Genomic DNA, 188,361 nt, shown 5'->3' on the forward strand with positions numbered 1-188,361 from the left:
AAAGTAGCGAGTCAATATACCACTGGTTAGCATTTGATTTGCATATGGTATTCATACATGTCTTCACCAACAATATTAAATCCCAACCTGAGATAGAGTGCTAAGGCTTGATTATTTTTCAAGACTGTTAGCAATACTGTCTTTGCTTTAGCGCCATCTAACACTTGTTGAATAATGGCTTTACCAAAGCCTTGTTGCTGATGCACAGGATGTATTTGAATCTGCATGATTTCTACTGAGTTATCCGTTTGTCGGTATTTTAAAGTGCCGATAATGCGCTCTTTATACCGCACTAAAAAGGAACAGTCATATTGATCGTTGAGCCTAAGATGATGTTCCTTTTCAGTTAAAAACTGGCCTGAACGCTCTAAATGCGGAGTCATGGTCAATTTTCTAAGCTGTAAGAGGTAATCCCAATCTGCTTCTTTGGCTTGAATAAACTCAAATATTTTCATGAATTATCGCGATTCCCACGGTGTCATCGCCGTCATATCACTTAAGTCATAAGGCGTTAACTGGTAAACGTAATAATTGAGCCAATTACTGACCAACAAACTACCGTGGCTGTGCCAGCGGGCAATGGCTTCGGCTTCTGGATTATTATTTCGATAATAGTTTTGTGGCACATTTGGCGTTAAGCCTTGGGCTAAATCCCTATGGTATTCATCGTTTAAGGTCGATTTTTGATATTCAGGGTGCCCCATTACAAACAAGTTACGGTTATTGCGACTTAATACTAAATAGGCCCCGGCCTCATCGGACTGCGCTAACACTTGCAACTGCGGGTGTTGTCTAATTTCTTCCACATCCATCTCGGCAAAACGCGAATGGGGTGCAAAGAACTCATCATCAAAACCACGTAACAGTGGGAAATGCTGACAAGTGCGCCTATGTAAAAATACGCCAGAACGCTTCTGTTGCAATATTTTTCGATTTAAACCATAGAGATGATACAAGCCCGCATGGGCTGCCCAGCATAAAAACAACACTGAGGTGACATGCTCTTGGGACCAGTCGATGATTTCACGGATATGATCCCAATAAACCACATCTTCGAAATCGATTTGCCCAAGCGGCGCGCCTGTGATGATAAGACCGTCGTAATTTTTATGGCGCACGGCTTCAAAGTCACGGTAAAAAGTATTCATGTGGTCGATGGAAGTATGCTTGGATTCTTTGTCGTGAATGCGCAGTAAATCCACATCGACTTGTAAAGGCGTGTTGCCCAGTAAGCGCAATAACTGGGTTTCAGTCTCGATTTTGTTCGGCATCAAGTTCAAAATCAGCACCTTCATCGGCCTGATATCTTGATTCGCCGCCCGCGTCTCGGACATAACGAAAATATTTTCTGACTCTAACACCCCTGCTGCGGGCAGATGATCTGGAATTCTAACCGGCATACCGCGCCTCTTCTGTTCGTAAATACTAACGGATTCGGCGCGTATGTCAGCTCACTTCTGAGCGGGCTAACTAGCCACCGACTTTCTCTAGCAGTATCGTCATTGGCTCAGTGGAATTGAGATCAATGTGATAGGCTTGAGTATTAATAAACAATAACTTATCACCCAACATAATCCGGGCCCCTATGGCATAAGTGTGACCGGGTTGGAACTGATCGCTACCAATCGCAAAACTGAATGGCGCGGGTGTCGCAGCACCTTGTTGCACGCGCTCCGCCATCACTATGGCTGGCACATCCATTTTTGAGACATCAAGCAGTTGCACTATGACCTTAGCATCGGCAGGTAAGGCTATCCGTTCGCGATATAAGGTCTCGCCTTTTATCTCAACGATAGCATTAGGTGTCGCACAACCGGATAACACCCCCATGATGGCCATTAATGCTAAGGCTGTTAATCTCAACGCGCTTAAACGCAACCATTTGTTCATTTTGTTTCTCCTAATCATACATAAAGACTTCTAGATGTCCATACGCCCAAGCTATAAATCTTGTCTTGGTGAACATAACTTTCTATCATAAGCCACCATTTCGTTGCCGAAAAATCTATGACCCAAGCAACTGCAATCATTGTGGGAGCTAGCTCACAATTAAGTCGTGAACTTGCAAAGCAATTGGCAGATCAGCAGGTTGAATTAGTCTTATTCGCCCAAGATCCAGAATCACTGCGCGATTTTGCCTTATCCTTGCCAACAAAAGTACAAGTTTTTGCACTTCAAATTGAACAACCTCAAGCCATCATCAACCAACTTGAATCAGTCTGGCAAACTCTTGGCGGCGCGCACTTAGTCTTAGTTAATACAGGCCTCAATAGCTATGACCCCGAGTTGCCTTGGCTACCGGAGCAAGACATTATCGATGTCAATGTGCGAGGTTTTGCTGCCATCTGCAATACGGCATTTAGACTATTTCGCGAGCAAGGTTATGGACAACTGGCGGCAATCAACTCGATTGCGGGCCTGCGCGGCGGGCCGAGTGTGGCCTATCACGCCTCAAAAGCCTTTGGCCAGAATTACCTTGAGGGCTTAAGTATGCATGCTCAGCGCCTTAAGTTACCGATTACGATTACCGATATCCAACTTGGTTTGCTCGATAAAGCCGCTATGCAGCAAAGTGCAATGTGGCTTGCACCATTGCCACAAGTCGCAGCGCAAATCATCAAGGCAATGAAACAAGGCAAACGCCGCGTCTATGTGACCAAACGCTGGCGCCTCGTCGCTTGGCTTACTGTGTTATTACCCGAATTTATCTATAACACTCGCCACTGGAAAGCTAAAAAGCCAAAGCGCTAAATCGGCTTAGCCTAAGTGGAACAGAACATGGCGCGATAAAAAGTGCAGAAACGAAAAAGGAGCCTAAGGCTCCTTTTTACGCTTATCTAATCAGTGGATTAGAAAGTGTAACCCACGCTGACCATATAAACCCATGGGTTGATATCAGTGTCGATAACTACAGTGTCGCCCGCTAATTTAAACTTCACGTCACTGCTAATTTGCGCGTACCACACTGAAGCGTTCACTAACCAGTTTTTGTTTACTTGATAATCAACACCTGCTTGTGCCGCTAAGCCCCACGAAGTGCTCATGCTCAAGTCAGTTAACGCACCATTTAAATCGTTGGTGAACTCATTGTCGAAGAAATTAGTATAGTTAACACCAACACCCACGTATGGACGTAATTTAGATTGCGCATCACCAAAGTAGTACTGTGCCACTAAAGTGGGTGGTAAATGTTTAGTTTCTGCAATCTTACCTACACCTTTTAAAGAAACATCGTGGCTAAAAGGTGTGGCAGCTAATAACTCAACCCCAAAGTTATCTGTCAGCATGTAGCCAAAGTTTAAACCCACTTGAGTGTTATTACTGATTTGGAACTCGCCGTTACCCGCAACATCATCACTTGATTCATTTGGCGCAACAACCACAGCACCCGCACGAACGATAATGTCACCCGCTTGGTGAGCCGATACAGAGGCAGAAAAACCAGCGGCTAAAAGGGTGGCAGCGACCAATGTAGAAACAGTGTTTTTATTCATCATCATACTCCATATGTACAACATAGGTTTTTGTTTTGTATTACATCCTTAACAATTAACGCCTACACTGCCAGAGATATGCGGCTGATTTATTGATCCAAATCAAAGTGAGTGAGCAATACTCACTTATAGGTACTACACATGGGAGCTGAATCACGAAATTCAAACATTTATTGATAATACCCCTTTGTTTTCTGTGAGCTAAGTGTTGTATTAGCCATCACTAATGACTACCGCAAGAGGTAGTGATCAATAACACCATAAACATTTTAGTAACAATGAAAAGCACTTAACTAAGAGGTTATTTGAACATTAAGTTCAAATTATTGAGACGAGTTAAATGAGGATAAAAACAAAAAATGGACAAATAAAAACGGCTTGAGGATGATACCTATCATGTTAGATAACTAGATTGCATGGAATGACAGTGTGAGGCGGTTAAGTCAGTTTTAGACTGAACGAATAAGAAAGTGAGAAGATTAGCTTGAGTAGCAACACGTAAGCAAAGGATAGCGAGTTAGCCAGCCCTTAGTCGCGACTCTGTGATGAAACACTGGTAATGATCGCTTTGGATTGGCGCTCAATTTGAGGGCAAACAGAGAGTTCAGCCCAAAGGGAACCACCAGCTCAATACCGTAATGCGTGCAATGATGATCAGTCTCTGCATCTACCTGAGTATCTGTCTCAACATGAGATTTTAAACCCACCCCAACCGCGGTTTCTAACTCTGGCCAATGAGCCATAGCATCAATACAAGATGTGTAAGCCATGTCTTGATTGCGACTATGCATGCGCGCCTGATTCTTAACCGACCAAGGTAACTCAGGGGCAAGCTGATGAAGATAGGTTTCAATCGCCAGATCCCGCTCAAGGCTAATATCTAAAGGGCAAAAATAGATCAGATCGATATCGTTCAGTGGACTCAACTCAAATTCGTGCAAGCGATCCCAGACTAAATTACGGACAAATCCCGCCGCCAGACACCACTGCGGCATTGAGTGTACTTTGGCACATTGAAGCGCGAGTTCAAGCGCCCTCACCCGCTCGCAGTCTTGAGCTATCCATTCGAGTAATTGATGCTCTAGCGCTGCTTCACTCATTGCATCATTCATAACATTATTCGTAGCAACACTCATGACATTACCCCTAGCACCACTCATAACAGTATCGCCCGCTTCAATATCAGATAAAAACACGGGAAAGACATTAGGCTTACTCCACTTCGCCATCGGTTTCTGAGCACTTTACGACCTCATGACAGAGTAAATAAACGAGACTATAAATCGGTGCCATCACCGCAAAACAAATCCAAAACCCATAGACATCTTTGTCTAGCAGATTAACGCTAACAGTAAAGATGGGCATGAACAGTAGCATCCATTTTATTACATTGAGTTTGTACAGTATCGGCTTATCACAATGGCAGCAGCGTCCTTCCTTAATCGGCACATCCTTAGCGCCGAGTTTACCTTTGCAATACGGACATTTTTTACTGAAAAGCATTTAAACTCCATCGCTGAGATTAGACTCGCAAAGCAAGTCTCATCATCCATTCTTTCTATTCGTAAAAACCGTATCCGCGCAATTCGTTACACCGCATCCGCTTGGCGCTCTGGCGCAGCATCGACAAAGGCTTCAAGCTGATTACACTCAGCCCACACGCGCATGATATTGGGATAAGGCGTTAAATCCACATTAAAACGCTGGGCGTTATACACCTGCGGCACTAAACATAAGTCGGCTAATGTCACGGCATTCCCAAAGCAATAACGACCGCTATGCCGTGTTAACAAGGTTTCTAAGGCCGTAAAACCACTTGCGACCCAATGGTGATACCAAGTATTTTTGGCGGTGTCATCAGCACCTAAGGTTTGCGTTAAATACTGCAATACCCGCAAGTTGTTTAATGGGTGAATTTCACAGGCGACCGTAAGTGCCATAGCGCGCACGTGGGCACGTTCAAGAGCCGATGCAGGCAATAATGGCGACTGTGGATGTATCTCATCAAGATATTCGATAATCGCTAAAGATTGCGACAAGGCATCCACATCCAGCTCATCATCCACCACTAAGGTTGGCACTAACTCTAAAGGATTAAGCGCAATGTAGGCCGCTTTATGTTGCTCGCCGCCATCACGTACGAGATGCACTGAAAACTGTTCGGCTGAAATCCCCTTGAGATTAAGGGCAATACGAACCCGATAGGCTGCACTGGAACGCCAATAACCGTAAAGTTTCATATTTTCATGTCCTTATAAAAGTCAGTATAAAAACGGGGCAATTAAGCCCCGTTAGTTTAAGTCGGTGTCGCCCTTTAAGGGAAAGCCTTAGGCTTTGTATTCAACCACTTTTTGATCGATAGAACCAAAAATGGTTACATCATTATCATCGAGCATTTCGATGCGCACTGTGTCACCAAAACGCATAAATGGCGTAGTGGCTTTGCCTTCGGCAATCACTTCTAACATACGTTTTTCCGCTAAACAGCTCGAACCTGCGCTACGGTCATAGTTAGAAATAGTACCAGAGCCAATAATCGCGCCTGCACCCAATGGACGGGTTTTTGCAACATGCGAAACTAACTGACTGAAATTAAAGGTCATATCAACGCCTGCATTCGGACGACCAAATAATTCACCATTTAAATAGGTGATCAGCGGTAAATGCACTTTCGAATCTTCCCAACGGACACCCAATTCATCCGGTGTCACAGCCACAGGCGAAAAACTGCTCGATGGTTTAGATTGGAAAAAACCAAAGCCTTTCGCCAACTCACCAGGGATCAAGTTACGCAATGACACATCGTTAACTAGCATCAACAATTTAATGTGCTTAGCTGCATTGTCAGTGCTCACGCCCATAGGCACATCATCGGTAATAACCGCAATTTCAGATTCGAAATCGATACCCCAGTCTTCACTCGCCAGTGGGATATCCGCTTTAGGGGCAATAAAGCTGTCTGAGCCACCTTGATAAAACAACGGATCTGTCCAAAAGGTTTCTGGCATTTCAGCGCCACGGGCTTTACGGACTAACTCAACGTGATTCACATAAGCGCTACCATCGGCCCATTGGTAAGCACGCGGTAATGGCGACAAACACTTAACTTCGTCGAACGCTTGCGCGTTATCTAACATGCCTTCATTTAACGCATCGTACAATTCTTGCAATTGCGGTCTCAGTAAATCCCAACCATCGAGTAATTGCTGCATAGTGTGGGCAATGGCAGGAACGGCAACCGTTTTAGTGAGATCGCGGCTGACTAACATCAACTGACCATCACGACGACCATTGTTATAACTTGCAAGTTTCATATTGGCTCCAGTGCTCTTCGGCTAGGTGTACAATTTTATTGTGCTGGAAAACGCGTGACGTCACCCAGCTTATATTCGGCGATTTAAATCGGACTTTTTGACTCATTAAGGGCATACACTTTACGCAGTCCGCGCCAACGAGGCATGCTCTGTTACTTGCTTTAACGTATTTGTTGCGCGTAGAAATACCCGATGCAGCTCAAGATTCCTATAGCGTGACCAAAATCACATTTAGGTCAATTATTTCACATTTTGTAAACTAATCATTACGTTTATAACCTAGTTACCGCTTATCAATATCTCGGTAAGCAATATGCCTGAAAAGTCGGCAACTAAGTGGAACGATACTGTTACATTGACTGTGTCAACCCAACGAGACTCTGACTAACGGCGCTTGGCTATCTTGTATTCACGCAGTTTATTAGCAATAGCTGTGTGTGATACACCTAGCTTTTTCGCCAACTGGCGAGTGCTCGGATAGGCCGGATATAATCGACGCAACAGACTCGCTTCAAACTGCTTCATTGCATCGTCGAGATTGCCTTCAAACTCATTATCAAAGTAACCAAAACCTTCGGCGTATGACGGCAATTTCAGCTGTTCTACCGTCAACTCGGCCGAGCCATCCCACATAGACACGGCTCTAAATACCGCGTTCTTTAATTGGCGTACGTTACCTGGCCAAGCGTAGGTGAGCAAATGATCGCGGCACTGGGCCGAAATCCGCCGAACAGGGCTAGACAGCTGTTGACTGTAATGTTCGAGGAACATTTCCGTCAGTGGAATGATATCGACTTTACGCTCGCGTAAAGACGGGATGTGATAACTCAACACATGGATGCGATAGTACAAATCTTCCCTAAACTCACCGGTTTGGCATAGTTCAGCTAAATTTTTCTGGGTCGAGCAGATAATTCGCACATCAGCACGCACTTCTTCATCGCCCCCTATGCGTCTAAAAGTGCCATCTTGCAATAGCCGTAGCAGCTTAACTTGAGCCGCCCTAGACATTTCCGCCACTTCATCGAGAAATACTGTGCCCCCCTTAGCTTCTTCAAAAAAGCCTCGTTTGACGACTTTACCCTGACTGACGTAACCGAATAATTCTTCTTCGGCAGCGCTGTCGGGCAGAGCGGCGCAGTTGATGGCGATAAAAGGTTTTTCACGGCGCATCCCCGCATCATGGCTAGCTCTGGCCATTAATTCTTTGCCAGTACCCGTTTCACCCGTGATCAACAAAGGTGCATCGAGCTGGGCCATACGCCGCGCTTGCTTAAGCACTTCCTTCATCTTGTCACTGCTGGCTAATACATTTTCAAAGCCAGTGGTTTGGTTCTGCAGCGCGTTAAACTGTTTTCCAACGCGCGCAGGGGATTTCAGCGACACCACAGCACCAACCAAGATGGTCTTTTCATCCTCATCGGGTAGGTAAATCGGCAGCATTTCCGCTAAATATTCGTTTGGACCGATTTGTACTCGCGCCGCTTGTGGCAATACTTGTGCTTCACTCAACCAACGGCTGAAGTTAAAACCTTGCACCCAATGATTAAGCGACTCTTCAAGCACTTCGTGCTCACCCATGCCGATATTGAGCAAGGCGGACTCATTAACGATACGGATACGTGCCTTGGCATCGATAGAAAAAACGGAGTCGGGTAAGGTTTTGAGCAGGGTTTTAAGGGCGTAATGTTCTTGCTCTGAGGGCATAAATGACACCGTACGCACATCGTGGACACTTTCCACTTTGCGGATCTGCGGCATCAAGGCACTCAAGGTTTCAAAACTGATTTCGGCAAATTGTAAGTACAGGAATCCTTGGTTACTGGCATCAATGGCAATTAAATTAATACCATAACGCTCTAACACGACTAAGATATCTTTGGCTAAACCAACACGATCCTGACAGCTGACTTCCAAGCGCATAATGACTGATATTCCCTTTTTTGATTTGAATTTTGGGGATAAACCGTGCAGAGCTATTTTTCGCCTTAGGCTTTACAACAAAAATAACGCTTGCTAGGCAAATCGTTACCTTTGACGAAAACGTCAGCGATGAGGGGAAATAGCAGAGCCCGTATACGTTAGAAGGTTAAACTGAAAGTGGCAAGCCTAGTTTACAGTTGAATTGTAACAGGAAGAAAAAATCAGCATCATAAAACACATTAAGATGCTGATTAAATTGATTAAATAATTAACCTAGTAACTGGTCTGTCTTGGCGGCCATGATGAAGTCATTCTTATGTAGCCCCTTAATGGAGTGCGACCACCAAGTGACAGTCACTTTGCCCCATTCAGTGAAAATGTCTGGATGGTGGAATTCTTCTTCCGCTAAATCCGCCAGCTTATTCGTGAATACCATCGCCAGTTTAAAGTTTTTAAACTTGTAGACGCGCTCAAGTTGCATTACGCCGTCACGCACTTGCACGCCCCAGTCAGGGATCATACGAATAAGTTCTGCCAACTCTTCATCGGTCACTTTTGGTGCATCGGCTTGGCACGCTTCACATTTCATATTCGATAACGCAGTCATACATACTCCTGTTGGCAACATTGATAGGGATATTCAGTTGCACTTTACTCATTACTTATTAATTACTTAAATCACATGACTAAATTAGATGGCGACTCAAATGACACATCAAACTATCCATCGAATCGAGACTAGCTCGCCTTGGCTTTGGGAGGATATTTAGGAGCAAATAAACCTAACTGACGTGCCTTAGTGACATAACTCATGATGTCCATTTGGGCAATTTCATCAAGCATATCAATGTGCTCAATCACATAATAAATCGGCTGCATAATGTCGATGCGATATGGGGTTCGTAGCACATTCAATAAATCAAAGGGCTGACGTTCTGGCACGTCACTTTCCATTGCATATAAAGTTTCACCAGGTGAGCTTAAAATACCGCCACCATAGATACACAAGGGGCCATCTTTAGGCTGTAGCAAGCCAAACTCAACCGTAAACCAGTATAAACGCGCTAAAAACACCCTTTCTTCTTTGCTGGCATTTAAACCTAATTGGCCATAAATATGTGAAAAATTGGCAAATGAAGGGTTGGTGAGCAAAGGGCAGTGACCAAAAATTTCATGAAAAATATCAGGCTCTTGCAGGTAATCAAACTCTTCCTTACGGCGAATGAATGTCGCCACAGGAAACTCTTTATTGGCCAGCAGTTCAAAGAAACGGCCGAAGGAAATAAGCGCAGGTACGGCTGCCGTTTTCCAGCCGGTGGTCGCTTGCAATACAGTATCAATTTCAGTAAGTTGCGGAATACGATCCTTTGGCATAGCCAAGGCATCTAGCCCTTGCAAATACTCCTTACAGGCACGGCCAGGCAGGTTTATCGCTTGACGGGCATAAAGCTGGCTCCAAATCTCATGTTCTTCTTGCGGGTAGTTAATAAACCCTGTGTCATCAGCTCTGTGAGCGATGTACTCTGTTCCTTTCGTCATAGTCTTCACTTAGTGGCTAGCGCTCATGGAACCATAGTGATCTAAGCCTTTAAATTTGTTAACTCCCTCACACTTTATTCTTGCACCACTACTGTGACGTAAACGTAAAGCAAATATTACAAGGGTATTAAAAACGCCATGCAAGTGCACATCACCCATGCTGGATTAGATGCACTGTGCTACCTTTGCTAAAACTTACGTCGACTTCGCTGTAAAAATACTTAAATATCCTAAGTTTTCAGCGTTTCTAAATAGCTTTTCTGTGCAGGTCATTTACAATATTGGCCATTAACCGCATCTCCTTGACCTAAAAGGTTCGCAATGAAACAACATCAAATTCGTAAAGCCGTTATTCCTGTCGCAGGCCTAGGCACTCGTATGCTTCCAGCGACCAAAGCAATTCCAAAGGAAATGTTACCTGTTGTCGATAAGCCATTGATTCAATACGTAGTCAGTGAAGCTATCGCGGCTGGGATCAAAGAAATTGTACTCGTGACCCACGCCAGTAAAAACTCTATCGAAAACCATTTCGATACCAGTTTCGAATTAGAGGCCCAATTAGAACGCCGCGTTAAACGTCAATTACTTGAAGCCGTACAATCTATTTGTCCTAAAGATGTAACAGTGATCAGCGTGCGCCAATCTCAAGCTAAAGGCTTAGGTCATGCGATTTTGTGTGCTAAATCTGTCGTCGGCGATGCACCATTTGCCGTATTGCTACCGGATGTGATCATAGATGAAGCCAGCTGTGACCTTCGTAGCGATAACTTAGCCGCTATGGTTGCCCTGTTTGATGAAACCCAAGTCGGTCAAATCATGGTGGAAGGCGTGCCACATAACGTCGTCAACCAATACGGTATTGCCGATGTGAATGGTCATGATTTACAACCGGGTGAATCTGAGCCATTAGTCGAACTGGTTGAGAAGCCAGCCGTGGATGAAGCGCCATCTAACTTAGCCGTTGTAGGCCGTTATGTGTTACCAGCCAGCATTTGGCCGCTACTGGCTAAAACCCCTGCGGGCGCAGGCGATGAAATTCAATTAACGGATGCGATTGCGATGTTAATGAAGCAAGAAACCGTAAATGCTTACTACATGGAAGGTAAGAGCCATGACTGTGGTAACAAGCAAGGTTATATGCGTGCTAACGTTGAATATGCCCTGCGCCACAGCGAAATCGGTGAAGATTTTGCGCACTATTTAAAAACCGTTGTAAAAGGAATTAAGTAATGACGATTTTAGTGACCGGTGGTGCTGGCTATATTGGCACCCACACAGTAGTAGAACTGCTCAATGCTGGTAATGATTTGATTGTATTGGACAACTTGTCTAATTCAAGCATAGAAGCCTTAAACCGAGTCGAGCGGATCACTGGTAAATCGGTTACTTTCTATCAAGGCGATATTCTCAATAAAGCGTTATTGCAGAAAGTGTTTAACGATCATGCTATTAATTCAGTTATCCACTTTGCAGGATTAAAAGCGGTGGGAGAATCCGTCGAAAAACCCCTGAAGTATTATGAGAATAACGTTACGGGTACGCTTATCCTTTGCCAAGTCATGGCAGAATTTAAGGTAAAAAATCTCGTGTTCAGCTCATCGGCAACAGTGTATGGCGATCCCGCAAGTTTACCGATCACCGAAGACTTTCCCACAGGGGCAACAAACCCTTATGGTCAGTCTAAGTTGATGGTTGAACATATACTGGCAGATGTACACAATGCCGATCCGAGCTGGAATATCGCCCGTCTGCGCTATTTTAATCCGGTTGGCGCCCATGCCAGTGGTTTAATCGGCGAAGATCCTAACGATATCCCTAACAACTTGATGCCCTTTATTGCGCAGGTTGCCGTGGGTAAACGCACCGCCTTAAGCGTGTTTGGTAATGATTATCCGACTCACGACGGTACCGGCGTGCGTGACTATATCCATGTCGTGGATTTAGCCAATGGCCATTTAAAAGCGCTTGCAAAATTGGCCACTAAACCTGGTCTAGTGACCTATAACTTAGGCACAGGCCAAGGATATAGTGTATTAGACATGGTTAAGGCCTTTGAAAAAGCTTGTGGTAACACCATTGCCTACCAAATTGCGCCACGTCGCCCAGGGGATATTGCCGCCTGCTACGCCGATCCAACCCACGCAAGGGAAGATCTTGGCTGGCAAGCGACTCATACCCTAGAAGATATGGCCAACAGTAGCTGGCATTGGCAATCAACCAATCCCAATGGTTATAACGGCTAATAACTTGAATGGCTTGTGGAAATCTCCCAAGCCATTTTTCTTTATCCCTCTAAATACCGTCGCTTTACATCATTAACCACCCGAGGAGCAACATGACTCAAAGTATTAATCACAGCCGTCGCAGCCTCTTTCGCCGGCGTAAAGATAATGCGATAAGGCCGCCTTGGGTACGTGATGATATCGAGTTCACCGATGTGTGTACCCGTTGTTCCGCCTGTCTTGAGGTTTGTGAAACTCACATTATCATCAAAGGTGATGGCGGATTTCCTGAAGTCTCCTTTAAGGACAATGAGTGCACATTTTGTACCCTGTGTGCTAAGGCTTGCCCTGAAAATATTTTCGATTTGACTCAAGCACCTTGGCAATACCAAGCCCATATTCAAGAAAGCTGCTTAACCTTTCAAGGGATCTGGTGCCAAAGTTGTAAGGATGCCTGCGAACCAAGAGCCATCAGTTTTGTGCTCAGTATTGGTCAGGCTCCGAGCCCCAAAATAGACCTTGGTCTTTGTACTGGATGCGGTGCCTGCGTAGCTCCTTGCCCTAGTAAAGCCATTGAGATAAAACGACCAACTTGATAGAAATACTGTAATTGCATTAACACATGCAGAGCTGTGCTTCTCATGGATTTTAAGCTAGTATCGCGCCTCTGTTGAACTCAGTTAATCCCTTCTCGAATTAAGTTAATTTATGATGATGTTTGTAAAAAAACTGTTTTTCCCGCCTAAAAAAAGTACCTCTTTTAGCTTTATTGCTCGAGGCACTAAACTCACGGGAAATATCGAATTAACAGGCGACGTGCTTGTTGGCGGTGATATCCAAGGTCAGCTGCTTTCTGAGGCCAATATCACCATAGAACAAGGCGGTGTAATTCAAGGTGAAGTAAAATGCCATGAATTTATCGTCGATGGACACTTCAAAGGCAGACTCATTTGTGAGCGTTTAGTGATCCAACGTAATGGTGTTGTCGACGGCGAAGTGGCAAGTACCTCAATGCAAATCCTTGAGGGTGGCCAATTTATCGGGATGCGGATTAAAGAAGATGCACCAACCATTTATTCCCATGCAATAGGCCATACACCAACAGCAGATTCACTCAACTTACCGTCCGTGCAAAACGACGTCATAGAATCTCGTTAATCCGAAATGCATCACTATCGTTTGCTCGCCGCCTTAGGTGAGCAGACTTTGACTCACTCTTTTAGCTCAATCATTCCTTATCGCTCGATGTTAAACATAGCGCCTACTCACCTAACTCCCCCCCAACGCTCCTCTTTACAATGGTTAAATAATTGTTATTTGCCGAGAGGGATCACAGTTAATCCGCATGCTGAATGTTAATCTTAGTAGTTAGTACCCATGATATTTGATCGCGGTGGTTTGGGTAATCCCAAGGACACAGAACTCCCCTAATAGCGCCGCAAAAACATTTAAGACTCATACAGGGCAAAATACAAAATGAGCAACTTATTACTAAAACAGATCTGTGAACTCGATGTTTTTACCTTGCTTGTATTTAAAAGTATTTTCGACACTGGGCACGCAAATAGCGCGGCCAAAGCGCTAGATGTTTCTGCCCCCAAAATAAGCCGCTGCCTCAATGCATTACGCCTAACCTTTAACGATGAACTATTTTATCGTCGTCAACAGGGGCTTAAACCGACGCCCTTAGCAGAAAGTCTCTACGTTGCTATTTGCCAGTTTACTGAATCGGTTTATCACCTCGAACAATCTGCAATCCAGATACAAAATGCGGCCATCAATACCGACTTACCGCTGCATATCGCTGCTTGTAATGGCCTGCTAAGCTTTTTAGCGCCTCAGTTAAGCACTCCTGAACTTGCCCAAAAGCTAGGACAAATACGCTTACATAAATGGCAGGAAAATAGCGCTGAGTTGATCCACGCAGGTGCGCTTGATTTTGGGATTACGTTTGAAAGTGCTGAAAATAAAGAATTAAGTTACACCAAACTTGGCTCAATCAATGGCATTTATATCGTTGCAGCCAAGCAACATCCGCTTTGGGACGTTGAGACAAATATTACCTTAGAGCAAATTTGTCGCCATCCGTTTCTATTTCAAGAACTCAAGGGCTTTAACAGTAAAATCGATCCCTTAGAATTATTTTGCCAACGCCAAGGTATCTTACTGCCTACCGTAGAGAAAGTGATAGACAGGGAGGAATGGTATGCCCATCTATTAACCATGAAGAGTGTGGCTTTTTGTTCCAGCATTGATATGCACACAGTTAAACATATGCCCGGATTACATCTCGAGCGCCTTAGCGACACAGAGCTTAATAGACTCCACGAAACGATGATGGCGCCACATTATTATCTGATTGAGAAACCTGCAGTTCATCGGCGTTACAGCCAAAGCCAGTGTGATCTCGTCGTGCGCTCCTTACTTGCCGCACTCGAACCAGCACACTAATACAAAAATAGATTACACACTAAGTTCATCAACCTAGCTTACGTCATGGATGTTAAATGGGTTAAGTGGGTTTACTGGGCTATGGCTTCTATTTATCCAAGGCACAATTAAATCACTTTAAAATGCCATATCTTCCCCCCATCCTCGCCCTCTTATCCCATTGCTTTTATGCTCAAAACCTTAAGATAACGACTTAAGATTTAGGCTCTCTTAACATCGTTCATTTTGCTTAACCGAAAATGAATTCATCATTTCGGCCTAAGTTTAAAGATTAAAATTGTGATGCACATCATAGGCTAGCAGCTTAATTTCACTATTTAAAATATCAAAATGCAAAGTTTAGAATTACCATTCACGGGTGTTAAATCATCGTTCACATATCAGATACAAATTTGCAAATACCACTTTATAAGTAGATGAATCCTCCTATATTAGAGGCACTGCACACGCAGTCTTATAGATAGAAAAAGGGACGCGATGATGAAAAACTACAATAAATCTCTACTGGCACTGGCTCTCGTCAGTACCTTAAGTCTTACCGCCTGCGGGGACGGAAGCGATGGTCAAGATGGTGCACCTGGCACACCAGGTACACCCGGAACACCAGGCACTCCCGGAACACCAGGTACACCCGGAGCCCCTGCGGGTTCCTTCGCAACGACAGCCCAATCCATTACAGATCTGGCATTCACATTAAGTCCTGCTGACATTAAAGTGACTAGCAGTGAAGGCTTCAGTGTTAAATTTACTGTTACGGGTAAAAATGCAGGCAAAGTAGTCCCTTTCAAAGGACTGGATAAAATTGCAATTTATTCTTTAACAGCAAATGAAAACACCTCAGGTACTGGCGCGCCGATTGAGTGGCAAAATAATGCCACGGCAAATGCCGCTGGCACTTCGTTAACTTGTACTCTAAACGGCCTGAACGGAACTAAAAACGCTTGTACTTTAACCGAAGATACAGCGACGCCAGGCACTTACACAGCAACTTGGACTTATGGTGGCGCAGCGCCAATTATTAATCCAAATGATAATCCAAACGCAGTACACAGAGTCTTTTTACGTGCTTACAACATCGCCGATAGTACAGGTGTCGTCCTATCTGACAAGATTTTGTCTGTACCCGTTGATTTTATCCCTGCAACAGATGAATTAGGTGTATCGGGTAAAGACACAGTATCTAGTGCGGCATGTAAAAACTGTCACGGTGAAGTAGACGGCCATATCGCGAAGATTGAAGCCCACCATAACTACCAAGATGTTAAAAACTGTGTAACTTGCCATAACCCTGATCTCGTTCCAAGTGACGCACAACTGGCCGAAGGTTGGGTATTTGATTTTGCTCCCATGATCCATAGGATCCACGCAGGTCATCACATCAGTGACAGCTTAAGTGGCGAAGCAAAAGAATATTTCGGTGAAGTTGGTTTCCCATCTGATTTGAAAGAATGTAAATCTTGTCATGATGGTGCACCAAGTTATAACACCAATATTTATGCACAAGCTTGTGTGGGTTGTCATATCAATGTGAACTTCACCACTGGCGAAAACCATTCAGAATTTGGTTTAGCTCAAGCTGATGATACTCAATGTAAATCTTGCCATGGCAGCGGTAGCTTAACACCTGAAGCTGTGCACAGTGTCGGTAAACGCGCTGAGTATGCAAGCCTATTCAAAGTTGACTTTACCAGTGCAGCAGTAGCGACTTCAGCAACACCTGGAATGAAAACATTGACATTAAAAGCCAATGTGACCATGAATAGCGCTGCAATTCCTAACGGAACCGATTTAAAAGTGTATAACGCGACAACTAACCCTACAGGTATGTTTGTGGCTAACGGCTTATTACTGGGTAACGTAACCACTGATGGTACTGTTTATGCTTGGAGAGATGTCAAACCAACAGCAATCGCTCTTAAGCTTGAAAATGGTACGCTGGCCGATGGTGTATTAACCTTCGTAAAAGATATTCCCGATGCCCAAGCTGTAGGTACTATCTACGTCAGTTCAGAAGCCAACGTCTGTATCAAAGCAGGTAAAGTGAGTAGCTGTAATGCCACAGGACTTGAATTTGGCCCAACAAATCCAATTGGTAACACTGCTCCTGTTAAATTCTATAGCTTAGATGCTTCTGCAGTAGTTAAAGCTCGAATGACAGATCCTGCTCGAATTACCGTAGAAGAAGCAAAATGTAACGCCTGTCACGGCACCTTAGATTATATCAAGGGCACCAGACACGGAACTTACACTTTTGATCAATGTATGAACTGTCACAACGATACAACAGGTGCATCAGGCCATAAAACAGTGGTTTCTAAAGGTGAAGACGGTAGCAAAGTCATTAATCCAGAAGTCACTTTCAATAACAAAGACCTATTCACCGTCGCCCACCGCTTCCACAGTGGTAACTTTGATGTTATCGCAGGGATCTTCCGCGATGCCAATGGTGAATTAGTCGGTTATCCATCACCAGAAACTGCATGTTCTGCATGTCACAAAGATGATGCAAAACTGTTTGCGACTGACGGTGGTTTAGCCTCTGAGAAACGTTCAATCAAAGTGGGTAGCAACTACATTAGTCCAGTAGCTGAATCATGCCGTAGCTGTCACGCTCACTCTGATGCAGCGGCTGTCGCTCACTTTAGAAGTAACGGTGCTGTGGTTGAAGCTGACGCAATGACAGATCCTAACTTACCAGTAGAATCTTGCGCAACTTGTCATGCTGAAGGTAAAACCTACGGTGTAGATAAGGTACACGCAGAGGTAGCACACTAGTACCTTTGGGTTGCCCCTGCACAACCCAAACTTTATCTCTGCAACTCATTGGGGACCCTAGGGTCCCCTTTTTTATTGCTGATGATCTTCAATTGAGATTGTAGATTTAACCAGCTGAGCGGCTACATTGTGCAATACGTTGTCTAAGTAACTTAATAAAGTCCTTAGGTTCCCTATCTAAACTGTCATGGGGAATATACAAGTGATACCCTAAACGCGTATCTAACATCACGCAGCGATGCCCAAACATAGCCAATACGCCACGATAACGATCCCCTTCTATCACTAAAGGGCCAAACTCAGCGCCGAGATAAGTTTCTAAAGTCGCTAAGTCTGCATCTTGAGAGGCGGCTGTCACCAGCAAAGGTCGCTGTTCAGTTAATAATCCTGTTGCTAGACGCAGGGAAATATTATCGAGAATGGGATTTAAATGTTTCAGTTTAATGCCTAAATAAGATAACTCTATAGTATCTAAACCATTAGTCACCCGCGGAATATCGACCCGCTGAATATTATCCCAATCGATAGACACTTTGCCGCGGCGATGAAAATAGGTCAGCCCCTTGTCATCTAGTGCTAGAGTCGTTTCCGGCTCATATACCTTAGCTAAACCGAGAATTAATGAAATAGCGCCTAAACTAAAAAACATCAAACCGACAGCAAACAAGGCCGGCCACGTCAGAAACAGTCCCAAACCTAGCACCAGACTTAAGCCTCCCAGCCAAGTTAAGGTTAACCCATTTCGTTTCGATAAAGGACGCACAGATACTATTTCTGACTCAATTGTCATTGTTCATATTCCTGTTAAAACTCACTATCTTTAGACTGAACTTGGCAAACCACACCCTTATTAACTTACGGCCTTTATCCATAACCACAAACGGCCAATGTATTCGTGAATCGCCCGTTGAGAAGCCACTAAATTATCGGCGGTTAACCGCCACCAAAAATCATCTCGGCCAATAAAATCCGTTGGGGCAGCATCGGGGTGTAAGCCTTTAGTGGCGAAAATAGCCATCGCCCTTGGCATATGAGTGGCCGATGTGACTAAGCGAAAGGGCTCCTCCCCTAACTCCCACTTTAAGTATTGCGCTTCTTCTATCGTATCGCGCGCCAGTGGAAATTGAATAATTCGGCTTTTATCTACACCTAACTCTACCGCGGCTTTAGCCATCATTTCAGCATGGGAAAATTGAGTGAGTTCACCACCCCAGCCGCTGACGATCAACATACACTCTTGACCCAACTTAAGTTGCCGAATGCCTTCAGTTAACCTTGTAAGGGCGACGTCTGATAAGGATTGCACCGCAGTCGCTCCTACTATATCAGCATGCCCTGAACCTAATACCATCACAAAACAAGCGCCTGCGATGGGCGTGGAATTAATCGGGTAAGCTGATTCTAACGGCCGCACTAAGGTATTCACACTCAGTTGACTGCTTAAAAACAGTAAGAGAAAAAAAGCGCAGGATACTAAGTATTTCGCCATACTGCGACGGCGCCATACTAGAAAAGAAATCAGTAATAACAATAGGATAAAGGGGATCGGCATCATCCCCTGTGAAACAACTTTCTTAACCCAAAACATGATGTCCATGCCAAGCAATCCAAAGGAGCGCAATCATAGCATCAAAATACGGGGGGAATACATCGCACATAAAGCTAGCCCAGCGTTTTACTGGGCTATTATTTACAAGACTCTGATATCACTAGACGTTGATTTCATAGCGTAATGAGTTCACTGGTTGAGTTTATATCTTCAATAATGGATCACTTTTCCCACAACCAAGCGGCACCGCGCACACCCGATGAACAACCGTATAGATTCTGCACCACAGGCGTATGACACTCACGCCCCACCACATAATGGGCCAGCAATGCTGGTAATCTTGGGTAAATCGCCGCGACATTCGACATTCCGCCGCCCAACACTATGGCATCGGGATCGAGCATATTGATCACATGGGCGAGTGAACGAGCGAGTCTATCCATATAACGATCAAACGCAGCAACCGCAATGGCGTCACCTCCATCGACTAACAACATAATATCGGCACCTGATTTGGCAGGAGCACGCACTGTACCTGCTGCCGTCAAAGCCGCATTATAATCACGCACAAAGCCAGTGCCAGAGATAAAGGTCTCGATACAATCGGGATTGCCACAGAAACATCGGGTGGTATTGAACTCTTCCTTGGTCATCCAAGGCAAAGGATTATGACCCCATTCACCGCCGATACCATTACCACCACCGTGAACTTTGCCGTTAATTGCCACACCCGCGCCACAACCAGTACCAATAATCACGCCAAACACCACAGAAGCGCCAGCGGCTGCCCCATCGACCGCCTCTGATACCGCAAAACAGTTTGCATCATTGGCAACCCGCACTTCACGCTGCAACAATTCCCCTAAATGTACATCGAGGGGCTGACCATTGATCCACGTCGAGTTAGCATTTTTGACTAAACCTGAATAGGGCGATACCACACCTGGAATACCCACGCCGACAGTGCCTTTCTCGCCAAGAGTCGCTTCCGCTTCCTTAACTAAATCAACCACCGCAGCAAGCGTGCCCTGATAGTCACGTGGCGTCGTCACACGTTTGCGAAATAGCTCATTGCCCTCATCACTCAGTGCGACTAATTCTATTTTTGTTCCGCCTAAATCGACGCCCATGCGCATCATGAATTACTACTCCAGTGTTTAGCTTACCCTTTCATCAAGTGATATTGGTGAAAGGCAATCGTTATTTTACCCAGCCAGGAGCTGTGGCAATAAAGTAAGGGTTTAAAATGTCAGGTTTTTGATTATAAGTTAATGGTTCACCTGAGTCATAACAGACAACTGTGCCGCCTGCACTTTCGAGCACAGCTTGCGCCGCCGCAGTATCCCATTCGCTGGTTGGGCCAAGTCTGGGGTACAGATCGGCATTGCCTTCAGCCAACATACAAAACTTAAGCGAGCTACCCACGCTTAAGATGTCATGCTCACCAAACTGTTGTAAATATTGCGCTAAGCCTGGGCTCAAGTGCGAGCGACTGCCGACAATCATCGGCATTTCGCGTGGCGTGTTGGCGCCCAATAAGGGACTCTCTTGACCCGCTTGTTGGCGCCACGCACCTAAATGTTTAGCGCCGTAATAATACGTATCGAGCACAGGCGCATATACTACACCTGCGATAGCAACCCCTTGATGGATAAGCGCAATATTGACGGTAAACTCGCCATTGCGTTTAATAAATTCCTTAGTGCCATCTAAAGGATCAATCAACCAATAGGTTTGCCATTGACGACGCACGTCCCACGCGATATCCGCCGCTTCCTCAGACATAATAGGAATACCGACAAACTGCTTTGCCAATGCCGCCACTATCACGTGGTGCGCGGCTAAATCGGCGGCCGTCACAGGGCTATCGTCCCCCTTATGGCTCACCAAAAAGTCATCTTGACCATAAACCGTCATGATGGCATCGCCCGCCGCTTTGGCAATCGCGACCACTTGCTGTAGATCTTGTTTGGTCAATGTCTGCGCTATTGTCGTCTTGTCTGTCACTGAAACTTCCTTAATGCATTAAATATCTTGGCATTATGCCATTGTCATCCAAGGGGAATTTAGAACAAATTCATCATACATCAAGCAAAATAGACTAAGACTCGCGGCTTAAACCGCGGCGCGCAAAACCACAGATAAACAAAGTAATTACGATACTAAGGCAAGCCATTGGCGCTGAGAAGAGGCTTAAGTCCAGCTGCATTCGTATTCACAGCCTATGTTTTCATATTGATAGTCTACATTTGTCGCTTAAATCTGATTATTGGTGGGCTTATTGTTTTCGAAAGCGTTAATCACTACGATGACGTAAACGCTTAAATCGTGATTAAAGCTGCCTAAACCCAAATGTGAGTCACGCTAATTATCGTCATGATAGCGTCGCAACATGCAATTCAGTTGCTGACGCCAATCTTGCCATACGACGTTATCAGGCATAGGCAGTGCGGTATTGACAGCCAAAGCGGACTGTACTTTGGCACTATTCAACACGCTATAACTCGGTCTTTTTGCCAAACTCACGCCGCGATTTAATGCTTGTTTAGCATAGTGAGCGCTGGTAATCGGCTGGATAACCACAGGTTGACTTAACAGATTGAGCGCTAGGGCTTGTCGCTGGATTTCACAGGCAAATTCATACCAACTGCATTGGCCTTGGGCGCTGTAATGAAATACGCCCGAGCACTGTTGCATGACTAATTGCCAAATCACCTTAGCGAGTGCATCACTCCACGTCGGACAGCCGATTTGATCGACTATCACCTCCAAGCTTGGTTGAGTGCGCATCAAGTTCAGCATGGTTTGGACAAAATTATGCCCATCTTGACCGTAGAGCCATGAGGTACGCACAATCGTTGCATCCTCGCCCAGAACCGCCAATACCTTCTGCTCGCCGAGCAACTTACTCGTACCGTAAGCAGACAACGGCTCGGGAGCATCAATTTCAACAAATGGCCTTGGTAAATGATTTGAAGCTGAGTCTGGATTTTGATACTGCTCAGCGCCAGTTTCTCTAACATCACAAACAGCATGACCACCAAACACATAATCGCTCGACACATGCAGTAGGCGCGCCCCCGACAGCCAACATTGCTGCGCCAATAACTCAGGGCCGAGTGCATTCACGCCATTCGCTTCGATTGCATCATGCTCAGCAGCATCCACTGCATTATAGGCCGCACAATTTATCACCCAGCTTGGTCGATATTGAGTAAACACGGCAGCAATATTGGCGGCATCGGTAATGTCTAACTGACTACGACTTAGCGCATAAAGCTTAAGTGGTACGACTGAGTTTGTACTTGTACTTGTACTTGTACTTGTACTTGTACTTGTGCTGGTATTTGGGGCTAGCTCACCAATATCGGCAGCGACTCTCAGCAAGGCTTGAGCGAGCTGACTCTTCGCACCAGTGATTAACACCACTTGAGGAGTGTTAGCGTCTGTGGCACTCGCCGCCCCGCATTGAAGTGGCGTCACTTTAGTTGCCACTATTTTCATCACTAATCAACAGCATGGCTCATCGTCACTGAATAAGGGGATCAAATCAGCAACGGTTTCATGGCCACGGGCGGCTAAAAAGGCTAAGAGTGCTGAAGGACTACGATTGAGTAATCGTGATGGCGGATAAGCCACTTCATCGATAATCGCTTGCGCCCGCGCAAAACCGCCTAAGCTAAAAGCCACATGGGAATCAGAGCCCATAACTAAAATCGTGCCAAATTCCTTGGCCGCTTTGGCAATCGCAGTGCAATTGGCTTCGCTGCCCTTACGGGACACTTCAAAGGAGGAATTGTTAATTTCGAGCGCCACACCGTATTCAGCAGCGGCGCGGGCAACGGCTTCAATATCAATTGGATAGGCGGGGTTTCCCGGATGAGTAATGATATCAACCTTGCCGCTCTTAATCGCATTAATCATGGCCTCTGTGTGAGTCGCTTTATCTGACGGAGGATAGACGGGCTCATGAAATCCTGCGAGCACAATATCGAGCTGCTTTAAATAATCACCAAAGAAATCAATCTCGCCGTCGATATTTTTGATATTGGCTTCGATACCCCGCAAAATCCCGACGCCATCAACCATACGTGGCAAAACTCTTAAATTCACAAAGTGCCAAAAATGCGGTGCATCGGCCATCGCAGGCCCATGATCTGTGGTGGCAAATAGGCGAATCCCCTTCTGCTTTGCCACCGCTAAGTAGTCATGAATCGTGCTATAAGCATGGCTCGAAGCCACAGTATGGGTATGAGTGTCGACTTGGTACTGCATGGTTCACCTCAGTCAAATGATTCAATCAATTTAGAAAAACTGGCCACGATTTAGCTAAAGAGCGATAACAGTTCATCGGCGCTTCCTTGCCATGTGCCCTTGCCTTTACCTTCGAGAATACTGTCCGCCAGACTTTGCTTATGCTGCTGCATTTCTTGGATTTTCTCTTCTACTGTACCTTCTGCAATCAGCTTATAGACAAACACAGGCTTATCTTGGCCGATACGATGGGCTCTATCCGTAGCCTGTTTTTCCGCCGCCGGATTCCACCAGGGATCATAGTGGATCACAGTATCCGCCGCGGTGAGATTGAGCCCAGTGCCGCCCGCTTTTAAGCTAATTAAGAACACAGGCGTGTCGCCCTCTTGGAACTTATCTATCTGCGCTTGGCGCAGGCGAGTTTGTCCTGTGAGCTTACTGTAATCGAGCCCCAAGTCCACCAGCTCAGCTTCAATCAAGCTGAGCATGCTAGTGAACTGGCTGAAAATCAATATCTTACGCCCCTCTTGCACCATTTCTGGTAAGTTCTGTTTCAGCCAATCTAACTTAGCATTATTCTTCACTTTCTGCGCTTGCTCTAACTTCACCAAACGCGGATCACAGCAGGCTTGGCGTAGCTTAAGTAAGGCATCGAGAAACTCAATATGACTGCTACCAACGCCTTGAGTGGCAAATAAATCCCGCAGTTTTTTCTCCATCACCAGTCGAATACTCTCGTAGAGATTTCGCTGATCTTTTTCTAACTCTAAGCTCTGGGAGATTTCGGTTTTAGGGGGTAATTCACCGACCACTTCATCTTTGGTTCGGCGCAGCACAAAAGGCGCAATCCGTTGACTCAAGATTTGCGCTTGCTCCATATCGCCATAACGTTCAATTTTGTGCCTAAAGGATTTGTTAAAAAAAACATTCGTGCCGAGTAGTCCGGGCAAACAAAAATCCATCAAAGACTTAAGTTCACCCAAATGATTTTCAAGCGGCGTACCCGACAGGCACAATCTAAACGGCGCTTTAAGATCTTTAATCACTTGAGTCACTTTCGCCTGCGCATTTTTTATCTGCTGTGCTTCATCGAGCACGATATGTTCAAACACCTGCCGTTGATAATAGTCACTGTCGCGCACGATCAGCGGATAGGTCGTCACCACAATATCAAACTCATTTAAGCGTTCGAGCAAAGGCTTACGCAAGGCGCCATGAATGACGACAAGCTTTAACGATGGCGCAAATTTCGCGGCTTCTTTCGCCCAATTGCCCACCAAGCTCGTTGGGCAAATAATTAAACTCGGTGAACAACTTGCCACCGTGGATTTTAGTTCTTGCTGCTTAAGTAAAAAAGCCAAGGTTTGAATGGTTTTACCCAGCCCCATATCATCGGCCAAAATACCGCCAAGCTGATATTCCTTTAAGAAACAGAGCCAATTCAACCCTTGCTGTTGATACTGACGTAACTCAGCATTTAAGTTGTCTGGGACTGCGACCTCTAACACACCGTTAAAATTTTCGAGCTTAGTCGCTAAACTGCGCACTCGTTCACCATTAAGCAGACGAATATCACTGTCGGCAAAATCATTTAATAGGTGGGCACGGTATTTAGGCAAAGACACGCTATTGCCTTTGTGGCTATCGAATAGTTCTAAAATAATGCTGATCAGCGGCTTAATCACGCTGGCTTTGACTTTTAACCAATCACCATTTGGGCTGGGTAACAGCAGTTCTGCATCATCGGCGGGCTCACCGTACTGCTTAAGCCAAGTGGCAATTAAGGGCAGCATAGGCACTATTTGACCATCGATGTCAGCATTCAGTGACAGAGAAAACCAACCCTCTTGCGTATCATCCAGCTCAATCGCCAGCGGAGTCTCAATGACATTTAAGCTGAAATTGTCGGCAAAATGCACTTGGTAACCTAAAGCCTCTAGCGCCGGGATTTCCTGTTGAATAAAGTGCAACCAAGCATCAATCGTTTCAGGCAGTGAACCTAACCCCCAAATACTGATATAGCTGCCACTGTTAGGGATAAAAGAAGGCGCCAGCTCCACCAGTTCCAATGCCATCAAACGATTAATCGCATCCATTTCCGCATCAAGTTGACGCGCGATTTGATAGGTTTTGCCTTGATGGGTGACTAAAGACAAGGGCTCGTCGGGATACTGACCGCCGAGCACCACATCTTGATAGATAAACTCCAGCAGCACTAATGGCTGCGCCATAGCAAACTCAGGTAAATCCTGCGATGTTAAGGTCAACCTAACTTGAAGCGGCACTTGCAGCTCGACAAAATCAATCAAAGCCGGCGTAGGTACCATTTTCACCGAAAAATGCTTAATCAGTTTGTGGCTCACCAGTTCAATCTGTGAGCTAGGCACTGGCGGCATCTGACTGAGTAATAACAGCTTTTCAACACTGATCTCTGTGTCCAATGCGCCAACTTTAAAATAATCTAAATCGATATAAGTCGGTGGCTCACAGGGGATCAGCTCCCAATTGTCCTTATTGGGCAGCCTTAACTGCATTTGTTTATGCTCGGCATCCTTATCTAGCCAAATGAATTCGGGCTTGCTCGCTTCACCTCGGGTGAGCGGTAAACGGCTCTCCTCCCAAAAACACCGACCAGTGACGAGCATTTTTTCCAGTGCCATGGCACCTAACTGAGCTTTAAGATACAGACGAGAGGCACCGTGGCGACGAGTTGACATGATGAGATTGATGATGAGCACGTCTTCAGCGCCAATCCAAGCGGGCATGTAATATTGCACGTCGGATAAAGCGATTTTCGAGCCTTTGTTATAGCCACCATTCTTCGCCAACTTGCCTTTTCTTAGCTCAAGAAACACACCGTTATCATCTTTAGATAACACGTACAGCACGCGATCGTCGTAGAGTAAATCAACATTTGAAACCGTGAGATCATCACTTTCGTCTAGCAGATGTAACCACTGAGCAATACGTTGATCTTCAACGGTTCTATCACTCAGTAAACTGTAAAGTACGGCAGCAATATGTTTGCAATGCCCAGTGGCGGGACATGAACAGAAGCCATTCATGATCAACTTATGGTTCATGCTGACAAGGCGAATATCCTGCCGATAGGGCTGGGATTCCGTCCCCATGACACGACCTTCAATATGACGAAAATCGGCGTTCGCTTTGGCGCTCAACACCCGTCCTTTCATCACATAATCACGGGCGCGCATTAAGGTTGGCGGCGTGAATAATGACTCAATCGTGGTTCGAGTCAATTGGATAGGATCTTGGGGGGACAAGCGATTCATGTAAAAACCTTGAAACTAAAAATATCAACTCCGAGCAATAGTAAGCCATTGCCGCGCGACATTTATCAATAAGTTGTGTGGGATTGTATTGAAAGCCTTGGCCGAAAGCCAGAATGATAGCCACGATAGACAGCCCCACCATGCCCGCAGGATAAAATAACAAACTTATCCGCAGACATGGAACTGGCCTTACTTAGATATAAGCAATTGATAAACAATGCTTTACTATTAATAGCCAAGCATTAACTGTTACCGCCAAACGCTAAATTTTCGCTTTAGCGTCAGTGGCTTTAGCCTCAGCCTTTTTTGTATCAGCACTTTTTTTATCAGCAATGTAGCGATCGACTAATGTTTCTAAGATATCCAAAGGAACTGCACCATTCTTCAGAACTACATCGTGGAAATCCCTGAGATCGAACTTATCACCTAAGGCCAACTTGGCTTTTTCGCGCAGTTCGAGAATTTTCATCATGCCGACTTTATAAGCCGTCGCTTGACCTGGCATAACGATATAACGCTCAATCTCTGCCGTGACATCACGATCGGACATGCCAGTATTTTTCTTCATATAGTCAATCGCTTGCTCGCGAGTCCAACGGCTATGATGAATACCTGTATCTACCACTAGACGCACAGCGCGGAACAACTCTGCCTGCAGACGACCAATATTATCAAAGGGATCCTTTTGAAAACCGAGCTCCCACGCCAAACGTTCGCTATATAAAGCCCAACCTTCAATGTACGCCGTAAAAGGCGCCATCTTACGAATAAGTGGCATACCTTCTAACTCCATCGCCACCGCAATTTGGAAATGATGCCCAGGGATCCCCTCGTGGTAGGCTAAAGTGCGCATACCGTATTTAGGCGTGGCCTTGATATCATATAAATTGGCATAGAAACGCCCTGGACGACTACCGTCAATCGCGGGCTGCTGATAATAGGCACCCGGTGCTGTTTTCTCTTTAAATTCAGGAATACGCACCACTTCCATGCCCGCTTCGGGTCGAATACGAAAGGCATCACCGAGTCCCGCATTCACTTCATCAAGAATCGCTTGATAATCAACGAGGATTTGCGCCCTACCCGCATCGCTATCCTCGTAGTAAAACTTAGGATCGGCGGCTAATGCTTCAATCGCGACCGAGAAACCTTGGCTTATATCGTAACCTTCAGCGGCTAAAATAGTCATGATTTCATTTTGAATGCGATCTACCTCTGCGAGCCCTTTGGCATGGATTTCATCCGCAGTGTAATTAGTGGTCGTAAAGAACTTCAGCAGTTGCTCATAGGCAAGGGAGCCATTAGGCAGCGCCCAATAACCATCATCCGTCCCAGCTTTGGCTTGTAGCTGGGTAAAATAATCAATAAATAATTGATACGCTGGATGCACGTAACCTTTAATGTCCGCTTCCGCCGCTGCCAATAACCGTGCTTGCTCATCGGCACTGATATCCGTGTCAGCCAATTTAGTTTTGAAGGAATTGTAGAGAATATTGTCTTGCACTGGCGTCGCGACAAAATCATTCATCTCGGTGAGCACCCGCTCAATCACGAACTTAGGCGGAATAATCCCCTTAGCCTCACGAATTTTTAAACCTTCGAGAGTTTGCGCAAACTTAAGTTTCACCTTTTGTAAACGCGACAGATAATTTTCTGCATCGCCCACAGAATGCACTTGGTGCTGCGCCTGCATAAAGCTTGGATACCCGTTTTGCACGCCAAATAACTGATTCAGCGGATAGTTATGGTAACGATACGGCTCAGAGACCAATGCGAAATCGGCAAGATATAGGGCAATATCCTTGGAGATACGTTGATTTTCATCTAAATCCGCATCGGAATAGCTCAATAGGGTTTCACGCAGATCTCGCACTTGCGCGAAAGTCTTATCCATCGCCTCTGGACTATCGTCATCCAACTCGGCGTTATGGCCTGTAATCCCTACCGATTCTAAGAAACCCAATGAGGTTAAGGTCTCAGGGCTTTCGAAAGCCATCTTGACCACACTGCGGTCTAGAAATGCGCGAAAGAAAAACGGCTTTTTCGCAAACCATTCATGGGCGGCCAGCGCCACTAATAACAGCACTAAGACTAAGCTGCCGAGTCCAATCCGTTTTAGTACTGTTTTCAACGTCATTCTCCATTCTTATTATATTCAATCTAAAGTTATCGCCCTGAATCCATAGCTCAAGCACGTTTTTATTGGATGACGAGAATACCATTAACCACAAATAAGCAACAATTCAATAACGTAACGAATCATGACAGAATCCTTACCTAAGCATACAAGCCGCATTTAAACCTAATGGAACGGATTGAAAGGTTAATCGCAAGTCAGTCGTGGCAAACATAAAAAAACTTTTACACTAGATAACAATCAAACATAAAACCTATTGCTTTGAATATTAAGAGTTATATCTAATTCCGCACTCAATAAGTCGCAAAAAAGCAGTTTCAATATGAGAAGTATTTAAAAATAAAACTATACAAACCCCTAGAGTATGTTAATCTGCACTCCGGCCTGTGATTCAGACCTATTTATAAGCAATATTATGTATTTGAAAACCTTCGCTACGCCTGTAATATTTTTTTTGCTGTCATGAAGCTTTCCACTCATAACTTATCATCAATGTAAATAATTCTATTTCTGGCTAACATACCGCATAATTGCGAATTATTTGTTTGAAAATTTTGGAGACATTCATGTCTAAAACTACTGGTGTAGTTAAATGGTTTAACGAAGATAAAGGTTTTGGTTTTATTTCTCCTGACAATGGTGGCGCTGACGCATTCGTTCATTTCCGCGCAATCGTTTCAGAAGGCTTTAAAACTCTTGCTGAAGGTCAAAAGGTTTCTTTTGACATCGAACAAGGCCAAAAAGGTCCTCAAGCTGCGAACGTAGTTATTCTGTAATTAGACTTTGTCTAATTTAAGTTAACAAGTTCCAGACAAAAATGCCGACACTATGTCGGCATTTTTATATCTGCATTTTCATCCATCTCAAAAGAGTGAACCTCAGGCCTTTAGCCATGTAGGAGCTTAGCCTCAGCTTTCTCAAGTCGTCGTGGTTTACCCACTATCAGTAAGATATCCCCTGCACGAAAAACCCAGTCCTGCTCAGGATGTTCCACTTCAGCGCCATTGCGACGAATCGCCCTTAACTCTACTTTCAATGTTTCCCACAGGATATCGGCAACGGTTTTACCAATCGCATCAGCCCCACGCGGTAATGCCACCGCATGCAATGACTCTAAAGTAAAATCAGTTTCTGTACCGGAAAAGAAGCCGTGTAAAAATTGATAATGATTGCGCCGCTCAGATTCTAGCCGTTTTAGGATCCGTGCCAATGGCACACCACATTGGTGTAGTACCTGCGATACTAACATCAAGCTCCCCTCTAAAGACTCTGGGATCACTTGATTAGCTCCCGCCTTTTTAAGCAAGTCTAGATCACTGTCGTCTTTGGTTCTAACTAAAATTTTAGCCTCTGGTGCCAATAACTTACATAAAGGTAAGACTTCTTCTAAACTACGTGACTCACAAAAAGTGATAACGATCATCTTGGCCTGTTTAACGCCCATTTGTTTTAAAATTGCCCGTTTACACACATCACCGAAATAAATAGGTTCGCCCGCACGACGCGCTTCAGTGACGCGCGTTGGATCGAGATCCAATACCAGATAAGGTACAGCTTCAGTTTTTAAAAAACGGGCAATGGTTTGTCCTACTCGGCCGTAACCAAAAATCATCACCAGCTCATGATCATCCATCATCAATGGCACAGCTTCATCCACATGCTTTGCCTGACGGATCCCCAGCGCCCACTTAGCAATATCCACACTATGACGAACTAACCAAGGAGCTATTGCCATGGAAAGCACGGCGACCATGACTAATATGGTACTGATCTCATTATTTAAAAGTTGATAGTTGACCGCTAAAGCCAATACCACAAAACTGAACTCCCCCACTTGAGCTAAGCTCATAGCCGTACTCATCGCAATTCGAAAAGGCTCACCTACTAATCTTAAAATGCCATGAATGATCAGCGCCTTACCTAGCACAACAGCCACTAAGATCAGCAGTATCTGCCACCAGAAACGTATCACTAAGGTAAAGTCCAGCATCATGCCAATGGAGATGAAAAACAGCCCCATCAATAGATCACGAAACGGTCGTATATCCGCCTCAAGTTGGCGGCGATACTGGCTTTCTCCCAGCAGCATACCCGCCATAAATGCCCCCAGCGCCATAGATAATCCTAGCCACTGAGTAAAAGCCCCTGTGACAAGCGCAACGACTAAGGTCGATAATACAAACAGCTCATTGGAGCGAGAACGCGCAACCTCATCAAATATCCGCGGCAACGCCCACTTACCAAACGCCATTAAGAGGAAAAAGGCCAATATGCCTTTGAGCAAGGCAAAGGCGATATCCGCGACCATCAAAGGTTCGCCGCCATTGGCCAGTAATGGCAATAGGATCAACAACGGCACAACCGCTAAATCTTGGAACAAAAGCACGCTGACGGAGAGTTCGCCGTGGCGGCGCCTCAGCCATCCTTGCTCATTGAGTAATTTAAGGACAATAGCAGTAGATGACAACGCGATGGCAGCACCGATAACCAAGGCTTCAACCCAATTCAAGCCGCACAATAGGGCCACGCCCATGGTCAACAGGGTCGTGATCACCATCTGTGCACTGCCTAAGCCAAATACAGTGCGGCGCATGGCCCACAGCCGCGGCACAGAGAACTCTAAGCCTAAAGTAAACATCAGCAGCACTACGCCAAGCTCGGCGACAGATTGCATTTGATGCTGGGTAAACCAGTGAAAACCACTCGGGCCACTCACGACCCCTGTGAGTAAATAAGCCAGAATTGCGGGTAGGCCCAAACGGCGCAGCACAGCAATGGCCACAATGGCAATCACGAGCATAAGTAATACTTGGATTAAAAAGCTATGTTCCATTGGGCGCTATGACTCCTGTCAAAATGCTGACGTGTCAAAAAATCTAACTCTCAGTTTTAAGCTTAACTGAATGACTAACAAAGACAAATTTTATTAACAAATATTGCGGCACGGTATTTGCTTAGACTAGGTTAGAGATGTATCGCACTAACATTTGCTGGAGTGATGATTATGGACTTTGGCCTAGCGACCGAGCTGTATCCCGACGAATATCGCTATCAAACAGAACATTACAGTCCCAATGATAATACATTGGACTTAATACAAGTGATCCAACAACTGCACGCCAGTTTAGATCCTAGGACAGTCTTTGCCTGCTATGGCAAAGTGCTGGGACAACACTTGCCGATCCAAGGCGTGCGCTTAACCTATGGTGAGCACAAATTCAGCTGGGGCAAACGTTATGGTATCAGCGTCAAACGACAGCTCATGTGTGCAGGAATGCCATTAACGATTCAGTACCAACTGGTGACGCCATTTACGCCATCACAAACCTCAAACTTACAGGATATTGAACCGCTGTTATTGCAACCTTTATTAAATGCGTTGCAATATCAAGAAATGTCGATGCAAGCTATGTTTGACTCGCTCACTGGCTTAGGCAATCGCCATTATTACAGTCAGAGTCTCAGTAATGCGACCGCAAGAGCCCATCGAAAACAAGGAGCAGTCGCTCTCATAGTGCTCGATCTTGATAACTTTAAACAACTTAATGATAAATTCGGCCATAAATGTGGTGACTATATTCTGAAGGAATTTGGTGACATCATTCGTGCAACCATACGCAACACAGATCAAGCCTTCCGGATTGGTGGTGATGAATTCGTCATTATTGTCCAAGGCAATATTCATGCGGCTGGCTTGTTATGTGAACGGATTGTCTCGGTAATCAATCAGCACAGTAGTTTCAATCAATTTGGGGTGAGCTGTAGTTTAGGGGCGGCAGAATCACACGATACCATTGAAGCCGAACAACTTTATGAACTTGCCGATAAGGCGCTTTATCAAGCCAAAGCCGCCGGACGTAACTGCTATAAACTCAGCCAAAATCAATTGGTTTAACACGCGCAGGGATGCCAAATGAAATGCGATAACTCACTCGCAGCGCGTACCCCATAAAGGTCTAAATCAAACTGACGCGCTGCGTTCCACTCTCCTCTCGCTTTCCTAGAACACACCAATATTCCAAGATTGACTCTCGACTAGAATTCCTTTGCTTCCTCAACAAACACCTGTAAACCAAGTCCATTCGACTCAACAATAAAGCCCTTTTCAACCCACAGTCCAATTGCCATCACCAGTTGCTTGCCATAAAACACAAACCCCACCTTTTCGCGTACCCAAGGCGGAATGGCAAACTCTTGCCACAGTTTCTTTAATTCTCGCCCCTTACCCCGAGAATGCGGGTGGCAGCGAAATTGCCCCGCAAGTTGATAACGCACACTAATGACTTCATCAGGCCAAGGTAAACGGACTCTGGGACCTTGTTTTGTCACTATCAGCCTAATCTGCTCACCATTCGCTAAGCCCGCAGGCGACACGACTAATTCGGTACTATTTCCCTGTAATAAAGAAATAAAGTCATGCTGTGGCAAGGTCCAACTCACAGGCTGAGTGTGACGTTTGTGAGTTTGATTCTTGAATAAATAGACTTGATTAGCAAAGCGACGGATTTCACACTCACCCACTCGAATATGCACTTTAGCATCGTCTTTCGCGTTAAGAAGCTGAGTGATGATTTGCTTAAGCTGCACCTTTGAGGGCAAAGCAAAACCTTGGGATTCAATAAAACCCCGCAAGAGTAACGCTTGCCAGTCGGCTGACTGTTCGGCAAAACTATCGAGCTTGAATACACTTTGAGTATGGTAAGGCGCTTGGGTTAACCATAAAGGTAAACGTTCACTCACCTGTAAATCCAGCGTCGCCTGTTGCTCGGCGCACAATGCCGCACTTCGACTCGCAGTTGTCGCAATACTCGGCCAACGCGCTTTTAAGCGGGGAATGATTTCTAAGCGTAAAAAATTTCGATCGTACTTATCGTCTTGATTACTTTCATCTTCAATATGCACTAAGCCCTGCTGTTTTGCGTAGGCTTCAATCTGCTCACGGCTGATATCCAATAACGGCCGCAATTGTTTGCCTTGTGCTAATGCTTGTACTTGCCCCATGGCCGCCAGCCCTTTCGGGCCTTGACCACGTTTGAGCGCCAGCAGAATAGTTTCGAGCTGATCGTCTTCATGGTGAGCTGTCAATAACACATCATTTTCGCTTAAATGCCGTTCAATCGCTTGATAACGGACTTTTCGAGCTTCGGCTTCAAGGCTCAATCTTGGTCCACGATTAACCGCGACTCGCTCAACCGTCACGGGCAGGTCGTAATACTGGCCCCGCTCAAGGCAATGCTGTGCCCAAGCCTCAGCGTTATCGCTTAGGCCATGGTGTACATACACTAGCTGATAATTAAACTCCGGATGTTGCCGTGCAAACTGGCTTAAACCAAAGGCCAAGACTTCGGAATCAACCCCACCACTGTAAGCCAGTACTAACTTGCTGTCAGGCGCTAAGGATTGCGCAGCCAAAAAATCACAGATATGCGCGCTGAGATCGCCAGCAGTCAATGCTTCGTCAAACTTAGCCGACATAAGTTAACTTCATCTGTTTACACCTAAGACATTCACCAACATTAGAATAAAATTCTCACCTTGTTTGGCCCGAGGAGCGATTCGAGCGAGAGCATCAAGTCATCGGTCGGATTCACTCGCCAAGCATCGGCTAACCTAAACTGACCTTTGGCTTGAGCTTGAGTGTAATTGATCACCACAGGCACAGCGCCGTTACGCCACGGGCTTAGGGCTTGCTCGAAAGTGTCTAACGCCGATGGCGTTAACTCGCTGCCATCCATATCAATTTCCAGCGCTTTGGCAAAGTGGCTGCGCGCCTCACTGATATCTATAATGTTACGCGCCGTCATACGGTTGCCGCCGGCAAAATCATCGTAACTCACCTCACCTTCACAAATGAGGATGCGGTCTTTCTCCAGCAGATGATTAAACTTTTCAAAGGCTTCGGTAAACAACATGATTTCGAGACGTGCGCTCTTATCATCGAGCGTCAACAGACCCATTTTCGAGCCGCGTTTGGTCAGCATCACTCGCGTTGCCACCACTAAACCCGCAGCCTTAGCGGTTTTACCGCGTTCGGTGGGATGCACATCTTTCAAACGACCGGACGTGTAATGCTTAAGCTCTTTTAAATATTGATTGATCGGATGACCGGTCAAATACAAGCCTAGGGTTTCGCGCTCGCCTTCGAGCCAAATTTTATCTGGCCATGGGGTACATTCGACAAACTGCTGCTTACTGTCTTCGGGTTCACTGTTGAGCAAACCAAACATATCGTGTTGGCCAATCGCCTCGGCTTTGGCATGTTGATCGGCAGCGCGAATCGCTTCGGGCAAGGTTGCCATCATAGACGCACGATGCGGCCCTAGAGTATCGAGTGCACCCGCGCAGATCAGCTTTTCAATCACGCGCTTGTTGAGTTTTTTCAAATCGATACGGGCACAGAAATCGAATAAATCCACGAAAGGGCCATCTTTTCGCGCCTCTAAAATCGATTCAACTGGACCTTCACCCACGCCTTTAATGGCGCCAATGCCATAAACAATGCGCAAATCATCATCGACGGTAAATTTGAACAAGCCTTTGTTCACATCCGGAGGAATGAGCGGTAGTCCCATACGCTCGCATTCATCGACCAAGGTCACAATTTTATCTGTGTTGTCCATATCGGCCGACATTACCGCCGCCATAAACTGCGAAGGATAATGGGTTTTCAGCCATAAGGTCTGATAAGACACAAGCGCATAGGCGGCTGAGTGAGATTTGTTAAAACCGTAGCCGGCGAACTTTTCCACTAAGTCGAAGATCTTCATCGACAAGTCGCCGTCGACGCCGTTATTGATTGCGCCCTCTTTAAAGATACTGCGCTGCTTGGCCATCTCTTCGGGCTTTTTCTTACCCATAGCACGGCGCAACATGTCGGCGCCGCCAAGGGTGTAACCCGACAACACCTGTGCAATCTGCATCACTTGCTCTTGATACAGAATAATGCCGTAGGTCGGTGATAGCAGTTCTTTTAGTGATTCATGCTGGTACTGAGAATCGGGGTACGAGACTTCTTCGCGCCCATGCTTACGCTCGATAAAGTTATCTACCATGCCCGATTGCAAAGGCCCAGGGCGGAACAATGCCACCAGTGCGATCATGTCTTCAAAACAGTCGGGCTGCAGACGTTTAATCAAATCCTTCATACCGCGGGATTCCAACTGGAATACCGCCGTGGTTTCATATTTTTGCAACAAGCGGAAAGATGCCGCATCCGTTAACGGAATCGCTTCGATGCGCACCGGTGGGCGACCGTTTTTAACCTCGACCTTGTTCACCATCTCCAGTGCCCAGTCGATGATTGTCAAAGTACGTAAACCCAAAAAGTCGAATTTAACTAAACCTGCGGTTTCGACGTCGTTTTTATCGAATTGCGTTACTGGGTTTTTACCTTCAGCATCGCAATAGAGTGGCGCAAAATCGGTAATTTTTGTTGGTGCAATCACCACACCACCCGCGTGTTTACCCGCGTTACGCGTCACACCTTCGAGCTTGCGACACATGTCGATCAGATCTTTTACGTCTTCATCGGCATCATAGGATTCTTGCAGGGCTGGCTCGACCTCAAACGCTTTTGCCAGCGTCATCCCAGGTTCTGGTGGAATGAGTTTAGAAATTCGGTCAACGAAGCCATAGGGATGACCCAGCACACGGCCAACGTCTCGAATAACCGCTTTTGCCGCCATAGTTCCGAAGGTGATGATTTGCGATACCGCTTCGCGGCCGTACAATTCGGCCACATGGTCGATCACTTCATCACGTCTATCCATGCAAAAGTCGACGTCAAAGTCGGGCATAGAAACCCGCTCAGGGTTGAGGAATCGCTCGAACAGTAAGTCAAATTCTAATGGGTCTAAGTCGGTAATCTTAAGCGCATAGGCCACGAGTGAACCCGCGCCCGAGCCACGACCAGGCCCTACTGGAATACCGTTATCTTTACCCCATTGGATGAACTCCATCACGATCAAGAAGTAACCGGGGAACCCCATCTGGTTGATCACTTTAAGTTCAATGTCGAGGCGCTCATCGTATTCGCCGCGTTTCTCGGCGCGCACCTCAGGATCAGGGAACAAAAACTCGAGCCGCTCTTCAAGACCCTTCTTCGAACAATCGACCAGAAAGTCTTCAATGGACATATCGCCCGTCGGGAAGTTGGGCAGGAAATATTCGTATAAACGGATCGTTACATTACAGCGTTTAGCGATTTCGACACTGTTCGACAACGCCGCAGGAATGTCGGCGAATAGTTCACACATTTCCTCTTCGCTACGCAAATACTGCTGTTCACTGTATTTTTTAGGTCGACGAGGGTCTGCAAGGGTAAAGCCATCGTGAATTGCCACCCGAATTTCGTGGGCATCAAAATCTTCGGGTTTAAGAAACACCACCTGATTAGTAGCCACCACAGGGATGCCCTTCTCCTGCGCTAAGGCCACAGCCATATGCAGATAACGCTCTTCATCGGGGCGACCTGTGCGGATAAGTTCGAGGAAATAACGGTCAGTGAAATGGGTCTGATAAAAGTCGCATAAAGATTCGACTTGTGTGCCATTGCCCTTGAGCAGAGCCTTACCCAGATCGCCTTCTTTGGCGCCCGATAACAGCAAAATGCCTTCGTTATAAGTGAGTAACCACTCTTGGTCTATCACTACACGGCCGGCCACTTGGCCACGCAAATAGGCTTGACTGATGATTTGGGTCAGATTCTGATAACCGACATTGTTCATCGCAATGATGGTTAAGGCGCATAATTCACCGTCAAATCCAGGCACTTGCATCCAAAAATCGGCACCAATAATCGGCTTGATCCCCGCACCATGGCAACCACTGTAAAACTTCACCAAACCACAAAAGTTATTTTGGTCAGTCAAGGCGACAGCCGCCATTCCCTGCGCTTCCACCTGCGCCAAAATAGGCTTGACCTTGGCCACGCCATCGGTCATAGAGAAGTCACTGTGGACACGAAGATGCACAAAACGAGGATCGGACATAATTAGGATTATCTTTGAATAGCAGGTTAACAATAACTAGAAAGCAGACTAACAAAGTCACGCAGCCAGAGCCAGTGACTTTGCTGGATAACGGGAACTTATACCCAAACAACCTCAAGATACCTATTTCGGCTTGTTTGGGTCAAATGCTAAAAATCAGCGCTTACAGTCCCAGTAATGCCTTGACGGGTTTGAAACTTTTACGATATTGGTCAAATACCCCATGTTCGGCGATGGCCTCAAAATGCGCCTTAGTCGGATAGCCCTTATGCTTAGCAAAACCGTATTGCGGATAAGCAGCATCGAGCACATCCATCTCACGATCCCGCGTCACTTTGGCGATAATCGATGCGGCACTAATACTGGCAATTAAACCATCACCTTTAATGATACTGTGACTGGTAAGTGAGACGCCATTATGGGCAACAAATGCCGGACTGCGATTGCCATCGACTAACACCAACGCAGGCGCAATTTTAAGCCCTGCAACCGCGCGCTGCATTGCCAACATAGTGGCATGCAAGATATTAAGCGTATCGATTTCAACAGGACTTGCGCGGCCCACGTGATAACACAGGGCTTTTTCACAAATCTCATCAAACAAAGCTTCGCGGCGCTTCTCACTGAGTTTCTTGGAATCATTCAGACCACTGATGGGCTTGTTTGGATCTAAAATCACAGCCGCAGTCACTACATCGCCGACTAATGGCCCACGGCCGACTTCATCCACACCAGCAATTAATCCCGTCGAAAAGGCCAGCAAATCGGCGTCGGTTAAACTTTTAAAAGTTGCCACTAGTTAGCCTCCAGTGATTTAGCATGACTTGGTTTAGGCTCAACCAGTGCCATTACCGCTTCAGCGGCTTTTAAGCTCGCATCACGGCGTAACACTTGGTGCAGGGCATCAAACTCAGCTTTGAGCGGCGTAAAATCTCGATTTAACTCGACTGTGACCGCCGCAGCTATTTTCTCTGGCGTGCAATCTTCTTGAATGAGCTCAGGGACGAGATCTTTTCCAGCCAGTAGATTCGGTAAAGAAAAACGCTCGACCTGCATCATGCGCTTAGCAATCCAATAGGTCATAGGGCTAACACGATAAGCCACCACCATTGGACGCTTGACCAACATGGCTTCTAACGTCGCGGTGCCAGATGCTAATAAAATGCCATCGGCAGCCGCCATGACTTCGCGCGACTGACCTTCGACCATATGAATTTCGAGATCCGGTGCAAAATCCTTCAGCGCTTGCTCAAATTGCTCACGGCGTTTTTGATTGACCAGTGGCGTCACAAAACGTATATCAGGGAAGTTCTGTTTAATCAGTAAAGCCGCCTTTACGAAAGGCTCGGCCAATTGCTTTAACTCGCCACCACGGGATCCCGGTAGAATCGCTAAATATTCTGCATCGGCATCGAGTTCAAGTAACTGGCGCGCCGCCGCTTTATCGCTTCGCAACGGAATATCATCCGCTAAGGTATGACCCACAAAGGTACAAGGTACTTGATGCTTGTCATAAAAAGCTTTCTCAAATGGCAATAGCGACAACACCATATGGGTCGCCTTCGCGATTTTGAATATACGTTTTGGGCGCCATGCCCACACGGATGGGCTCACATAATGGACGGTTTTAATACCGCGCGCTTTGAGTTTAAGCTCGAGGCCTATATTAAAATCCGGTGCATCTATGCCAATAAAACAATCGGGCTTAAGCGCGGTGATCTCTCTAATCAAGGATGACCGCACTTTTAATAAGCGAGGTAGACGGGATAACACTTCAACGATTCCCATCACTGCGAGTTCTTCCATCGCAAACAGGGATTTGAAGCCTAGGGCTTCCATGCGGGGTCCACCGATACCGACAAAGCGCGCATCGGGATGGGTCTTTTGCAGCGCAGCCATTAAACCTGCACCTAAAATATCGCCTGAGAGTTCTCCGGCAACCATGGCAAACACTAATGGAGTTTTATTGCTCATAAACCAATCACGTCTCATGAATTAATGGCATTGGATGAAGAGGTAAACCGCACCTAAAATGCATCGTTCCAAGCCTACACTTATGTTAAGTTAATGATTCAATTAATGACTAAGCACATTTATGGTCGAATGCATTGATGAATAAACGCATTTTTAACGACTACGTCTACCACAAAAAAGGCTTAAACCAATAATACAAAAGGGCATAAAAATGCCCTTTTGTTGTCATGTGGTCATCAAGTTAGCGAATAATGCCGCGACTCGATGACTTTACAAACTCAAGCAGTAATTTGACTCGCTCATCGTTCTGCGCATCTTCAGCTAATGCTTCAATCGCTTCTTCTACCGTTAAACTGCTACGGTATAAGGTTTTATAAGCACGACGCACGGCTAACTGGCTTTCTTTAGAAAAACCGCGACGCTTCATACCTTCGCTGTTTAAGCCACGAGGCACTGTCGGTTGACCCGCTGCCATCACAAAGGGAGGCACATCCTGCAGTACTAAAGAACAACCAGCAGTAAATGCATGGGCACCAATATGCACAAACTGATGCACACCTGTCATACCGCCTAAAATCGCCCAGTCACCGACGTGCACGTGACCTGCAATAGATGCGTTATTCGCCATGATGACATTATCGCCGACCACACAGTCATGGGCGATATGCACATAGTTCATCAACAGGTTATTCGACCCAATACGGGTTTCACTGTTATCTTGAACTGTACCGCGGTGAATGGTCACATTTTCACGGATCACATTATTGTCACCAATGATCAGTCGTGTCGGCTCGCCAGCGTACTTTTTGTCTTGGCATTCTTCACCAACGGAGGCGAATTGAAAAATACGATTCCCTTTGCCGATAATCGTTGGGCCTTTGACCACCACATGGGAACTCAACCAACAATCATCACCAATTTCGACGCCCGCACCGATATAGGTCCAAGGGCCAATAGTGACGTTATTGCCAATTTTTGCATCGGGATGCACAAACGCTAATGTATCTATCACTGACTAATCTCTCTGCGGGCACACATGATTTCAGCGGAACAAACCACTTCACCATCCACTTTGGCCTCACCGTAGAAAACGCCAATCCCGCGGCGCTCTTTAATCATTTTGACATCAAAATGAATTTGATCTCCTGGCTCAACCACACGTCTAAAACGCGCATTATCGATACCAGCAAAGTAATACAACACACCTGGTGGTGGTACATCACTACTCATCGTTTTAAAGGCTAACAGGCCAGTTGCCTGTGCCATCGCTTCTAAAATAAGCACACCTGGCATCACAGGTTGTATCGGGAAATGTCCCTGAAAAAATGGCTCATTTATTGAAACGTTTTTGATCGCCTGCAGACTAACACCAGGAGTGTAATCAAGCACACGATCGATCAATAGGAATGGATATCTATGGGGTAGATATTTAAGTATTTCTTTAATATCCATAGTGTTCATTTGATTAGACACGAACCGAGTTCCTCAAATTGCCTTGGGGCAATTAATCTGGTGTTTTTAAATTTTTTTCCAACGTTTTAACACGCTGGAACAGTTCATCTAACTGACGGAAACGAACTGTATTTTTACGCCAAAGTTTATTGTCCATTGCCACGGTGGCAGAAGAGTATAAGCCAGGCTCACGCATATTAGTGGTGATATTGGTAGCACCAGACACATGCACACCATCGGCTATGCTCAAATGACCTGCGATGGCACAGCTACCACCAATAATACAATATTTACCAATAGTGACACTGCCAGCAACAGTAGTACTGCCTGCAATAGCAGTATTTTCGCCGATTATATCGTTATGGGCAATTTGCACTTGGTTATCAATAATCACACCGTCGTGGATCTCTGTATGGCCTAATGCCCCACGATCTACCGTTGAATTAGCACCAATCTCAACCCGATCGCCAATACGCACGCCACCTGTCTGCGGAATTTTAATCCACTGACCACGTTCGTTAGCATAACCAAAACCATCTGAGCCTAATACGGCACCCGAATGGATAATACAATCCTGCCCTAAATGCACATCGTGATAGACGGTGACATTAGCCCACAAACGTGTTTTTGAGCCAATAACCACATCTTGTCCCAGCACAACACCGGCACCAATCTGCACATTTTCACCTAAAATGACGTTCGCACCAATCACAGCATTCGCGCCAATAGCGACACCTTCCCCTAAATGGGCTGAAGGATCAATTTGAGCCGAAGGATGGATGCCCACCGCCGCTTTGGGTGTCGTGTCCAAATACTGAGCAACACGGGCAAAACCGACATATGGATCTTTTACAATTAACGCAGTACCTTGATAATCCTGCGCATCTTTAGCTGACAATAACACCGCACTCGCTTGAGTTGCCTCAAGCTGAGAGCGGTATTTACTGTTGGCTAAAAAAGAGATCTGACCCGCCTTGGCATTTTCTAAGGTCGCCACACTATTAATAATTAGCGTTTCGTCGCCTTGGATATCACCGTCTAATAACAGGCATAGCTCTTTTAAAGTCACACTATTCATCTATTACTTGCCTTTGCTTAAGGCTTCAACCACTTTGCCACTGATGTCAGCGTTAGGCTTAACATAAATGACAGCACCACGTTGTAATACCAAATCATATTGGTCTTTTTCAGCGATAGTGTTGATGGCTTTTTGCACTTTAACTAACAGTTTATTTTGCTCTTCACCTTGGCGACGACGTAGGTCTTCATCCAATGCTTTGCCTTTTAACTGATATTCAGATTTTAGCGATTCCATTTTACGAACCAGCTCAGTTTTTTGTGCATCGTTCATTAACGCACCGTCACGTTGCTGCTTCTCCATCAGAGAACGCATTTCTTCTTGCATTTTTTGGACATCAGCTACGCGATCACCAAACTCTTTCTTCAGAGATTGGGAGATCTGTTCACGTTGTGGGAGCTGTTCAAACACAGCGCCCATATCCACTACGGCAATTTTCTCAGCATGTGCCACTAACGGCGCGCCTAACAAAACTAACGTCATCAGCGCGCAATTTACCATCTTGTTCAAAATAAACTCCTTGTTACCTTGTTATTGTCAGCAAAACTTGCCGAGTGTATGCCTTTTAAAAAGTTTTGCCAATATTGAAAGAGAAGATCTCCGTTTGGTCACCTTCATATTCTTTAAGCGGCCACGCCAAGCTGAACACCATAGGTCCCATAGGTGATAACCATTGCACACTCAAGCCCCAAGAGGCGCGCAGGCGAGCTGGATCACTATAGTCTTGTAACTTAGCAAACTCGTCCGCCGGAAGTGTTTGATATGACTCGTAATCAAACTCAGTATCCCAGACGTTACCCGCATCGACGAAGAAGCTAGTACGAACTGAGTTAGTGTAAGCCTCATCCAAAAATGGGGTTGGTACAATCAACTCCATACTTGCCGTTGCAAGGGCATTACCACCGATAGAGCGGCCAGAACTGACTTGGATACTATTAGGATCGCCAGGCAAGCTACAGCCATCGCCCGATGGATCCGGTGCACACGGTTCACTACCTCGATAGAGATAGAATGAACGAGGGCCTACAGAGTTAGACTTAAAGCCACGTAGCGAGCTACTACCACCTGAGTAATAGTTTTCCCAGAAAGGCAGAATTTGGTCATTATCATTAAATTGACCATAACCGTTACCATAACCTAATCGACCACGGGCCAAGAGCACAACGCTCTGACTGCGGTTAACAGGGAAATAGTAGTTAGTGTCAAAGTCTGTCTTAAAATACTGTAAATCAGACCCTGGCGAAGTCATTTTGCCGTTCAGACGCTGAGAAGAGCCGTCTGTTGGGAAAGTGCCACGGTTCAAGGTGCTACGATACCAGCCCAGGCTGAGTTCGAAGTTATCGAAACTTAAGTCCGCGTTTGGATCGTCATCACGATAGATGTTATAGAAACGCAGTGCCTGCTCATAAGCTGAGATCTCAGAGATCGTGTTGTGACGATAGCCAATACCACCATTGATACGGTTGTATTCGTTAATCGGGAAACCCGAGTTAAGTGCCACACCATACGAACTGTTTTTATAGCGTTCTAAGTTAGCTTCATTGGCGTCAAACTCACTCCAATAAACGCTCCCGCCTAAACTCACACCGTCTTTTGTCCAGTACGGATCGGTATAGGATAAGTTAACGTTTTTAGAGTACTTGTTGGTGCTCAAGCTAATACCCGCTTGATTACCTGTACCTAAGAAGTTGTTTTGTTGTACACCAAACTGCAAGCTCAGGCCTGATTCAGTACCATAACCGACACCCGCGTTAAATGAGCCCGATGGCTGCTCTTTCACTTTAACCGCAACATCAACTAAGTCATCGGTACCCGGCACTTGAATGGTTTCAGTGTCAACGGTTTCGAAGAAGCCCAAACGGTTAAGACGCGCTTTAGATTGCTCAACTTGCGCTGAGTTTAACCAAGCGCCTTCCATCTGACGCAGCTCACGGCGCATCACTTCATCTTTAGTCACTGTGTTACCAGTGAAGTTAATCGCCCGTACGTAAACACGTTTACCCGGTTTAACATTGATGTTTAAGGTGACTTCTTTAGTCTTATCATCAATTTCAGGGTAGGTTTTCACTTCAGGGTAAGCATAACCGAAGCGGCCTAAATACTTGCTGTACATTTCTTCGGTGAAAGTCACATCACCGCCGTTGTACATATCACCCGCTTTGATTGGCAGAATTGATTTCATCAACTCTTCACGACCCATCAAATCACCCGTCAGGTTTACTTCTTTAACTTTATATTTCTCACCTTCGTCTACGTTGATGGTGATATATAAACCTTTACGGTCAGGCGTCATAGCCACTTGAGTCGAAGTGACTTCGAAGCGGATATAACCTTTATTGTGGTAATAGGTTTTGATGGTCTCGAGATCGGCCTGCAGCTTTTGCTTCTGATAACGGCGTTCGCCGAACAGATCCCACCAAGCCACATAATCTTTAAGTTCCAACATGCCGATCAGTTCAGCATCGGTGAACTCTTTGTTACCGACCACGTTAATTTGGCGGATTTCGGCCGCTAAACCTTCGGTAAACTTAAATTTCAGCTCAACCCGATTACGGGGTAAGTTAATCACTTGGGCTTCCACTTTCGCGCCGTATTTACCCACGCCGTAGTAGAAATCCTGCAGACCCTTTTCAATACCGGTCAACATAGTGCGATCGAGCGACTCACCGACTTTAACGCCAGAACCGTCCAGACTTTCCTGTAACTGTTCGTCTTTAATGTCTTTGTTGCCATCGAATGTCACCGCACTGATAGTTGGACGCTCAGTGACTTTCACCACTAATACGCCGCCATCTCGGCTCACGGAGACATTTTCAAAGTTAGTCGATGCATACAAGCTTTTAATCGCTTGCTGGATTCTTAACTGGTCAACAGTGTCACCTACTTTTACTGGTAAGCTTAACAAGGCAGCACCGAGTGCAACTCGTTGCAAACCTTCAACTTGGATGTCGGTCACTTCAAACGGTTGGAATGTATCAGCCAACACAGTCCCTGAAAACGACGCACCGACGAATAACATCGAGGCAAAAAGTTTATTCAATCTCATAGAGCACTTCTAATTATTAGTCTGTCCTTGCTCAGAGTCGGGCAAAATCATTGAAAAGCGCAACGCTCATCAACATCAGCAGTATTGCTGCCCCAAATCTGAATCCTATTTCCTGCACCTTTTCAGGTACAGGTTTACCAGTTATTACTTCAATAAAGTAATACAGCAGGTGTCCCCCATCGAGCACAGGTAAAGGCAGCAAGTTAATGATGCCTAAATTGACGCTGATGAGCGCGAGGAACCCGAGAAAATAGACCAAGCCATAGTTTGCACTACTGCCCGCACCCTGTGCGATCGAAATGGGTCCACTCAGGTTTTTCACCGACACATCGCCGGTAAATAATTTGCCAATCATCTTAAAGCTCACAGCAACAAGTTGCCATGTTTTATCCGCTGCGATGCCGAAAGAATCGATTGGTCCATATTCAAGTTGTAAACGCATATTGTCTGGCCATTGTGCTTGGGTTGGGCTCACCCCGAGCATACCTATCTCTTGGCCATCGGCATTTTTACTGCTTAAGGGTGTCACTGCCACATTAAACTGTTCGCCATTGCGACGCACAGTTAAACTCACAGGCACATTGGCAGAATGTTGAATAATGTCAACAAAAGCCTGCCAATCGGTATAATTTTTACCATTTATAGCAACTAAGGTGTCACCGACTTTTAGCTCACTATTCGCAGCGGCACTGTCAGGACTAATCGCAGCAATGGTGGGGACGATTTCGGGACGATAAATCCCTAACCCTAATGCCGTAATCGGGGATTCTTTTTCAGGGTCAAAACGCCAATTACGCGTATCTAAGGTGTAAGACCGCGCACTAGAATCCAAACCTTGCAAACCATTCAATGGCGTTAGCGATACACTCAGACTTTCATCACCTATATGGCCGACTAAAGCTAAATTCACTTCTTCCCAGTTACGCACAGCCTGACCGGAAATGGCCGTTATTTGCATTGGCTCTGTGATTTGAATTTGCGCAGCAGCAGTTCCGGGTATCGTCGAGGTGATCACAGGCTTAAGTGATGGCACACCAATCAAATACATAAAATACAGAGCAACGATGGCAAAAATAAAGTTAGCAATTGGACCTGCGGCCACAATCGCAATACGTTGCCATACGGTTTTACGATTGAACGCTTGATCTTTTAATTCATCGGGAACGTCTTCAACACGCTCATCGAGCATTTTGACATAGCCGCCAAGGGGGATCATGGCTAACACATATTCAGTGCCGTCTTTACCAACACGGCGCCAAATAGCCTTACCAAAACCAATGGAGAAACGTTCGACTTTCACGCCACAACGTCGCGCGATATAGAAATGGCCGTATTCGTGGGCAGTAATTAACAGACCCAGTGCAACGATGAAAGAACCTAAGTTCCATAAAAAATCTAACATCCCACTCCTTACGTTATAAATTTAATCACTCAGCTATTGCTAAGCGATGCTTGCTAATGTCTCACGCGCATAGACGCGGGTTTGCGCATCTAAGGCTAAAATATCTTCTATGCTGCCCATAGGACGTTTAGGCACAGTGACTAAACAAGCTTCATTCACTTTTGCAATTTGCGTAAAACCAATTTGCCCCTGCAAGAATGCTTCAACAGCGACCTCATTGGCAGCATTTAATACGGTTGTTGCCTCTTGGCCTTGGGCACACGCCTCCATAGCCAAAGCCAAACAAGGGAAACGTTCAAAATCAGGTTCATAAAAGCTTAACTGTCCGACTTTGAAAAAATCTAAAGGTTCAACGCCCGAATGAATTCTTTGCGGATAAGCCATGCAATGGGCAATCGGTGTGCGCATATCTGGGTTACCCATTTGGGCGATAACCGAACCATCACGGTACTGCACCATAGAGTGGATCACGCTTTGCGGATGAATAACCACTTTAAGTTGCTCAGCCTGAGTATTAAACAACCACCGCGCCTCAATGAACTCTAAACCCTTATTCATCATAGTGGCGGAGTCAACAGAGATTTTAGGTCCCATGGACCAATTAGGGTGTTTACAGGCTTGGGCAGGCGTCATGGCCGCAAGTGTCGCAAGATCCGACCGCAGGAAAGGCCCGCCAGAACCGGTTAACAAAATATGGGATATACCCGACGCAGCTAAATCGCAACGGCCGAGGTTAGCTTGCACTTCTAGGGGTAAACATTGAAAGATAGCATTATGCTCACTGTCCACGGGCAAGAGCACAGCACCAGAGCGCTTAGTCGCCTCAATAAACAACTCACCCGACATGACTAAAGCTTCTTTATTGGCCAGTAATACTCGCTTTCCCGCCTTCACGGCTTCAAGGGTTGGTACTAGCCCTGCCGCCCCGACAATCGCTGCCATTACAGTATCCACATCGGCAGCCGTCACTAAACCGAGTAAATCGTTCATGCCAGTAGTGACTTGGATATTGAGCGCAGCGGGTAAAACGGCGCGTAACTGTTTCGCAGCCTCTTCATCCACCATATGCGCAACTTTCGGTTTATGGGCTACACACAAAGCCAGCATCTTATCAACGCTCGCATTGGCAACCAATCCGTAGATGCTATAAGCCAATGGATTAGCCGAAATCACGCTTAAGGTACTAGCACCAATTGAACCGGTAGCACCCAAAATCACCATATTTTGCATAGCGTTACATCCAGAATGCAATGTAGATCAGGGTAAACACCGGCAAGGCTGCAGTCAGGCTGTCGATGCGGTCGAGCACGCCGCCGTGACCGGGCAAAATAGTGCCAGAATCTTTAATACAGGCCGCACGCTTAAACATACTCTCAGATAAATCGCCCAGCGCTGACACTAAAGCAACAAATAAGGTCACTGCCACAACTAAACCCAGTTCTTGCTCTGGCGAATAATACATAACACCTGCAACCACGAGCATAGTCGTCACTAAACCACCAACTAGGCCTTCCAAGGTTTTAGCAGGGCTCACTGCAGGCATCAGTTTCGTTTTACCTATCGCTTTACCGACGAAGTAAGCCCCAGAATCTGCGGCCCACACAATCAACATCACTAACAGTACTAATACTGGGCCGTAATAGGGTGAAGTTTGTGAGCTAATGGATTTGAGCGCGATAAGAGCAACAAAGCAAGGCACTAAGGTTAACTGTCCAAACATGGACTTAAACATAGGATTCTTTTGCCAGAACTTAGCGCTTTTAGGATAAGTTACCACTAATAATAGTGATGCTAACCACCAGAATGCACCAATATAGAGAATGGCCAAATAGATAGGATGTAACTGGTGGCTTAACCAAACTGCATCAATTGGCACAATCAGATTAATTGCCACCAATAGAATGCCGACTGTGAAGGTAAAGCTCCACTGAGTGACATCACACTGATTATCGATAATTCTTCCCCATTCCTTTGCTGCAATAAGGAAGACGGCAACTAAGGCCCAGGCGAAGTAGCTGGCAGGGAGCAAAAATATCGCCCCCAAAACTAATGGAACTAACCAAGTTGCTGTTATTATTCGTTGTTTTAGCAAAAAAAATCCCTCATGAGGTTTTACAATGCACGCATCTCATCAATCTGACTTCCAGTCAGACCAAAACGGCGCTGGCGACTTGCAAAAATGGCTATCGCTTCATGAAAAGCCTGTTCATCGAAATCAGGCCAAAGGGTGTCGGTAAACACCAATTCTGCATAGGCCGCCTGCCACAGCACAAAATTGCTGATGCGACAGTCCCCGCCCGTGCGGATCATTAAATCAACTTCACTCTGATTTTGCATGCACAAATGTGCACTTAAGGCTTCTTCGGTGAACTGACTGCTGGTCATTTCGCCAGTTTCGACCTTTTCCGCTAATTTTTGTGCTGCTTGAAGTATGTCCCAACGGCCACCATAGTTAGCCGCAACATTCAGAACCAAGCCAGTATTGCGAGATGTCTTCTCTTGAGCAGCAGCAATTTGCTTCTGTAATCGCGCCGAAAAGCGGCTGATATCGCCAATAATGTTGAGCTTAACCTGATTCTTATCCAGCAATTTAATTTCGCGCTGTAATACGGTAAAAAACAACTCCATCAGCAAGCTGACTTCTTTATCGGGTCTACGCCAATTCTCGCTAGAAAATGCAAATAAGGTTAGCGATTCAATGCCTAATTGGCTTGCCGTGCTTACGGCTCTTCTAACGGCCTTAACACCAGCCTTATGTCCCATCACTCGTGGTTTACCTTGGGTTTGTGCCCAACGCCCATTGCCATCCATGATAATAGCAACATGCTTAGGTAACGACTGTTTCACGAGTTCGGGCAATTGTCCCGGCAAGGTCGTTTGAGTGTATAAATCACTCTCACTCGTCCTAGGGTGCGGATCAAGTTCCACTGTGGATGACATCTAATACAGCCCTTTAAAATAGACAAACGCCGTGTAGTATACCCCTACACGGCGCATCAACTCTAGCTTATCGAACTGAGATTAGACTTCCATCAACTCAATTTCTTTGGCCGCTAAAATCTCATCGACCTTTTTAATGTGAGCATCGGTGAACTTTTGCACTTCTTCTTCACTGCGACGCACATCATCTTCAGTACAAGCTTTGGCTTTTTCAAGCTTTTTCACTTCAGAAATCGCATCACGACGTACGTTACGGATAGCAATACGACCGTTTTCAGCTTCGTTACGCACCACTTTGATGAAGTCTTTACGACGTTCTTCAGTCAGCGCGGGTAATGGAATACGTAATGTCGCGCCAGCTGACATAGGGTTCAGACCTAAATCAGAGCTCATAATAGCCTTTTCAACGGCTTGGATAGCACTACGGTCAAACACCGTCACAGACAGAGTGCGTGAATCTTCAACGCCCACGTTAGCCACTTGGTTTAGTGGCGTCATAGTGCCGTAGTAAGAGACTTGAATGGAATCCAGCAGGCTTGGGTGGGCACGACCGGTACGCACTTTTGCCATTTGGTTTTTAGTCGCGTCAACGCATTTACCCATACGCTCTTGCGCATCTTTCTTAATGTTCTCAATCACGTTAAATGTCCTTCTTGGTCATTAAATAACTTTTTTCGCTCTGATCAGCGTGCCTTCTTCTTCACCCATGATAACGCGGCGTAGAGCGCCAGGTTTATTCATGTTGAAGACTAAAATAGGCATGTCGTGATCACGCGCCATAGTAAAGGCGGCTAAGTCCATTACTTTTAATTCTTTTTCCAGAATTTCCGCATAAGTCACTTCATCATACTTAACGGCATCAGGGTTCTTCATTGGGTCTTCGGAGTATACACCGTCGACTTTAGTGCCTTTCAATACGACTTCAGCTTCGATTTCAATGCCGCGTAAACAGGCCGCAGAATCGGTCGTGCAGAAAGGATTACCTGTACCGGCAGCAAAAATAACCACTCGGCCAGATTTTAGCAAGCTGATCGCTTCAGCCCAATTGTAATCATCACACACACCCTTTAACGGGATAGCTGACATCAGACGAGCATTAACATAGGCACGGTGCAGGGCGTCTCGCATTGCCAAGCCGTTCATAACCGTTGCCAGCATACCCATGTGATCGCCCACCACACGGTTCATGCCTGCTTTTGCTAGGCCTTCACCGCGAAACAGATTACCACCACCAATAACCACACCCACCTGAATACCCAGCTCAACCAGCTCTTTCACTTCCTGAGCCATGCGATCTAATACTTTAGGGTCGATGCCGAAGCCTTCGTCGCCCATCAGTGCTTCGCCACTTAATTTAAGAAGAATGCGTCTAAATGCGGGTTTTGGATTGGTGCTCATAATTTTTATCCTGGTCATAACAAGACCGCAGCTATTGCCGCGGTCTTGGGGGTATTTAGCGTTGGCGATTAAGCCTTTTTAGAAGCAGCGATTTGAGCAGCAACTTCAGCCGCGAAATCTTCTTCTTTCTTCTCAATACCTTCACCCACTTCTAAACGAATGAAGTTAGTGACTTTAGCGCCTTTCTCTTTCAGAATTTCGCCAACAGTTTTCTTTGGTTCCATGATGTAAGCTTGACCAGTCAAAGAGATCTCACCGGTGAACTTCTTCATACGACCAAGAACCATCTTCTCAGCGATCTCTGCCGATTTGCCTTCGTTCATTGACATTTCGATTTGCAGAGCTTGTTCTCTTGCAACGATTTCTGCAGGAACATCTTCTGGGTTCACGTATTCAGGCTTAGAAGCAGCAACGTGCATTGCGATGTGCTTTAAGGTTTCTTCGTCAGCTTCACCGGCAACAACAACGCCAATGCGCTCACCGTGACGGTATGAAGATAAGTTTGCACCATCGATGTACTCAACACGACGAATGTTGATGTTTTCACCGATTTTAGTTACCAATGCAACGCGTGCATCTTCGAACTGTGCTTTTAAATCTTCAAGAGTCACTTTAGATGCAGCAGCGGCATCTAATACTGCGTTCGCGAATGCTAAGAAGTTTGAATCTTTAGCAACGAAGTCAGTTTGACAGTTAACTTCTAATAGCGCAGCGAAACCTTCGCCATTCTTGATCAAAATTGTACCGTCAGCAGCGATGTTACCCGCTTTTTTAGCAGCTTTAGCAGCGCCAGACTTACGCATGTTGTCAATTGCTAACTCCATGTCGCCGTTAGCTTCTGTCAGAGCGTTTTTACAATCCATCATGCCTGCGCCAGTACGGTCGCGCAGTTCTTTAACTTGGGCAGCAGTAATTGCCATTGTTAAATCCTCTATAAAAAATCGACTAATTTGCAGATATAAAACAGGGGCCGAATGGCCCCTGTTAACCAATCAAAAATCTTGGTTAATAAGGGTGATGATAATCATCCCGCCTTATTATTATTCGGCTTCTACGAAACCGTCTTGCTCAGCTTGAACAGCCAAATCTTGACCACGGCCAGCTTTTGCAGCAGCAGCAACAGAAGAAGTGTACAGGCGGATAGCACGCATAGCGTCGTCGTTACCAGGAACGATGTAGTTAACACCATCTGGCGCAGAGTTAGTATCAACAACTGCAACAACAGGGATACCCAGGTTGTTAGCTTCTTTAATAGCGATATGCTCATGGTCAGCACCAATGACGAATAATACGTCTGGCAGGCCGCCCATGTTTTTAATACCACCTAAAGATTTTTCCAGCTTTTCAAGCTCACGAGTACGCATCAGCGCTTCTTTCTTGGTCAGCTTGTCGAAAGTACCATCTACTGATTGGCTTTCCAGTTCTTTCAGACGTTTGATTGACTGACGAACGGTTTTCCAGTTTGTCAGCATACCGCCTAACCAGCGGTGATCAACATAGTACTGGTCACAAGACAGAGCAGCTTCTTTGATCGCTTCGCCAGCAGCACGTTTAGTACCAACGAATAATACTTTACCTTTCTTTGAAGCTACGTTGCTGATGAAAGCTAGCGCTTCATTGAACATTGGCACAGTATGCTCAAGGTTGATGATGTGAACACCGTTGCGAGCACCGAAAATGAATGGCTTCATTTTGGGGTTCCAGTAACGGGTTTGGTGACCGAAGTGGACACCGGCCTGAAGCATATCGCGCATTGAAACTGTAGTCATTTCTATTACCTTAAAATTTAGGGGGTTAGACCTCCACGTATCCCATGTCTTCGACCCCTTATATAACAACTGAGGGCACCCCGAAGAATGTGTCGACACGTGTGTGATTTAGTATTTAGACAAATAGCCATGTATAATGGCCGCCATCTTTAGTCTTGCAAGTATCAAAGCAGCGCAAAAGCTGGCTTGGACAATTCATCAAGACTTAAACATAACGGCGCGCTTTATACCATAAATAGCCCTAAAGCACAAATTTTTGCATTAGGTTGCGTGGCCAACAGACATTAAAGACACAAGAGAAAACGCAATGAGTATAGTCATCAAGACCGCTGAAGAAATTGAAAAAATGCGTGCTGCGGGCAAACTAGCCGCACAGGTATTAGAAATGATCGCGCCGCATGTTAAACCGGGCGTGACCACCAATGAGCTCAATGACCTCTGCGCCAAATATACCGAAGAGCAAGGTGCGATTTCGGCGCCGCTTAACTACCATGGTTTTCCTAAATCCATTTGTACTTCTGTAAACCATGTGATTTGCCACGGCATTCCAAACGACAACCCACCATTGAAAGAAGGCGATATCCTCAATATCGACATCACAGTGATTAAAGACGGTTATCACGGCGATACCTCGATGATGTTTTTAATCGGTGAAGTGAGCGCGAAGGACAAACGTCTGTGCCGCATCGCGCAAGAAAGCCTGTATTTAGCTATTCGTAAGGTTCGTCCAGGTTTAAAACTGGGTGAAATAGGCAATACTATCGAAAAATTCATCAAAGCAAGTAAAACAGGCCTTGAGAAATATTCCATCGTGCAAGATTATTGTGGCCACGGTATTGGCTCAGGTTTCCATGAAGAACCTCAAGTTATGCATTACCGTAACGGCGATAACACAGTATTACGCCCAGGCATGTGTTTCACCATTGAACCTATGATCAATGCCGGTCGCCACACGACCATACTCGATCGCGATGATAAGTGGACGGTAACGACCTCCGATGGTAAAAATTCAGCCCAGTGGGAACATACCTTACTGGTGACTGAAAAAGGGGTTGAAGTACTTACCCTGCGTGAGGATGAGGATTTCCCACGTATCATCAATCACGAGCGATAGGCCACACTAACAAGCATAAAAACAAGGGACTCGATGAATATAGCTCTGCTCGCTAAACAATCATTAATCGAACAGAATCAGATTCTTTTGGCCAGTTTTAAGGCTAAAACCCCGATTGAAGAGCTCGTCACGCAGCGCTGTCAATTTGTCGATGCCCTTGTCAAGCAAGCTTGGGAACAGCACGGTCTAAGGGAATATGATATTGCCTTGATTGCCGTGGGCGGCTATGGCCGTGGGGAGCTGCATCCCCACTCAGATGTCGACTTGCTGTTCCTGTTTAATGATATCTTGTCACCCGCCGCCGAAGCGGCACTCAGTCAGTTTATTGCCTTTCTGTGGGATGCCAATCTGGAAATCGGCCACAGTGTCCGTACGTTAAACGACACGATTATCCTCGGCCGTGAAGAAATCACCATAGCCACCAATCTGTTAGAGGCACGATTACTTGAAGGACCCGAATTTTTATTCGATCAACTTTATGATGCGATTCGTCAGAGTGACTTTTGGACTTCAAGCGATTTTTTTATCGCAAAACGGGATGAGCAAAATGCCCGCCATGCCAGAGCCAGTGCCTTCGATTTAGAACCCAATATCAAGAGTTGTCCCGGTGGTCTTAGGGATATTCAAACCATTGCTTGGGTAGCCATGCGTCACTTTGGCGCCGCTCGCCTCGAAGAATTAGTCCAATACGACTTTTTAGAGCCTGGTGAACTAGAAGAGCTGCTCGAATGCCAGCACTTTTTGTGGAAGATACGCTTTGCCCTGCACATGGTGGTCGGTCGCGATGAAAATCGCTTACTCTTTGATGTACAACGCCAAGTTGCCGAACTTATGGGGTATGAAGACGCCACCCAGCTTGCTGTTGAGCAAATGATGAAACGTTACTATCGCACGGTACGCCGAGTGATGGAGCTAAACGAAATGTTGCTGCAGCTGTTTAAACGGGCAACACTGGGCCACACAAAAGCTTTAGAAATTCAATCGATAGATAAACACTACCAGCGCCGCGGCACTTTTATTGAAGCGCTAAGCGATGATCTGTTCGATAGCGGCGAAGAAATTGTGCGGCTATTTTTGTTGGTCGCTAAAAACTCCAACATCAAAGGCATTTACGCGCCAACACTGCGTTCACTGCGCCGTGCAAGACGCGCCCAGCCGCAAGCCTTGCAAGAAAACCCGCTTTGCCGCCAAGCCTTTATGGAAATTTTGCGCCATCCTCGCGGCATTGTTGCCTTGTCTTTAATGCACAAACACGGCGTGTTATCGGCCTATTTACCGGCATGGCGAAATATTGAAGGTCAGATGCAGTTTGACCTGTTCCACGCCTACACAGTCGATGAACATACCCACAGATTGCTGCTCAATATTGAGCGTTTTTCTCAAGCCGAACAAAAAGAAGAATTTCCCTTAGGCTCGATTCTCATCAACCAACTGCCTAAAAAAGGTTTACTCGTATTAGGCGCTATCTTCCACGATATCGCCAAAGGTCGCGGTGGCGATCACAGTAAACTGGGCAGCAGCGATGCCCTCGCCTTTTGTAAGCTGCATGGATTAAATGATCACGATGGCCGTCTAGTCGCTTGGCTGGTTGAAAATCATCTGGTGATGTCTGTCACCGCCCAGCGCCGTGATATTTCCGATCCCGATGTGGTGGCCGACTTTGCCAATAAAGTCCGCGATGCCGTGCATTTAAGCTATCTGTACTGCTTAACGGTCGCTGATATCTGCGCCACCAACGAAAAAACCTGGAACAACTGGAAAGGCTCACTGCTACGCGACTTGTACTTTTCGACCCAAAGAGTGCTCGCCCGCGGTAAAGAAAAACCCGTCGATATTCGTGCCAGAGTGCGTGAATACCAAGCCAAGGCGAAAAAAGAACTGCTGCGCCGCGGATTGAAAGAGAAAGATCTCGATGCCCTGTGGCAACGTTTTAAGGCCGATTACTTTTTACGCCACCAGCCAAATCAAGTCGCGTGGCACGCCGAAGCGATTTTAAAGCACAAACAACAGGATGAGCCCTTAGTCTTAGTGTCCAAACACACCACCCGTGGTGGTACTGAGCTATTTGTCTATTGCCAAGACAGACCTAAATTGTTCGCAACTGTGATGGCGGTACTCGACAATAAAAATATCAACGTCCATGATGCCAACATCATGACCTCAAAAGACAATTATGCCCTCGATACCTTTGTGATCTTAGAGCAGGATGGTGAGCCCGTTAGCCAGCTTTCACGCATCCAAAGTATCCGTAAGGCGCTTGAGAAAGCCCTGTCGAGCGACAGTCCAAAACTGCCGCGCTTTAGAAAACTATCGCGCAAGATGAAACCTTTTAATGTGCCGACACAAGTGAGTTTCCTCGAAAGCAGTCGTCATGGTACAAGTATGATGGAGCTTATCGCCTTAGATTCGCCAGGATTACTGGCAAAAGTCGGGGATATCTTTTACCGTTGCAACACAACATTACTCGCGGCCAAAATCACCACCATTGGTGAGCGAGCCGAAGACTTTTTTATGCTGCAGACTAATGATGGCTTGCAACTTAACGAAACCCAAGAGAATACCCTCAGGGATGCTTTAATCAGTGCCCTGAGTGCAAAGAATATCGAATCAGTTAATTAACGAGACCAGTGGGAGAAGTAAATGGAGGCTTTACGCCAACGTATTGAGGCGGCTTTTGAAGCGCGCGCCGACATCACACCAAGCACAGTTGACGCAGGTGTGCGCAGCGATGTGCAAAATGTCATCAATATGCTCGATAAAGGTGAAGTCCGTGTCGCCGAGAAAATCGACGGACAATGGCATGTGCACCAATGGCTGAAAAAGGCGGTATTACTGTCCTTCCGTATTTTCGATAACGTGGTTATCGATGGCGCCGAAACCAAATACTTCGACAAAGTGCCGTTAAAATTTGCCGAATATGATGAAGCCCGCTTTAAGGCGGAAGCCATTCGTGTAGTGCCTTCGGCAACAGTACGTAAAGGCTCATTTATCGGTAAAAATACCGTGTTGATGCCATCCTATGTGAACTTAGGCGCCTATGTTGATGAAGGCACTATGGTTGACACTTGGGCAACGGTTGGCTCATGTGCACAAATCGGTAAAAACGTGCATTTATCTGGCGGAGTGGGCATTGGTGGCGTACTTGAGCCATTGCAAGCGGGCCCAACTATCATCGAAGATAACTGCTTTATCGGTGCGCGTTCTGAGATTGTTGAAGGCGTTGTGGTTGAAGAAGGCTCAGTGATTTCTATGGGCGTGTATATCGGCCAAAGTACTCGAATTTATGATCGCGAAACCGGCGAAGTGCATTACGGTCGTGTGCCAGCAGGCTCTGTGGTTGTTTCTGGCAACTTACCATCAGCCTGTGGCAAGTACAGCCTCTATGCCGCTATTATCGTTAAGAAAGTCGATGCAAAAACCCGCAGTAAAGTGGGTATCAACGAATTACTGCGTATTGTTGATTAACAGTCACAGCATTTGTTCGATAACATGAGTTCCATAAAAAAGATGCCTAAGGGCATCTTTTTTATTGTCGGTAAAATTTAGCCTACGGTTGCGCTGTCATTATCAGGCTTAAAAATAAAGTGTTTAATAAGACACTTAAATCAAACGCTCTACTTCACGGAATGCATTTCTCGTCATTGCAATGGCCCGCCAGCCGATAATCCCCAATGGCTGCTGCGCTTTGTTCACCACCACAAGATATTCTGAGTCTAGTAAATTCAACTGCAGTAATGCATCTTCCGATGTGGCCACCTCACTGATAATAGGCACTGAATGCTCCATGATCTGATGGGCTTTTTTATGTAAAGATGCCCTATCCAGTTCACGCTCAGCCGCAGTGCCAAGTAATGGGCTAAACCAATGTTCCAGTAAGCGACTCGTGATCACCCCAAGTATCTTATGTTGCTCATCCAATACCACGGCCACCTTAGCATGGGCAGTCGTAAGTAAACGCTTAATATCAACTAACTCATGGTCGAGTGAAATCGTGACTAAAGGTTCAAGCGGCGCAGCGCCGATATGATCGCTAATACTCAACTCTCGATTAATCAAAATCGCTAAACAGGTTTCGACTATCTCAGGATCAAAAAGAGTCCCTTTGCCCGCACGCAATACTTCAGTCATTTTCTCCAGCCCTAACGATGGGCGATAAGGCCTGTGGGACAATATCGAATCGGCAACATCGGCGACGGCAATAATTTTTGCCTCATATAAAATCGCCTTATCCTTTAAGCCCGCGGGATAACCTGAGCCATCGAGCCGCTCATGATGCTGTAAAATCATCTCTTTAATGGGCCAAGGAAACTCCACATCCTCAATAATTTCAGCGCCATGGAGCGGATGGGTCTGTATTAATGCGTATTCTTCTTTTGAAAGTTTTGACGGTTTTGTCAAAATCTGTGATGGAATCGCTAACTTACCAATATCATGAACTAAGGCACCAATCTTCAGCCCTTCTAAACGCAGCGGGTCTAAACCTAATTTCTCACCAATCAAATAACTTAATTGCGCCACCGACTTTTGATGCCCTGCGGTATAGGCATCTTTCAGTTCTAATGCCTCAGAAATAGCACTAATAAGCTGGGTTAACGATTGAGATAATTGCTCTTTTTGCGCTTTAATGATTTTGGACTGCCTGGATACCGCGCGCAATGTGCGTGGTAGTTCAATGCTGTGCCATAAAATGCTGGCAAAAGTCAGTAATGATCTCGCATCATTACGACTATAAGGCTCGTTACGGTCAACCACACACAGCATGCCCACTAAGCGACTGCGAAATAAAATCGGTACCGCCAAGTAACGCCCTCCAAGTAGCAGTTTATCTAAGGGCAAATCCCCTAAGCGCCTTTGGGAATCGGTTTGATTTTGGATGATCGGCTTATAATCTCGCACACATTCGAGCCATACGCGGCTTTCAAGTTCTGACACTTGGGTATTATCTTCAACAAAATCGGCTTGATTCGCCTCTGCGTGGGGATACTCAGAACGCGCGGCGAGTGTGAGTGTTTTTAACTTTTCGTTATGCAACAGAATAAAGCCATATCGACTGCCAGTGAGTGACATCGCCTTAGAAACTGCGACTTTAAATACTTCTTCTTGGGAGGATTTAATCACATCTTCAATGTGTTGCAGCCAAGCATCGCTGGCTTGAATCGCTCGACGATAATCCGAGTGCAACTCCTTCATCTGCGGATCTTCAAAATTGATGTCGGATAGAATCAAGTACCATCCCATTTCAGGCAAAGAATGCAGCGCGAGATGCACACGTATGCCGCGATGATCTTGTAATTGAAAACCTATTTCTTGGCCGCGTCGCCTCACGATATCGGCGCATAGTTCAGCATTAAAAGCACTAAACAATTGGCTAATCGGTTGATTAATGATTTGCGCCGCAGAGCGTTTGCAACGGCTATAAAAGGCTTGGCTCATCCGTAGCACACAAAACTGCTCATCTAGCTGTGCCCAAGATAAATTCAAACTATCGGGCAAGTCTTTCATTCCAACGATAAGGCTTTGACGAGTTGACATCCAGCACTCCGACCTGTAATTCGAGCATGGGTAATACACTATACCGCTATGTTCACCCCAATGTGAGCACTATAAAATCTCCAATAAACATAATGATAGCTGATTTCATGACAGACACGGGTTAAAATAAACGCCGCTGAATGTCATGCCATTGCCACGACTCACCTACATCTTAGAAAACGATCGTTTTATTGCCGTACACGACCACTTGTTCGTTGAGCACTAATTGCAGCGCTTTACTCAATACACTCTTTTCAACATCGCGCCCAGCTCGCGCCATTTCTAAGGCACTATAACTGTGGTCGACGGGAATCACGTCTTGCTTGATGATCGGCCCTTCATCGAGGCAATTATTCACAAAATGCGCCGTCGCACCGATAATTTTCACCCCGCGCTCCCAGGCTTGGCGATAGGGTGCGGCGCCGATAAAAGCAGGTAAAAAAGAATGATGAATGTTGATGATACGATTAGGATATTGCGCCACAAAATCTGGAGTTAGCACCCGCATATACTTAGCCAACACCAGATAATCTGGCTCATATTGTGATACTGCGGCCAACAGTGCTTGCTCGTGTTGAATTCGGTCTAAGCCTTCGTGACTCACCAGATGAAAAGGGATGTTAAACTTCTCTGCCAATTCACGTAGTGCATCATGGTTACCCACCACAGCGGCAATCTCGACACTTAAACCACCATAATAAGCTTTCATTAACAAATCGCCTAAACAGTGCGCTTCCTTTGTAACTAACACCACAATGCGTTTTTTACCCGCGCTAACTAACGTCATATGATTTTGCGTAGGCAGTACGTCACGCAGATCCTGCAATAACAGTTCGCTGTTAAAAATGCCCTCTAATTCAGTTCGCATAAAGAAACGCCCTTGGGCATTATCCACAAACTCACTGTTTTTGATGATATTCAGTTTATGAGTAAAACAAACACTGGTGATTTTAGCGATGAGGCCTTGGGCATCAGCGCAATCCGTCAGTAAGATTTTACGTTCTATGGATGGCGAAGTATTACCGCGAGTTTCAGTCATTTGTTGCAAAGTTGGCTCTCCTATATTGTCTCTACATCGAGTTTGCCATAGCAAATCATGCTGAACAGTATGAAAACCCTATAATACGAAAATAAAAATGATATTTCAGAGGCTTGAATCAATAAAATGTAAAAATTAAGCAGTTAATTTTGTAAAAACACAATCCTAGCGCCGAGTATCTAAGTAACGCTGCAATACTTTACGCAGGGTTTCGGCCTTAGTGCCATAAACCACCTGCACACCTTTGCCCATAACGATCACGCCCTTAGCGCCCAACTGACTCAAACGCACCTTATTGACTAACTCGGGCTTGTGTACGCTCAAGCGTAACCGTGTCAAACAAGCATTAAGTTCAACGATATTTTCACGCCCGCCGAGCGCCGCAATAATCGCCCGTAAACTTTCTTTGGGTCCTTTACTGTCGTTATGCTCAAGCCTACCGGGAGTTTTCAAATTAAAGGCTAAAATACTCAGTCTAAACAACAGGTAATATATTATGGCGGTTAAAGGCCCAAGGAAAATAAACCAGCTGGCATTACGGGACAATGGAAATAGCAGCGTAAAGTCCACCAGCCCTTGGGAGAATACTATGCTGTGGTGAATATCCAGCATAATACAGACAAAATAAGCGAGCCCAGTGAGTAAGGCGTGAATAATAAATAGAATCGGCGCCACAAACATAAAAGCAAATTCGATAGGTTCAGTCACCCCAGTTAACCAACTGGCCGCCCCCGCCGAGAGCATAATGCCCGCCACGCGATTCCGCTCAGAGGGGTCAGCGCAGCGCCACATTGCCAGTGCAGCAGCCGGTAATCCCCACATTTTAATCAGATAACCACCGGCAAGGTTTCCAGCCTGCGGATCGCCCGCTAAATAGCGCGCCACCTCACCACGAACGACTTCATACCCCAATAACTGGTATTGGCCCACCTCTAAGTAAAAAGGCGCATTCCAAATATGATGTAAGCCAAGGGGAATAAGTAACCGCTCTAATGCGCCATACACGCCAAAGGCGATGGCCGGTTTTTGATAAACCGCCCAGTCGGATACGCGCTCAATCAATAAAGCTAAGGGTGGCCACACATGGGCGAGTACATAACCTAGGCTCATCGCTAGGGGAATAATAAGTAAAGATGCACTGCGACGTCCCTCGAAGAAAGAGAAAATCGCAGGCAAGCGAATATATTGACTCCAACGGACTGCGAGGCAAGTAATACCACCGAGCATCATGCCACCTGCAATTCCAGTATCTAAGGTATCCATTCCTAATAAAGGTTGGGTTGGAAGTCGATACAAATCAGCCAGTGCGGCTAACGTTGCCGTCATCACCCCATAACCAAACACTGCCGAAAAGGCGGCAATGCCTTGATCGCGACAAAAACCAATAGCGACAGCCACGGCAAATAACATCGGCATAATGGCGAAAATGAGTTTGCCCACCGCCAGCATCAGCACTGTCAGCTCTTCGGGCATAAAAGGAATTGGACTAACGGTTAAGCCGAGCATAACCCCAGCGGCGGGTAAAATGGCAATAGGAATAAGCAGCGCTTGGCTTAAGCGCTGGGCAAATTTAAACCACTGTAGATTGACGAAACTACCTAAGCGACGAGCTCGGTTTTGACGACTTGATTCCAGCGTTCTAGCCATTTTATCGCTTCAACCTCAGGTTCCATGGTTTCACAGGCATCAATTTCGAGTAATTCCACTAGCGGCTTAGCGCCAAGTTCACTCAAGAGTGCATCTACAGACTTACCTGCACCGCAGAAAGTCTCATAACTTGAATCACCTAGAGCTATCACACTGTATCTAAGCTCAGGTAAGTAGGGTGCTAAATGTTTAAGATTATGGTACCAAGACTGAATATCATCGGGTAAATCCCCTTGTCCGGTCGTCGAAGTCACCACCACTAACAATTCATCCTGAGGAGGAATAAAGCTTGCTACCTCATTAGGTTGCCACAATGTGACATCATAACCTAAAACTTGCATTTCTTTCTCTAGGGTTTCAGCGGCAAATTGTGCACTACCATATACAGTGCCAAACACCAGATTCACCTTTTTCATGATACACTCCACATCGCGTTGCAAACCTTATTAGGCTGACCTTACTTTATTGTTCAGCGTATGAGCAAGCTAAGGCGCAAATTTTTTATAAATCAAGCCATTGAGCGTGAGAAAATATCTAATGCGACAGTCCACCCGCCAAAAACACCTCAAGCAGCACCACAAAACAACCCATATTCGACGTAAAAACTACTTCCACTCCGCCCAGCAAAATCTCATATCGCCACTTGTACTCACGTCTGGATTCTCAACCTTAGCCGTCATGATGCAAGAGCTGCGGCCACAAACAGCACAAACGCCACAACTCCTCGATTAAGCAATCCACCTCGTTTTAAATTCGATGACTTTAGTTTCAATAACAAAGCAAAGTGAATGCTCTTAATTTTATTCACGCGACTAAGTTAATATCACCATATCAAGCATTGGCCGCTTGCTGTTCACGCCTCTTGGGAGATGAATAACTCAGCTTGCTGACTCAAGGTCGCCTCGTCCCAACCTAGCTCGGCAAACACGGTTTCCCACTCGGACTCGAGCTCGGTTTCTATGCTGAGCCGAGTTTGAGTTATTGGGTGTGTAAAGGTGAGTTTTTTTGCGATAAGCCACAGGCGATTAATACTGAAATGCTCACGAAAAAATGCATTTTGCTTACCATCGCCATGGGTGGTATCACCGACGATGGGGTGGCGTAAATGTGCCATATGCCTTCTAAGCTGATGCTTACGCCCCGTTTTAGGACTCAAGCGTACCAGTGCGAATCGGCTAGTGGGATATCGACCTGACGGATACGGAATTTCAGTATTGAGTAATGGCTCATACGCCGTCACAGCTTCCTGCGCGGCTTTATTAGGATCGGCATTCTTATCGCCTAATTCATCCAACTCAACCTTAAGCGCATAATCTAAAATACCGCTCTCATGCATATTACCGCGCACTAAAGCCAAATATTGTTTTTCAATCGTATGGGAGGCAAATTGCTCACACAGAGCATTGGCCACTTCACTACTCTTGGCAAACAAGAGCACGCCGGATGTCGGCCTGTCGAGACGATGTACAGGAAACACATGACAGCCCACTAAATCACGGGTCAGCTGCATGGCAAAAAATCGCTCCCGACGCGCTAAATAACTGCGGTGGACCAATAAGCCTGCGGGTTTATGAATTGCCACTAAATGCTCATCTTCATAAAGAATTTCAATCTCAGGCGCCTGCTCTTCTGAATCATCCTCTTGGGATACATTCACTGCATTTTCAGGCGTTTCAAGCCAGATATCATCTTGATTCATTTAACAACATATCCAATTCATTTAATAGGCTAATTAAAGTTTGGCGCGGGGGCATATCCAGCCAAACATGTTCAGCCATAGGGGCAATCGCAATTTGAGTCGGCAATGGCGCCCCCGTTTCGATTAAAGTCTGCATTCTAGGCAGCAAAATAAACTGCAGCCACTGCTCAAGGGGCATAAGATCACAGGCAAAAGGTGCTGTGCTTGCCATTGCTGCGGCAGAAGGCGCTTGCTCAGACCACAACTCGGCCGCTTGCAGCGCGTGAGTAATCTGAGCCAATTTAGCTTGGGTTTGACTGTATAACATAGCTTTCAGATCCATTCTCATATTAGCCCTGTGTGATTCGAAAACTTCCCACAATTCACTGGCCGAATAGGTCGATTAAAGTGCCGCAATCATACCATCCAGACGCACTTCCCCCTATAATGGCGCCAATTTATTGAGCCTCTTTGATTGATATGGCAGCCAAATGACTGAAATTACAACTTTAAGCCAGTTTTTAACCACAGCCAAAACCCAGTTCCAAGTGTATGATCTTGGCCGTAGGGTGCAACATATTGATATGCTCGCGTTTCACCAAATCGAATCTCTGTCAGCCCCTTATCCTTATCCCATTCAAGGGCATGCACAATTTGCTATTGTCTTTTGGGATGCTAGCCAGCAGCACTTTATTTGGTTTCTAAAACTGGCGTTAGATGAGCAAGGATTACTGTCGCCCGCGCCTCGCTCACAATTTATCGAAATGATATTAGCGGCACTAGGGCAAGATCCCACTCAGCCGCTCAGTGATGAGCAGCAAGAACGACTCGCAAATAATCCCTTTAATTTCAAGCCAAACCAGGAAAAACTGGCCGTATTTAACGCACTCGTTCGTAAACAACTTGGCCAACGCGCTTCATCACAATACGAGTTTGCCGTGCAATATCTGTCAGGCCAAGTTGCCCCATCACAATGGCAACATATTGGGATGCAAGGCATAGCCGATGTGTGTGTACGCGCAAAAGAATTTGATCATGAGCAGCACTTGGTATCGAGTTTTAATACAGCCGCCATTGAAGTGCAAATCGCCCTATGCCAATGTCTTGAACACTTACTGATTAGCGACACTCTCGCCGATAAGATTCTCGCGAAACTTCAAGACGCAGCGCCAGAACACCAAGCCTATTTCCTTCGCGCTTTGGCTTCTAGCGCCAAACACAGCCAAAAAGCGTTTGCGCATCTACACGGCCAATCCTCTTTAGATACCAATGCCCTCATCAGCATTGCCGGACGTAACTGGTCGGTATTAAAACAAGATTCAAGTCGCAGTCTTTACTTAGAAGCTCTGGCACTGCAGCCCCAAGCCTTTTTTAATCAGGTCTTTGCTGATATTGTGGCAATTCCTAGTTTGCGCAATCAACTACTAGGCGAATTAAGAAATCCCAATCGAAGTGTTCAACTATCACAAGCCATAGGTGGTTTGTTTAAGGCAGCTAGCAAATGATGTCAGATTTACTGTTAATTATTGGCCTCGTCGTGATTGCCGCATTCTTTTGGCAACTACGCCAAATGGCAGAGTTGAGCCGTATTTTTGCCGAAAAAGAATGTTGGCGACAAAAAGTGCAACTGTTAGCCATTGCTATGGAAACTGCCCGCCCTAGCATTGGCGGCACGACGGGGATCTGCTGGAAGGCGAAATATTTATTTGAATTCAGCACCGACGGCATTAACCAATACCGTGGCCATATTTGGATGCAAGGCAAGAAAATTCAAAAGATTGAATGGCCTATCTTCCCAGAGCCCGAATGGCATGAAGCGCCGACGTCACAGGGTAAGTTTGGCGGGTGTGGTACGCAAAGTGGTTGTAACTCAGGCAAATGCCATTAAGCTTTTATCGACAATGTTGGCTCAAATAAAATGTGAGCCAGAATTGAGAATAATCAGTCATTCTCTGGTGCTACAAAATAACTCACTGTAAAAGTTAAAAAAGAAAGGGCGCGGCCCTAAAGCCACGCCCTCCTATTCTCTGTTAAGCTATCCCGCTATTTTTGTGCTCCCTGCACCATCCATGCGTCAATCTGCGTCCTGCTTCATCCCTGCTCAATCCTTGAGGTCCTTGTACTCATGTACTTCCCTATCTCTTGGTCATCCAGTCCCAAGCTTGCTCTTTCCTGAGCGGTTCCATCATCATCCATGAAACGGGTATTGCATCCATTCAATTGCACTCCCTGTGCCATTGCCATCCTATGCAATGAGTCTATCAATCCTTGATAGTCTCCCTTCCTTGGTATTGGCTCTCTTTCATCCTGAAAGGCCTATATCCCTATCTTTCCTTAAGTCACATTCCTTAGTCACTGTTCGATCATCCTGATCGCAAACATCCTGTTGCCCGCAATTCCTTCTACAAGATGAATTCTACGCCAACCAACGAAAGTACTCATTGTGGATTATTTAAAATGTTAACAAAAATGGTGAGCTCAACTGATAACAAACAGGTTAACCTACTGATATGAATATAAATAATAACACCCCCCAAGACATAACCATCCTTTGAACCTACAAATTACTTACATACTTGTAGGAGATCTCTTACACGGAAGATGGCAATTCGAATCAAAAGTAAGCAAAACGCTAGATGTCTCCCCTGAGGACTTATGCATAAACCGCTATCGCTCAAAATTCGACAAGCATTCGGCGCATGACCAGAACACAGACAACACAGAGAGTAAATCATTGGGCAATAAGAGAAGTAGGACTGGTGAACATGCTTTACGGTGAGAAGTCTTTAAGCAGAGTTAAGATAAAGTCTGTGTGAATAGCGTTATAGCTTGGCAAAGCCAGATTAATGCTGAAAATGAACCAAAGAAAAGGGCGCAACTAAAGTGCGCCCCATTTATCCTTTGTAAGCCGTCCTGCTCGATTTGTGCTCCCTGCACCATCCATGCGTCTGCTTGCGTCCTGCGTCGTCCCTGTAATCCCTTTTCGTCCCTGTGTATCAAACTTACGTGAGATAACACTCAGTCCCTTGACCTGTAAATCCTTTTTACAGAGCCTGTCACTTCCTATGACGTATTCCTATTGCATCCTGCAAAATTTATTTTCCATAGATTAGTACAAGCTGTTCACCCTTATACTTTATCCTTATCTCGACACATCCTGTTTCGAGTTCATGCTTAATCCTTAAGCGTGTCCTGTATTCTTCCTGAAATTCATCATCCTGACGATACAACTCACTGTCCCTAATCATCCTTGAAAAGCAATCCTGCTTTTCCTTAGCCTATCCGAGGCGAATGACAGTTTTCCTACCGTCAGCGATTTCAACCTTGAAATCTTAATTCGTTGCTTCTTGCGTCCCTTTGGCCTGTTTCGCTTTCCTTGCTATCCATTTGCTTTGGCCATGAGTGAATTCTACGTTAACCCTAACTTTTTTGTTCGGCTCAAAGAACGGACTACAAAATTAATTACGGACCAACCAAAGAAAAACAAATACAACCCAATGATTCTATTTAAAATTAAATATTATAGGACAAAAAACAATCAAAAAGAAAACATTATGTCCTACAACGTTTGTAAGCGATCTCTCACACGGGCATGGGCATCTCACTCGAGCAGTTTTTTTAACGTTTAAAAAAGCGGCGAATCATCTGCGCAAACATCACCCAATCTGCCATCAAACTGTAAAAAGGATACTGAAATGTCGCGGGTCGATTCTTCTCAAATACGAAGTGTCCCACCCACGCAAAACCATAACCAACAATAGGAATAAACCAACATAGCCACCAGGCTTGTGAAACCAAGGCAATGCCAATCAGCAGCAGAACTAAACAACTGCCAACAAAGTGTAATTTCCGACAAGTCGGGTGCTGGTGTTGGGATAAATAGAAAGGATAAAAATCGGCGAAACGTTTATAAGAGTTAGTCATCTTGTTGAACCGAATAGAATAAAAGCTGGCCATGGACACTGCCGATACTCAGCTCGCCTATGGATACAAAGTCATGCTGAGTAAACAGTTGCAAGTGTTTCTCCTGAGCGATAAACACACCAATGCCATCCAAATCAGGCTGTTCATCACACCAACTCACCACAGCTTGCACTAACTTATGTCCAAGTCCTTTGTGCTGTTCATTTGGTGCAAGAGCAATAAACTGCAAAATACCGCAGTGCTTACTGGGTAAAAGTTCAATAATACTGGACTCTTTGTTCATTAGTGCTTGAGTCGATTGCCAACCTGTACCTAACAACATCTTTAAGCGCCAATGCCAATAACGCCCTTCCCCTAAAGGCACTTCTTGAGTAACTACACAGGCTAACCCAAAGAGTCTTTCATGGTCGAATAAACCAATGAGGGCTTGTTTTTGTTGCCATAACGTATTGAGTTCTTCCCTGATTGCGGCGCGCAATTTTTGCTCATAAGCGGCTTTGTCTGAGGTAAAGAGTGAATCGACAAAAAAAGGATCATCATGGTAAGCGTTATAGAGAATAGAAGCGGCAATGCGTAAGTCTTCCGCGGTCAAATAGACTGCGCGGCAGTCCTCCAGAATTTCATTGTCCATCGTTAGCATTCCTTGACTTAGCTCACACTTTTTTATGCGTAACTGTTAATCTACCAAGGAAACTAAAAAGTGCAAATTTTAATCATAGATTGCATTTTTCAATCAGGCGCTTACTCTAAACGAAGGCACTATACTGAAAAGGAAATAATGATGGATACAACTCCAGTAGACTTAAGCCACTTGTTTGAGCAACTCGGTTTAGACAGTAGCGACGAGGCCATAGCGCAGTTTATTGCAACCCATGATATCGACCATCACATCCATTTAAGCCAAGCGCCCTTTTGGACCCCAGCCCAAAAGAGCTTTATCATTGAAGGTTTAGAAGCCGATGCCCTCTGGACTGAGCCCATTGAGCAATTAGACACTCAGCTACGTAAACGATAAGACTCGTTGGTTCAGATTTTACCGTAAGCCGTTTCACCCCAACCCACTAAGGCATTGTTGCTCAGCACGATAGGCGTGCATTCATCCTTAGTGGTTTTTCCATCGCCATTATTACGCTGGGTACGATAAAACAACACTAAGACTTCTTTATTGGCTTCACCTTGTTGAGCACTTTGTTGAATATAGGCTTCACTAAAATCAGCGGTGCCCATTAAGATCATCACTTGGTCTTTAGGCATACCTAAGCTCAGCTTGGTTAAGTTAGTGCGATTTTTATCCTGCACTTTCTCCCAAGATTCGCTGCTATCCCAGCCCGATTCTCCATCACCGACATTGACCACGCAGCCGCTAAGACCTAAGCTTGCGAGCCCTAAAAAAGTGATGGCGATAAGTTTGTTATTCAATTTATGGTTCATCATGTGACATCCTGTGTAATTATTATTGAAGCTTAAAAAATGGTATTTCGGCTGGACAATAAGCAAAATAAATGCCACAAGACAACACACTGTTTTTAAATGAAAAAATTAATTATTATTTTAAAATTGGTTTAAACAATTCAACAAATTAAGGAATTTTGCTAATTATGAGTCCCCTTGACCAAGTATTAGCGGCCGCACGTTCGCTCGAAGCCTGCGGTAAAGTACCGAGCCTTGCCTTAATTAAAACCCGTTTAGGTAGTAGCCTACCTTTACCTATATTGATCCAAGGCTTACAGCAATTTAAATCTATGCCTAAGGCGGATCGCGAGCGTTTAGCTGAGTTGCAAACTATCAGCCCTACAACTGACACTCCCGCAACTAACGATACCTTAACCCTTGCAGTGCTCGCCGAGCGCCTGCAGATGCAACAGGCGTATTTTGAACGTCATGCTGAGCAGCAAAAAACAGAAATAATGCAATTAAAAAACGAACTGCTTGAACTTAAACAACGCATCAACTTATTAGAAATCCAAGGAAAAACAGCTTAATGTTTGTCACTGAACTGCGCTTCGAATGCTTCGCCGACACCACGATATCTGCCGCCGAGAAGGCAATTAATCAGCTCCTTGAAGCCTATCGAGCTAATGGTCAAATCTTAGGGCGAGAATTTGCGGTCGCCTTTAATGATGGTGAGTTTAGAGTGCGTTTATTGATGCCAGAGAAAAGCAGTTTAGCGCACAAATATCACAGCCCTTGGGTCAAAAAAGCCTTAGTAGAATTAACCGACGCTAAACTACTCGCGCCGCGGGAAAAGTTTATTGGTCAGGATATCAATTCTGAAGTAAGTAATACCGAAACACCCAGCTGGCAACTGCTATACACCAGTTTTGTGCATATGTGCTCGCCCCTACGCAGCGGCGACAATTTATTGCCCATTCCCCTGTACCGTTTACCCGCAACCTTTAATGGCGATCATAAGCGCATTATCCGTTGGCAGAGCGAATGGCAAGCCTGTGATGAGTTACAAATGGCGGCGGCCACCAAGGCAGAATTTGCCGCACTTGAGGAATTATCGAGTCCGGACAGTGATTTATTTCGTAGAGGTTGGGATTTGCGCGGTCGTATCGAATATCTCACTCAGATCCCGACCTATTACTACTTATATCGCGTTGGCGGCCAAGATTTAGCCACAGAAAAAACGCGACCTTGCCCACGTTGTGGCAGTCATGATTGGAAACTCGATGAACCTTTATTGGATATGTTCCATTTTCGCTGCGAGCCTTGCCGCATAGTGTCGAATCTGTCTTGGGATCATCAATAACATCTGTTTATCCCCTTGCAGAACTCAACCTAAGATAAGCCACGCTTAGGTTGAGTTAATACTTAGGTTGATAATAAAAATGTCGCTCACAGAAGTTAACGTTTACCGAAAAGGTTTTGCCACATACGTTTAAAACTGGCGAAAATACCAGGATGTTCTAATGCGGGCATAGGTAATTCTTCATGTTTAACGGGTGGTGCTATCCGTGGCGATAATGCTTCGATAAACGCAGTCAAACTCGAGGACAATTGCTCAGATTGCACTTCACCAGGGATTTCAATCCATACGCTACCATCACTGTTATTGATGGTGAGCATTTTATCTCCCTCATCTAACAGACCGATAAACCAAGTTGGTGACTGCTTCAGTTTTTTCTTCATCATCAGATGACCAATCAAGTTTTGTTGCAGGCAGTTAAAATCGTCATCATTCCAGACTTGCAGTAACTCCCCGGTGCCCCACTTAGAGTCAAATAATACTGGGGCGGAGAAATAATGACCGTAAAAATCATTGATCTCTGGCCATAAAGTTAACTCCAGTGCATGCTCTACATTGGCGAAACTGCCTTCAACTTTGCGTTTCACTGGCTGCCAAGGAACGGCCTGTTCAAGATCCGGTTGAAATTCGCCTTGAATACACACAGAAGGCTCACCCTGTGGGTAATAACGCGGTAGTTCACCTAAACTCGTTAAGTAAGCTTGATGATAGTTTTGCAAAAATTTATCGAGTGCGGGCAGACAAGACACTTAAGCACAATCCAATTTCAGGTATAATGTGCGCCTATTTTGACATGGAAACAGTATTGATGACACAGAATCACGATCCCTATAGTGATGCGCAAGCGCTTGTTGGCCTGACTTTAGGTAAAGCCACCGACTACCAAGCCGAGTATGATGCGTCGCTGCTGCAAGGGGTTCCACGCTCACTAAACCGTAATGCTATTGCACTCACTGGGACGTTACCGTTTCATGGTGCCGATATCTGGACGGGTTATGAGCTGTCTTGGTTAAATGCCAAAGGTAAGCCTATGGTGGCCATAGCTGAATTTCATTTAAGTTATGAAAGCCTGAATCTGATTGAGTCGAAATCGTTCAAACTGTATCTCAATAGCTTTAATCAAACCAAGTTTGATAGCCTAGATTCACTGCAAAAAACCTTAGTGCAAGACTTAAGTCAGTGTGCTCAAGGTGATGTTAGCGTTAAGATTATCGAGCCCAAAAGCTTTGGTATTCAGCGTATTATTGAGTTACCTGGCACTTGTATTGACGATCTCGATATTGAAGTCAGCGATTATAGTTTTAATCCTGATTACTTAGTTAACAGTACAGACGATAAGCAAACGGTCGCGGAAACGCTTAATTCAAACCTGCTGAAATCCAACTGTTTGATCACTTCGCAACCCGATTGGGGCAGCGTGATGATCCGTTATCAAGGCCCTAAAATCGATCGCGAGAAACTACTGCGCTATTTGATTTCTTTCCGCCAACATAACGAATTCCACGAGCAATGTGTCGAGCGAATTTTCGTCGATTTAAAACGTTTCTGTCATTGCACTAAATTGACGGTTTACGCCCGCTACACGCGTCGCGGTGGTTTAGATATCAACCCTTATCGCAGTGACTTCGAGCAACCTGGCGAAAGCCACAGACTCGCAAGACAGTAATGACCTTCTTAGGCTATTAGATTAACAATCTGAGATAGAAAATAAAATTTAAAAACTGCAACAAAGCTCTGAATCGCTAGCCCTAGCTGCTCGCTAGATTCAGAGCTTTTTTATTCACAGTGTTTGCACTCGCATTGAGCAATAAACGCCGTAGCCATTGATGGCTCGGGTTTTGGGTATATTTACTGCTCCACACCATATACAAATCAATTGGCCGAGTTTTCAGGGGCATAGGTAAAATCTGTAAGCCGAACATCTCAGCGTACTGACTGGCGTACCGCAAAGGCGCTATGCCTATCGTCTCACTTTTGCCGACAGTTGCAAACATACTCAATAAAGATGATTGCTCACTGTACATTTTGCGCCTTGGTAACACGCCTTCGGTAAACAAATCCCCTGCAGTCAAATTAAAACGCCGCATATTTAAAAAGACGTGTTTCTCCTCAAAATACTGCCCATGGGTGATAGCACCTTGAATACGAGGATGCTGCAAACTGACGATACAAACGAGGGTTTCGGTGAAGAGTAATTTACTCGAGAGCAAACTTTGCTGCGCGGGCTTAATGTCTATGGCAACGGCGACCCGCTCAAGCAAAATATCGCGATATAGATCATCCTCCTGCGGCGGCGACTCGCGGAAAATGACTTCAATATCCGCATTCTGTAACAAAGCCTGCACGCCTGATTGCAGCGCTTCGATAACCGACTCATTAGCATATACATAAAAGCGCCGCTGGCTCGAGTTGGGATCAAAATGCTCAAACCCCAGTAATACGGTTTCAATATCTGCCATGGGCTGCTCAAATTTACGGTACATCTCCCGTGCCACCGATGTAGGCTCAATTCCCCGTCCAACCCGATTAAACAGCGACTCCCCGACCCAAGCCCTAAACCGACTTATCGCATTGCTCACAGATGACTGAGTTAAATCTAACTCCTGCGCCGCTTGGGTGAATGAACGAGTACGGTAAACCACCATAAACACGCGTAATAAATTTAAATCTAATGGCTTTCGTGTCGGCATAAGGGAGTGCACTCATTCACTATATGAATATTACAACCCAAGCTAACTCGAGTTATATAAATACACAAGCTGGCTATACTCAAACCATCAACGACACTATCCCACTTTTCGGTAGGTAAAATAATGCAAAAATCTTTGATGACAATGAGTATTATCGCAAGCTTCTCTTTAAGCGCCGTGGCCGCTGAACACGAGCATGAACATATTAGCCTGCACTATCAGGGAAAGCCTGCCACCGAGCAAACCATTGCGGTAAACAAAGCCAAGGCAGCAAGCCTTAATTTTGCCGATAAAAAAGCCTTTGAAGAGTTTTCTAAAAATCTTATTGCTGAGCTAGATGAACCAACAGCAGCCATTTTACGTGCCGATTTCAGCTTTATTGGTGACAAAACCCCAGACACAGTCAACCCTTCACTTTATCGCCAAGCTCAATTGAATATGGTGTCTAACGGCTTATACAAGGTCACAGATGGCATTTATCAAGTGCGTGGCACCGACTTATCGAACTTAACCCTTATCCGCGGTAAAACAGGCTGGATCCTTTATGACGTACTGCTGACCAAAGAGTCAGCAAAGCAATCCCTTGAGTTTGCGCTTAAACACTTGCCCGAGGGCAATGACTTACCCGTAGTCGCAATGATTTATTCCCACAGTCATGGAGATCATTTTGGCGGATCCCGCGCCATCAAAGACATGTTCCCAAACGTCAAAGTCTATGGTTCCAATAACATCACCAAAGAAATTGTCGACGAAAACGTCCTCGCAGGTAATGCCATGAGCCGCCGCGCCGCCTATCAATACGGCGCAACATTAGAGCGAAACGATCAAGGCATTGTCGATGCCGCACTTGCTAAGGGATTATCCAAAGGCGAAGTGACCTACGTTAAACCCGATGTCACCTTAAATGCCAAAGACAAGTGGGAAACACTCACCATTGATGGTATCGACATGGTGTTTATGGATGCCTCAGGCACAGAAGCCGCCTCAGAAATGGCCACCTATATTCCCTCAATGAAAGCATTGTGGACCGCAGAGCTCACCTACCACGGCATGCACAACATTTATACCTTACGCGGGGCAAAAGTCCGAGATGCGATAAAATGGTCTAAGGATATCAACGAATTACTGACTCATTTTGGTAATGATGCACAGGTTATATTCACTGCCCACTCAGCCCCCGTATTTGGCAATACTGATATAAACCAATACTTAAGAATGCAAAGGGATAACTATGGCCTAGTGCATAATCAAACCCTGCGTTTAGCCAATAATGGCGTGGGTATTCAAGATATTGGCGATGCGATTCAAACCACTATCCCTAAGGCTGTGCGCGATACTTGGTACACCAATGGTTACCATGGCACCTACAGCCATAATGCCAAAGCCGTGTACAACATGTACCTTGGCTATTTCGATATGAATCCCGCCAACTTAAACCCACTACCGACAAAAGATGAAGCGACGAAATTTGTGGAGTATATGGGCGGTGCCAAAGCCGTAGTGAAACACGCCAAAGCCGACTATGCCCAAGGCGAGTACCGTTTTGTGGCCACCGCACTCAATAAAGTCGTGATGGCAGAACCTAATAACGAAGAGGCAAGACAATTACTTGCCGATACCTATGAGCAACTGGGTTATCAAGCCGAAGGTGCTGGCTGGCGCAACATTTACCTCACTGGCGCCCAAGAGTTACGCGTAGGCATTCAACCCGGCGCGCCTAAATCGGCCTCTGCAGATATTTTAGGAGAAATGGACATATCGACCCTATTTGACTTCCTCGCCGTAAAAGTCGATAGCCTCAAAGCTGCTGAACTTGGGCTAATCAGGCTTAATGTGATTAACCCCGACACCCAAGAAACGCTCTATGTTGAACTAAGTAACGGTAATTTAAGCAATATTAAGGTTGATAAACCGATGGAGGCCGATGCCAATCTTTATATTGATAAACGCTATATTACGGGGATTTTACTCGGAAAAGTCACACTTAAAGAGTTACTGGCTAAGGGTACTGCCAAGTTAGAGGGTGATAAAGATGCCTTCGGTAAGATAGCGTCGACCTTAGTAAAGTTCGATGAAAGCTTTGAAATCGTCCCACTACCAAGCGCGAAATAACCAAATCAACGCCCTGAATCTTCAGGGAGTTTTATGGAAAAATTACACTAGCACTAACCATTCTGACACTTGGCGAGTCGTGTTCTGTAAGCAAAAGAGTGAAGTACGGATAGTCATTTGCACGGCATGTTCTCTCGTGCAATCTTTAAAGGCTAGATTAAAGTAAGAGAATTAATTCGCAGACTCTGGCGTTGGGACTGAAGTTTTGCACTCAAGCAATAACTGCTGAAAATGCGCGCCTAAGTCTTGCTGGGCAAATTGCTCACTCGCGGTCACCATTTGCTTAAGGCTTTGTAAGGCTTGATCTAAACCTTGTTGCTCGATAAGACTTTTAGCATAGGCCGCCGCATCGGCGCCCTTTTGTAGCAAGCTCGCGACCTGATCAAAACTGATGTCTTGCTCCATTACTTTCTGTAAGTCCCCCAGCAGCTCTGCCACTTTAGCAGACTCCACCAGCGAGCCTTCAACATTGACTAACTTACCCAGCGGATCTTGGCTGAGTTTTTCAGCCACACAGGCCGAAACTGTGCCTGCTGCCGCGCTTTGAGCCACAACATCTAAGCCATTGGCACGAATTTGCTCAACCACTTGCTGCAACTGTGGATCTTGGGCTAACCAAGCCTGCTCCAATTGCTGCTTTTCATCGCCACCAAAATAACCACAACCAGATAGCAACACCATCATAGTGGCAGGTATTAGGCACTTAATCCGTTTCATTGTTAAACCTCATTTATTTCATTCAAATTCAAAATATTATGGGCGTGACTATACCCAGCAATGTTTAACCGAAGATGAATAAGACCAGTTAACCATAATCGGCAAGTAAGGCTTCTATGCTGCTCAATTGCGCCGTTAGCATTATGGAAATATCGGTGTTACCAGCATGCCCTAAGCTCACGGCAAAACGGTACTCCTCGGTCAAACGCCCAAAATAGGTTTGCCAATACAATGAACTTGCATCAATGGTTTGCAGCGGGATATTAGGATCGACACTCAGCAAAGGCGCCACACCATAGAACGGCATCAACGCTGCATCTTGGCATCTAAGCTCAACCGATCCGGCCACCAATTGCTCGAATGGCTTTAGATCAAAGCCGAAGGATTTAAGCGACTGCGCTAAACCTAGACCTGTCGCCTTGATATAGGACTCCTTTAACGCCCATAAATCGAAAAAGCGCTGCCGTTGACTCGCTTCATCGGCGAGAGCTAATAAAGCCGCAGTTTCTTGGGCGGAAAAATAGTGATTTAGGATTGGATAGATATCCGTCTTCGGCCGCGATCTTTCAATATCGACCCCAAATAAACCAGACTCAACACCATGAAACTGAGCCACACCAATCAATAACCAATCGCCGCTATGGCTTAAGTTAAACTCAAGCCCCGTTTGCTGTTGCAATTTTGCCGTTAAACTCGGCTTACCCTTAGCGCCATATTCAAAACACCACTCGTGTGGCGATAAATCCGCATAGCGAGATAACACGGCCCGCAACGCTGCCCTGACCTGTAATCCCTTCATTTGCGCCTTGGGATCGCGATAACGCGCGACCTTGGCGAGTTCATCATCACTTAACCAAGACTGAGCGAGTGATGTTTGCGGCAATGAAATATCACTCAGTGGAATAAAAAATAGATCCACATTCACGCCGTTTTTGCTAGATGTTCTGGAGTCGGTCATTTGAGAGCCTTGCAGGACAAAGCCTTGCGGCTGATGGTTATCATTGTCTGGCTTTTTGGAGAGCACTTAGCAACATTCATATCTGGGTATTGTCTTGGTTCATCATTCTCTGAGTTCATTATGCATCTTAAATAGTTTCAACTAAGCCTGAGTTCAATTCTTAGCAGCACTCTAATTAGAGCAATTCTTAGAACGACCCTGAACGCCATCCTATGCGCAAATTTTTTGCTGCAATTGCGCCAAGGTTTTGCGCCCAAATTAACAGGTTTAGCCGCACAGTCTGATTCCTTGCAGAGGAGGCTTAAGCCAATATTGGGCTATTTTACCCCGCTAACTCAAAAAAGCGGTCTTTATCGCCCCTAAAAATTTAATTCTTCCACTATCAAAGTATTAAAAAGCCCAAGCGGTCAACGAAAACCCAACATAACGCACAGAAAATACCATTACTCAACGAAAGCCAATAAATTCCAGTCCCAGATGATTGTATCGACCCGAAACCTCAGGTAATCTGCATCCCCATTAAGTGACACAGATGATAAGCACAGGTTTTACGATGAGTGTCACTATGTTCTTCAAGAGTGCCACAGCTGACTCAGCCAAAATGGCTTCTCAGTCCCAATAGATTATGTCGGATGATAATTATTATTAATGGCAGCTCGCGACTCTCAATCTAAAGCGCCGTCTTACGCCCCTAAGAGCACAACTCAAGCGGCGAAAAAAGACAGCGCACCTCGGCATCGAAACGCCACCACCACGCCTGAAATGCGACTCTTTATCCAGCAATCGGATCTGAGCGTCAGCCAGCTGGCAAAAATTTTAAATATTACTGAGGCAACGGTGCGTAAATGGCGGAAGCGTGAGTCCATTAGTAACAGTTCGAACACGCCCCATCACCTCAATACCACGCTCACGCCGATGGAAGAATATGTGGTGGTGGGATTACGCTATCAACTCAAACTCACCTTAGATAGATTACTTCAGGTTACCCAAACCTTTATTAATCCCAATGTGTCGCGCTCCGGCCTTGCCCGTTGCTTAAAGCGCTACGGCATATCGCGGCTCGATGAATTTGAAGCACCGCAAGTCCCCGAACGCTATTTTAATCAATTGCCTGTGACTCAAGGCAGCGATATCCAAACCTATACGGTCAATCCAGAAACCTTGGCTAAGGCGCTCGCATTGCCGAGTACCGACGGCAATACTGTGGTGCAAGTGGTGTCACTCACCATACCGCCGCAGCTCACTGAGCAAGCGCCAAGCTCAGTACTATTAGGCGTAGACACAGCAAGTGATTGGATTTACCTCGATATTTATCAAGACAGCAATACCCAAGCGACCAATAGATATATCGCCTATGTCCTTAAACATGGGCCGTTTCATTTACGAAAGTTGCTCGTTCGCAACTATCACACCTTCTTAGCCCGTTTTCCCGGTGCCCATGGCACGCCAAAGACAAGCGCGGCTAAATCCCAAAACAAGGTCACCGTATCCAGGTCGACCCGTGGAGACTCTTTATGAGCCATACCCCTTCTGTACCTAATTCTGCGACTGAGTCAAAAAAAGATAAACGACTCAACAAACGTTTAAAAGATATGCCCGTTGCCATCGTCGGCATGGCCAGCATCTTCGCTAACTCGCGTTATTTAAATAAATTTTGGGATTTGATCAGCGAAAAAATCGATGCCATTACTGACATCCCAGACACCCATTGGCGCGCCGAAGATTACTACGATGCCGACAAAAGCAAAGCCGATAAAAGCTACTGTAAACGCGGTGGTTTTTTACCAGAAGTCGACTTCAATCCAATGGAATTCGGTCTGCCCCCCAATATTCTTGAACTGACAGATACCTCGCAACTATTGTCGCTGATTGTCGCCAAAGAAGTGCTTGCCGATGCTAATCTGCCCACCGATTATGATCGTGATCGTATCGGCATCACCCTAGGCGTGGGTGGTGGTCAAAAAATCAGTCAGAGCTTGAACTCGCGCCTGCAATATCCAGTGCTTAAAAAAGTATTCAAAAGCAGCGGCCTGAGCGATGAAGACAGCGAAATGCTGATCAAAAAGTTCCAAGACCAATATATCCACTGGGAAGAAAACTCTTTCCCAGGGTCCTTAGGCAACGTGATTGCAGGCCGTATCGCCAACCGTTTTGATTTTGGCGGCATGAACTGTGTGGTCGATGCTGCCTGCGCGGGCTCGCTTGCCGCTATGCGTATGGCGCTAACTGAACTGACCGAAGGTCGCAGCGACATGATGTTAACCGGCGGTGTCTGTACCGACAACTCGCCGTCCATGTACATGAGCTTCTCAAAAACGCCTGCCTTCACCACCAATGAAACCATTCAACCCTTTGATATCGATTCAAAAGGCATGATGATCGGCGAAGGGATCGGCATGGTCGCGCTTAAACGCCTTGAAGATGCCGAGCGCGATGGCGACCGAATTTATGCCGTCATCAAAGGCGTTGGCGCCTCATCGGACGGTAAGTTTAAGAGTATTTATGCGCCGCGCCCTGAGGGCCAAGCTAAAGCATTGGAGCGCGCTTACGACGATGCTGGTTTTGCCCCGCACAGCATTGGCTTAGTTGAAGCCCATGGCACGGGTACTGCCGCAGGTGATGTGGCTGAATTTAATGGCTTAAAATCAGTATTTGCCCAAGGCAACGACACAAATCAACATATCGCGTTAGGTTCAGTAAAATCCCAAGTGGGCCACACTAAATCCACAGCAGGCACTGCTGGGGTGATCAAAGCCGCGCTAGCGCTGCACCACAAGGTATTGCCTGCGACCATTAACGTTAGCAAGCCTAATCCAAAACTGAATATCGAAAGCTCACCATTCTATTTAAATACCGAAACTCGCCCATGGTTCCAGCGCGCCGATGCAACGCCGCGCCGTGCAGGTGTAAGCTCCTTTGGTTTTGGCGGCACGAACTTCCATCTTGTATTAGAAGAATACAAACCTGAGCACAGCCGCGATGAGCAATATCGTCAGCGCAGTGTGCCGCAGACGCTATTATTTGCCGCAGCCAATAAAAACGCGCTGCTTAGCGAGTTAAAAGCTGCGCTGAGCCAAAGCGTGAACACGAGTGCAAACGCGAATAAGAGCAGCGCTGCGAGCCTAAACGCTATCGCTCAGCAATATCCGCTGCGCGCACTGGCAAGCACAGATGCCCGTTTAGGTTTTGTGGCTAAGGATATCGCTCAGCTGCAAGCTCAGCTAAATCAAGCCATCTCTCATCTAGAAAGCAGTGCGCATTTAGAAAGCGGGCACCTAGAAACCAGTGCAAGCGAGGCGTGGCAATTACCTTCTGGTATCAGCTACCGCTCTCATGCCTTAGTGGCCAAGAATGAATCAAAGAAAGTAGCCGCCCTGTTTGCCGGTCAAGGTTCACAGTACCTGAACATGGGCCGCGAACTCGCCTGCCATTTCCCTGAAATGCGCCAACAAGTGACGGCCAGCGATAAGGTATTTGCTCACCACGATCAAACACCGTTATCGAACATCCTTTACCCTATTCCGGCATTCGATGCCGATGCAGTTAAAGCCCAAGAAGCGGCGCTGACCAATACCATGTTCGCCCAAAGCGCCATAGGCGCGGTTTCAATGGCGCAATATTCGCTATTAACGCAAGCGGGTTTTGCACCCGATATGGTGGCGGGTCATAGCTTTGGTGAATTGTCAGCCCTTTGCGCGGCAGGCGTGATTTCCAATGAAGATTACGTCGAACTGGCCTTCGCCCGTGGGCATGCCATGGCGCAAGTGCCGAGCGATACTGGGACTCAAGTTGATTTAGGAACCATGTTCGCGATTATTCTTAAGCAAAAGAATGATATCGATGCGATCAATAGCTGTTTAGCCCAGTTTGATGGCGTTAAAATTGCCAACTACAACGCGCCGACGCAATTAGTCATCGCAGGTGGCACAGAGCAAACTCAGCTGGCCGCGAAAGCCATTAGTGAACTGGGCTTTAAAGCGATTGCCCTGCCTGTCTCAGGCGCGTTCCATACCCCATTGGTTGGACACGCACAAAAGCCATTTGCCAAAGCCATTGATAAAGCTAAATTCAGCGCGCCTTCAGTCGCACTTTATGCCAACGGTACGGGTCAATTGCACCCAAGCGATGGCAAAGCCATTAAAGCAGAATTCAAACAACACATGCTGCAATCGGTTCGCTTTAGCGAGCAACTGCAGGCCATGTATGACGCTGGCGCCCGTGTGTTTGTTGAGTTTGGCCCTAAGAACATACTGCAAAAGTTAGTTGAAAATACCTTAGTTGAACACTTAAATGAGCTTTGCCTTGTCAGCATGAACCCGAATCCTAAGGGCGACAGTGACAGTCAATTACGCTTAGCCGCAGTGCAACTCGCGGTAGCCGGTGTGGCGTTAACTGAGGTTGACCCCTATCAAGCCGTCACGTCACAAGAGATTGCCGAGCGTGAAGCGCCATCGGCGATGAACATCAAACTCACCGCCACTAACCATATTAGTGCTGCGACCAAAGCTAAGATGGCCAAATCCCTCGCCACAGGCAGCGTGACTAGCCAAGTGCAATATGTGGATCGCATCGTTGAAACGGTTGTCGAAAAAATCGTTGAGAAAGAAGTCATCGTCGAAAAAGTGGTTGAAAAAATAATAGAAGTGGAAGCGAATCAAGTGGCAACTGTTGAAATGAAACAAACATCCCCAAGCGTGACGCAAGGCTTAAGCAATCACCAGCAACAAGCGACAGCGCAATTGAACCCAAGCGTCAGCGGCGATGCATTAACGGCATTTTTCAGCGCACAATCTCAAGCGGCGCAGTTGCATCAACAGTTTTTAGCTATCCCGCAGCAATATGGCGATACCTTCACGACACTGATGACAGAACAAGCCAAGATGGCAAGCCTTGGCATTGCAATCCCTGAAAGCCTGCAACGCTCGATGGAAATGTTCCACCAGCATCAAGCACAAACCCTGCAAAGCCACGCCGAATTTATGCAACTGCAAAGCAGTAGCAGCCAAACGGCCTTGGCCATGCTAAACAATGCACCGATTAACTTTACCCCAGCGGTTGCAAGTCAGCCACGAGCAACTGCGCCGGCTCCTGCACCTGTTGCTCCAGCGCCTGTTGTTGCAACGTCAATGCCACATAATGCTGCACCAGTAGCGGCTCAAGCTGTTGCGACGAGACCCGCGGTTAGCACACCTGTTGCGCCTGTTGTGCAAACCGCTCCCGTTGCTTATGCGCCTGCTGCGACAGTACAAGTTGCGCCTGCCGCTCCTGCCGCTCCTGCATTAGTCATGCCTGCTGTAGTGATGCCAGAAGTGACACCTGCGGCAACAGCAACGAGCGGTTTAAGCGCTGCATTAGTGCAACAAACCATGATGGCTGTGGTGGCTGACAAGACTGGCTATCCGACTGAAATGCTGGAGCTCAGCATGGATATGGAAGCCGATCTAGGTATCGATTCGATTAAGCGCGTTGAAATCCTAGGCACAGTGCAAGACGAACTGCCGGGCTTACCTGAACTCAGCCCAGAAGATTTGGCCGAGTGTCGCACCTTGGGTGAAATCGTTGACTATATGCAAAGTAAGCTTACACAAAATGACAAGCTTCCAGCAGTGGGTTCAATTATCGTAGCGCCTATTACTGCTGCAAATGTGGCAACTCAAGTGGCAACAGCCGCACCTGCCGTTAACGGTTTAAGCGCTGCGTTAGTACAACAAACCATGATGGCTGTGGTGGCTGACAAGACAGGCTATCCGACTGAAATGCTGGAGCTCAGCATGGATATGGAAGCCGATCTAGGTATCGATTCAATTAAGCGCGTTGAAATCTTAGGCACAGTGCAAGACGAGCTGCCGAGTTTACCTGAGCTCAGCCCAGAAGATTTGGCTGAGTGCCGTACCTTAGGTGAAATCGTTAACTACATGAACAGCAAATTGCCAGCGGCTGACCAAGTTGTAGTTTCTACAACAGCGCCAACAACTCCTGCAGCCAGCGGTTTAAGCGCTGCGTTAGTGCAACAAACGATGATGGCAGTGGTAGCCGACAAGACGGGCTACCCCACTGAAATGCTGGAGCTCAGCATGGATATGGAAGCCGATCTCGGTATCGATTCCATCAAGCGCGTTGAAATCTTAGGTACAGTGCAAGACGAACTGCTCGGCTTACCTGAACTCAGCCCAGAAGATCTGGCCGAGTGCCGCACCTTGGGTGAAATCGTTGACTATATGAACAGCAAACTGCCAACTGCGGGATCAGTTATCGTAGCAACTCATGTGACAACTGCCGCGCCTGCCGCCAGCGGTTTAAGCGCTGCGTTAGTGCAACAAACCATGATGGCTGTGGTGGCCGACAAGACAGGCTACCCCACTGAAATGCTGGAACTGAGCATGGATATGGAGGCCGATTTAGGTATCGATTCGATTAAGCGCGTTGAAATCTTAGGCACAGTGCAAGACGAACTGCCGGGCTTACCTGAGCTGAATCCTGAAGATCTGGCCGAGTGTCGTACCCTAGGTGAAATCGTTGACTACATGAACAGCAAACTACCTGCAATTGGCTCGGTTTCAGCTACAACAGCAGCGCAAGTCACTGTTACTGCTACAATAAATGACGGCTTAAGTGCTGAAAAAGTCCAACAAACCATGATGTCAGTAGTGGCCGACAAGACGGGCTACCCCACTGAAATGCTAGAACTCAGCATGGATATGGAGGCCGATCTAGGTATCGATTCCATCAAGCGCGTTGAAATTTTAGGCACAGTGCAAGACGAGCTACCGGGTTTGCCTGAACTCAATCCTGAAGATCTGGCCGAGTGTCGTACCTTAGGTGAAATCGTTAGCTATATGCAAGGCAAGCTAGGCCAAAACGCGGTAAGCCAGAATGCCGCGCCAGTTAGCGCTGTCGTTCAGCCTGAACCTACTATCGATTTACCGCCACACAGTGAGGTGGTGCTAAAAAAGTTGCCAGCGGCGGCTGAGCTAGCGCAACTATCGCCACAGCAATCGTCAAAGCAATCAGCGCAACAAGGCCTGCCACGCGTTTTTGCTAAAGATGCCTGCATTATCATTAGCGATGATGGTCACAATGCTGGCGTACTTGCTGAAAAATTGCATGCTCAAGGTCTAACGGTTGCGGTTGTGCGCTCGCCAGAAAACCTTGTAGCCAGTGCATCACCGCTCAATAGCCACATTGCCAGCTTCACATTGGCGGCGATTGACGATGCCAGCATTGGTGCAGTAATTAATGAAATCAAAAGCTTAGGTACAGTTGCAGGCTTTATTCATCTGCAACCACAACATAAAACCTCAGCCGATGCGAAAGGTTTAGTGTTGTCCAGTGCCGCCAAGGCATCCGTCGAGCAAGCGTTCTTGTTCGCCAAGCACTTACAACCGTTTTTAACAACAGCAGCGACCGCCAATACTGGTAGTAGTTTTATCAGTGTCAGTCGTATCGACGGTGGTTTTGGTTATCTTAACCACAGCCAAATTGCCCGCAGCGAGCTAAACCAAGCAGCATTGGCAGGTCTAACGAAAACCTTGAGCCACGAGTGGCCAAGCGTGCATTGCCGCGCCTTAGATATCGCGCCAGCACTTGATACCAAGCAACTGGCCAATGCAGTGATCGCTGAGCTCTTTGCAACCGATAACGTATTGGAAGTCGGTGTTAGCCAAGGCGCAGCCCAAGCACTTGAGCGTGTAACCTTAGTTGCTGGCAAGGCTGATACCCGCCACAGCGCGGCAAACTTGACGAGTGCAGATAAAATACTGGTGACCGGTGGCGCAAAAGGCGTGACCTTTGAATGTGCGCTAAGTTTAGCCAAACGCAGCAAGGCGCACTTTATCCTTGCTGGCAGAAGCAGCCAACAAGCCATTCCCGCTTGGGCACAGGGTAAGAATAACAGTCAACTTAAAGCCGCAGCTATTGCCCACATTCAAAGCTTGGGCGAGAAACCCACGCCAAAACAAGTGGATGCCCTAGTATGGCCAGTTCAAAGCAGCCTAGAAATTGCAGCCGCACTAGAAGCCTTTACCGCTGTGGGCGCGAGCGCCGAGTACTTAAGTCTCGATGTTAACAATCCAGATGCGATCGCCAGCACGATAGTGCCGATCACCGAGTTGTCGCCTATTACTGGCATCATCCATGGTGCGGGCGTACTCGCCGATAAACACATCCAAGACAAAACCTTAGATGAGTTAGCACGGGTGTATGGCACTAAGGTCACAGGTATAAGCAATCTACTTGCCGCACTGGATTTAGATAAATTAAAACTGATTGCCCTATTCTCTTCGGCGGCGGGTTTTTACGGCAATACTGGCCAAAGCGATTACGCCATGTCCAACGACATACTCAACAAAGCCGCACTGCAACTGGCGCAGCAACTGCCAAATGCCAAAGTGATGAGCTTCGATTGGGGTCCGTGGGACGGCGGCATGGTGAATCCTGCGCTGAAAAAGATGTTTATGGATCGCGGTGTTTATGTGATCCCGTTAAAAGCGGGTGCTGAGTTATTTGCGAGCCAATTACTGAGCAACACAGGCGCACAATTGCTGGTTGGTACTGACATGCAAGGCAGCGCACCTCATGACGACACTTCTAATAAAGTGCAAGAGACTGAAGGTAGTAATCTAAAAAAGCCTGAAGCGGATCTGACCACTGACTCGTCGGATCCGCATGCTTTGCTTAACGCTTTAAATCCAAGCGCAGTAAATATAAGCGCTGTAAAACTGCAGCGCGCACTGGACCCTAAGGCAATGATCTTTATTGAAGATCACTGCATTAATGGTAATCCCGTATTACCCACTGTGTGCGCGATTCAGTGGATGCGTGAAGCCGCCTTTGATGTGCTTAAGCAACCAGTCAAAGTGCAAAGCTACAAGCTATTGAAGGGCATTATTTTCGACACTGCCGTGTTACAAAATGGAGTGTTAGAAAGTGCAGCCCCCATCACGCTGGAACTTGAACTTGCACCGATTGCGTTAACGGATAAAGCCGCGAAAGATTCTGACGAGTGCTTGAGTGGACAATTCAATGCCTTAATCAGCTTTGAAGGTCGTCCGCAATATCAGGCCATCCTAGTCGTTGATGATGCTGTTGATGACGCGGCGAGTGATAACTGCAAAGCAACTGCTTTTGACGCGCACAGTTTGGCAAGACTTTCTGCCATCACAACCGCGAGCAGCCTTTACAGCGACGGCACGCTTTTCCACGGCCCGAGACTGCAAGGTATTGAGTCTGTGGTGAAGTTTGACGATGCGAGCTTAGTCGCCAAGGTGAGTCTTCCCCATGTTGCGTTAGCAGACTGCGGGGATTTTGTGCCTAATCTCACGCCTAAAGGCTCACAAGCTTTTGCAGAAGATTTGTTGCTACAGGCGATGCTGGTGTGGGCGAGACTCAAATATGGCGCGGCGAGTTTGCCATCAAGCATTGGTGAGTTTATCTCCCATGCGCCGTTTGCCTTTGGCGATAAAGGTCATTTAGTGCTCGAGGTGGTGAAACACTCTGGCCGTGCCCTTGAAGCCAATATCACGCTGTATCATCAAGATGGCCGCTTAAGCTGCGAGATGAACAACGCCAAAGTCACCATCAGCAAAAACCTTAACGGTGCATTCTTAACCAATAAAGTTGCTAATAAAGCCATTGAAAGCGTGGAGGCCAAAGTCGAGTGAACTTAGCACACACTTTAGCAACGCTACATAGCAGCCAAACTGAAACGTCGATAGCTGACACAGCTATGACCGAAAAGCTTGCCAAGCCACTGCGTATTGCAGTGTTGCTTGGCGATGCGGTCAATCTTGACTCTCACTCAGCCCAAGTATTAGGGACGTTTGCGGAACGTGAAAGAGTTCAGATTTGCGCTGCCGACGCCAACCAATCGACAGCTCATGAACCGTCAGTGCATGAGCAAAGCTCGCTCACTGCGTTATTAAGCCAAGCAACAACAGCCATTGAGCAAGGCAAGCTCGTTGAACTTAAATTCAATGATGGCAATCTGCCCCAGTCTCTGTATTTGCTTGATGGTTTACGCGCCGCCAAACTGCGTCTTCACGCCCACGCGTTTATTGCTGGTTTTGCCGCTGGCAATGAGACTACAGGTGTTGTAAATGCAGGTGTTGCTAATGCAGCGGCTGTTGCAAATGCGGCGTTAGTGGCGGCAAAGCGCAGCCCTGCACAAACCGTTCAGCATCAGCTCGTCGCCAACACTCTCAACGAGGCATTTGTTGCGCTGCGCCAAGGCGTAACCGCCCTCGCGGCGCGAACACAAGCGCCGCTTAAAGGCACTACTGATATAAAACAGACAAACGACACAAATCATCAAACTGGCTATTGGTTTAGCGACCAACATCAAGCGCGGGTTTTATGTCTAAATCTTGTAGCAAAGAATCTAGCGGCAACAAGATCAAACCCAGCAGATACCTTGCTGGATTCAGGCCAAGATATTTGCCAAAGCCTAGTACTGACCCAAGGCACACAAGTTATCGCACCCAAAGCTCTTGTTGATGAAAACCGGCTGTTTGTGCCGATAAGTGCTGACAATATTAATTCACTCATCGCGCAAGTATTGCAACTAGTTAACACTCTGGAAAATGGCGTAGGCTTTCACGCGGAATATCTCAAACCTTGGTTTGAACGCTATGATGCCAACGCACCACTGGCATTAGTCTTGATGGCGGCATCGATTGATGACCTCAAACTTGAAGCCAAAGCTATGCTTTCGGCCCTTGAAAGTGATGCTGTTCGTCATCATGGTCAACACTTTAAAACGCCAGCGGGTAGCTGTTTCACCGCTAAGCCGCTAGGGGATGCAGGACTTACCTTTGTATACCCCGGCGTTGGCACTGTTTACGCCAATATGTTCAATAACTTGCATGAGTATTTCCCCGCGCTGTATCACCAGCTAGAACGTGAAGGCGATTTAAGCGCCATGCTGCAATCACCGCAGATTTATGCCGCAGATGTAAAAACTGCAGCGGGCATGAGCTTAAGCCAGCAAGCGATTAGTGGCGTGGGCGCCAGTTATCTATTCACTAAACTGTTGACCCAAGTCTTTAATATTAAGCCAAAAATGGCGCTCGGTTACTCAATGGGCGAAGCAGCCATGTGGGCCAGCCTAGATGTGTGGCAAACGCCCCATGCTATGATCAACGCCACAGAAAATAGCGATATTTTCAACCATGCCATTTCTGGCGAGCTAACCGCAGTCCGCCGAGCGTGGCAACTTAAGGATAATGAATCCATAGTGTGGAACAGCTTTGTGGTACGCTCAGGTAGCAATGAAATCAAAGCATTACTGCCAGAGTTCCCTCGCGCTTATTTAGCCATCATTCAAGGTGATACCTGTGTCATTGCAGGCTGCGAAGCGAGCTGTAAAGCCCTACTTGCCAAGTTAGGCAAACGCGGCATTGCTGCCAATCGCGTCACGGCAATGCATACTGCGCCTGCCATGTTAGTCCACGGGCAAGTACAAGATTTCTATACTCAAGCGCTAAAACCCGAGGCGCTAAATCCCGAGGCATTAAAACCTGAGGCGCTAAAAGCGGCGGCGCAAGACTCGCCGATCCGCTTTATCAGTGCAGCGCAAACTGCGCCAGTCACCCTTGATAGCACAAGCATTGGCCGCGCGATTGCCGATACCTTTTGTTCGCAGCTCGACTTTAGTGCGCTCATTCAAAATGCCACTGAGCAAGGCGCAAGACTATTTGTCGAAGTGGGTGCCGATAGGCAAACCAGCACACTCATAGATAAAATCAGCCATGCCCATGCAGGCCAAAGCACCGAGAACGCAACTACAGCAGCCATTGCCTGCAATGCCAAGGGTGCCGATGCGATTACCAGCTTACTCAAGTGTTTAGCTCAGCTGATAAGCCACAGAGTACCGTTGTCGCTCGCGCCGCTTATTCAGCCATTAAGCACTAACGCAGCCCCTTTATCATCAGCAGTATCACCAAAAGGAGAACCCCTGTGAGTTCTCAGCATTCCCCTACTATTGATAAAACTACCGTGCCTATGATTTTGTCAAAAAGTGCGTCAAACAGCGCATCAAAAAGTGCGTCAAAAATTGCGATTGTCGGCCTCGCGACTCAATATCCTGATGCCGATAATCCTCAAACCTTTTGGCAAAACCTGCTGGATAAAAAAGACTCACGCACCCAAATCAGCCGCGAGAAGCTCAATGCCAATCCCGCCGATTACCAAGGTGTGCAGGGACAATCTGACCGTTTTTACTGTGATAAGGGCGGCTACATTCAACACTTTAAGTTTGATGCTAGGGGCTATCAACTGCCTGAGTCCGCCTTTGACGGTTTAGATGAAAGCTTTTTATGGGCACTCGATTGCAGTCGTAAAGCCCTGCAAGACGCAGGGATTGCCCCAAGCGATGCCGTACTGGCGCGCACTGGTATCGTAATGGGAACCTTGTCGTTCCCCACGGCCCGATCCAATGAATTATTTTTGCCTCTGTATCATCAGACCGTTGAAAAGGCGCTGCAAAACAAACTTAATCAAAGCGCATTTCAGCTGGCTGATTTTGGCAACTCAGTTAACGATCTCAATGCCAATAGCCAAACCTTAAACATCGCCAATGGCGCCGTTGCTCACACAGCCTCAAAACTGGTCAGCGATGCACTCGGTTTGGGTGGCACCCAGTTGAGTCTGGACGCCGCCTGCGCCAGCTCGGTTTATGCGCTCAAACTCGCCTGCGATTACCTGACCACAGGCAAGGCAGATATGATGCTTGCGGGCGCAGTATCAGGCGCCGATCCCTTCTTTATCAACATGGGATTCTCGATTTTCCACGCCTATCCAGATCACGGTATTTCAGCGCCCTTTGATAGTAACAGCAAGGGCTTATTCGCCGGAGAAGGCGCAGGGGTGTTAGTCTTAAAACGCTTGGAGGATGCCGAGCGCAATGGCGATAACATCTATGCCGTCGTCAGCGGCATTGGTTTGTCGAACGACGGTAAAGGCCAGTTTGTATTAAGCCCCAACAGCAAGGGCCAAGTGCAAGCCTTCGAGCGCGCCTATAGTGCCGCAAACACACTGCCTGCCAATATCGAAGTGATTGAATGCCATGCCACAGGCACGCCGCTTGGGGATAAGGTCGAACTCGCTTCGATGGAACGCTTTTTTGAGGACAAACTCTCGGGCTCTGCGGTACCGCTGATCGGTTCGGCAAAATCCAACTTAGGCCATTTACTCACAGCCGCGGGCATGCCGGGGATCATGAAGATGATTTTTGCCATGCGCTCGGGTCGACTGCCGCCAAGTATTAACTTATCGGCGCCGATATCTTCGCCTAAGGGCTTGTTTAGCGCTAAAAATCTGCCAACAGAATTGCATGCTTGGCCAGATAAAGCCGGCAATGACCGCCGCCACGCGGGTGTTTCCGTGTTTGGTTTTGGCGGCTGTAACGCGCATTTATTGCTGGAATCCTATGCAGCGGCAAATACCAGTAGTAAGCGTCAGCAGAGTGCTGCCACAGTAAGCTACCAACATACACCATTAAATATCATTGGCTTAGCATCACACTTCGGGCCTTTATCCTCCATAAATGCACTGGATAACACGATTCATGCTCGGCAAGATGCCTTTATCCCGCTGCCCGCTAAACGCTGGAAAGGCTTAGATAAACATCCTGAGATCTTAGCTAACTTTGGTTTGCCTTCTGTCCCGCAGGGCGCATATATCGACCAGTTCGATTTTGACTTCCTGCGCTTTAAAGTGCCGCCCAATGAAGACGACCGCCTGATCTCCCAGCAACTGCTGCTGATCAAAGTGGCCGATGAAGCGATTCGTGATGCCAACTTAAAGCCCGGTGGCAAGGTTGCTGTATTAGTAGCGATGGAAACCGAACTGGAATTACACCAGTTCCGTGGCCGCGTAAATCTGCACACTCAACTGGCAGACAGTCTTAAAAAACAAGGGATAACACTCACACAAGCCGAGTATCTCGCCCTTGAAAAAATCGCCATGGACAGTGTGCTCGATGCCGCCAAACTGAACCAATACACCAGTTTTATTGGCAACATCATGGCGTCACGTATCGCATCCCTTTGGGACTTTAACGGCCCTGCCTTTACCATTTCAGCGGCGGAGCAATCGGTCGCCCGCTGTATCGATGTGGCCGAGAACCTCTTGTCCCAAGAATCCTTAGATGCCGTAGTGATCGCCGCAGTCGATTTAAGTGGCAGTCTAGAGCAAGTGATCCTCAAAAATGCCGTATCGCCAGTGGCATTTAATGCGACTGACACTGGCTGGAAAGTCGGTGAAGGTGCAGGCGCATTAGTGCTCACGACAGCGCAATCAAGTACAGCCCAGCCAAGTAATGCCGCTGACAATGCTAATGCCAATAGCAGCTATGGCGACAGTTATGGTCACATCAGCGGCCAAGTATTTGGCGCGATTTGTGACATACAAGGTAATAGCAACACAGCGCGCATTTGCGATGACCTGTTAACCCAAGCCAAGGTGAATAGCAGCCAGATTAGCTTGATTGAAAACAGTATTTCTGTTGAGCAACTTGCCGATTCAGAGTTGGTACTCAATACCCTGTTGCCGAGTGTGAACCAGCGCAGCCAAGCCGCTGATACCCTAGGCCACAATTTTGCTGCTGCGGGAATGGCGAGTATTTTGAGCGCGCTGTTGCAGCTTAAAAATCAAGCGCAACTTAACAAGCATTCTTCTCAAGCTCAGCAGCACGCGCTCGTTGCCACGTTTAGCCAAGGTAAATGCTCGCAGTTACTGCTCAGCCAAAGTGCCACGCAAGCATACAATTTGCAGCAAAGGCTTGAACAAGACTTAACGCTTTCAGAGCAAAAACACTTAATAAAACAAGTGACACTCGGTGGCCGCGATATCTATCAGCATATCCTTGATACGCCGCTCGCAGGCCTTGATGCTATACAACAAAAAGCCCGAGCCATGACAGCACTGCCAGCGCGCAGCCAACGTAAACATTTGGCCCAAATAGCGAGCAAAGACACGAGTCGCTTTGCAACAAGCAGCCCAACCACGGCTCAACAAAAAGAAACATTAAGCAGCATGCCAATTAATGCCCTAAGCACGACCAATAACAACGCCACTCAAGCAGAGCTAAAAGACGCGGCATTTTTAAGCAATCAGCAACTCGCCCGAGAGGCGCATTTAGCCTTTTTGCAAAGTCGCGCTGAAGGCTTGAAACTGGCCGATGCCTTGATGAAAGCCCAGCTTGCCAGCGAGTTAGCCGTCAATGGCCAAGCTGCGCCAGTACAACAGCAAGCCATTGTTCAGGCATCTGCGACAGCGGTTCTTCCACCTCCTGTGCTTTTTCCCAATCATGCAAAAGTGCCTGAGTACACGCCGCCAACACCGATAAGCAAGCCTTGCATTTGGGATTATGCAGATTTAGTCGAGTACGCCGAAGGTGATATTGCTAAAGTATTTGGCCCAGATTACGCCATTATCGACAGCTATTCGCGTCGTGTACGCCTGCCAACGACTGACTATTTGCTGGTATCTCGGGTAACGAAATTAAACGCCCAGATGAACCAATATCAGCCTTGCACTATGACCACGGAATACGATATTCCTGTGGACGCACCGTATTTGGTCGATGGCCAAATCCCTTGGGCCGTGGCGGTCGAATCGGGTCAATGCGACTTGATGCTGATCAGCTACTTAGGTATCGATTTTGAAAACAAGGGCGAGCGCGTTTATCGTCTGCTCGATTGCACCCTGACCTTCCTTGGCGACTTACCGCGCGGTGGCGACACCCTGCGCTACGATATTTCCATCAATCACTTTGCCCGCAATGGCGATACCTTGTTGTTCTTCTTCTCCTACGAATGTTTCGTGGGCGACAAGCTGATCCTTAAAATGGATGGCGGCTGTGCCGGTTTCTTCACCGACAAAGAACTGGCCGACGGCAAAGGCGTTATTCACACCGAAGCCGAAATCAAAGCGCGCAACCTCGCCTTTAACAATCCGAATAAGCCGCGCTTTAATCCGTTACTGAACTGCGCGCAAAACCAATTTGATTACAGTCAAATCCATAAACTGCTCGGCGCCGATATCGGTGGCTGTTTTGGCGGCGCCCATGCGGCGCATCAAGCCCAGTATGGTTTGCAGCCCTCTTTATGTTTTGCATCCGAAAAATTCCTGATGATTGAACAAGTCAGCAATCTTGAGGTGCATGGCGGCGCGTGGGGCTTAGGCTCAGTTCAAGGCCATAAGCAGCTCGAAGCTGATCATTGGTATTTCCCGTGTCATTTCAAGGGCGACCAAGTGATGGCGGGATCGTTAATGGCCGAAGGCTGTGGTCAATTACTGCAATTCTTTATGCTGCATATTGGGATGCACCTCGGTGTAAAAGACGGTCGTTTCCAACCGCTAGAAAATGCGTCACAAAAAGTGCGCTGTCGCGGTCAAGTTTTGCCGCAATCTGGCCTGCTCACCTATCGCATGGAAATCACCGAAATCGGTATGAGCCCGCGCCCGTATGCTAAGGCGAATATCGATATTTTGCTCAATGGCAAAGTGGTCGTGGATTTCCAAAACCTTGGAGTGATGATCAAAGAAGAAGCCGAATGCACCCGCTACCTCGCGGATAATGCCAACAGCACAGCTAACAATACGACTAGAAATGTAGCTAAAAATGCTGTTTCGGCTGCGCCGCTTGTTTCAACAACACCAGTATCGTTAGCGGCGCCATTGATGGCACAGCTGCCAGATTTAACTGCACCTACCAATAAAGGCGTAGTGCCGCTTAAGCATGTACCTGCGCCGATTGCGCCAGCGGATTCAAAGTACGCCAACCGCGTGCCCGATACCCTGCCGTTCACGCCATACCACATGTTCGAATTTGCCACGGGTGATATCGAAAACTGCTTCGGCCCTGATTTCAGCATCTATCGCGGCCTTATTCCACCGCGCACGCCTTGCGGAGATTTACAGCTTACCACCCGCGTGGTTGCGATTGACGGCAAACGCGGCGAGCTGAAAAAGCCCTCTTCGTGTATCGCTGAATACGAAGTGCCAGCAAACGCTTGGTATTATGATAAAAACAGCCATCACGCCGTTATGCCCTATTCTGTGCTGATGGAAATATCACTGCAGCCAAACGGTTTTATCTCAGGTTATATGGGCACCACATTGGGCTTCCCCGGCCAAGAGCTGTTCTTCCGTAACTTAGACGGCAACGGTAAGCTGCTGCGCCATGTGGATTTACGTGGCAAAACCATAGTGAACGACTCACGTTTGTTATCGACTGTGATTGCTGGCAGTAACATCATCCAGAATTTTAGTTTTGAATTAAGCTGCGATGGCGAGCCTTTCTACCAAGGTAAAGCGGTATTTGGTTACTTCAAGGGCGATGCGCTGAAAAACCAGTTAGGCATAGACAACGGCAAGATCACTCAGCCTTGGCATGTGCAAAATGGCATAGCAGCCGATAGCCAAATCAATCTGTTAGATAAACAACATCGCAGCTTTAACGCACCAAAAGGTCAACCACATTACCGTTTAGCGGGCGGTCAACTTAACTTTATCGACAAGGCTGAAATCGTAAAAGCCGGCGGTAAAGCGGGCCTTGGCTATTTATACGCCGAGCGCACGATTGACCCGAGTGATTGGTTCTTCCAATTCCATTTCCATCAAGATCCTGTGATGCCAGGCTCCTTAGGGGTTGAAGCCATTATCGAGCTGATGCAAACCTATGCGATTAACCAAGACCTTGGTGCGGGTTTTAAGAATCCTAAATTTGGGCAGATTTTATCGGATATCAAATGGAAATATCGCGGCCAAATTAACCCATTAAACAAGCAGATGTCGCTAGATGTACACATTACCAGCGTGACAGACGACAATGGCAAACGCATCATTATGGGCGATGCCAACTTGAGTAAAGATGGCCTGCGGATTTATGAAGTTAAAGATATCGCCATCTGTATTGAAGAAGCCTAGCGAGTTTACGCTGTTAGAAAGACGCTAATCTCGAATAACAAATAACGAATAACGAATAACGAATAACAAATAGTTGCGCCGCCTTGGCTATCCACATCACCAAGGCGGCACAAATAACATGAGAACACCTATGACTAGCCATACTCTAGATCAATTCAATAGCAATAACGAAAAACTCAGCCCTTGGCCGTGGCAAGTCAACGATGCCGCGCTGAGCTTTGATATCGACGCATTAGGCAAAAAACTCAAAGATTTAAGCCAAGCCTGTTACTTAGTGAATCACAGTGAAAAAGGCTTAGGCATAGCGCAAACGGCCGAAGTAACAACAAGCGACAGCCAAGCGCCACTAGGCTCACACCCCGTCAGCGCCTTTGCGCCCGCCCTTGGCACCCAAAGTTTAGGCGACAGTAATTTTCGCCGCGTACACGGGGTTAAATACGCTTACTACGCTGGCGCTATGGCCAACGGTATTGCCTCGGAAGAACTGGTTATCGCCCTTGGCCAAGCGGGCATTTTGTGCTCATTTGGCGCGGCGGGGTTAATTCCATCCCGCGTTGAAGCGGCCATTACCCGCATTCAAGCGGCGCTGCCTAATGGTCCTTATGCCTTTAACTTAATTCACAGCCCAAGCGAGCCCGCATTAGAGCGCGGCAGTGTTGAGTTATTCTTAAAACATAAAGTGCGCACGGTCGAAGCCTCGGCATTTTTAGGTTTAACGCCGCAAATCGTCTATTACCGCGCAGCAGGTTTGAGCCGCGACGAACATGGCGAAATAGTCATTGGCAACAAAGTCATAGCCAAAATCAGCCGTACCGAAGTCGCGACTAAGTTTATGGAGCCGGCGCCTGCCAAAATCCTCCAGCAATTAGTGAGTGATGGCCTTATCAGCCAAGACCAAATGGCGATGGCATTGCTGGTGCCAATGGCGGACGACATAACAGCCGAAGCCGACTCTGGCGGCCATACCGACAATCGTCCGTTAGTCACGCTTTTGCCGACGATTTTGGCGCTCAAAGATGAAATCCAAGCTAAGTATCAATATAAAACGCCCATCCGTGTGGGCGCTGGCGGCGGCGTCGGTACTCCCGATGCTGCATTAGCCACCTTCAACATGGGCGCGGCCTTTATCGTTACAGGCTCAATCAACCAAGCCTGCGTCGAAGCGGGCGCCAGCGAACACACACGTAAGTTACTCGCCACCACAGAAATGGCCGATGTGACTATGGCGCCTGCCGCCGATATGTTCGAAATGGGCGTGAAATTACAAGTGGTTAAGCGCGGCACTCTGTTCCCGATGCGCGCCAATAAGCTTTATGAAATCTACACCCGTTACGATTCGATTGATGCCATCCCTGCGGACGAGCGTAAAAAACTCGAAGAGCAAGTGTTCCGCTCATCACTCGATGATATTTGGGCTGGCACAGTCGCCCACTTTAACGAGCGCGATCCTAAGCAAATCGAGCGCGCACTGGATAACCCCAAACGTAAGATGGCGCTGATTTTCCGCTGGTATTTGGGTCTATCGAGCCGCTGGTCGAACACAGGCGAAGTCGGCCGCGAAATGGATTACCAAATTTGGGCAGGCCCAGCACTGGGTGCATTTAACGCTTGGGCAAAAGGCAGTTATTTAGATGACTATAAAGCCCGTAATGCGGTCGATTTAGCCAAACATTTAATGGTGGGCGCAGCATATCAATCCCGCATTAACCTGCTGTTATCCCAAGGCGCGAGCATTCCAGTTAGCCTGCAGCGCTGGAAACCATTAAATCGTTTTTAAACGTATTTAGCTCCTATCATCTTGTATTATAAGATCATAATATCTTCAAGCCGACACAAACTCACAGTGTCGGCTTTTATTTATCTTTACTTATGAACGACATCAGCTCACAGTCTTTGATTCAACGTATTAGGCTGAAACTCTTACCGAAGCTTAGGTAAAAATTGCCTACCCCTCTTTTAATTCACTCACACCATTTTAAATAAAATGATTTAAATTATATTTAAAATCAATTAACTACTTAAAATTTTTAAAGTTGGCATTAAGATCGCAATCAAGTAAGAGCCATTAGCCGTTACCTTACAAGTGACACAAACGGTCATGCGAAGGATTAATACAAGGGCAGGAGGTTATTATGCTAGGTTGGACATTAGTATTTCTAGTTGTTGCCGTGATTGCCGGGTTGTTAGGATTTGCTGGGATTGCTGGCGCAGCGGCGGGAATAGCGAAAATCATTTTCTTCATATTTATTGTGTTATTAGTGATTTCTCTGCTGATCAATGCCCTTAAGGGCAAATCACCGCGACTATAATTTTTTTTAGAAAAGGAGATAGATATGAAACCATTTACCCTGATGACAAGTGCAGCATTCGCATTATTACTCGCCCTAGGTTTAACGGCCTGTAGTGATAACAAAGCCGAAGACGCGGGCGAAAAAATCGATGAAGTAATGACTGATACAGGTAATGCCATCGAAGATGCCTGTGAAGAAGTCAAAGAAGGTGTTAAAGCTAAAGATACTAAGTGCTAAACAAACCTCACTTTAGGGTGGCAATAGACTCGTCTACTGCCACCCTTTTGGTTTAGACTCGCTCATTTCTGCATCTCTCATCTCGACATCTATCCATTCAAGTGCAACGATTTTAACCAAGAACAATGGCATTGGAGGACTTGCATGCTAACGAAGATCCACATCAAATATTTGTACACTGCAGGTGCAGTATTGTTAGCCTATTTTGCAGTAACAGACACTTCTCCCCTGCTCACTTTCATTTGTGCATGGACAAGTCTGTCACTGTTTTTAGTCGGTTCAGCCTATTGGTTTAATCTCGCCAGTATTTTTAGAAAACGCCAAGATGGCACTATCCCTTGGTATATTCGTTGGGGTTTTATTCCCTTTTTATTAGGCAGTCGACTCTATAACCACTGGGCCAGAAAATACGATTCAGTACCACCCATGCAGAGGATTGATGAACATCTGTATCTCGGCTGTAGACTGTTTTCCGCAGATCTGGAAAAGATTAAAGCCAATAAGATCACTGCCATTCTGGATGTCACCGCTGAATTTGATGGCTTAGATTGGTCGCAATTTGAAGATCATATCGAGTATTTAAATATTCCCATCCTCGACCATAGCGTACCGACCAGTGCCCAACTCAATCAAGCCGTTAACTGGCTGCACCGCCAAGTACGCGCCAATAAACAGGTACTCATCCACTGTGCTATGGGTCGTGGCCGCTCAGTGCTGGTGCTCGCCGCTTATTTGGTTTGTAAAGATAAACAACAGCACTTCGCCGAAGTACTGCAACAGATAAAGCAAATACGCAAAACCGCTGGCTTAAACAAATGGCAATTACGCGCGCTAGATCGCATGCTCAGTCAAGGGAAAATTAACATCCACAAAGTGGCGTGGATTATCGCCAACCCAGTCTCTGGTGGCGGGAAATGGCAAGAATACAGCGAGCAAATCCAAGATGAACTCAAAGCCTATTTTGACCTGACTTTAAAACTCACAACAGCAGACGAAACCGCAAATGTCTTCGCCGAGCAAGCCCGTAATGCAGGCGCTGATATTATTATAGCCTGTGGTGGCGATGGTACTGTGACTGAAGTGGCCTCTCAAATCGTTGATACGGATATCGTCTTAGGCATCATTCCTCTTGGCACAACTAATGCCCTCAGCCATGCCCTCTTTGGTTTAGGCAGTAAGCTTATTCCTATCTCTCAGGCGCTGGATAATATTATTCAAGGGCATTGCCAAGCCATTGATACCGCGCGTTGTAATGAGGAGTTAGTGTTGTTGCTCGTAGGCATAGGGTTTGAGCAACAAATGATTGAATCCGCGAACCGTGAGCGTAAAAATGCCCTCGGCCAGTTTGCCTACCTCGATGGCTTATGGCGCGCAGTGAATGCCGATATCACTTTAACCATCCAGCTCAGCTTAGATGATGCAAAACCCACAACATTGACGACCCATAGCCTAATCGTTGCCAATGCCGCACCGTTTACCAGCGTGTTGGCGCAGGGCGATGGCGAACCAAACATGACCGACGGTTTACTCGACATTACTTGGTTGGATGCTGGCGATGAACCCAAAGAGCAGTTGCTTAGCCTCGCTGAATTAGCGATTGCAGGATGGGTGAAAGAAGGTAATAAAAATGTGCGAGATCAACAAGCGAGTGCAAGTAAAGTCCATCATGCCCATGCTAAAAAGGTCACTATCAGCAGCCAGCCTAAGTGTAAATATGTGATTGATGGTGAAGTATTTGAGCCTGCGGATCTCACGATAGAAGTCCAGCCAGCATCTCTTAAAGTGTTTGTTCCTTATCAGGAAACCACTGAGCAAGATGAGTGATCGTTGTGGAGGACATCCAGCCTAACTTTTTAGGCTGGATGACTGAGCATTTATAGAACGAACAAAAAATATAAAATATTCAACAAAATAAATATAACCAGCAGAACCAGTACCCGCATGAAATTAAATTCACTACCTTTAATATTGATCTGTGCCAGTAACAATAAGAGGCATTGATAGTTTGCACAATCAACATCTAACTCATTTCCAGACGCTTTCGAGTTAAACCAAAGACTCACATCAACGTAAATAAACAGTTGCGATATAACTCATACTGCAAATATAAGCTGCAACTTTGCAGTTGCAGCTAAGGTGTTATTGACCCGCAGCAGTATCCTCACCGGTCCAGAGTCGCATGATACGATAAGGCGGTTTGGCTGTTTCGGCTTTTCCATTAAAGGCTTTTGCTTTATGCAATTGATTCACTGAAATATATAACCAGCCTGTTTCACCAAATTGCACACTATCAGGAAAATCCAGTAGTGGAGAACTGACCGCTGTTGTTAGTGTGTCTTTGTTATCTAGCATGGAAATGGCATTGTGGTTCAAATTGGTAAAGTAATGATTACCTTGTTTGGACGTTGCTGCGCCATCTGATACAGGCTTGGCTCCGACTAATTTTACCGTGGCGATAATTTTATCATTATTGCCTGTTTGTAAAGCCGCAGTCGATAACTGATACCAGTGAGTGCCATTCATTGCACCATAATAGAGTGTACTTCCATCGGCAGATAAACTGATTGGATTGACCGCTACACTGGCGACTTTGCCATTAAACAATGTTGTTTTGTTATCTATGTTCATTACTGCATCCGTTTCGGCCTGCAGCGAGCTATGACCTGAAAAACGTATTGTATGGCCATCGTCGATACGCACCGCTAAGAGGCCAGGGTTGGCGATATCGGCTAAATAAATCCAGCCTTTTTGAGAGTCGACAACCAGATCCTGCATAAAGCTGCCTTTAGGCGCGAGAGCTTGTGGTAGGACGATTTGTTTATATAGACTGCCGTCCTTAATGTTGAATCCCCAAATCCTTGTCTGGCCTAATTCTAACCCCATATCTGCGGTCCAGAGGTGTCCAGCCTTGTCCTGAGCAATACCTAATAAGGTATCAAATTGAGCAGTATTGGCTGTCGATGTTTTTTGCAAATCCATTGAAGGCCAAGCTTTATAAGCGTTGGTCTCACGATTAACTTCAATCAATTGCAAACCTGATGGTGTATCAAATGGATGTACTGTGGCAAAAATCCGACCTTGTGCAGTGACGCTGACATTGCCAGGTCGTATTGGCAATTCAGCGACTGTTTCAAGACTTCCTACTGCTGGGGTGGCGTTCACAAAACTACTGGCTGTCAAAGAAAGCCATAATGCTGTTGTTAATAAGTGTTTCATATTCTATCTCCGCTTTTTCTGTTTAAGGGCTGTAGAATAGGAGTTATTATTTACAAAAAAAAGAGTATAAAGTTTAGCTCTGTTTCAATATTAATTTGATAATTAATGTTTATTCAGCAGTCGTTTCACCGGTCTCGACTTGCTGCTCGTACTTGCTGAGCTTGTTGTAGAGGGTTTTAACGCTGATCCCCAGTTGTTCGGCGGTATCCGTTTTATTACCTTGAGTGGTTTCTAGTGCTTGATAAATAGCGATTCTCTCTAAATCATCTAAGCGCATGCCTTGGGGGATAACAACTTGCTCACCACCACATAAACCCACTTCATTCGTCTGAGGTAGCTGTAAATGGCTGGGTAAAATATCCTGATCGGCCAGAATATAGGCTCGCTCAATTGCATGTTTTAATTCGCGCACATTACCAGACCAAGGGTACTTAGCAATCATCTGAATACAGTCTTCAGCTAAGCTCTTATTCTGCTTTTCGGCCACGTTACGATAGGCAAGAAAATGCTGCGCAAGCCCAATAATATCTTCGCCACGTTCCCGTAAGGGCGGAACGCGAATGGGAAACTGAGCCAAACGAAAGTACAAATCTTCTCGAAATAGCCCTGCCTCTATCGCCACTATGGGATCACGGTTAGTCGCTGCCACAATACGTACGTTTGCACGTTGCACTTTGTCACCACCCACAGGACGATACTCGCTATTTTCCAACACTCTGAGTAACTTCACTTGATGATCAATCGGCATTTCGGTGACTTCATCGAGAAACAAAGTCCCGCCTTCAGCCTGTTCAAATACGCCTTTGTGGTCGCGATTCGCCCCCGTAAATGCACCTTTGACATGACCAAACAGCTCACTGTCGACCAATTCAGGGCTTAATGCACCACAGTTAATCGCAATAAAAGGCTCGTTCACCCTAGGGCTGGCAAGATGTATGGTATTAGCAACCAGTTCTTTCCCGACCCCACTTTCCCCAATAATCAGCACATTACTGCCTGTCGCAGAGACGCGACGAATTGTACGATATAGCTTGTGCATAGGAGCTGATGAACCAACAAGCAAACCGTACTGGTCTAGCTCGCTAGCAAAAGGATGCAGTCGATTAGGCGATGATGCTAAATACTGTGCAAAATCAGCAAAAATTTCGCTGATTAGCGGCATATCGTAAGGTTTGCGAAAGTGGTAACCCGCAAAATGAGACATTAACTGATCAAGATTAGGGTTTGGCTGACCATCGGAGAGAAAAATAAACTCAATATTTGACATGGCCGTATTATCCAGCAGCACAAGGTAATCTTCTCGACTAAGACTGGATAACTCAATAATGGCAACATCGACGTGATTTGCCCCTAGCTGCTCTATCCAAGGCAAGTCATCGACACTGCGTAGCTTATTAAAGTCAGCAGCGCCAGCAAGTTCGATGATTGCTTGCTCGGCGCCAACATCCTGCAAGTGATAAAAAAGTGTCAGTCGAGCCATGCGTATCTACTCCCTGTATGAAAAACTACTGTATGTCAGCCATGAAATTTTAACAACAGCAACGGTAATAGTTGCCGATGTTCTAAGATGATATCTCGATGAACTGAGAATATCAGTCTAAAAATCAGCCTGTTAAAATATCATTAAAAACGAGAACAGAATATGCATGGTAGCTGAACGAAACGAAATCAGTTTACCCAAGCAGTTAAACAATCTATGTCGAACACTGGCATTAGGAGGCCCATAATGAAGTCTAATGTTGTGCAACATCAGACTGATATCCGCGCCGATATCATGTTGATCGATGAAATCATCAAGCTGAATCAAGAAGGACTCACATTTTACAACCAAGCGAGGAGGTATGTCGAAGACTATAATCTTAAGCGTGTTTTTTCCGCCAAAGCTAACATCCACCAACGAATGTTAACTCGGTTTGAACAGCTGAGACGTTTGGCTGACGAGCCAATTAATGGCCTAAGTCACACCGTGCCCATCACTTATACTCAAGCAACAGAATTGCTGCAACAGTGCCAAATTTCGCAGGCTATGACCGCCCTTGTCGACATAGAGCAGCAAGTGCTAATCCAAATAAAACAAGCAGTAAGGCAAGCGCATCAGCCACAACTTGCAAACCAACTTGCAGAAGGCGCCGCTTGGCTGCAAATGAGTTACGACGGTACGGGATCGCTCAATCACCATTAATTCCCTCTCGCTAAGTGAGCCATATTTAACCGACTCCCCCACTTTTACTACAGACATAATACCGCACTGATGAGTGCGGTTTTTTATGCTCGAATGATGGCTCAGCATGCCAGAAAAAATTACATTTTGTCGGTAAAAAAGACCGACCAAAAGGAAAATGCCAAGGTATAAAAACGCCAGATAAAACAATTAAAACATTAAAAATCATCACCTTAAAAACATTGGCACGATTGGCGCATTATCTAGCTTCGAGAAAACAACGGAGGATATGATTATGAAAACTACAACAGCATCAGTACTAGTGGCTTTACTTGTCGGTTCAATCAGTTTAAATGTGGCCGCCGCCCAAGATTGGAAAGGCGGAACCAAGGATGCGTGGATCGATGGTAAAGCAGAAACCACTTTACTGCTCAACACGAATCTCAATTCCTTCGACATCATTACAGATGTCAAAGATGGTAAAGTGACGTTAACAGGTAAAGTGGAAAGCAGTGTGGATAAAGCCCTCGCCACAGAGCTCATCAAGAGCTTAGATGGGGTGAAAGATGTCGATAACCAACTCACTGTGATGAATGAAAAAGAAGGCACCAGTGAAGTTGTTGCCACCTTAACTGACTCTAAAGTTGCCACAGTCATCAAAACGCGTTTACTGTTTTCAACTGACGTATCCGGCACCCAAATTAATGTGGATGTTGCCAATGGCATAGTCACATTGAAAGGTGAAGTTGCCAGCGATGCCGAACGTCAGTTAGCACTGAAAATTGCCGAAAATACCGACGATGTGAAAAAGGTCGTTGATAAAATTAAAGTTGTTAAAAAAGTGTCTTAACTCTCGCGACAACGGCACTTTTTAAATTAAACGTATTTTAAGTAACAGCACACCGATCTAGACTCAAGGTTCGATAGTGCTTTATGAAAAAAGAATCAAAAAAACCAGCCTCAGCTGGTTTTTTTATGTCCATTTTCAGACTCAATCGAAAAGACTTACTCGCTTAAATTAAGAAGGGTGAATTAAGATGACTCGAATGATAATAAAGGAGAAGAGTTACAGAAAACTGAGCTAAAACACAGGCGTTACTCAAGCTTCAAAGCCAAACTAAGCTTCAAAGCCAAACTGGAATGCATAAAAATGTTGGCCATTCTCAATATTGATGGTCATAGTGCCAGTTAACCCCTGCAACTCCCCCGCCCCAGAATGGGGTATCACTTCTAAGATCAGACGATTTTGTCCATCGGTCATAATGCCAAAATGTTGTAACACAAAACTGCCCTGCTTACCGCACAAGTTGCCAACCACTTGTTCAATGGGCACATAGCCAGCTGAGCCCTTGACTGACGTCATAGCACTGAGCATTTCCCCTTTACTGCGCCCCTCAAGCTCACCATAAAAGGTTTTATCTAAGCCCATACGCCCTAAGGTCACACCACCAATGCCAGTAGCATAGGGGCTATCTGGAGTGAGCTTAACATCAAATTTCCCAGTGATTTTGCTAACTTGCATGACACTCTCCTTGTCGAAATCTTATGCTGACCTATTACCTGCTAACGCTTGCTATTGAAGCAAACATCACCCACAGACCGAAAAACAACTTAGCATAAGCCTGCGCAGATCCATAATGGCATTTACACGCTACTTATGTATGCTGGTCTCACTCACTATCATCTCTATGGTTTTGACTATTTCAGGGCTTTCAGACATAGGTTGGTCAGACGCTCTATCGCGATAAGTCACAGCAATTTTGAATGGGGCTTCAAAAGGATAAACAGGTTCAATACTATCCACTTCGATTCGATCGCCAAGCATGACACTGCCTAAGTGTTTCAAGCTATTGTGTTTAAAATCCAGATTAAACAATCCAAGATACCAAAATACGCCTGAACCTTGAGTCGTCACAATAAAGGGCGCCACAAAGGGCATAGTTTGCATTTTAGGATCATCTTGAATCGGTGCGTCACTTTGGGTGTCCGGCTCTAGAGCGGGATCGAAATTTAACGGTGTAATGCGCAAGTAATCGAGTAATGCTCGACCTTTTACCTCACCATCTTGGTAGTCGCCCATAGCAAACTCTGTTTGCTTGATCTTAATAAAATGTGTCAGTGCAACGGACTTGCCGCCCTCAGGCAGCGTTATTTCAACAGGATTGGCGGTATTTAAGCTAAAGAGTTTGAGCATCACTTCCGATGCATTCGCCACAGGCTTTACCTCAAAAGGTGTCACAGTTTCGATCTCATTCGCCTGAGCCTGAGTTTTTTCATGCGCCATGGCTTCATCGTATTGCATCACCTGTCCATCTTCCATCACCATATAAATATCATCATTGGTCATGTTGAAACGGTAAATACCCGCAGCAAGTAAGGCTAATACCACTAAGGTTGCCGCTATGGTTAATTTTACAAACGTACTCATCTTCTCTCCCCAATCGCGCTCGTTATGCGCTACTTTTCTAACACCGATAAACTTCAAATCAATGTCGGAGCAGTATTACAGATACTGAGTTAAAGCGAAGTGGGTAAAGTATAAAAAATGCCGCTATTTTGAATTTTGTCAGGCTAAGTTCAGCAACATGCCTTTTACTCGACCAATATGATGGGCCGAGTAAATACTCAGCCCAATACATCACTACTTTTCGTTTTTCCACAAGGCAGGGGTCTGGCTTGGTTGCCAATTGCTTTGGGAGAAATGCGCTTGCACTAAGGAATAGATTTTATCTTGATAGGACACAAACTCAGGTAGTTGATAATTATGCTGATCCTGCCAAGCAGGGGCATAATTATCTAGCGTATCAAAACGATACCCTTGACGTTGAGCTTCTTCAACAAAACGCTTAATTTTAGGCAAGTTGATGGTTGCACCTTGTCCGCGGTGCGCATTCTCAAACAGGAAGTCGTGGGTCAAGATCACCACTTTCCTGTTATGTAAACCATCACTACAATCTAAGTTCTGCGTACGACTGTTAAGCGGATTCATCGTCGTTCCTGCGCAGGTGTTAATCACTTGATTGACTTTTGCCACCAGCTCAACCCCATCGGCCATGGATTCAGCAGGAAAGGCAACCCCCCAATCCTCTGGTCCCCAGTCTAGATCCCAGCCAAATATTTTATAGTCACTCTCGGCAAGCATGTTTTGAATTTGCACCGCAACTTGCGAACTGTTGGTCGAGGTTTCTGCGGTACAAGCAAAAGCAGGATCCCAAGGCGGCACAGTATCGGATGTCGCACACAAGCCGTCGCCTTTGAGTTTACTGGTCACTCGCCAACCATTGGTGTAAGGCAAACGTGCCAACTTAGTCATCTTGTTATTGGGATAACTGGCGGCATTAGGAATAAGTTCAACCACTTTGGCCGTGTTCGTCACAAAATAGGTGAAATCGGTGGCCGCATCTTGATAGGATTTTACAGGCCAGAGTCCAACTTGATTACAATATGCCGCCCCAGATTGCACGCCATCAGTGCAGTTATGCAGCATATGATCGTAACTGTGGTTTGCCAGAATATGACCATCGTCTAGCAAACGTTGTAGGGCGACAGCCGCTAATGCCTCGTTTTCATCTCCTTCGCCATACATATGAAACGCATTAATAAAGAACGTCGCCTTAATATTGGCATCCTTTAACGCATCTAACAGCCCTAAGGTCGCGTCAATTGGACCATCATCAAAGGTAAGGTAAATGGTTTTATCGCTGGCGTAGGCCGCACTTAAGCCAGTACTCAAGCTCGCAACACAAAGCCCAACTGCAACGGCTATCGATTTCAGTTTCATGATTTCATCCTATAAATAATGTTTAAAGATGAATAAGTTAGTTCTCTTTACGCACTGGTTAATTCATAACCTGTAGACAGCGAGTTCACTCATCCGTTTAGCTTATCTATAGTGAGTAATCCCGCTGGCATTAGTTATACCATCCTAGCAACAAGCCATACTTTTCTACGCTAAGTCGATAAATCCTGCTTTTGCACCCAGTTATACCAATCACATTAAATATCTAATCAGTTCAGAGCCTCACAGGCATTTCAATCCAAGGCGCATTGACGCAGAAATGGTCATTCCCTTTTAAGTCAATGCAACACCGGAGTGGGATGCCTGTGTGGCTCCCAAAGGGCGGCTGATGTTCACTACATGGCAACGCGCTTTATACTGCGTTTAAGGCTTTCGACAGAGCACCACTATGCCTTCAAGCCTTCGCCTTGTCTAAAGCGCGTTGAATTCCCGCTGAATGAACAGATATTTAATACGATTGGTATTAACTATCCCCCTTACCCAAGGCTTCAAAGACAATAGAAAAATACCAATCCTAGTGTGAAAAGTACCGCATCAACAATTCGATAACAGGTAAGTTAACTGGAGAAAAAAACAACACAAAAGTACTACAGGGATGCAATAACATGTCAGAAGGTCAACTATTTAAGAGCTCTTTGCTCGCATTATGTATCGCTAACGCCTTGTTCGGGATGAGCTCAACCGCAATCGCGGCGGAGCAACAAGAGGCAACCGCAGAAAATATTGAGGTGATCCAAGTACGCGGCATACGTCGCTCGATTGAAGCCTCAATGAATACCAAACGCTTCGCCGACTCCACGGTCGATGCTATCACCTCGGAAGATATCGGTAAGTTTCCCGATAAAAATATCGGTGATGCGCTGCAGCGAATTTCTGGGGTGACGGTCGATAGGCAATACGGTGAAGTGAGTGGGGTCACCATTCGTGGTACAGCGCCAGAACAGAGTCGTATTTTGCTGAACGGTCAAACCGTTGCGAGCACCTCTTGGTATGATCTTGGTCCTGCCACTCGTACCTTCAACATGGAATTATTGTCAGCCGAGCAAGTCAGTGCGGTTGAAGTCCACAAAACGCCAACCGCTAGCCTTGAAGAAGGTGCGCTGGGCGGCACTGTCGATCTCAAAACCCGTAAGCCCTTAGATCTCGATGCTCACACTTATCAAGTGGCGGGTGAGTTGAGCCAAAGCAGCCTGTACGATGAAACAGATCCGAGTGGATCTTTCGTCGGAAGCTGGAAAAATGACGATGAAAAATTTGGTATTTTAGGCGCTTACTCAGTAGAAAAACTCACCAGTGGTCGGCATGTATTAGAATCGCTCAGCGGTTACTATGAGTACTTTTCCGCTGATCCTGCACAAAACCAAAAATCAACTGTCGGGGCGTGGGGGATTGGCTCACAAGCATTTAGGGCCGAACGTGAAAGGACCAGTGCCCAAGTTACACTGCAATTTGCACCGACTGAAAAAACAGAGTTCACCTTAGATTACTTTAATTTTGAACTCGATATCCCCCACGTAAACCACAACTTCTTAACCGTTGGCGCCCGCGGTTCAGGCTCCACCAACGTAGTGAACAATGCCCAAGGCGGCACAGCATCGGCAACGATTCTGCCGGCGTATGCGTCGATTATTTATAACCCTGTGGTGCGCCACGCGGTCAATATGAAATCTGACGTACTCAACTTAACCGGAAAATACGTCGGGGACAGTTTCACCCTTAGCGGCGTCATTGGCCAATCGACCTCAGATGGCGGCACCCAAGGCGGCTCATCTTCTTGGTGGATCCCTGCGACGGACCAAGGCGGCAAAATTGGCGATCCCGCCTTCCCTAATGGTCAAGGCAGTGTCGATGGTGGCTTTAGTTACGATGCCACAGGTCCCTATCAAGTGGTGCTCACGAGCCTAGATGCCAACGATGCTAGCCAGTTCAAGCATGCGCAGGAAGCCAACTACGAAACCACAGTGCAAGATCATAAAGTCACCTACGCGCAGTCTGACTTCGAATATCAACTCGATCATGATTTTATTAATAAAATTGCGGTCGGGATTAAGTACAATACCAGTGATTTCGAGCGTAATGCTTTCAACCGTAACCCCGCAGAAATCCTAGGTTTCGTGCCCAATGGCAACCTCGCTAACTGGAGCGATGGCGTGCTGTCTGGCCTGCATTCCCAGAGCGGCGGCAATGTACTCGACTCCTATGCCAAGTTAGATGAAGACAAATGGTGGGCGTTTATCAGTGAGAAATACGCCAATGGCGAGTTAGTGGAAGTCGCCGATCTCGGTAACACCTTCACTGTCGAAGAGGATATGTTGGCCCTGTACGCCCAAGCGGATTTCAGCGGCGAATTCTACCGTGGTAACTTTGGTTTGCGTTACGTTAACACAGACCAAACCTCAACCGGTTTTGCCGATGGCAAGCCCTACAATGAATCCGTTAATTACGATAATTGGTTACCGAGTATCAACGTCGCCTTCGATCTGCAAGAAGATTTAATCCTACGAGCCTCGGCCTCTGCCGTGATGGCGCGTAACAACTACAGCGACCTAAAACCCGGTTTAGCGATAGCGAAAAACTTTGGTACTGCGACCGGCGGTAATCCAAATTTAAAACCCTATAAGGCGAATCAAGCTGACCTTGGCATCGAATGGTACTTCACTGAATCTTCTATGCTGTCGGCAGCCTTGTTCTACAAAGATATTGATAACGTAGTGTTTGTCACTGAGTCTACTCAATACATTGAAGGTTGCGGCGCATCAGAATCCGAGTGGGATAAATGCCGTGTCACAGCCCCAGCCAATGGCGGTAGCGGCTCTGTTACTGGGCTTGAAATCCAGCTACAACATAACTTTGAAAGCGGTTTTGGCTTCTTAACCAACTACACCTATGTTGACAGTAAAAGCACTCGCCCAGATGGCACCGAGCAGATGATTGAAGGCGTATCAGAAAACTCCTTCAACGGTTCACTCTTCTACGAAGATGAACTGTTCAGCGCCCGTATCGCCTATAACTGGCGTTCAGAATACTTAGGCGTAGGTAATATTCAAAACGTGTTAAACGACAGCTATCAACAAGTGGATGCCTCGATTATTTGGCATGCAATGGAGAACTTAGATATCTCACTCGAAGGGGTTAACTTAACCAATGAAGTGGTGCAATCCTATGATGTTAAATACGGATTAACCCAAAATACCATCGAATTTGGTTCACGTTATTTCGTCGGTGCCAGCTACAAATTTTGAACTTGAGTCACAGCATAGCCGACCTTAGGGTCGGCTTTTTGCGTTGGTAATGCAGAGGGTATAAATCATGAAAGTGAAGCAAGCAATCAGAAAAATCATTATCTTAGGCGGCGGCACCGCAGGCTGGATGGCAGCGGCCGCCCTCGCGAATAACCCCGTATTTGCCGCCATTGAGCTCTGTTTACTGGAATCGGACAACATAGGCACCATAGGCGTTGGTGAAGGTTCAACGCCACACTTAAAACGCTTTATGGACAACTTAGGCATTAGCGAAAAAGATTGGATGGAACAATGCCACGCCAGCTATAAAACTGGCATCGATTTCATCAACTGGAATGGGGACGGGCAGCAATACTTTCACCCCTTCTATTGTCAAATGGATGTGAAACCCGCTGAAGTTTTCTTTATCAACGCCAATGCAAGACGCCGAGGGCATGGGAATGCCGTTAAACCCGATGCATTTTTCTCCAGCGGCGTATTGGCCAAGCACAATCTCAGCCCAAGGCCGAATAAAACAATGCCCTGCGCTAACGAATACGGCTATCACTTCGATGCCACTGAGCTGGCCAATTACTTAAAAGATTATGCCTGCCAACGCGGCGTAAAACACCTCATCGGCGATGTCATTGAAGTTTCAACAACCCAAAACCAACATATAGACGCCTTAATGCTGGCGAATGGCGAACGACTTAACGCCGACTTTTTTATCGATGCCAGCGGCTTTAGCGCTAAGTTAATTCATAAAACCCTAGGCGTACCCTTTCAATCCTTCGCCAATGAACTGCCCAACGACAGCGCAGTCACTGTACCTGTTCCTGTACCTGCATTAATGGACTCCGCTCAAACACAGCAAACCCATGATCTACAAAACCATGCATTGCAAACCCAAGCACAGCAAGCAAAGTACCATACCCGCGCCACGGCGCTCAGTGCGGGCTGGCTATGGCAAATCCCCCTTACCCACAGGCTTGGCAATGGCTATGTTTATAGCAGTCGCCACCTCAGTGCCAATGCCGCAGCCAAGGAATTGTTGCACAGTGTTAATCTGCCTGAATCAACCCAAGTACGGTTTCTCAAGATGCGGGTCGGTGTCAGTGACAAGGCTTGGCACAACAATGTTTTGGCGATAGGACTCGCGCAAAGTTTTATCGAACCACTCGAAGCCACGTCGATCATGATGACCCAATTTACCCTTGAAAAATTTATGTCGTTATTCGAGCGCTATCAATTGAATAAGCAGGCAGAGACCTTAAGTCGACAAACACTCAATCAGGCGGTCATGCAGTTAGTGCTCGGCATAAAGGATTATATTCAGGCCCATTATGTCACCAGCCAGCGCAGCGAACCCTATTGGTTGGCGGCGAGAAAAGTCACCATTTCCCAAAGGCTGACGCAACTATTGCAAGCTTGGTATCAAGGGGAAGACTTTGATTTACTGCTTTACCAATACGATCAGCAACTCGCCTACTTTCGCCCTTCTTGGTATGCGCTGTTAGCGGGAATGGATTACCGCGACCCAAAACTGAAGCGCCCATTTGAGCCGATTTCAGCGGAGATCACGGCGCAAGCGATACGCTACAGCCAAACCTTAGTGGAGCAGTATTTTCAGCCTAAGCATCCGTGATAAGAATGGTTAAATTGCCCTTTGTTTACTGCTAAAGCACTGACGAAAACGACTCGGCGTGACACCTTTAAATTGAATGAAACGCCGATTAAAATTAGATAAGTTGTTGAAACCACACTGATCGCTGATGGTTGATATCGGACTTTGATTTGACAGCAGTAACTTGCACGCCTTAGCTATCCTGAGTTGATTGATAAACTCAGTTAAGGTTTTCTCGGTGCGTTTTTTAAAGAATCGATGGAAATGATTGGTGCTCATGTGCGCTAACTTTGCCAAATCCTGTGCCGACAAGGCCTGAGTGTAATTGTCATAAATATGCTCAATCACTTTATCGAGCTTTTTCACGGTAAAGTCGAGTTTACTACCGTGGGTAAACAAGGTGCTCGACAAGAGTTCTTGCTGACTATCCTGTTGTAATAACGCTAATAATTCCAATAACAAAATATAGCGTCTAAAAGGATTGGCCGTCTCCATCGCGATAAACACACTATGGGCCTTACGCGCCGTTTCCTCACTAAACAACACACCTCGTTTGGCATGGGTCAAAAGTGAATGCAAAGACGCTAACTCACGTTGCTCATTCACAATTTGGTGTAGCCAGACCGCTGGAATTTGTGCCACATAAACGACTTCCTGCACCCTCGCATTCGAAGTGCCGTCTTTTAGCGCGTTGCCATTTGATATCTCGTCAGTTGAAACACCAAGGTTCGCCTCGGATTGCCAGCCGTGGGGCATATCTGGGCCTATGATCACTAAATCATAATCGCCATAACGGGCAATATGGTCGCCCACATAACGCATACCATAACTGTTGAGGGTTAAGCAGATTTCGTACTCGGGGTGATAATGCCAATTGAGATCCATGTGCTCCCATTCATAACGAAAGTAACGCCAAGAACTGTTTTCATCGGGGATCACTTTTTCACACAGAGGTTTCATCCATTAAACTCCAGTTGCTCATTCCTTTACCTTAGCTTCAATCAGCTCTTATAGTTCAACGCCATTCACTCAAGCTAGCCGTTATGCCAACCTGTTAAATTATTCAATTACTTAGACCTTATTTTTAATGCCAGCCTTGACCTATCAGCGCGGCGAAATAGCTGTGCCTTCGCGCACTATTGTCTATAGCAAGTCAGCCTTGCAGTGATACTAAAATCCGCCACTCCAATACTATTCTATCCAATGTTAATTAAAGGTAACTATTTTACAAGTAAATAGGTTATCAGCAGAGGCTAAAACATGGTTTTCTCTATGCTCATCCGCAGCAGCTATCTGCTGCCCACTATCTACAGCAAGTATTTACAGCACCTGATGTAAATCAGCCCAATCAGCGCAAACACGATTTGACTATGTGAGAAAAGTATCGACAGAGGCACCATTCGTATCACCACCAAGGCGAGCGTCAAGCCACAATGAATTTCACTTAATTCAATTGGCTAAGCACATGAAACACAAACTCATCATTCTGTTTGTTCTCTGCACTTTCTTTGTGATTTCTTTGATGACCAACAGCATGGGGCCGATTTTCCCTGCGTTAATTGACAGTTATGCTATCGGCCTGACGTTGGCGGGGTTATTTCCCTTTGCGTTTTTTATCGCCTACGGCGTGACATCGATTCCTGCGGGGATTTTGGTGGACAAGTACGGTGAAAAGCGGGTGATCATCTTAGCCTTTAGCCTCGCGTTTATCGGCGCCGTGACTTTTGTGTGTCTGCCCACCTTTAGCATCGCCATGTTTAGCCTGTTTTGTATTGGCACTGGCATGAGTTTATTGCAGGTAGCAGTGAATCCCTTATTGCGACAAGCTGCGGGGCCAGAGCATTTTGCCTTTTTCTCCGTACTGGCCCAACTTGCCTTTGGCGGCGCCGCGACCTTAGCGCCGCTGGTGTATCAGCATTTTGTCGCCTTAGATCAAGCCAGTGTTGCATCAGCCAACTATGTGCAACAGCTATTGCCCGAGAACATGAGTTGGCTCGCCATGTATTGGTTATTCGCCGTGGTCGCGCTCGCCATGGTGCTCTTTGCCAGCCTAGTGAAGATGCCCAAAGTGAATAAACTGGCAGATGAGTCGGCAGGTGCCCTCGAGACCCATTTACGCCTTTTCAAAGATAAAACCGTTTTGAAATTCTTCTTCGCTATCGCCGCCTACGTTGCGCTTGAGCAAGGGCTTGCTAACAGTATCTCAGTCTTTTTGCTGCAATATCATGGTCTTGACACCTTAAGTGTCGGCGCCAATGTGGTTAGCGATTTTTGGTTTTACATGACGCTCGGCTGCCTACTCGGTTTGCTGCTACTTAAACTTATCGACAGTCAGATCTTGCTGCTCAGTTTTTCCCTTAGTTCACTGGTTTGTTTTCTGGTGGCGATTTGGGGACCGAGCCAACTAACATTAATTTGTTTCCCATTGGTTGGCTTTTTCATTTCTATCATGTGGTCGGTGATCTTCTCGTTGGCGCTCAATTCGCGCACTCAAGATCATGGATCATTCGCCGGCATTCTCTGTACTGGCATTATCGGCGGCGCGTTTATCTCGCCGATCATTGGTGTTATCAGCGAGCTATCCGGCGAGTTACGGCTCGGGATGTTAGTGCTGTTAATCCCTATGGCTTACATAGGTTATGTGGCCCTAACGGCTCGTCCCTTGATTAAAAACACTACCCTGTTCTCAGCGAAAGCGGCATCAAAGGATGCCGTTCCTATGGCAACAAACAACACGAGAGGCAACAAGCTATTATGAGCGTCCTATGTTTAGATCTTGGGGGAACTAAACTGATGTTGGCACAGGTGGAAGGTAAAACCTTACTCGACACTTGGCGGTATCCTGTTCCCGCAGATGGCAATTTTGAACAATTATTAGATTTCCTCGTGACCTGTATCCACAGCCACCTCACATCTGAAACCTGTGGTATTTCCATCGGGGTGCCCGGTATGGTGGATATGCACAGCGGCACTTTACTCGAAGTGCTCAACATCCCTGCATTAACGGCAACGCAGTTAGCCCAGCAACTGCAAAATACCTTTGAGATGGATGTGGTTGTGAATAACGACGCTAACCTCTTTGCCCTCGGCGAAGCTGTACTCAATCACAATCAAGACATGCTCGGGATTACCTTAGGCACTGGCGTAGGCGCTGGGGTGATTTTTAATGGTCAGTTGTATTCGGGTAAACATTGCGCCGCAGGTGAAATAGGTAGTTTGAGTTATCGTGATGGCATTATTGAGCACTACTGCTCGGGGCAATACTTCACCACTCATCATCACATGAGTGGCGAGCATTTGTACCAAAAAGCCTGTGAAGGTGACAGCCAAGCGCTACAAGCCTTCGCCCATTTTGGCGAACACTTGGCGCACATGATCGCCCAAACCTTACTGGTATACGATCCCAAAGATATCATCCTTGGCGGCTCAGTCAGCCAAAGCTTTCCCTTTTTTATTGAAGCGCTTAAACAGAAATTGCAAAGCTTAGTCTATGGCCCGCAACTGACAGACTTGACGATTTCAGCCAGCCAACATCACAATGCTGCCCTCATAGGTGCCGCGCAGTGGTTTTTACAACAAAAGGACTCAGCTAAGTGAAAGGACAAATAACACAGAAAGGGATGATAAAGTGGCAGAGGATTAAGACGGCCTTAGTCAGCGGCGTCATGGCAGTGCTTCCCGTAGCGTCGGTGCTTTCAATACTTGCGATGCCATCAGTACAGGCCGCCAATGCTGTGCAGGAGGCAAATCATGTCGCGCTGAATCAATTGGCCGATAAGCTCCAATTAAATTATCAGCTAACCGCTAGTTATCTTGAAACCTGTCCCGCTAAAGAAGCCCAATGCTACCGCTCTGTCATTGAGCTAACCCTGCCCACTCAGTTATCCAACGACAAGTTATCTAACGAAGAGCTAAATCATGGCGACTGGCAAATTTATTTCAGCCAATTATCGCCCGTTTATTTCGTCGATGCGGGTGACTTTAGCATTGAGCATATCAATGGCGATTTACATAAAATCACTCCTAAAGCCAGCTTTAAGGGCTTCGTCGCCAATCAAGTTTATCGTATTGAGTTTTATAGCAAAGGCAGCCAAATCACCCGTTCCGAGTTTATGCCAAACTTCTTTATCGCTATGGGCGATAAGGCGCAGGTCATAAAGAGCACTCAAACAAGGCGCGATAAAGAAACAGGTTTAGCCGAGCAAGACTACCTGGCGCCTTTTAATGCCGAAAAACAATTCTTACTGGCAAAAAACGATGCAACCCCCTTTGCCGATGGCCAGTATTTAGCAGAGCAATATCAAGCCTTAGCCGCAGACAAAGCACCTGACATTAGCGGCAAACTCATCCCCACGCCACTTCATAGCCAAAGCCTAAACTCAGCGCCTTTATCCCTTGCTAAAGGTTATCGACTCGCGGCTGCAACTGTCGATTTTAAGGGACGGCAGGCGGCATTTGATTACCTCGATTCTTTAGGCTTTTCGGCCAAGGACAAAGGCACGCCTCTATTATTGCAACTCGATACTCAAGCACCTAAAGTCGCAAGCACTGAAGCCCATGATAGTGAAATTAAAAGCATCGAAGCCTATCGGTTAACCATAACGACTGAACAAATCAGTATTCGAGCGAGCAGTGAAGCAGGACTCTTCTATGGCCTACAAAGCCTAGCTGGGCTGATCAGTTTAAGTGACGATCAACTCGTCGCCATCGAGATCCAAGACCAACCTCGCTACGCCTTTCGCGGCCTGCATATCGATTTAGCCCGTAACTTTCACTCGCTCGATTTTATTAAACGCATTATCCCACAGCTCGCCGCCTATAAAATCAATAAGCTGCACTTGCACTTAGCCGACGATGAAGGCTGGCGTTTAGCCATCCCCGGCTTACCTGAACTGACCGATGTGGGCGCAAAACGCTGTTTCGATTTAACCGAGCAAAGCTGTTTATTGCCACAACTGGGCAGCGGCATAGCGGACGTAAACCCCGTCGATGGCTACTTAACCGTGGCGCAATACCAAGAAATATTACAACTGGCAGATGCTCACCATATCGAAGTGATCCCTTCACTGGACATGCCGGGGCATTCACGCGCCGCAATAAAATCCATGGAGGCGCGTTATCACCATTACCTCGCCAAGGGAGACAAAGCTAAGGCGGAGGAGTTTTTACTAACTGAATTTGCAGATAAAACCCAATATTCGTCGATTCAGTATTACCACGACAACACACTCAATGTGTGTCTGCCGAGCACCTATCACTTTATCGATACTGTGATTGATGAAGTTAAAAAGATGCACCACGCCGCGGGTGTTCCCTTAGTACATTACCACATAGGCGCCGATGAAACCGCGGGCGCTTGGGTAGAATCCCCCGCGTGTATCGCAATGAAAAAACAAAAAGCCGATGAGTTAACCGGACTGCATTCGCTCAATGGTTACTTTATCGAGCGCGTTGCTAACATGTTGGCAGAGAAAGGGATTATTGCCGCTGGTTGGAATGATGGCATGGGTGAAGTGCGCCCCGAAAACATGCCAGCCCAAGTGCAGTCTAACGCTTGGTCGCAGATTTCAAACAATGGCCATCAAATCGCCCATAAGCAAGCAAACCTTGGCTGGAAGGTCGTTATCTCAACGCCAGAAGTCACCTATTTCGATTTCCCCTACGCTAGCCATCCAGATGAGCGCGGCAATCATTGGGCCTCGAGGGCAATAGACAGTTTTAAGGTGTTTAGCTTTATGCCCGATAATCTGCCTGTACATGCCGAGCGTTGGCACAATAGCTTAAATCAGCCATTTGTGTCGGACGATAGCCACAGCCAGCTCAAACCGGGACACAGGTTTTACGGCTTACAGGGGCACCTTTGGAGCGAAATGGTGCAATCGGACGAGCAAGCAGAATACATGTTATTCCCGCGCATGGTCGCCCTCGCCGAACGGGCATGGCATAAGGCACCATGGGAATTAGCCTATGATTATCAAGGTAAAATTTATAGTCAGCAAACTCAACATTTTGCCCGCCAACTCAATGGCCAAGCCGAGCAAGTCCTCAAACAGGATTGGCAAACCTTCGCCGCGGTTTACGCCAATAAAGTGCAACCTAAGTTAGCAAAAGCGGGAGTTTTCTATCGCATAGCACCGCCTGGAATACGTGTTGAACATCAGCAGTTAGTGCTCAATAGCTTATATCCCAATGCCGAGTTGGAATACCAACTCGACTCAGGACCTTGGCTAAGCTACCGCCAAGCTTTCAAGCTTAATGATGTCAAACACATCCGCGCCAGAGTCAAAGATGGCGCGCGTTACTCTCGCCCATCGACTTGGCAAAACACCCTCTAGTCGTTTCTCGCACAATGTCGGCCATCGTATGTGATGGCCGATGCGTTAATTGACTATTAATACCACTGGTCGATAGGTTAAGCATGAGCTTACATTGAGGCTTTTCAATAACAGCGCAACTCAGGCTATAATCTCGCTATTCGCGATGACACTCTCGTGATAATACTTTATCAAGCCTAAGGATCCGCCAACCGATGACAACTGCTTCTACTAGCCCCTTTGCCGTGTTAAACCAAACCACAGCGACCTCGTTCAATGAACAGAAAAATCTCATTAAACGGGTATTTAAAGGTAAGCCAGTGCAATGTCCTAGCTGTAAACAGACACTTAAAGTGATATTGCCAGAGCAGGCAAAAGCTGAACAAGCCGCAGGAATTTACTGTGCTAAGGGCTGCACAGATATCGAACTCGATATGGAAGCCGTCGCGGGACTCTAATCATTCCAGAGCCAACCCATACTGGCATTAGCTTCACATCGACGGCCAAGCGACGATTACAACAGTCACTGTAATTCGCCGTTATAAAGTAAATATCTTTTTAATTATCAATGAGATTATTTAAACTAATCACGGCAGTTGCTTAAGCTGCCCACGAAAATAGTGTCGATAATAGCCCACCAAATTACTGCCAATAAAGAGTACCTCCATTAACACTGCCACAGGCGATCCCACTAAGGCATTGTGAACGAGCCAAAAACTGGTTCCGACTATCATAAGCAGTCTGAGATCTTTATCCCTTTGACAGAATGCGGCGCGGGTTTGAAACAAGGTGCCTATACAACTGATCACAGTCGTTACCCCATTAAAGGTCACAATGCTCATCACAAGTGCAGCAATAGAGAAACACCATAGGGCTACTTTTGAGGTGGTAAAAATACTGGTGAGATAACGCACTGTGGCTATGCCCATTAAGCCTGCGGCAGTCCATTGCTCCAGCAAACAAAAATGAATTGAAATCAAGATGCCAGACACAAAAAGGCAGGCGACTATCCGCTCCCGCGCCTTAAATTGAAATGAAATCAGATCGAAGATAATGGCTATCGCCACCAAAATTTGAGACAAAGTAAACGCAGTCAACTTATTAAGCTCCTTCGCTTTAAGTAATAATGCGCACTCTGATTGAAAGCTTTGTAGACTTGAGAGCGCAACTTAAGGCGCAGCATCATGGGAATCGCGATTTAGCGCATTAACTTAAGTTAACTGGGAGCAAAAACCGTTAAAGAGAGTCTTGAAGTCGTCGACGCATACGCGACAAACTGATTGCCGTAATGCCAATATAATTAGCTAGCTGACCTTGGCTTAACCGCTCAAGCCAAAGTGGTGAATGTTCGCGTAAATACAGATAACGTTGCTCAGGTGTGTGCAGCAGTAAAAAGGCTTCCTTTTGTTCTTTATACAATAATTGCTGTTTAAGTAACCCAAGTTGCACTGACTGTAGCGAAGTATCATCCAACACGGATAATGGCATTTGGATAAGTTTACAGGCGCTTAAAGCTTCTAATTGGTAACGAGCGGGAATTTGCTTAAGCCAACTGACATACAAAAAACACAATTCACCCTCGAAATAAAACTCCTTACAGCGCTCTGTGCCCTCCTGAGTATAATGGCAAGCGCGCACGATACCATCCACAACAAAATATGCCTGTGACTGCTCATTTCCTTGGCCAAGAAGCACCTCTCCCGCCGGCACGTTCAACGCTTTAAACTGTGGTAAGTAACGTTCAACAGCAGCTTGACTCGCCCCTAACGCAATCAAATATTGTTGCAGTGGCTGGCAAGTTGGCACCAGCAATACGGCAGTCTTTTTTACGTCATCAGGTTCAATCATGCGAGCAACTCAGCGATTTATCACTAAACACTTAACCACTGCCATTCGAGTAAGGGTTCAGCACTCGCTTGCAGGCCACGGCTCAGCGTGACGTTAAATACACTTTTAGCGGGAATGCTTCCCACGCCCTTGGGCGTGCCTGTCATTACGATATCGCCCTCATCGAGACTGATAAATGCCTGTAGCTCGGACAATATGGTCTGAGGTTTGTAAATCATTAAATCGATATGCCCCTCTTGAACCAAGTTATCGTTGATACTCAAGGTGAAATGCAGCTGTGCCTCTGCATCATCAATCGCCACAAACGGACTGAATAACGCAGCACCATCGAAGGCTTTTGCTCGCTCCCAAGGTAATCCCTTAGCTTTTAACTTAGTTTGCAAATCACGTTTTGTGAGATCTAAACCGACGGCGACGCTACTGAAACGGCCATTTTGAAACATAAAACACAGCTCGGTTTCATAATGCAAGGTTTCCCCTTGATGCTCAGAATGAAGCACAGTCGAAATGGCCGAGTTGGGCTTTAAAAATACCACCATATCCACGGGGATTTCGTTACCTAATTCATGGATATGCTCAACATAGTTACGCCCAATGCAGAGAATTTTTGTCGGTACGATAAGGTTTTCACCTAACACGACTGATTTCATCTTTAATCCTTTTCAAGATAGGGTTGAGATTATTTTAAATAATAAAACCAATTAGTTAACCTAAATTAAATCTAAACGTTCAATTGAACTAATCACTGTACTTATGACGAACTCTGCTACACTTAAATCAATATTTCAACGAAAACAGCGATCTAACCATTAATAAACCCATTTTACAGGGACAGTCATAGAAGAGGTTTTCGCACTATGTTAACGCTTACCATAAAACAAAAAATCATCTTTAGTTTTAGTGCAATTGGCGCGCTGCTCATCGCTGGTAGTAGCTTTTTCTACTATTCACTCTCCCAAGTGCAAACCGCCTATCAAAATATTGAAACCTTAGCCGTACCCGTGCAAAAGCAGAGTAATAGCTTACAACTAGTGCTATTAAAAATGTCACGCCTTGCCACCTTGGCCCATAGTCAGCAAGACACTGCCGCCTTAACCAAAAGTCAGCAAGCATTTACCGCGCTGCAGAAGAAATATCAAAGTATCGAAAATGAGTTAATTGAGCGAGTTGCAGATCAACCTAAGATGCAAACATCCCTAAACGAAGCGCAGGCAAGATACCAAGCCTATTTGCAGCAAAGCCAAGCCATGTTTAGCGCTAAACTCGCCAATGAACAAGCAAAACGGCAGTACCTGCAACTCTTTGAGCGCTTTAACCATGCCAAGACCAACGCCAGTAATGCGATGATTGATCTCGAAACTCTTTCCATCCCCGATAATCCCACTTTACTCGAAGAAATTGTCGGCACAGGTACTCGCATTGACGACATGCTCTATACGCTAGCCAACACTATGGGGGAACTGATCCACACTCAAAGTTTGGATGTTATTCAATCGCACCAACAGGATGTCGGTATTTTACTGGGAAATCTCACCACTAACTTTACCTTTTTAAAACAACAAACTGATGGGCTTGATACCTTAGGCCTACTGCAAACATTCGAGCAAGAATATGCGATTATCAATACCTTACTCGCAGCGCCTGCCGAACTTTATAAAGTGCAGGAAGCCGTAGTTGAGGCACAACGACAAGCAGAGCAACATTACCTCGATGCCGATAAAGAGTTTAATGCGAATAATCTCGCCTTAGATAAGTTAATCAACTTAGCCGACCGCCGATTTACCAGCCTGCAAACCATCGCCAGTAATGATATTCAACAGGGTCAAACCTTAGCGATTGTACTAGCACTGGTATTTATCATCATGGTGAGTTTTATCTCCTTCTTCACCTCCAAGGCCATGCTCAATCCCTTGGCCTTAGTGAACGGCGCACTCGCCAGTATCGCCCGAGGGGATTTATCTAAACGCATTCATAAACGTCATAACGATGAATTTGGTGCCCTAATCGATAACATGAATACCTTGAGTGACGATCTTGCCAAGCTGTTAACCAATATCAGCCAAAATGCCCATTCATTGGACAGCTCTGCCACCCAAACCAATGAGCAAGGCCAGCGCATCGCCAATGCCACAACGGCGCAAATCAGTCGAGTCGATGAAACTAAAGCCTTGGCAGAACAGATGTTTACTAGCTCAAATCTAGTGACAGAACAGGCCAGTGAGTCGGCGAGACAAATCAGTCAAGCCTCGAAATACGGTAATCAAGTGAAGCAAATTGCCGATGATAATCGCAATAAAATTGCCGAACTGAGCGCCCGTTTAAGTAGCTCAGTTGAAGTCATGTCTCGCTTGAGCATTCAAAGCGATAATATTGGCAGCATTTTAACCACCATTAGCAGCATTGCCGAACAAACCAATTTGCTGGCACTGAACGCCGCCATTGAAGCCGCCAGAGCGGGGGAACATGGACGTGGTTTTGCCGTCGTGGCCGATGAAGTGCGATCACTTGCCTCACGCACCCAAGCCGCCACCGCCGAAATTCAAACCATGATCACGGCCCTGCAAAAAGAAACGTCCACGGCAGCCGATGCAATTACTACGGGGCAAAATCAAGCAAATGAGTGTGTCGGACAAAGCCAAACCCTGCAGGATGCTATCGCTCACATAGAAAGCACCTTACATACCCTCAATAAAATGAGTCTAGAGATCACCCACGCCGCCCACGAGCAGTTAAATTACAGCCAGCGGATTGAGTCGAGCATGAGTGAGGCGGCACAATCTGCAGACCAAAATGCCAATGAAGCTATGGACATGGCCAAACGCAGTAACGAAGTCACTCTGCTTGCCCATTCACTCACCAGCTCAGTGGAGCGGTTTAAACTGTAGAGGTGATGGGACCTAGAATCTAGGCATATTCCATCAGGAATTCATCGAGCTGTTCGTTGGCAATTTCAATCTCGTCACCTTCGAACTGGGCGATATGAAACATACCCTCACCTTCGTTAGTCACAGGGATATTACTTATTCCTATGATAATACCGTCGGTTGGCGCGCGAATGGCCACACTGTCACCGCCGTGGGGACTAACGATATGGGCAATGATATAACCCTTAGTCACCCGCTGGCCGAGTTTAAGCTTCATATTCACTAAACCATCGGATTCACTGCGAACCCAATAACTGCGAATAGCACTGACACTCGCGCCTTTGTTACTCACTCGCCCTTTAAGCATATCTAAACTGCGCATCACATTGAGCACACCTTTGAGGCCAGATTTTATCGACAACTCGCTAAAACGTAACGCCTCTCCAGCCTCATATAAAATGCAAGGAATACCCTGTTGATTAGCATAACCTCGCATAGAAACACTGCGCGCTTTAGAATGCATGATCAGCGGTGCACCAAAGGCATTCGCCATGGCCAGCATAGTCTCATCATTAGTATCACAGCGAATTTGCGGCAAATTATCCCTATGGACGGCCCCAGTATGTAAATCAATCACATGGGTTGCATGAACTAATAACTGAGTGGCAAACAGATTAGCTAAACGGCTTGCGAGCGCCCCTTTGCTAGAACCTGGAAAGCAACGATTTAAATCGCGCCGATCGGGTAAATAACGGGATTGCTGAATAAAACCAAACACATTCACTATTGGCACCACAATTAATGTGCCCGTCAGATTCTTTGGATTCACTCTGGCTAATAAACGCCGACAAATTTCGATACCATTGAGTTCATCCCCATGAATGGCGGCACAAACCAATAAAGTCGGGCCAGGTTTGGCTCCGTGAAACACTTCCACATGAATATCGAGTTGCGTATCGGTATACAACTTAGCGGCTGGCAGCTTGATCCCTAATTGCGTCCCAGCTGTGACTCGTTTTCCCGCTAATTCAAATGCTTCACGTCTTTTTACCATGGCAACTCCCTTGTTCTATAAAATGTTATCCCGCGCGGTTGGCTCATGTTTACCGCATTTTGCCAAAGTGATCCGCTATTACATATCAGCCTACTTTAAAGACTAAAGTGGGATTTTAAACGAATTATTGCGGCTCAAATTGGTTCAGCCAAGATTTTAAAATCTGCAGTAATACAGGCCTATCTTCAACGCTCACGCCCGCGAACAACGCACTTTGACATTGAATATGCTGAGGTAATGCCTTATCAATGAGCGCCTTACCCTCAGCAGTTAACGAAACATGGACGGCGCGGCGATCTTCCTTACTGTGCTCCCGCTCAATCAGCCCCTTATTTTCGAGTCTGTCTAAACGACTGGTCATAGCGCCAGAACTTAGCATCATGCTCTGATAAAGTTGCGAAGGCGAGAGTGTGAACGGCTCTCCCGAGCGCCTTAACGTCGCGAGCACATCGAACTCCCCCTGACCTAAGCCAAATTCGGCGTGGCATTGCAGCAGTACCACTTCGATATATTTCGTTAAACGAGCGATTCGCCCGAGCACAGCCATAGGGATCAAATCCTCACTCACCCCTTGCTGTTGCCACTGTTCAACAATTCTATCGAGGCCATCTTCTTTGGTATTCGAATCCGCTTTCTTTTTATCCGTAGAACTCGCGTTAGTATCCGCAGGACTGGCATTAGTTAGCGTCATTTTAGCTGTCATAGGTTTATCTCAATATAAAGATTCTTTACATCATTCTTTACATCTTAGTCATTTTCTCGCAGAATTAAAATATCTTTACATCAAGATACATCTGAAAGAGATTCTTTTTGAATTGTAGTGATGTAGTTTCAACCTACTGTTGTTGAAAGGAAATCATCATGAGTATGCTAAATGCTGCTACAAATCACTTTTTCAGCAAATCAAACTCAGCTTATTTTTGGAGACAATCCATGCGATCCCCCCTGACAGAGAAAGCGAATTTATTGCTGCTCGGACTCGCGTTCATCCTTATTGGTCTAAATCTACGGCCCATTCTCGCCTCGGTTGGGCCTTTACTGCCCAGCATACAAAAGGATATCAGTTTAAGTTTTACCTTAGCGTCTATGCTGACATTGCTGCCCGTGCTCGCAATGGGACTGGGCTGTTTTGCAGGCTTTAGTATCGCCAAACGTTTAGGATTCAATACCGTAATGACAGGATCATTGCTACTGCTGATCGGCGCAACTGCAATGCGCTTTTGGGCGATAGATGCCAATTGGCTTATCTGCTCGGCATTACTGGCAGGGGTCGCAATCGCCCTCATTCAAACCATAATGCCCGCCATGATTAAGCTTAATTTCGGTGAACGGGTCCCCTTAATGATGGGGCTTTACGTCACCGCCATTATGGGTGGCGCCGCATTAGCGGCGAGTAGCGCGCCTTTTATCGGGATGAACTTAGGTTGGCGCGCGGGTCTAGGCCATTGGACTTGGCTAGGCATATTCGCACTCGTGCTGTGGCTCCTGATTAAACATAAAGCCGCATTACCGAGCCAAGCAAAAGAGCAAGCTTTGCAACTTAACTTTTGGCGTTTTCGTCGCAGTTGGCTATTGGCGATATTTTTTGCATTAGGCACAAGTTGTTATGTCTGCGTACTTGCATGGTTAGCCCCCTACGCAGTCGAGCTAGGTTATAGCCAAACTCAATCTGGATTAGTGTTAGGTTTCTTAACCAGCATGGAAGTGATCGCGGGCTTAGTGTTTCCTTGGCTTGCCAGCAAGTCGACGGACAGACGCGCCATCATAGCCCTACTCTGCTTACTACAACTCATTGGCTTTATGGGACTGGCACTCGCCCCTCAAGTATCACTATTTTTATGGGCGGGACTTGCAGGATTAGGTATTGGCGGGATTTTTCCACTCGGGCTGATTGTCACTATGGATCATCAACAAAATCCTATGTTAGCAGGTAAATTAACTGCCTTCGTGCAGGGTGTGGGATATACCATAGCGGCTATCTCGCCTTGGATTGCCGGATTAATTCGCGATAATTTCAACAGCTTTAACAGTGCTTGGTTATTACTCGGTGGCTTAAGTGTGATCGCGTGGATATTATCTTGGCAATTTAATCCGCAGGGCTATGCACGCCAATATCAAACCACCCGCTGCGTATCTTAACTACCTAACTCAACATAAAAAAACCGCCATGTCGGCTAACGATCATGGCGGTTTTTTTTGTGTTGAGCTAAATAAATCGCGCTCACACTAAGCGAAACTTAAGACTTTTTAACGAAGCACGTCAGAATCACAATACGAGTACCGTTAACGCGGCCTTCGATATGCTCTGGGTTGTTGGTCAAAGCAATGTTACGCACAGCTGTGCCACGCTTAGCCACAAAGCTAGTGCCTTTCACGTTTAAGTCTTTGATGATGACCACAGTATCACCAGCGTTGAGCACTGCACCATTACTGTCTAACGTTGGCGTCGCATCGTCACCTGCTGCGGCAACTTCGGCATCACCCCACGCTTTTAAATCGTCTTCAAGGTAAAGCATATCCAGCAAATCTTGCGCCCAGCTTTCGCCATTTAAGCGCTTAAGCATACGATATGACATCACTTGAACTGCCGGTACAGGACTCCACATGCTGTCATTCAGACAACGCCAGTGGTTCATGTCCATGGTATCTGGTGCCGCAATTTGGCCACTGCAGGTTTCACAAATCATGATCTCATTGTCACGGCCATCGGAGGCTGGCAGATCATAAATAGAGAGTTCAAGCTCGCTGCCACACAGTTCACACTTGCCGCCACAGCGACTTAGCAATTCATTTTCAGTCATTTTTCTGTTCTATATGCCTAGTAAAACGCGGATTATGCCATAAACTGGCATTTTTCGGCAGGGGGCTGAGGCAATATAACCCTATTTTTTATGAGCTATATATGCCTAGTCCACACAGCCTTGGGGATTAGTCTTTAAAATTCATAGGCTAAACTCAAACGAACATCACGCCCTGCGGCGGGTATCCCATCGGAGAGAAACGGCACCACTTGCAGATCCGTAAGATTTTTTACCATCAAACGCACACTTAATCCCTTTAAGATGGCTTGAGGTTCATAGGCGAGATACACATTCTGTAGGAAATAATTCTCGCTTGGCGACTCGGCATTAAAGATATCACCGTGGGGAACATTGGTTTGCGCATCATACCAAGCGCCCTGCCAAGCGATAGAAATGTCATCTGTGATATACATGCCTAAACGCAAACGAATATCGAGCGGGGCTATGTTAGCTAAATATTCATCGTCATCTTGGCTGTCTCTGAGTGACCCATTGTGCTGTCCTTGCAGCCATGAAACCGCAAGATCACTGAACACATCTTGATAGCGATATTGGGCTTCAAAATCGGCACCGTAAATATGGTAACCATCAAGATTTGTATAACCACTTTGAATTAACTGGGTTTTATCAGACTTAGCTCCGCGGCGCTGGGCAATATCATCACGACCTAAATTGGCAAACAGGGTGATTTGCGTCGACAAAGCATCCTCATTGGCAAGTACATGCTGATGCTGCGTCATTAGGCCTAATTTGAAGGCATGTAAGCGTTCGACATCAATGTCGCGACTCGTGCCGGTAATGCTGGCTTTAGCGTATTGCACGGCATAAATCTCATCCACCACAGGGGCTTGCAAGCTATAAGCGTAATCAAAGTTTAACCGAGCGTGATTTGTCAGTTGATAATCTATGCCTAATCTTGGTGAGAACCCCGAATGATGGGTTGAGCTATAATCATGGCCCGCAGCAATATCATTGTAATCTGGTGCAATATTTGGTCGACCTATGCTGTAGATAAAGTCATATCGCAGCGAGGGAGTCACAGTTAAGTCATTAGTAAGATGAATTGCATCGCGAATATAGGCAGCATAGGTATCTTGACGGCCTTCAGGTTGGTAGTAAGGTGTATACCAGCCAAAGTTTTTCTCGGGATTTGTTTCATAACTTTTGTTAAACACTAACGAAGTGCGGTCAAGACTACGGTACTGTAATCCTGTGGTGATCTCATGATCGCCAATCAAGCTCAAGTTGTTGATATCAATGTAGTCACGTTTATAGTCTAGCCAAGATTCGTGACCGAAGTTGCCTACGGAAACCGTCATTTTCTCCCACGCGATATCGGGTCTTACCCAGTGGCGTGCATTCGCCGAATGGGAAATCACCACTTGGGTATCGATCAGGGGATTACTCGGCGAATAGCGATAATTTGCCGACCAAGTGTTGTCTTCATAGGTGTTGTAGGCAGTTGTGGCATACAGCGCCTGCTCGTAGGAACCGTACTTTTTGATGTTGTAGTCCGAAATTGCAGGCATAGGGCCACGGCGGTTAGCCCAAGGTTTGCGGCCCTCATCAAGATAATGGGTCACGCTCAAGGCTAATTGGTGATCGCCCTGCGCGTAATCCATCTTACCTAGGTAGTTATTTTGCTCGTAACCTGAATATTCAAACTCTTCACCATTGGCTAAAGTGACATCCCCCGCATCGCGACGCGTAAGATGCAGCAAGCCAGATAGATGTGAATTCACGCGGCCATAAACTGTCCCCGTATAACCCATAGCGTCATTATTGCTGGCGTAGCTGGTTTTGACTCGCGCGCCAAGGGATTGATCATATTTAAGAAAATCATCAGCCGATTTAGTGACCACATACATGGCACCACCAAAACCGCCATTGCCCGAGCGCACGTCATGGGCGCCTTTGATCACTTCCACTCGTTTGATGAGGTCAGGATCGAGGAAAAATGAGCCGTAGCGATACTGCTCAAATCCCACCGGAGCATTATCCACATAAACGTTAAAATCTTCAGTCTCGCCAAAGCCCCAAATATTAATCCGCTCACCGCCACTGCGGGTACCGCCATCGATATGCGCCCCAGCCATATCATCGATCACTTCGGCGAAAGTTGTCGCCTGCATCTCCTCGATTTGATCCATGGAAATAATCGCTTCACCGGGTTTAGCGACTGTGATGGCCCTGCGATATTGCTGCCCATGAACCTGCAGGATCTCAATCGGCTCAACCTTAGGCTCGCCCAATACCTCAGCGGCGTACAACGGCATTGAGGGCAATATACATAATCCCATGAGCGACAGATTTCTATTCGCTTTCCACTTCTCACACTTAGGCAGGCAACCCATTCAACGTCATCCTATTAACAAACCAATCTAAAAATAGGGCGGCATTATAGGCACTAACGAACAAGATAAGAATAGTTCTCACTTAGCTTTACGTGTAAATAACCGACTTACTGAAAACAAGGTAGAAACGGCACAATGCAAAAAATTAAGTGAAGATCCTGCCGAAGGATGGCAGTATTGGCACCCAACTTGGCAGTCTTAACTATCGTGTTTTAACTATAGTGTCTTAACTATCGTGTTTTAACTATAGTGTCTTAACTATCGTGAGTAAGAACGAGCGGGCGATACGGAAGGATATGTCAGCAACTCACCTTGCTCCTCAATCGGCATTAATACTGCTTGTGCTCGGTTTATCTGCATTAATAAGGTTCCCTGATAATGGCCACTCTAACAACTAAAATCCCCATCGCGACTGGTGCAACATTCAGCACGGCAAGCCTGCAATTTTTAAATCAACTGGCACAAAACAACTCCCGCGACTGGTTTAAAGCCCATCAGGCGGAATACGAAAAGACAGTGCGAACGCCTGCACTGCAGTTTATCGAGCAAATGCAGCCCAGTATTCTCGCCCTCTCGCCTAGGCTCACTGCCGTACCCAAAAAAGTCGGCGGCAGCTTGATGCGTCCCCAGCGAGACAGCCGTTTTAGCAAAAATAAAGCGCCCTATAAAACTAATGTCGGCATTCAATTTCGCCATTTTCAAGGTAAAGACGTACATGCCCCGGGACTGTATCTACATATTGCCGAAGATGGCTGTTTTATTGCTGCTGGGATTTGGCACCCAGAATCGAAAGCCTTAAATGCCATTCGTACTTGTATTGATGAGAATCCTAACGGCTATAAAAAGGCGCTACAAACCTTACAAAGTCATGGATTTAATATGGATGGCGATAGCTTAACTCGACCACCAAAGGGATTTGATAAAAACCACCCTATGCTGATAGAGCTAAAACGAAAAGATTTTATCGCAGTTAAAAATATCGCCTTTGAGGAACTCTGCCGCCCAGATGCAGCCAGTTTTTGTGCCGAGCAATTTGCACACTGTACTCAACTGATGGCCTATCTGTGTTTTGCGCTGGACTTGGACTTTTAGAAATAGACTTTTAAAAATAAACTTTTAAAAAATAGATTTCTAAAAAACATGGCCTAGGCAAAAACCTAGGCCAATCAAACTATGTCATTTGCAGTTATGCAGTCTGATTAGCACTCAAACTACGTAAATAGTCTTGCAATACAACAAACGCATTGTCTAACAACTCATATTCGCCCGCCTTGCCTAACACTCTAATCCCTTGTAATTGCAGCACTAAAAAAGCAGCAACTTGATGTGGTTGCACATGGGCTAATAGCTCTCCACGCGCTTGGCAAACTTGTAACACTTGGGTGAATGAGGTCTGTAATCGACAAAATAATCGCTGACATTCCTGCAGCACACTTTCATCGTTAAGGCTCTTTTCGAGCACGGCATTTTGCATAAAACAGCCGTACTTTTGCTCCCGCTGCAAAGCAACAAAGCGCGCTAAATAAGCTTCTATTTCAGCCAAGCCCGCTTTTTCATGCAGCAAAGTATCTGAAGCGCCAAAAGAGTAATGATCAAGGTAAAAACGGAGGCACTCGCGGTAAAGATTCTGCTTGTCGCCGAAACTGTTATAGAGACTAAATCGATTAATGCCTAAATGGCCGACGAGATCGGAAATCGAGGTTTCGGCAAAGCCCTTTTGCCAAAAAAGCTCCATCGCCAATATGAGTTTTTCTTGCCGATCAAAATTACAACTCCGTGCCATAGCCTGCGACCTAATCTCTTGAATACGCGTTCACGATCAGCTTCACCATTCCTCTTTACTACAGAAAGTTGAGGGGTAAATCATTCTTGACTGATCGTTTAGATATGGCGTAAATTCTAACCTAACCGAACGTTCAGAAAAAGCCTTATATGCCCGAATCGAGCATAAAGCACTGATAAAAACTACAGGACTTTAGATGAAACTCTACGAATTAGCTCCGACTCCCAGCGCACGCCGCGTCAGTATTTTTCTTGCGGAAAAAGGTATAGAAGTGCCAAGAGTGAACGTCGATATCCGTGGAGGGGAAAATTTAAGCGCTGAGTTTAAAGCCAAAAGTGTAAATGGCCGCATTCCACTGCTCGAACTCGATGATGGCAGTTACCTGTGTGAATCTGTTGCCATTTGCCGCTATTTAGACGAAATCCACCCGAGTGAGCGTTCACTGTTTGGTAATACACCGCTTGAGCGCGCCAAAGTAGAAATGTGGCAACGCATCATAGAGTTACAAGGATTAATGGTCGGGTTTCAAGCCTTTCGTAATTTAAGCGGTGTCTATAAAGACAGGGAAAATTGTGTCGAGTCTTGGGGCGTAGAATCACGCCAAAGGGTCATTGACTTCCTACCAACCTTAGACCAACAATTGAACACGTCAGCCTTTGTGGCAGGCGATGCATTCAGTATTGCCGATATTTCGGCTTACGTTTTTATCAGTTTTATTAAAAATTTAGACATCGAAGTGGCTGATAACTTGCCGCATCTCAAGGCTTGGTTCAACACTATGGCGCAGCGTCCTGCCATAGTATCGTTAACCCCTAAAAAATAGCGGCGCTAATGCCTGATGATGAATATTCATGGGCACTAAAGTGAGTAGCTATAAACGTTATAACCTTAAGGAATCATCATGATAGATTTATACACAGCCGCGACCCCTAACGGTTTTAAAATTTCCATCGCACTGGAAGAAATGGGACTTGAATATCGCGTCCATAAATTAGATTTCAGCACCAGTGAGCAAAAACAGCCAGAGTTTATCGCCATCAATCCCAATGGTCGCATTCCCGCCATTATCGACCGCGATAACGAGGATTTTGTGGTATTCGAATCGGGTGCGATTCTGCTGTATCTCGCCGAAAAAACAGGTAAATTCCTGCCAGCCGATCCGAAAAAGCGCTCACAGGTGATCCAATGGTTAATGTTCCAAATGAGCGGCGTCGGCCCCATGATGGGACAAGCCAACGTATTCTTTAGGTACTTCCCTGAAAAAATCCCCGCAGCCATTGACAGGTATCAAAAAGAAGGTCGACGTTTATTCGAGGTTATGAATACTCAACTAGCTACAAATCAATACCTTGCTGGTGACGAATACACGATTGCCGACATCGCAACTTGGCCTTGGGTGCGGATCCACGAGTGGAGCGGCATCAATATGGAAGGTCTGACACATTTGCAACGTTGGTTAGATAAGTTAGCACTCAGACCCGCGTGCCAAAAAGGCATAATCACGCCGCCACCGGTGGAAATGAGTGATGAAGAACGGGCTAAGCAAATCCAAAAGATGGTGACGAAATAATCACCTTCCAAGCGGTAATTGAGTGATAGTCTGCAAATAACCCTTTGGTACTGAATGCACCATGAGTCTCAGTGACTCAACCACAAAAAGCCCCGCAAGTTGATGCGACTTTAGGGCTTTTTTTCTGCCTGTTATCGGGCAAAACTGCTACACTCTGCGCCACTTATTTTTCCCCTCTGTTACAGTTATGCCTCCTACATAAGGCGCAGCCACAGAGAGCATAATTCAGGCTAAATTTATGGGTAATCCAAGCAGCTTCTCTTCCGGTAAAGCATCCAACTCAAACACATCGTCAGCGTTAGATGCAGAGGCGAGCACCCCAGCGCAAAAACGTGCGCTCAGTTACGCCAGTACAATTAAGCAATTATTCGATGAAATTCAAAGCAGTAAAATGCCCGCCGACCGTATTCTGGCCAACTACTTTAGAGAACATAAAAAACACGGCTCGAAGGATCGTAAAGTCATTCGTGAATCTTTGTTTAGTCTGTTTCGCTGGTGGGGTTGGTTTCAGCGATTAGGCGATCAACAAGAATCAGCGACTTATTTTGCCAGCCTAAGCGCCAGTGCCCTATTGGAAGCTCACGCTTGGCAAGATATTGCTAGCGCTTGGCATGAGTTATCACAATCGCCCATCGATTATCAGCAAGCTCAAGCACTTACTGTTGAAAGTCTCGACGACAAACTGGCACTAATGCAGCATTTATTTCCCACGGCGAAGCTTAAGCCACAGGATTTATTACCCGACTGGTTCTGGCAAGTGTGTCCTGTTGATGCTGCGCAGCAAACCCAATTAATTGAAGCTATGTCCAGTCGCCCGCCGATTTGGGGCCGCGCGCAAGGGATCACGAGTCAAGCTGCGGCGGCGCAGCTGCAAGCGATAGGTATCGATGCTAGTTATGGTCATTACTTTAACGATGCCATTAACCTTGGCAGCAAGAGTATGAATCTTAATGAAATAGCCCTGTATAAAGACGGTAATATTGAGATCCAAGATTTGGCTTCACAGGTCATAGGGCAAATTTGCGCGCCAGAACCCGATGACCATTGGTGGGATGCCTGCAGTGGTGCTGGCGGAAAAACCCTGCAGCTGCGGTCTTTGATGTTGGCCCAGGCTGCTGATAATAAAACACCCTCTACGGGCAGCATTATATCGTCGGATATTCGCTCCAATGCCCTAGAAGAACTGACTAAACGTGCCCAAAGAGCCCACTTTAACGACATTAGCGTTGCCCGTTGGAAGAGCGATGCCCTGCCGGTATCTGCGGATCATTTCGACGGTGTGTTAGTCGATGCCCCGTGCAGTTGTACTGGCACTTGGCGACGTAATCCCGATATGCGTTGGTTGGATGGTGTTGAAGCCGTGGCCGATAAAGCCGCGTTACAGCTCGATATTTTAAGCCGTAGTAGCAGCGCAGTTAAAGCGGGCGGCATCCTCGTTTACGCCACGTGTTCCTTGTCGCCGCTCGAGAACCAAGACGTGGTGACGGCGTTTTTAAAGCAACATCCAGAGTTCACGCTCACGCCAATACGCCATCCTTTTACGGGTGAACAAACAGAAATGTTGACCGTATGGCCCTTTGAAGCGAATAGTGATGGTATGTTTGTCACGCGTATGCTGCGCGTCAAGTAACACTAACTCATTATTTTGTATCAAAACTTGGCGCCTTTCATTCTGGGCGCCAGTTTCAATCATATAATATAATTTCCGATGATAATTACACTTATCCTTTAATTATCATAATGATAATCCACATATTCCCCATTAAAATCTCAGATACGGCCATTTCAGTGGCAAGATATAGCCTTTGGACAAAACTTTTCACCATCAGTGATGAAATATTTCGCTTTAGCTTCATCTCTCCTTTGGGTAAAAAGATCGGGTGCTGCGAATGGCACAGGTATTTTTGGAATTTTGACCATGTCACACTCCTATGAATTTGACGACGATGATGCGCCATGGGGCGATAACGTCAAAGGTAAGCAAAAGAATAAACGCGTGAAACAGCGCCGCAGAGATACTAAGCGACGTTACTCGGACGATAATACAGAGGTGGATTTCTACCAAAATAAATCGAAGTAACTAAATCTAAGTACCCTTGCTCTCACGGGTTTGTTTTACAAATTCGTTCTGTGCTAAACCTGCCAAATCTGAGCAAGTTGGATAATATCCAACTTGCTACTCAACCCCGTTATCCTCTCTCAAATACTTAATCATTCCAGTGTAAAATCAATGGGCTTAATTGCTTATTTGCCCTATGCTTTTTGGGCTATAACTCCCAAATCATTGGACTTACACTGAAATTTAAGGATGAACGCCATGGAAAAACAGCGCCCCGACTTTATTTATCCCCAAGGCAGTATGTTGATGCACTCGCCCTTAGTGCTAAATAAAGCCGATATGTACGGTTTTTTTCTTAAGGGGAAACAGGAAAACCTGCAACGCTCTATCGATAAAACCCTGAATCAAGTTGCCTGTAGCGCAATGTATTTTAAGGTGCTGTCTCCCTACGTACTGACAACCTTCACTCAAATTGAAAAAGCATATTCCGCTTATCCAGAGGACAGAGCTAAGGGCTGGATCCAAGAAACGGACATCATCACTTGGGTCATGGTCGGGCGCCAAGATAGCAGCGACAGTAAACAAATCAGCCAAGTGTATTTTCAGCCACTACACATTTGGGTGAACGATGCCATGGCCTTAATTAATGGCAGAGAACTCTTTGGTTATCCTAAGTATTTATGTGAATACACTATGCCAGCGGTTGGCGAGCCTCTGACGCGATTATCCCTTGAGACCAAAAGTTTTTTACATTTCTCACCCGAAACCGAACTTGCCCTGCATCCATTAATTGAAGTGAATTGCGATGCCAAACCCGAGGCACAGCTTTCAACCCTTGAAGCGATAGCTCAAACTTGGCAACTCTTTAAAGAACAAACCGATTTTATTCCAGAACTTGACCAGCTTGGCGAAGAGCAGCTATTTCATCTGTTATTTAAACCCGCTATCGATCAAGTATTTCTAAAACAGTTCCCCGACTCGTCAGGGCAAAAAGCCATTTATCAAGCCATCGTTGCCGCGCCAGCCCAAGTGAATAAAGTGCACAGTGTTGCCCTGCTAAAAAATGATTTTGTCGCGACCATTTTTGATAATGCCAGCTTCCCGTTAAAGGATACGCTCGGGGTCGAGATTGGTGAGCAGCACGTTTTACTCCCTTACCATGTGAACTTCGATTTTGAAGTGCCGCCCGGCGAGGTATTAGTCGATAACTCCGAAATCAAAAAACAGAAAATAGCCATTCTCGGTGGCGGTGTCGCGGCAATGACAGCAGCCTGTTATCTAACCGACAAACCCGGCTGGCAGAATCAATATGAGATTGATGTCTATCAACTCGGCTGGCGTATCGGTGGTAAAGGGGCTAGTGGCCGCAATGCCGCTATGGGACAACGCATCGAAGAACATGGTTTACACATTTGGTTTGGTTTCTATCAAAACGCGTTTGCCCTAATGCGTAAAGCGTATGAGGAATTGGATAGGCCAGCAAACGCGCCGCTTGCGACTTTTTTTGATGCCTTTAAACCCCATAACTTTATCGTCTTACAGGAAGAAGTTGATGGCCGTTCTGTGAGTTGGCCAATCACTTTCCCAATGCTACCAGGCATCCCAGGTGATGGCACCGAAACCCTCACCTTCTGGAAAGTCGTTAAAGTCGCCTTTGCGTGGATCAAAGAATGGCTCAAAGACATGGATGACCTGCTCGATGCAGATGAAAAAGCCATGGGAACACCTAAAAACTGGCTCGATAGCAGCTGGTTTGAACGCTTAAAAGATAAGTTAGAGGATTCGGTCGAAGATGCCAAAGAATCACTCGACGCGCTCGGTGATAAGCTTGAATGCCATTTTAATCAAATGATTGGCCGCGAGTGCGATGAGCATGTACACAGTGAAAGTGACGATGGTTTTGTAGAATCGGCCGTCGATGCCCTGCATCAAAGACTCGTGAAACGTTTTAGCGGACATTTAGATAATAATGACGAACTGCGCCACTTATATATAGCCGCCGATCTGGGGCTCACGATCCTCAAGGGCATGTTTGCCGACGATGTATTTGAAAAAGGCTTTGACGCCATCAATGACTATGATTATCGCGAATGGTTAACCAAACACGGCGCCAGCCTTAAGTACACAGTCGACAGCGCCCCAGTGCGCGGTTTTTACGACTTAGTGTTTGCCTATGAAAAAGGGAACTTCGACAAACCCAATGTCGAAGCGGGCACAATTATCCGCGCTATGCTGCGTATTGCCCTGTGCTATCAAGGTGGCGTGATGTGGAAAATGCAGGCGGGCATGGGGGATGTTGTGTTTACACCTTTTTACGAAGTGCTCAAACGCCGCGGAGTCAATTTCCACTACTTCAATCGAGTTGATAATCTCGAATGTCACAATCAAAGTATTCAAGCGATTGAGATCACTGAGCAAGTAGCTCTGGCGCCGACTGTCACAAACTACGATCCTTTAGTCGATGTGAAAGGTCTCGCTTGCTGGCCGAGTACGCCCAATTATGAGCAGCTTGAGCCTGAACAAGCGGCACTGCTTAAAGCCCATAATATCAATCTTGAACACTTCTGGAGCGATTGGGACAGCGTGTATGAAACTCACTTTGGCAAAGCCCTGCCGAAAAAGCGCTTAGTCAAAGGCGTAGATTTCGACAAAGTGATCTTCGGTCTATCCATAGGTTCTGTGCCCCATGTGGCGAGTGAAGTCATGGCACAAAGCCCAGCCCTCAAGCTTTGCGTTGATAAGGTGCAAACTGTCGCCACTCAAGCCTATCAACTGTGGATGAACCAAGATCTGAATGGGATAGGCTGGCCTAATTACTCTGAAGATGGCGAGGAACCCGTATTATCGGGCTTCACCGAACCCTTCGATACTTGGGCATCGATGAACCAACTGCTAGACAAAGAAGATTGGCGCGGCTTAGAACCTAAAAATGCCAGTTACTTTTGCTCGGCATTGCCTGTCGAAGCCTATCCACCAAGCTCGGATGTAGATTTCCTACAACAGAAAACCTTAGAAGCAAAAGCGGGCGCTATCCATCAACTCAATACCGAAATCCATAAACTTTGGCAAAATGTCGGTGATAGCTTCCCTTGGGAATGGTTACACGATGAACAAGACCGCCAAGGTGTTGCCCGCTTCGATAGCCAATATTGGCGCGCAAATGTAGACCCATCCGAGCGTTATGTCTTATCGGTTAAAGACAGCTCGCAGTATCGCATCACGACAGATGGCACAGGGATAGATAACCTGTATATGACGGGCGATTGGATAAAGACAGGCCTTAATGCGGGCTGCGTCGAAGCGGCGACGATGGCGGGAATGCACACTTCAAAAGCGATATCGGGTCATCCTGCGGTGATTAAGGGCGAAAAAGACTTCTAAGCTCGTCCTTAAATCTAGCTAAGTCGCAAACTTGGACACTGCTCAGTCCAAGCAAGATGAAGCTAATAAATCTAAGATAAAAACATAAACGGCGCAGATAAATTCTACGCCGTTTATGTTTTCCAATGTTCTAATAATACCAATCGTATTAAATATCTGTTCATTCAGCGGGAGTTCAACGCGCTTTAGACAAGGCGAAGGCTTGAAGGCATAGTGGTGCTCTGTCGAAAGCCTTAAACGCAGTATAAAGCGCGTTGCCATGTAGTAAACATCAGCCGCCCTTCGGGAGCCACACAGGCATCCCACTCCAGTGTTGCATTGACTTAAAAGGGAATAACCATTTCTGCGTCAATGCGCCTTGGATTGAAATACCTGTGAGGCTCTGAACTGATTAGCTATTTAATGTGATTGGTATAAAACGATTATTTTAAATTTTCAATAGCTAGCTTAAATGTAGCCTCACATCGACACCGCGAGTATCTGCATACTCTTGACGACGCTTATCCATACGCGATTGATATAAGTGAGTGTCAGCAGAACGCAACCACTCATGGGGATCTGCGACCTCAGTGTTTAACGACATCCCAAAACTACACTGGCAATCTTTAAAACCATGGCTTGCTAATTCTTCACCTAAGCCACTCAAAGCACTCTGTAATAACTGGATACCAGCAGAAGGCGTCACAATCACAAACTCGTCACCACTAATCCGATAAACCTTCATGTGCGCTAAGTCTGTTGCTTGCAATAACTGCACTATCAACAGCAATAATCTATCGCCTTCTTGATGGCCGAGTGTTTCATTGACACTTTTCAGACTATCGATATTCAATAGTGCTAACGCCATCGGTTGCACGACTTTATCGGCAAATCCTAATTGTGAGTTCATATATTCGTCAAAAGCATAACGATTACCGACTCGCGTTAATCCATCTAAACGTGCCTTTTCCCATGCAATCGCTAACTCTTCAATATGCGCCTTACGTTCCTCAGCAAGTAATTTCAGCTTATTCGCTAACGCTAAGGACAGCAGCAACGCATCGGCCGTGCCGCCCATCAGTGTCGCCAGCTCAGCATGTTCGATAAAATCAGGGGTTAACCCCATATTTCCGGGTAAAATAATCACCGCAGGCAACAGCAAGCAAGTAAAGGCAAGAATAAAATAACGTGCAGGAGCAAAGCCTTTCATCAAGCACACATTACCGCAAGTAATCGCTAAAGCAATCCATAGCATAATCAGTACAGAAGCAATAATTGCCGTATAGGATAACAACCAAATACTGGTCGGCAGAGCCACAATGCAGGCAAACATTAAATACTGACTAAGACGCCACAGCCGCGGAGAGTAACTAGGTAACTGCAGGAAGTGCTTGTAAAACATGATATTAAAAATGGGCAAACTGATGAAAAACAGATGATGCAACTCGAGGTAATGGAAATTAAATAAGTGTGCAGGCAAATGGAAAGTCAGTGCCCAGCCACCAAAATAGGCAAATACGTAAAGACCATAGTAGAGAAACGCTTTATCAAGAATAGAGATATAAATCAAAATATTATATAAAGCGATAAACAATAATCCGCCTAAACACAGCAGCACTGCCATTGCGAGACGGTCAGACATAAGTTGATGATCCGCCACACTTTGCAATGCTATCTCAGGGGGAGATGAGTAATAACGGCTACTCAGCTTCACCACCAACCAATAATCCGTGCCCATATTCAAGGTGACCTTACGGCCATAATCGAATAAAAACTGGTATGGAGCAGTGTAGCCACTGTGGGCATGTTGTACGCTGCCGTCACTGCCGAGTATCCAATAATCTACGGATTCAATAATCGAATTACTTGCATCCACTACCCAGTTTGATTGACGTTGATTGACCATCACAGGTGTAATCATCCAATAATCGCCACCGGTTAAGCTGACCGAACTAGCTTCGTCGAGTTGTCCCATCCAATGGGGCACAGTTTCAAACCGCTCAGGAGGCTGTTGATCCGCTTTAGCATGGAACAAATACGGGGAGTCCAACGCAATTTCAGCGCTTAATACAGAGGGACTTAATGTCCACAAAAAAAGTAAAAAACACCCAAATAGAGTTTGTTTAAGTTTGTTCATCGGCTTATTTAGTTAAAGGGCCATAGATCATTTTTACAGCTATGAAGAAAATGCTAATGCTGTCAATCTTAGTCGATAGTTGGATTTGTAGGTTAACTTTATGGCTACATTTAGTTTTTTACAATCAGTTAGGCTAAATTAGTCGGATATACCATGCCTTATGATGCTATTTTAGTCTCAAAGTCCAAACTGCGGCATGAAATTCAAGATACACCTCAATACTGACTTATTTTTGCTGGGATCCTATGCAGCCTCTATTGATGATTTTAGCCGCACAACTACTGATTGCCAGCGGTAACCTATTGGTTAAGTTGCTTGAAACCAATGTGCCTGTTTTTCAACTGGTGCTCTACAGGCAATTATTTGCCACTCTGCTTGTACTGCCTTTTGTGTGGCACTTACAGGGTAATCTTAAACTGAGTCCTTTTTACAAAGTGCATCTCGCCCGCGCACTATTGATTGGACTGGGCAACGCCATTTTTATGCTTGCTATTCTGCATCTTCCGCTCGCGACAGTAACAGCCGTGATTTATACCTCACCCTTGTTACTGCTAGTACTATCGGCCATTTTTTTAAATGAACGTATTGGTTATCGACGCATGGTCGCAGGTCTTATCGGCTTTAGCGGCATTTTGCTTATCAGCCAACCAACAGAATTTAACCTGTATATAGGTTTAGCCTTTTTCGGTGCCATAACATCAGCATTGAATAGTTTGATTTTAAAGGCCTATTCGACCCATGAACATCCTTTTTCCATGCTCTTTTGGTCTAATGCCTTTGCGATGATATTTCTGATACCTGCGACCTTATACGAAGGCGCCGAATTTAGTTTACCAGTGGCGCAAGTGGGACTGACTTTGGGACTATTTTACATTGCTATGACCTATCTCATCATCCATGCCTATCGACGTGCCGATGCGAGCCAAATGGCACCAGTAGAATATACAGGATTGATTTTTGCAGCCTTGTTAGGCTGGTGGATACTCGATGAAGAACTCAGCCTAGTGATTTTAATCGGTATTGGATTAGTCATTTTCTCATCCATATTGCCAAGCTACAGTGAGCTAAAGGCGAAATGGAAAAGCCGGCGAAGTTAACCTCGCCGGCTCTTTAATTCGACATCTCGATCGCAATACAGCTAAATCAATATGCTTTGTGCTTAGAAACGGAATTTACCGCCAATATACACACCATCTTCGAAAGTAAAATTGCGGGCATCATCGTATTCGAAGGCAATCTTGCGGTAACCAACATAAAGTGCCATGTTTGGCGTTATACGGTATTGCACTTTTGAGTCTAATTCATAATGACCATCAACATTGCCAAATGACAATACAGACGGCGCATAGTAAGCCGCGGCGTGCAGTGAAATATTGGGTCCCATTGATAGTGCATAACGACCACCAACAGAAACGGCACTTCCATTGGGTGAATAGTCAGACCAAAGCTGGCTTAACTGAGCACCGACCTCAAAGTGATGCACACCTGCATCATGGGTCATGTGCATCGCACCTTGAGCGATATGGCCGCCTTCATCCGCATAGATATAACCCAAAACTGCGTTAGTATCTTTGTTCAATTGCAGTTCTAACTCAGTTGAAACCACATCGTTGTTCAACCCAAGATTAAATTCTGACGCATTCACTTGCAGCGCTGCTGCACTCAATAATAAGACACTTGCTACTCTGAACTTAGCCATAAAAAAACACCTCAATAATGACTGTGGGTAATAGCCGCGGATCATACCGAATAAATAAAGAAAATCAGCCTATTTGCGTATAAAGAGGGATTATTTGCGAGGAATATACAAATGTAAAACAAGATGAAAACACATTAAGATCTAAGTCTTTTCACTTACAACACAATTAGACCGCCGGGGTACGATCGCCAACTAAAGACTGCATTATCGCTTCAGCATCGACATTAACGCTTAAAGCTAAGTAATACCAACCCACAGTATTTCCTGTGCCACGGATACTCAAATAATTACGCCAAAACTGAAAACCTGCCTTCAATAAATTAGCTTGACTCGACGTGTTCTCGGCGCGAATTGTGGCGTATAAAATCAATATCCCTAAAGCCTTAGCCACTTCGATACGTTTTTGCGTTAAACCTTGAGCTATGCCTTGACGCCGATAATAGGGCGACACCACCAGATAACCCAGTTCACCGACAGTGCCTTTACCAACAGTGCCTTTACCGGCTTTTATCGCGGCGCAACCGACAATCTCACCCTCGATAGTTTTCGCTAAGATCACCGCACGAGAATGGAAAAAGACCTGATGATCCAACGGATGAGCATTATCATCACGCCCATCAATTAATTGTGCCGCCAGCGCTAATTCTTCCGGCTTTTTACCTATAACAAACTGAATGTTATTCATATCCAGATTAAACCGTTAATGTTCCCAACATACGGTGAATGCACACCAAATTGCCGTGCATTCATCTTCCAAACTCACCCAAGAACCTACGCTACAGATATAACAACGTCGCCATACCTAAGAAAGTAAAGAAACCCACCACATCGGTCACAGTCGTTAAGATCACTGAACCCGATAACGCCGCATCTTGATTAAACTTCTGCAACACCATAGGCACTATCACCCCAGCAATAGCGGCAACGGCCATATTAATCAATATCGCACAGCCAATCACTATACCTATCGTCGCTTCACCGAACCACCAGCCAGAGACTAAACCTATCACTATCGCCCACAAAAATCCGTTAACTATGCCAATGCCGAGTTCGTTTTTCATTAGCGAAAACAAGTTACCCGCCGAAATCTGTCCCATAGCCATACCGCGGATCATTAGCGTTAAAGATTGGCTCCCCGCGATGCCGCCCATAGAAGCGACAATCGGCATCAACACCGCTAATGCAACCACTTGTGATAGGACATTTTCAAATAAACCAATAGTCGCTGAGGCAAGGAAAGCCGTCAGTAAATTGATCCCAAGCCATACTGCACGGCGCTGAGCACCTTTCATAATCGGGGCGAACAAGTCGTCGGATTCATCCATTCCCGCTGTTGCCATCAACTGCGCCTCATAATGCTCACGCACTAATGCCGTTGCGGTTCGTAGCGTCACTCGGCCGATTAACTCTCCGGACTCATCAATCACAGGCAATTCAATTTCGCGGCTGTGCTCTATCGCTTCGGCCGCTTCCAAAAGACTCGTATCGGCGGATAACGCACGGCAGTCCTCAGACAAAAGTGAAATCAATAACTCATCGGGATTATGTTTAAAAATATCATAACGACGAACAGTACCTTGATACTTATCCAGATCATCAACGATAAACAAATTGTCGTTACAATCGAGCTCTATACGGCGAAAGAAGCGCTGCGCTTGAGCAACTGTCGCCTTATCACTGAGCACCAACATTTGATGATCGGTATAACGGCCGATTTCATTCTCAGAGTATTGATCATAAAGTTCGAATCGTTGTCGCTGACGCTCTCCCATCTGAGCCAAGGCACGATCGGTAAAACTTTCAGGAAGATAATCACTCCACTCAATTAAATCTTCTGGGCTTAATTGCGCAAATAACAGATCCACTTCATTGTCAGGCATCCGCTTCAGGATCCCCATACGTGGATCGGCACGCATTAGGCTCAGCACAGTCACTCTGTCAGCAAATTCAACTTGCTGCCAACGCTCATAACGCTCATCCAAGGGCAAGGACTCAAGCGCTAAGGCTATGGTTCCAGGTTCTGAGTCATTCAGAATTTCACTAAACACTTCAGCCTGTTCTTCGCCTTCAACTTCAGTGAGTTGTTGAACTACTTGCCCCACATCAGCTTGCATGTTTGTTTCGTATTCTGCGTCATTTTCTATCACACAGATGCCCTTTTCTTTAGCCACAAAATTGCTGTAACTATATTGATAATTAAGTAAATTAGCAAACCCACAAAATAAATTGCGCGCAATTATATTGCTGAAAATTATTTTAAGGTTTATGCTGTTTGGCTAAGATCCTACGGAGGTGAACATGACTACGAATATATACAGCCAATCAGCAACAGACATTCAAGGCAACGCGGTAAGTTTAGAGCAGTATCGAGGCAAAGTACTCTTAATCGTCAACACCGCCAGTGAATGTGGATTTACACCGCAATACAAAGGATTAGAAACGCTATATCAAGAATACAAAGATAAAGGATTAGTGATTTTGGGCTTTCCTTGCAATCAATTTGGCGCCCAAGAAAAAGCCGATGAACAAGGCATTCAAGCCTTTTGTGAATTGAATTTTGGCGTGACGTTTCCGCTATTTTCTAAAATAGAAGTGAATGGCGAACATACGCATCCACTTTATCAATACCTTAAGAAAGCCGCTCCCGGCGTATTAGGCACTCAAGGTATTAAATGGAATTTCACTAAATTTTTAGTTAATCGCCAAGGCGAAGCAATCGAAAGATTTGCATCAACGACCAAACCCGAAGCATTAGAAAGTAAAATTGCTGCTTTGCTAAAATAATTTAATCACTATCTATTTGAAATCTTGCAATTTATAAAAATTTAGATTTATTTTAATTTTTTATGGAACTTTAACCGTACAAGGCCCCTCAAATGTATTGAACAGTGAATGTCTTTTTCATGTTCATCATCTCCCTGGGGCTTCTAGCGCAGTCCCCTTGACCTAGGAATAGGTCATTAGGCAACCATTAGGTTGCCTTTTTTTATCCCTTCAATTTAGATGTAAAACAAATGTAACAACCAAGTATGAGCATGCAATATCTCTCAAAAACTTTTTTATCTTTTTTCTGATATCGGTGAACTTAATTAAAAATGGCGACTCTGAGTATAGGTAAGGATTAACGGATAAGATTAAATGCACCTTGAGAATGAAATATGTGAAGTCGCAGTTTCATGCACTCAAATGACACAGTTTCTGTTTTATCGCATTGAGTCGAATTGGTTGGTCGTTCATCATCATCTCCCTTTTGGGACACAATAGAAAACACGCTAGCGCACTGAATTCTATTTGTATCCCGCACTGATTTCCTTGTGGCAACCTTAGGTTGCCATTTTTTTTACTCAAATTTCAACAAGCGCTAACGCTAGCTTATAGATTAATAAATCTGGCACGCGTTTAATTTTTATCCCCATGATTTTAATGTAAAACAAATGTAACGCTTAAGTGTGAGCACTCAGTATTCCCCAGAAAATCTTTTTGAAACTTTTTGGGATTTTTTTCTGATATCAGTGAACTTAATTAAAAATGGTGACTCTGAGTATAGGTAAGGATTAACAGATAAGATTAAATGCACCTTGAGAATGAAATATGTGAAGTCGCAGTTTCATACCCTCAAATGACACAGTTTCTGTTTTATCGCATTGAGTCGAATTGGTTGGTCGTTCATCATCATCTCCCTTTTGGGACACAATAGAAAATACGCTAGCGCATTGAATTCTATTTGTATCCCGCACTGATTTCTTTGTGGCAACCCATAGGTTGCCATTTTTTTTACCTAAATTTCTATAAGCTGAGTGATTTGTCCAATTGAACTTGAATCGAAGGATGATAGCCTGCACGAGCCTTTGTATAGATGTCTTTTAATTCAGAGTGATATCCCGCAATTTGTAACTCAGCATAGAGTGGCCGCACAAATTTACCGCGTCCAATACGCACTAAATAGGCACTTAATGCCGGCAACACAGGATCATAATGATTACGAATAGCGACTCGAAACCAATCACAGGCAATTTCTGCATTAGTCGATTGGGTTAATTGGAAGGTTTCATCCAGATCCATCAATTGAACTTGACTAACGACTTCAGGTAATTGGGTCAGAAAATATTGCCAATGGTGCACTCGCCAATCTTTAACACTTAATCTGCCCGCTGCTGTTCCCTGTAGAAAACACGCCAGCGCATCATCGACTTTATCTAAACTCATGGATGTTGGTCCGCAATAGCCCTTAGGTAAGCCTTCACCATAAATCCACGTTAATAGTTCAGCCTCAGTGATTTTATCTGCATGTAATTGCAGTAAAGTTTGTTTTGCGTACTCGACAAACACTTCAGTGGTAATGGCTTTAAACGCAAAATGATTCACATAAGTGAGTAAAAATTTATCAAATTCTACTCGCCCTAGCCTACGCTCTAAATCATGGACAAACATCGAAGCCTTATCATAAGTAAAACGATTAAAGGCAAGATTAGGATCGTCCTGCTGCACATTAGCGGGTAAAGTTTGCTTACCCGTAGGCAAAGACGCTATTTCTTCTTTTAAGCGACCAAACTCTATCACCCATTCTAATTCTGCCTGTTCTTTGCCGTAGACAGCCTCGACAATACGGTTAGTAAAATAGGTCGTGAAACCTTCGTTTAACCAGAGATCACGCCAAGTCGCATTACTGACCAGATTACCCGTCCAAGAATGCGCTAACTCATGGGCAACGGTTGACACTAAACTTTTATCACCAGCAATGAGCGTGGGCGTTAAAAAGGCTAAACGCGGATTTTCCATTCCACCGAATGGAAAACTCGGCGGCAAGATAATCATGTCATAGCGGCCCCATACGTAAGGACCTAACAATGACTCGGCAACGTCGAGCATGTATTCAGTATCTTCAAACTCTTTTGCGGCGGCCGCTAGCATGCTCGGCTCGGTATACACGCCGCATCTTGGACCTATCGCTTGAAAGGCAATATCACCCACAGCCAAGGCCATTAAATGGGTCGGAATAGGCTGTTCCATCTCAAAGTGAAACACACCATTAAGTGGCGTATCGGGATGATTCATCGCGCTCATAACGGCGCGCATGCCTTTGGGCACTTGCACCTTAGCATCAAAAGTGATCCGCACCTTAGGCGTATCTTGTAATGGGATCCAACTGCGGGCATTGATCGGTTGCGATTGACTAAAGAGGTAAGGTAACTGTTTACCCGCGGTTTGCTCAGGCGCTAGCCACTGTAATCCTTGGGCGGACGGAGAGGTTTGATAGTGAATACAAATCTGCTTGCAAGGAGATTCTGGTAACGTGATACACAATTTTTGCCCGAGTATGGGGTCAGCTTCATTAAGCACAAAATCGAGCGGTTCTTCATCCATTTCTGTTAATACATTCACCCCCTCTGTAGCATTAAAACAAGTCACAGCGAGTATGGTTAGATCTCGACTATCAAGCCAAAGCTCTGTTACATCACACTCAAGAAAATCCAAGGACAGCGTCGCTTTAGCGAAAAGACGCTGCGCGTCAAAATCCACCATGACATCCAAAGAGACATGGGTCACTTGCACTTGTTCGGTATTCGCAAAAGAATGGTAATCTCGGGTTAAATCCCAAGGGGCTACATCAGCTAATGTACTCTTAGTTGGTTGCAACACTGTCGCCTCGATATTCAAGTTCTGAGCGGTATGTTCTAAATAGTGAGTTATGAGTTACCTTGCTGTGGTGACGGGCTTGATAACTTATCACTAATCATTGGGAGGTATTATCGACTGCAAATTTACTCAGAGGCAAATCGTAACTGAGCTCTAGAGCTCCTTAGGAACAAGTTTTTTGTAACAGTTCATCTTTAGGTGTAGGTACCGAGTTTGCAATAAGCTATCTCTAGCTTGCTGGATTTATCGGTAGTCACAGTAGAAGCAGCTAAAATTGAGACGTGCAAACTTGGCAAAAATCGAGTCAGCCTCTTTTTATAAAAACAAAATGCAAAATTATTTAAAATATTTCGCACTTTCCCTGAACTAATTTGATGATGCTGAGTCAGATATTATGAACCGAATCTTTGTAATGAGTTTCTTCGTTCATCATCATTCTCCTTTAGATGGTTTCTAGCGCGACCGTCCCAAGATTCCGAATTGGAATTTACAGCAACCTACTTAGGTTGCTTTTTTTATGTCTTTAATTTGGTATAAACCCGACATCATTACACATTTAAAACCACAAAAACAAAAAGGACCTCCTGGGAGGTCCTTGATTAACAAGCCATTTGACTTACAAACGAATACCTACTTGCTCTAAATCTTTAGCAACTACGCTATTAGGCACTGGCACATAGCCATCTTTCTCTACCACTTGCTGACCTTGCTTAGACAATACATAACGCAGGAATTCTTTTTCCATTGGTGCTAAGTCTTTGTTTGGTTGCTTGTTCACGTAAACGTATAAGTAACGTGATAGTGGGTAAGTACCATTAGCCGCGTTTTCAGCTGTAGCTTCGATAAACTCATTGCCTTTCTTAGCGATGGCAACAGCTTTAACACCTGCAGTTTTGTAACCGATACCTGAGTAGCCAATCGCATTCAGAGATTGAGAAACAGATTGCACAACAGAAGCTGAACCAGGTTGCTCGTTTACGTTAGCTTTAAAGTCACCTTTACAAAGCGCGTGCTCTTTAAAGTAACCGTAAGTGCCCGATACTGAGTTGCGACCGTAAAGTTGAACGTCTTTGGCAGACCAGTTACCGTCTAAGCCTAAATCGCCCCAACGTTGGATGTCACTGCTACCACATTTGTGAGTTGAAGAAAAAATGCCATCAACTTGCTCAACGCTTAAGCCTTTGATTGGGTTATCTTTGTGCACGAATACGGCTAAAGCATCGATAGCTACACGAATCGCAGTTGGCTTATAACCAAAATGCTTTTCGAACGCTTCAACTTCATTAGGCTTCATCTTACGGCTCATAGGACCGAACTGTGAAGTGCCTTCAGTCAACGCTGGTGGCGCAGTAGAAGAACCCGCCGCTTGGATCTGAATGTTGACGTTAGGGTACATTTGTTTAAATTCTTCTGCCCAAAGTGTCATCATGTTGGCTAAGGTATCTGACCCTACAGATGATAAGTTGCCAGATACACCGCTCGCTTTTTCATAAGTAGGCAGAGATGGATCAATCGATGCCATCGCAGTGGCAGAGAATACACCAGCGGCTGTTAGAGTAATCGCGCCGACAAGCTTTTTCAGTTTCATTATGTGCTCCAGTAGTAAGCTAACTAATTTGTAACTTAAGTTTCTTCAGACGCAGCCAGTATCAATCGCTACAATGACAATTCTATGTCCGTGATATGACACTTAAATGACAATGCACTATTTATCGCTTTTTTCTGTCATTAATACCAATCACATTAAATATCTAATCAGTTCAGAGCCTCACAGGCATTTCAATCCAAGGCGCATTGACGCAGAAATGGTCATTCATGCAACACCGGAGTGGGATGCCTGTGTGGCTCCCGAAGGGCGGGTGATGTTAACGGCATGGCAACGCGCTTTATACTGCGTTAAAGGCTTTCGACAGAGCACCACTATGCCTTCAAGCATTCGCCTTGTCTAAAGCGCGTTGAATCCCCGCTGAATGAACAGATATTTAATACTATTGGTATAATAAAGACTCAATAAACCTAGAAACAAAAACAGGCCCTAATGGCCTGTTTTTATTATTTATTGTAAATGTTTCACTCACACATACTATTTCTTACGTTCGATAAGATGCAAAGGGATAATAAAGCTAAAAGTACTGCCTTTACCGACTTCACTGCTGATTTTAAGCTTACTGTGATGGTGGTTAAGCGCATGTTTTACTATCGCTAAACCTAAACCACTACCACCAGTTTGCCTTGAGCGCGCACTGTCTACCCGATAAAAGCGTTCCGTTAATCGACCAATATGCTGAGCCGCAATACCTTCACCCGTATCCGTTACGCTAAAGATGGCACCCGTAGCCACACTGCACCACTGCACTGTAATTTTCCCGCCAGGTTCTGTGTAACGAATCGCATTAGAAATCAAGTTAGAACAGGCACTTCTCAGCTGTAATTCATTGCCGTGAGAATCAAGTCCAGGCTCACAATAGAAACTCAATTCATACTTCTCTTGTGCCAGCGCCTTAGCTTCCTCCTTGAGCACCTCCATCAACTGCGTCATATTCACAGTGTTTTCGAGGTTAATATCAGCCGCATCTTCAATTCGCGATAACATCAATAGCTGTTCGACCATAGATTGCATTCGTCGCGTCTGCTGCTGCATCAATGCTAACGGCTTGACGTTCATCGAATCAGGCTCAGCCATGCTTTGCATCATTTCGAGGTAACCCTGTAACACAGTGAGCGGCGTTTTTAATTCATGCGACACATTGGCGACAAACTCTTTACGCATTCCCTCAAGCTGACGTATACGAGTGATATCCCGCGCAATTAACAGTAACTGCCTGTCACCGTAAGCCATGATACGGATTTCAAGCAAACGCCTATCCGATACTGGCGAAGGTAACTCCAGCGGCTCTTTGTATTGTGCGGATTTAATGTAAGCAGAAAAATCAGGATGACGGATTAAATTATCGATTCGTTGACCATTATCCTGTGGCCACACAAAACCGAGAATGAGTTGCGCTAACTTGTTACACCATAAAATATTATGCTCTGAATCAAGCACGACAGCGGCATCGGGTAACGCCTCAGCACCTTGACGAAATCGTGCCAGCAGTGCGGCCAGTTGACCGACTCGTCGACGATTCTTCCCTTGAAGGCGATAAATACCGTTAAATACACCTTCCCAGCTCCCACTGCCCTGCGGCGGCGTGAGTTTCCTATCCCGCCATAACCAAAAGTTAAGCCGTGATAATTGTCGGTAATGCCAGCAAACTAACCCTAGCGTGCCGATAAAGAGTATCCAGAGAAGTTTCCCTACCAATAAACCTATTAGCGCGCAAAGCAGTAGATATAAACCTAAGCGCGTAAACAACCGATACCCTGAATAAGAGTCAGACATAAATAAACCCAAACATCAGGCTAAATAAGAGGAGCACAAGATAGCGTAAAAGCTAACTTGTGCCTAACAGTTATTCAGCACTAAATGCGTGTAGAGAAACGATAACCAGCGCCACGAACCGTTTGGATCAAGCGATCATGACCAGACTCTTCAACGGCTTTACGAAGGCGTCTGATATGCACGTCAACGGTTCTGTCTTCAACATACACATTGGTGCCCCACACATTATCGAGCAGCTGTTCACGGCTGTAAACACGCTCAGGATGGGTCATGAAAAAGTGTAATAAACGAAATTCGGTTGGGCCCATATCTAATACAGTTTCACCCACACTCACCCTGTGACTCACAGGATCGAGCATTAAGCCCTGTACATCAATGGTTTCTTCTAAACGAGTCGGTGCACTGCGACGCAATACGGCTTTAATACGTGCGACCAGCTCTTTAGGGGAAAAAGGTTTAGTGATGTAATCATCGGCGCCAACTTCGAGGCCTTTGACTTTATCTTCCTCTTCACCGCGGGCGGTTAACATAATGATCGGAATTTGGCGCGTAAACTCATCTTGCTTTAAGCGTTTCGCCAATTGAATACCACTTCCGCCAGGAAACATCCAATCCAATAAAATCAGATCGGGGTAAGGCTCCTTTAGCAGCGCAATGGCCGAATCAAAATCTTCCGCCGCAGAGGTTGTAAACCCATGCTGTTCCATTACAAAAGTCAGCATCTCGCGGATGGCCAACTCGTCTTCTACTATCAATATCCTTGCAGTCATAAGTGATTTTCTGTCAGTGAATGTCAACACGGCTATTATTAGTCATTTTTATTACAGATTTATGAATAAGCACGCCGCTTGAGCCATATAGTAGTAATATTTGTCATAATAAGTTTATATAACTGTTTGTTTATAGCAATAAAAAAGGAGGCTATATGCCTCCTTAATTGAGTTTTAATGCTGGATTTAGAATTTGTGTTCTAAGCCAACACCAATGTATTTGTCATCATCTGTAGACGCTTCTAACGAGCGGTTCGTGTAGAAAGCGAATAGTTTAGTTGGCTTACCTAAACTGTAGTCTGCACCTACCGACCATGAATCACCAAGTTCTTCCATATCTTGGAACTGAGCTTTTAAAGTAACAGCATCGATATCATAGGCAGCGCTTAATAGATAGCCGTTAGCACTTTCTGCAGTGACTTCAACTGGCATCGACGTTGCAGAATCAAATTTATAGGTTTGCTCTTGTTGCTGGTACATACCACCCAGTTTAATACCGGCTAACTTAGCTTGTAAGCTGGCACGAACAATCTCATATCCAGACACATCAGAGTCATAAGCAAGAGATGCATAAACGGGTGTTTTCTTCAGTTTCGCATCACCATACATGGCCGCTAAGCTAAAACCATCTTGAGCAAATTGACCTTTTACATCATTTCCTTCGGCAACATAGGTAACACCAAATACAAAATCACCAAAGGAAGGCGTAAGGTAAGTCGCCGTTTGAGCAGCACGAACTTCACCCTTGAACAGCTTACCTAAGTCACCTGAAAGGTCGTTAAACTGATCAACATCACCTTGAGAAATTTTCAACAAGGTATCATTACGACCCACAGAGAACGAACCAAATGCGCCTTTCAAACCAACAAATTGGTTACGTGCAGTAAAGTTATCGCTTGATGCTGCACCTGTATCAACTTGATATTCCACTGTGTAGAAAGCTTCCAGCGAGCTAGACAGCGCAAAATCACCCTTCACACCAAAACGAGAAGCATTACTTTGAATAGTTGTTGTAGCATCACCTTTCTCATCATTTGATTGAGCAGTGACATTCAACTTACCATAAACAGTCAGTGGCTCAGCGGCATTAGCTGAAGCCAGAGTTGCAGAAGCTAGCGCAGAAGCAAGTAGAGTTTTACAAAAAACGTTCATCATTTAATCCTTTCGACGTTATGTTCGTCTTGGTTATTGGTTTGGAACGACCGAAAGTTTGCAATGAATGTGTTTCAATTTTATTTCAATTGTGACCATTAACGTTGGCGAGCAAAAAAGCTGACGTGAAGCCAGGCACAAAACCCAGTAAAAATGCAGGCTGCAGCTAAGCTAATTATTATGTTACAGTTTAATGAATTCTGATCTTCCGTTAAAAATCAGCTATTGAACACAGGTTTACCCCGTCCAAACTATGCCGTAAACTGCCACTTTAATTTTCAATGGGCGCCTCTTATGTGGTTTAAAAATCTTACTCTTTATCGTTTCAATAAACCTTTTGCCGTCGAAACCGAAGCGCTAGAAACTGCGTTGGCCGATTTCACTTTCTCCCCCTGCTCAAGCCAAGATGTCAGTAAATTTGGTTTCTCAAATGCGTTAGGCAAAAAAGGCAGTTCTTTGGTCCATAGCGCTGACAATCGCCATCTGATCTGCGTGACTAAAGAAGAGAAAATTCTGCCAGGCCAAGTCATCAAAGAAGCCTTAGAAGAAAAAGTGGCTCTCATTGAAGATGAAGAAAATCGTAAACTGGCGAAAAAAGAAAAAGATGCGCTAAAAGATGAAATCATCACTAGCCTACTGCCACGCGCTTTTTCGCGTCGAAGCCAAACCCACGCCTTGATTTTGCCTGAGCTAGAAATGATCCTCGTTGATAGTTCAAGTGCCACTAAGGCCGAAGAATTATTAGCGTTATTACGTAAAGCTCTCGGCAGTTTACCTGTGATCCCACTGAGCTTTAAAGCGCCAGTCGAATCCAATTTAACTGAATGGTTAAAACTTGGCAGCGCACCATTACCCTTTGAAATGCAAGACGAAGCCGAGCTAAAATCTGAAGCTGATGAAGGCGGAATTGTGCGCTTTAAGCAGCAGGATTTGAAAGAAGACGAAGTGTTAGCTCACTTAGCTACAGGTAAGCAAGTACACAAGTTAGCGCTGCATTTCGGCCAATCGATTGCACTATTATTGCAATCAGATGCCAGCGTGAAGCGCCTTAAATTCTCTGAAGAATTTAGAGCAGGGAACGATGAAGTCGGCACTGACGATCCTATGGCCCGTTTAGATGCAGACTTTGCCCTAATGGGCAGCGAGTTAGTCGCCTTGATGCATGCACTCGTGGCCGCCCTTGGTGGACTCGAAGACGCACAAGTTTAAGCAGAAATCGTTAAGCAGACGAGATCTGCAATTCGCTTGTTAGACTGAGCCGTACAAGATAAGAAAAGGCGCCCCATCAAAATAATGGTTGCGCCTTTTTTGTGACGATTTTACTTTAGGTGGCTTTAAGACAAAGGCATTTAGATGCTAAAGATGAAGTCCTAACCACATTAAGCTTTAGTCGCTAACTCGCCTTTATTGTCAAACGGCCAATCAATGCCTAACCAAGTCTTGAAGAAAGCTTTTTGCTGTTTAGTCGCTTTTGCATCCCCCTTGAGCACTAGCTTACCGCTTTGCTGCTCGCCAAGGATGAGCTGTACTTGCTTGATTTTATCGTTGCTAAATAATATCACCTCTACACTATCGCCAACCTTAAAGTCTTTGATGCGCTTATAGAAACCCGCAGCAGTCACCTTGAGACCATTAATCGCTAATACTTCATCCCCCGCAACTATGCCCGCTTGCCAAGCAGGACCATTACGCAACACTTGGTCTAACACTAAAGAGCCATGGGTACTGCTCAAGGTCATTCCCGCAAATGCCTCAGCTTTTGAATCTTTACCATAGGACAGATTTAACCCTGCCTGTGATAATAATTCTGGGAAATCTAAACTCATGGGACTATTCACATTGGCTTGCCACCAAGACGCATAATCTTTGCCAGATAAGTCTTTAAGAATGTACTGAACATCACTAACACCATAGCCTTTTGGTACGCGATGATCTTGATATAAACGACGGTGCACATCGCGATATGAATACTTAAGCTCGGAGTCTTGCAGCAATGAAAAATCTAAGGCTAAAGAGGTTAAGTAGCCCTCTGAGTAAATATTTACACTGTGGTTAATGGCATAATCGCCACCGATACTGCTCCACTCCCCTGCACTCGCCTCTGCCACAGATTGAGTTTCACGACCTGGATTGAGTTGGTTTTTCTCGACGCGCTTGGCTAAATCTTCGAGGAACTCTTTAACTGTTATCACTCCAGCCCGCAACAGCAACTGATCTTGAAAATAACTGGTAGAACCTTCAGCCATCCACAGTAATTCCGTCATATTTTCATGTTGATAATCATAGGGAACTAATCCCTCGGGGCGATAAGCCTTCACGTTCCAGGTATGGATAAACTCATGGGATGCAGTGCTAATAAAGCGCAGGTAGTCCTTGCGTTCACGGAAACTAAAGCGCGGCAGTTGAATGACAGTAGAGTTTAAATGTTCTGTCGCGCCACTGGCACCACTCGTTGCATGCACCATATAAACGTAACGATCAAAAGGATAATCATCCCAAATCACCTTAGCTTGACCGCTTAAGGCTTTAAGATCTTTTACTATTTTGTCCGTGTCATAGTTACCTTCCCCCCAAAACACCAATTCATAGTTTTTACCATTAGCACTAAATTGTTTATGAGTACTCACACCAGTTTCAATCGGGGAGTCGATCAACACATCATAATTAGGGGCAATAAAGGAATGAGCGGCCTTACCCGATGACATCCCAGAGTAACTTTGCCAATTTTTAGGCACTTTTAATTCTACGGATATTGGTTCAGAGCGAAATTGCGGACTGTACATGAACACACCGCTAGCATCCAAATAGGCATGGCTCGCGTCAATATGGCGCACCCTTTGGCCTAATTCATTAGCGTACAATTGATAACTGACGGTAACACGGGTTGGCTGCGTGAGCGCCACTTGCCATTCACCGCTCGCGGTGCGCTTCCATTGCAGTTCATGACCTTGACTATCTTTAGCACTAAATAAGCGCACACCATCGGCCAAAGGCAATACTTGATATTTGCCCGTCCGCCACACAGGGAGATTCACCGTAAAATCGTTCGTCTTCACTTCAGGAAAAGTGACACTCACTTGGGCAATATGGTGTTCGGGTTTAATAAGGTCGATTTGGTATTTCACATCGGCCAATACTTGACCCGAAAATAATGCGCTCAATATCAAGATTGATAGTCTGTTGGGTTTCACTCTTGCTTCCTTCTGTTATTATGCTTCTTATGATTTTTCCAAGTATAACAAGCCGATGTAGCATCCTCATTAGGCGCTAACAAAAGCTAACAAAATAAGTTCCTTGACTAAAGGAATGAGGAATCACAGTTCAAATGCAAAAACTCACGGTTATTTTATTTACTCTGTTGCTGTCACTGCCTTTTACAGTCCAAAGCCGAGATCTCGAAGCGGATGAGGTTGAGTTAAGAGAATCACCGCAGCAAATGTATGATGCGCTCAACAAAACGATTTCCTTTCCCCTCGCATTTCAAAACCGTGACCAATTTGAGCGCGCAGCCCAAGAGCAAGGCTACAATCCACTCGAATTTGAACAGATTTTGTATTTACTGGCCCGCCTCAATATGGAGCCAAACGTTAAAACCAAGGTCGATTTTCAAAACGCAAAAAGCTTGATTGAACTCCTATCGACTGCGGCGCAATCGCCCTATGAACTTGCCATGGTCGCCATGTTAAATGGCCGTTACCTTGGCCGTACTGAACAGAAATATCAAGAAGCGATTGGTCTTTATAACGAAGCGCTCACCCGCATCAACGACAGCTATGACATCGAAGCATTAATTCTTAAACACAATATTCATGAACATCTAGGTGGCTTACATTTATTGATCCGCCAGGAAGTGCCTGCACTGATGCACTTCCACACATACCGCGACATTGCCTATAAACTCAGAAACGATTACTTAATCGCGGCGGCTGAAGCGAGGCTTGGCTTTTATTACAATTTTAATCAACAGCTTACAAAATCACTACAGCATTATAGTGAAGCGATTCGGATCTCCAATCGTTCTAATTACCCATCAATGAAAACCAATCTGCAATTACAACTTTCTAAGGTATATCGTGATTTAAAGCAGTGGGATGAAGCGCTTAAAAACGCTCATGAAGCCGCGGCTGGATTTAAAAAAATGGGCAATGACACTTATCTTTCAAGTTGTATGACAGTGATCGCTATGGTCTATGGTGAACAAGGGGATTGGCATAAAGCGATTGATTACTACCTAAATGCCCAGCAATTAGATGCAAAACGCGGTAACTACATCGCACAAGGGCTTAATTTCCATAATTTAGGACAAGCCTACTCAAATATTAAAGACAATGTTAACGCCCTAAAATATTTACTGATGGCCAATCAAATATTCAAAGAAAAACAAAGCCATCACTATCAAGTTTATAACGAACTCTTAATTGGTGAAATCGCCCAAACCAACCAAGATTGGCCGCTGATGATGGCCCATGCCGATATCGCATTAGCACTCGCGGTCGATTTAAAACTGGTCGATGAACAAAAATCCGCACTCACCCTTATCGCCTCGGCGGCGCAAAAATTAGGTGAATTATCAAAAACCATCGATGCCCAAGCCCGTATCATTGAGCTAAGTAAAAAGCCAGCCGAGACAGATAAAGACTCCCCAGTGTCGGCCTCTGCCCTTGCAGAGCAACAGCTTAAACTTGAGCTCAACATGCTACAGGGAAAACTCGTTGAGACAGTGAAAGAAAGCAACAACACTCACACGCTACTGCTCATTTGCAGCCTTATTGCCGGACTCTTGCTGCTAGTGATTATTTTCATGCTACAAAATCGCCGCAAAATAACGGCTAAAAACGCGGCATTAACTCAATTAACGCTACAGGAACCCTTCACTCACAATTTAGGGTATGCCGCATTATTAGCGCACTTAAGCCATAATCAAAGTCAGGAATCCACAACGGCACTCGGGATTATCGCCTTCCCCACCCAACTTACGACGGATCTGGACTATGGCCAATATTTTAGTGATGCAGTAACAGCGCAAATTGCCAATCATCTAACGGATGCACTCGCAGCATCTGTTTATGTGGTACGCCAAGGGGTATTTGCGGTTCGTTTCACGCAACCTATTGAGCCGACACAAATACTCAGCCAAGTACGCCTGAAACTCGATCAACAGCAAATCTCACATCATTTCCGTCTTGGCTTTGCGCATTTGCCACTTTTAGCGAAATCAGAAATTAAAATGGCCGCGAAATTAAAATTTGAAACAGTGCAGATGGCGCTTGCCTGTGCCCGTAGTTTAGGTGGTAATAACGACTATTATGTCGCTCTCAGAGCCCTCGACTTTGTTCCTTTGAGCTTATTTGCAAACCCGTTATTTTTGCACCTTGAAAAAGGCATTGAGCGTGGATTAATCAGATTAGAGACCAACGGCATTAAAGAGGATGTTCGCTGGCCTTGCTGGGAAAATAACCAAGATAGGCAATTATTGGAAAATATTTGATCAATATCGGTAATTAATCACAGAGTCACAGGCAAATCGCATTTGCACTCTACGCCCAGTGTTATAACATTAGTATCATATGAGTTAACAGCTAATCTGGACATAGGATTGTCATGTTTTTTAGCCTTGCAGAGTTAGGACAATACTCAGGATGAAGGATTCAAGCGCTACAGTTTCACAACTTGCCTTGCTGCAACAGAAACTCCATTCGGCCAAACTTGCCCTTGATGAAGTTAATGAAGATAGAAATGCAAAGTTACAGACATTACTCCAATTTATTGGTCACTTAAGCCTCGCCTGTAAAGGGCAAAATCTTGAGCTGGATAATAAACTCGCCAAACTGCGCCATAACTTAAATACGTTTGAGCGAGTCGATGAGGCATTGCCAGAATTAGTTGATGTCGAGCGCCTGCTAAAAGGCCAATATCACCATGTGATGGTACAACTCGAAGAGAGTCGTACTGGTTTGTCACAGGTGATCCGTCAGATCCAACGCGTTAACTCTGCACCTGAAAAGCTCAAAAAAGAAGTCAATTACTTCAAGCAAGATCTGGCTAAACCTTTTCATACTGTGTGGGAATATATACCTAAAGTTAAGCAAATCATTGGCTTCTACGAAACCATATTACAGCTACAATTTAGCGAATCTGAAAAGCTTGATGTCTTACCAAAACACAGGCAGCTAGCCCATGAGCTGGCGCAGATGATTTCGGAAATCGAGTTCCGTAAAGATCAACGTGACCAAGTATTAGTGATCAAAGAAGTACTCTCTTCTGAGATTGAAGTTGATAGCTTGCTCGAAGCCTACCAAACCATTTTAGCGTTATTGCTTGATAACATCGCCCGCGAGAAATCGGCATCCCAAGAGTTTTTGTTTGCACTCAATGATGCCTTAGCCGCGGTACGTGAGGTGGTGAGCGAATCTTACAATCACAATCAACGTAGCTTCCAATTAAAAACCCAGCTGAATCGTGAGATTAACACCCGCGTAGATAACGCCGGTGAAATCATTATCGATGTGGAAAACGTCGTTGACCTTAAAGCTCAACTAACAGAGCAACTTAACTCTATCCGCTCGGCATTAGCCCGTAAAGAAGCCCTAGAGCAAAGAGAGCAAGCTCTGCTGCGCAAGTCGATGGAGACAATGCGCAAAGAGCTTAATGAGTTAAGTAGTGAGGCTAACACCTACAAAGAGCGTTTGTTTGAACAACAAAAACTCAACTTACTCGACAGCTTAACTCAATTGCCTAACCGTGCTGCATTAGAAGAGCGCATGGAGCTAGAATACCGTAACTATCAACGGCATAAGTCCCCGTTGTGGGTTGCCGTTGCCGATATCGATCACTTCAAAACCATCAATGACAGTTTTGGCCACAGCACAGGTGATAAAACCTTGCAAGTTATAGCAATGGCATTGAAAAACTCCCTGCGAGATACAGAATTTGTAGCCCGCTATGGCGGCGAAGAATTTGTACTGCTATTACCTGATGTGGCCCCTGCTGATATCGCTCAACTTTTAAACAGAGTGCGCGAGAAAGTAAAAAATATTCCATTTAAATTTAAAAATCAGAGAATTACAGTTACAGTATCTATAGGGGCTGCGCAAGTTATGGGAAGTGAACTCATACATGAGACCTTTGAACGCGCCGATGCAGCACTTTACAAAGCGAAACACGAAAGCAGAGACAGGGTTGTGATTGACGTATAATTAAGCCCCACTATACGCCTCCTCTAATCACTCCTGTCATGACGAAGGAGTGGTAAATGATAGTAAAAGTCAGCCCAAAAGGCAGCATGGATCAGCTTTCGCAACTTGAAGTTGATCGACTCAAAAATAGTGCCAAAAGTGCCCTATACCAACTGTACCGCAACTGCTCCTTAGCAGTGCTTGCCGCGGGTTTAAAAACCGACAACTCTAAAGCCCTATTCGAGCAATACCATGATTTCGACATCAACGTTCTACAACGGGAGCGCGGTGTAAAATTAGAACTGATCAATCCCCCCGAACAAGCCTTTGTCGATGGTCAAATTATCACGGGAATTCAGGAACATCTGTTCTCTGTCTTACGCGATATCCTTTATATCAGTGATAGATATGACTCACTAAAACACATTAATCTGACCAATGCCCACCATATCACCAATGTGGTGTTTGATATTCTGCGTAATGCGAGGGCGATAGCACCGATGAAAGACCCTAATGTGGTCGTCTGTTGGGGCGGACACAGTATTAATGCCATTGAATACCAGTACACACGTGAGGTAGGTTATCAACTTGGCCTGAGAGAATTAGATATTTGCACTGGCTGTGGTCCTGGCGCGATGGAAGGTCCGATGAAAGGTGCGGCGATAGGTCATGCCAAACAACGGATTAAAAATGCACGATATATTGGTTTAACTGAACCAAGTATTATTGCCGCCGAGCCACCGAATCAAATTGTCAATGAACTGGTGATCTTACCCGATATTGAAAAGCGCCTCGAAGCTTTCGTGCGCTTAGGCCATGGTATTATTATCTTCCCTGGCGGTGCTGGCACGGCTGAAGAATTGCTCTATATATTGGGTATTTTACTTAACGAAGAAAACCAACAAACGCCTTTCCCGCTGATACTCACAGGCCCAACGGAGAGCGCAGATTACTTCATTAAGATTGATGAGTTTATTGCCTCAACCTTAGGACCCGAAGCTCAGAAAAAGTACCAAATTATCATAGATAATCCCACTGAAGTGGCACGCATCATGAAGCAAGGAATGGAGCAAGTAAAAGCCTATCGCCGCTCAACGGGTGATGCTTACCAATATCAGTGGGCACTGAAGATTGAGTCTGAGTTTCAGTTACCTTTTATCCCAAGCCACGAAGTGATGGCAAACTTAGATCTACACTTCCAAACCAATAAAGCCGAACTTGCCGCCAACCTGCGTAAAGCGTTTTCGGGTATAGTGGCGGGTAACGTCAAGTCAGAAACAATCAAGCACATAGAGCGTGATGGCCCCTTCCAATTAAAAGGCGATCCTAAGCTCATGGATATGATGGATAAACTTTTAAGTGCATTTGTACAACAACAAAGAATGAAGCTTCCAGGAAGCGCCTATATTCCTTGCTATCAAATAGTGAAATAGAGAGCGAAGCAACAACACCCCATGAACAAGTTTTTAATCATCGATGGTCTCAACTTGGTTCGCCGCATCTATGCGGCGATCCCCGATGAATCCGATATGCAAAGCCTCACAGAGCGCGTCAGTTTGGCGTGCACTAAACTGCTGCGTGTGCATCGCCCAACCCATGTAGCTATCGTGTGGGACGGTGATGAAGTCTCATGGCGTAAACAGCTTTACCCCGATTATAAGAAAGGCCGTAAACCTATGCCGGAGCCGCTGGCAAAAGGCCTTGCTGCGCTGCAAGATCACTTAACCATGATGAACATTGGATCTATTTATGCGGCGGCTGAAGCCGATGATGTGATTGCCACTCTAGCGATAAAAACCGCCAAAGCGCAGGGTGAAGCCATTATAGTGTCCACCGACAAAGGTTTTAGTCAGCTCAATCATCGCCAAATCAGCCAGTGGGATCACTTTAATCAGCAGTACTTAGATATCGCTGCATTGGAACAAAAACTCGGTGTCGAACGCAGTCAATTTCTCGACTTGATGGCATTAGCTGGCGATAGCGGTAATAAAATTCCAGGTATTGCGGGCATAGGCCCTAAGTCGGCTGCCGAATTATTGAAAACCTTTAGAAGCTTACCAACCTTGTTTTCATCGCTATCTAACTTAGGCGCTAAACAAGCCAAAAAACTTGCCGAAGGTAAGGAGATGGCAAGACTCAGCTATAAGCTCGCGCAGTTACAAACAGACCTGCCACTCAATATTAATTTAAAAGATTTTCGCGTGATGAACTCCTTACCTGATAATAACTGCCTGCCTGAAAACCCAATCAATCCAGCCTAAACATCTGTTAATATAAAGTTGCAATTAACGCATTTACCTTAGAACAACAAAAGCGTATTTTATGGACGTAATAACGTGACTCATTTAATGAGGTAAAGGAATAACTGTAAATGAAATCAAAAGTTTCGGTAATCATCGGTAGCATTTTCGCCGCCTACGTCGCCTTTGTCGCTGTGGTGGTACTCGTTTATGAACCTACGCCAGATGACATGAGTTGGGAGGACCGACAGTCCTATAACAGCCAAAAAATGAACGAGTTAGCGCTAGGGCAAAATATCGTTTCAGTAAAACAGTTACTAGGTAAAGCTGACTTTTCAGAGGCCAAAGCCGTAAAAGAAACCAAGCTACAGGTGCTCTTTTATCGCACTCACCATGAAAAATCAGACGGTGTGACCACGAAAGAGGAATGTACCCCACTTATTTTTAAAAATGATCAATTGATTGCTTGGGGTCAAGATACCTATAAGCAATATCTCGATGCAGATACTGACACAGCCCTCAACTCTGCCCAAGAGACATTAACCAGTAAATAAATACGACTGACAGTTAAATAAAAACGCCACCGAATCGGTGGCGTTTTTATTTTGACAATCAACGAATTGACTCAATTGTAAAACAACTAAACCAATTGCCTATTCATCATCGGCCTTATACTCGACATAGGCTTCACCTTTGCTGAGCCATTCTGGCGCGGGTTTTCCCTTCAAATAATGGTCGAAATATTGCATCATGCGAATGCTGTAATCGAGCTTGTTCGGGTACTTTTTCAAGTGATGCGGCTCATCCTCGTATTGTAAGAACACCACCTCTTTACCCGCACGACGCATGGCTAAGTACATTTCAACACCTTGTTCCCAAGGCACTGCATCGTCCTTATCACCAAACATGATCATCAAAGGCGTTTGAATACGGTCAGCATAAAATACTGGCGAGTTTTCAATATACTTTTGCGGCGCGGCAAACAAACTTGCGCCAATACGACTCTGTCCGGTTTCATATTGGAACTGACGCGCAATGCCTGTACCGTGGCGAATACCGCTATAGGCACTGGTCATGTTCGATACTGGAGCACCTGCAACCGCCGCCTTAAACATCCTAGTTTGAGTAATGGCAAACGCCGTTTGATAGCCACTCCAAGAATGACCTTGCAAACCAATAGCATCGGGATCGGCAATGCCTATCTCAATCAGCTTTTGCACGCCAGACGTGAGCGCTTGTACTGAGCTCGCCCCTGGGTAACCAATTTCAAAGCGAATGTCCGGTAGGAACACCGCATAGCCATTATTGATGTACCAAGCAAAGTTAGGTCTGTGGTTAATGTTCATCTGCGGGAAGACATGCAGTCTATCCGTCATAAAGCGATAGTAATAAACCAGTACAGGATAGCGCTTACCCGCTTGATAATTCGTCGGCTTGATCAGCACGCCATCTAACGGTTTACCATCGCCATTTGTCCAGTGAACTAACTCGGATTGGCTCCAGTTAAAGGCTTGACGCTGCTTATCTAAATCGGTTTGCTTAACTGCATTTTGCGGTGCGCTATAGCTGGCCGTATATAAATCAGGGAATAAGTCAAAACGTTCCTTAGAAAACACGATAGTATCGGCGTCTTTACTGCGTCCCAATACTGTCAGCTTATACTCACCTTGCATCAACGTCTTCACGCCTGCTTCGCCCAAGGTGGCTTGATAAAAACCATCGGCCTTGGTTTTATCACTATAACCGTGGAGTAAAACCGTAGCGTTATAGGCAAGCTCTGCCGGCTCATCGGGATTATCGACTAAGCCCTCAAGGCGATATTGAATTTTCTGGGTACGCCCTTTACCTGCGGTTAAGGCAAAACCCGCCTTAGATTCGGTATTAAACTGCCAAACATCGTATTTGTCGTAAACCAAGAAACCCGCATCATTTTTAAGCCAAGGACCAAAACCATATCCTGGAGCATTGGATGGATAATCGTGGTCTTCATCGGCAAAACTGACCTTTAGGGATTTGGTGAGATTAGTGCGACGGTCCTGTGCAATATCATAGAGATACACATTACCTTGCTGATAATAAGCCACATACTTGCCATTTCCCGACAGCGTAGGCTCGGCATCACTCGGCTGTTGTGTCAAAAATTGCACTTTACTGCCTGTATTAATATCGACCAGATAATAATCTTGGTAGAACCCTGCCCAAGTTGCCATCTTGCGATAGGGCAAATCTGAACTGGCCAACATAAAACGTTTATGTTGTGAAATCGTCACATCTGGAACAGTTTTATCGCCAAGCTGCACCACGTTATTCGAACCTAAATGCAATACCGCAAGGTAAGTGCGTTTTTGCTCATCCTCATATTGCTTGATTTCATTAGGCTTAATACGAGGATCATCCCCATGCCACACCTTAAGCCCACGCTGTCCGGTGACAATATTTGTATCGAACAGGTCTTTTTCTTCGGTGATTTTCTGCAAACTAAGCTGCTGGCTTACCTCTGGCACGCGGCCAAAGAATAGCCGTTCGCTATCCAATGAGAAGCTTAAACTTGTGTAGCGATTGAGTTTCCACTCAGGTGACTCAGGAGTTTTACTGATTTTACCCGATTGCAAATCGACCAGCGATAACTGATAGCTGCGACCATAGGGTAACTCGCTATCTTTGCCCTGCGTAAACGCCAGCCAACGACCATTTTTAGCCAGCGCTAACGCACCAATCTGTTGGCTAGGCGAATCAAAGGCAACGGTTTTTTTGTGAGTGTTTAAATCGACTAACTGCAATTGATGTTGCTTATTGGTGATATCGTTCACTGCCAGCACGAGCCTACGGCTTGCCTTATCAAAAACATAGCCAGTAACCTGCTCGACATCAATTCGCTTTGTTTGGTCTTCTAAACTGAGCAACGTAAAACGTCGACCTTGGTCAAACTTATCGACCTTTGGCTTATCAATATTCGCAGGGCTTTGTGTGCCTGCTTCAGCGAGTTTTTCGGTAGTTTTAGGCCCAGCATCTTTTTTGGACTCTTCATCAGCCTCAAATCCAATCGCCAGATGCTTACCGTCATCACTGAACACAAATTCCTTCACACGCTCGAAGCGAATTTGCGTGCCAGTTTGAGTATCGAGCAACACCATGTCGGATTTGATTTTTTTCTTCGCCTTGGCATCACTCGTTTCACGCGTGAGCAAACTCGGTTTAACCACCACAGCTACATAACGACCATCGTGGTTCACCAAGGGATCTGACCCCCCCGCGATTTGATAGCTTTGCTGCGACAGGACATTTTTCACAATGACGTGACTATCCCCGCGATCGGGCGCAGACTCGACCGCGATGACTTGCCCCTTATCTGAGATAACCGGCTTTTCAAGGGATTCAAAATGCATAATGTCTGTTAGGGTGAGCGGTTTAGTGCTGGTTTCAGCCTGCACTGCTGGCAATATTCCAAGGGATAACAAAACCAGAGATGTGATAGGGATTAACTTCAATGTCTTCCTCTTTTATATATTTGTTAGACTAAAGTAGACTTTTTTAACCATTGGTTCTCCATCATGGTGAGAACCCAGTATTTTTACAAGTTATACCACATAAAAAATCGTGATATTGCTCACTATTTCCTGTGAAGTTTGACCAAAGATGGTTAAAATAATAGGCAGAAAAAATACCAAATTCATAGTCCTGCTATCCAGTTAGCACTGGGGCAGACAATTGCAGTAACGACGAACCGTGGAAGGACTTCTCCATGTCAAAAAGAACGATAACCGTAATTCCAGGTGATGGAATTGGCCCAAGTATTATTGATTCAGCCTTAAAAATTCTTGATAAAGCGGGCTGTGATTTTGAATATGAATTTGCCGATGCCGGCCTGACTGCACTTGAAAAGCAAGGCGAGTTACTGCCAGCACGCACTTTAGAACTCATTGAAAAAAACCGTATCACGCTGAAAGGGCCGCTGACGACTCCCGTTGGTGAAGGCTTTACTTCTATCAACGTAACCTTGCGCAAGAAATTCGGTCTGTATGCTAACGTACGCCCAGTACTGTCTTTCAAAGGTACCCAAGCCCGTTACGAAAATATCGATATCATCACAGTACGTGAAAACACCGAAGGCATGTACTCAGGCCACGGCCAAAAAGTGTCTGACGATGGGTTAACGGCAGAAGCCACTAGTATCGTCACTCGCCAAGGTGCAGAGCAAATCGCCACCTTCGCCTACGAACTGGCCCGCAAAGAAAACCGTAAAAAAGTCACTATCGTGCACAAAGCTAACATCATGAAGTCAACTTCAGGCCTGTTCCTGAAAGTGGCCCGTGAAGTGAGCCTACGTTACCCAGACATCAAGACAGAAGAAATGATCGTCGATGCAACGTGCATGAAGTTAGTGATGAACCCAGAAAACTTCGATGTGATCGTGACGACTAACCTATTCGGTGACATTTTATCGGACCTGTGTGCCGGTTTAGTGGGTGGTTTAGGTATGGCACCTGGCGCAAACATTGGCCGTGATGCTGCTATTTTCGAAGCCGTTCACGGTAGTGCGCCTGATATCGCTGGCAAAAACCTCGCAAACCCAACCTCAGTGATTTTAGCGTCTATCCAAATGCTGGAATACCTAGGTATGGCTGACAAAGCTGAGCAAATCCGTAAAGCGGTATCTGCAGTCATTGAAGAAGGCGACCGTACGACTCGCGATTTAGGCGGCACTCACGGCACGACTGACTTCACGCAAGCGGTGCTTGAACGTCTGTGATCTCAATGCTAAGCGCGTTTAAGACGAGCCTATCACGCGCTTGTTCAAGCAAAAGCTTAAAAGAAGCAAGCGCTTGAAACTCAAATGAATAAACACGAAAAAGCCCCAAAGTTTCCTTTGGGGCTTTTTGTTATCTAGCTTTTAAACCTGCGTGGCTTTATACCCGCGTGACAATTACCATTCTAGCGACAACAAGATCACCGCAGGGTTAGCACTGGAATTAATTCCACGCGGTATTAGGGCGCAGCCATAAATGCACTGTGACCTCATCTCGGTCATGGTAGAGGTGTTTACACTGCACCTTAAACTCAGTGATGCCGTTTTCCTTTAAAATGGTCTGCATGGTTTCAAGGATCGCCGTGACTTCTTTATAGCGGCTCTTCATCGGTAATTTAAGGTTGAAAATCGCTTCCTTAAACCAACCGTTAATCGCCCAAGCTTCAATCAGTTCGGCAACACGCGCAGGTTTCTCAACCATGTCGCACACCAGCCAATAGATATTTTTACGTTGCGGTTCGAAACGGAAACCGTCTTCACGGTAATGTTTCACTTGGCCCGTTTCCATCAGTTTTTCATCCATAGGGCCATTATCAACTGCCGACACAAACATGCCGCGACGCACCAGTTGATAAGTCCAGCCACCAGGGCAAGCGCCCAAATCCACTGAGTTCATGCCACTGCGAATACGCTCTTCTTGCTCTTCCTTAGGCACGAATTGGCCAAAGGCTTCGTCGAGTTTCAGACTAGAACGACTCGGTGCATCCGCCGCCATTTTAAGGCGTGGAATGCCCATAAAATGTGGCGAACTGTTATTACTGTAGGAATAACCCACATAGGCACGGCCGGGGCCAATAAAACACACGTGGATAATCGGACGTTTTGGATTTTCCTGCGCGAGCAAGCTACCCGATTTTTTCAAATGCTGGCGTAAAGGCACAGTGAACTTACGGCAAAAAGCCGAGAGCTCTTTCGCTTCGTTAGTGTCAGGTGTTTCAACCCGCACTTCACCCGCTTTGCTGACGTCACTGAGCGCCGCAACGATTGGGCTTATTCTGTCATTTTCAGGCAAGTCGACTAACAAGTCGCTAGCAGCAAACATCTGGCGAGCGAAAATGAGCGAATCTAAAGGTAATTGTTTGACTAATGTATCAGCAGCGTCGTCTTCAAAACATTGGTATACCACATAAGCGTCGTTATTGTTGGCCTTAACAAAGCCACCCACATTGAGCTCACCGGCTCGCTGTTGGATTTCTGCAGCGCATTCTTTTTCAAAGCCTGCGCGGCAAAATAAAAATAGGTTTTTCATGGGGATCCCTGAGAAATCCAAGCCAAAGCATTGGCTGACTATCAATTTGGGCGCCAGTATACCAATTTCAATCCACAAATACCCTATTTGCCTACTGCGGAACCTTGAATTGCGATTAGAGAAATAAAAAAGGCTTAGGTGCGCCCTAAGCCTGCTAACTCACATAAGCATCAGCGATTAAGACTCATGACCGTCGATAACTTTGTGACGCCATACCGCGGCGGCAAATAATAACCACCCCAATAAGAAACAACCACCGCCCATAGGCGTAATAGGACCTAACCACTTAGTCCCAAACAAGGCCAGTCCATATAGTGAGCCCGAAAATAGGACTATGCCTGCGACAAAGAGATATGCCGACCAGTCCAGTAAACGCGAGGTTAACCATTGGCCCGAGAAGGCAACCATGATGAGGGCAAAGGTATGGTAGAAATGATATTGCACACCTAAGTTAAAGACTTCAATTAAGTTTGGTGGCGCGACCGCTTTTAAACCATGGGCACCAAAAGCCCCTAAGGCGACGGCTAAGAATCCGCTCACGGCGGCGAGTAACAATAAACCTTTACGCATTTAACGCTCCTGCTGGAATGGGATTAACTCATTCAACATTTATTCGCTCAACATCAAGCTCACGAATAAAATCACTTGATAAATCAATAGCACGTGCAAGGTTAGCGGCTTCACTGGTGCCTGACGACTTTCTTGGGACAAAACTATGATCGCCGTCGGTTATCCAAGCCAATCCTATCTCAGCTTTCAAGGGCCAGCTTGGGATCTGCGCTTTGCCACCAAACTTATCCCGCTCACCCTGTACGACTAATATTGGGACTTGGCATTCATTCAAAGGTTCCAATCTAGGCTCGCCGCCTTTGAGTGGCACAAAAGGATAACCTAAACAAATCACCCTATCGATGCGCGCCGCTAATGCAGGATCGCAGGCTAATAGGGCCGCCATACGACCGCCCATGGATTTCCCCATTAACACCACACGTTCAACTTGTGGTTGTGAGTGGGCGATATCGAGCATCTGTGTAAAACACGCGAGCAATTTAGGCGCACGGTCCGGTGGACGCCGTTTACCATCGACTGCATTCGCCTGCATATAAGGAAAATTAAAGCGCATCACTCGGAAGCCCTGAGCAACGAATCCCGCCGACATGGCCTGCATAAAATCAGAATCCATGTTAGCACCCGCACCGTGGGCCAATAAAATCAAAGTATTAGCAGGCTCCCCTTCTAATACATAACTCGGCTTATCCGGGCAACAACTCACTGCGAGACTCCTCGGCAAACATGTCTAACATCCATTCACGAAACGCCACCACTTTACCCAGCTCAGCATGGTTTTGCTGGCAAACTAAGTAGTAAGCATCTTTACTGACCAAGACTTCTTGGAATGGACACACAAGCCGCCCAGCTTTGATATCGGGGCGTGCCAGCACGCTGTAACCCAGAGCAACCCCTTGACCATGCGCCGCCGCCTGCAATACCAAAGACGAATGACTGAAAATAGGTCCTTGATTCACATTAATATCGGTAATGCCACATTGCCTAAACCACGCCTGCCAATCGTGACGATTCATATCATGTAATAGCGTGTGATACTTTAAATCGCTCGGTTTTGAGAGTGGTTTAGGACCGTTGAGCAACATGGGCGAACACACGGGAATAAGCACTTCATTTCTGAGCTTATCTGCACGTAACCCAGGCCAATTACCTAAGCCATAATAAATAGCCACATCCACATCATCGGTTAATGAACTCGCTTCGGTATCAACGGCCTTTATTCGCACATCGATATCGGGATTTTTCTCACTGAATTTAGCCAAACGTGGCACTAGCCATTGAATCGCAAAACTGGGGGACATACTGACCGTCAGCGAACCAATCGCACTGCGGGCGAGTAATCTGTCGGTGGCATCGGCAAGCTGAATAAAGATATCTTTGATGTCGAGAAAATAGCTTTGCCCTTCTTCGGTTAATAGCAAAGAACGGTTCTTTCGACGAAATAATTTTAATCCGAGGAAATCTTCTAATGCCTTTATTTGATGGCTCACCGCAGCCTGTGTAACAAACAATTCTTCCGCTGCCCGCGTAAAGCTCAAATGCCGCGCGGCTGCCTCAAAAGCTTTAACCGCATTAAGCGGTGGTAATCGTCTCGACATAGTGATCTCAGTCTCGTTTTTTAATTAGTTTTTCTAATCCGTATTGTTACATTTAATCGTTTGTAAAGGCCAGCGTTTTTGGTTAAATTTTGCGCCAATGAAACAGCTTATCAACGAAACACCAATAGCGATGAAACATCCATAGCTATGAAATACCTAAGTTAGACAATCTCAAAGTTGATGATGGGAATGTCTGACAGCGTTAATTTGTCAGCCCGGAGGCGACTATGTTCAATTTAAAATCGGCGTTTGCGTTAATATTAGTCTCAGCACTCAGCTTTAATGCCAGTGCAAATGTACTCGTTGACGAAATCGTCATCGACACAAGCGACTTGCAAGCCAATATCACTGCAGATTTAACCGCTGCAATGAATAAAATGCACCAAGAAGTGCTACAAGAAGCCACTCTGTTGATTGCCACAGACGATGTCACATCTCATCAGCAGGTCGTTAAAGCCGAATAACCTAAACGACACTGAAATTCAGGTCACGATCAGTAAGAGCAAAGAAAAAGCCGCATTAATATGCGGCTTTTTTGTACTTGAATGGCAAATCAATCCCACTGACGATATACGGCAATGGGCAGGTTTTCGCCCGACTTATGGGCGATACACTTTCACGTTCGTGTAACCTTGCTCGATTAAATACAATGCCTGCAATTTACTCATCACCCCACGCTCACAATAGAGCAAATAAGTCTTTTGCTTATCGAGATCGGCAAACTGAGTCGCTAACTTGAAGAATGGGATGCGCTTTATCTCAATACCTTCAATTTGCAGCGGTTTGCTTTCCTCTTCTTCAGGGGCACGAATATCAATGACCACTTGGTTAGTATCGATACTGGCAACCGTTTCTGTCTCAGTAATCCGAGTATCCATTTGTTCTGCGATCTCCCTGATATCGATAGTGACAGATTGGGCGATGATCTGATCGATCAAATCCTCAGAGAACTTTTTCTCTTCCGCTTCAACCTTAGCTAATACCGCTTTTACCGTCGGCTTTTGCGAAATTACGCCGCAATATTCAGGCATTGATTTAGCAAAATCTTCGGTGCCGATTTTACGGCTCTCGTTGATAATGTCTTGCTTATCCATGGCGATTAAGGGACGTAGAATCAATAACTCAGTACAACGGTCGATGACGTTTAAGTTGGTCAGGGTCTGGCTAGACACTTGGCCTAAACTTTCACCGGTAACTAAGGCTTGAATGCCCATACGCTCGGCGATACGCGCCGCGGTACGCATCATCATGCGTTTCAATACAACGCCCATTTGACCGTTATCGATACGCTCTAAAATCTCAGCAACCACAGGCTCAAAAGGCACAGAGATAAACTTCACTTTGTGAGATTCACCGTAGGTTTTCCACAAATGGTAAGCCACTTGTTTTACACCAATTTCGTGCTGTGCGCCGCCCAGATTGAAGAAGCAGTAATGGGTACGAGCGCCTTTTTTGATAAATTGATAGCTAGATACGCCAGAGTCAAAACCACCCGAAATCAAGGACAATACATCTTCCTGTGTTGCCATCGGAAAACCGCCTAGACCTTCAATACGCTTAGTCACCATATAAAGGTTATCGCGCTCAATCTCTAAATTAACGGTAATGTCCGGATTCTTTAAACGCACGCCCAGCGCATCAGTAAACTGGTTTAAGCCACCACCGACATAACGCTCAACTTCAATAGAATTAAAATCATGATCGCCAGTACGCTTTACTCGCACGCAGAAGGTTTTACCTGCGAGCTGGTCACGGTAAACAGGCAAGACTTGCTGATAAATATCATCAACAGATTCAAAGCTGTACTCATCCACTTGCACTACGTGTGCAATGCCAGGAATACACGCCAGACGCTCACCGAAAGCTTGGGCCAATTCAGGCTTATCCTTTGGTACCATCACCATAATGCGGTCCCATTGACGCTGCACTTTTGCATCTTCGTCAACTTTTTTAAGCACATTACGGATGTTAGTTTCGAGCATTTTGGTGAAGCGCATGCGTACAGGCTTGCTCTTCATCATGATTTCTGGATACAGCTTTACAATAAACTTCATGGGATTTCCGCGGGCAATTTTAAAACAGCAAAATTGGTTAAAAGAATAATCGGGGGATTATATACCCAAGCAACCTAAAAAGGCGAGTTTCAGCGCACATAGCCAACAGCGACACAGGCCACATTTATGGCGTATTCATTGCGTATTAATGACTAAATCACGGCAGCTAATTAGGCTGAAATAATGTCACTAAAGCCTATTCGAATGGTGTGAATTGCCCTGCTTAAAATAAGTGATTTGAGATGAATTATTAACAATAAGTCGTTGAGGGATGGTCAAGGAAACTTAGGGATTACACACTCAATGTGATTAACGTAAAGCCCAAATGGATTTAAATCAACCACAGTGATTTGATGCATAACACGTTAACTAAAAGGGAAAAGTCCACATTAGCTCAATAAAAAAGCCGCAAGATTATTGCGGCTTTAGATTGGGAGAGTATCTAAACACTTAAGGCGAATTACCGATCTGAATTTCTTCAGACTCCTTAGCTTTACCTTGCTCAATAGCAATTTCAACCCTGCGGTTACGGGCACGATTTTCCGGAGAATCGTTAGGCACAATCGGATTGTTAGACGCCATACCAACCACTTTCATTCGATTAGAATCAAAGCCGCTGACCTGTACTAACTCATGGGCCACTGCCACGGCACGTTTGCTGGATAAATCCCAATTAGAACTATAGAGCTCATCGCTTATTTGCATATCATCCGTATAACCTGACACTGTGATGACACCTGGCACATCTTTTAACAATTCGCCGACTGAGCGCACCACAGGTTTAAATCGAGGCTGCAGGAAGCCTGAGCCAGAAGCAAATGACCCCTTCTCACGTATACGAATAATAATCTGCTGACCTAATGACTCAATTTCAATCGCTCCATCGGTGATCTCTTTATTGAGCTCCTGCGCCATCTTCTTCACTTGCTGATTGATCTTTTCTTGCGCCGCTGCCGCTTCCGCTTTAACCGCATCGGCCACTTCTTGCGCCGTAGCACTCGCTTCGCCCCCCCGCTGAGAACCATTTTGCTGCTGCACGCCGCCCGCACTATCGTCTTCACCCGCTTGGAAATCCAATACAGGTTCAGTCATTTCATTCGTTTGCTGGTTAATGATTTCAATCGGAGTCGGATCGGGGCGTCCTGGTCTAAATTCTAAGGCAATGACAGAAGTCCCTTTCGGGATGTCTTTAACTTCCACCTTATTTTGCACACCAAAGGCATACTTCATTGAGCCCGCGATCTGCTTAAACTTCATCACGTCCATTTCAGAAAATGACAATAACAATACGAAGAAACACATCAACAGCGACATCAAGTCGGCAAATGTTGCCAACCAGAGCGGTGCTCCGGGCGGTGGACAATTGCACTTAGCCATGGGCTACTCTCCGTCCGTTGTATCGATTTTACGATTTTTTTCAGCAAGATAGTTTTTCAAAAAGCCTTCAATCACCCGCGGGTTTTGTCCATCTTGAATCGCCAATACCGCATCCATAATAAGGTTACGATTGAGCATTTCCTCCCCCATCCTAAGCGTTAGCTTATCCGCGATAGGAAGACAAACCATGTTAGCAACCATAGCGCCGTATAATGTGGTTAACAACGCAACCGCCATCGAAGGACCAATAGATTTAGGATCCGCCATATTTGATAACATGGCCACGAGACCAACGAGTGTACCTATCATCCCCATCGCTGGCCCAACATCGCCAAAGGCTCTAAATATGCCAATCCCCGTACGATGACGTTCTTCCGTTAGAGCGATGTCCTTCTCTAGAGCTGCACGCACTACTTCACCATCATGACCATCGACTAACATATCGACAGCCTTTTGCATAAAAGTATTGCTAATTTGCGCTTCTTCTAATGCCAAAAACCCCCCTTTACGGGCAGCATCCGCCATAGTCACGGACTGTTCAATCAAGTCTTCTGGTTTATCAATCTTAAATACAAAAGCTTTCAAAGCAATTTTAACAGCGCTTAAAAACTGTTTAAGAGTGAACTTCATCATTACCACGAAGAAGGACCCACCGAACACAATCAGGATCGAGGGCACATCAACGAAAATCATCAAGCCGCCACTGGTCACCATAGCGCCGAGAATAAAACCAAAGGCTCCCACAATTCCGATTATTGTTGCTAAATCCACAACGGCTCCTCAATTTTCGTAATAAACGACATAATACTTACTCTGGGTAAGCAAGAACACTCAGTTATTCTACCGAATAAGATAATCCCACCGACACACATACGAGCCTTGTTTATCCAGTTAAAAATTACCATACAAATGATGATACTATTGTCAGTTATCGGACACACACTAAGCAAGTTTAGCGACAATTTATATTTTCTGGAAAAATTTCAGTAACAAAGCGTGCTATTGAGCAAATATCTTTAGTCTGAATTTGACCCTTACGCCGCCCTGATATACCTTGTGTCCGCTAAATCAAAGGAAACCTGAACGTGGCGAAGAAACCCGAAAATCTTAGTTTTGAAGAATCCCTTGGCGAACTTGAACGCATCGTTGCCGATCTAGAACAAGGCGATATCTCCCTCGATGACGCGTTAAAACAATTTGAACGTGGCATCAATCTCGTTCGAAATAGCCAAGCAAAACTCGAACAAGCCCAACAAAAAGTGGCCATTTTACTGAAACAAGATGAAAATGCGCCCCTATCCCCCTATGCCGTTGAGGGCGAATAAGCGTGTTAGTCAGTACCATTCAAGAATATCAACAACGAGTTGATAATCAATTAAAACAGCGTTTTAGTACGCTTGAAGATACCGCTCCCCAATTAAAAGCCGCCATGACTTACGGTGCCTTATTGGGAGGTAAGCGCATTCGACCGTTCCTCGTATACAGTGTAGGACGCATGTTTGGGGTCGAACTCGAAAAGTTAGATGCTTGCGCCGCAGCTATTGAATGTATCCATGCTTATTCATTAATCCACGACGATTTACCCGCCATGGACGATGACGAGCTCCGCCGTGGCCAGCCGACAGTGCATATCGCCTTTGATGAAGCAACGGCCATTTTAGCGGGGGATGCTCTGCAAACCTTAGCCTTTGAAATTGTCACCGAAGCCGTACCAGGGATCAGCAGCGAACAACATATTGCTATGGTAAGAGTATTGGCCAAAGCCTCAGGTTATCGTGGTATGTGTGGAGGCCAAGCGATAGACTTAGCCTCGACCGATAAGCATATTGATCTTAAAGCGTTAACTCAGCTACATAATATGAAAACTGGCGCCCTTATCAGCTGCGCCGTTGAGTTAGCTTTAATCGCCGCAAACGCGCCAAAAGATCAGTATGCTGCTATGATGGATTTTGCTCGTGCGGTCGGACTCGCCTTCCAAGTACAAGACGATATCCTTGACATCGTAGCCACCACCGAAGAGCTAGGTAAACCGCAAGGCTCTGATACTGAATCGAATAAGAGTACGTTTCCACAACTACTTGGACTACAAGGTGCACAAGACACCGCCAAACAACTGATCCAAGAGGCACTATCAGCGCTGGCTAAATTGCCATACAATAGCCAGTTAATTGCAGACTTCGCCCGCTATATCATTGAGCGAAGAATATAATAAGAGTCGAAGTATCTCGCTATGAGTTTGGACATTTCTCAGTTTCCCGTGTTGGCGCAGGCCAGCACCCCCAATGAGCTCCGCCAGCTTCCTCAGGCACTTTTACCACAAGTAGCCGATGAACTGCGCGAGTTCCTTCTTAAGTCTGTTGGCATGTCCAGCGGACATTTTGCCTCTGGGCTCGGCACAGTAGAACTCACTGTGGCACTGCACTATGTCTACAATACCCCCTTTGATCGACTGATCTGGGACGTAGGCCATCAAGCCTATCCCCATAAAATTCTCACGGGTCGACGTGACAAGATGCACACCATTCGGCAAAAAGATGGCTTACATCCTTTCCCATGGCGTGAAGAAAGTGAATACGACACTTTCAGCGTTGGCCATTCAGGCACGTCGATTAGCGCCGCGCTGGCGATGGCGATAGCTGCAGAAAAAGAACAAGCAGGTCGTAAAGTTGTCGCTGTCATCGGCGATGGCGCTATGACCGGCGGCATGGTGTTTGAAGCCATGAACCACGCGGGCGACTTGCACAATGACATGCTCGTGGTACTGAACGACAACGAAATGTCGATTTCAGAAAATGTCGGCGCCCTCAACAATCATTTAGCACAACTGATGTCAGGCCGTTTCTACACCACACTGCGCGAAGGCGGCAAAAAAGTGTTAAAAGGTATGCCAGTCATCAAAGAAATGGCCAAGCGCACTGAGGAACACCTCAAAGGTATGGTCGTTCCTGGCACTCTATTTGAAGAGTTAGGTTTCAACTACATAGGTCCTATCGATGGCCATGATGTAGACGCTCTGGTCGAGACCATGCGCAATATGCGTAATCTGAAAGGTCCACAGGTGCTGCACATCATGACCAAAAAAGGTCGTGGTTATGAACCTGCTGAAAAAGATCCTATCGGTTGGCATGCTGTGCCTAAGTTTGACCCATCACTCTTTAAAAAGCCGGCCACCAAACCCGGTTTACCGACCTTTTCTCAAGTCTTCGGTAAATGGTTGTGCGACATTGCCGAACAAGATGAGAAAGTGTTAGCGATTACTCCTGCGATGCGTGAGGGTTCTGGCATGGTGGAGTTTTCCCAGCGCTTCCCGAAACAATATTTTGATGCAGCGATTGCTGAGCAGCATGCCGTCACCTTAGCGGCGGGTTTTGCCTGCGAAGGCTTCAAGCCTGTAGTCGCGATTTACTCGACTTTCCTGCAACGCGCCTATGATCAGCTTATTCACGATGTGGCACTACAACAATTGCCCGTGTTATTTGCCATTGACCGTGGCGGTATCGTCGGTGCAGATGGTCCAACCCACCAAGGTGCATTCGATTTAAGTTTTATGCGTTGTATCCCTAATATGGTGATCATGGCGCCGTCCGATGAAAACGAATGTCGTCAAATGCTCTACACTGGCTATTGCTATGATGCGGGCCCAAGTGCGGTGCGTTACCCAAGAGGCAGTGCAACGGGAGCGATGCAAGTCGAGTCCATGACTGCGTTGCCAATTGGTAAAGGTGTCATTAAGCGCATCGGTAAGCGTATTGCCATACTTAACTTTGGTACCTTGCTCGCATCGGCATTAACCGCTGCCGAAAGCTTAGATGCGACGGTTGTCGATATGCGCTTTGTGAAACCACTTGATGTTGATCTGGTAAAAGAAATGGCACTAACCCATGAAGTGTTAGTCACTGTGGAGGAAAATGCCATTATAGGCGGTGCGGGTGCCGGAGTGCTTGAACAGCTTCAAAAGCTAAAAATGCCTAAAGCCGTACTCCAAATTGGTTTGCCAGACGAGTTCATTAAACATGGCTCGCCAGAGGAAGTCATCCACGATTTGCAACTGGATGCCGAAGGCATACTGGCGCAAATCAATGCTTATCTAGCGCAATAGGCTGAACTTGCTTATCTCGTTAAGACGCTAAATGTTATCAATAAAAAATTCCACCCATAAAAAAAGGACTGCAATTGCAGTCCTTTTTTGTTGCTGTCTGTTATAACAGCGGCTGATCCAATAAAGCTTAAGCTTCGATATCTATCGTTGCACTTTCTTGGTTAGGGCCACCCTGTGACACCATCACCATAGCAGGGCGCAGCAAGCGACTGTTCAGCTCATAACCCTTTTGCATCACCAACATCACAGTGTTCGCAGGGAACTCGGCGCTTGGCTGCATGCCAATCGCTTGATGTTGGTCAGGGTTAAATGACTGACCTTGTGGATCAATTTGCTTAACACCAAATTTAGCCACCGCAGTGAGTAAGCTTTTTTGAGTTAACTCAACACCTTGATAAATCGCTTTAGTCGCTTCATCTTCTGGGTTTGTCCCCATTAGCGCTCGCTCCATGTTATCAAGCACAGGCAAAAGTTCATTGGCGAACTTTTCCAAGGCAAACTTGTTCGCCTTTTCCACATCCATTGCGGCACGACGACGAATGTTATCGACCTCGGCTGCGGCGCGGATGACTGAATCCTTCTGCTCTTCAACTTTCGCCAAAGCTTCAGCGAGTAACTGTTCCAGCTCTTCAATACGGAAATTGGCCTGGGTAAGCTCATCGATCAGACTTGCTTCTGCGGTAGATACTTCAGACTCTACACCCTCTTGGATCAGATCCTGTTCTGCTTTAATCGATTCGTTGCTCATTTTCACTCCAGCTAAAAATGCTTTGTTTCTGAAATACTCTGGGCATATTATGGGGATCAATTTTGACGTTTCAAGGCCTAAGGCCAGATCTAGCATAAATATGACCACAAAGTTTCATACTATCGGCCTTATCGGCAAACCTCACCACCAAGGGACCAACCAAACCTTAAAGCGTCTGCATTATTGGCTGACAATGCAGGGCTTTGAAGTCTTAGTGGAAGAGCGTGTTGCTACCGAATTAGGACCCAATATCATAGCGGTCGATTTACTAGAAATTGGCGCGCGTTGCGACTTAGCCATAGTCGTCGGTGGTGACGGTAACATGCTCGGCGCGGCAAGGGTATTAGCCCGCTTCGATTTAGGCGTGATTGGGGTTAACCGCGGCAATTTAGGCTTTTTAACCGATCTGCCGCCCGATGCCTTCGAAGAGGCGCTCGCCAAGGTACTCGATGGAGAGTTCGATACCGAGCATAGATTCTTACTCGAAGCCGAAGTCTATCGCCACGGTATGCTCAAGGCGAGCAACACCGCCGTCAACGAAGCCGTACTCCATCCGGGTAAAATTGCCCACATGATTGAGTTTGAGGTCTATATTGACGATCAGTTCATGTACAGCCAACGTGCCGACGGCATGATAGTGTCAACGCCTACCGGTTCAACGGCCTACGCCCTCTCCGCTGGCGGCGCTATTCTGACGCCTAATTTACAGGCCCTAATCTTAGTACCTATGTTCCCGCACACTTTGTCGTGCCGCCCGATTGTTGTCGATGCGTGCAGCACCATAAAAATGGTTGTGTCACCTGAAAATGGCGAAAACCTCGAAGTCAGCTGTGATGGCCACGTGCATTTAGCCGTGTTACCCGGCGATGAAATCATAGTGCGCCGCAGCTCTGAACGTTTACGGCTTATTCATCCTAAAGGACACAACTATTTCCACGTGCTGCGGACCAAATTAGGCTGGGGCAGCAAGTTGTTTTAAGTCTGTATCTTTGGGCTAAATCACCAATAAAAGAGACATATCACGTCTCTTTTTTATTTTGTAAATTTAACCTAGAAGGTTGCGATTAAAGCCTTATCTTTTCCCCTGCACAGTCTTTGGTGAACTTTTTAGCACTTCTCACAAACGACTAATATTCGCATTAATGGCGTTTAAGCATTAATGACACTAACCAGTTTGATAAAAGTTCAAACAGTATTTTTTAGTTTTGTTACTTAAAATTTCGGCTTCAATTTCACCCTGTTCTCTCAATTTCCCCTCTTAACCCATTAGAAGCGGTCACTTTTTATTTCAACTTTTCTGTTGTTCTCTCAATATACTTGAATATTTTGGCTGGCTGTTCGCTCAAATAAACTGAAATTAAATTAAACAATGGTTATAAAATTTCATATTAAAGTAAAATTCATTAAGTGATATCCATCACAATAAAATCCCACCATTCTAAAAGGTGCTCTAGATCACTATAAAAAACCATTCCAAAATGGACATATTAGGCAAATATTACAATAGCTTGATAAAAATAGAAGTAAATGAGTTAATCCAGCCACAACAATCTATGCGACCTTAATCACACCTTAAAAATGACTGAAAAAACCAATAACAGACTATTAATGAAATAAATGGATCAGTTAATTGCAATAATGACGATGAATATGAGTGATAGCTCTACTTTTAATAACCAGAAAAACAACAAATTTAATTTAATATAACCAAAGTAGATATACACCCAACAGTCTAAGTGATCATTGTCACATATAAGAAAATCCCCCGAGAGAAGCACCCCGCAGCACTGTAAATTAGCATTTCATATAACAGCCAAGATGATCTAGATCATATTAGTCAAGCTCACAATAGCGTCTAGTACACAACACAGAATGTCGAGACCGTAAGTACTTGCAGTATTAACTGCTGATTTATTGGTCTGGGAAGTCGACATGAAGGCAGATGAAAAATCCTAATATCAATAATAAGACAGACCACTTTATGAAGAGGCAAGCATGACAATACTTCAACTCCTCGCTAGCTTGACGCCAGTGCTCAGTGTAATGCTATTTCTAGTGTTACTCAGAATGCCTGCATCTAAGGCTATGCCTATCTCCATGATAATCACAGCGCTCGCCGCCGTGTTTATTTGGCAAATGGATACCACATTACTGGCGGCATCGGTCCTCGAAGGACTGCTCTCAGCCATCACACCGTTAACCATCATTTTTGGTGCCGTATTCCTACTCAATACCCTGAAATACTCAGGTGCCATGGACACTATCCGTGCTGGGTTTACTAACATCAGTGCCGATGCCCGTGTACAAGTCATCATCATCTGTTGGTTATTCGGTGCCTTTATTGAAGGTAGTGCTGGTTTTGGTACTCCCGCAGCCATTGGCGCACCACTACTGGTATTGCTTGGTGTACCACCCGTTGCCGCAGCTGTCGTGGCTTTGATTGCTGACTCGGCCTGTGTATCCTTCGGTGCGATTGGTCTACCCGTACTCTTTGGGATGGAACAGGGTCTGATCCAAGGTGGCGTGAGCATGGCGGCGGAGCAATTTGCTGCCCATGGCGGTAACTATGCTGGTTATGCGCGATATATCGTCATGCATATGATCACTATCGACTTAATCACTGGTTCATTAATTCCTCTCGTAATGGTGACCATGCTAACAGGATTCTTTGGTCGCAATAAATCCTTTAAGGAAGGCTTAGCAATTTGGAAATTTGCGATTTTCTCAGGTCTTGCCTTTACCGTCCCCGCATGGATCATCAACTACCTTGCAGGCCCAGAATTCCCTTCGGTTATCGGTTCATTGATCGGTATGGCCTTAGTGATCCCGGTTGCGCGTAAAGGCTACTTACTGCCTAAAACGCCATGGAATGATTTCGCAGAGAATGACAGTCAAGAAAGCGGAAAAGTCGAAACAACGGCTAAGTTTTCCCAAATTGCCGCTTGGACACCTTACATCATCATGGCTGCGCTTTTGGTACTGTCGCGTACAGTGGCACCGTTAAAAGCATGGTTATCAAGCTTTAACATCAGCTGGACAGGCCTAATGGGCACTGAGCTAAAAGCCAGCTTCGCCACCCTATATGCCCCTGGCGCCTTCTTTGTTGCCGTGTGTATTCTAGGTTTCTTCCTGTTCAAAATGAAAAGCCCTGCGATTCAGCAAACGGTCGGTGTTTCATGTAAGTCCATGTTGCCAACAATTATTTCATTAGGCGCATCAGTGCCTATGGTAAAAATCTTCTTAAACTCAGGCGCGAATGGTGCAGGTCTTGCCTCAATGCCCGTCGCTTTAGCGGATATGTTGGCAGGTTCCATGGGCGCAGTGTGGGCTTGGATGGCGCCTATCGTGGGGATTTTTGGTGCCTTCTTATCGGGTTCCGCCACGTTCTCAAACATGATGTTCTCCAGCCTACAATACAGCGTTGCCGACAATATTGGCATGAACCACACACTGGTATTGGCACTACAAGGTATCGGTGCAAACGCCGGTAACATGATGTGCGTAATGAACGTGGTTGCCGCTGCAACGGTAGTGGGTATGGCAGGTAGAGAATCAGAAATTATCCGTAAAACAATGCCTGTTGCCATTGGTTATGCCTTACTGGCGGGCACAATAGCTACCCTGTGGGGTGGATTCTAAGCCGTTTTATTTTATTGAATGCCCGAAGTCACTCCCAGTGACTTCGGCTTTAATCTATTAATAAAGAGAGTGATGCTATGTCGATTAACTATAAACTGGTCATCGATGATCTAAGAACGCAATTAGGTGATCATCCCGTGACGGATGATCCCGTTCGCCGTTTTGCCTGGTCCACCGATGCAAGCTACTTCAGGATAGTCCCAGAAGTGGTTGTCCATGCAGAAACCCTAGAACAGGTAAAGTTCACATTAGCCGTTGCCCGTAAGCATGATGCACCCGTCACGTTTAGGGCCGCTGGAACCAGTTTATCTGGCCAAGCTATCGGTGAAGGTATTTTGTTGATCCTAGGCCATGATGGTTTTAGAAAGATTGAAGTCAGTAGCGATGCCAAACAGATCACCTTAGGTGCTGCTGTCATTGGTTCCGACGCTAACGCCGTACTCGCGCCGCTTAACCGCAAAATTGGTCCCGATCCCGCCACCATAGGCTCCGCCAAAATTGGTGGTATTGTGGCAAACAATGCTTCGGGAATGTGCTGTGGTACTGCGCAAAACAGTTACCAAACTATCGCTTCCGCGAAACTTCTTTTTGCAGATGGTACTGAACTCGATACAGGCTGTGAAAAATCAAAAGCTGCCTTTGTTAAATCCCATGGAAAAATACTGGATGCGCTGACAGAACTGTCGCACATGACTCGCCATAACACAGTGTTAGCGGACAGAATTCGTAAAAAGTATTCCATTAAAAATACCACCGGCTACGGCATCAATTCGTTACTCGATTTTACCGACCCATTTGACATCATCAACCACTTAATGGTGGGGATGGAAGGCACCTTAGCTTTTATTAATGAAGTCACTTATCACACAGTGAATGAAGCTAAATTTAAAGCCTCAGCTATGGCCGTATTCCATAATATGGAAGATGCCGCACGAGCAATACCACTGATAAACGGTGAAAGCGTTTCTGCTGCTGAACTCCTTGATTGGCCATCAATCAAAGCAGTAACGGGCAAGCCTGGCATGCCAGATTGGTTATCAGAATTACCGGCCCTATCCGCTATTCTACTGATAGAATCCCGTGCTGATGACGACAAAACCTTAGAAAATTATACTCAAGATGTCACCGCGAAACTCGCCGGTTTTGACTTTATCCGCCCAATGGAATTTAGTACTAATCCAGCGGTTTATGACAAATACTGGGCAATGCGTAAAGGCTTGTTCCCGATTGTAGGTGGTGAGCGTCCAAAGGGAACCTCAGTTATCATCGAAGACGTGGCCTTTGAACTAGAGCACCTTGCTGCTGCGGCGCACGATATCACTGAGCTTTTCCATAAACATGGTTACCCTGAAGGCTGTATTTATGGCCATGCTCTTGCGGGGAACTTCCACTTTATCATTACCCCCACCTTCTCGACTCAAGCCGATATCGATCGTTTCCATGCCTTTATGGATGATATTGCCGACATGGTGATTAACAAGTACGACGGTTCAATGAAAGCCGAGCATGGTACTGGCCGTGCTGTCGCGCCGTTCGTCGAAAAAGAATGGGGACAAGATGCTTACACTTTAATGAAGAGCATCAAACAAGTATTTGATCCACAGGGTATTCTAAACCCAGGCGTGATTCTTAACGACGATAGCAATGTCCACGTTAAAAACATCAAGCCCTGCCCTGTGGTCGATGATTTTGTTGATAAATGTATCGAATGTGGTTTCTGTGAAAAAACCTGCCCAACATCGGCACTCAACTTCTCACCTCGTCAGCGTATTGCAACTCTGCGTGAAATTGAACGTTTAGAACAATCCGGTGATAAAGCCGCAGCAGCAGAAATGCGCGCCGCCGCTAAATACGATGTAGTTGATACCTGTGCCGCCTGCCAGCTTTGTACTATTGCTTGCCCAGTGGATAACAGCATGGGGCAACTGGTGCGTAAACTGCGCACGCCGTACATCAGCACTACTGAACAAAAAGTCTTAGATTTCCAAGCCAAACACTTTGGTGCAGTTAACCAAGTCATCAGTTCAGGTTTTGACATGCTTGGCGTGATCCACAAGATCACTGGCGACAACATTACCAGTGCCCTAATGAAAACCGGCCGTTTGATTTCAAAAGAAGTGCCTTATTGGAACCCCGATTTCCCGAAAGGCGGCAAATTGCCAAAACCATCCCCCGCTAAAGTTGGCCAAGAAACAGTGGTTTACTTCCCAGCCTGTGGCGGCAGAACCTTTGGTCCGACACCCAAAGATCCCGATAACCGCACTTTGCCTGAGGTGGTCGTCACGCTGCTGGAACGTGCAGGCTATAACGTCATCACGCCAGAAAAAACCCGCGATTTATGTTGCGGCCAGATGTGGGAATCTAAGGGCGACTTTAAAAACGCCGATGCCAAACGCCAAGAACTTATCGATGCAGTGAGCAAGATGACCAATGGTGGCAAGCTGCCAGTGATCGTCGATGCCTTGTCTTGCACCTACCGCACTTTGTCAGGTAATCCAAAAGTACAAATTATCGACTTAGTTGAGTTTATGCACGACAAGCTACTGACTAAGCTCAACATCAGCAAAAAAGTCAATGTGGCACTGCACTTAGGTTGTAGCGCACGCAAGATGAAACTTGAACCTAAGATGCAAGCAATCGCCGATGCCTGCTCTGCACAAGTGCTCAAACCTGCAGGAATTGACTGCTGCGGTTACGCGGGTGAAAAAGGCTTGTATAAGCCTGAAATCAACGCCAGCGCACTGCGTAATATTAAAAAGCTCATTCCTGTCGAGATTAAGGAAGGCTATTACGCCAACCGTATGTGCGAAGTCGGTTTGACCCAACACAGCGGCATTTCCTACCGCCACTTAGCTTATCTGCTCGAAGAGTGCAGCCGCTAATCTGGTATGACAGTAGTAAACAAACGGGGCTATTTTTAGCCCCGTTTGTTTATATAAGCGAACTATTCTCATTTATATGTCATTAAGTATTTTTTGAGAATTTCAAACCTGAATAAATACATTTTAAAACCAATGTAATCATCAAGTTAAAATATTCTCATTTTTGAAAAAATCTACAAGCTCATTTACTAAATTAGGGCTACTTATTCCGCTAAGATAGGCCTATATTTGATCAACTACCTTAGCATTAGTGTGGATATTGGGTCACACTGCAAGGCAATGTCGTTCACTAACAAGAAAGAGAAAACACAATGAAAATCGCCCTTTTCATCCCGTGTCTAGTCAATCAAATGATGCCAGAGGTCGCGATTGCCACCTTGGAATTATTAGAGAAACTCGGGCACCAAGTGATTCTACCCGCGGGTCAAACATGCTGTGGCCAGCCGATGACAAACTCGGGTTGCTTCGATGCAGCGCGCAGCACCACCCTTAAATTGCTCAACGCCTTTAAGGGAGTGGAATGCGACGCTATTGTTTGCCCTGCCGCCTCTTGCTTAGTGGCCGCCAAAGAAAACTTCCACGAGTTTGATAGCAGCCCAGAAGCACAAGCTGTGATCAACAAACTCTATGAACTGACTGAGTTTTTACACGATATCGCGCCGATCCCCGCCTTTACCAAGCCCTTCGCGCACAAAATTAGCCTGCAACTGAGTTGCCATGGCATTCGCATGTTAAGCCTTGCCACCCCAAGTGAGCAAATGGGACCAAGATTCAACAAAGTCGAAGCTGTATTGGCCAATATTGCAGGCATAGACATAGTGTATCCAGACCGCCGTGACGAATGCTGCGGCTTTGGTGGCACCTTCGCCGTCGATGAAGGCGCAGTGTCGGCTAAGATGGGGAAAGACAAGGCCCAAGCCCACGCTGCAACGGGTGCTGAATATGTGGTGGGTTTTGATCCCTCATGCCTGTTGCACCTCGATGGCATGATCCGCAGACAGCAATTGCCGATTGAAATTCGCCACATAGCGCAAGTGCTAAACGCCGCGCTCTAGGAGACTCACCATGGCTTACAATCATAATCACGGAGCTAATGGCTCCCAAGTCCATGCCCATAAAGCCGATATTTTTTGCCGCGACGAAACCCGTGTCGACTGGCATTCAAAAGCACTATGGATGCTCAGAGAAAAACGCGACCGCGCCGCGGGTAGCATCCCAGAATGGGAACAACTGCGCCAGCTTGGCTCAGAAATTAAGCTCCACACGCTAACCCATCTTGCTCAATATCTTGAAACCTTTGAACAAAACTGTATCGCCAACGGCATACAAGTCCATTGGGCGAAAGATGGCGCAGAGCACAATCGTATCGTGCATGACATTTTATCCCGCCATAAAGTCAAAAAGTTGGTGAAGTCTAAGTCTATGCTGACCGAGGAATGTCACCTCAATCCGTACTTAGAACAACGTGGCATTGAAGTCATAGACACCGACTTAGGTGAGCGGATTATTCAGCTCGCCAAAATGCCACCATCACACATAGTCGTGCCTGCTATCCATATGAAAAAGGAAGAAGTCGGCGAACTCTTCCATGAAAAACTCGGCACTAAAGCGGGGGGGTCCGATCCCTTGTATTTAACCCGCGCCGCCCGTGCCCACCTGCGTGAACAGTTCCTTAGCGCCGATGCCGCGATGACAGGCGTGAACATGGCGATTGCCGATAAAGGCGCCGTGGTGGTCTGCACGAACGAAGGCAACGCCGACATGGGTGCTAACCTGCCTAAGTTACAGTTGCATTCAATGGGGATCGATAAAGTGGTGCCCGATATCGATAGCGCAGCCGTTTTACTGCGAACACTGGCACGCAACGCCACGGGCCAACCTGTCACGACTTATAGCGCCTTTTACCGTGGCCCACAGCCCGAAGGTGAGATGCACATTATTATCGTCGACAATGGCCGCACTGAGATGCTCAAGGATAAAATCCTCGCAGAATCATTGAAGTGTATTCGTTGTGGTGGTTGCCTCAATACCTGTCCTGTGTATCGTCGCTCCGGCGGTTACAGCTACAACTACACTATCCCTGGCCCAATTGGTATCGCAGTGGGCGCTAAGATTGATGACACTAACTCGATTGCCTGGGCCTGTACCTTGTGTGGCAGCTGTACCTATATCTGCCCGACTAAAGTGCCGCTCGATAAGATTATTTTCCACCACAGACGCCTTAAGGCTGAAGCCGGAAAACTCCCCTATGGCAAAAACAGTTACATGCCATTAGTGGGTAAATTTATGGCAAGCGAAACCATGCTTAACTGCTCTATGAGTGTGGCGAGAACTGCGCTGCGCATTCTACCGGGTAGTCTGTTAAAACCCTTTAGCGGTGCATGGGGTAAATACCGTGAACTGCCCGTTGCCCCGAACTCCAGCTTCGAAGCTTGGTTTAAGAAACACAGGAGCCTATAAGATGTCTAGTAAACTTGAAATTCTCAATGCGCTCAAACTGTCGGCCTTAACAAATCATCCTATGCCAAGCATAGATGTGACGCCAAGAGTCGAAAATCTCGTCGGCCAGTTCGAGACCAACCTCAATACTGTCGCGGGTACGCTGCATAAAGAAGGTGGCATCAAAGCCCTGCAAGCCAAAGTCGATGAACTTATCGCCCAAGGGTTACAGGTTATCTCCCTTGTCGAGGGGGTCACGGCAAACCGTGAAATGCCACCCACAGCCCACGAGCTCAAAAACATAGATTATGCAGTGATCCCAGGTGACATTGGCGTTGCCGAAAACGGTGCCATTTGGGTTAACAATAAGAATCTAGGCCACAGAGTGACACCTTTTATCTGTGAAAACCTGATCTTAGCCCTGCCAACGAATAAGATTGTGCCGACCCTACATCAGGCAGCTAAAGAAATCACGTTAGCCTCAGGTGAGTTCGGGGTGTTTATCGCTGGTCCATCAAAAACCGCCGATATCGAACAAGCCCTCGTCGTCGGCGCCCACGGCGCCTGCAGCTTGAACGTGTATTTGCTCTAATGCCTCGAGATTTAATGTAACCAAGAAAATTCAAAGGTTATGGAATAATCGAAACACAAAAGCCGCCTTCATTAGCGGCTTTCTTATTGAGACTTCGCTGAATAATATTTGATTTGTAGGCTGATAAACCACTAACACAGCTTACCAATTAACGTTTATTGACTAACAGTTTACAGGCTTGCCATGGCATTTACTCGCCGACTCTGTGAATAGAAACCTAGGGTTTTAAGCTTATGAACGAGAGCCATGGTCGTTCTCATGCATCCCTGCATTGCACGACATTCAGGCGTCCTGCCTATCAGATGGCGAACTGGCAGTTAAACACGGATGTTGTTCAAGTCAATCCGTGGATGCAGGGCCCTGTAGGATCCCCTCATAATTCATAACCCCAACAACCATGAGTTAATGAGAGTTCAGTTAGTTTCTTCGCAGCACAAAGCAAATTATCTGCTGATATGGGGTAATCATGCC

General features: G+C 45.9%; 149 protein-coding genes. 64 read left to right on the top strand and 85 right to left on the bottom strand.

The features are described 5' to 3' along the window. Window positions 1-26: 26 nt before the first annotated feature. From KO537_RS08035 to KO537_RS08045, 3 genes are all read right to left on the bottom strand, one after another. Window positions 27-455, bottom strand: a complete 429-nt coding sequence (locus KO537_RS08035) for a GNAT family N-acetyltransferase (protein ID WP_219234213.1) — start codon at window positions 453-455, stop codon at window positions 27-29. 3 nt (window positions 456-458) lie between these two features. After that, complete coding sequence (gene metA / locus KO537_RS08040) at window positions 459-1,400, bottom strand: homoserine O-succinyltransferase (protein WP_198573591.1); 942 nt, start codon at window positions 1,398-1,400, stop codon at window positions 459-461. 70 nt (window positions 1,401-1,470) lie between these two features. Continuing rightward, window positions 1,471-1,890, bottom strand: a complete 420-nt coding sequence (locus KO537_RS08045; protein WP_113938934.1) for a YbaY family lipoprotein — start codon at window positions 1,888-1,890, stop codon at window positions 1,471-1,473. A 117-nt stretch (window positions 1,891-2,007) separates the two neighbouring features. Here KO537_RS08045 and KO537_RS08050 point away from each other — a divergent pair, with 117 nt between their 5' ends. Further along, window positions 2,008-2,751, top strand: a complete 744-nt coding sequence (locus KO537_RS08050) for an SDR family NAD(P)-dependent oxidoreductase (protein WP_028760569.1) — start codon at window positions 2,008-2,010, stop codon at window positions 2,749-2,751. A 98-nt stretch (window positions 2,752-2,849) separates the two neighbouring features. On the opposite strand, the gene ompW is transcribed toward KO537_RS08050, so the two are convergent. From ompW to phhA, 8 genes are all read right to left on the bottom strand, one after another. Continuing rightward, window positions 2,850-3,497 (bottom strand): outer membrane protein OmpW, encoded by a 648-nt coding sequence (gene ompW, locus KO537_RS08055; protein WP_173497113.1) that lies wholly within the window; start codon window positions 3,495-3,497, stop codon window positions 2,850-2,852. Between the two features lie 476 nt (window positions 3,498-3,973). Continuing rightward, window positions 3,974-4,654 (bottom strand): nucleotidyltransferase family protein, encoded by a 681-nt coding sequence (locus KO537_RS08060; RefSeq protein WP_251071063.1) that lies wholly within the window; start codon window positions 4,652-4,654, stop codon window positions 3,974-3,976. A 52-nt stretch (window positions 4,655-4,706) separates the two neighbouring features. After that, window positions 4,707-4,997, bottom strand: a complete 291-nt coding sequence (locus tag KO537_RS08065) for a hypothetical protein (protein WP_028760572.1) — start codon at window positions 4,995-4,997, stop codon at window positions 4,707-4,709. Between the two features lie 86 nt (window positions 4,998-5,083). After that, window positions 5,084-5,734, bottom strand: coding sequence for a maleylacetoacetate isomerase (gene maiA, locus KO537_RS08070; RefSeq protein ID WP_219234214.1), 651 nt, complete (start codon window positions 5,732-5,734; stop codon window positions 5,084-5,086). A gap of 87 nt (window positions 5,735-5,821) precedes the next feature. After that, window positions 5,822-6,808: a fumarylacetoacetate hydrolase family protein gene (locus KO537_RS08075; RefSeq protein WP_173245796.1), complete on the bottom strand. Its 987-nt coding sequence runs from the start codon at window positions 6,806-6,808 to the stop codon at window positions 5,822-5,824. A 384-nt stretch (window positions 6,809-7,192) separates the two neighbouring features. After that, window positions 7,193-8,731 carry a transcriptional regulator TyrR gene (gene tyrR / locus KO537_RS08080; RefSeq protein WP_113938940.1) on the bottom strand — a complete coding sequence of 513 codons (1,539 nt, stop codon included), beginning with the start codon at window positions 8,729-8,731 and terminating at the stop codon, window positions 7,193-7,195. 268 nt (window positions 8,732-8,999) lie between these two features. After that, entirely contained in the window at window positions 9,000-9,338 is a 339-nt protein-coding gene (locus KO537_RS08085) for a 4a-hydroxytetrahydrobiopterin dehydratase (protein ID WP_219234215.1), read from the bottom strand. A 131-nt stretch (window positions 9,339-9,469) separates the two neighbouring features. Beyond that, window positions 9,470-10,270 (bottom strand): phenylalanine 4-monooxygenase, encoded by an 801-nt coding sequence (gene phhA, locus KO537_RS08090; RefSeq protein ID WP_219234216.1) that lies wholly within the window; start codon window positions 10,268-10,270, stop codon window positions 9,470-9,472. 321 nt (window positions 10,271-10,591) lie between these two features. Between phhA and galU the strand changes: the two genes are divergently transcribed. From galU to KO537_RS08120, 6 genes are all read left to right on the top strand, one after another. Beyond that, window positions 10,592-11,500: a UTP--glucose-1-phosphate uridylyltransferase GalU gene (galU, locus tag KO537_RS08095; protein ID WP_028760578.1), complete on the top strand. Its 909-nt coding sequence runs from the start codon at window positions 10,592-10,594 to the stop codon at window positions 11,498-11,500. After that, entirely contained in the window at window positions 11,500-12,513 is a 1,014-nt protein-coding gene (gene galE, locus KO537_RS08100) for a UDP-glucose 4-epimerase GalE (protein WP_219234217.1), read from the top strand. The genes galU and galE overlap by 1 nt, the downstream gene beginning before the upstream one ends. Before the next feature lie 92 nt (window positions 12,514-12,605). Then, the gene (napF, locus tag KO537_RS08105; RefSeq protein ID WP_219234218.1) at window positions 12,606-13,088 is read left to right on the top strand and encodes a ferredoxin-type protein NapF; all 483 of its coding nucleotides are present in this window, start codon (window positions 12,606-12,608) and stop codon (window positions 13,086-13,088) included. A gap of 112 nt (window positions 13,089-13,200) precedes the next feature. Continuing rightward, on the top strand, window positions 13,201-13,650 hold the full coding sequence (locus tag KO537_RS08110) for a polymer-forming cytoskeletal protein (protein WP_219234219.1): 450 nt from the start codon (window positions 13,201-13,203) through the stop codon (window positions 13,648-13,650). Between the two features lie 318 nt (window positions 13,651-13,968). Beyond that, window positions 13,969-14,943, top strand: a complete 975-nt coding sequence (locus tag KO537_RS08115; protein WP_113938944.1) for a LysR family transcriptional regulator — start codon at window positions 13,969-13,971, stop codon at window positions 14,941-14,943. A gap of 477 nt (window positions 14,944-15,420) precedes the next feature. Then, window positions 15,421-17,718, top strand: a complete 2,298-nt coding sequence (locus KO537_RS08120; protein WP_219234220.1) for an OmcA/MtrC family decaheme c-type cytochrome — start codon at window positions 15,421-15,423, stop codon at window positions 17,716-17,718. Window positions 17,719-17,824: 106 nt separating this feature from the next. On the opposite strand, the gene KO537_RS08125 is transcribed toward KO537_RS08120, so the two are convergent. From KO537_RS08125 to KO537_RS08160, 8 genes are all read right to left on the bottom strand, one after another. Next, entirely contained in the window at window positions 17,825-18,508 is a 684-nt protein-coding gene (locus KO537_RS08125) for a DUF2982 domain-containing protein (protein ID WP_131523788.1), read from the bottom strand. 60 nt (window positions 18,509-18,568) lie between these two features. Beyond that, window positions 18,569-19,270, bottom strand: coding sequence for a YdcF family protein (locus KO537_RS08130; RefSeq protein WP_219234265.1), 702 nt, complete (start codon window positions 19,268-19,270; stop codon window positions 18,569-18,571). A 218-nt stretch (window positions 19,271-19,488) separates the two neighbouring features. Next, window positions 19,489-20,406 (bottom strand): fructokinase, encoded by a 918-nt coding sequence (gene mak / locus KO537_RS08135; protein ID WP_173245814.1) that lies wholly within the window; start codon window positions 20,404-20,406, stop codon window positions 19,489-19,491. Between the two features lie 61 nt (window positions 20,407-20,467). Next, window positions 20,468-21,274 carry a 3'(2'),5'-bisphosphate nucleotidase CysQ gene (gene cysQ / locus KO537_RS08140; protein ID WP_219234221.1) on the bottom strand — a complete coding sequence of 269 codons (807 nt, stop codon included), beginning with the start codon at window positions 21,272-21,274 and terminating at the stop codon, window positions 20,468-20,470. A gap of 357 nt (window positions 21,275-21,631) precedes the next feature. Continuing rightward, window positions 21,632-22,771, bottom strand: a complete 1,140-nt coding sequence (gene rfbD / locus KO537_RS08145; protein WP_219234222.1) for a dTDP-4-dehydrorhamnose reductase — start codon at window positions 22,769-22,771, stop codon at window positions 21,632-21,634. 6 nt (window positions 22,772-22,777) lie between these two features. Next, complete coding sequence (locus tag KO537_RS08150) at window positions 22,778-23,542, bottom strand: phosphatase (protein WP_028760589.1); 765 nt, start codon at window positions 23,540-23,542, stop codon at window positions 22,778-22,780. Between the two features lie 50 nt (window positions 23,543-23,592). Further along, window positions 23,593-26,814, bottom strand: coding sequence for a DEAD/DEAH box helicase (locus KO537_RS08155; protein WP_219234223.1), 3,222 nt, complete (start codon window positions 26,812-26,814; stop codon window positions 23,593-23,595). 262 nt (window positions 26,815-27,076) lie between these two features. Continuing rightward, a complete protein-coding gene (locus KO537_RS08160) occupies window positions 27,077-28,951 on the bottom strand; it encodes a DUF885 domain-containing protein (protein ID WP_251071059.1) in 1,875 nt (624 codons plus the stop codon). Between the two features lie 566 nt (window positions 28,952-29,517). On the opposite strand from KO537_RS08160, the gene KO537_RS08165 reads away from it, so the two are divergent. Further along, complete coding sequence (locus tag KO537_RS08165; protein ID WP_006080998.1) at window positions 29,518-29,727, top strand: cold-shock protein; 210 nt, start codon at window positions 29,518-29,520, stop codon at window positions 29,725-29,727. A 110-nt stretch (window positions 29,728-29,837) separates the two neighbouring features. Here the strand turns inward: KO537_RS08165 and KO537_RS08170 are convergent, their stop codons facing one another. Further along, window positions 29,838-31,784: a monovalent cation:proton antiporter family protein gene (locus KO537_RS08170; protein ID WP_173245826.1), complete on the bottom strand. Its 1,947-nt coding sequence runs from the start codon at window positions 31,782-31,784 to the stop codon at window positions 29,838-29,840. A 171-nt stretch (window positions 31,785-31,955) separates the two neighbouring features. Between KO537_RS08170 and KO537_RS08175 the strand changes: the two genes are divergently transcribed. Continuing rightward, window positions 31,956-32,846 (top strand): GGDEF domain-containing protein, encoded by an 891-nt coding sequence (locus KO537_RS08175; protein ID WP_173245828.1) that lies wholly within the window; start codon window positions 31,956-31,958, stop codon window positions 32,844-32,846. Window positions 32,847-32,986: 140 nt separating this feature from the next. Here the strand turns inward: KO537_RS08175 and tilS are convergent, their stop codons facing one another. The 17 genes from tilS to rpsB form a co-directional block, all read right to left on the bottom strand. Then, the gene (gene tilS, locus KO537_RS08180) at window positions 32,987-34,426 is read right to left on the bottom strand and encodes a tRNA lysidine(34) synthetase TilS (protein ID WP_173245831.1); all 1,440 of its coding nucleotides are present in this window, start codon (window positions 34,424-34,426) and stop codon (window positions 32,987-32,989) included. A gap of 41 nt (window positions 34,427-34,467) precedes the next feature. Then, window positions 34,468-37,941, bottom strand: a complete 3,474-nt coding sequence (gene dnaE / locus KO537_RS08185) for a DNA polymerase III subunit alpha (protein ID WP_219234224.1) — start codon at window positions 37,939-37,941, stop codon at window positions 34,468-34,470. 163 nt (window positions 37,942-38,104) lie between these two features. Then, window positions 38,105-38,737 carry a ribonuclease HII gene (gene rnhB, locus KO537_RS08190; RefSeq protein ID WP_173245837.1) on the bottom strand — a complete coding sequence of 211 codons (633 nt, stop codon included), beginning with the start codon at window positions 38,735-38,737 and terminating at the stop codon, window positions 38,105-38,107. Continuing rightward, complete coding sequence (gene lpxB, locus KO537_RS08195) at window positions 38,737-39,915, bottom strand: lipid-A-disaccharide synthase (protein ID WP_168823178.1); 1,179 nt, start codon at window positions 39,913-39,915, stop codon at window positions 38,737-38,739. The genes rnhB and lpxB overlap by 1 nt, the downstream gene beginning before the upstream one ends. Before the next feature lie 241 nt (window positions 39,916-40,156). Further along, entirely contained in the window at window positions 40,157-40,927 is a 771-nt protein-coding gene (gene lpxA / locus KO537_RS08200) for an acyl-ACP--UDP-N-acetylglucosamine O-acyltransferase (protein ID WP_219234225.1), read from the bottom strand. Then, window positions 40,924-41,388: a 3-hydroxyacyl-ACP dehydratase FabZ gene (fabZ, locus tag KO537_RS08205; protein ID WP_006080990.1), complete on the bottom strand. Its 465-nt coding sequence runs from the start codon at window positions 41,386-41,388 to the stop codon at window positions 40,924-40,926. Before fabZ ends, lpxA begins: the two co-directional genes overlap by 4 nt. Before the next feature lie 31 nt (window positions 41,389-41,419). Further along, window positions 41,420-42,445: a UDP-3-O-(3-hydroxymyristoyl)glucosamine N-acyltransferase gene (lpxD, locus tag KO537_RS08210; RefSeq protein ID WP_105249717.1), complete on the bottom strand. Its 1,026-nt coding sequence runs from the start codon at window positions 42,443-42,445 to the stop codon at window positions 41,420-41,422. Window positions 42,446-42,448: 3 nt separating this feature from the next. Further along, window positions 42,449-42,946 carry an OmpH family outer membrane protein gene (locus tag KO537_RS08215; protein ID WP_028760600.1) on the bottom strand — a complete coding sequence of 166 codons (498 nt, stop codon included), beginning with the start codon at window positions 42,944-42,946 and terminating at the stop codon, window positions 42,449-42,451. A 64-nt stretch (window positions 42,947-43,010) separates the two neighbouring features. Next, window positions 43,011-45,491: an outer membrane protein assembly factor BamA gene (bamA, locus tag KO537_RS08220; protein ID WP_131523800.1), complete on the bottom strand. Its 2,481-nt coding sequence runs from the start codon at window positions 45,489-45,491 to the stop codon at window positions 43,011-43,013. Between the two features lie 31 nt (window positions 45,492-45,522). Beyond that, complete coding sequence (rseP, locus tag KO537_RS08225) at window positions 45,523-46,893, bottom strand: sigma E protease regulator RseP (RefSeq protein WP_173245843.1); 1,371 nt, start codon at window positions 46,891-46,893, stop codon at window positions 45,523-45,525. Window positions 46,894-46,932: 39 nt separating this feature from the next. After that, window positions 46,933-48,123, bottom strand: coding sequence for a 1-deoxy-D-xylulose-5-phosphate reductoisomerase (gene ispC, locus KO537_RS08230; RefSeq protein WP_173245846.1), 1,191 nt, complete (start codon window positions 48,121-48,123; stop codon window positions 46,933-46,935). Between the two features lie 4 nt (window positions 48,124-48,127). Beyond that, window positions 48,128-48,985, bottom strand: a complete 858-nt coding sequence (locus KO537_RS08235; protein WP_105249720.1) for a phosphatidate cytidylyltransferase — start codon at window positions 48,983-48,985, stop codon at window positions 48,128-48,130. A 20-nt stretch (window positions 48,986-49,005) separates the two neighbouring features. After that, the gene (locus KO537_RS08240) at window positions 49,006-49,833 is read right to left on the bottom strand and encodes an isoprenyl transferase (RefSeq protein WP_028760605.1); all 828 of its coding nucleotides are present in this window, start codon (window positions 49,831-49,833) and stop codon (window positions 49,006-49,008) included. 81 nt (window positions 49,834-49,914) lie between these two features. Then, window positions 49,915-50,472 carry a ribosome recycling factor gene (gene frr / locus KO537_RS08245; protein ID WP_012088724.1) on the bottom strand — a complete coding sequence of 186 codons (558 nt, stop codon included), beginning with the start codon at window positions 50,470-50,472 and terminating at the stop codon, window positions 49,915-49,917. Window positions 50,473-50,493: 21 nt separating this feature from the next. Further along, window positions 50,494-51,231 carry a UMP kinase gene (gene pyrH / locus KO537_RS08250; RefSeq protein WP_006080981.1) on the bottom strand — a complete coding sequence of 246 codons (738 nt, stop codon included), beginning with the start codon at window positions 51,229-51,231 and terminating at the stop codon, window positions 50,494-50,496. 68 nt (window positions 51,232-51,299) lie between these two features. After that, complete coding sequence (tsf, locus tag KO537_RS08255; RefSeq protein WP_028760606.1) at window positions 51,300-52,151, bottom strand: translation elongation factor Ts; 852 nt, start codon at window positions 52,149-52,151, stop codon at window positions 51,300-51,302. 120 nt (window positions 52,152-52,271) lie between these two features. Further along, complete coding sequence (gene rpsB / locus KO537_RS08260; protein WP_028760607.1) at window positions 52,272-53,000, bottom strand: 30S ribosomal protein S2; 729 nt, start codon at window positions 52,998-53,000, stop codon at window positions 52,272-52,274. Between the two features lie 283 nt (window positions 53,001-53,283). On the opposite strand from rpsB, the gene map reads away from it, so the two are divergent. From map to dapD, 3 genes are read left to right on the top strand one after another with little or no spacing between them, the layout of a single operon-like run. Further along, window positions 53,284-54,114, top strand: a complete 831-nt coding sequence (gene map / locus KO537_RS08265; RefSeq protein ID WP_226058787.1) for a type I methionyl aminopeptidase — start codon at window positions 53,284-53,286, stop codon at window positions 54,112-54,114. 33 nt (window positions 54,115-54,147) lie between these two features. After that, complete coding sequence (gene glnD / locus KO537_RS08270) at window positions 54,148-56,733, top strand: bifunctional uridylyltransferase/uridylyl-removing protein GlnD (RefSeq protein ID WP_173245849.1); 2,586 nt, start codon at window positions 54,148-54,150, stop codon at window positions 56,731-56,733. Window positions 56,734-56,754: 21 nt separating this feature from the next. Further along, window positions 56,755-57,579 carry a 2,3,4,5-tetrahydropyridine-2,6-dicarboxylate N-succinyltransferase gene (dapD, locus tag KO537_RS08275; protein ID WP_028760609.1) on the top strand — a complete coding sequence of 275 codons (825 nt, stop codon included), beginning with the start codon at window positions 56,755-56,757 and terminating at the stop codon, window positions 57,577-57,579. A gap of 135 nt (window positions 57,580-57,714) precedes the next feature. Here dapD and KO537_RS08280 read toward each other — a convergent pair whose 3' ends face one another. The 4 genes from KO537_RS08280 to KO537_RS08295 all read right to left on the bottom strand — a co-directional run bounded on the left by KO537_RS08280 (window position 57,715) and on the right by KO537_RS08295 (window position 62,748). Then, window positions 57,715-59,646 carry an HD domain-containing phosphohydrolase gene (locus tag KO537_RS08280; RefSeq protein ID WP_168823188.1) on the bottom strand — a complete coding sequence of 644 codons (1,932 nt, stop codon included), beginning with the start codon at window positions 59,644-59,646 and terminating at the stop codon, window positions 57,715-57,717. 172 nt (window positions 59,647-59,818) lie between these two features. Then, the gene (gene purU, locus KO537_RS08285) at window positions 59,819-60,685 is read right to left on the bottom strand and encodes a formyltetrahydrofolate deformylase (RefSeq protein ID WP_173497916.1); all 867 of its coding nucleotides are present in this window, start codon (window positions 60,683-60,685) and stop codon (window positions 59,819-59,821) included. 165 nt (window positions 60,686-60,850) lie between these two features. Next, complete coding sequence (locus KO537_RS08290) at window positions 60,851-62,332, bottom strand: PTS transporter subunit EIIC (protein ID WP_173497100.1); 1,482 nt, start codon at window positions 62,330-62,332, stop codon at window positions 60,851-60,853. Beyond that, window positions 62,284-62,748 carry a flavodoxin gene (locus tag KO537_RS08295; protein ID WP_113938961.1) on the bottom strand — a complete coding sequence of 155 codons (465 nt, stop codon included), beginning with the start codon at window positions 62,746-62,748 and terminating at the stop codon, window positions 62,284-62,286. The genes KO537_RS08290 and KO537_RS08295 overlap by 49 nt, the downstream gene beginning before the upstream one ends. 121 nt (window positions 62,749-62,869) lie before the next feature. Here KO537_RS08295 and KO537_RS08300 point away from each other — a divergent pair, with 121 nt between their 5' ends. After that, window positions 62,870-63,064, top strand: coding sequence for a hypothetical protein (locus KO537_RS08300; RefSeq protein WP_219234226.1), 195 nt, complete (start codon window positions 62,870-62,872; stop codon window positions 63,062-63,064). Between the two features lie 121 nt (window positions 63,065-63,185). Here KO537_RS08300 and truC read toward each other — a convergent pair whose 3' ends face one another. Then, the gene (gene truC / locus KO537_RS08305; RefSeq protein WP_219234227.1) at window positions 63,186-64,031 is read right to left on the bottom strand and encodes a tRNA pseudouridine(65) synthase TruC; all 846 of its coding nucleotides are present in this window, start codon (window positions 64,029-64,031) and stop codon (window positions 63,186-63,188) included. Continuing rightward, on the bottom strand, window positions 64,018-64,338 hold the full coding sequence (locus KO537_RS08310) for a YqcC family protein (RefSeq protein WP_028760615.1): 321 nt from the start codon (window positions 64,336-64,338) through the stop codon (window positions 64,018-64,020). The genes truC and KO537_RS08310 overlap by 14 nt, the downstream gene beginning before the upstream one ends. A gap of 163 nt (window positions 64,339-64,501) precedes the next feature. Between KO537_RS08310 and KO537_RS08315 the strand changes: the two genes are divergently transcribed. Both KO537_RS08315 and KO537_RS08320 read left to right on the top strand, forming a co-directional pair. Continuing rightward, on the top strand, window positions 64,502-65,515 hold the full coding sequence (locus tag KO537_RS08315) for a DUF3549 family protein (protein WP_219234228.1): 1,014 nt from the start codon (window positions 64,502-64,504) through the stop codon (window positions 65,513-65,515). Then, entirely contained in the window at window positions 65,512-65,898 is a 387-nt protein-coding gene (locus KO537_RS08320) for a DUF3301 domain-containing protein (protein ID WP_105249728.1), read from the top strand. Before KO537_RS08315 ends, KO537_RS08320 begins: the two co-directional genes overlap by 4 nt. Before the next feature lie 1,730 nt (window positions 65,899-67,628). Here the strand turns inward: KO537_RS08320 and KO537_RS08325 are convergent. Further along, window positions 67,629-67,934, bottom strand: coding sequence for a DUF962 domain-containing protein (locus KO537_RS08325; protein WP_131523812.1), 306 nt, complete (start codon window positions 67,932-67,934; stop codon window positions 67,629-67,631). Next, complete coding sequence (locus KO537_RS08330) at window positions 67,927-68,565, bottom strand: GNAT family N-acetyltransferase (RefSeq protein ID WP_173245858.1); 639 nt, start codon at window positions 68,563-68,565, stop codon at window positions 67,927-67,929. The genes KO537_RS08325 and KO537_RS08330 overlap by 8 nt, the downstream gene beginning before the upstream one ends. 150 nt (window positions 68,566-68,715) lie before the next feature. Here KO537_RS08330 and KO537_RS08335 point away from each other — a divergent pair, with 150 nt between their 5' ends. Then, window positions 68,716-68,949, top strand: coding sequence for a DUF2789 domain-containing protein (locus KO537_RS08335; RefSeq protein WP_028760620.1), 234 nt, complete (start codon window positions 68,716-68,718; stop codon window positions 68,947-68,949). 11 nt (window positions 68,950-68,960) lie between these two features. On the opposite strand, the gene KO537_RS08340 is transcribed toward KO537_RS08335, so the two are convergent. Then, window positions 68,961-69,368 carry a DUF3192 domain-containing protein gene (locus KO537_RS08340; RefSeq protein WP_028760621.1) on the bottom strand — a complete coding sequence of 136 codons (408 nt, stop codon included), beginning with the start codon at window positions 69,366-69,368 and terminating at the stop codon, window positions 68,961-68,963. A 164-nt stretch (window positions 69,369-69,532) separates the two neighbouring features. On the opposite strand from KO537_RS08340, the gene KO537_RS08345 reads away from it, so the two are divergent. Both KO537_RS08345 and KO537_RS08350 read left to right on the top strand, forming a co-directional pair. Continuing rightward, complete coding sequence (locus tag KO537_RS08345) at window positions 69,533-69,916, top strand: hypothetical protein (protein WP_131523814.1); 384 nt, start codon at window positions 69,533-69,535, stop codon at window positions 69,914-69,916. Beyond that, the gene (locus KO537_RS08350) at window positions 69,916-70,689 is read left to right on the top strand and encodes a Zn-ribbon-containing protein (protein ID WP_131523815.1); all 774 of its coding nucleotides are present in this window, start codon (window positions 69,916-69,918) and stop codon (window positions 70,687-70,689) included. Before KO537_RS08345 ends, KO537_RS08350 begins: the two co-directional genes overlap by 1 nt. Before the next feature lie 95 nt (window positions 70,690-70,784). On the opposite strand, the gene syd is transcribed toward KO537_RS08350, so the two are convergent. After that, window positions 70,785-71,435, bottom strand: coding sequence for a SecY-interacting protein (gene syd / locus KO537_RS08355; RefSeq protein WP_173245867.1), 651 nt, complete (start codon window positions 71,433-71,435; stop codon window positions 70,785-70,787). 59 nt (window positions 71,436-71,494) lie between these two features. Between syd and queF the strand changes: the two genes are divergently transcribed. Continuing rightward, entirely contained in the window at window positions 71,495-72,352 is an 858-nt protein-coding gene (gene queF / locus KO537_RS08360) for an NADPH-dependent 7-cyano-7-deazaguanine reductase QueF (protein ID WP_105249734.1), read from the top strand. An 82-nt stretch (window positions 72,353-72,434) separates the two neighbouring features. On the opposite strand, the gene KO537_RS08365 is transcribed toward queF, so the two are convergent. Next, window positions 72,435-73,376, bottom strand: coding sequence for a LysR family transcriptional regulator (locus KO537_RS08365; RefSeq protein ID WP_219234229.1), 942 nt, complete (start codon window positions 73,374-73,376; stop codon window positions 72,435-72,437). A 123-nt stretch (window positions 73,377-73,499) separates the two neighbouring features. Here KO537_RS08365 and KO537_RS08370 point away from each other — a divergent pair, with 123 nt between their 5' ends. Next, the gene (locus tag KO537_RS08370; RefSeq protein ID WP_219234230.1) at window positions 73,500-75,488 is read left to right on the top strand and encodes an alkyl sulfatase dimerization domain-containing protein; all 1,989 of its coding nucleotides are present in this window, start codon (window positions 73,500-73,502) and stop codon (window positions 75,486-75,488) included. A gap of 171 nt (window positions 75,489-75,659) precedes the next feature. Here the strand turns inward: KO537_RS08370 and KO537_RS08375 are convergent, their stop codons facing one another. Both KO537_RS08375 and KO537_RS08380 read right to left on the bottom strand, forming a co-directional pair. After that, window positions 75,660-76,205 (bottom strand): hypothetical protein, encoded by a 546-nt coding sequence (locus tag KO537_RS08375; protein ID WP_105249737.1) that lies wholly within the window; start codon window positions 76,203-76,205, stop codon window positions 75,660-75,662. An 88-nt stretch (window positions 76,206-76,293) separates the two neighbouring features. After that, the gene (locus KO537_RS08380) at window positions 76,294-77,163 is read right to left on the bottom strand and encodes a 4'-phosphopantetheinyl transferase superfamily protein (protein WP_219234231.1); all 870 of its coding nucleotides are present in this window, start codon (window positions 77,161-77,163) and stop codon (window positions 76,294-76,296) included. Window positions 77,164-77,811: 648 nt separating this feature from the next. Between KO537_RS08380 and KO537_RS08385 the strand changes: the two genes are divergently transcribed. The 8 genes from KO537_RS08385 (at window position 77,812) to KO537_RS08420 (ending at window position 99,443) form a co-directional block, all read left to right on the top strand. Continuing rightward, a complete protein-coding gene (locus KO537_RS08385; protein WP_168823209.1) occupies window positions 77,812-78,681 on the top strand; it encodes a helix-turn-helix domain-containing protein in 870 nt (289 codons plus the stop codon). After that, the gene (locus tag KO537_RS08390; protein ID WP_219234232.1) at window positions 78,678-86,822 is read left to right on the top strand and encodes a type I polyketide synthase; all 8,145 of its coding nucleotides are present in this window, start codon (window positions 78,678-78,680) and stop codon (window positions 86,820-86,822) included. The genes KO537_RS08385 and KO537_RS08390 overlap by 4 nt, the downstream gene beginning before the upstream one ends. After that, window positions 86,819-89,119 carry a PfaB family protein gene (locus tag KO537_RS08395; protein ID WP_173245890.1) on the top strand — a complete coding sequence of 767 codons (2,301 nt, stop codon included), beginning with the start codon at window positions 86,819-86,821 and terminating at the stop codon, window positions 89,117-89,119. The genes KO537_RS08390 and KO537_RS08395 overlap by 4 nt, the downstream gene beginning before the upstream one ends. Before the next feature lie 41 nt (window positions 89,120-89,160). Further along, on the top strand, window positions 89,161-95,091 hold the full coding sequence (locus KO537_RS08400; RefSeq protein ID WP_219234267.1) for a beta-ketoacyl synthase N-terminal-like domain-containing protein: 5,931 nt from the start codon (window positions 89,161-89,163) through the stop codon (window positions 95,089-95,091). Window positions 95,092-95,221: 130 nt separating this feature from the next. Continuing rightward, window positions 95,222-96,868: an eicosapentaenoate synthase subunit PfaD gene (gene pfaD, locus KO537_RS08405; protein WP_219234268.1), complete on the top strand. Its 1,647-nt coding sequence runs from the start codon at window positions 95,222-95,224 to the stop codon at window positions 96,866-96,868. Between the two features lie 355 nt (window positions 96,869-97,223). Then, window positions 97,224-97,400 carry a DUF1328 family protein gene (locus KO537_RS08410; RefSeq protein WP_028760636.1) on the top strand — a complete coding sequence of 59 codons (177 nt, stop codon included), beginning with the start codon at window positions 97,224-97,226 and terminating at the stop codon, window positions 97,398-97,400. A 24-nt stretch (window positions 97,401-97,424) separates the two neighbouring features. After that, window positions 97,425-97,619, top strand: coding sequence for a hypothetical protein (locus KO537_RS08415; protein ID WP_028760637.1), 195 nt, complete (start codon window positions 97,425-97,427; stop codon window positions 97,617-97,619). Between the two features lie 144 nt (window positions 97,620-97,763). Further along, window positions 97,764-99,443, top strand: coding sequence for a diacylglycerol kinase family protein (locus tag KO537_RS08420; protein WP_219234233.1), 1,680 nt, complete (start codon window positions 97,764-97,766; stop codon window positions 99,441-99,443). A 315-nt stretch (window positions 99,444-99,758) separates the two neighbouring features. Here KO537_RS08420 and KO537_RS08425 read toward each other — a convergent pair whose 3' ends face one another. Beyond that, complete coding sequence (locus KO537_RS08425; RefSeq protein ID WP_219234234.1) at window positions 99,759-100,835, bottom strand: L-dopachrome tautomerase-related protein; 1,077 nt, start codon at window positions 100,833-100,835, stop codon at window positions 99,759-99,761. A gap of 109 nt (window positions 100,836-100,944) precedes the next feature. Continuing rightward, complete coding sequence (locus KO537_RS08430; RefSeq protein WP_219234235.1) at window positions 100,945-102,315, bottom strand: sigma-54 dependent transcriptional regulator; 1,371 nt, start codon at window positions 102,313-102,315, stop codon at window positions 100,945-100,947. 246 nt (window positions 102,316-102,561) lie between these two features. Here KO537_RS08430 and KO537_RS08435 point away from each other — a divergent pair, with 246 nt between their 5' ends. Next, window positions 102,562-103,017 carry a glutamyl-tRNA reductase gene (locus KO537_RS08435; RefSeq protein WP_219234236.1) on the top strand — a complete coding sequence of 152 codons (456 nt, stop codon included), beginning with the start codon at window positions 102,562-102,564 and terminating at the stop codon, window positions 103,015-103,017. 274 nt (window positions 103,018-103,291) lie between these two features. Further along, window positions 103,292-103,846: a BON domain-containing protein gene (locus KO537_RS08440; protein ID WP_105249747.1), complete on the top strand. Its 555-nt coding sequence runs from the start codon at window positions 103,292-103,294 to the stop codon at window positions 103,844-103,846. Window positions 103,847-104,113: 267 nt separating this feature from the next. On the opposite strand, the gene KO537_RS08445 is transcribed toward KO537_RS08440, so the two are convergent. From KO537_RS08445 to KO537_RS08455, 3 genes are all read right to left on the bottom strand, one after another. Continuing rightward, the gene (locus tag KO537_RS08445) at window positions 104,114-104,518 is read right to left on the bottom strand and encodes a DUF3224 domain-containing protein (RefSeq protein WP_219234237.1); all 405 of its coding nucleotides are present in this window, start codon (window positions 104,516-104,518) and stop codon (window positions 104,114-104,116) included. 129 nt (window positions 104,519-104,647) lie between these two features. Further along, window positions 104,648-105,424: a hypothetical protein gene (locus KO537_RS08450; RefSeq protein ID WP_219234238.1), complete on the bottom strand. Its 777-nt coding sequence runs from the start codon at window positions 105,422-105,424 to the stop codon at window positions 104,648-104,650. Window positions 105,425-105,637: 213 nt separating this feature from the next. Further along, on the bottom strand, window positions 105,638-106,777 hold the full coding sequence (locus KO537_RS08455; protein WP_173497090.1) for a polysaccharide deacetylase family protein: 1,140 nt from the start codon (window positions 106,775-106,777) through the stop codon (window positions 105,638-105,640). A 623-nt stretch (window positions 106,778-107,400) separates the two neighbouring features. On the opposite strand from KO537_RS08455, the gene KO537_RS08460 reads away from it, so the two are divergent. Together KO537_RS08460 and KO537_RS08465 are read left to right on the top strand one after the other, a co-directional pair. Then, window positions 107,401-110,037: a TonB-dependent receptor gene (locus KO537_RS08460; protein ID WP_219234239.1), complete on the top strand. Its 2,637-nt coding sequence runs from the start codon at window positions 107,401-107,403 to the stop codon at window positions 110,035-110,037. Window positions 110,038-110,104: 67 nt separating this feature from the next. Beyond that, a complete protein-coding gene (locus tag KO537_RS08465; protein WP_173245913.1) occupies window positions 110,105-111,661 on the top strand; it encodes a tryptophan halogenase family protein in 1,557 nt (518 codons plus the stop codon). Between the two features lie 9 nt (window positions 111,662-111,670). Here the strand turns inward: KO537_RS08465 and KO537_RS08470 are convergent, their stop codons facing one another. Next, window positions 111,671-112,600 carry a helix-turn-helix domain-containing protein gene (locus KO537_RS08470; protein ID WP_173245916.1) on the bottom strand — a complete coding sequence of 310 codons (930 nt, stop codon included), beginning with the start codon at window positions 112,598-112,600 and terminating at the stop codon, window positions 111,671-111,673. A gap of 505 nt (window positions 112,601-113,105) precedes the next feature. Between KO537_RS08470 and KO537_RS08475 the strand changes: the two genes are divergently transcribed. The 4 genes from KO537_RS08475 to KO537_RS08490 all read left to right on the top strand — a co-directional run bounded on the left by KO537_RS08475 (window position 113,106) and on the right by KO537_RS08490 (window position 118,412). Next, on the top strand, window positions 113,106-114,398 hold the full coding sequence (locus KO537_RS08475) for an MFS transporter (RefSeq protein WP_219234240.1): 1,293 nt from the start codon (window positions 113,106-113,108) through the stop codon (window positions 114,396-114,398). After that, window positions 114,395-115,237, top strand: coding sequence for an ROK family protein (locus KO537_RS08480; protein WP_219234241.1), 843 nt, complete (start codon window positions 114,395-114,397; stop codon window positions 115,235-115,237). Before KO537_RS08475 ends, KO537_RS08480 begins: the two co-directional genes overlap by 4 nt. Continuing rightward, window positions 115,234-117,975 (top strand): family 20 glycosylhydrolase, encoded by a 2,742-nt coding sequence (locus KO537_RS08485; RefSeq protein WP_219234242.1) that lies wholly within the window; start codon window positions 115,234-115,236, stop codon window positions 117,973-117,975. The genes KO537_RS08480 and KO537_RS08485 overlap by 4 nt, the downstream gene beginning before the upstream one ends. Before the next feature lie 194 nt (window positions 117,976-118,169). Next, on the top strand, window positions 118,170-118,412 hold the full coding sequence (locus KO537_RS08490; RefSeq protein WP_006080930.1) for a hypothetical protein: 243 nt from the start codon (window positions 118,170-118,172) through the stop codon (window positions 118,410-118,412). Between the two features lie 129 nt (window positions 118,413-118,541). On the opposite strand, the gene KO537_RS08495 is transcribed toward KO537_RS08490, so the two are convergent. The 3 genes from KO537_RS08495 to KO537_RS08505 form a co-directional block, all read right to left on the bottom strand. Continuing rightward, window positions 118,542-119,051 carry a YgjV family protein gene (locus tag KO537_RS08495; protein WP_028760654.1) on the bottom strand — a complete coding sequence of 170 codons (510 nt, stop codon included), beginning with the start codon at window positions 119,049-119,051 and terminating at the stop codon, window positions 118,542-118,544. 139 nt (window positions 119,052-119,190) lie between these two features. Then, window positions 119,191-119,802, bottom strand: a complete 612-nt coding sequence (locus tag KO537_RS08500) for a Crp/Fnr family transcriptional regulator (RefSeq protein ID WP_173245928.1) — start codon at window positions 119,800-119,802, stop codon at window positions 119,191-119,193. A 23-nt stretch (window positions 119,803-119,825) separates the two neighbouring features. Further along, window positions 119,826-120,452, bottom strand: coding sequence for a fumarylacetoacetate hydrolase family protein (locus KO537_RS08505; protein ID WP_173245931.1), 627 nt, complete (start codon window positions 120,450-120,452; stop codon window positions 119,826-119,828). A gap of 207 nt (window positions 120,453-120,659) precedes the next feature. Between KO537_RS08505 and KO537_RS08510 the strand changes: the two genes are divergently transcribed. Further along, window positions 120,660-122,687, top strand: a complete 2,028-nt coding sequence (locus tag KO537_RS08510; RefSeq protein WP_219234243.1) for a methyl-accepting chemotaxis protein — start codon at window positions 120,660-120,662, stop codon at window positions 122,685-122,687. A gap of 19 nt (window positions 122,688-122,706) precedes the next feature. Here the strand turns inward: KO537_RS08510 and KO537_RS08515 are convergent, their stop codons facing one another. Together KO537_RS08515 and KO537_RS08520 are read right to left on the bottom strand one after the other, a co-directional pair. Beyond that, window positions 122,707-123,720: a succinylglutamate desuccinylase/aspartoacylase family protein gene (locus KO537_RS08515; protein WP_028760658.1), complete on the bottom strand. Its 1,014-nt coding sequence runs from the start codon at window positions 123,718-123,720 to the stop codon at window positions 122,707-122,709. 124 nt (window positions 123,721-123,844) lie between these two features. Next, entirely contained in the window at window positions 123,845-124,423 is a 579-nt protein-coding gene (locus KO537_RS08520; RefSeq protein ID WP_173245937.1) for a MarR family transcriptional regulator, read from the bottom strand. A 230-nt stretch (window positions 124,424-124,653) separates the two neighbouring features. Here KO537_RS08520 and KO537_RS08525 point away from each other — a divergent pair, with 230 nt between their 5' ends. After that, a complete protein-coding gene (locus KO537_RS08525; RefSeq protein ID WP_219234244.1) occupies window positions 124,654-125,859 on the top strand; it encodes an MFS transporter in 1,206 nt (401 codons plus the stop codon). Between the two features lie 98 nt (window positions 125,860-125,957). Here KO537_RS08525 and KO537_RS08530 read toward each other — a convergent pair whose 3' ends face one another. Together KO537_RS08530 and KO537_RS08535 are read right to left on the bottom strand one after the other, a co-directional pair. Beyond that, entirely contained in the window at window positions 125,958-126,521 is a 564-nt protein-coding gene (locus KO537_RS08530) for an alkylphosphonate utilization protein (RefSeq protein ID WP_011790067.1), read from the bottom strand. Window positions 126,522-126,655: 134 nt separating this feature from the next. Continuing rightward, window positions 126,656-128,875 (bottom strand): TonB-dependent receptor, encoded by a 2,220-nt coding sequence (locus KO537_RS08535; protein ID WP_219234245.1) that lies wholly within the window; start codon window positions 128,873-128,875, stop codon window positions 126,656-126,658. 378 nt (window positions 128,876-129,253) lie between these two features. Here KO537_RS08535 and KO537_RS08540 point away from each other — a divergent pair, with 378 nt between their 5' ends. Next, on the top strand, window positions 129,254-129,967 hold the full coding sequence (locus KO537_RS08540; protein WP_219234246.1) for a DUF2461 domain-containing protein: 714 nt from the start codon (window positions 129,254-129,256) through the stop codon (window positions 129,965-129,967). A gap of 94 nt (window positions 129,968-130,061) precedes the next feature. On the opposite strand, the gene KO537_RS08545 is transcribed toward KO537_RS08540, so the two are convergent. Beyond that, complete coding sequence (locus KO537_RS08545) at window positions 130,062-130,658, bottom strand: TetR/AcrR family transcriptional regulator (RefSeq protein WP_219234247.1); 597 nt, start codon at window positions 130,656-130,658, stop codon at window positions 130,062-130,064. A 196-nt stretch (window positions 130,659-130,854) separates the two neighbouring features. Here KO537_RS08545 and KO537_RS08550 point away from each other — a divergent pair, with 196 nt between their 5' ends. From KO537_RS08550 to KO537_RS08560, 3 genes are all read left to right on the top strand, one after another. Next, on the top strand, window positions 130,855-131,481 hold the full coding sequence (locus KO537_RS08550) for a glutathione S-transferase (RefSeq protein ID WP_028760665.1): 627 nt from the start codon (window positions 130,855-130,857) through the stop codon (window positions 131,479-131,481). A 78-nt stretch (window positions 131,482-131,559) separates the two neighbouring features. Beyond that, entirely contained in the window at window positions 131,560-132,228 is a 669-nt protein-coding gene (locus KO537_RS08555) for a glutathione binding-like protein (protein WP_028760666.1), read from the top strand. A gap of 238 nt (window positions 132,229-132,466) precedes the next feature. Continuing rightward, window positions 132,467-133,858, top strand: coding sequence for an RsmB/NOP family class I SAM-dependent RNA methyltransferase (locus KO537_RS08560; RefSeq protein WP_219234248.1), 1,392 nt, complete (start codon window positions 132,467-132,469; stop codon window positions 133,856-133,858). Window positions 133,859-134,013: 155 nt separating this feature from the next. Here the strand turns inward: KO537_RS08560 and KO537_RS23240 are convergent, their stop codons facing one another. Continuing rightward, entirely contained in the window at window positions 134,014-134,148 is a 135-nt protein-coding gene (locus KO537_RS23240) for a hypothetical protein (protein WP_263180925.1), read from the bottom strand. Between KO537_RS23240 and KO537_RS08565 the strand changes: the two genes are divergently transcribed. Continuing rightward, window positions 134,147-134,308 carry a hypothetical protein gene (locus KO537_RS08565; protein ID WP_006080915.1) on the top strand — a complete coding sequence of 54 codons (162 nt, stop codon included), beginning with the start codon at window positions 134,147-134,149 and terminating at the stop codon, window positions 134,306-134,308. The genes KO537_RS23240 and KO537_RS08565 overlap by 2 nt on opposite strands. Before the next feature lie 237 nt (window positions 134,309-134,545). Next, window positions 134,546-137,668, top strand: a complete 3,123-nt coding sequence (locus KO537_RS08570; protein ID WP_219234249.1) for an NAD(P)-binding protein — start codon at window positions 134,546-134,548, stop codon at window positions 137,666-137,668. Between the two features lie 42 nt (window positions 137,669-137,710). On the opposite strand, the gene KO537_RS23150 is transcribed toward KO537_RS08570, so the two are convergent. Then, window positions 137,711-137,929 (bottom strand): hypothetical protein, encoded by a 219-nt coding sequence (locus KO537_RS23150; protein ID WP_251071060.1) that lies wholly within the window; start codon window positions 137,927-137,929, stop codon window positions 137,711-137,713. Window positions 137,930-138,110: 181 nt separating this feature from the next. After that, window positions 138,111-139,784, bottom strand: a complete 1,674-nt coding sequence (locus KO537_RS08575) for a diguanylate cyclase (RefSeq protein WP_212600325.1) — start codon at window positions 139,782-139,784, stop codon at window positions 138,111-138,113. 245 nt (window positions 139,785-140,029) lie between these two features. On the opposite strand from KO537_RS08575, the gene KO537_RS08580 reads away from it, so the two are divergent. Further along, complete coding sequence (locus tag KO537_RS08580) at window positions 140,030-140,881, top strand: DMT family transporter (protein WP_131525349.1); 852 nt, start codon at window positions 140,030-140,032, stop codon at window positions 140,879-140,881. Window positions 140,882-140,943: 62 nt separating this feature from the next. Here the strand turns inward: KO537_RS08580 and KO537_RS08585 are convergent, their stop codons facing one another. From KO537_RS08585 to KO537_RS08595, 3 genes are all read right to left on the bottom strand, one after another. Next, on the bottom strand, window positions 140,944-141,483 hold the full coding sequence (locus tag KO537_RS08585; RefSeq protein ID WP_028760670.1) for a YfaZ family outer membrane protein: 540 nt from the start codon (window positions 141,481-141,483) through the stop codon (window positions 140,944-140,946). A gap of 166 nt (window positions 141,484-141,649) precedes the next feature. Next, entirely contained in the window at window positions 141,650-142,168 is a 519-nt protein-coding gene (locus KO537_RS08590) for a GNAT family N-acetyltransferase (RefSeq protein WP_219234250.1), read from the bottom strand. A gap of 91 nt (window positions 142,169-142,259) precedes the next feature. Further along, complete coding sequence (locus tag KO537_RS08595) at window positions 142,260-143,630, bottom strand: magnesium transporter (protein ID WP_028760672.1); 1,371 nt, start codon at window positions 143,628-143,630, stop codon at window positions 142,260-142,262. A 151-nt stretch (window positions 143,631-143,781) separates the two neighbouring features. On the opposite strand from KO537_RS08595, the gene KO537_RS08600 reads away from it, so the two are divergent. After that, window positions 143,782-144,267 carry a glutathione peroxidase gene (locus KO537_RS08600; RefSeq protein ID WP_028760673.1) on the top strand — a complete coding sequence of 162 codons (486 nt, stop codon included), beginning with the start codon at window positions 143,782-143,784 and terminating at the stop codon, window positions 144,265-144,267. A gap of 1,002 nt (window positions 144,268-145,269) precedes the next feature. On the opposite strand, the gene KO537_RS08605 is transcribed toward KO537_RS08600, so the two are convergent. Both KO537_RS08605 and KO537_RS08610 read right to left on the bottom strand, forming a co-directional pair. Beyond that, on the bottom strand, window positions 145,270-147,123 hold the full coding sequence (locus KO537_RS08605) for a M1 family metallopeptidase (protein ID WP_219234251.1): 1,854 nt from the start codon (window positions 147,121-147,123) through the stop codon (window positions 145,270-145,272). A 613-nt stretch (window positions 147,124-147,736) separates the two neighbouring features. Beyond that, entirely contained in the window at window positions 147,737-148,708 is a 972-nt protein-coding gene (locus KO537_RS08610; protein WP_113941039.1) for a phosphate ABC transporter substrate-binding protein PstS family protein, read from the bottom strand. A 217-nt stretch (window positions 148,709-148,925) separates the two neighbouring features. Here KO537_RS08610 and KO537_RS08615 point away from each other — a divergent pair, with 217 nt between their 5' ends. Next, complete coding sequence (locus KO537_RS08615) at window positions 148,926-149,069, top strand: hypothetical protein (protein WP_219234252.1); 144 nt, start codon at window positions 148,926-148,928, stop codon at window positions 149,067-149,069. A 134-nt stretch (window positions 149,070-149,203) separates the two neighbouring features. On the opposite strand, the gene phoR is transcribed toward KO537_RS08615, so the two are convergent. From phoR to KO537_RS08630, 3 genes are all read right to left on the bottom strand, one after another. After that, window positions 149,204-150,502: a phosphate regulon sensor histidine kinase PhoR gene (gene phoR, locus KO537_RS08620; protein WP_173245969.1), complete on the bottom strand. Its 1,299-nt coding sequence runs from the start codon at window positions 150,500-150,502 to the stop codon at window positions 149,204-149,206. An 80-nt stretch (window positions 150,503-150,582) separates the two neighbouring features. After that, a complete protein-coding gene (gene phoB, locus KO537_RS08625) occupies window positions 150,583-151,272 on the bottom strand; it encodes a phosphate regulon transcriptional regulator PhoB (protein WP_006085167.1) in 690 nt (229 codons plus the stop codon). Window positions 151,273-151,458: 186 nt separating this feature from the next. Next, window positions 151,459-152,427 carry a porin gene (locus KO537_RS08630; RefSeq protein ID WP_168823290.1) on the bottom strand — a complete coding sequence of 323 codons (969 nt, stop codon included), beginning with the start codon at window positions 152,425-152,427 and terminating at the stop codon, window positions 151,459-151,461. 291 nt (window positions 152,428-152,718) lie between these two features. Between KO537_RS08630 and rdgC the strand changes: the two genes are divergently transcribed. Next, entirely contained in the window at window positions 152,719-153,633 is a 915-nt protein-coding gene (gene rdgC / locus KO537_RS08635; RefSeq protein ID WP_113941038.1) for a recombination-associated protein RdgC, read from the top strand. Between the two features lie 170 nt (window positions 153,634-153,803). Here the strand turns inward: rdgC and KO537_RS08640 are convergent, their stop codons facing one another. Beyond that, window positions 153,804-155,615 (bottom strand): PDZ domain-containing protein, encoded by a 1,812-nt coding sequence (locus KO537_RS08640; RefSeq protein ID WP_219234253.1) that lies wholly within the window; start codon window positions 155,613-155,615, stop codon window positions 153,804-153,806. Window positions 155,616-155,749: 134 nt separating this feature from the next. On the opposite strand from KO537_RS08640, the gene KO537_RS08645 reads away from it, so the two are divergent. From KO537_RS08645 to KO537_RS08665, 5 genes are all read left to right on the top strand, one after another. Further along, a complete protein-coding gene (locus tag KO537_RS08645) occupies window positions 155,750-157,912 on the top strand; it encodes a tetratricopeptide repeat protein (protein ID WP_219234254.1) in 2,163 nt (720 codons plus the stop codon). Between the two features lie 151 nt (window positions 157,913-158,063). Then, window positions 158,064-159,620 carry a GGDEF domain-containing protein gene (locus tag KO537_RS08650; protein WP_219234255.1) on the top strand — a complete coding sequence of 519 codons (1,557 nt, stop codon included), beginning with the start codon at window positions 158,064-158,066 and terminating at the stop codon, window positions 159,618-159,620. A gap of 56 nt (window positions 159,621-159,676) precedes the next feature. Continuing rightward, window positions 159,677-161,032 carry a nucleotide 5'-monophosphate nucleosidase PpnN gene (gene ppnN, locus KO537_RS08655; RefSeq protein ID WP_028760679.1) on the top strand — a complete coding sequence of 452 codons (1,356 nt, stop codon included), beginning with the start codon at window positions 159,677-159,679 and terminating at the stop codon, window positions 161,030-161,032. 21 nt (window positions 161,033-161,053) lie between these two features. Then, window positions 161,054-161,860, top strand: coding sequence for a flap endonuclease Xni (gene xni / locus KO537_RS08660; protein WP_049821740.1), 807 nt, complete (start codon window positions 161,054-161,056; stop codon window positions 161,858-161,860). A gap of 110 nt (window positions 161,861-161,970) precedes the next feature. Further along, window positions 161,971-162,393, top strand: coding sequence for a DUF3192 domain-containing protein (locus KO537_RS08665; protein ID WP_219234256.1), 423 nt, complete (start codon window positions 161,971-161,973; stop codon window positions 162,391-162,393). 99 nt (window positions 162,394-162,492) lie between these two features. Here KO537_RS08665 and KO537_RS08670 read toward each other — a convergent pair whose 3' ends face one another. Continuing rightward, the gene (locus KO537_RS08670) at window positions 162,493-165,327 is read right to left on the bottom strand and encodes a prolyl oligopeptidase family serine peptidase (protein WP_219234257.1); all 2,835 of its coding nucleotides are present in this window, start codon (window positions 165,325-165,327) and stop codon (window positions 162,493-162,495) included. A 254-nt stretch (window positions 165,328-165,581) separates the two neighbouring features. Between KO537_RS08670 and KO537_RS08675 the strand changes: the two genes are divergently transcribed. Then, complete coding sequence (locus tag KO537_RS08675) at window positions 165,582-166,589, top strand: isocitrate dehydrogenase (protein ID WP_219234258.1); 1,008 nt, start codon at window positions 165,582-165,584, stop codon at window positions 166,587-166,589. Between the two features lie 220 nt (window positions 166,590-166,809). On the opposite strand, the gene rlmM is transcribed toward KO537_RS08675, so the two are convergent. From rlmM to KO537_RS08695, 4 genes are all read right to left on the bottom strand, one after another. Further along, complete coding sequence (rlmM, locus tag KO537_RS08680; protein ID WP_219234259.1) at window positions 166,810-167,895, bottom strand: 23S rRNA (cytidine(2498)-2'-O)-methyltransferase RlmM; 1,086 nt, start codon at window positions 167,893-167,895, stop codon at window positions 166,810-166,812. A gap of 177 nt (window positions 167,896-168,072) precedes the next feature. Further along, a complete protein-coding gene (locus tag KO537_RS08685; RefSeq protein WP_011918954.1) occupies window positions 168,073-168,465 on the bottom strand; it encodes a DUF423 domain-containing protein in 393 nt (130 codons plus the stop codon). Between the two features lie 28 nt (window positions 168,466-168,493). Further along, window positions 168,494-169,168, bottom strand: a complete 675-nt coding sequence (locus KO537_RS08690) for an alpha/beta family hydrolase (RefSeq protein ID WP_219234260.1) — start codon at window positions 169,166-169,168, stop codon at window positions 168,494-168,496. Continuing rightward, entirely contained in the window at window positions 169,149-170,060 is a 912-nt protein-coding gene (locus KO537_RS08695; RefSeq protein WP_105249769.1) for a transcriptional regulator GcvA, read from the bottom strand. Before KO537_RS08695 ends, KO537_RS08690 begins: the two co-directional genes overlap by 20 nt. Window positions 170,061-170,287: 227 nt before the next feature. On the opposite strand from KO537_RS08695, the gene KO537_RS08700 reads away from it, so the two are divergent. Beyond that, window positions 170,288-170,524, top strand: coding sequence for a hypothetical protein (locus KO537_RS08700; RefSeq protein ID WP_198572079.1), 237 nt, complete (start codon window positions 170,288-170,290; stop codon window positions 170,522-170,524). Between the two features lie 135 nt (window positions 170,525-170,659). On the opposite strand, the gene thiI is transcribed toward KO537_RS08700, so the two are convergent. From thiI to pomA, 3 genes are all read right to left on the bottom strand, one after another. Then, a complete protein-coding gene (thiI, locus tag KO537_RS08705; RefSeq protein WP_028760687.1) occupies window positions 170,660-172,114 on the bottom strand; it encodes a tRNA uracil 4-sulfurtransferase ThiI in 1,455 nt (484 codons plus the stop codon). Between the two features lie 450 nt (window positions 172,115-172,564). Further along, a complete protein-coding gene (locus KO537_RS08710; RefSeq protein ID WP_113941028.1) occupies window positions 172,565-173,491 on the bottom strand; it encodes a flagellar motor protein MotB in 927 nt (308 codons plus the stop codon). A 3-nt stretch (window positions 173,492-173,494) separates the two neighbouring features. Continuing rightward, window positions 173,495-174,262: a flagellar motor protein PomA gene (gene pomA, locus KO537_RS08715; RefSeq protein WP_173497062.1), complete on the bottom strand. Its 768-nt coding sequence runs from the start codon at window positions 174,260-174,262 to the stop codon at window positions 173,495-173,497. Between the two features lie 314 nt (window positions 174,263-174,576). Here pomA and xseB point away from each other — a divergent pair, with 314 nt between their 5' ends. The 3 genes from xseB to dxs are packed head-to-tail and all read left to right on the top strand — an operon-like array spanning window position 174,577 to window position 177,590. Continuing rightward, complete coding sequence (gene xseB, locus KO537_RS08720) at window positions 174,577-174,816, top strand: exodeoxyribonuclease VII small subunit (protein WP_006080884.1); 240 nt, start codon at window positions 174,577-174,579, stop codon at window positions 174,814-174,816. 2 nt (window positions 174,817-174,818) lie between these two features. Next, complete coding sequence (gene ispA, locus KO537_RS08725; protein ID WP_219234261.1) at window positions 174,819-175,700, top strand: (2E,6E)-farnesyl diphosphate synthase; 882 nt, start codon at window positions 174,819-174,821, stop codon at window positions 175,698-175,700. Between the two features lie 21 nt (window positions 175,701-175,721). Beyond that, on the top strand, window positions 175,722-177,590 hold the full coding sequence (gene dxs, locus KO537_RS08730) for a 1-deoxy-D-xylulose-5-phosphate synthase (protein ID WP_219234262.1): 1,869 nt from the start codon (window positions 175,722-175,724) through the stop codon (window positions 177,588-177,590). Between the two features lie 127 nt (window positions 177,591-177,717). Here dxs and grpE read toward each other — a convergent pair whose 3' ends face one another. Beyond that, window positions 177,718-178,338, bottom strand: coding sequence for a nucleotide exchange factor GrpE (gene grpE / locus KO537_RS08735; RefSeq protein WP_028760692.1), 621 nt, complete (start codon window positions 178,336-178,338; stop codon window positions 177,718-177,720). A gap of 100 nt (window positions 178,339-178,438) precedes the next feature. On the opposite strand from grpE, the gene nadK reads away from it, so the two are divergent. The 6 genes from nadK to KO537_RS08765 all read left to right on the top strand — a co-directional run bounded on the left by nadK (window position 178,439) and on the right by KO537_RS08765 (window position 187,890). After that, entirely contained in the window at window positions 178,439-179,317 is an 879-nt protein-coding gene (gene nadK, locus KO537_RS08740) for an NAD(+) kinase (protein ID WP_081729057.1), read from the top strand. A 1,016-nt stretch (window positions 179,318-180,333) separates the two neighbouring features. Next, a complete protein-coding gene (locus KO537_RS08745) occupies window positions 180,334-181,977 on the top strand; it encodes an L-lactate permease (RefSeq protein WP_049821741.1) in 1,644 nt (547 codons plus the stop codon). Window positions 181,978-182,054: 77 nt separating this feature from the next. After that, window positions 182,055-184,859, top strand: a complete 2,805-nt coding sequence (locus KO537_RS08750) for an FAD-binding and (Fe-S)-binding domain-containing protein (protein WP_219234263.1) — start codon at window positions 182,055-182,057, stop codon at window positions 184,857-184,859. A 311-nt stretch (window positions 184,860-185,170) separates the two neighbouring features. Further along, on the top strand, window positions 185,171-185,914 hold the full coding sequence (locus KO537_RS08755) for a (Fe-S)-binding protein (RefSeq protein ID WP_113941022.1): 744 nt from the start codon (window positions 185,171-185,173) through the stop codon (window positions 185,912-185,914). A 10-nt stretch (window positions 185,915-185,924) separates the two neighbouring features. After that, window positions 185,925-187,319 carry a lactate utilization protein B gene (locus KO537_RS08760; protein ID WP_168823309.1) on the top strand — a complete coding sequence of 465 codons (1,395 nt, stop codon included), beginning with the start codon at window positions 185,925-185,927 and terminating at the stop codon, window positions 187,317-187,319. 1 nt (window position 187,320) lies between these two features. Further along, window positions 187,321-187,890 carry an LUD domain-containing protein gene (locus KO537_RS08765; protein ID WP_028760696.1) on the top strand — a complete coding sequence of 190 codons (570 nt, stop codon included), beginning with the start codon at window positions 187,321-187,323 and terminating at the stop codon, window positions 187,888-187,890. Window positions 187,891-188,361: the final 471 nt, after the last annotated feature.

The organism is Shewanella sp. NKUCC01_JLK, assembly GCF_019345615.1.
Taxonomy (GTDB): domain Bacteria; phylum Pseudomonadota; class Gammaproteobacteria; order Enterobacterales; family Shewanellaceae; genus Shewanella; species Shewanella oncorhynchi.

Coding starts and splice junctions, on each gene's coding strand:
- KO537_RS08410 (WP_028760636.1), top strand. CDS start 97,224: ATGCTAGGTTGGACATTAGTATTTCTAGTTGTTGCCGTGATTGCCGGG.
- napF (WP_219234218.1), top strand. CDS start 12,606: ATGACTCAAAGTATTAATCACAGCCGTCGCAGCCTCTTTCGCCGGCGT.
- KO537_RS08760 (WP_168823309.1), top strand. CDS start 185,925: ATGGCTTACAATCATAATCACGGAGCTAATGGCTCCCAAGTCCATGCC.
- KO537_RS08125 (WP_131523788.1), bottom strand. CDS start 18,508: ATGACAATTGAGTCAGAAATAGTATCTGTGCGTCCTTTATCGAAACGA.
- KO537_RS08295 (WP_113938961.1), bottom strand. CDS start 62,748: ATGAAAAAGGTGAATCTGGTGTTTGGCACTGTATATGGTAGTGCACAA.
- rseP (WP_173245843.1), bottom strand. CDS start 46,893: ATGTTAGATTTTTTATGGAACTTAGGTTCTTTCATCGTTGCACTGGGT.
- KO537_RS08505 (WP_173245931.1), bottom strand. CDS start 120,452: ATGAAATCAGTCGTGTTAGGTGAAAACCTTATCGTACCGACAAAAATT.
- KO537_RS08280 (WP_168823188.1), bottom strand. CDS start 59,646: ATGTCAACTCGTCAAAGCCTTATCGTTGGAATGAAAGACTTGCCCGAT.
- KO537_RS08555 (WP_028760666.1), top strand. CDS start 131,560: ATGATAGATTTATACACAGCCGCGACCCCTAACGGTTTTAAAATTTCC.
- KO537_RS08480 (WP_219234241.1), top strand. CDS start 114,395: ATGAGCGTCCTATGTTTAGATCTTGGGGGAACTAAACTGATGTTGGCA.
- KO537_RS08035 (WP_219234213.1), bottom strand. CDS start 455: ATGAAAATATTTGAGTTTATTCAAGCCAAAGAAGCAGATTGGGATTAC.
- KO537_RS08240 (WP_028760605.1), bottom strand. CDS start 49,833: ATGTCATCCACAGTGGAACTTGATCCGCACCCTAGGACGAGTGAGAGT.
- KO537_RS08630 (WP_168823290.1), bottom strand. CDS start 152,427: ATGATGAACGTTTTTTGTAAAACTCTACTTGCTTCTGCGCTAGCTTCT.
- pyrH (WP_006080981.1), bottom strand. CDS start 51,231: ATGAGCACCAATCCAAAACCCGCATTTAGACGCATTCTTCTTAAATTA.
- metA (WP_198573591.1), bottom strand. CDS start 1,400: ATGCCGGTTAGAATTCCAGATCATCTGCCCGCAGCAGGGGTGTTAGAG.
- KO537_RS08130 (WP_219234265.1), bottom strand. CDS start 19,270: ATGCCGATCCCCTTTATCCTATTGTTATTACTGATTTCTTTTCTAGTA.
- dapD (WP_028760609.1), top strand. CDS start 56,755: ATGGAGGCTTTACGCCAACGTATTGAGGCGGCTTTTGAAGCGCGCGCC.
- KO537_RS08745 (WP_049821741.1), top strand. CDS start 180,334: ATGACAATACTTCAACTCCTCGCTAGCTTGACGCCAGTGCTCAGTGTA.
- KO537_RS08300 (WP_219234226.1), top strand. CDS start 62,870: ATGCGACAGTCCACCCGCCAAAAACACCTCAAGCAGCACCACAAAACA.
- KO537_RS08700 (WP_198572079.1), top strand. CDS start 170,288: ATGTTCAATTTAAAATCGGCGTTTGCGTTAATATTAGTCTCAGCACTC.
- KO537_RS08290 (WP_173497100.1), bottom strand. CDS start 62,332: ATGGCTAGAACGCTGGAATCAAGTCGTCAAAACCGAGCTCGTCGCTTA.
- truC (WP_219234227.1), bottom strand. CDS start 64,031: ATGAATCAAGATGATATCTGGCTTGAAACGCCTGAAAATGCAGTGAAT.
- KO537_RS08370 (WP_219234230.1), top strand. CDS start 73,500: ATGCAAAAATCTTTGATGACAATGAGTATTATCGCAAGCTTCTCTTTA.
- KO537_RS08325 (WP_131523812.1), bottom strand. CDS start 67,934: ATGACTAACTCTTATAAACGTTTCGCCGATTTTTATCCTTTCTATTTA.
- ppnN (WP_028760679.1), top strand. CDS start 159,677: ATGATAGTAAAAGTCAGCCCAAAAGGCAGCATGGATCAGCTTTCGCAA.
- rfbD (WP_219234222.1), bottom strand. CDS start 22,771: ATGAAAATAGTGGCAACTAAAGTGACGCCACTTCAATGCGGGGCGGCG.
- KO537_RS08450 (WP_219234238.1), bottom strand. CDS start 105,424: ATGAGTACGTTTGTAAAATTAACCATAGCGGCAACCTTAGTGGTATTA.
- KO537_RS08390 (WP_219234232.1), top strand. CDS start 78,678: ATGAGCCATACCCCTTCTGTACCTAATTCTGCGACTGAGTCAAAAAAA.
- KO537_RS08435 (WP_219234236.1), top strand. CDS start 102,562: ATGAAGTCTAATGTTGTGCAACATCAGACTGATATCCGCGCCGATATC.
- KO537_RS08050 (WP_028760569.1), top strand. CDS start 2,008: ATGACCCAAGCAACTGCAATCATTGTGGGAGCTAGCTCACAATTAAGT.
- KO537_RS08310 (WP_028760615.1), bottom strand. CDS start 64,338: ATGTTATACAGTCAAACCCAAGCTAAATTGGCTCAGATTACTCACGCG.
- phoR (WP_173245969.1), bottom strand. CDS start 150,502: ATGTCTGACTCTTATTCAGGGTATCGGTTGTTTACGCGCTTAGGTTTA.
- KO537_RS08650 (WP_219234255.1), top strand. CDS start 158,064: ATGAAGGATTCAAGCGCTACAGTTTCACAACTTGCCTTGCTGCAACAG.
- KO537_RS08060 (WP_251071063.1), bottom strand. CDS start 4,654: ATGAGTGGTGCTAGGGGTAATGTCATGAGTGTTGCTACGAATAATGTT.
- KO537_RS08500 (WP_173245928.1), bottom strand. CDS start 119,802: ATGATTGAACCTGATGACGTAAAAAAGACTGCCGTATTGCTGGTGCCA.
- KO537_RS08765 (WP_028760696.1), top strand. CDS start 187,321: ATGTCTAGTAAACTTGAAATTCTCAATGCGCTCAAACTGTCGGCCTTA.
- KO537_RS08425 (WP_219234234.1), bottom strand. CDS start 100,835: ATGAAACACTTATTAACAACAGCATTATGGCTTTCTTTGACAGCCAGT.
- KO537_RS08600 (WP_028760673.1), top strand. CDS start 143,782: ATGACTACGAATATATACAGCCAATCAGCAACAGACATTCAAGGCAAC.
- KO537_RS08445 (WP_219234237.1), bottom strand. CDS start 104,518: ATGCAAGTTAGCAAAATCACTGGGAAATTTGATGTTAAGCTCACTCCA.
- KO537_RS08440 (WP_105249747.1), top strand. CDS start 103,292: ATGAAAACTACAACAGCATCAGTACTAGTGGCTTTACTTGTCGGTTCA.
- KO537_RS08385 (WP_168823209.1), top strand. CDS start 77,812: ATGGCAGCTCGCGACTCTCAATCTAAAGCGCCGTCTTACGCCCCTAAG.
- KO537_RS08175 (WP_173245828.1), top strand. CDS start 31,956: ATGGACTTTGGCCTAGCGACCGAGCTGTATCCCGACGAATATCGCTAT.
- KO537_RS08580 (WP_131525349.1), top strand. CDS start 140,030: ATGCAGCCTCTATTGATGATTTTAGCCGCACAACTACTGATTGCCAGC.
- KO537_RS08335 (WP_028760620.1), top strand. CDS start 68,716: ATGGATACAACTCCAGTAGACTTAAGCCACTTGTTTGAGCAACTCGGT.
- KO537_RS08375 (WP_105249737.1), bottom strand. CDS start 76,205: ATGAAACGGATTAAGTGCCTAATACCTGCCACTATGATGGTGTTGCTA.
- KO537_RS08075 (WP_173245796.1), bottom strand. CDS start 6,808: ATGAAACTTGCAAGTTATAACAATGGTCGTCGTGATGGTCAGTTGATG.
- KO537_RS08695 (WP_105249769.1), bottom strand. CDS start 170,060: ATGTCGAGACGATTACCACCGCTTAATGCGGTTAAAGCTTTTGAGGCA.
- KO537_RS23150 (WP_251071060.1), bottom strand. CDS start 137,929: ATGGCAACGCGCTTTATACTGCGTTTAAGGCTTTCGACAGAGCACCAC.
- bamA (WP_131523800.1), bottom strand. CDS start 45,491: ATGAGATTGAATAAACTTTTTGCCTCGATGTTATTCGTCGGTGCGTCG.
- KO537_RS08575 (WP_212600325.1), bottom strand. CDS start 139,784: ATGAACAAACTTAAACAAACTCTATTTGGGTGTTTTTTACTTTTTTTG.
- KO537_RS08330 (WP_173245858.1), bottom strand. CDS start 68,565: ATGGACAATGAAATTCTGGAGGACTGCCGCGCAGTCTATTTGACCGCG.
- KO537_RS08530 (WP_011790067.1), bottom strand. CDS start 126,521: ATGACTGAAAATGAATTGCTAAGTCGCTGTGGCGGCAAGTGTGAACTG.
- KO537_RS08610 (WP_113941039.1), bottom strand. CDS start 148,708: ATGAAACTGAAAAAGCTTGTCGGCGCGATTACTCTAACAGCCGCTGGT.
- KO537_RS08365 (WP_219234229.1), bottom strand. CDS start 73,376: ATGCCGACACGAAAGCCATTAGATTTAAATTTATTACGCGTGTTTATG.
- tyrR (WP_113938940.1), bottom strand. CDS start 8,731: ATGCGCTTGGAAGTCAGCTGTCAGGATCGTGTTGGTTTAGCCAAAGAT.
- KO537_RS08675 (WP_219234258.1), top strand. CDS start 165,582: ATGTCAAAAAGAACGATAACCGTAATTCCAGGTGATGGAATTGGCCCA.
- KO537_RS08115 (WP_113938944.1), top strand. CDS start 13,969: ATGAGCAACTTATTACTAAAACAGATCTGTGAACTCGATGTTTTTACC.
- KO537_RS08590 (WP_219234250.1), bottom strand. CDS start 142,168: ATGAATAACATTCAGTTTGTTATAGGTAAAAAGCCGGAAGAATTAGCG.
- rdgC (WP_113941038.1), top strand. CDS start 152,719: ATGTGGTTTAAAAATCTTACTCTTTATCGTTTCAATAAACCTTTTGCC.
- KO537_RS08550 (WP_028760665.1), top strand. CDS start 130,855: ATGAAACTCTACGAATTAGCTCCGACTCCCAGCGCACGCCGCGTCAGT.
- purU (WP_173497916.1), bottom strand. CDS start 60,685: ATGACTGAAACTCGCGGTAATACTTCGCCATCCATAGAACGTAAAATC.
- KO537_RS08065 (WP_028760572.1), bottom strand. CDS start 4,997: ATGCTTTTCAGTAAAAAATGTCCGTATTGCAAAGGTAAACTCGGCGCT.
- KO537_RS08455 (WP_173497090.1), bottom strand. CDS start 106,777: ATGAAACTGAAATCGATAGCCGTTGCAGTTGGGCTTTGTGTTGCGAGC.
- grpE (WP_028760692.1), bottom strand. CDS start 178,338: ATGAGCAACGAATCGATTAAAGCAGAACAGGATCTGATCCAAGAGGGT.
- KO537_RS08755 (WP_113941022.1), top strand. CDS start 185,171: ATGAAAATCGCCCTTTTCATCCCGTGTCTAGTCAATCAAATGATGCCA.
- galE (WP_219234217.1), top strand. CDS start 11,500: ATGACGATTTTAGTGACCGGTGGTGCTGGCTATATTGGCACCCACACA.
- KO537_RS08415 (WP_028760637.1), top strand. CDS start 97,425: ATGAAACCATTTACCCTGATGACAAGTGCAGCATTCGCATTATTACTC.
- ispC (WP_173245846.1), bottom strand. CDS start 48,123: ATGCAAAATATGGTGATTTTGGGTGCTACCGGTTCAATTGGTGCTAGT.
- thiI (WP_028760687.1), bottom strand. CDS start 172,114: ATGAAGTTTATTGTAAAGCTGTATCCAGAAATCATGATGAAGAGCAAG.
- KO537_RS08545 (WP_219234247.1), bottom strand. CDS start 130,658: ATGGCACGGAGTTGTAATTTTGATCGGCAAGAAAAACTCATATTGGCG.
- KO537_RS08465 (WP_173245913.1), top strand. CDS start 110,105: ATGAAAGTGAAGCAAGCAATCAGAAAAATCATTATCTTAGGCGGCGGC.
- KO537_RS08510 (WP_219234243.1), top strand. CDS start 120,660: ATGTTAACGCTTACCATAAAACAAAAAATCATCTTTAGTTTTAGTGCA.
- KO537_RS08165 (WP_006080998.1), top strand. CDS start 29,518: ATGTCTAAAACTACTGGTGTAGTTAAATGGTTTAACGAAGATAAAGGT.
- KO537_RS08560 (WP_219234248.1), top strand. CDS start 132,467: ATGGGTAATCCAAGCAGCTTCTCTTCCGGTAAAGCATCCAACTCAAAC.
- KO537_RS08350 (WP_131523815.1), top strand. CDS start 69,916: ATGTTTGTCACTGAACTGCGCTTCGAATGCTTCGCCGACACCACGATA.
- pfaD (WP_219234268.1), top strand. CDS start 95,222: ATGACTAGCCATACTCTAGATCAATTCAATAGCAATAACGAAAAACTC.
- KO537_RS08320 (WP_105249728.1), top strand. CDS start 65,512: ATGATGTCAGATTTACTGTTAATTATTGGCCTCGTCGTGATTGCCGCA.
- galU (WP_028760578.1), top strand. CDS start 10,592: ATGAAACAACATCAAATTCGTAAAGCCGTTATTCCTGTCGCAGGCCTA.
- queF (WP_105249734.1), top strand. CDS start 71,495: ATGACACAGAATCACGATCCCTATAGTGATGCGCAAGCGCTTGTTGGC.
- KO537_RS08750 (WP_219234263.1), top strand. CDS start 182,055: ATGTCGATTAACTATAAACTGGTCATCGATGATCTAAGAACGCAATTA.
- tsf (WP_028760606.1), bottom strand. CDS start 52,151: ATGGCAATTACTGCTGCCCAAGTTAAAGAACTGCGCGACCGTACTGGC.
- maiA (WP_219234214.1), bottom strand. CDS start 5,734: ATGAAACTTTACGGTTATTGGCGTTCCAGTGCAGCCTATCGGGTTCGT.
- ompW (WP_173497113.1), bottom strand. CDS start 3,497: ATGATGAATAAAAACACTGTTTCTACATTGGTCGCTGCCACCCTTTTA.
- KO537_RS08170 (WP_173245826.1), bottom strand. CDS start 31,784: ATGGAACATAGCTTTTTAATCCAAGTATTACTTATGCTCGTGATTGCC.
- KO537_RS08615 (WP_219234252.1), top strand. CDS start 148,926: ATGGTCATTCATGCAACACCGGAGTGGGATGCCTGTGTGGCTCCCGAA.
- KO537_RS08460 (WP_219234239.1), top strand. CDS start 107,401: ATGTCAGAAGGTCAACTATTTAAGAGCTCTTTGCTCGCATTATGTATC.
- KO537_RS08540 (WP_219234246.1), top strand. CDS start 129,254: ATGGCCACTCTAACAACTAAAATCCCCATCGCGACTGGTGCAACATTC.
- KO537_RS08315 (WP_219234228.1), top strand. CDS start 64,502: ATGACTGAAATTACAACTTTAAGCCAGTTTTTAACCACAGCCAAAACC.
- glnD (WP_173245849.1), top strand. CDS start 54,148: ATGAATATAGCTCTGCTCGCTAAACAATCATTAATCGAACAGAATCAG.
- KO537_RS08400 (WP_219234267.1), top strand. CDS start 89,161: ATGATTTTGTCAAAAAGTGCGTCAAACAGCGCATCAAAAAGTGCGTCA.
- rlmM (WP_219234259.1), bottom strand. CDS start 167,895: ATGAAAAACCTATTTTTATTTTGCCGCGCAGGCTTTGAAAAAGAATGC.
- KO537_RS08515 (WP_028760658.1), bottom strand. CDS start 123,720: ATGGTAAAAAGACGTGAAGCATTTGAATTAGCGGGAAAACGAGTCACA.
- nadK (WP_081729057.1), top strand. CDS start 178,439: ATGACCACAAAGTTTCATACTATCGGCCTTATCGGCAAACCTCACCAC.
- KO537_RS08085 (WP_219234215.1), bottom strand. CDS start 9,338: ATGACTGCGTTATCGAATATGAAATGTGAAGCGTGCCAAGCCGATGCA.
- xni (WP_049821740.1), top strand. CDS start 161,054: ATGAACAAGTTTTTAATCATCGATGGTCTCAACTTGGTTCGCCGCATC.
- KO537_RS08710 (WP_113941028.1), bottom strand. CDS start 173,491: ATGGCTAAGTGCAATTGTCCACCGCCCGGAGCACCGCTCTGGTTGGCA.
- KO537_RS23240 (WP_263180925.1), bottom strand. CDS start 134,148: ATGGTCAAAATTCCAAAAATACCTGTGCCATTCGCAGCACCCGATCTT.
- lpxB (WP_168823178.1), bottom strand. CDS start 39,915: ATGAGCAATAAAACTCCATTAGTGTTTGCCATGGTTGCCGGAGAACTC.
- dxs (WP_219234262.1), top strand. CDS start 175,722: ATGAGTTTGGACATTTCTCAGTTTCCCGTGTTGGCGCAGGCCAGCACC.
- KO537_RS08155 (WP_219234223.1), bottom strand. CDS start 26,814: ATGAATCGCTTGTCCCCCCAAGATCCTATCCAATTGACTCGAACCACG.
- KO537_RS08110 (WP_219234219.1), top strand. CDS start 13,201: ATGATGATGTTTGTAAAAAAACTGTTTTTCCCGCCTAAAAAAAGTACC.
- KO537_RS08565 (WP_006080915.1), top strand. CDS start 134,147: ATGTCACACTCCTATGAATTTGACGACGATGATGCGCCATGGGGCGAT.
- KO537_RS08520 (WP_173245937.1), bottom strand. CDS start 124,423: ATGACAGCTAAAATGACGCTAACTAATGCCAGTCCTGCGGATACTAAC.
- KO537_RS08570 (WP_219234249.1), top strand. CDS start 134,546: ATGGAAAAACAGCGCCCCGACTTTATTTATCCCCAAGGCAGTATGTTG.
- KO537_RS08470 (WP_173245916.1), bottom strand. CDS start 112,600: ATGAAACCTCTGTGTGAAAAAGTGATCCCCGATGAAAACAGTTCTTGG.
- phhA (WP_219234216.1), bottom strand. CDS start 10,270: ATGACGAAAGGAACAGAGTACATCGCTCACAGAGCTGATGACACAGGG.
- KO537_RS08585 (WP_028760670.1), bottom strand. CDS start 141,483: ATGGCTAAGTTCAGAGTAGCAAGTGTCTTATTATTGAGTGCAGCAGCG.
- KO537_RS08475 (WP_219234240.1), top strand. CDS start 113,106: ATGAAACACAAACTCATCATTCTGTTTGTTCTCTGCACTTTCTTTGTG.
- KO537_RS08430 (WP_219234235.1), bottom strand. CDS start 102,315: ATGGCTCGACTGACACTTTTTTATCACTTGCAGGATGTTGGCGCCGAG.
- KO537_RS08150 (WP_028760589.1), bottom strand. CDS start 23,542: ATGCAGTACCAAGTCGACACTCATACCCATACTGTGGCTTCGAGCCAT.
- KO537_RS08490 (WP_006080930.1), top strand. CDS start 118,170: ATGACAACTGCTTCTACTAGCCCCTTTGCCGTGTTAAACCAAACCACA.
- mak (WP_173245814.1), bottom strand. CDS start 20,406: ATGATGCGCATGGGCGTCGATTTAGGCGGAACAAAAATAGAATTAGTC.
- KO537_RS08525 (WP_219234244.1), top strand. CDS start 124,654: ATGCGATCCCCCCTGACAGAGAAAGCGAATTTATTGCTGCTCGGACTC.
- KO537_RS08685 (WP_011918954.1), bottom strand. CDS start 168,465: ATGCGTAAAGGTTTATTGTTACTCGCCGCCGTGAGCGGATTCTTAGCC.
- phoB (WP_006085167.1), bottom strand. CDS start 151,272: ATGACTGCAAGGATATTGATAGTAGAAGACGAGTTGGCCATCCGCGAG.
- tilS (WP_173245831.1), bottom strand. CDS start 34,426: ATGTCGGCTAAGTTTGACGAAGCATTGACTGCTGGCGATCTCAGCGCG.
- rpsB (WP_028760607.1), bottom strand. CDS start 53,000: ATGACTACAGTTTCAATGCGCGATATGCTTCAGGCCGGTGTCCACTTC.
- KO537_RS08340 (WP_028760621.1), bottom strand. CDS start 69,368: ATGATGAACCATAAATTGAATAACAAACTTATCGCCATCACTTTTTTA.
- KO537_RS08120 (WP_219234220.1), top strand. CDS start 15,421: ATGATGAAAAACTACAATAAATCTCTACTGGCACTGGCTCTCGTCAGT.
- KO537_RS08160 (WP_251071059.1), bottom strand. CDS start 28,951: ATGACGTTGAAAACAGTACTAAAACGGATTGGACTCGGCAGCTTAGTC.
- KO537_RS08345 (WP_131523814.1), top strand. CDS start 69,533: ATGAGTCCCCTTGACCAAGTATTAGCGGCCGCACGTTCGCTCGAAGCC.
- KO537_RS08045 (WP_113938934.1), bottom strand. CDS start 1,890: ATGAACAAATGGTTGCGTTTAAGCGCGTTGAGATTAACAGCCTTAGCA.
- dnaE (WP_219234224.1), bottom strand. CDS start 37,941: ATGTCCGATCCTCGTTTTGTGCATCTTCGTGTCCACAGTGACTTCTCT.
- KO537_RS08380 (WP_219234231.1), bottom strand. CDS start 77,163: ATGACCGACTCCAGAACATCTAGCAAAAACGGCGTGAATGTGGATCTA.
- KO537_RS08645 (WP_219234254.1), top strand. CDS start 155,750: ATGCAAAAACTCACGGTTATTTTATTTACTCTGTTGCTGTCACTGCCT.
- KO537_RS08665 (WP_219234256.1), top strand. CDS start 161,971: ATGAAATCAAAAGTTTCGGTAATCATCGGTAGCATTTTCGCCGCCTAC.
- KO537_RS08535 (WP_219234245.1), bottom strand. CDS start 128,875: ATGGGTTGCCTGCCTAAGTGTGAGAAGTGGAAAGCGAATAGAAATCTG.
- KO537_RS08420 (WP_219234233.1), top strand. CDS start 97,764: ATGCTAACGAAGATCCACATCAAATATTTGTACACTGCAGGTGCAGTA.
- lpxD (WP_105249717.1), bottom strand. CDS start 42,445: ATGAATAGTGTGACTTTAAAAGAGCTATGCCTGTTATTAGACGGTGAT.
- KO537_RS08215 (WP_028760600.1), bottom strand. CDS start 42,946: ATGGTAAATTGCGCGCTGATGACGTTAGTTTTGTTAGGCGCGCCGTTA.